The organism is Sphingomonas bisphenolicum, from assembly GCF_024349785.1.
Classification (GTDB): Bacteria; Pseudomonadota; Alphaproteobacteria; order Sphingomonadales; family Sphingomonadaceae; genus Sphingobium; species Sphingobium bisphenolicum.
The window spans coordinates 1994847-2221560 of sequence record NZ_AP018817.1; the positions used below are offsets into that span (position 1 = coordinate 1994847).

General features: G+C 64.1%; 219 protein-coding genes and 2 pseudogenes (2 of these 221 only partly in view). 127 read left to right on the forward strand and 94 right to left on the reverse strand.

Annotated elements, in window-relative coordinates:
- The 5 genes from SBA_RS09855 to SBA_RS09875 form a co-directional block, all read left to right on the forward strand.
- Nucleotides 1–122, forward strand: partial view of an enoyl-CoA hydratase-related protein gene (locus SBA_RS09855; RefSeq protein ID WP_009821808.1) — the 3' end only. Its footprint begins 649 nt before the window's first position; 122 of the gene's 771 nt are visible here — the last part of the coding sequence; its start codon lies beyond the left edge, outside the window; it ends in the stop codon at nt 120–122.
- Between the two features lie 23 nt (nt 123–145).
- Nucleotides 146–370, forward strand: coding sequence for a dodecin (locus SBA_RS09860; protein ID WP_037542269.1), 225 nt, complete (start codon nt 146–148; stop codon nt 368–370).
- A 105-nt stretch (nt 371–475) separates the two neighbouring features.
- Complete coding sequence (locus SBA_RS25210) at nt 476–1555, forward strand: flavin reductase (RefSeq protein ID WP_390902327.1); 1080 nt, start codon at nt 476–478, stop codon at nt 1553–1555.
- Nucleotides 1556–1611: 56 nt separating this feature from the next.
- Nucleotides 1612–2373 carry an SDR family NAD(P)-dependent oxidoreductase gene (locus SBA_RS09870; RefSeq protein WP_261934284.1) on the forward strand — a complete coding sequence of 254 codons (762 nt, stop codon included), beginning with the start codon at nt 1612–1614 and terminating at the stop codon, nt 2371–2373.
- A gap of 12 nt (nt 2374–2385) precedes the next feature.
- On the forward strand, nt 2386–2892 hold the full coding sequence (locus SBA_RS09875) for a nuclear transport factor 2 family protein (RefSeq protein WP_066602667.1): 507 nt from the start codon (nt 2386–2388) through the stop codon (nt 2890–2892).
- 48 nt (nt 2893–2940) lie between these two features.
- Here the strand turns inward: SBA_RS09875 and SBA_RS09880 are convergent, their stop codons facing one another.
- The 5 genes from SBA_RS09880 to SBA_RS09900 all read right to left on the reverse strand — a co-directional run bounded on the left by SBA_RS09880 (nt 2941) and on the right by SBA_RS09900 (nt 7997).
- On the reverse strand, nt 2941–3732 hold the full coding sequence (locus tag SBA_RS09880; RefSeq protein ID WP_261934285.1) for a dienelactone hydrolase family protein: 792 nt from the start codon (nt 3730–3732) through the stop codon (nt 2941–2943).
- Entirely contained in the window at nt 3729–4370 is a 642-nt protein-coding gene (locus SBA_RS09885) for a CoA transferase subunit B (RefSeq protein ID WP_261934286.1), read from the reverse strand. The genes SBA_RS09880 and SBA_RS09885 overlap by 4 nt, the downstream gene beginning before the upstream one ends.
- A complete protein-coding gene (locus SBA_RS09890; RefSeq protein ID WP_261934287.1) occupies nt 4370–5077 on the reverse strand; it encodes a CoA transferase subunit A in 708 nt (235 codons plus the stop codon). The genes SBA_RS09885 and SBA_RS09890 overlap by 1 nt, the downstream gene beginning before the upstream one ends.
- Nucleotides 5074–6264 (reverse strand): beta-ketothiolase BktB, encoded by a 1191-nt coding sequence (bktB, locus tag SBA_RS09895; RefSeq protein ID WP_261934288.1) that lies wholly within the window; start codon nt 6262–6264, stop codon nt 5074–5076. Before bktB ends, SBA_RS09890 begins: the two co-directional genes overlap by 4 nt.
- Before the next feature lie 158 nt (nt 6265–6422).
- Nucleotides 6423–7997 (reverse strand): flavin-containing monooxygenase, encoded by a 1575-nt coding sequence (locus SBA_RS09900; RefSeq protein WP_390902439.1) that lies wholly within the window; start codon nt 7995–7997, stop codon nt 6423–6425.
- An 851-nt stretch (nt 7998–8848) separates the two neighbouring features.
- On the opposite strand from SBA_RS09900, the gene SBA_RS09905 reads away from it, so the two are divergent.
- From SBA_RS09905 to SBA_RS09915, 3 genes are all read left to right on the forward strand, one after another.
- Nucleotides 8849–9451 (forward strand): RNA polymerase sigma factor, encoded by a 603-nt coding sequence (locus SBA_RS09905; protein ID WP_261934290.1) that lies wholly within the window; start codon nt 8849–8851, stop codon nt 9449–9451.
- Complete coding sequence (locus SBA_RS09910; RefSeq protein ID WP_261934291.1) at nt 9448–10443, forward strand: FecR family protein; 996 nt, start codon at nt 9448–9450, stop codon at nt 10441–10443. Before SBA_RS09905 ends, SBA_RS09910 begins: the two co-directional genes overlap by 4 nt.
- Before the next feature lie 112 nt (nt 10444–10555).
- Nucleotides 10556–10942 carry an STN domain-containing protein gene (locus SBA_RS09915; protein ID WP_261934292.1) on the forward strand — a complete coding sequence of 129 codons (387 nt, stop codon included), beginning with the start codon at nt 10556–10558 and terminating at the stop codon, nt 10940–10942.
- A 98-nt stretch (nt 10943–11040) separates the two neighbouring features.
- Here SBA_RS09915 and istB (SBA_RS09920) read toward each other — a convergent pair whose 3' ends face one another.
- From istB (SBA_RS09920) to SBA_RS09930, 3 genes are all read right to left on the reverse strand, one after another.
- On the reverse strand, nt 11041–11769 hold the full coding sequence (gene istB, locus SBA_RS09920) for an IS21-like element helper ATPase IstB (RefSeq protein WP_261934260.1): 729 nt from the start codon (nt 11767–11769) through the stop codon (nt 11041–11043).
- Entirely contained in the window at nt 11756–13270 is a 1515-nt protein-coding gene (gene istA / locus SBA_RS09925; RefSeq protein WP_261934293.1) for an IS21 family transposase, read from the reverse strand. The genes istB (SBA_RS09920) and istA (SBA_RS09925) overlap by 14 nt, the downstream gene beginning before the upstream one ends.
- A gap of 61 nt (nt 13271–13331) precedes the next feature.
- Entirely contained in the window at nt 13332–13955 is a 624-nt protein-coding gene (locus tag SBA_RS09930; RefSeq protein ID WP_261934294.1) for a hypothetical protein, read from the reverse strand.
- 173 nt (nt 13956–14128) lie between these two features.
- Between SBA_RS09930 and SBA_RS09935 the strand changes: the two genes are divergently transcribed.
- Nucleotides 14129–15250 carry a hypothetical protein gene (locus tag SBA_RS09935; RefSeq protein ID WP_261934295.1) on the forward strand — a complete coding sequence of 374 codons (1122 nt, stop codon included), beginning with the start codon at nt 14129–14131 and terminating at the stop codon, nt 15248–15250.
- A gap of 506 nt (nt 15251–15756) precedes the next feature.
- On the opposite strand, the gene SBA_RS09940 is transcribed toward SBA_RS09935, so the two are convergent.
- A complete protein-coding gene (locus SBA_RS09940; RefSeq protein ID WP_147220240.1) occupies nt 15757–15969 on the reverse strand; it encodes a hypothetical protein in 213 nt (70 codons plus the stop codon).
- Between the two features lie 58 nt (nt 15970–16027).
- Nucleotides 16028–16249: a DUF2188 domain-containing protein gene (locus SBA_RS09945; protein ID WP_261934296.1), complete on the reverse strand. Its 222-nt coding sequence runs from the start codon at nt 16247–16249 to the stop codon at nt 16028–16030.
- Between SBA_RS09945 and SBA_RS09950 the strand changes: the two genes are divergently transcribed.
- The 5 genes from SBA_RS09950 to istB (SBA_RS09970) all read left to right on the forward strand — a co-directional run bounded on the left by SBA_RS09950 (nt 16232) and on the right by istB (SBA_RS09970) (nt 20661).
- Nucleotides 16232–17008 (forward strand): RNA polymerase sigma factor, encoded by a 777-nt coding sequence (locus tag SBA_RS09950; RefSeq protein ID WP_261934297.1) that lies wholly within the window; start codon nt 16232–16234, stop codon nt 17006–17008. The genes SBA_RS09945 and SBA_RS09950 overlap by 18 nt on opposite strands.
- Nucleotides 17005–17439 (forward strand): hypothetical protein, encoded by a 435-nt coding sequence (locus SBA_RS09955; RefSeq protein ID WP_261934298.1) that lies wholly within the window; start codon nt 17005–17007, stop codon nt 17437–17439. Before SBA_RS09950 ends, SBA_RS09955 begins: the two co-directional genes overlap by 4 nt.
- Nucleotides 17429–18187, forward strand: coding sequence for an ImmA/IrrE family metallo-endopeptidase (locus SBA_RS09960; protein ID WP_261934299.1), 759 nt, complete (start codon nt 17429–17431; stop codon nt 18185–18187). Before SBA_RS09955 ends, SBA_RS09960 begins: the two co-directional genes overlap by 11 nt.
- Before the next feature lie 155 nt (nt 18188–18342).
- A complete protein-coding gene (istA, locus tag SBA_RS09965) occupies nt 18343–19881 on the forward strand; it encodes an IS21 family transposase (RefSeq protein ID WP_007200412.1) in 1539 nt (512 codons plus the stop codon).
- Nucleotides 19882–19896: 15 nt separating this feature from the next.
- Nucleotides 19897–20661 carry an IS21-like element helper ATPase IstB gene (gene istB / locus SBA_RS09970; RefSeq protein ID WP_006956108.1) on the forward strand — a complete coding sequence of 255 codons (765 nt, stop codon included), beginning with the start codon at nt 19897–19899 and terminating at the stop codon, nt 20659–20661.
- An 87-nt stretch (nt 20662–20748) separates the two neighbouring features.
- Here the strand turns inward: istB (SBA_RS09970) and SBA_RS09975 are convergent, their stop codons facing one another.
- Genes SBA_RS09975 through purU form a run of 4 tightly spaced genes read right to left on the reverse strand, consistent with a single transcriptional unit; the run spans nt 20749 to nt 24289 of the window.
- Entirely contained in the window at nt 20749–21225 is a 477-nt protein-coding gene (locus tag SBA_RS09975; RefSeq protein WP_261934300.1) for a hypothetical protein, read from the reverse strand.
- Between the two features lie 3 nt (nt 21226–21228).
- The gene (gene folD / locus SBA_RS09980) at nt 21229–22101 is read right to left on the reverse strand and encodes a bifunctional methylenetetrahydrofolate dehydrogenase/methenyltetrahydrofolate cyclohydrolase FolD (protein WP_261934301.1); all 873 of its coding nucleotides are present in this window, start codon (nt 22099–22101) and stop codon (nt 21229–21231) included.
- A 21-nt stretch (nt 22102–22122) separates the two neighbouring features.
- Nucleotides 22123–23397, reverse strand: a complete 1275-nt coding sequence (locus SBA_RS09985; RefSeq protein WP_261934302.1) for a hypothetical protein — start codon at nt 23395–23397, stop codon at nt 22123–22125.
- A 22-nt stretch (nt 23398–23419) separates the two neighbouring features.
- Nucleotides 23420–24289, reverse strand: coding sequence for a formyltetrahydrofolate deformylase (gene purU, locus SBA_RS09990; RefSeq protein ID WP_261934303.1), 870 nt, complete (start codon nt 24287–24289; stop codon nt 23420–23422).
- Between the two features lie 207 nt (nt 24290–24496).
- On the opposite strand from purU, the gene SBA_RS09995 reads away from it, so the two are divergent.
- The gene (locus SBA_RS09995; RefSeq protein WP_261934304.1) at nt 24497–25453 is read left to right on the forward strand and encodes a LysR family transcriptional regulator; all 957 of its coding nucleotides are present in this window, start codon (nt 24497–24499) and stop codon (nt 25451–25453) included.
- Nucleotides 25454–25498: 45 nt separating this feature from the next.
- Here the strand turns inward: SBA_RS09995 and SBA_RS10000 are convergent, their stop codons facing one another.
- The 4 genes from SBA_RS10000 to SBA_RS10015 all read right to left on the reverse strand — a co-directional run bounded on the left by SBA_RS10000 (nt 25499) and on the right by SBA_RS10015 (nt 30941).
- On the reverse strand, nt 25499–26869 hold the full coding sequence (locus SBA_RS10000) for an MFS transporter (protein WP_261934305.1): 1371 nt from the start codon (nt 26867–26869) through the stop codon (nt 25499–25501).
- Nucleotides 26870–26955: 86 nt separating this feature from the next.
- Nucleotides 26956–27744, reverse strand: a complete 789-nt coding sequence (locus tag SBA_RS10005) for an SDR family NAD(P)-dependent oxidoreductase (RefSeq protein WP_261934306.1) — start codon at nt 27742–27744, stop codon at nt 26956–26958.
- 27 nt (nt 27745–27771) lie between these two features.
- Nucleotides 27772–29391 (reverse strand): GMC family oxidoreductase, encoded by a 1620-nt coding sequence (locus SBA_RS10010; RefSeq protein WP_261934307.1) that lies wholly within the window; start codon nt 29389–29391, stop codon nt 27772–27774.
- 8 nt (nt 29392–29399) lie between these two features.
- Nucleotides 29400–30941: an SDR family NAD(P)-dependent oxidoreductase gene (locus tag SBA_RS10015; RefSeq protein WP_261934308.1), complete on the reverse strand. Its 1542-nt coding sequence runs from the start codon at nt 30939–30941 to the stop codon at nt 29400–29402.
- Nucleotides 30942–31061: 120 nt separating this feature from the next.
- Between SBA_RS10015 and SBA_RS10020 the strand changes: the two genes are divergently transcribed.
- Nucleotides 31062–31841: an IclR family transcriptional regulator gene (locus SBA_RS10020; RefSeq protein WP_261934309.1), complete on the forward strand. Its 780-nt coding sequence runs from the start codon at nt 31062–31064 to the stop codon at nt 31839–31841.
- On the opposite strand, the gene SBA_RS10025 is transcribed toward SBA_RS10020, so the two are convergent.
- The 4 genes from SBA_RS10025 to SBA_RS10040 all read right to left on the reverse strand — a co-directional run bounded on the left by SBA_RS10025 (nt 31838) and on the right by SBA_RS10040 (nt 35681).
- Nucleotides 31838–32869 carry an aminopeptidase gene (locus SBA_RS10025; RefSeq protein ID WP_261934310.1) on the reverse strand — a complete coding sequence of 344 codons (1032 nt, stop codon included), beginning with the start codon at nt 32867–32869 and terminating at the stop codon, nt 31838–31840. The two genes, SBA_RS10020 and SBA_RS10025, sit on opposite strands and share 4 nt — an antisense overlap.
- A 194-nt stretch (nt 32870–33063) precedes the next feature.
- Entirely contained in the window at nt 33064–34266 is a 1203-nt protein-coding gene (locus SBA_RS10030) for an MmgE/PrpD family protein (protein ID WP_390902440.1), read from the reverse strand.
- Between the two features lie 163 nt (nt 34267–34429).
- Nucleotides 34430–35161: a cyclase family protein gene (locus SBA_RS10035; RefSeq protein WP_261934311.1), complete on the reverse strand. Its 732-nt coding sequence runs from the start codon at nt 35159–35161 to the stop codon at nt 34430–34432.
- Nucleotides 35162–35249: 88 nt separating this feature from the next.
- Nucleotides 35250–35681, reverse strand: coding sequence for a nuclear transport factor 2 family protein (locus SBA_RS10040; protein ID WP_261934312.1), 432 nt, complete (start codon nt 35679–35681; stop codon nt 35250–35252).
- A gap of 145 nt (nt 35682–35826) precedes the next feature.
- Here SBA_RS10040 and SBA_RS10045 point away from each other — a divergent pair, with 145 nt between their 5' ends.
- The 7 genes from SBA_RS10045 (at nt 35827) to SBA_RS10075 (ending at nt 42348) form a co-directional block, all read left to right on the forward strand.
- Complete coding sequence (locus SBA_RS10045) at nt 35827–36684, forward strand: SDR family NAD(P)-dependent oxidoreductase (protein ID WP_261934313.1); 858 nt, start codon at nt 35827–35829, stop codon at nt 36682–36684.
- Nucleotides 36685–37542 (forward strand): SDR family NAD(P)-dependent oxidoreductase, encoded by an 858-nt coding sequence (locus SBA_RS10050; protein ID WP_261934314.1) that lies wholly within the window; start codon nt 36685–36687, stop codon nt 37540–37542. It begins immediately after the preceding gene.
- Nucleotides 37543–37564: 22 nt separating this feature from the next.
- Nucleotides 37565–38419: an SMP-30/gluconolactonase/LRE family protein gene (locus tag SBA_RS10055; protein WP_261934315.1), complete on the forward strand. Its 855-nt coding sequence runs from the start codon at nt 37565–37567 to the stop codon at nt 38417–38419.
- A gap of 187 nt (nt 38420–38606) precedes the next feature.
- The gene (locus tag SBA_RS10060; protein WP_261934316.1) at nt 38607–39743 is read left to right on the forward strand and encodes a serine hydrolase domain-containing protein; all 1137 of its coding nucleotides are present in this window, start codon (nt 38607–38609) and stop codon (nt 39741–39743) included.
- 47 nt (nt 39744–39790) lie between these two features.
- Nucleotides 39791–41089: an aromatic ring-hydroxylating oxygenase subunit alpha gene (locus tag SBA_RS10065; protein ID WP_261934317.1), complete on the forward strand. Its 1299-nt coding sequence runs from the start codon at nt 39791–39793 to the stop codon at nt 41087–41089.
- Between the two features lie 2 nt (nt 41090–41091).
- The gene (locus SBA_RS10070; protein WP_261934318.1) at nt 41092–41592 is read left to right on the forward strand and encodes an aromatic-ring-hydroxylating dioxygenase subunit beta; all 501 of its coding nucleotides are present in this window, start codon (nt 41092–41094) and stop codon (nt 41590–41592) included.
- Nucleotides 41593–41607: 15 nt separating this feature from the next.
- Nucleotides 41608–42348: an SDR family NAD(P)-dependent oxidoreductase gene (locus SBA_RS10075; RefSeq protein ID WP_261934319.1), complete on the forward strand. Its 741-nt coding sequence runs from the start codon at nt 41608–41610 to the stop codon at nt 42346–42348.
- Between the two features lie 87 nt (nt 42349–42435).
- Here the strand turns inward: SBA_RS10075 and SBA_RS10080 are convergent, their stop codons facing one another.
- The gene (locus tag SBA_RS10080) at nt 42436–43611 is read right to left on the reverse strand and encodes a cytochrome P450 (protein ID WP_261934320.1); all 1176 of its coding nucleotides are present in this window, start codon (nt 43609–43611) and stop codon (nt 42436–42438) included.
- A gap of 290 nt (nt 43612–43901) precedes the next feature.
- Between SBA_RS10080 and SBA_RS10085 the strand changes: the two genes are divergently transcribed.
- Both SBA_RS10085 and SBA_RS10090 read left to right on the forward strand, forming a co-directional pair.
- On the forward strand, nt 43902–46199 hold the full coding sequence (locus SBA_RS10085; RefSeq protein ID WP_261934321.1) for a TonB-dependent receptor: 2298 nt from the start codon (nt 43902–43904) through the stop codon (nt 46197–46199).
- A 182-nt stretch (nt 46200–46381) separates the two neighbouring features.
- Complete coding sequence (locus tag SBA_RS10090; RefSeq protein ID WP_261934322.1) at nt 46382–46813, forward strand: LysR substrate-binding domain-containing protein; 432 nt, start codon at nt 46382–46384, stop codon at nt 46811–46813.
- Nucleotides 46814–47052: 239 nt separating this feature from the next.
- On the opposite strand, the gene SBA_RS10095 is transcribed toward SBA_RS10090, so the two are convergent.
- From SBA_RS10095 to SBA_RS10160, 14 genes are all read right to left on the reverse strand, one after another.
- Nucleotides 47053–48372 (reverse strand): MFS transporter, encoded by a 1320-nt coding sequence (locus SBA_RS10095; protein WP_261934323.1) that lies wholly within the window; start codon nt 48370–48372, stop codon nt 47053–47055.
- A 32-nt stretch (nt 48373–48404) separates the two neighbouring features.
- Nucleotides 48405–49904: an OprO/OprP family phosphate-selective porin gene (locus tag SBA_RS10100; protein WP_261934324.1), complete on the reverse strand. Its 1500-nt coding sequence runs from the start codon at nt 49902–49904 to the stop codon at nt 48405–48407.
- The gene (locus tag SBA_RS10105) at nt 49904–50788 is read right to left on the reverse strand and encodes an amidohydrolase family protein (protein ID WP_261934325.1); all 885 of its coding nucleotides are present in this window, start codon (nt 50786–50788) and stop codon (nt 49904–49906) included. Before SBA_RS10105 ends, SBA_RS10100 begins: the two co-directional genes overlap by 1 nt.
- Complete coding sequence (locus SBA_RS10110; protein ID WP_261934326.1) at nt 50785–52008, reverse strand: MFS transporter; 1224 nt, start codon at nt 52006–52008, stop codon at nt 50785–50787. The genes SBA_RS10105 and SBA_RS10110 overlap by 4 nt, the downstream gene beginning before the upstream one ends.
- A 58-nt stretch (nt 52009–52066) precedes the next feature.
- The gene (locus tag SBA_RS10115) at nt 52067–52792 is read right to left on the reverse strand and encodes a GntR family transcriptional regulator (RefSeq protein ID WP_261934327.1); all 726 of its coding nucleotides are present in this window, start codon (nt 52790–52792) and stop codon (nt 52067–52069) included.
- Nucleotides 52789–53280, reverse strand: a complete 492-nt coding sequence (gene rraA, locus SBA_RS10120) for a ribonuclease E activity regulator RraA (RefSeq protein WP_261934328.1) — start codon at nt 53278–53280, stop codon at nt 52789–52791. The genes SBA_RS10115 and rraA overlap by 4 nt, the downstream gene beginning before the upstream one ends.
- 342 nt (nt 53281–53622) lie before the next feature.
- On the reverse strand, nt 53623–54834 hold the full coding sequence (locus SBA_RS10125; protein WP_261934329.1) for a tyrosine-type recombinase/integrase: 1212 nt from the start codon (nt 54832–54834) through the stop codon (nt 53623–53625).
- A 129-nt stretch (nt 54835–54963) separates the two neighbouring features.
- Nucleotides 54964–55659, reverse strand: coding sequence for a tRNA (guanine(46)-N(7))-methyltransferase TrmB (trmB, locus tag SBA_RS10130; RefSeq protein WP_261934330.1), 696 nt, complete (start codon nt 55657–55659; stop codon nt 54964–54966).
- The gene (locus tag SBA_RS10135) at nt 55646–55822 is read right to left on the reverse strand and encodes a hypothetical protein (RefSeq protein ID WP_261934331.1); all 177 of its coding nucleotides are present in this window, start codon (nt 55820–55822) and stop codon (nt 55646–55648) included. The genes trmB and SBA_RS10135 overlap by 14 nt, the downstream gene beginning before the upstream one ends.
- 189 nt (nt 55823–56011) lie before the next feature.
- Nucleotides 56012–56191, reverse strand: a complete 180-nt coding sequence (locus SBA_RS10140) for a hypothetical protein (protein WP_224550681.1) — start codon at nt 56189–56191, stop codon at nt 56012–56014.
- A 340-nt stretch (nt 56192–56531) separates the two neighbouring features.
- A complete protein-coding gene (gene metK / locus SBA_RS10145) occupies nt 56532–57731 on the reverse strand; it encodes a methionine adenosyltransferase (RefSeq protein WP_261934332.1) in 1200 nt (399 codons plus the stop codon).
- A gap of 57 nt (nt 57732–57788) precedes the next feature.
- A complete protein-coding gene (gene lnt, locus SBA_RS10150) occupies nt 57789–59441 on the reverse strand; it encodes an apolipoprotein N-acyltransferase (RefSeq protein WP_224550679.1) in 1653 nt (550 codons plus the stop codon).
- A gap of 5 nt (nt 59442–59446) precedes the next feature.
- A complete protein-coding gene (locus SBA_RS10155) occupies nt 59447–60085 on the reverse strand; it encodes a YqaA family protein (RefSeq protein ID WP_224550677.1) in 639 nt (212 codons plus the stop codon).
- Between the two features lie 11 nt (nt 60086–60096).
- Nucleotides 60097–60618 (reverse strand): GNAT family N-acetyltransferase, encoded by a 522-nt coding sequence (locus SBA_RS10160; RefSeq protein WP_261934333.1) that lies wholly within the window; start codon nt 60616–60618, stop codon nt 60097–60099.
- Between the two features lie 98 nt (nt 60619–60716).
- On the opposite strand from SBA_RS10160, the gene SBA_RS10165 reads away from it, so the two are divergent.
- The 7 genes from SBA_RS10165 (at nt 60717) to SBA_RS10195 (ending at nt 65155) form a co-directional block, all read left to right on the forward strand.
- Nucleotides 60717–60959: a hypothetical protein gene (locus SBA_RS10165; protein ID WP_088181863.1), complete on the forward strand. Its 243-nt coding sequence runs from the start codon at nt 60717–60719 to the stop codon at nt 60957–60959.
- A 263-nt stretch (nt 60960–61222) separates the two neighbouring features.
- On the forward strand, nt 61223–62032 hold the full coding sequence (locus SBA_RS10170; RefSeq protein ID WP_224550751.1) for a hypothetical protein: 810 nt from the start codon (nt 61223–61225) through the stop codon (nt 62030–62032).
- A gap of 93 nt (nt 62033–62125) precedes the next feature.
- On the forward strand, nt 62126–62752 hold the full coding sequence (locus SBA_RS10175; protein WP_261934334.1) for a DJ-1/PfpI family protein: 627 nt from the start codon (nt 62126–62128) through the stop codon (nt 62750–62752).
- Between the two features lie 68 nt (nt 62753–62820).
- Complete coding sequence (locus SBA_RS10180) at nt 62821–63468, forward strand: glutathione S-transferase family protein (RefSeq protein WP_261934335.1); 648 nt, start codon at nt 62821–62823, stop codon at nt 63466–63468.
- A gap of 152 nt (nt 63469–63620) precedes the next feature.
- A complete protein-coding gene (locus SBA_RS10185; protein ID WP_224550672.1) occupies nt 63621–64166 on the forward strand; it encodes a hypothetical protein in 546 nt (181 codons plus the stop codon).
- Between the two features lie 243 nt (nt 64167–64409).
- Nucleotides 64410–64697 carry a hypothetical protein gene (locus SBA_RS10190; RefSeq protein ID WP_224550671.1) on the forward strand — a complete coding sequence of 96 codons (288 nt, stop codon included), beginning with the start codon at nt 64410–64412 and terminating at the stop codon, nt 64695–64697.
- Nucleotides 64698–64828: 131 nt separating this feature from the next.
- The gene (locus SBA_RS10195) at nt 64829–65155 is read left to right on the forward strand and encodes a hypothetical protein (RefSeq protein WP_261934336.1); all 327 of its coding nucleotides are present in this window, start codon (nt 64829–64831) and stop codon (nt 65153–65155) included.
- Between the two features lie 128 nt (nt 65156–65283).
- Here SBA_RS10195 and SBA_RS10200 read toward each other — a convergent pair whose 3' ends face one another.
- Nucleotides 65284–65970, reverse strand: a complete 687-nt coding sequence (locus SBA_RS10200; protein ID WP_261934337.1) for a hypothetical protein — start codon at nt 65968–65970, stop codon at nt 65284–65286.
- A gap of 187 nt (nt 65971–66157) precedes the next feature.
- On the opposite strand from SBA_RS10200, the gene SBA_RS10205 reads away from it, so the two are divergent.
- The 5 genes from SBA_RS10205 (at nt 66158) to SBA_RS10225 (ending at nt 71966) form a co-directional block, all read left to right on the forward strand.
- Nucleotides 66158–67477, forward strand: coding sequence for a M28 family peptidase (locus SBA_RS10205; RefSeq protein WP_390902328.1), 1320 nt, complete (start codon nt 66158–66160; stop codon nt 67475–67477).
- Between the two features lie 85 nt (nt 67478–67562).
- Nucleotides 67563–68888 carry a DNA-packaging protein gene (locus SBA_RS10210; protein WP_261934339.1) on the forward strand — a complete coding sequence of 442 codons (1326 nt, stop codon included), beginning with the start codon at nt 67563–67565 and terminating at the stop codon, nt 68886–68888.
- A gap of 771 nt (nt 68889–69659) precedes the next feature.
- Nucleotides 69660–70292, forward strand: a complete 633-nt coding sequence (locus SBA_RS10215; RefSeq protein WP_261934340.1) for an NAD(P)H-dependent oxidoreductase — start codon at nt 69660–69662, stop codon at nt 70290–70292.
- 85 nt (nt 70293–70377) lie between these two features.
- Nucleotides 70378–70716: a hypothetical protein gene (locus tag SBA_RS10220; RefSeq protein ID WP_224545721.1), complete on the forward strand. Its 339-nt coding sequence runs from the start codon at nt 70378–70380 to the stop codon at nt 70714–70716.
- A gap of 122 nt (nt 70717–70838) precedes the next feature.
- Nucleotides 70839–71966 (forward strand): phage portal protein, encoded by a 1128-nt coding sequence (locus SBA_RS10225; protein WP_261934341.1) that lies wholly within the window; start codon nt 70839–70841, stop codon nt 71964–71966.
- Here SBA_RS10225 and SBA_RS10230 read toward each other — a convergent pair.
- Together SBA_RS10230 and SBA_RS10235 are read right to left on the reverse strand one after the other, a co-directional pair.
- The gene (locus SBA_RS10230; RefSeq protein WP_224545723.1) at nt 71963–72103 is read right to left on the reverse strand and encodes a hypothetical protein; all 141 of its coding nucleotides are present in this window, start codon (nt 72101–72103) and stop codon (nt 71963–71965) included. The genes SBA_RS10225 and SBA_RS10230 overlap by 4 nt on opposite strands.
- Nucleotides 72100–72267 carry a hypothetical protein gene (locus SBA_RS10235; RefSeq protein ID WP_224545724.1) on the reverse strand — a complete coding sequence of 56 codons (168 nt, stop codon included), beginning with the start codon at nt 72265–72267 and terminating at the stop codon, nt 72100–72102. The genes SBA_RS10230 and SBA_RS10235 overlap by 4 nt, the downstream gene beginning before the upstream one ends.
- 46 nt (nt 72268–72313) lie before the next feature.
- On the opposite strand from SBA_RS10235, the gene SBA_RS10240 reads away from it, so the two are divergent.
- The 10 genes from SBA_RS10240 (at nt 72314) to SBA_RS10285 (ending at nt 78778) form a co-directional block, all read left to right on the forward strand.
- Entirely contained in the window at nt 72314–72646 is a 333-nt protein-coding gene (locus SBA_RS10240; RefSeq protein ID WP_261934342.1) for a DUF6127 family protein, read from the forward strand.
- A complete protein-coding gene (locus tag SBA_RS10245; protein WP_261934343.1) occupies nt 72643–73047 on the forward strand; it encodes an HK97 family phage prohead protease in 405 nt (134 codons plus the stop codon). Before SBA_RS10240 ends, SBA_RS10245 begins: the two co-directional genes overlap by 4 nt.
- A 254-nt stretch (nt 73048–73301) precedes the next feature.
- Nucleotides 73302–73826 carry a hypothetical protein gene (locus SBA_RS10250; protein ID WP_261934344.1) on the forward strand — a complete coding sequence of 175 codons (525 nt, stop codon included), beginning with the start codon at nt 73302–73304 and terminating at the stop codon, nt 73824–73826.
- A gap of 146 nt (nt 73827–73972) precedes the next feature.
- A complete protein-coding gene (locus SBA_RS10255; protein WP_261934345.1) occupies nt 73973–75100 on the forward strand; it encodes a phage major capsid protein in 1128 nt (375 codons plus the stop codon).
- 138 nt (nt 75101–75238) lie between these two features.
- On the forward strand, nt 75239–77230 hold the full coding sequence (locus SBA_RS10260; protein WP_261934346.1) for a tail fiber domain-containing protein: 1992 nt from the start codon (nt 75239–75241) through the stop codon (nt 77228–77230).
- Complete coding sequence (locus SBA_RS10265; RefSeq protein WP_224545727.1) at nt 77193–77378, forward strand: hypothetical protein; 186 nt, start codon at nt 77193–77195, stop codon at nt 77376–77378. The genes SBA_RS10260 and SBA_RS10265 overlap by 38 nt, the downstream gene beginning before the upstream one ends.
- A complete protein-coding gene (locus SBA_RS10270) occupies nt 77375–77653 on the forward strand; it encodes a phage fiber-tail adaptor protein (RefSeq protein ID WP_224545728.1) in 279 nt (92 codons plus the stop codon). The genes SBA_RS10265 and SBA_RS10270 overlap by 4 nt, the downstream gene beginning before the upstream one ends.
- Nucleotides 77654–77655: 2 nt before the next feature.
- The gene (locus SBA_RS10275; protein WP_261934347.1) at nt 77656–78189 is read left to right on the forward strand and encodes a head-tail connector protein; all 534 of its coding nucleotides are present in this window, start codon (nt 77656–77658) and stop codon (nt 78187–78189) included.
- Nucleotides 78186–78377, forward strand: a complete 192-nt coding sequence (locus SBA_RS10280) for a hypothetical protein (RefSeq protein ID WP_261934348.1) — start codon at nt 78186–78188, stop codon at nt 78375–78377. The genes SBA_RS10275 and SBA_RS10280 overlap by 4 nt, the downstream gene beginning before the upstream one ends.
- A complete protein-coding gene (locus SBA_RS10285; RefSeq protein WP_261934349.1) occupies nt 78374–78778 on the forward strand; it encodes a DUF3168 domain-containing protein in 405 nt (134 codons plus the stop codon). The genes SBA_RS10280 and SBA_RS10285 overlap by 4 nt, the downstream gene beginning before the upstream one ends.
- An 18-nt stretch (nt 78779–78796) precedes the next feature.
- Here SBA_RS10285 and SBA_RS10290 read toward each other — a convergent pair whose 3' ends face one another.
- The gene (locus SBA_RS10290; RefSeq protein WP_261934350.1) at nt 78797–79120 is read right to left on the reverse strand and encodes a hypothetical protein; all 324 of its coding nucleotides are present in this window, start codon (nt 79118–79120) and stop codon (nt 78797–78799) included.
- A 136-nt stretch (nt 79121–79256) separates the two neighbouring features.
- Here SBA_RS10290 and SBA_RS10295 point away from each other — a divergent pair, with 136 nt between their 5' ends.
- The 12 genes from SBA_RS10295 (at nt 79257) to SBA_RS10350 (ending at nt 89569) form a co-directional block, all read left to right on the forward strand.
- Nucleotides 79257–79664 carry a phage major tail protein, TP901-1 family gene (locus tag SBA_RS10295; RefSeq protein WP_184265749.1) on the forward strand — a complete coding sequence of 136 codons (408 nt, stop codon included), beginning with the start codon at nt 79257–79259 and terminating at the stop codon, nt 79662–79664.
- Nucleotides 79661–79987, forward strand: coding sequence for a gene transfer agent family protein (locus tag SBA_RS10300; RefSeq protein WP_261934351.1), 327 nt, complete (start codon nt 79661–79663; stop codon nt 79985–79987). Before SBA_RS10295 ends, SBA_RS10300 begins: the two co-directional genes overlap by 4 nt.
- Nucleotides 79984–80181 carry a phage tail assembly chaperone gene (locus SBA_RS10305; protein ID WP_224545736.1) on the forward strand — a complete coding sequence of 66 codons (198 nt, stop codon included), beginning with the start codon at nt 79984–79986 and terminating at the stop codon, nt 80179–80181. Before SBA_RS10300 ends, SBA_RS10305 begins: the two co-directional genes overlap by 4 nt.
- 112 nt (nt 80182–80293) lie before the next feature.
- A complete protein-coding gene (locus SBA_RS10310; RefSeq protein ID WP_224545737.1) occupies nt 80294–80857 on the forward strand; it encodes a tail tape measure protein in 564 nt (187 codons plus the stop codon).
- Nucleotides 80857–83187 carry a DUF2460 domain-containing protein gene (locus SBA_RS10315; RefSeq protein WP_261934352.1) on the forward strand — a complete coding sequence of 777 codons (2331 nt, stop codon included), beginning with the start codon at nt 80857–80859 and terminating at the stop codon, nt 83185–83187. The genes SBA_RS10310 and SBA_RS10315 overlap by 1 nt, the downstream gene beginning before the upstream one ends.
- Complete coding sequence (locus SBA_RS10320; protein ID WP_261934353.1) at nt 83184–84023, forward strand: DUF2163 domain-containing protein; 840 nt, start codon at nt 83184–83186, stop codon at nt 84021–84023. Before SBA_RS10315 ends, SBA_RS10320 begins: the two co-directional genes overlap by 4 nt.
- Nucleotides 84020–84388 carry a C40 family peptidase gene (locus SBA_RS10325; RefSeq protein WP_261934354.1) on the forward strand — a complete coding sequence of 123 codons (369 nt, stop codon included), beginning with the start codon at nt 84020–84022 and terminating at the stop codon, nt 84386–84388. The genes SBA_RS10320 and SBA_RS10325 overlap by 4 nt, the downstream gene beginning before the upstream one ends.
- A gap of 54 nt (nt 84389–84442) precedes the next feature.
- Complete coding sequence (locus SBA_RS10330) at nt 84443–86146, forward strand: phage tail protein (protein WP_261934355.1); 1704 nt, start codon at nt 84443–84445, stop codon at nt 86144–86146.
- Nucleotides 86028–86630, forward strand: coding sequence for a GTA baseplate fiber-binding domain-containing protein (locus tag SBA_RS25370; RefSeq protein WP_261934356.1), 603 nt, complete (start codon nt 86028–86030; stop codon nt 86628–86630). Before SBA_RS10330 ends, SBA_RS25370 begins: the two co-directional genes overlap by 119 nt.
- A 30-nt stretch (nt 86631–86660) precedes the next feature.
- Entirely contained in the window at nt 86661–87158 is a 498-nt protein-coding gene (locus SBA_RS10340; protein ID WP_224545741.1) for a DUF2793 domain-containing protein, read from the forward strand.
- A 200-nt stretch (nt 87159–87358) separates the two neighbouring features.
- Nucleotides 87359–88411 carry an OmpA family protein gene (locus SBA_RS10345; RefSeq protein ID WP_224545742.1) on the forward strand — a complete coding sequence of 351 codons (1053 nt, stop codon included), beginning with the start codon at nt 87359–87361 and terminating at the stop codon, nt 88409–88411.
- A gap of 621 nt (nt 88412–89032) precedes the next feature.
- A complete protein-coding gene (locus SBA_RS10350) occupies nt 89033–89569 on the forward strand; it encodes a superoxide dismutase family protein (RefSeq protein WP_224545743.1) in 537 nt (178 codons plus the stop codon).
- Nucleotides 89570–89659: 90 nt separating this feature from the next.
- Here SBA_RS10350 and thpR read toward each other — a convergent pair whose 3' ends face one another.
- Entirely contained in the window at nt 89660–90217 is a 558-nt protein-coding gene (thpR, locus tag SBA_RS10355; RefSeq protein WP_261934357.1) for an RNA 2',3'-cyclic phosphodiesterase, read from the reverse strand.
- A gap of 123 nt (nt 90218–90340) precedes the next feature.
- Here thpR and SBA_RS10360 point away from each other — a divergent pair, with 123 nt between their 5' ends.
- On the forward strand, nt 90341–91075 hold the full coding sequence (locus tag SBA_RS10360) for a Bax inhibitor-1/YccA family protein (protein WP_224545747.1): 735 nt from the start codon (nt 90341–90343) through the stop codon (nt 91073–91075).
- 125 nt (nt 91076–91200) lie between these two features.
- Here the strand turns inward: SBA_RS10360 and SBA_RS10365 are convergent, their stop codons facing one another.
- Both SBA_RS10365 and SBA_RS10370 read right to left on the reverse strand, forming a co-directional pair.
- On the reverse strand, nt 91201–91830 hold the full coding sequence (locus tag SBA_RS10365; protein WP_261934358.1) for a glutathione S-transferase family protein: 630 nt from the start codon (nt 91828–91830) through the stop codon (nt 91201–91203).
- A 69-nt stretch (nt 91831–91899) separates the two neighbouring features.
- Entirely contained in the window at nt 91900–93141 is a 1242-nt protein-coding gene (locus SBA_RS10370; RefSeq protein ID WP_261934359.1) for a hypothetical protein, read from the reverse strand.
- 130 nt (nt 93142–93271) lie between these two features.
- Between SBA_RS10370 and SBA_RS10375 the strand changes: the two genes are divergently transcribed.
- Complete coding sequence (locus SBA_RS10375; protein WP_261934360.1) at nt 93272–93694, forward strand: hypothetical protein; 423 nt, start codon at nt 93272–93274, stop codon at nt 93692–93694.
- A 142-nt stretch (nt 93695–93836) separates the two neighbouring features.
- On the opposite strand, the gene clpA is transcribed toward SBA_RS10375, so the two are convergent.
- Both clpA and SBA_RS10385 read right to left on the reverse strand, forming a co-directional pair.
- Nucleotides 93837–96170, reverse strand: a complete 2334-nt coding sequence (clpA, locus tag SBA_RS10380; protein ID WP_224545756.1) for an ATP-dependent Clp protease ATP-binding subunit ClpA — start codon at nt 96168–96170, stop codon at nt 93837–93839.
- Between the two features lie 153 nt (nt 96171–96323).
- Complete coding sequence (locus SBA_RS10385) at nt 96324–96521, reverse strand: DUF1192 domain-containing protein (protein ID WP_261934361.1); 198 nt, start codon at nt 96519–96521, stop codon at nt 96324–96326.
- 103 nt (nt 96522–96624) lie between these two features.
- Here SBA_RS10385 and SBA_RS10390 point away from each other — a divergent pair, with 103 nt between their 5' ends.
- From SBA_RS10390 to SBA_RS10420, 7 genes are all read left to right on the forward strand, one after another.
- Complete coding sequence (locus SBA_RS10390) at nt 96625–97629, forward strand: NAD(P)H-quinone oxidoreductase (protein WP_261934362.1); 1005 nt, start codon at nt 96625–96627, stop codon at nt 97627–97629.
- 415 nt (nt 97630–98044) lie between these two features.
- Nucleotides 98045–98917: a UDP-2,3-diacylglucosamine diphosphatase gene (locus SBA_RS10395; protein WP_261934363.1), complete on the forward strand. Its 873-nt coding sequence runs from the start codon at nt 98045–98047 to the stop codon at nt 98915–98917.
- A 108-nt stretch (nt 98918–99025) separates the two neighbouring features.
- Nucleotides 99026–100054 carry a glycosyltransferase family 4 protein gene (locus SBA_RS10400; RefSeq protein WP_261934364.1) on the forward strand — a complete coding sequence of 343 codons (1029 nt, stop codon included), beginning with the start codon at nt 99026–99028 and terminating at the stop codon, nt 100052–100054.
- Between the two features lie 144 nt (nt 100055–100198).
- Complete coding sequence (locus SBA_RS10405) at nt 100199–100882, forward strand: DUF1013 domain-containing protein (RefSeq protein ID WP_224546264.1); 684 nt, start codon at nt 100199–100201, stop codon at nt 100880–100882.
- Between the two features lie 137 nt (nt 100883–101019).
- Nucleotides 101020–102726, forward strand: coding sequence for a long-chain-fatty-acid--CoA ligase (locus SBA_RS10410; RefSeq protein WP_261934365.1), 1707 nt, complete (start codon nt 101020–101022; stop codon nt 102724–102726).
- Nucleotides 102727–102766: 40 nt separating this feature from the next.
- Nucleotides 102767–103300: a peptide-methionine (S)-S-oxide reductase MsrA gene (msrA, locus tag SBA_RS10415; protein ID WP_224545768.1), complete on the forward strand. Its 534-nt coding sequence runs from the start codon at nt 102767–102769 to the stop codon at nt 103298–103300.
- A 96-nt stretch (nt 103301–103396) separates the two neighbouring features.
- Entirely contained in the window at nt 103397–103660 is a 264-nt protein-coding gene (locus tag SBA_RS10420; protein ID WP_261934366.1) for a hypothetical protein, read from the forward strand.
- A 109-nt stretch (nt 103661–103769) separates the two neighbouring features.
- On the opposite strand, the gene SBA_RS10425 is transcribed toward SBA_RS10420, so the two are convergent.
- Nucleotides 103770–104723, reverse strand: a complete 954-nt coding sequence (locus SBA_RS10425; protein WP_224545772.1) for an L-threonylcarbamoyladenylate synthase — start codon at nt 104721–104723, stop codon at nt 103770–103772.
- A gap of 143 nt (nt 104724–104866) precedes the next feature.
- On the opposite strand from SBA_RS10425, the gene SBA_RS10430 reads away from it, so the two are divergent.
- Entirely contained in the window at nt 104867–105685 is an 819-nt protein-coding gene (locus SBA_RS10430; RefSeq protein ID WP_261934367.1) for an ATP-binding protein, read from the forward strand.
- Nucleotides 105686–105725: 40 nt separating this feature from the next.
- Here the strand turns inward: SBA_RS10430 and SBA_RS10435 are convergent, their stop codons facing one another.
- Together SBA_RS10435 and SBA_RS10440 are read right to left on the reverse strand one after the other, a co-directional pair.
- Complete coding sequence (locus tag SBA_RS10435; protein WP_261934368.1) at nt 105726–107051, reverse strand: PQQ-dependent sugar dehydrogenase; 1326 nt, start codon at nt 107049–107051, stop codon at nt 105726–105728.
- A 51-nt stretch (nt 107052–107102) separates the two neighbouring features.
- Nucleotides 107103–107276: a hypothetical protein gene (locus tag SBA_RS10440; RefSeq protein WP_224545778.1), complete on the reverse strand. Its 174-nt coding sequence runs from the start codon at nt 107274–107276 to the stop codon at nt 107103–107105.
- A 260-nt stretch (nt 107277–107536) separates the two neighbouring features.
- On the opposite strand from SBA_RS10440, the gene SBA_RS10445 reads away from it, so the two are divergent.
- Nucleotides 107537–107746 carry a hypothetical protein gene (locus SBA_RS10445; RefSeq protein ID WP_224545780.1) on the forward strand — a complete coding sequence of 70 codons (210 nt, stop codon included), beginning with the start codon at nt 107537–107539 and terminating at the stop codon, nt 107744–107746.
- A 15-nt stretch (nt 107747–107761) separates the two neighbouring features.
- Here the strand turns inward: SBA_RS10445 and argC are convergent, their stop codons facing one another.
- Genes argC through SBA_RS10465 form a run of 4 tightly spaced genes read right to left on the reverse strand, consistent with a single transcriptional unit; the run spans nt 107762 to nt 111424 of the window.
- On the reverse strand, nt 107762–108706 hold the full coding sequence (gene argC / locus SBA_RS10450) for an N-acetyl-gamma-glutamyl-phosphate reductase (RefSeq protein WP_261934369.1): 945 nt from the start codon (nt 108704–108706) through the stop codon (nt 107762–107764).
- Nucleotides 108703–109611 carry a C40 family peptidase gene (locus SBA_RS10455; RefSeq protein ID WP_261934370.1) on the reverse strand — a complete coding sequence of 303 codons (909 nt, stop codon included), beginning with the start codon at nt 109609–109611 and terminating at the stop codon, nt 108703–108705. The genes argC and SBA_RS10455 overlap by 4 nt, the downstream gene beginning before the upstream one ends.
- A complete protein-coding gene (locus SBA_RS10460) occupies nt 109571–109966 on the reverse strand; it encodes a MarR family transcriptional regulator (protein WP_224545785.1) in 396 nt (131 codons plus the stop codon). Before SBA_RS10460 ends, SBA_RS10455 begins: the two co-directional genes overlap by 41 nt.
- A gap of 60 nt (nt 109967–110026) precedes the next feature.
- Nucleotides 110027–111424: a leucyl aminopeptidase family protein gene (locus SBA_RS10465; RefSeq protein ID WP_261934371.1), complete on the reverse strand. Its 1398-nt coding sequence runs from the start codon at nt 111422–111424 to the stop codon at nt 110027–110029.
- A gap of 141 nt (nt 111425–111565) precedes the next feature.
- Here SBA_RS10465 and SBA_RS10470 point away from each other — a divergent pair, with 141 nt between their 5' ends.
- Together SBA_RS10470 and SBA_RS10475 are read left to right on the forward strand one after the other, a co-directional pair.
- Nucleotides 111566–111766: a hypothetical protein gene (locus SBA_RS10470; RefSeq protein WP_261934372.1), complete on the forward strand. Its 201-nt coding sequence runs from the start codon at nt 111566–111568 to the stop codon at nt 111764–111766.
- Nucleotides 111766–112599 (forward strand): DUF4163 domain-containing protein, encoded by an 834-nt coding sequence (locus SBA_RS10475; RefSeq protein ID WP_390902441.1) that lies wholly within the window; start codon nt 111766–111768, stop codon nt 112597–112599. The genes SBA_RS10470 and SBA_RS10475 overlap by 1 nt, the downstream gene beginning before the upstream one ends.
- A 118-nt stretch (nt 112600–112717) precedes the next feature.
- On the opposite strand, the gene rimO is transcribed toward SBA_RS10475, so the two are convergent.
- The 4 genes from rimO to serS form a co-directional block, all read right to left on the reverse strand.
- A complete protein-coding gene (rimO, locus tag SBA_RS10480) occupies nt 112718–114106 on the reverse strand; it encodes a 30S ribosomal protein S12 methylthiotransferase RimO (RefSeq protein ID WP_261934374.1) in 1389 nt (462 codons plus the stop codon).
- Nucleotides 114107–114153: 47 nt separating this feature from the next.
- Nucleotides 114154–115212, reverse strand: a complete 1059-nt coding sequence (locus SBA_RS10485) for a potassium channel family protein (RefSeq protein WP_224545793.1) — start codon at nt 115210–115212, stop codon at nt 114154–114156.
- Nucleotides 115209–116252 (reverse strand): peptidoglycan DD-metalloendopeptidase family protein, encoded by a 1044-nt coding sequence (locus tag SBA_RS10490; RefSeq protein WP_390902443.1) that lies wholly within the window; start codon nt 116250–116252, stop codon nt 115209–115211. Before SBA_RS10490 ends, SBA_RS10485 begins: the two co-directional genes overlap by 4 nt.
- Before the next feature lie 204 nt (nt 116253–116456).
- A complete protein-coding gene (serS, locus tag SBA_RS10495; protein WP_261934375.1) occupies nt 116457–117734 on the reverse strand; it encodes a serine--tRNA ligase in 1278 nt (425 codons plus the stop codon).
- A 94-nt stretch (nt 117735–117828) separates the two neighbouring features.
- Between serS and SBA_RS10500 the strand changes: the two genes are divergently transcribed.
- From SBA_RS10500 to SBA_RS10515, 4 genes are all read left to right on the forward strand, one after another.
- Nucleotides 117829–118269, forward strand: a complete 441-nt coding sequence (locus SBA_RS10500) for a host attachment family protein (protein ID WP_261934376.1) — start codon at nt 117829–117831, stop codon at nt 118267–118269.
- 155 nt (nt 118270–118424) lie between these two features.
- The gene (locus tag SBA_RS10505; RefSeq protein ID WP_261934377.1) at nt 118425–119261 is read left to right on the forward strand and encodes a hypothetical protein; all 837 of its coding nucleotides are present in this window, start codon (nt 118425–118427) and stop codon (nt 119259–119261) included.
- A gap of 532 nt (nt 119262–119793) precedes the next feature.
- A complete protein-coding gene (gene dksA, locus SBA_RS10510; protein ID WP_261934378.1) occupies nt 119794–120258 on the forward strand; it encodes an RNA polymerase-binding protein DksA in 465 nt (154 codons plus the stop codon).
- A 66-nt stretch (nt 120259–120324) separates the two neighbouring features.
- Entirely contained in the window at nt 120325–120702 is a 378-nt protein-coding gene (locus SBA_RS10515) for a PilZ domain-containing protein (RefSeq protein ID WP_224545803.1), read from the forward strand.
- 154 nt (nt 120703–120856) lie between these two features.
- On the opposite strand, the gene SBA_RS10520 is transcribed toward SBA_RS10515, so the two are convergent.
- Entirely contained in the window at nt 120857–121012 is a 156-nt protein-coding gene (locus tag SBA_RS10520; protein WP_224545804.1) for a YdcH family protein, read from the reverse strand.
- Nucleotides 121013–121201: 189 nt separating this feature from the next.
- On the opposite strand from SBA_RS10520, the gene SBA_RS10525 reads away from it, so the two are divergent.
- The 7 genes from SBA_RS10525 to SBA_RS10555 all read left to right on the forward strand — a co-directional run bounded on the left by SBA_RS10525 (nt 121202) and on the right by SBA_RS10555 (nt 131086).
- Nucleotides 121202–121381 (forward strand): YdcH family protein, encoded by a 180-nt coding sequence (locus SBA_RS10525; RefSeq protein WP_224546268.1) that lies wholly within the window; start codon nt 121202–121204, stop codon nt 121379–121381.
- A gap of 123 nt (nt 121382–121504) precedes the next feature.
- On the forward strand, nt 121505–121984 hold the full coding sequence (locus tag SBA_RS10530) for a DUF1465 family protein (RefSeq protein WP_224545805.1): 480 nt from the start codon (nt 121505–121507) through the stop codon (nt 121982–121984).
- Nucleotides 121985–122061: 77 nt separating this feature from the next.
- Nucleotides 122062–124134 carry an autotransporter assembly complex protein TamA gene (locus SBA_RS10535; protein WP_261934379.1) on the forward strand — a complete coding sequence of 691 codons (2073 nt, stop codon included), beginning with the start codon at nt 122062–122064 and terminating at the stop codon, nt 124132–124134.
- A complete protein-coding gene (locus SBA_RS10540) occupies nt 124134–128330 on the forward strand; it encodes a translocation/assembly module TamB domain-containing protein (RefSeq protein WP_261934380.1) in 4197 nt (1398 codons plus the stop codon). The genes SBA_RS10535 and SBA_RS10540 overlap by 1 nt, the downstream gene beginning before the upstream one ends.
- 1 nt (nt 128331) lies before the next feature.
- Nucleotides 128332–129726, forward strand: coding sequence for an L-serine ammonia-lyase (locus SBA_RS10545; protein WP_315975768.1), 1395 nt, complete (start codon nt 128332–128334; stop codon nt 129724–129726).
- A 181-nt stretch (nt 129727–129907) separates the two neighbouring features.
- Nucleotides 129908–130561, forward strand: a complete 654-nt coding sequence (locus tag SBA_RS10550; protein ID WP_224545808.1) for an outer membrane protein — start codon at nt 129908–129910, stop codon at nt 130559–130561.
- A gap of 108 nt (nt 130562–130669) precedes the next feature.
- Nucleotides 130670–131086, forward strand: coding sequence for an acyl-CoA thioesterase (locus SBA_RS10555; protein ID WP_224545809.1), 417 nt, complete (start codon nt 130670–130672; stop codon nt 131084–131086).
- Between the two features lie 213 nt (nt 131087–131299).
- Here SBA_RS10555 and pyrF read toward each other — a convergent pair whose 3' ends face one another.
- Genes pyrF through SBA_RS10590 form a run of 7 tightly spaced genes read right to left on the reverse strand, consistent with a single transcriptional unit; the run spans nt 131300 to nt 137448 of the window.
- On the reverse strand, nt 131300–131974 hold the full coding sequence (gene pyrF / locus SBA_RS10560) for an orotidine-5'-phosphate decarboxylase (protein ID WP_224545811.1): 675 nt from the start codon (nt 131972–131974) through the stop codon (nt 131300–131302).
- On the reverse strand, nt 131971–132321 hold the full coding sequence (locus tag SBA_RS10565) for a LapA family protein (RefSeq protein WP_261934381.1): 351 nt from the start codon (nt 132319–132321) through the stop codon (nt 131971–131973). Before SBA_RS10565 ends, pyrF begins: the two co-directional genes overlap by 4 nt.
- Before the next feature lie 33 nt (nt 132322–132354).
- Complete coding sequence (locus tag SBA_RS10570) at nt 132355–133224, reverse strand: aldose 1-epimerase (protein WP_261934382.1); 870 nt, start codon at nt 133222–133224, stop codon at nt 132355–132357.
- Nucleotides 133225–133241: 17 nt separating this feature from the next.
- Nucleotides 133242–134654, reverse strand: coding sequence for a sugar porter family MFS transporter (locus SBA_RS10575; RefSeq protein ID WP_261934383.1), 1413 nt, complete (start codon nt 134652–134654; stop codon nt 133242–133244).
- A 22-nt stretch (nt 134655–134676) separates the two neighbouring features.
- Nucleotides 134677–135552, reverse strand: a complete 876-nt coding sequence (locus SBA_RS10580) for an SMP-30/gluconolactonase/LRE family protein (RefSeq protein WP_261936717.1) — start codon at nt 135550–135552, stop codon at nt 134677–134679.
- Nucleotide 135553: 1 nt separating this feature from the next.
- A complete protein-coding gene (locus tag SBA_RS10585) occupies nt 135554–136309 on the reverse strand; it encodes an SDR family NAD(P)-dependent oxidoreductase (protein WP_261934384.1) in 756 nt (251 codons plus the stop codon).
- Entirely contained in the window at nt 136306–137448 is a 1143-nt protein-coding gene (locus tag SBA_RS10590; protein WP_390902444.1) for a fumarylacetoacetate hydrolase family protein, read from the reverse strand. The genes SBA_RS10585 and SBA_RS10590 overlap by 4 nt, the downstream gene beginning before the upstream one ends.
- Nucleotides 137449–137602: 154 nt before the next feature.
- Here SBA_RS10590 and SBA_RS10595 point away from each other — a divergent pair, with 154 nt between their 5' ends.
- Nucleotides 137603–137815 carry a hypothetical protein gene (locus SBA_RS10595; protein ID WP_261934386.1) on the forward strand — a complete coding sequence of 71 codons (213 nt, stop codon included), beginning with the start codon at nt 137603–137605 and terminating at the stop codon, nt 137813–137815.
- Nucleotides 137816–137955: 140 nt separating this feature from the next.
- Here SBA_RS10595 and SBA_RS10600 read toward each other — a convergent pair whose 3' ends face one another.
- Complete coding sequence (locus tag SBA_RS10600; protein WP_261934387.1) at nt 137956–138381, reverse strand: EF-hand domain-containing protein; 426 nt, start codon at nt 138379–138381, stop codon at nt 137956–137958.
- Between the two features lie 273 nt (nt 138382–138654).
- On the opposite strand from SBA_RS10600, the gene purB reads away from it, so the two are divergent.
- Entirely contained in the window at nt 138655–139971 is a 1317-nt protein-coding gene (gene purB, locus SBA_RS10605) for an adenylosuccinate lyase (protein WP_261934388.1), read from the forward strand.
- A 95-nt stretch (nt 139972–140066) separates the two neighbouring features.
- Here the strand turns inward: purB and SBA_RS10610 are convergent, their stop codons facing one another.
- The gene (locus SBA_RS10610; RefSeq protein WP_261934389.1) at nt 140067–141134 is read right to left on the reverse strand and encodes a LacI family DNA-binding transcriptional regulator; all 1068 of its coding nucleotides are present in this window, start codon (nt 141132–141134) and stop codon (nt 140067–140069) included.
- Nucleotides 141135–141222: 88 nt separating this feature from the next.
- Nucleotides 141223–143355, reverse strand: a complete 2133-nt coding sequence (locus tag SBA_RS10615; protein ID WP_390902445.1) for an alpha-glucuronidase family glycosyl hydrolase — start codon at nt 143353–143355, stop codon at nt 141223–141225.
- 165 nt (nt 143356–143520) lie between these two features.
- Between SBA_RS10615 and SBA_RS10620 the strand changes: the two genes are divergently transcribed.
- The 8 genes from SBA_RS10620 (at nt 143521) to SBA_RS10655 (ending at nt 158522) form a co-directional block, all read left to right on the forward strand.
- Nucleotides 143521–145896 carry a glycoside hydrolase family 3 N-terminal domain-containing protein gene (locus SBA_RS10620; RefSeq protein ID WP_261934391.1) on the forward strand — a complete coding sequence of 792 codons (2376 nt, stop codon included), beginning with the start codon at nt 143521–143523 and terminating at the stop codon, nt 145894–145896.
- Entirely contained in the window at nt 145893–148262 is a 2370-nt protein-coding gene (locus SBA_RS10625; RefSeq protein WP_261934392.1) for a glycoside hydrolase family 3 N-terminal domain-containing protein, read from the forward strand. The genes SBA_RS10620 and SBA_RS10625 overlap by 4 nt, the downstream gene beginning before the upstream one ends.
- Before the next feature lie 14 nt (nt 148263–148276).
- On the forward strand, nt 148277–149488 hold the full coding sequence (gene manD, locus SBA_RS10630; protein ID WP_261934393.1) for a D-mannonate dehydratase ManD: 1212 nt from the start codon (nt 148277–148279) through the stop codon (nt 149486–149488).
- A gap of 145 nt (nt 149489–149633) precedes the next feature.
- A complete protein-coding gene (locus SBA_RS10635; protein WP_261934394.1) occupies nt 149634–150935 on the forward strand; it encodes an MFS transporter in 1302 nt (433 codons plus the stop codon).
- Nucleotides 150932–152347, forward strand: a complete 1416-nt coding sequence (gene uxaC, locus SBA_RS10640) for a glucuronate isomerase (RefSeq protein ID WP_261934395.1) — start codon at nt 150932–150934, stop codon at nt 152345–152347. Before SBA_RS10635 ends, uxaC begins: the two co-directional genes overlap by 4 nt.
- On the forward strand, nt 152344–153813 hold the full coding sequence (locus SBA_RS10645; RefSeq protein ID WP_261934396.1) for a mannitol dehydrogenase family protein: 1470 nt from the start codon (nt 152344–152346) through the stop codon (nt 153811–153813). Before uxaC ends, SBA_RS10645 begins: the two co-directional genes overlap by 4 nt.
- Nucleotides 153814–153954: 141 nt before the next feature.
- Nucleotides 153955–156888: a TonB-dependent receptor gene (locus SBA_RS10650; protein ID WP_261934397.1), complete on the forward strand. Its 2934-nt coding sequence runs from the start codon at nt 153955–153957 to the stop codon at nt 156886–156888.
- A 404-nt stretch (nt 156889–157292) separates the two neighbouring features.
- Complete coding sequence (locus tag SBA_RS10655) at nt 157293–158522, forward strand: SGNH/GDSL hydrolase family protein (protein WP_261934398.1); 1230 nt, start codon at nt 157293–157295, stop codon at nt 158520–158522.
- A 9-nt stretch (nt 158523–158531) separates the two neighbouring features.
- On the opposite strand, the pseudogene SBA_RS10660 reads toward SBA_RS10655, so the two are convergent.
- A pseudogene (locus SBA_RS10660) lies at nt 158532–158996 on the reverse strand (Lrp/AsnC family transcriptional regulator); the annotation flags it as partial.
- A gap of 99 nt (nt 158997–159095) precedes the next feature.
- Between SBA_RS10660 and putA the strand changes: the two are divergent.
- The 3 genes from putA to SBA_RS10675 all read left to right on the forward strand — a co-directional run bounded on the left by putA (nt 159096) and on the right by SBA_RS10675 (nt 164839).
- Entirely contained in the window at nt 159096–162698 is a 3603-nt protein-coding gene (gene putA, locus SBA_RS10665) for a trifunctional transcriptional regulator/proline dehydrogenase/L-glutamate gamma-semialdehyde dehydrogenase (protein ID WP_261934399.1), read from the forward strand.
- 84 nt (nt 162699–162782) lie between these two features.
- On the forward strand, nt 162783–163517 hold the full coding sequence (locus SBA_RS10670; protein WP_261934400.1) for a FadR/GntR family transcriptional regulator: 735 nt from the start codon (nt 162783–162785) through the stop codon (nt 163515–163517).
- 134 nt (nt 163518–163651) lie between these two features.
- Nucleotides 163652–164839, forward strand: coding sequence for a CaiB/BaiF CoA transferase family protein (locus tag SBA_RS10675; RefSeq protein WP_261934401.1), 1188 nt, complete (start codon nt 163652–163654; stop codon nt 164837–164839).
- Nucleotides 164840–164866: 27 nt separating this feature from the next.
- On the opposite strand, the gene SBA_RS10680 is transcribed toward SBA_RS10675, so the two are convergent.
- Both SBA_RS10680 and SBA_RS10685 read right to left on the reverse strand, forming a co-directional pair.
- Nucleotides 164867–165226, reverse strand: a complete 360-nt coding sequence (locus SBA_RS10680; protein ID WP_261934402.1) for a YciI family protein — start codon at nt 165224–165226, stop codon at nt 164867–164869.
- Between the two features lie 124 nt (nt 165227–165350).
- Nucleotides 165351–166490: an acyl-CoA dehydrogenase family protein gene (locus SBA_RS10685; protein ID WP_261934403.1), complete on the reverse strand. Its 1140-nt coding sequence runs from the start codon at nt 166488–166490 to the stop codon at nt 165351–165353.
- Between the two features lie 207 nt (nt 166491–166697).
- Between SBA_RS10685 and SBA_RS10690 the strand changes: the two genes are divergently transcribed.
- On the forward strand, nt 166698–167930 hold the full coding sequence (locus SBA_RS10690; protein WP_224545849.1) for a LysR family transcriptional regulator: 1233 nt from the start codon (nt 166698–166700) through the stop codon (nt 167928–167930).
- Nucleotides 167931–167946: 16 nt separating this feature from the next.
- Here SBA_RS10690 and SBA_RS10695 read toward each other — a convergent pair whose 3' ends face one another.
- A complete protein-coding gene (locus SBA_RS10695; RefSeq protein WP_224545851.1) occupies nt 167947–168168 on the reverse strand; it encodes a hypothetical protein in 222 nt (73 codons plus the stop codon).
- A gap of 107 nt (nt 168169–168275) precedes the next feature.
- Between SBA_RS10695 and SBA_RS10700 the strand changes: the two are divergent.
- Nucleotides 168276–168988 (forward strand): annotated as a pseudogene (locus SBA_RS10700) (IS5 family transposase).
- A 13-nt stretch (nt 168989–169001) separates the two neighbouring features.
- Here the strand turns inward: SBA_RS10700 and SBA_RS10705 are convergent.
- From SBA_RS10705 to SBA_RS10725, 5 genes are all read right to left on the reverse strand, one after another.
- Nucleotides 169002–170432, reverse strand: coding sequence for an aldehyde dehydrogenase family protein (locus SBA_RS10705; RefSeq protein ID WP_261934404.1), 1431 nt, complete (start codon nt 170430–170432; stop codon nt 169002–169004).
- A gap of 78 nt (nt 170433–170510) precedes the next feature.
- Nucleotides 170511–172139 carry a GMC family oxidoreductase gene (locus tag SBA_RS10710; protein WP_261934405.1) on the reverse strand — a complete coding sequence of 543 codons (1629 nt, stop codon included), beginning with the start codon at nt 172137–172139 and terminating at the stop codon, nt 170511–170513.
- Nucleotides 172136–173491, reverse strand: a complete 1356-nt coding sequence (locus tag SBA_RS10715; RefSeq protein WP_261934406.1) for an MFS transporter — start codon at nt 173489–173491, stop codon at nt 172136–172138. Before SBA_RS10715 ends, SBA_RS10710 begins: the two co-directional genes overlap by 4 nt.
- Nucleotides 173492–173573: 82 nt before the next feature.
- The gene (locus SBA_RS25375; protein WP_449325375.1) at nt 173574–173852 is read right to left on the reverse strand and encodes a 2Fe-2S iron-sulfur cluster-binding protein; all 279 of its coding nucleotides are present in this window, start codon (nt 173850–173852) and stop codon (nt 173574–173576) included.
- Nucleotides 173853–174653: 801 nt separating this feature from the next.
- Nucleotides 174654–175967, reverse strand: coding sequence for a Rieske 2Fe-2S domain-containing protein (locus tag SBA_RS10725; RefSeq protein ID WP_224545861.1), 1314 nt, complete (start codon nt 175965–175967; stop codon nt 174654–174656).
- A 220-nt stretch (nt 175968–176187) separates the two neighbouring features.
- Here SBA_RS10725 and SBA_RS10730 point away from each other — a divergent pair, with 220 nt between their 5' ends.
- The 15 genes from SBA_RS10730 (at nt 176188) to SBA_RS10795 (ending at nt 192422) form a co-directional block, all read left to right on the forward strand.
- Entirely contained in the window at nt 176188–178440 is a 2253-nt protein-coding gene (locus tag SBA_RS10730; protein WP_261934408.1) for a TonB-dependent receptor, read from the forward strand.
- Between the two features lie 63 nt (nt 178441–178503).
- Nucleotides 178504–179283, forward strand: coding sequence for an SDR family NAD(P)-dependent oxidoreductase (locus SBA_RS10735; protein WP_261934409.1), 780 nt, complete (start codon nt 178504–178506; stop codon nt 179281–179283).
- A gap of 145 nt (nt 179284–179428) precedes the next feature.
- Entirely contained in the window at nt 179429–180472 is a 1044-nt protein-coding gene (locus SBA_RS10740) for an aromatic ring-hydroxylating dioxygenase subunit alpha (RefSeq protein ID WP_224545866.1), read from the forward strand.
- Between the two features lie 110 nt (nt 180473–180582).
- Nucleotides 180583–180753 (forward strand): MerR family DNA-binding transcriptional regulator, encoded by a 171-nt coding sequence (locus tag SBA_RS25285; RefSeq protein WP_390902446.1) that lies wholly within the window; start codon nt 180583–180585, stop codon nt 180751–180753.
- Nucleotides 180705–181319 carry a hypothetical protein gene (locus SBA_RS10745; protein ID WP_261934410.1) on the forward strand — a complete coding sequence of 205 codons (615 nt, stop codon included), beginning with the start codon at nt 180705–180707 and terminating at the stop codon, nt 181317–181319. The genes SBA_RS25285 and SBA_RS10745 overlap by 49 nt, the downstream gene beginning before the upstream one ends.
- Nucleotides 181320–181655: 336 nt before the next feature.
- Complete coding sequence (locus tag SBA_RS10750; RefSeq protein WP_261934411.1) at nt 181656–182957, forward strand: cytochrome P450; 1302 nt, start codon at nt 181656–181658, stop codon at nt 182955–182957.
- Nucleotides 182958–183101: 144 nt separating this feature from the next.
- Nucleotides 183102–184535, forward strand: coding sequence for an aldehyde dehydrogenase family protein (locus SBA_RS10755; protein WP_449325376.1), 1434 nt, complete (start codon nt 183102–183104; stop codon nt 184533–184535).
- Between the two features lie 52 nt (nt 184536–184587).
- On the forward strand, nt 184588–185514 hold the full coding sequence (locus SBA_RS10760; protein WP_261934413.1) for a DUF7065 domain-containing protein: 927 nt from the start codon (nt 184588–184590) through the stop codon (nt 185512–185514).
- Nucleotide 185515: 1 nt separating this feature from the next.
- Nucleotides 185516–186697 (forward strand): phosphotransferase family protein, encoded by a 1182-nt coding sequence (locus SBA_RS10765; protein WP_261934414.1) that lies wholly within the window; start codon nt 185516–185518, stop codon nt 186695–186697.
- Between the two features lie 3 nt (nt 186698–186700).
- On the forward strand, nt 186701–187213 hold the full coding sequence (locus tag SBA_RS10770; RefSeq protein WP_261934415.1) for a hypothetical protein: 513 nt from the start codon (nt 186701–186703) through the stop codon (nt 187211–187213).
- A gap of 42 nt (nt 187214–187255) precedes the next feature.
- The gene (locus tag SBA_RS10775; RefSeq protein WP_261934416.1) at nt 187256–188185 is read left to right on the forward strand and encodes a DUF7064 domain-containing protein; all 930 of its coding nucleotides are present in this window, start codon (nt 187256–187258) and stop codon (nt 188183–188185) included.
- Between the two features lie 14 nt (nt 188186–188199).
- Nucleotides 188200–189372, forward strand: a complete 1173-nt coding sequence (locus SBA_RS10780) for a phosphotransferase family protein (protein ID WP_261934417.1) — start codon at nt 188200–188202, stop codon at nt 189370–189372.
- A gap of 3 nt (nt 189373–189375) precedes the next feature.
- Nucleotides 189376–189882: a hypothetical protein gene (locus SBA_RS10785; RefSeq protein WP_261934418.1), complete on the forward strand. Its 507-nt coding sequence runs from the start codon at nt 189376–189378 to the stop codon at nt 189880–189882.
- Entirely contained in the window at nt 189879–191294 is a 1416-nt protein-coding gene (locus SBA_RS10790) for an MmgE/PrpD family protein (RefSeq protein WP_261934419.1), read from the forward strand. The genes SBA_RS10785 and SBA_RS10790 overlap by 4 nt, the downstream gene beginning before the upstream one ends.
- Nucleotides 191295–191327: 33 nt before the next feature.
- A complete protein-coding gene (locus tag SBA_RS10795; RefSeq protein WP_261934420.1) occupies nt 191328–192422 on the forward strand; it encodes a Zn-dependent alcohol dehydrogenase in 1095 nt (364 codons plus the stop codon).
- Here the strand turns inward: SBA_RS10795 and SBA_RS10800 are convergent.
- The 6 genes from SBA_RS10800 to SBA_RS10825 are packed head-to-tail and all read right to left on the reverse strand — an operon-like array spanning nt 192419 to nt 198646.
- Entirely contained in the window at nt 192419–193000 is a 582-nt protein-coding gene (locus SBA_RS10800; RefSeq protein WP_261934421.1) for a nuclear transport factor 2 family protein, read from the reverse strand. The two genes, SBA_RS10795 and SBA_RS10800, sit on opposite strands and share 4 nt — an antisense overlap.
- The gene (locus SBA_RS10805; protein WP_224545890.1) at nt 192997–193962 is read right to left on the reverse strand and encodes an SDR family NAD(P)-dependent oxidoreductase; all 966 of its coding nucleotides are present in this window, start codon (nt 193960–193962) and stop codon (nt 192997–192999) included. The genes SBA_RS10800 and SBA_RS10805 overlap by 4 nt, the downstream gene beginning before the upstream one ends.
- A gap of 8 nt (nt 193963–193970) precedes the next feature.
- Nucleotides 193971–195173 carry an acetyl-CoA C-acyltransferase gene (locus SBA_RS10810; RefSeq protein ID WP_224545891.1) on the reverse strand — a complete coding sequence of 401 codons (1203 nt, stop codon included), beginning with the start codon at nt 195171–195173 and terminating at the stop codon, nt 193971–193973.
- A gap of 13 nt (nt 195174–195186) precedes the next feature.
- Nucleotides 195187–196059 (reverse strand): alpha/beta fold hydrolase, encoded by an 873-nt coding sequence (locus tag SBA_RS10815; RefSeq protein WP_261934422.1) that lies wholly within the window; start codon nt 196057–196059, stop codon nt 195187–195189.
- Between the two features lie 3 nt (nt 196060–196062).
- The gene (locus SBA_RS10820) at nt 196063–197589 is read right to left on the reverse strand and encodes a class I adenylate-forming enzyme family protein (protein WP_261934423.1); all 1527 of its coding nucleotides are present in this window, start codon (nt 197587–197589) and stop codon (nt 196063–196065) included.
- Nucleotides 197582–198646: an amidohydrolase family protein gene (locus SBA_RS10825; RefSeq protein WP_261934424.1), complete on the reverse strand. Its 1065-nt coding sequence runs from the start codon at nt 198644–198646 to the stop codon at nt 197582–197584. Before SBA_RS10825 ends, SBA_RS10820 begins: the two co-directional genes overlap by 8 nt.
- A 240-nt stretch (nt 198647–198886) precedes the next feature.
- On the opposite strand from SBA_RS10825, the gene SBA_RS10830 reads away from it, so the two are divergent.
- The 10 genes from SBA_RS10830 to SBA_RS10875 all read left to right on the forward strand — a co-directional run bounded on the left by SBA_RS10830 (nt 198887) and on the right by SBA_RS10875 (nt 208697).
- Nucleotides 198887–200005: a thiolase C-terminal domain-containing protein gene (locus tag SBA_RS10830; protein WP_261934425.1), complete on the forward strand. Its 1119-nt coding sequence runs from the start codon at nt 198887–198889 to the stop codon at nt 200003–200005.
- Between the two features lie 2 nt (nt 200006–200007).
- Nucleotides 200008–201159, forward strand: coding sequence for a thiolase C-terminal domain-containing protein (locus SBA_RS10835; protein ID WP_224545900.1), 1152 nt, complete (start codon nt 200008–200010; stop codon nt 201157–201159).
- A gap of 11 nt (nt 201160–201170) precedes the next feature.
- Nucleotides 201171–202097: an OB-fold nucleic acid binding domain-containing protein gene (locus SBA_RS10840; protein ID WP_224545902.1), complete on the forward strand. Its 927-nt coding sequence runs from the start codon at nt 201171–201173 to the stop codon at nt 202095–202097.
- Complete coding sequence (locus SBA_RS10845) at nt 202094–202927, forward strand: N-acyl homoserine lactonase family protein (protein ID WP_261934426.1); 834 nt, start codon at nt 202094–202096, stop codon at nt 202925–202927. Before SBA_RS10840 ends, SBA_RS10845 begins: the two co-directional genes overlap by 4 nt.
- Before the next feature lie 9 nt (nt 202928–202936).
- Entirely contained in the window at nt 202937–203734 is a 798-nt protein-coding gene (locus SBA_RS10850) for an enoyl-CoA hydratase/isomerase family protein (RefSeq protein ID WP_261934427.1), read from the forward strand.
- A gap of 4 nt (nt 203735–203738) precedes the next feature.
- On the forward strand, nt 203739–204929 hold the full coding sequence (locus SBA_RS10855) for an acyl-CoA dehydrogenase (protein WP_261934428.1): 1191 nt from the start codon (nt 203739–203741) through the stop codon (nt 204927–204929).
- Nucleotides 204930–204940: 11 nt separating this feature from the next.
- Nucleotides 204941–206065, forward strand: a complete 1125-nt coding sequence (locus SBA_RS10860; RefSeq protein WP_224545909.1) for an acyl-CoA dehydrogenase family protein — start codon at nt 204941–204943, stop codon at nt 206063–206065.
- 33 nt (nt 206066–206098) lie between these two features.
- A complete protein-coding gene (locus SBA_RS10865) occupies nt 206099–206581 on the forward strand; it encodes an acetyl-CoA carboxylase biotin carboxyl carrier protein (RefSeq protein ID WP_261934429.1) in 483 nt (160 codons plus the stop codon).
- Between the two features lie 57 nt (nt 206582–206638).
- On the forward strand, nt 206639–208096 hold the full coding sequence (locus SBA_RS10870; protein ID WP_224545913.1) for a pyruvate carboxylase: 1458 nt from the start codon (nt 206639–206641) through the stop codon (nt 208094–208096).
- A gap of 82 nt (nt 208097–208178) precedes the next feature.
- The gene (locus tag SBA_RS10875) at nt 208179–208697 is read left to right on the forward strand and encodes a nitroreductase family deazaflavin-dependent oxidoreductase (RefSeq protein WP_261934430.1); all 519 of its coding nucleotides are present in this window, start codon (nt 208179–208181) and stop codon (nt 208695–208697) included.
- 17 nt (nt 208698–208714) lie between these two features.
- On the opposite strand, the gene SBA_RS10880 is transcribed toward SBA_RS10875, so the two are convergent.
- The 10 genes from SBA_RS10880 to SBA_RS10925 form a co-directional block, all read right to left on the reverse strand.
- Nucleotides 208715–209461, reverse strand: a complete 747-nt coding sequence (locus SBA_RS10880) for an SDR family NAD(P)-dependent oxidoreductase (RefSeq protein ID WP_261934431.1) — start codon at nt 209459–209461, stop codon at nt 208715–208717.
- Nucleotides 209458–210288 (reverse strand): alpha/beta fold hydrolase, encoded by an 831-nt coding sequence (locus SBA_RS10885; RefSeq protein ID WP_261934432.1) that lies wholly within the window; start codon nt 210286–210288, stop codon nt 209458–209460. The genes SBA_RS10880 and SBA_RS10885 overlap by 4 nt, the downstream gene beginning before the upstream one ends.
- 20 nt (nt 210289–210308) lie before the next feature.
- Complete coding sequence (locus SBA_RS10890) at nt 210309–211052, reverse strand: SDR family NAD(P)-dependent oxidoreductase (RefSeq protein ID WP_261934433.1); 744 nt, start codon at nt 211050–211052, stop codon at nt 210309–210311.
- Between the two features lie 11 nt (nt 211053–211063).
- A complete protein-coding gene (locus SBA_RS10895) occupies nt 211064–212287 on the reverse strand; it encodes an NADH:flavin oxidoreductase/NADH oxidase family protein (protein WP_261934434.1) in 1224 nt (407 codons plus the stop codon).
- A 13-nt stretch (nt 212288–212300) separates the two neighbouring features.
- Nucleotides 212301–212789 carry a 2,4'-dihydroxyacetophenone dioxygenase family protein gene (locus tag SBA_RS10900; protein WP_261934435.1) on the reverse strand — a complete coding sequence of 163 codons (489 nt, stop codon included), beginning with the start codon at nt 212787–212789 and terminating at the stop codon, nt 212301–212303.
- On the reverse strand, nt 212786–215134 hold the full coding sequence (locus tag SBA_RS10905; protein ID WP_261934436.1) for a membrane-bound PQQ-dependent dehydrogenase, glucose/quinate/shikimate family: 2349 nt from the start codon (nt 215132–215134) through the stop codon (nt 212786–212788). The genes SBA_RS10900 and SBA_RS10905 overlap by 4 nt, the downstream gene beginning before the upstream one ends.
- A gap of 43 nt (nt 215135–215177) precedes the next feature.
- The gene (locus SBA_RS10910) at nt 215178–215984 is read right to left on the reverse strand and encodes an SDR family NAD(P)-dependent oxidoreductase (RefSeq protein WP_261934437.1); all 807 of its coding nucleotides are present in this window, start codon (nt 215982–215984) and stop codon (nt 215178–215180) included.
- 23 nt (nt 215985–216007) lie between these two features.
- Complete coding sequence (locus SBA_RS10915; protein WP_224545925.1) at nt 216008–216331, reverse strand: hypothetical protein; 324 nt, start codon at nt 216329–216331, stop codon at nt 216008–216010.
- A complete protein-coding gene (locus tag SBA_RS10920; protein ID WP_261934438.1) occupies nt 216328–216777 on the reverse strand; it encodes a nuclear transport factor 2 family protein in 450 nt (149 codons plus the stop codon). Before SBA_RS10920 ends, SBA_RS10915 begins: the two co-directional genes overlap by 4 nt.
- Before the next feature lie 84 nt (nt 216778–216861).
- Nucleotides 216862–218037, reverse strand: coding sequence for an LLM class flavin-dependent oxidoreductase (locus SBA_RS10925; protein WP_315975769.1), 1176 nt, complete (start codon nt 218035–218037; stop codon nt 216862–216864).
- A gap of 365 nt (nt 218038–218402) precedes the next feature.
- Here SBA_RS10925 and SBA_RS10930 point away from each other — a divergent pair, with 365 nt between their 5' ends.
- The gene (locus SBA_RS10930; protein WP_261934439.1) at nt 218403–219164 is read left to right on the forward strand and encodes an SDR family NAD(P)-dependent oxidoreductase; all 762 of its coding nucleotides are present in this window, start codon (nt 218403–218405) and stop codon (nt 219162–219164) included.
- Between the two features lie 19 nt (nt 219165–219183).
- On the opposite strand, the gene SBA_RS10935 is transcribed toward SBA_RS10930, so the two are convergent.
- The gene (locus SBA_RS10935) at nt 219184–221586 is read right to left on the reverse strand and encodes a membrane-bound PQQ-dependent dehydrogenase, glucose/quinate/shikimate family (RefSeq protein WP_261934440.1); all 2403 of its coding nucleotides are present in this window, start codon (nt 221584–221586) and stop codon (nt 219184–219186) included.
- A gap of 520 nt (nt 221587–222106) precedes the next feature.
- Here SBA_RS10935 and SBA_RS10940 point away from each other — a divergent pair.
- The 3 genes from SBA_RS10940 to SBA_RS10950 form a co-directional block, all read left to right on the forward strand.
- Nucleotides 222107–224536 (forward strand): TonB-dependent receptor, encoded by a 2430-nt coding sequence (locus SBA_RS10940; RefSeq protein WP_261934441.1) that lies wholly within the window; start codon nt 222107–222109, stop codon nt 224534–224536.
- Between the two features lie 173 nt (nt 224537–224709).
- On the forward strand, nt 224710–225807 hold the full coding sequence (locus tag SBA_RS10945) for an LLM class flavin-dependent oxidoreductase (protein WP_261934442.1): 1098 nt from the start codon (nt 224710–224712) through the stop codon (nt 225805–225807).
- Nucleotides 225808–225815: 8 nt separating this feature from the next.
- A protein-coding gene (locus tag SBA_RS10950; RefSeq protein ID WP_261934443.1) for an alpha/beta hydrolase crosses the window boundary here: on the forward strand, nt 225816–226714 show its 5' portion. Its footprint extends 13 nt past the window's final position; only the first 899 of its 912 coding nucleotides appear in the window; the start codon lies at nt 225816–225818; its stop codon lies beyond the right edge, outside the window.

Here is a 226714-nt window from a genome sequence, read left to right on the forward strand (position 1 = left end):
CGCTCGAGGTCGCCCTCATGACGAAGTTCGAGGAAATCGAGCAATATGCCGCCAGCGCGGACAAGCGCGAAGGCGAACAGGCCGCGGGCGAACGCCGCAAGCCGGTGTGGACCGGACGCTGACCTAACCAAGGAGGAGCCAGGTAATGAGTGATCATGTCTATCGTGTTATTGAGATCGTCGGCTCCTCCACGTCGAGTGTGGACGACGCGATCAAGACCGCCATCGCGCGCGCCAGCGAGACACTGCATGGCCTGCGATGGTTCGAGTTGGTTCAGACCCGTGGACATATCGAGGACGGTCAGATCCAGCACTTTCAGGTCACATTGAAAGTCGGCTTCGTCGTCGACCCCGTGACCGGCTCCGACTGAACGCCATACTGAACGAGGCGCCCTGTGTTATCTTCTCAGCAAGTCCTTCCCATCGACCCCAAATGGTATCGCCAGGTTCTCGGGCAGTATCCGACCGGTGTTTGCGTGATCACCGCGACGGCCAGCGATGGCGTTCCCGTATCGATGGTCGTGGGTTCCTTCACGTCGGTCTCGCTGAACCCGGCGTTGGTCGCCTTCTTTCCCGATCGCGGATCGAGCAGTTGGGCCAAGTTGCGCGACTGCGAGCATTTCTGCGTGAATATCCTGGGCGCAGAGCAGGAGCCTGTCTGTCGCCAACTTGCGTCCAAGGACCCTAACAAATTTGACGGCGTCGCCCACCGGATTTCGGAACGAAGCTGTCCTGTCCTTGAAGATGTGGTCGCGTGGATAGAATGCCGACGCTACGCCATCACCGATGCTGGGGACCATGAGATGGTCACAGGCGAAATTGTCGCGCTCGACATCGCTGGCGGCGGACTGCCTCTTCTCTTCTTTCAGGGCGGCTATGGCCAGTTTGCCCCCGGCTCGCTCGTCGCGAGCGAAGCGCCGGGCCTGTCTCTTGCCCAGCTTCGGCAGGTCGATCGGGCGCGCGCCGAACTGGAGCGTCTTGCTGCCGAAACCGGGGGACGCTGCATTGTTACCCTCCGGGCCGGCGAGGAACTGATCGTGGCAGCGAGTGCCGGACAGGAACATATTCCAGGCATCGCAACGCTCGTCGGGCAACGATTGCCGTTCCGCCTGCCGACCGGGTCGGTGTTCGCAGCGTGGCTCTCCGATCAGGAAGTCGGCCCCTGGCTTGGCCGCCACGACGTTCCGGTTCGCAAAACTGCGGCCACCGTTCTTGCCACAGTGCGCGAACGCGGCTTCTCGGTCGGCCTTATCAGCGAGGCACAACGCATCTTCTCCGCGCAACTGGCCGCCGCGGGTGACGACGAGATCGCGGTCGAGGCGCTGGAGGAACTGATTTCCGACCTGGCCTATGATCCGGCCGAATGGACCGATGCGACCAAGGGACAGGCGCGGGTCGTCTCGGTGCCGGTTTTTGGTACCGACGGCGCCATCGCAATGGCGCTGACACTCTATGGTTTCCCCAAGCCTCCAGAAGGCGGCATCGATATCTATATCGCGCATCTGATCGAAGCAGCCACCCGCGTGGGCGCGGGTCTTGGAGCCCGCGCGCAATAGAATATGAACCTGCCGGGCGACAGCAGCCTTTTCATTCAACTTTCAAGGAGACACCGATGGACATGCGTGATGTCGCAGCAATCGTCACGGGAGGCGCATCGGGCCTGGGTGGCGCGACAGCCTCGATGCTTGCCGCGCACGGCGCACGGGTCGCGATCTTCGATCTCAATGAGGAGCAGGGGACCAGGAAGGCCCAGGAATTGGGCGGCGCCTTCTTCCGGGTCGATGTCGCCGACGCGCAGAGCGTGAAGGATGGGCTGGAAGCCGCAGCACAGGCGCACGGCACGGCGCGCATCCTGGTGAACTGCGCAGGCGTCGCGCCGGCGATCAAGACGGTCGGTCGGGAAAATGTGCCGCATCCGCTCGACAGCTTTCGCCGCGCCGTCGAGATCAATCTCATCGGCAGCTTCAACGTCATCGCCCAGTTCGCCGCCCTTCTGGCCGCTGCCGAGCCCGTCGGCGAGGAACGTGGCGTCATCGTCAACACCGCAAGTGTTGCTGCCTATGACGGGCAGATGGGCCAGGCGGCCTACGCCGCGTCCAAGGGCGGCGTCGTGGGCATGACGCTACCGGTCGCCCGCGATCTGGCGCAGCACAAGATCAGGGTCATGACGGTCGCCCCGGGCATCTTCCTGACGCCGATGCTGATGGGATTGCCCCAGCCGGCGCAGGATTCGCTTGGTCAGCAGGTTCCGCATCCCAGCCGCTTGGGCCGCCCGGAAGAATATGCTCAACTGGTGGAAGCCATCATCGGCAACCCCATGCTCAATGGTGAAGTCATCAGGCTCGACGGCGCGATCAGAATGGCGCCGCGATAGAAGGAGAGAGAAATGGACCTGGAGCAACGCATTCGCCGACTGGAGGATCGCAATGCGATCTCGGATCTCGTCGTCTCCTATTTCTTGGCGTCTGACGATGACGATTCCGACGGCGTGGCGGCCAGCTTCATTCCCGACGCCACATTCAGTTCTTCGGGCGTTCTCAATGCGACCGGTCGCGATGCCATCGTCGAATTCATAAAGACGGCCCGTTCCTATATGGGGTTGACTGTACATACCCCCCATTATGTCCAGTGCCGGTTCGAGTCCGACGATCGGGCTACCGGCCTTGTCGGCGCACATCTGGAATTGGTCCTGGGTGGCACGAGCGTCGTCGGCGCTGTCCGCTATGTCGATAGCTATGTCCGGGACGGAGAGGTCTGGCGTTTTGCATCGCGCGATATGCGCACCGTTCATATCGCACCGTGGGATGAGGTCGGCGCGGCGTTTGCCTCGACGACCCCGGTGCGCTGGCCGGGCGGCGAAGCTGCCGCCTCGGATTTCCCGCGCAAATCTTAGTTCTAGTGCAGGCGTGCCGGTCCGCTGGACATGGCACGCCAGCTTACATTACGGCATGGCGGTTTTCACGCTCGTCCCACCGTCAGGCGCTGCCCAGAGTTCATCCAGAAATGCCCGCATGGCATTCCACGAGCGACGATCGGCGATGGGATCGTAGCGAAGCCAGTCGGGAAGGCCACGCTCATGCGCCCTGGGATTTGTGAAGCTGTGACGGACCCCGCCATAGACATGCATCTCCCAACGAACCTCCGCTTGCCGCATCGTCTGCTCGAAAAGCAGCCGCTGTTCTGCATCGATGGAGGGATCGTCCGCACCCAGCAGCAGCAGGATCGCTGCCTTGATGTTCGGCGCATCCTGTGGCGCGGTCAGCGCCAGGCCGCTGTGAAAGCCCACCACTGCTCCGATGTCGCGGCCGGTAAGCGCCAGCTCCAGAGCCATCGTACCGCCAAAGCAGAAGCCGATCGCGCCGACCTTCGCGGGATCCACTTCCGGTTGCGCAAGCAGCGCATCATAGGCGGGCACCACACGCTCGCGCACGCAAGCGCTGCTTTTCTGCAAGGGTTCAAGCTTCTCTAGAACCTCCTCGAGCCCGCTCAGTTCGCGCGCCTCGCCATGAAGGTCGCACGCCAGCGCGACATAGCCCATCTCGGATGCAATCCGCTCGGCGCGCAGGATCGCCTGGTCGCTCAGGCCATAGCCCTCGGGAAAGACGAGAAGAGCAGGGTGAGGCCCTGCGCCAGCGGGTATGGCGAGGTGTCCGCGCATGGCCAGCCCGTCCGCCACATAGTCCACCGTCCGTACATTGATCGCGCGTGCATCCTTTGGCGACAGGCCGTTCACAACGCCACCTCGAAGGAGGCGGACGTCTTTGCCTCGACATCCTGGCGCGTCACGCCGGACGCGAGTTCAATCAGCCTGAAGGGGCTGTCATGGTCGGCCCGCTGGAAGACGGCGAGGTCGGTGATGATCATGTCGACCACATTCTTCCCGGTCAGCGGCAGCGTGCATTCCGGAATGAACTTGGGGCTGCCGTCCTTGGACGTATGCTCCATGACCACGATGATCTTCTTGACCCCCGCGACCAGATCCATCGCGCCGCCCATGCCCTTGATCATCTTGCCGGGGATCATCCAGTTGGCGATGTCGCCATTTTCGGCGATCTCCATCGCGCCAAGGACGGTCAGGTCGATATGGCCGCCGCGAATCATCGCGAAACTGTCCGAAGAGCTGAAATAGGCGGTCTGGGGCAGTTCGCTGATCGTCTGCTTGCCCGCGTTGATGAGGTCCGCATCCTCCTCGCCCTCGAGCGGGAAGGGACCGATGCCGAGCATGCCATTCTCGCTCTGGAGCGTGACTTGCACGCCAGCTGGAATATGGTTCGCCACTAGCGTCGGGATGCCGATGCCCAGATTGACGTAGAAGCCGTCCTCAAGCTCCTTTGCCGCGCGCGCGGCCATTTCATCTCTGCTCCAGGCCATTATGCGTCTTCCCTCTGACGAACGGTGCGGAATTCGATCTTCTTCTCGTAGGGTGCCCCCACGATCATGCGCTGGACATAGACGCCAGGAAGGTGGATCGCATCGGGATCAAGCGATCCCACCGGCACGATCTCTTCCACTTCGACCACGCATATCTTGCCGCAGGTCGCAGCGGGCACGTTGAAGTTGCGTGCGGTCTTGCGGAAGATGACGTTGCCGCTCTCGTCGGCTTTCCAGGCCTTGATCAGGCTGATGTCGGCGAAGATGCCGCGTTCGAGGATATAGTCCTCGCCGCCAAAGCTCTTCACTTCCTTGCCCTGCGCCACCTGAGTGCCGACGCCGGTCTTGGTGTAGAAGCCGGGGATGCCCGCACCACCCGCGCGCATACGCTCCGCCAGCGTGCCCTGCGGACAGAACTCCACCTCCAGTTCGCCCGCCAGATATTGCCGCTCGAACTCCTTGTTCTCGCCGACATAGGAGGAGATCATCTTGGCGACCTGCCGCGTGCGCAGCAGCTTGCCGATCCCCTCATTGTCAATGCCGGCATTGTTGGAGGCGAAGGTCAGGCCGGAAGCACCGCTGTCGCGCACCGCATCGAGCAGCCTTTCCGGAATGCCGCAGAGGCCAAAGCCGCCCGAGGCAATGAGCAGACCATCCTTCAGGATACCGTCGAGCGCCGAGGCCGCGTCGGGAAACAGCTTCTTCATTCCGCGCCTCCCAGCCGCTCTACCACCATGGCGATGCCCTGGCCGCCGCCGATGCACATGGTGATCAGGCCGTAGCGCCCGCCGATCCGCTCAAGCTCGTAGATAGCCTTGACGGTCAGGATCGCGCCGGTCGCACCGACCGGATGGCCCAGCGATACGCCCGAGCCGTTCGGATTGACCTTCTCCGGATCGAACCCCAGCACCTTGGCAACCGCGCAGGCCTGCGCAGCGAAGGCCTCGTTGGACTCGATGACGTCCATCTGCTCGAGCGCGAGGCCCGCGCGTTCGAGCGCTATGGGGACCGCCTTGACGGGACCGATGCCCATCCGGTCGGGTTGCACACCGGCATGGCCCCAGCCGATGATCCGCGCGAGCGGCTTGAGGCCATCGCGGTCGACGGCCGCCTGCGAGGCCAGGACGATCGCGGCCGCGCCGTCGTTGATCCCCGAGGCATTGCCCGCCGTCACGGTGCCATCCTTCTTGAACACCGCTTTCAGACCCAACAGGCTGGCGACCGAGACGTCGGCGCGGACATGTTCGTCGGTATCGAACAGCCTTGTGCCTTTGCGATCCTTGACCTCGATCGGCAGGATCTGGGAGGCGAAGCGCCCCTCCTGCTGCGCCCGTGCCGCCCGGCTATGGCTCAGGACGGCAAGCTCATCCTGATCCTGCCGCGAGATGTCATAATCGGCTGCGACATTCTCGGCCGTGACACCCATGTGCATGCCTTCGAAAGGATCGCTCAGCACCGCGAGCAGCGTATCGACCATCTTGATCTCGCCCATCTTCTGACCGAAGCGGGCCGCCGCCACCGAATGCGGCGAGCGGGTCATCGACTCCGCGCCACCGGCCACGGCGAAGTCGCATTCATCGAGCGCGATCATCTGCGCGGCAGATATGATCGCCTGCAGGCCCGATCCACACAGTCGGTTGAGCGTCAGCGCGGGCGCTTCGATTGGAATTCCGGCGTCGACGGCGGCGACACGGGCAAGATAGGCATCCTTCGGCTCACTGGGAATGACATTGCCCATGACCACATGACCGACCTGGCCGGCGCCGATTCCGGCGCGCGCGATGGACTCGGCGATCACGGCGGCGCCGAGCTTGGCTGGCGGGACGTCGCGAAGGCTTCCCCCAAAGTCGCCGATCGCGGTGCGTACGCCGGACAGGATATAGATTGGTTTCATGGCTTCCTCATCTTTCGGTGGACGGGTCTGGATGCGCCGATGGCGTCCTGCGGGACGGTCGCGCCGGCGCGCGGGATGAATCTTGTGGCAATGGAACTGCGCTCTTCGAGCCGGGTTCGCCGATCCTGGACGACCTGCGCGAACCCGTGATCATGCGCCTAGGCGAGTTCGAACCCCGCATAATCGGAATAGGCCACTTCCTCGCAGCGCTTGCGATATTCGGGGCCACCGCCGACATAGACGAGGGTGCGCTTTACCGTGCTACCGTCCGGCTTGGTCGTGGTCTTGACCCACCAGGCATTGGCGTCGGCCATGAGCGTCCGGGCGAAATCGGCATAGACGGCCTCGGTCCATTGCGCTTCGGCGGCTTCGCTGGCTTCCGAGAAGGTCAGGCCGCGATCGCGCATATAGGTGATCATGCGGGTGACCCATTCCCCCTGGAGGCCGCCGCACACGCCCACATTGCAGAAGGCCGATCCATTGTGCGGGCCGACCAGCGTGAAGAAATTGGGGAAGCCGCGCGCCTGGAGGCCCAGGAATGTCGAAGGGCCATCGGCCCAGGCATCCTTGAGGCGCTGGCCGTTCTTGCCGGTGATGTCGATGCGATCAAGTGAGCCGGTAACGGCATCGAAACCGGTGGCGAAGATGATCACGTCGAGATCATAGGCGCCGTCCGCCGTCACGATCCCTTCGGGCGTGAAATGCTGGATCGGGGCGCCCTTGATATCGACCAGATGAACATTGGCCTGATTATAGGCCTCGTAATAGTTGGTCTCCATCGGCACGCGCTTCGCACCGAACGGGTGGTCCGTCGGGATCAGCTTCTCCGCAACCGCCGGATCGGTAACACGCTGGCGGATTTTCTTCGCGATGAAATCGGCGAGGAACTTGTTCGACTCCTTGCTCAGCAGGAGATCGCGAAAGCCGCTGAGCCAGATGCCATAGCCCGGCTGGTTATAAAGCTGCTCGAAAAATACCTCGCGTTCCGCCTCCGAAACCTCCGTCCCCTTGCGCGTGTCGCGGTGATAGGGGAACGCCGTCGGCGTCGATTTCACATATTCCAGGATCGTGGGATAGCGCTTGCGGATGAGATCCATCTCGTCCTTTTCAAGCGGCATGTTGCCGAGCGGCGTGCACCAGTTCGGCGTCCGCTGGAAAACATAAAGGTCCTGGGCGGTCTGTGCAGCGATGGGGATGATCTGCACGCCAGTCGCGCCTGTGCCGATGACGCCGACCCGCTTGCCCGTGAAATCGATCGTCTGCGGATTGCCCTCGTCGTCGGTAGGCCAGCGGGAGGTGTGAAAGGCTTCGCCCTTGAAATCCTCGATCCCCGCATAGTCCGGCATCCGCGAGGCAGACAGCGGGCCGGTCGCCGATATCAGGAAGCGGCAGGTCAGCTTCTCGCCGCTGTCGAGACCGACCTTCCAGACATTGGCGAGGTCGTCATAATGAGCAGACTCCACCTTTGTGCGGAACTTGTAGTGGCGGCGGACATCCATCTTGTCGGCTGCATAATTGGCGTAACGCAGCATCTCGGGCTGCCCGGCGAAGGTTTCGCTCCAGTCCCATTCGGGGATGATGCCGCTCAGTGCGAAATAGCCATAGGTGTAGCTTTCGGTGTCGAGCCGGCATCCGGGATAGCGGTTCCAGTACCAGGTTCCGCCGACATCTTCGCCCGCCTCGATGCCCAGAACCCGCAAGCCTTCTCGGTCGAGCAGGTATGTCTGGTTCATGCCAGTGACACCTGCACCGATGACGATCGCATCATAATCCGGCTTCGTCTCAACTCCACTCACGACACATCTCTCCTTGGAACGATCTTTCTTACTGTCAACGCTCGCGTTGACGATCTGTCAAGGGGATTTGGATTGACGGGCTATTCCGGCTCCTAAAATGGCCAATAACAGACATTGTTATGATAACGAAATAATCTTCGCTTCGATCTATTTTGAAGCGTCGGGTCGGCATTTCGACGCAGCAGATGGTGATTCAGGCAAGCTTGGTGGTGTTGCAAGGCGAAGATTCGGGACGCGACGTGACGCGCAAATCGACTTGATCTGAGTACGGACGATTCCGTTCGGCTCTTGTCATGCGAGCAGTCCTATGCGCGCCACTGCATGACCGCGTATCGGCGTGTTTCAGGAAATATCGTGTCCCGGATGACCGGCCGCTCTCCATGCCGCATCTTGTCGGACGCAATACCCAGCCTCTGGCGGGTCTGGTCATTCGATACCGATCGCTGGCGCGAACTCGGCCGCAAACAGCCGACATGCGGACGCCACGCTGATTCACGGCGGATTCTTGAGATGAGCCTCTCTCAGGAGGCAGGAGTATATTGATCCTGTAGTTCGCGTCAGCGATGGTTTGTCTTGCGCTCCCAATGCGGTGATGTCATTTTTAACGATGACGGGCTCTGGCGCTCGCCATCATCGCAACCCGCCAGGCATCATGAACGCCGGTCCCTGACGGACAGGCGGCCGTATCGGATGGGGCGCGCAGCTATCGCGCCGAACGACGGCATAGCAGTGGGTAGGTAAAGAGTCGGTCACTCCGGCTCTCTATTGCTGCTGCCTGGATTCATTGCGTGTCTTCCTCCTCAACATCATTTCCGCGGCCGCCTAGGTCCGTTTCGTCCGGCTGTCACAACAGTCCTCGTGACACGATCGGACCGCTTGAACCGATAGCATCTATTTCGACCGATGGTTTGGAAAGAGCCTTCAAAACCGAGCGTGGAAGCCTCTTGCAATATTTGGGTCGGCGTGTCGGTCGGGATGCCGCGCCTGATCTCGTTCAAGAGGTTTTCATGCGAGCGGCGAGCAGTGAGCAAGTGTCGCGCCTGATAAATCCAGCGGCGTTTATCAAGCGAATCGCGCGGAACCTCTTGATTGACCGGGCACGCCGGCAAAAGCGTGACAACATCCTGCTTTTCTCGCTCGATGAACAACGAGATCTCATCTCGGCTCCTGAGCAATGCTGGAATCTCGAGGCGGACGACCTGCTACGCCTTTATGAGCACGCGGTAGATTCGCTGCCTGAAAAGACCCGCCGCGTATTTCTTATGCATCGGGTCGATGAATTGAGCTACCGCGAAATCCATCAGAGACTAGGGATCAGTATCTCCGCGGTGGAATATCACATGATCAAGGCGTTGGCTCATATTGGCCGTCAGGTGGATGCGGCACGATGACTGGCTCCGAAAACGGAGACGAGCAGCGCTGTGCCATCGAGGAAGAAGCGGTCGCTTGGTTGATCCGCCTCCGCGGTGACAAGTCGGACGCCACGTTGGTCAAGTTGGAGAACTGGCTGGCGCAATCAGTTGAACATCGTCGCGCGTACCAATGGGCCACGCATCACTTCGACACATCAAAGGTGCTCAAAGTGTCCAAGCGACATGGAAAGCGCAGAATATTTGGCCCGCACGGCTGGTTGCTAGGCGCCGCTTTGGCGGCGGCGATCACCGCCGTAATCGCGCTTGGCGTGACCTTCAGGTCAGGCGGACAAAATGAGGGTGGCAGGCGCCAGGCCGGCAGCGGGCCTGTTCTTCAGACGTTGCCCGGTCAGATCGATGCCGTCGCACTGGCCGATGGATCCAAGGTCACGATGGATGCGCGCAGTCGTATCGCCGTCTCGATGGATAGCAAGGAACGCCGACTTCAATTTCAGCAAGGACGAGCCCGTATTGCGGTAAACAGCGATGCACGGCCATTTGTCGTCAGTGCAGGTCGGGGTGAATTGGTCACCCAGGCCGCGCATTTCGACATTAGTCAGGACAGCGATGGCCGAATTGAAATCGCGGTACTGTCCGGCCAGATCGAACTGCGGAGCCTTCTCCGTCCCGGCGTAATGCAAACCTATCGGCATTATGCACAGGCCGGACAATTTATCGGTTATCCGGCTCAAAATTTCCGCCCCGTCATTTTGTCCAGCCGAGGCATAGATCGTCGCGACTGGCCGCAGGGCTGGACGGAATATAGCGCGATTCCGCTGCGCATCCTCATTGCCGATGCCAACCGATATGCGCGGCCGCCGATCGTGCTGGACGACCCCATGGTCGGCGCTCTCCTCGTATCCGGCCGATTCCGGTTAACCGATACTGATCGCTTTTCTGCCCGTATCGCAGATGTATTCGATCTTGCGCTAAGCCGCCGTGCCGACGCCATCCATCTCCAGCATCGATAAAAAATCGAAGCGTCGACTAAGGTCGATCGAATTCCAGCGTCAACAACTCCCCTAGAGCCAGCCGAAGTGGCGGGCCGGTAGGCAAAATGGGGGAAATATGACGGGGAAGAGATTGCAGACGATCGTCGCACTGATGCTGGGTGCAGCCACGGTTACGACGGTTCCGATAAGTTCGGCGCGAGATGACATATCCTTCGTTTTCGATCTGCCAGAGCAGGATCTGAGCGATGCGCTGCGTGCCGTGGCAAGGCGTGCCGGGTGGGAACTCTATATGCCGGCAACGCGTGTCGCCGGCGTCAGAGCACCAGCGCTCAGCGGCAAATTGAGCGCGCAGGAAGCGGTCGAAAGCCTTCTCAGAGGATCGGGCCTGCGCGCCCGGTTCTTGGATGAAGCGATCATCATCAGCGACCGATCCGCTCCTGTCAATCGGCGTGCAAACGGGACCCCCTATCGGCGCGCAAAAGGGACCCCATTTCAAGATGGCGCAAGGTTGATCTGACGCGCTCTCCTGCGCTGCGCGCGGCGTAGGGAGGGCGTAGCCCGACCGAAGGCGCGCGCAGCGCAAAGCATCTTTTAATTGAGGGCCGATGGGGAGGATCAGCTCCGGTTTTTGAAGCGCCAGCTGTCATTGCCGGTCTCGACTATGTCGCAATGATGGGTGACGCGATCCAGGAGCGCGGTGGTCATCTTGGGATCACCGAACACGGTGGGCCACTCCCCGAAGGCGAGGTTGGTGGTGATGATGACACTGGTTTGCTCGTAGAGCTTGCTGATCAGATGGAACAGCAACTGGCCGCCCGATCGGGCGAACGGCAGATACCCCAGTTCATCGAGCACGATGAGATCGAGGCGGGATAGCTGGGCGGCGAGTGTGCCGCTTTTGCCGATCCTGGCCTCCTCTTCGAGACGGGTCACAAGATCAACGGTGTTGAAGTAGCGGCCCCGCGCACCCGAGCGCACGACATTAGCGGTGATGGCGATGGCCAGATGGGTCTTTCCGGTGCCTGTACCGCCGACCAGGACGATATTGCGCCGCGCGGGCAGGAACGCGCCGCTGTGCAATGAACGCACCAGTCCTTCGTTGATCGGGGTGCCCTCGAACCGGAAGGCGTCGATGTCCTTCACGATCGGCAGCCTCGCGGCCGCCATCCGGTATCGGATCGACGCGGCGTGGCGATGCGTCGCTTCCGCCCTCAGAAGATCGGTCAATATCTCCATCGTGGTGCGCTGGCGCTGAAGGCCGGTGGTGACCGCATCGTCGAACGCGCCTGCCATGCCTTTGAGCCCGAGCCCGCGCATGGCCTCGATCATGTCATGCCGCTGCATCGAAGGTCCTCAGCTGGTCGTAACGGGCACAGTCGGCGATCGGAGGATGGCGCAGCGCGCTGTCCTCGGAGGTGATGATCGTGAGTGGACGCGGCGGTTCCCGGCGTCGCGCCAGGATGTTCAGGATCAGGTCGTCGCTTGCCGTGCCCGTCGCCAGTGCCTCGCGCACCGCCGCTTCGACAGGCTCCAGGCCATCGGTCAACACAGCCGACAGCACACGGACGAACCGGCGATCAGCATCGTCGCCATTACCCAGCTTGCGGCGCAGGCGGGCAAGCGCCGGTGGCAGATCCCAGCCCTGGAAGGGGGCGCCGTTCCGCAGCGCGCCGGGCTTGCGGGCCAGCACCGGCAGATAATGCCAGGGATCATAGATCGTGCGGTTGCGCCCGAAGTAGCGAGGATGTTCGGCGACAACCTCCTCGCCGCAGCGAACGACGATACGATCGGCATAGGCGCGGACCTGCACAGTGCGCCGTGCCACCGTCGAGAGCACCGAGTAACGGTTGCGGTCGAAGCTGATCAGGCAGGTGCCCGTCACGGCATGCTCGCTCTCATTGAAGCCGTCGAACGGCCCCAGCATCGGCTGCAGCGCGGATCGTTCGATCTCCAGCACCTGCGCCACGGTCAGCTCTCCCTGTTCGGGATGGGCCTGCCGTTCCGCCCAGCGCCGACACTCGGCCTCCAGCCAGCCATTAAGCTCTTCGAGGCTGGCGAACCGCAGCCGGGGCTGGAAGAAGCGGCCACGGATCGTCTGCACCTGGTTCTCGACCTGGCCCTTCTCCCATCCCGCCGCAGGCGAGCAGGCCGTGGGCTCGACCATATAATGGTCGGTCATGATCAGGAACCGCCGGTTGAAGACTCGTTCCTTGCCGGTGAACACGCTCGTCACCGCCGTCTTCATATTATCGTAGATGCCGCGCTCCGGCACGCCGCCAAAGAAGGCAAAGCCGCGCGCATGCGCGTCGAACAGCATCTCCTGGCTCTCGCGAGGATAGGCTCGGACATAGACCCCGCGTGACGCGCACAGTCGCATATGCGCGACCTTCACCCGCATCGGCTTGCCGGCGATCTCGACATCCTCATGGCTCCAGTCGAACTGGTAGGCCTCGCCTGGCCTGAACATCAACGGGATAAAGGCGGTGACGCCATCGCCGGCATCCTTGCGCCGTTCGATCTTCCATCGCGCCGCGTAGCGCCGCACGGCATCGTAGGAACCCTCAAAGCCTTCGCGCACCAGCAGGTCATGGATCCGCGTCATCCGCAGCCGTTCACGCCTGCCGCGCACCTCGTTCTCTTCCAGCAGCGTGTTCAGACGATCCTGAAACGGACCGATCCTGGGCAGTGGCTGAATCTTGCGCTGATAGTCGAATGCGCCCTCCGGCGCTCGGATCGCCTTACGGATGACCTTCCGCGACACATGCAGATCCCGCGCGATCGCCTTGATCGCCTTGCCCCCGGCATACTCGCGCCGGATCCGAACAACTGTCTCCAAAACCAACATCCCGATCTCGCCGCCTGAAAATCCAGGCAGCTGTTTAAACCATCGAAATGAGGGGTCCCTTTTAGACGCCGATCACCCCGCTAACGGGGTCCTTTTTGCACGCCGATCCACACTGCACCGCTATCGGGAGTCCCGCGATGTAGGTCCGTAGGTTGATGCTTTCGCTCAGCGGCATTGTCCTGAGATCGGCGATGAGATTGGTGATGTCCCCCTCCGCAAAGCCCGCCTCAACAAGCGCGCGGGCAACGAGCGATCCGCCGTTTTCCAGACCGGAGACGAGCAGCGTCCGAAATCGCTCATCGATATTGCCAAGGGACCAGGGCATGACCTGACTGATCATGCCGTCCAGCCGGGCAATATGATCGTCGATGCGCTGCGTGTCGAAGCCATGCCGCGTCAAATCCTCGTTCGAGGTCAGCAAGTCGGCGAGTGCGGTTTTGTCTTCGCGGAAAGCGGGCAGGATGGCTGGTCCGGCGAAAAGGTCGGGGTGCCGGTCGAGCAGCAATATTGCCATGGGCGAAAGAAGATAGGCGCTATTGAGCGTCACTTGGCCCTTGGTGAGTATCTTCACTTTGAGTGCTCGTGCGGCGACATCGACCGAGCCGGCCTGATCGTCAGCATCGAAGTGCGACGGCAGGAGATCGGTGGAATAGATTCGCGGTCCGCGCAGGTCTTCTGCCCTCACGAGCTCGCGCGCATCCAAAAAGCTGCCCAAACTATGATCCTTTTATCGCGTTGCCCCTCTCCTGAGGGTGTTACGATCCTTCGTTCATCTGACAAACGGGATCAAGTTAAGACAGTTAACCGTGCTGCGCAGTTGGACTGGCACCAGCTGTCTCAAAGCACTACAGTTTGGGGATGCCATACCGCTGGACCAACATCCGCACAGTCGAACCGTCCGTGCCGCACGACAACATTGTGCACCAGCCGTTCAGTCTCTGGTGGGCGGCGTTGGCGGCATCGGACGAGACGATGCAGGGCGGACCCCTCGTTCCGGCTTGGCTGCGCCTCTTCTCGACGCACCTCAGCACTGCTGACCAGATCCGCCTTCGCTGGGGTGGCGACCTCGCGCAGAGCGCCGAACTCAGGCGTGCCTACTCCGCACTCTACGGCCGATACTTCTCGCGGGCATTGCTTGCGAGCAGGCTCGGCCTCACGGATTTCGTGTCGTTGCGAACGAACAAGACCCGCTTACCTAACGGCATCGTCGTCGAAAGGACATTAAAGGGCGACATTCCCGACTGGATCGCGTGGAACCCGGCAGAGGGCGCGTACAGTCTGTGTGAGGCGAAGGGCAGCCTGACTGGCCGTCAGGCCGACTTCATGACCGGGCAGCCCGCTTGCATCCGGGACGGAAAGCGGCAGTTCGGAAGGGTGCAGGTGCTCGACCGCAGCGGCCGGGCATTGGCAACAAGGAACTGGGTTGCGGCAAACCTTTGGTCGACCGACGGACGCCCCCGCGAATCCGTATCCCTGCTTTGGGATCCACCCGCAGATGGGACCGTAATATCGGAAGGCGACCGCCAGCAGCATGCCGACGGCATGAGGCGCCGGCGTATCGCTAACATTGCCCTGAGGCTCGGCCGGCCCGCTCTGCTAGGCTCAGCTCGACGGTTGGGCGGGGCACTGCTGCGGGTGACTGCGAAGCCTGATGGAGATGGCATGCCCACCAAGGTAAGCACAGCCAACGAAGACGAATTGCTGCGACCGATTGAGCGACCCGCCGGCGAACTGCACGAAGGTACTTATGCCGCAGCGATGATCAGCGCGTTCGGCATTCGGTCGGTCGTCACCTCCGAGGATGTCGCGGCGCTAATGTTAGCACGCAAGTCTGGCGAACCTGCAATGCTATTTGGGCTGTCGGTCGACTCACTTCGCGCTGATCAGGCAATCCGCAGAACTTGGCTCTCTGGCCAAGGAATCGCCGCGCCGGACGGCCTAAGCCTTTTTGACCTTCACCGCGTGGAGATTGATGTTTGATGCAATACTGGCCGCTATCAGCGTGACCCGGTTTTGCGCTATGACCGAATATGGAGCCTTCTGCTGTCGTGTAGCTTCGGCGCGAAGCTATCGGCAATTTGAACCGAAGCAAACGTTCACGTCGCCAGACCTGCGCTACCGGGTTTGAACGGCAGCCATCAAGAACCGAACGGTCGGCAACTGGGTGTTTAAAGTTCGCGTCTGAACGTGTCATAAAAGTCGGAGCGGTGGAATCTGGGACGAAGTAGTCGTTCCAGATCATGTCTGCCAACGGCAGCTCCTGTCGCAGCCGGCCATTCAAAGTTGATACCGGAATGTCGGGGGTCTTGCCGGAAGAAGACTGGACGAGTGACGGAGAAAGCTATCTGCGAGCGGGCGGCGTGATCCACCACCCGACTGATCAGTATGAGCGGACCGAGCTACCGTAGCCTTTGATCGAACCGAAACAGAAAACGCCCACCGCCAAGGGGCAGTGGGCGCTCATACCACCATCAACATCGGAAGCGTCAGCTGTCCTTGATGGTAGTGTTGGGGCTGCGCTTTCCGTGCGCGGTAGTCACGAAACGCCCGGAGATTGCGCTGCGATAGGTGCCGCCGGTGCTGCCACCGCCGGCAGCCTCGCGAACGGTCGTGCGCGGAGACGCCTTCCCGTGCGCAGCAGTCACGTAGCGACCCGAGATCGCGCTGCGGTAGGAACCGCCACTCTTGCCCTTGGCCATATTCATCACTCCAATCGTCGAGGTTGGGGCCGCGCGGTCGCGCGACCCCGGTTTTGCGTCAGCCGCGAGGGGGGAACGGATCCCCACCGAAGCTGTCGCGTTCGCGGATCTGGCCATTGCGGCCATGGATCAGCAGTTCGCTATGCTGGTTGCGCGCGATGTCGCGCGCCGCGCCGATCGCTTCGGACTGGGTGGGGTGCACCGAGGTCGCCCGCTCATTGCCGGCGCCACGAACCGCCCAGCCGCCTGCGTGCGGCACTACATGCTGGTTCTTGCCCATGTCGATATTCCTCCTTCCTCGCGCTGTCGGGTAAGCCAGCTTGCGACACCGCTCCCGAACCCCTTGATTGGCATTCAGGGAGGTAGGCTGATCTCGGCAACCATCACGGACACCGAAATTTATTTTTACCGCCTTGTCCGTGAGCCGCTTCCGGGTCAGCCTACGCAGGAAGACAGACCCAAAGGGAGTGACGCGATCCCAGACGTGCTCGACCTCGAAGAAATCAGGTCCGCCCTTGACGGCCTGACCCAGATCGACCTCGTCCGCCTGCGCCGTGCAGGTAGCAAGTTCGCTCTGGCCCTCGACTGCACGGTGGACGATCTTATCAGCGAGGCAGTGTGTTCCGCTTATTCCGGTGGACGCGAATGCCGCAGAGATCTGCCCATCCTGGTCTTCCTCATCGGCGCCATGCGGAGCATCGCATGGAATGCCAAGGTGTCCTCACGGAAGGCCGGGAAGGAGATCTCTCTCGATGCTACCGGAACCGATGGCCGCCCCCTGGTCGTTCTCAAAAGCAACGTGCCGGACGCCGAGACCCTGATCCTACGCGCCGAAGACGTGGCGCTTAGGATCGCCGCCCTGGAGGATCTGTTCGCCGCTGACGAGCCTGCATTGCTCGTCATCATGGCCGACCTGGACGAACTATCGAAGGAGGAAATCATGGCTATGAACGAAATGTCCGAAACCACCTACAACAGCACCCGCACCCGCATTCGCCGAAAGATGGAACGGAGGTTTCCAAACGGGTGGGCTGCGTGAGCGGCGCAGAGGAAAACGATCCCACGCTTAACCAACTGATCGACGAAACCGTCGAAGACCTGATGAAGCTCAGCGACGCCGAACTGTTGGCCGAACTGGCTGCAGAAGGTGCTGATCCGGAAGCAGAAGCGCAGTCTGCGCGCAACGCGATCGCCGCCGGCATCGCGCGCGCCGGTCGCGCTCGCCTCGTCGCAGCACGAACAGCAGTGGATCGTGACCGGACGGCGCGCATCGTACGCCAGCCGGTCCCCGTCGCCCTGCGCGCCAGCATTCTGGAGCGCTTCGCCAACGACGATCCCAAGCTCAAATCCCGCCTCACCATGGCGGCCCGAAACGGCGAAGGCATCACAGAACAGGAGATGGACTCCATCCTCGCCGACCTGCGTGAGCTCGGCGTAATCGACGACGAGGGGAACCCGATTGAGCGGTGACACCCCAGCGGAGACGCTCCTGCGCTCTCTGGGCATCACCAGTCCAGACGAGATCGACCTCGAAGCAATTGCCTGGTCCATGGGAGCCAAGGTTCGTGAAGCGGAGCTGCCAAGCTGCGAAGCACGCATAATTGGTTTTCAGGACCAGGCGATCATCACAGTCCGAAATTCCGGCGACCCCCGCCGCCGTCGCTTCTCGATCGGCCATGAGCTAGGCCACTGGATCCACCATCGCGGCCGCTCCTCCATCTGCCGCTCGAGCGACATCGGCAATCCCGGAGCCGCCAGCCAGCTCGAGAAGCAGGCCGACCGCTTTGCAGCCGACCTACTCATGCCACGCTACCTCTTCGTCCCATCAGTTGCCCAACTGAAGCGACCGGATTTCGAGAACGTCGACGAGCTCGCCACCACCTATTCGACGAGCAGGCTCGCTACCGCCCTTCGCTGCGTCGACATTGGGGAATGGCCGGTCGTCCTCATTTGTCATGGACCCTCAGGCCGCCGGTGGTTCAAGCGCGCCGCCAGCGCCCCCAACGACTGGTTCCCGCGGGAGGACCTCGATCCATCCTCGCCTTCCTTCCCGGTACTCTTCGGAACCGTCGAACGCACAAGAACCCAAAGCGTCGCCGCCAATCTCTGGTTCGATCGGCGCGATGCCAGCCGGTATCGCATCACCGAGCAGTCGCTGAAAGCACATGGAGGCACGATGCTCACGCTCCTCACGCTCACCGATGCGCGTTTCGCGTGATCGCGGGCACTGATTTCATCTGATCGCGGGCAGCGATTTCACGGGAAGCCGGGCACCTATTTCACACGATCGCGGGCACTGATTTCGCGCGATCGCGGGCAGGCATGACCAACGAACTGCAGTTACTCCGCCTCCTGAAACACAGGAGGATTGGAATGCCGACAGGACGTTTGACCATGCGCCGTATTCGCGACGTTTTGCGATTGAAGTTTGCCCAAGGGCTGAGTGAGCGGGCGATTGCGTCCTCGCTTGGGCTTGGGAAAGGGAGTGTGGGCACGTACCTGCGGCGCGCCCGGGATGCTGGACTGGGCTGGCCCCTGCCGGAGGGGCTGGATGATGACAGCCTTGAGCTGCTGCTATTCCCGAACGCTTCAGACGTGGCCGATCCAGACCGGCCAGTTCCGGATTGGGCCGTAATTGATCAGGAACTGCGCAAGCGCGGGGTCACGCGCATGTTGCTGTGGCAGGAATACCGGGCACAGCACCCCCACGGATTTGGCTACACATGGTTTTGCACCCACTTTGACGCGTGGAAAGGCCGTGTACGGCCGAGCATGCGGCAAACGCATGTGGGCGGCGAAAAGGTGTTTGTCGACTTCTCCGGCGACACGATCGAGATCGTTGACCCGGCAACCGGTGAGGTGAAAGCGGCCAAGCTGTTCGTCGCAGCGATGGGGGCCTCAAGCTATACCTACGCCTTGGCTGTTGCCAGCGAAGGGCTGGAGGATTGGATTGCGGCCCATGTGGGGATGTTTGCCTATCTGGGCGGTGTGCCGAAGGTGGTCGTACCCGACAACCTGAAATCGGCTGTGATTAAGCCGGACCGCTATGATCCCGGCTTGAACCGGACCTATGCTGAAATGGCCGGGTACTACGGCACAGCAATCCTGCCGGCGCGCGTGCGAAAGCCAAAAGACAAGGCCAAAGTCGAGGTAGCCGTGCAAGTCGCCCAGCGCTGGATCCTGGCAAGGTTGCGCAATCGCAGGTTCTTCTCACTAGCCGAGCTGAACACTGCCATCCGGCCATTGCTCGACGAATTGAACATGCGCGTCATGCGTGACTATGGCGCCAGTCGCGCTGATTTGTTCGCCACATTGGATCGTCCGAACTTGCAGCCGCTGCCCGCCGATCCCTATGTCTTTGCGCGCTGGAAACGGGCCCGTGTCGCCCCCGATTATCACATCGAGGTAGATCGCTGCTGGTATTCTGTGCCGTTCAACTTGATCCGGCAGGACGTGGACGCGCGGGTTACTCATGCCACGGTAGAAATCTTCCATCGTGGCAAACGCGTCGCTAGCCATCTGCGCGATCCCGGACGGCGTAGTCATGTCACGGCGGCCGAGCATATGCCGTCGGCGCACCGCCGCTATGCCGAATGGTCCGCGACGCGCATTCTGAACAGCGCCGCAAAGCTGGGGCCCTCCGTGGCTGCGTTTTGCGATATCGTAATGCAGGACAGGCCGCACCCCGAACAAGGCTTCCGAACCTGCCTGGGCGTGCTGTCGTTGGCCAAAAGCTTCGAGCCCCGGCGGATCGATGCCGCATGCCGCCGGGCCGTCGCCATCAAGGCCCGATCGGTCGCATCCATCCGCTCGATCCTGAAGACCGGTCTTGATCAGGCTTTCCTGGAACCAGACCCCGAAGAGCTGCCGCTGCAACACCGCAACATCCGCGGCCAGAACTATTACCACTGACAGAGGAGATTACTGTTGCTGTCCCATCCCACTTGCGACCGTCTGGAGGCTATCGGGCTTTCCGGTATGGCAAAGGCACTTCATGAACAGCGGCGCGTTGGCGCGACGTTTGAAAGCCTCAGCTTTGAAGAAAGGCTGGGATTGCTCGTCGATCGCGAAGCTGCAGAGCGTGACGCCAAGAAGCTGGCTACGCGGTTACGTTTTGCCGCCCTGCGCCACGCGGCCTGTGTTGAAGATATCGACATGCGCAGCCCTCGCGGCATTGATGTCGCGGTGATGGCGCATCTGATCGATGGCAGCTGGATCAACCGGCACGAAAATTTGCTGATCACAGGGCCAACAGGGTTGGGCAAAAGCTGGATCGCCTGCGCACTGGGCAACAAAGCTTGCCGTGATGGTCGCCGGGTTGTCTATCATCGCGTGCCCCGCCTGTTCCAGATGTTGGCCATAGCCAAAGGCGACGGACGACATGCCCGCGTTCTCAAAGCCATCGAACGTACGGAACTGCTCATCCTTGATGATTGGGGGCTCTCAGTCCTGACGGCAACAGAGCGACGCGATCTGCTGGAAATCCTCGACGATCGACAAGGTCGGGGCTCCACCATCGTCACCAGTCAGCTTCCGGTGGATCAATGGTTCGAGGTTATCGGCGATCCCACCCTGGCAGATGCGATCCTCGACCGCCTGGTCCACAACGCTCACCGCCTAACCCTGAGCGGCGACAGCATGCGAAAAAAGATGAGCACCATGAAATTGCTTGACCAAAGCCTTCAGCCCTGACTCAATAACACCCGTTGGCCAGCCTGCCCGAGGGCGCGAAATGGCTGCCCGCGATGCCGTGAAACGCGTGCCCGAGATCGCGCGAAATCACTGCCCAACTTCCGCGAAATGCGCACTCACCGATCCGAAGATGCTGACCCAAGGAAACAGATAGTCTCGGCAGTTGCCGAACCTCTGCTGCCTTTCGGGGCAGGCGACTCCCCACACGTCTTCCGGCAGTGCATCGTGAGCCATGAATGGCGGCGAATAGCCGCATTGCGACCAACCGTTGTCGCGCCGCCCAACCGACAGCTTTCGGCGTGAGCCGACATACCCAGCGCGGACTGGAACGGCGTATTCTGATCGACAGCTGGCGGAAAAGCGGAACGTCTGCTGCTGGGGATCGAAAATCAGACGCTGAACGTCCGGCAAGGGGCGACAGCTGCCGGAAAAACGGCCCGTCTGCAGTTGGGGATCGACAGTCGCGCGCCGAACCTCCGGCATGGGTCGTATCGGCAGCATCTGTGCGTGGAGTAGAGCATCGGCCTGATCATAGAGCGGGTCTGACAGGATCGGCAAAGCCATTACTCATGAGGCGGTCCGTTGCGCCGCATAAAAGCGCTCGGCGGATTCGATCGTATTCACCAGGAGCATGGTAACGGTCATCGGTCCCACGCCGCCCGGCACGGGGGTGATGTGCGAAGCCCGCCGGGACACGCCGGCGAAATCGACATCGCCGACGATCTTTCCGTCTTCCAGCCGGTTGATGCCGACATCGATGACCACCGCTCCCTTCTTGACCATCGGCGCGGTAATCAAACCAGGGACACCAGCCGCTACCACCAATATGTCGGCACCAATCGTGAACTGCGCGAGATCGCGCGCCTTGGCGTGGCAGATGGCGACTGTCGCGTCGCGTGCCATCAGCATCAAGGCCATCGGCTTGCCCACGATATTGCTGGCACCGACGACCACGACATTCTGGCCCTCCACCGGGATGCCCTCATGCTCGAGCAGCTTTACGACGCCATAGGGGGTACAGGGGGAAAACACGGTGTTTCCCGTGACGAGGGCGCCCACATTGTAGAGGTGAAACCCATCGACGTCTTTTGAGGGGGCAATGGTCTCCAGAATCCGCGCCATGTCGATATGGGCAGGCAGCGGGAGCTGGACCAGGATGCCATGAACCGACGGGTCGGCGTTCAACCTGGTGATAAGGTTCAACAGCTCTTCATTCTCGACCTTCTCGTGAAGGCGATGCGTGAACGAATGGATGCCTGCCGCCTCGCAGGCGCGGACTTTATTGCGGACGTAGACCGCCGATGCCGGATCATGTCCGACAAGAATCACCGCCAGGCCGGGCCTGATGCCCGTCCTCTCCTCAAACCGTCTGGTGCGGTCGGCGCATTCAGCCCGTATGACGGCCGCAATTGCGCGGCCATCGATGATCCTCGCAGTCATATCCGCACCACCCTTACCGCATCAGACCTTGTGCATATCGACGCGACGATTGTCGGTCTTGTAGGGCGCGGCCGCCACGGTCGCCCTGACCGCCTTCTGGGGATGGCCCGGTTCGCCCCAGATCACGGTCACTTCGGTGCCGATTTCGGCGTGCGCGACGTCAATCACACAGAGCGAGAGCATCTGACGGAAATAATAGCTATAGCCCCGCGAGGTCGAAACGCCGACGCTTTCGTCGCCGATCCGGACGCTGTCGGCATACATGAACCCGCGCTGGTCGCGGGGCATTTCTATGAAATGATAGGGCTCACCCGATCGGAAAAGCGAGGCGTAGACGTCGACCACATCGTCGGCATTCCAGACCAGGGTGCGGATGACACGGCGCGGCTGGGCGACTTCGGCCTCCAGCGCCTCGCGCCCCAGAAAATCATGATCGAACTTGATATTCTTGCCCCATCCCAGTTCGACCGGGCTGCGATACCAGTCCGCGACATTGTCGGACTCGAAGCTGCCGGCGATGTTGAACGTCGAGGCGAAGGCAGGGAGGCCCGCCTTGAATTCGGCCAGATAGTCCTTGAGCTCCTCGTCGAAGATGGCGGGCAGATAGTCCGTGACGATGGTGGGGAAGCAGGCTTCGAGGTGGTTGATGAACGCGGCGCGTCCGCCAAGCTTGCGGATGCCGAATTCGGCGCCGGCCTCTACCACGGCGTCATAGACCGCCTGCGCATCTTCGGCAGGCCCCTGAAGTTCCCAGCCCGGCTCGCCGGACATGCCCTGACGCAGCGCGACCACCGGGCGGCCGGCAATGACGCAGTCGCCATTGCGCATGAACTTGATGTCGCGGATGGAGTCGCCGACCAGCTTTTCCATGACGGCGGCGGCCTTTGGGCCGGCGACTTGGAAGTTATAGCCTTCCTCCGGGATGGATTCGACCTGATAGGCGCCCCTCTTGAGCTGATAGTCGATCCAGAAGGTGCCGCGACCGAACAAGCGCACTTCATCCTCGGAAAGGCGCGTCAGTATCCCTTCGGCGATGACCTTGCCATGGCGCGTGGTGTGCGTGACATGCTTGGACTGGTCGATGTCGAACTTGGCGAAGCTGTTCACCGAAAAGTCCGAAAACAGCTTGAGGACGTCCGGCCCCTTGTAGCGGCGCTGCCACAGGAAGGACCAGTCGCCGATATAGCAATTGTCCTTCCAGGACATGCTCTCGTCGATCCAGTCGGTATATTCGGCAAGGCCCCAGCGCGTGGTGAAATAGCCTTCGGGGGTCTTGCGCATATCGGTGGGAATCATGGTCGCTCTCCGTGGAAAGGGGTCAGCCGGCGAACACGACGGTGCGGTGGCCGTTGATGATGGCGCGGTCCTCCAGGAACAGCAGGACCGCGCGGGACAGGACGCGGCGCTCGATATCGCGGCCCTTGCGGACCAGATCGTCCGGCGTGTCATCATGGCTGACCCGTTCGACGTCCTGTTCGATGATCGGACCTTCGTCCAAATCCCCCGTCACGAAATGGGCGGTGGCGCCGATCAGCTTGACGCCGCGCGCATGCGCTTGGTGATAGGGCTTGGCGCCCTTGAAGCCGGGCAGGAAGCTGTGATGGATGTTGATGCAGCGGCCCGAAAGAAAGCTGGCGAGATCGTCCGACAGGATCTGCATGTAGCGTGCGAGTATGATCAGGTCGGCACCGGTTTCGTCCACGATCGCCTTGATCTGCGCCTCCTGCTGGGGCTTGGTGTCCTTGGTGATCGGCAGGTGATGATAGGGGATGTCGCCGACATTGCTGACGGACAGGACATTGCGGGGATGGTTCGACACGATGCCGACGATGTCCATCGGCAGCTCGCCTAGGCGATAGCGATAGAGTAGATCGCCCAGACAGTGATCGAACTTCGACACCATGAGCAGCACGCGCTTCCTGCGCGACAGATCGCGAAGCGACCATTCCATGCCGAACTTTTCGGCGACGGGGCTGAAATGATAGGATAGGCGCGTCCCGGCTTCGGCGTCGGCGGTGAATTCGACCCGCATGAAGAAACGACCGCTTTCCAGATCGTCAAACTGCCGCGCTTCAAGGATATTCGCGCCGCCCTCGAACAGGTTGGTCGCGACGCTTGCGACGATGCCTGGGACATCGCGGCAGGCGAGCGTCAGGACATAGCGAGGAGTGGCCAGATTCGAAGTCATATCTTTTCCGTCTGCTCGACAGCCAAGGGGTGTCGCGTTTCCGATCCGTTGAAAGACGCGGGCTGCACCGGTCGATGATGCAGTGATTTTTCGCCGTGTGGCGACATCCTCATCCTCCTGCGCTTGCCGTGGCCTTATCGATGTTCGCCCGTCGTAGCGATCTTCACGATATTGAGTATCTAAAAATTTATGATAGATATTATTGGCATGGATGATATCGTACGACTTGATCTGAACTTGCTGCTGCTGTTCGATGCGCTTCAGGAGGACATGAACCTGTCGGCATCCGCCAGGCGGTTGCGGATAAGCCAGCCGACCGCCAGCACCAGCCTTCAGAAGTTGAGGGCGTTTTTCGGCGACCAGCTGTTCGTAAGGACGGGACGAGGCATGAAACCGACCCCATTCGCCGAAAAGATTGCTGGTCCGGTCCGCCAGAGCCTCGATATCCTGCGCAGGGATGTCGTGCGTCGAACGCAGTTCGACCCCGCGACGAGTGACCGGGTGATCCGCATCACGACGTCCGACGTGGGGGTCATGATCTTCGTTCCCCCGCTGCTCGACGCGCTTCGAAAGGTCGCGCCATCTATGACCGTGCAGGTCGTCCCGGTGCCGCACGATGCGCTTGAAAAGGCGTTGGAGCAGAATGAGGTCGATGTGGCGATCGGCTATTTTCCAGACCTTACCGGGCCCAACATCATGACCCAGGCGCTGTTCGACCATATGTTCGCCTGCCTCGTCAGCGCGCATCATGCGACCATCACCGGGGCGCTGTCGCTGGAACAGTTTCTCGCGGCCGATCATATCGTGATCAATGAGCAGGGACGCAGCCAGGAATTGTTCGAAAGGCGTCTTCGCGAACTGGGGTTGAAGCGCAGGGTCCGGCTGCATCTACCGCATTTCATGAGCGTGCCGCAGCTCGTCGCGAGCAGCGACATGATCGCGACCGTCCCGATGTCGCTGGGCGTGTGGTATCAGCATGCCGGGATCCGGGTCTGTCCTACGCCCATCGAGAGCCCGTTGATCCAGCTGCGTCAATTCTGGCATCGACGCCTCAACGACGACCCGATGGTGATATGGCTCCATCGGCTGCTTGCGGACCTTCTGATCGGCAAGGACCCGGCTCTGGCGTTTTCCGAAGGCTATTCCTCTTCCGATCACGCCTGATAGAAGGAGGGGGACCTGGTCGATGTTGCCTTCGGCATGTAAGGGTTAAACGACGACCGGCTTTTTGTGGGTCTCCGTGCCCAGGAATGTGAACGCGGCGGCGCCGATAGCGAAAAATCCGGCCATGATCAGGAAGCCTGGGGTCGTTGCCGCAGCGGTAGCGGCCGGCTTTACGACATTGCTTGTCCCTGCAAGGACCGCCAGCACCATCGGACCGCACACCTTCCCAAGCCCGCTCGCCACGTGGGAAACGGCTACGCCGCGGCCGGCGACCGTCACCGGGAAAATCTCAGCCGGGTGTGGCTGCAGATTGGCGAAGGCGCCATCGAAGAAAAGCGCCGCCAGAATGAGGCAGATGACGAACAGTTTGATGCCGAAAAGCTCTGACTGGGGGAACAGCGCCGCGATTGCGATCAGCACGGCAGCGCTGTAGCCTGCTATCTGCCCCGTCGTGAGCCGGCCCAACCGCTGGGATAGATAGGTAAACAGGAAACGCCCTGCCAGGCCGCTGACGCTGACGAGGACAAAGTAGCCGGCGGCCTTCTGCGGCGAGAGACCGAGCAGCATGGCGACCACGAGCGGACCCCACAGCAATATGCCCGCAACAGCCGCGGAGTGAAATCCGAATGAGAGAAGGCAGAAGGCAAATTGCCGTGGGAAATCGAGCAGGCGGAGCGGCTTGGCTTCGCCATCCGTCGGCGCAACGGCTGGTGCAGGCGCCGTGAAATGGTCGGGGGACAGGCTGAACAGGCTCGCTGCGGCGCGCACGGCATCGCGCGTGCGCCCCTTGGACGACAGCCAACTGGGTGATTCCGGGATTAGCAGCCAGAAAGCGGGAACGAACAAAAGCGGTGCCAGGCAGAGAAAGGCCAGCCCACGCCAACCGAGCGGTTCGAACAGCAGGGTCATCGACAAAGGTGCCAGCACGAAGCCGATGCCGATCGGCACCATGCTAGCACTGGTCAGCACGGTACGCAGGCGCGTCGGCGTGAGTTCGACGATCAAGGCAAATTGCGCGACGCCGCCGAAGCCATAGGCAAGTCCGACGAAGAAACGCAGCAGTGCGAAACTGACCCAGTCGCCATCGGCCACCAGCCCGATCGCTGCAGCCGCGATGGGATAGAGGCTGGCCCCGATCAGCAGGATCCGCTTCCGACCGAACCGGTCAGCCAGCACACCGCCAGCCGCCGCACCCACCATCGCTCCGACGCTCGCGGTCAGCAGAAGCGCCGCCGACTGACCGAAACTGAGTTGCCACGCAGGCGCGATGGCGGACACGAGAAATCCGACGATGAAGAAATCGAACAGTTCGAACGCGAGCGAAAGGCTGAGCGAGACGAAAACGACATAAAATCGTGTCCCGATCCTGCCCTGATCGATCAGCAGGGGCGATCCTGCGCTGGCTGAACTATGCATGATTGTCCCTTTCCCTAAACGTTCAACCTTGGGTATCGACGATCTGATTGCGGTCTTGGGTTAGATAGGACATTTCGTAACGAATGTTATCGAGGCCGCCTCTGTGCGAAATAGGCTTCACGATCTTCCGGCCCGTTGATCATCCAGCCGGCGTCCACCAGCAAATGGGTGCCGGTGCAGGCGGAGGAGGCATCTGAGCAGAAAAACAGAATGGGGCCGGCGATTTCCTCCGGACTGATCCATCGCTGCATCGCCGATTTCATCGGAATCGATTCATAGGCGTCGCGGCTGATCTTGTTCTTCATCTGGTCGGTCAAGATTGCGCCGGGCAGCACCGCGTTGACCCGGATGCCGTCAGACGCGAGTTCATAGGCGCAGTGCCGCGTGAGTCCCAGCAGGCCAGCCTTGGCTGCGGTGTAGCTGACACCGCTGTTAAGGGAGATACCCAGCGCGGCGAGGGATGCGACGATGACGATCGATCCGCCGCCTGTCCGGCGCAAAGCTGGTGTGGTAGCCTTGATCACGTTAAACGGGCCGGTCAGATTGAGGGCGATGGTGCGTTGCCAGTCTTCGGCGGTCATTGTGTCGATCGATCGCGGGAGGCCTCCCCCCGCGACATTGATGACCATGTCCAGCCGACCGAATTTCGTCTCGATCGCGGCGCAGGCTTCATCCATCGCCGCAAGATCGGTAACGTCTGCCAACAGCGGAAGTGTTTCAGGATAGCTGTCCCGGCACTGGTCCAGTCGTTCCGGGCTGTTGTCCACCAGAGCAAGACGTGCGCCGGCTTCAGCCAGCATCTGAGCCGTCGCGCCGCCGATCCCGCCTGCGCCGCCGGTGATGAGTGCGACCTTGCCTTCAAAATTCCTGATCATGAGCCATTCAACCCCGGAAAAACAATTTCATACCTCGTGCCGCGCAAGCGGGGACCGGCCCAGAACAAGGTCGGCCGCCTTCTCGCCGATCATCAGCGCCGGCGCATTGGTGTTGCCACCGATCGCCGAGGGAATGACGGAACAGTCCGCGACGCGCAGCCCCGCAATGCCCCGTACCCGAAGCTCCGGATCGACGACGGCCATCTCGCCGTGGCCCATCGCGCAGCTGCTCGTCTGATGCTGTCCGCAACTGACAATCGAGGCGATATAGGCGTCGAGTTCGGCGTCGCTCTGCACGGAGACGCCCGGCATGATCTCGTCACCTGCAATTGCCCGCATCGCAGAGGTTTCGAACAAGGAGCGCGTCAGACGGACAGCCGTGCGCGCCAGGGCTCGATCCAGCTCGGTCGACAGCAGGTTCAAGGCGATCCTTGGGGCGGCTATCGGATCGGCGTCGCTCACCGTCACCGATCCACGGCTTTCGGGACGCAGAATGAGCGATCCGGCGGTAAACTGATGGCCTGCACCCGGCTTGACCATAGGGAACCAGGGGCGCGCTTCGAACGAGGCTTCGGTCACCTGCATCTGCAGATCGGGAGCAGGGAGGTCCGATCGCGACTTGATAAAACCCTGTACGGCAAGCGGCATTCCGGCCATCGGACCAGTTCGCAGCAATTTCCAGCGCAGCGTCTGCACCATCAGCCGGTCGATTCGCAATTCGTTCTCGAATGTCACCGGGCGGCTAGCATGATAGGTCTGCAGGAAAATCGGATGTTCCTGAAGATTCTGTCCGACGCCCGGAAGGTCGTGCACGACTTCGATCCCGGCCGTCCGCAATCCCTCCGCCGGACCGATGCCCGAAAGGAGCAGCAGGTGAGGCGAGTTCAGCGCGCCTGCCGAGAGGATAATTTCGCGCGCCGATATTGCCGTGCGCGGTTCATGTCCCAGCCGATATTCGACCCCGACCGCCCTGCCATCGCGAATGACGATCCGCGTCACCTGGGCATCGGCTTGTATCGTCAGATTGCTTCGTCCCCGTGCCGGCTCGATATATTCGCGCGCCGATCCGGAGCGGCGGCCATCGCGTATGGCGAAATCGGGTAGGCTGAACCCCTCCTGTCGCGGGCCGTTGAAATCGTCCGTCTGATCGTAGCCGAGTTCCTGCGCTCCCCGGACGAAATGGGGATAGAGGGAGGGCTTTTTCGGAATCGCGCTGACACCGATTGGGCCGCGATCGCCATGATAGGGTGAAGCGCCTCGCCAATTGCTTTCGCATTTGCAAAAATAGGGCAGGACGTCCGCATAGCTCCAGCCTGGAATCTGCCAGCTGTCATAATCGTAGCGATGGCCCCGGATATACATCATGCCATTGATCGAAGAGCCGCCGCCAAGCTTTCGGCCGTGCATGACATCGATCCGGCGATTGTTCGCATAGGGTTCCGGCTCGGTGAGATGCCCCCATGTGTTACCGGGAGTGAAGGCAGTGCCGAGCCATGCGACGGGCATGTCGAAGGACATGCCTTTGGGAGCGCTGCCGGCTTCCAGGACCAGCACCCTGTTACGTGGATCTTCCGAAAGCCGGTTGGCGAGAACGCCGCCCGCCGAGCCTGCGCCGATGATGATGAAATCGAAATTGTCTGTTGTCATGTTCTGACCTACCGGATTGCCTGAAGAAGCCCGCCGTCAACGACGAGATTCTGGCCGGAGATGTAGCTGGCTTTGCGACTGGCGAGAAAGGCGACTGCTTCAGCCACTTCTTCGGGACGGCCCAGCCGCGGCGTTGGAAATCCGCGCGCGATCCTGTCGCGGTCTTCCGCAGGCAAGCTGGAGAGCTGGTTCATCGGTGTGTCGATCGATCCCGGCGACACCAGATTTGCCCGGACCCCGTACATCCCCCATTCCAGCGAGATCTGGGCGACCAACCTGTTGAGCGCGGCTTTGGTGGCGCTGTACATCGGCGCGCGCGCGTTGGCGAGAAAGCTGGCGATGGAGGACGTCGCGACCAGCGCACCGCCCGAGGCGCGCAGATGCGGAAAAGCCGCAATGGCCATCCGCCAGGTCGCGCTCAGGTTGATCTCCACGATCTTCGCCCATTGCGCGTCCGGCGCTTCGAGCGCGGCATCTGTAATGCCGTAGCCCGCGTTGCTGAACAGCACGTCCAGTCCCCCGAAATGGGCGACCGCTTGTTTGACAAGCATAGGACCGATGTCGGGATCGCCCAGGTCGGCGACGAGGGAATGTGCATAGATGCCCTCCGCGGAGAGGGCGCGTGCCGCTTCGGCAAGGCGAGCCGGATCGATATCGGCCACCAGCACGTCCAGACCCTCTTGCCCCTGTTCTTTCGCAAGGCGTGCCAGCGCAAGCACGGACGCCTTGCCGATGCAGCCGGCGCCACCGGTCACGATGGCGCGCAGCCTCTGCCCCAGCGCCGGAGGCGGCGCGGGTTCAGGCGCGGATTGACCGATGGCCGCGAACAACGTGGCCGTGGGACCCGCGTTGACGGAACGGCCATCCAGCGCAACTGTCGCGCCATTCATGCCCGCGGCAGCGGGGCTCATCAGAAACGCGATGACATTGGCGATCTCGTCTGCGGGCTCCTGCCCGAAAGCTGTGGGCGAAAGGGACAGCAGGTTTGCGCGGACGCCCTTGACGGCTGCTTCGGCAGCGAGACTGCGCACGAGATTATATTCCAGCGTCTTGGCGATCCCGAACGATCCGCCCCCCGGCAGGCTTTCTCGCGCAGCGCGGGAACTGACGGCCACCAGGCCCCCCTTCAAAGCTTCCAGCCTGGGAATGCACTCTTGCGCGGTCTTCCATGTCGCGCGCGCATTCCAGTTAAGCCCCGCATCCCAGTCTGCCGATGACATGTCTTTCAGCAGCCCTGGGGCATAATTCTCGAACCACAGAACCACACCGTCGAGCGGTTCGGCATCCAGCGCGCTAGCCAAGGCCTCGGCGGTGAGAATTTCGGGCGATATGGTCGCGCTGTCGCAGGGCATTACCCGGCTGAGCATCGCAGAGGTTTCGGCATCGCTCATCAGGAAACGGATCGCGCAATGCCGGCCAAGACGGCTGGCACTCTCGCGCAACGCCTCGGCGGTCGCTTTGGCATCCTCGAAGGCCCACGTACCGATGATGGCGTAGCGGAGGGGGGAGGGGCGATCACTACTCATATTCGCTTTCCCAAGGCCTTTCATTCCGATATTAGAAAATATGTTCCATCAAACGGAATATACAGTCTTTGCAGAGGAGGCAAGAGCGCGGCTAGGAAAAAGCTTCTCACTCAGCGGAAAAACCGTCTAACAGACGGAGCGAAGATGGAGGTATTGGAAATGCGGTCGGAAGGAACAGGTACGATCATTCGGGTCGTTCGGCTCATGCGGTGTCTGGCTGAGGCGCAAGGCGACATTTCCATTACTGATATCTCCCGCCAGCTCAATCTGGCGCCGAGCACCGTCCACCGCTTGCTCCAGCTGCTGCTGACCGAGGATATTGTCGCAAAGAGCAGCACGCGCTCGCTTTACGGACCGGGGATGGAGTTGCTCCGGATTGCTGCGCTGCTTGCGAGCAAGATCCAGATCGGCGATGTGGCGCGCAATGTCATGCAAGGCGTATCAGAGCAGGCGCAGGAAGCGGTATTGCTGACCCAATTGTTGCCGCACGAACTTAAAGTGATGGTGACGGCGTCGGTCGCCTCGCCCCACCCCCTTCGTTATGACATCGATATGTTCCAACGTGGTTCGCTGCTTCGCGGCGCTACCGGACGCGCTATTCTAGCTTTCTTGGATGGCACGTTCATCGCCGAGATTTTTGACCGATTGTTGCAGGATGATAGCGATTCGACATTCGCAAACCGCGAGGACCAGCTCGCCGACCTCGCTGCAATACGGGCGCGAGGCTATGTCATCACACACGGACAGAAAGTGCCCGGCGCGGTGGGCATAGGAGCGCCTGTCTTCGATGGTCACAACAAAGTCGTGGCGGCTTTGTCGATCACCATGCCGGAACAGCGGTTTGCCGCCGCGCGTGCCGAGGAGCTGGCAAAAATCGTCGTCGATGGCGCGGCGGCTATCAGCAAGTTGCTCGGCCGGCGTTAGACCCGTGCCGGGATGTCGTTGCCGACACCCTCCTCATCGATCAGGATTTTGCCGTCGCGCGTCAGCAATTGCCCGTCGACGGAGACCTCCGGCTTGCTGATCACGCCCTCCAGGCGCAGCCGTGCATGGCAGGTGCCGCCCAGAGCGATCGTGTCGCCAAGTCCGATATGGACCGCGCCATACATCTTCTTGTCCGTCCGCATCTTGCCGGTCGGCGTTACCTTTGGATTGAGTCCAATGGCGATCTCCGCCGGGCAATTATAGTTGTTGTCGTCGGCGAAACGGGCGAGGATGTCTCGCCATATCTGTGCGCCGCGCCCGCCTTCGATAGAGATTGCGCGTCCATTCTTCACCTCGATCACGATCGGTTCATCCAGCAGGCCGGTGCTGTGCGCGGTCAGATCGAACACGATCCTGCCATTCCCCGTGCCTTCCACCGGGCAGACATGCGCCTCGCCATCGGGAAAGGCGCAGCCGATGCCGCCTCCCGGGCGCATTTCCAGCGGCAGACCCGAAATTGATCGACCCGGCCTGTCCGTGATGCTGGCTGTGAGATTGGTCCCGTTCGGACATGTCACCGTGATGCTGTCGCCGCGCGTGTAGGTCTCGGCGATTTTCAGGCCCAGTCGATTGAGTGCCGGATAATCGGCGCTGCCCGGGCCATCTTCGCCCAGCATGTCGGCGGACAATTCTTCCATCAGGATGAAGCGTTTGCGCTGATCGATAAACGCATCCGTCAGCTTGGCGTGGGCCATCGCTGTACTCGTGAGATAGATGCTGAGATCCGTCCTGGAATCCAGCGCGGCGTCGCAGATGACGCCGGGCGGATTGGTCGAATGTGCCTCACGCGGGGTGATGACCGATACGATCGGTTCCATGCCCAGATCGACTGCCGCTCCCTGAAGCGCCGACCACACCCGAGGATCGATGGCTGTGTCGGTTATGATGAGGACGCGCTCGCCTGCCTTCGCGTTGAGTTTGAGCGGCGTCTGAAGGACGCGGCGTAGCGACTGCTCGTCTATCGACAATGGTGTTCCCCTAAAACTGCGTTTGACAGCCTATGTGATGCGTCTTGCCAATCTAAGCGGTGAAAATACCACTTGGTAGAAGGCAATTCCGACTACCGGAATAAATCATACGATGCGCATGTCAAGCGTCTTCCGGGACCTTGCTGTTTTTTACGATGGCAGAAGGTTAGAGGGCACATTCGCGCCGCATTGAGCTAGAGAAGATAGGCTCGAATCCGTGGGTGCAGATCCGCCTGCGCTAGCGCGGGGAAATCACGGTCGAAAGTCTCCGCATATCTGAGCAGACAGTTGGTCGTTTTGGCCCGGAACGCCGTGTTAAACGTCGGATCGGCTGCGCTGCCCGGCATTATGTCCTGGACGATGCTGAGACTTTTCCCGCCGGCCGATGTGACGTCGAGTGTCACATAGCCGTCATGCAGGCGCGTCCCGGATGACGTTTCGTTGGCCGAGACGTTGAATCGGCGCGCCAAGTCGAACAGGCGAGGCTCGCCGAAGCCTTTCGTGAGATGGCCGATGTCGAGTGTGCCGTCGCGCAGCGCAGCAGCGCAGCAATAGGGCGCGGAGAATGCGGCCTGCGTGCCATTGACCGGCATGTCCGACAACAGGACGACATGGGACGCCGCCGGAAATGTGAGGATAAAGCGAACATCATCGTTGACGATCGCGTCGCCCATTATCCGCCTTGCCTCTAGAACGGCCGCGATGCCCCGATGGATCGCGAAACAGCAGGGATAGAATTTCGTCAACTGACGATCCGCCAGCGAAGGCGGCGCTATGGCGGCGAGGCCTTCTTCGGTCGGCCCATAATTGTTGCAGAAGCTCTCGCTCGTCAGGATCTCAGGGTTTCCCGTCAGGCCCAGAGCCGCCATATCCACCGCCCGCCGTGCCGCAAGTGCGGCAAATCCCGCATGCATCGCCTTTGCGTCCGAGCCGAAATTTCCCTGAAGGCCCGACATCTGCGACGCGGCGATGGCGACCGCGTTGGTCAGGTGTCGAGGCGATAACCGACGGTATCGCGCCAGACTTACCGTTGCGGCGATCGTGCCTATCGTAGAGGTGGCATGCCAGCCGCGTCTGTAGTGGTCAGGACCAAGCCAATCGGCGAGCATTCCCGCGGCGACCGTAGCCGTCAGAATTGCGTCTAGGAGGGCCTCTTCGTCTTGAGGCATGTTTTCCGCCAGAAGGACGGGGACGACGATACAGCTCAGATGCGCGGAACTATATATATCCACGTCGTCGAAATCGAGCGCATGCGCCGCCATCGAATTGACGAAGACTGCGTCATCGACGCTCCTGCGACCGATGCCATCCCACGATACCGCTAACGGGGAGGCAAGGACCGCATGATGTTCGGAAACCCGTCTCACGCTCGGCATGCAGTAGCCGGCCGCCGCCACCGCCAAGGTGTCGGCGATCGCTCGGGCTGCAATTTCCCGATCGTTCGCGGCGAAGGCGACGGTTGCGGCAGAGCGCAGTCGATCCATCACGAGGTCCATGCCTCGCGTCCTTAGCAAACTGCCAAGGCTAGCCAATCGTTAAGTCGCTTAGCCGCACTGGCGTTTAATCGATGGCCCGCGCCATCGCGCGTGCGGGGCCGCCGTCAGCGCCCTGAATAGAGAGCGCGGCGAAGATCGCCTCGATACGTCGGCCCGACAGGGGCGCGAGATTGGTGACATGCTCGGCGATCAAAATGCCTCGGCTAAGCAGAATGCGATGCACCGGATACGCGAAGCCTTTCGGCCGCAGCGCGGCGCCCAGATCCGGCGTGCTGAAATCCACACCGAGCATCTTGACGCCTCGCTCCACCAGCCAACTGGCGGCTTCCGCCGTCAAATAGGGGTGGTCCTCATAGTCATGATCGGCGATGCGCCGCCACCATCCCGTATCCAGCAGGACAATGTCGCCCCGCCGGATTTCCGGCCCGGCGGCCGCCAGATCAGCTGCATCGATCGCCTCGTTGGGGCCCTTGTCAAGGCGCAGCACGACGCCTGGTCCGTAAAGGCGTTCCAGCGGAATGTCCTCGAAGGCGGGGCCATCCAAAAGGAAATGACGTGGAGCGTCCACATGTGTGCCATGATGGCAGACCATGCAGATTTCCGTGGCATTGCCGGGATAATCGGGCTGACTGTAGATACGCTCGATTCTCGGCTTCGGAAAAATCGGCGAGCGCGACAGGTCCTCGGTTATGACATGCGACAGATCGGTCCAAGGTCCGTGACCTGTGATGTCGGGACGGGGGGCATCGCTCCATCCTATCCATATGTCGCTAGGCTGATGGTCATGCTGGCACATCGAAACATTCCGTCAAATGGGGTTGTGGTCCGTGTGCGCTGCGTCACCAGATTTACGAGCGCGCGCACGAACGGCTACGTTAGTATGCTCAGCCCGGCCCATCGGGCAGTGCCAGAAACAGCTTGCGCGAAGCGAGTTTCCAACCGTCCGCCGTGCGACGCACCGTATCGAAATAATCACCACATCGCCATACGCGCTTGGGCTCGCCATCGGGATCCATAACGGCAAAGGTGGCCATCGCGCAACGCAACCGGACCGTGTCGCCATCGACCGCCAATATCTTCAGATTGGTCCACAAATGCCGGGCGACGAAGCTGCGGTCGGCCGCACGGCCAGTGAATGTCGCCATCACGTCCTCACGCCCGTTGAGGGCGCCCATGCCTACGTCGAACGCGATATCGTCCGTGATCAGGCTATCGAACAGGGCCGGATCGCGGTCATCGACGGCGATGCTGACGTCCGTCAGCAAATCCTCGATGGCGATTCGATCCTGTGGGTTCAATGCGAGGCTGCTGGTCATGAACTGTTCCTCTCCTTTGGGCATGCATCAATGCGGCAGTAACAACTTTGATCTGTGAGTGATCCCATTTCATTCTATACAACGGAAAAATATTCCGTATATAAGAATTTACTGACGAGGCGTGCAACTACGCAGTGGAGAGGACATGGCCCGCATCAATTTTCAGGATATGGTTGGCGTCGTTACCGGCGGCGCCTCCGGCATCGGCGAGGGATTGGCACAAGCCATGCGGGTGCGCGGAATGGATGTCGTCATTGCCGATCTGGATGCCGCCCGTGGACAATCTGCCGCAGACGCGATCGGTGCGCATTTTCATATGGTCGATGTCGCTGACGCGGGATCGGTTGCGACCCTTGCTGACTTCACGATGCGGCGTTTCGGTCGCGTGGATATGGTCTGCAACAATGCCGGGGTAGGTCCTGCCTCCAGTATCGCGGACATGACGCTCGACGACTGGCGCTGGATGCTCGACGTCAATCTGTGGGGCGTGATCCATGGCATACATGCCTTTCTCCCCCTGTTGCGGCAAGCCAAGCGCGGTTTCTTTCTCAACACGGCATCCTTGTCGGGCCTTGCGGCGCTGCCAGGGCGTGCCGGCTATGCAACAGCGAAGTTTGGCGTCGTCGCCCTGACCGAAGTTCTGGCGGCGGAAATGGCGCTGGAGGGCGCGAACATCACCGCCACCGTACTTTGCCCCGGTCCTACCCGGACGGGAATCGCCTTCGGCTCGCGCCACCGCAAGCTCGACGGACAGGCGACCGGCCTCAGGGATTTCGATCTTACCGGCGGCGGCGGCGTGCTTGCCGCCCATGAAGTCCGCTTTCTTGAACCACGAGAGGTCGCCGAACTCTGCTTTTCCGCGATGGAGCGGGGCGATCTCTATGTTCAAACCCATCCGGAACTGGCCAGTCGGGTTGTCGCCCGTCACCGGGAGATTGAAAAGTCGTTCGAAGCTGCCCTTCCGGCACGGTTGCCGAGGGAAATGTCACTGGGAGAGAATTGAATGAAGATCGACAACTTCAACGATCGGGTCGCCGTCATCACCGGCGGTGCAGCGGGCATCGGCAGGGCGCTGGCGGAATTGTTGCAGGAAGGCGGTGCCACGGTCGTTATCGCGGACCTCCCTGGTGAAACGTTGGATGCGACGGCGCTCGATCTCGGCATCACGGCGATCGCCTGCGACGTGAGCGATGCGACGGCGATGGATTCGCTAGCCGCTCAAGTGATGCAGCGCCATGGGAAGGTCGACCTGCTCTTTAACAATGCGGGCGTGGGATTCCAGCAAAGCCTCTACAAAATGTCGCTCCGCGACTGGCGCTGGGTGTTCGACGTCAATTTCTGGGGTGTCGTGCATGGACTGAACAGCTTTCTTCCTCACCTCACGACGAACCCGGACGGTGCCTATGTCGTGAATACGGCTTCGTTGCTAAGCCTGTACACAAACTCCGCGCTGGCGGCCTACGCCGCTTCCAAATATGCTGTGCTGGCGGTGACGGAGACATTGGCGCGGGAAATGGAATTGACCGACGGAAAGGTGGGCGTCACCGCTTTCTGTCCCGGACCGATCCAGACCACTATCTATGGCAGTCTCGACCGGCGTGACCAGCGCTATGGACCGCCGCCGACCAGCGACGCCACGGACGATCCGGTGATGAAGGCTTTAGGCCACATCATGGATGCAAAGCGGATGTCCGCCCGCGATGCAGCGCAGATCGCCTTGGATGCGGTTCGCAATGGCAGGTTTTGGGCCATTACACACCCGGAATATACACAGCAGATCGCCCCGGAGCATGACGCGCTGATGGCGGAAATAGAACGCCAGCGCTCCTCGCAAGCGCTCTCTAAAGCTCCCCTAGCCTGAAAGAAAGCCGATGACTGTAACGATGATCGAATCGTTCCGCTGTGGGATCGGCGAGGGCGTACTGTGGGACGAGAGGGAGCAGCGGGTTTATGCGGTCGATATCTTGGCGCGCCAGATCGTGCGATATGATCCGATCGCTGGCAGCGCGGAGCGGTTCGATGTCGGAGAAATCATCGGTTCTATGGCGCTGCGTGAAACAGGAGGCGCCGTGCTCGGCTTGGCGACCGGCGTTTCGCTCTTTGACTTCGACAGCGGCGAAGCGCGGCTCCTGGTCGATGTGGAACCGGAAGATCGGTCCCTGCTGCTAACAGAAGGTAAAGCCGATCCCGCAGGCCGCTTTGTGGTCTCCAGTTTCGCGATGGCGATGAGAGAACCGGTAGGGTCATTCTTCGCAATCGGTCGCGACGGCGGAGCTACGCGATTGCGCGGAGGAGTGACGGTGCCGAACGGTTTGGCTTGGTCGCCCGATGGCAAGACCATCTATTTCGCCGACAGCGCTCGCAACGCGGTCTTCGCCGCAGACTATGATCTCGAGCGCGGCCTATTGTCCAACGAGAGGCTTTTTGCCGAAACAGCGGCGCTCGGTGGCATCCCAGATGGAGCAACCGTCGATTCCGAAGGCAATTATTGGGTAACGATCTGTCAGGCAGGGCAGGTCGCCTGCTTTGACGACAGGGGAAAGCTGGTTCGCTCGATTGAACTTCCCTGCAAATGGGTTTCCAGCCTGGCTTTCGGAGGAGCCGGTCTTGATCGGCTATTCGTCACGAGCCTTGATCCTTCGCTGATGAATATGGGCAGTGATCCCTTGGGCGGCCATATGTTCGTGATCGACGAGATCGACGCGACAGGCCTCGGCGCGACCCGGACTCTTCTCTGAGGCCTCGGCTTATGTGCGGTATCGGCTTGCGGAAAGCAGAAGGCAATCGGAGCCTGAAGCCGCTGCAGGCCAAGAAGATTCCCTGCCGGCGGTGGCTAGGGTTGCCATCAGGCGGCGTTGTGCTATAAACGGAAAATAATTCTATTCAATGGAATTCGCAATGATCGAGATTGGGAGCGGTGCCACGATGAGCGTTCAGGGTCGGTGCGACGAACGATTTGCGCACGTCCGCGATATTTTTGAAAAATCTTTCGAGGATGGTGAAGAAGTCGGCGCGGCCGTTTCCGTCATTATTGAAGGCGAAACCGTCGTAGATATGTGGGGCGGCTATCAGGACGCGGCGAAAACGCGCCCGTGGCATGAAGACACGATCGTGTGCTGCATGTCTTCCTCGAAGGGCGTAACAGCGATCTGCTTCATGATGGCGGTCGATCGCGGGCTGATCGACATCCATGCGCCGGTCGCCCGATATTGGCCGGAATTCGCGCAGAACGGAAAAGCGGATCTGCCCATCCGTTTCGTCCTCGATCACCGCGCCGGACTACCCTATATCGAGGAGCTGGGGCCGGGCACGCTCTATGATTATGACGCCGTGATTGCGCAGTTGGCGAAGCAGAAGCCACTCTGGGAGCCCGGTACGGTCGCGGCCTATCATGTCATTTCGCAGGGCTTCCTGCTTGGCGAGATATTGCGTCGCACCACCGGCATGAAAGTCGGCGAATTCTTCCGTTCGCAGGTCGCCGAGCCGCTGGGTATCGATTATCATCTCGGATTGAGGCCGGACGAAAGCGCGCGTTGCGCTGATTTTCTGGTTCCGCCTGACGTCTTCGCCGGCCGCCACTCGCCCGAGCCCACTGTGATGAGTCTGGGCTTCGCGCAATTCCCCGACCAGCCGATGGATATCGTGCTCAATGCACCCGAATGGCGTGTCGCCGAGGTGGCGAGCGGCAGCGGCCACGGCAATGCGCGGGCGCTCGCCCGGCTGTGGAGCGCAGTTGCCAATGGCGGCACGCTGGATGGCGTTCGCCTGATGTCCGAAAAGGCTGTCAGGCTGCTGGGAACGATGCAGCATGAAGAGGTCGAGCAGCGGGCGAACAAGGTGTATCGCCAAGGACTGGGGCTGTTGCTCAACTCGCCGCCGACGATGGGGTTCGGTCCCAATCCGGATTCCTTTGGCCATGGAGGCGTCGGCGGGTCGCTCGGCTTCGTCGATCCCGCGCGGCGGCTGAGCTACGGTTATACCCCCAACCGGATGCACAATACGCTGGCCGCCGGCCCTCGCGCCGATCGGTTGGTCGAGGCGACCTTTGCCTGCACTCCCTGATCCACGAGGCTTCGGGCGCCCCCCACTATAGTATGAAGGAGAAGGTGATGCTGGCGCAGGAAACAATGGCGCGGTCTTTCGATCCCGCTGAATTTGTGAAGGGCGACGAAGTCCACCGGGACGTTTACGCCAGTCCCGAGATTTTCGAGCTTGAGATGAACCGGCTGTTCGCCAGGAGCTGGCTGCTGGTGGGTCACGAAAGTCAGGTGACAAAGGCAGGCGATTACTATCTGACCAGCGTAGCTACCCGGCCGACAATCATTGTGCGGGATGCCTCCGGCGCGGTCCACGCTTTTCTCAATTCCTGTCCGCACCGCGGTGCGCCGCTGCGCACGGACGCGCGTGGTAACACGCCGCGTTTCGTATGCCCCTATCACAGTTGGACGTTCAAGACCGACGGTACGCTCGCCGGCATGCCGCTGCGGTCGGAATATGGCGCGGACTTCGACTGGGAAGGCCACTGCCTGCACAAGGTAGGGGAAGTCGCCATATATCGTGGCTTCCTGTTTGTCAGCGCGGCGCCGGTCACGGATCTGGAGACTTTTCTCGGCGATTTTGCAGGGGCCTTCGACGATTTTGTCGACCGGGCACCCGACGGCGAGATCGAAGCGCAGCCCATCGTCCAGCGGCACGTCTATCGCGGCAACTGGAAACTCTATCTGGAAAATCTCAACGACGCGCTGCACTTCACCTCGACACACGCCTCGGCCGCCACGGCGCTTCAGATGGTCGAGGACAAGAGCCGCCTGTCGCCGGAAATGATGCTGGGTGCGATCAATCCCACGCCCAATCAGATGCGCGACCACACCTTCGTCAAATATTATCCGTTCGGCCACAGCTACACGGGCGGCGCGCCGCAACTGGGCGGCGCGAAGGTGGGGCCGGGCGATCCGGTGTTTGATGCCGTGGCCGCGCGGCGCGGTGAGGATGAAGCACAACGCGTGATCGGCACAAGCCGTCACATCTCGCTCCTCTACCCCTCCGCCAGCGTGAATGCGCGAATGAGCACGATCCGCATCGTCCGTCCGATCGCGGTGGACCGCACCGAAATCGTCGCGTTGCTGTTCAAGCTGAAGGGGGCGCCGGAATCGGTGTACAAGACGACCGTATTCTACAACTGGGCGTCGGGATCGCCGAGTTCGTTTGCGCTCGCAGACGATATTGAAATGTTCGAGCGGCTTCAGCGCACATATCGCGATGACAGCCGGCGGTGGAGTTCAGTGCACAGGGGAAGCCACGACGAGACGCAGCGTGATGGTCAGGAGGTGAGCATCACGGGAACGAGCGAGGCCTATATCAAGAATCAATTCGATGCTTGGGGTGCATTGATGCGTGAGGAGGCGTGATCATGGATACGATGACCATGAGTAAGGTGGAGGCCGTCAGCAATTTTTTATATGGCGAGGCCCAACTTCTGGACGACAAACGGTTTCACGAATGGCTCGCCCTCTTCGACGATGACGGCTATTATTGGGTTCCGGTCGATCCGCAGAGCGAAGAACGCCTGGCAAGCCCTTCCATCTTCGACGCGGACAAGCCTTTTCTGGAGATCATCGTCAATCGCTTGTACCTCGACACGGCCTATTCCTTCCTGCCCGCGCCGCGATGCTGTCGCTTCGTCTCCAATATTACGATCCTTAATGACCGTCAGGGTGTGATATCGGTCCGCTCGAAGCTCCTTTATGATGAATATCGGACTTTGGAAGCGGCCCCCGACGATCATCGCAGCCTTGCAGGGACGGTGCATCATGAACTGGCGCGGAAGAACGACGGGTTCGTCATCCTCTCAAAACGGGTTGATCTGATCCAGTCCGCCGCCGCGCTCAGCGCCATTTCAGCACCGATCTGAAGCACGCGGCGAACGATGCGTTTCAACGGCAAGACGGTCCTGATTACCGGTGGAGGATCGGGCATCGGGGCGGCGACGGCGCGAAAATTTGCCGATCATGGCGCGCAAGTGGCGATCGCAGATATCGACATGGGCGCAGCGGAGGCCGTCGCTGCGACCATGTCGGGCAAGGCAAGCGCGGTGCAGGTCGATGTCACCGACCCCGCATCGGTCAATGCCATGGTGCAACATGTTGTTGACCGCTTTGGCCGCCTAGACTGCGCCTTCAACAATGCAGGCATTGGCGGGGCCCACAAGACTATTTTCGAACTCGATCATGACGAATGGCGACGGACGATCGACGTCAATCTTTCCAGCGTCTTTCATTGCCTGAAGGCCGAGGCCGAGGCCATGCGCGACCGTGGCGGTGCTATCGTCAATACCGCATCTGTCTCCGGCATCATCGCTACGCCCAGAGGCACGGAATATTGTGCGGCCAAGCATGGGGTAGTGGGTCTGACGAAGTCCGCTGCGCTCGACCTCATATCCCATGGCATCCGTGTGAACGCCGTTTGTCCAGGTGCGACCGATACGCGCCTATTGGCCCGCGCCATGGGAAACACTGTTCTCGCCGATCACCTCAAGTCGATGATCCCGATAGGCAGGATCGCCCACCCGGATGAAATCGCGAATCTGGTGCTGTTCCTGGCGTCGGACGAGGCAAGCTATGTGGTCGGGCAATGCATCGCCGTCGATGGCGGCGCCATCGTCCAGTAGGCACAGCCATGCCGGCGTCGAGTTCGATCTCATTATCTTGCGGTGCGCTACGAGAACCAGCCGCCCAGACGGCCGGCTCTTTCGCTATTACAGGGCCTTTAGTCTGATGGGCGAGTATCCAAAACCCGTCGTCACATTATTCATCAGAATAGTGGCTTCGCCTGCGGCCTCGATTTCGGACACCTGCGCGAGCAGGGCACCTATCAGCGCCTCATATTCCAGACGAGCCAGGCTCTGGCCGATGCATGTATGAATTCCGAAACCGAAGGCGAGATGGCCGGTGGCCTTGCGATACGGATCGAACTCGTCGGGCCTCTCCCAGTGACGCGGATCGCGCCCTGCTGCCGCTATGCCAAGCGCGATCTGGTCGCCTTTGGCGATGGCTATGCCCTCGATCTCGCAATCCTCAGCCGCGACGCGATTGCTGTATCGGCCGGGTGGATACATGCGCAGAGCTTCCTCGAAGGCGTTACGGCGGATTGCGGGGTCATCTAGGGCTCGCCAATGCTGCGGATTGCGCGCTATCAGCGTGAGGAAATTGGTCAGCGCCAAGATTGTCGTATCGAACCCGGCAAAGAGAACGGTCTGGACCAGCAGAGCGGCGTCTTCCTCGCTGACTTTTCCCTGATCGGCCAGCATGTAGATCTGTTCTGCCATCCCATCTGGCGTCACGCTCGAGCGAGCGCAGCTTGTCTGAAGCCAACCAAAGCCTGGTCCCGCCTTTTCCATCGCGGCTGCGGTCCGGGCATTCCCGGTTCCGAACGCGTTAAGCACAGCTTGGCCGATCGTAATCAGCTGATCACGCCCTTCGGCCGGTAGGCCGAGCAGGTCGGGAAAGGCCTTCAGAATAAATCTGCCGGCCAATTTGGCGGCATCGATTTCGCGCTCATCCAATGCCTCTGCAACCATAAGGCGGGCAACGGAATCGAACTGCTCTTTCGCGCGCATCATTGCCGCAGGGGAAAACACAGGCGTGATGGCGGCACGCGCCTCGCCATGCTTGGGCGGATCATCGCCCAGCAGGATGGGTAGGGCAATCGAGGCGCTGGAGTTGAACGGGTTCGCCTTGGACGAAAACAGCTTCGGATTGCCGTAGACCTTTTTCGCTGCGCGATGCTGCCCCACGAACCAGCTTTCATATTGCGAAACCCATACGGCTGGTCCGGCTTCACGCATCTGGCCATCGAACGCATGCGCGTTTGCAACGGACTCGTCTGAAAACAGGTCGTGATCAAAAGTGGCGTACGCGATCTGAGTGCTCATACCTGCCTACTCGGATAAAGGATGACTCTAGATAAACGGAAAATCATATCGATCAACGGAATTATTCTGATTGAAAATTCCATTAAATGGAATAGCATTTTTTTTAGTGGAATATCGATCCTGTTCCGTTTATCACGCCATCAATCGCTGCGGTGAATCCGGAAAGTTCGGAGGCAACGGCGAGTGCGATGAGATGATGCCATCACCGAGCCCTTGGTAGCGGTGTGTGTGGACCAAAGCGTCGCAGGGTTGAAAAGACAATGACGCATCGGGAAGGGGGTGCTTTGACAATGAAAAAGCTATCGATATTGCTGACGGGGGCTGCCATGTGCGCTGTGAGCGCCGCACATGCGCAAGATGCGGCGCCTCAGATGGCCACTAGCTCCTCGGCAAGCGAAGGCTTGCCCGACATCGTCGTGACAGCGCAGAAGCGCGCGCAGACCTTGCAGGAAGTTCCGGTGTCGGTTGCTGTCATCAGCGCGGATTCGCTGCGCGAGGACCGGATAACCACGGTGACGGGGCTGGCGACCGCCGTGCCCAATCTGGCGGTGTCGGCAACGCCGTTCCAGCCCTTCGTCGCCATTCGTGGCCTCGGCTCTGGCGGTGGCAGCCGCGCGCTTGAACAGTCCGTTGCCACCTATATCGACGGTGTCTATGCCGGTCGCCCGAACCAGTTCCTCAACCCCTATTTCGATGTTGAGCGCGTTGAAGTAGTGCGTGGACCCCAGGGCGTGCTGTTCGGCATCAACGCGAATGCCGGCGGCATCAACATCGTCAACAAAAAGGCCGATACTGGGAAATTTGAAGGGTATGTCTCGGCGGGATACGAATTCGCCAATCAGGGCTATAATTTCGAAGGTGGCGTGTCCGTTCCGGTCTCGCCGACGTTGGGCCTGCGGGTCGCGGGGCGGATTGGTCGCGACGGCGCCTATCTGGACAATCTCGTTTCCGGCAAGGAAGACGGTCAGGAAGATCATGAGATCGGCCGGGCGATCCTGAGCTGGCGGCCCGATAGCCCGTTCAAAGCCGATCTGGGCTATGAATATAGCAGCAGCGACCGACAAGGCACCACGTTCCAGAGCGCCTATGTCGTTCCTGGCGTGTTCGATCCGGTCGAGGACGGGGATGTGGATTACGATCACACTACACCGGCGGGTAGTCCCAACCGCACCAAAATCAAGTCGCACAATGTGTCGCTCAATATGTCTTATGACACGGACATCGGCACATTCTCGTCATCAACTGGCTATTCCGCCTTCAAATATTCGCAGTCGCTCACGCCGCCGGGAACCGCCTTCGTGGGGACCGTTTATGCGGATGAGAAGTTCAAGCAATTCTACCAGGAAGTCAGGCTCGCCTCCTCCGACAAGGGGGCGTTCCAATATATTGTGGGCGGAACCTACCTTCATCAAAGCGACTCCATTCCGCAGGGTCTGGACGTCAGCTTTGCCGCGTTCGGAGCGCCAGGACTGACGTCCGCCGTACGCAATGATTTCCAACTCAAGAACGACACGATCGCCGCCTTTGTGCAGGGCACTTACAAATTCACGCCCGAACTCTCGTTAACGGCCGGCGTGCGTTATTCAACGGTCAAGAAGGACGTCGATTACACGATCTCCGCAGCCAGCTTCGGTGATCCGCTGACGGGCTATACATTCAATCCGATGAGCGCGGTGCTCAACGGGAATTTTGGTTGGATGACCTATGTCAATCCAGCGGATCCTTCGACCGTAAGGCCCACTTTCATCAGTCGTTCGCGCCGTTTCAACGCGTGGAACCCCTCCGTCAGCGTGAACTGGGAGTTCAGCCGGCGGCTTTCCGCCTATGCGAGCTTCACCACCGGCACCAAGTCCGGCGGCTTCAACGACCAGGAGAAATCCGGCCTTGTTCCGGAAAACGGGTTTGTGACCGATCCTTTCGCATTCAACTCGGAAAAGGCCAGGAACGTCGAAGCCGGCTTCAAGTTCGCTGGTCCACGCGCCCGATTCAACGCGGCGGTGTTCCATTCCAAATATAAGGACATGCAGGTGTCGCAGCCGATCGGCAACGGCGTTGTGACCAGCAATGCCGGTTCGGCGCACGCGACCGGTGTGGAACTTGACGCGCAGGTCCTGGTTGCTGATGGCCTGACCTTGAGCGGCGATTTTGCCTATGTCGATGGCAAATATGACGACTTCCCGGGCGCTGGCTGCATTCCTGGCGTTCCATGCAATCCGGCGACGACAAACGGTGCCGGCGGGACGCTGATCGGTTTGCCCAAGGTCACCGGTAGCGCGCGCGCTGTATATGAGGTCAACATCAGCGGAGACCTCAATCTTCGGCTCCAGGGGCGCGCCTATTATAATGACGGCGCGCAATGGACAGCCGTGCATGATCCGAAGACGCGCACGCCCAGTTACTGGACTTTTGATGCGGGTGTAACCCTGGCACAGGATGACAAGGGATGGTCGCTCTCGCTGCTCGGCAAGAATCTGAGCAATGAGGTTGTGCAGGGTTACCTTCTTCCGGCACTCTCGCCTGTATTCGGCTATCAGGTGGTGGTATCGCCGGGGCGGCAGTTCTTCCTGGATCTACGCTACACCTTCTAAAACAGAAGCTATTTTCATGGGGTCGCAAACGGAGGCGTTTGCGGCTCCTTTGCTTCAGACGTAATCGACGATGAAAGAGGCTTTTGCAGCTTAGCTCGTCAGACTATCTGTAAGCCTGTGTTGCCGGCGGCAACACAGCCAGAGAGCTTCACTTTGACCTCGCTCCCTTGGATAAGCGGGGCATGCTTCTTCAGCACGAGGGGCCGCAGCTGGCCAGCCGCATCGCCTCGATCGATCAACTCGCGACCCTTCTCGCCCTTTCGATGACCGAAGACGTCGACAGCATTGAATGGCATCTGGAAACAGACGCCGGGGAGAAGCGGATCATGCCGACCGCACCTCGGCTTGGCTGCGCTGACATGGCTGCCGTGCGCACTGCGGCGATCGCCGGTCTCCTCGTCACGATCTTGCCCGATCATATCTGTCGTGAGGCCCTGTCGCAGGGCCCGCTCATGCGGGCCTTAGCCGCTTGGCGCGGGCCGCAGGGCATCGTCCACCTGGTTTTTACAACACGCCCCGGGTTGCCGCCGGCGGTGCGCGCGCTCATCGATCATCTCGCGGCCGGTTTCCTGAAGGCAGTCGCTGGCGGCTGGCCCCGGGCCCCGATCATCTAACAGCGATCTGGGACACGTTTGCCGAGCTTATCGTTCACTGCCTCAATGAGTGAATGCCAAACTGAGTATGTCGGTGTTGACGAACAGAAGCCCAAGAGAGCGCGAACCCGCTTTTTGAAACGCTTCATCATGTCGTCAGACAGTAAGCGCGAAATCCGCGCACCTGTTCGGTTGAGTGATGTGGTGTGAAGGATGTGTACTCTCAACCGGTTCATGCTTCAGGTGCTTCTGCTCGGACCCTATTGCCGCCGCTGGGCTCGTCCGATCAGCAGCGTGGTGATGCTGCCGATCATGGTCAGCGTCGCGAGCGGGATGAGCGCCATCGGGAAGCTTCCGGTCTGGTCCTTGATATAGCCCAGCACCGATGTCGCGCCGCCCGTGCCCAGATGGGCGATGGTGTTGATGGCGGCTACGCCTGCCGCCGCCATGCTGGGCGGCAGCGTCTCGGTGGAGAGCGCCCAGAACGGCCCCTTGATTGCATAGTTGCCCAGCAGCACCAGCGTCAGCAGGATCATCGTCACGACCAGCGATCCCGTCAGCAAGGTCGCGAACAGGCTGCCGGAAGTCAGAGCTAGCGGAATCGCGGTCGACCAGATGCGCTCGCCCGTCTTGTCGGCAATCCGGCCCCAGACGATCATGAAAATGGCGGCGATGCCGAACGGGATCATGTTGAGCAGGCCGGTTTCCCAAGTGGTCAGTCCAAAGGATTTCAGGATCTGTGGCTGCCAGATCGACAGCGCGTTGCTGGTTGCCGAACTGCCGCAATAGACCACCGCCAACGCCCACACCTTGCCGTTGGTAAGCGTGCGCCACACCGAACCGGGCTTGGCGGTGCCCGGCGCATGCTCGCTCGCCAGCGTATCGCTCAGCCAGCCCCGCTCTTCCTCATTAAGGAACGTTGCGTCCTTCGGGCGGCTGGGCAGAAGAAACAAAGCGGCAAGGCCCAGCATTACGGCGGGCAGCGATTCCAGGATGAACACCCACTGCCAGCCGGCAAAGCCCGCCATGCCGTCGAGCGAGAGCAGCAACGCCGAAATGGGTGAACCAAGAAAGTTCGACAGCGGGATTGCAACCATGAAGGTGGCGACAATCCGGGCGCGATAGGCGCGCGGGAACCATTGGGCCAGATACAGCACGGCGCCGGGGAAGAAGCCCGCCTCCGCCGCGCCCAGCAGGAAGCGCAGGGTATAAAAGCTCCACGCCCCGCTGACAAACGCCATGCCGATGCCGACCATGCCCCAAGTGATCATGATCCGCGCAATCCACACCCGCGCGCCGAACTTTTCCATCGCCACGTTGCTGGGCACTTCGAACAGCACATAGGCGATGAAGAACAGGCTGCCGCCGATGCCGAAGGCGGTTTGTGAAAGGCCGACGTCCGCGTTCATGGTCAGTGCCGCGAAGCCGATATTCACTCGGTCCACATAGGCGATGAAATAGCACAGGATCAGGAAGGGGACGATCCGCCATGCGACCTTGCGCATGGTCTGCTTTTCGATTTCGCTCACGACAATTGGGCGGTCGGCGGGTTGCCCGTCGGCTACGATGGGAATGGTCATCGGCTTTCCTTTGTGGGGGAAGGGTCATGAAATCAGAAGGAGACGGCGACGCGGCCGACGAGGGTATCGCCGGTGTCCGTACCGGCATATGCTCCGGCGCGGTTCTCCGTGCGCCAGTGGATCCAGTTGGGGGTCAGCCGTACCCAGTCGAGCAGATACCAGTTCAGGCCGAGCGTCGTGGAATAGCCATCGCCGCCCAGCAGCCCGGAATAGCTTACGCGGTCGTAGCGTGCGGCGATCTCCAGTGCCCCCCAGCCACCGTCGGTGACGGGGTTCAGCACGCGCGGCTTGGACCATACGCCACCGCGCGCCACATAGGGCGGCTTCTCCCCGGTGAGATAATAGCCGGTGCCGATGGATCCGGCGCGCACGCCGACTTGGCGGCCGCCGGCGCTCTCGCGCGCCCAAACGTCACGCTCGCCATATTCGCCGAACATCCAGAAGCTTTTATAGACGCCGCCCAGTTCCAGCCCGAAGGCCTCGCCATGATCGGGGCTGAGCAGGTTCGACGCCTGAATGGTGATGAGTTCGTTGAACCGCCCGCCGATCCGCGTGGACAGGGGGATGCTGGCAAGACCGCTGGAGAAATCCTCGCGATAGCCCCAGGCACCCAGATGTACGATTGCATCTTTGTTGCGCCACGGGTTCCAGTGGACCCGGCCGGTCAGCGTGGTGCTGTCGTCAAAACTGCCATTGGTGCTGGCTTCGTTACCGTCCAGCTGCACGGCGGCGTGCCAGGTCTTTCCATAGACCCGGGCCATGGCGCCGAGGCCGAACGATCCTTTGCGCGGGGCAGTGGCGAGCGCGGTTGCATTGCGCTCCAGAAAGGGCTGGCTGTCGGAGCTGGATGCGCCCTCCATAGACCGATCGGTCAGCCGGTTGCCGAGCGAGAGTTCGTAGGTGTTGGCGCCCCATTTTTTGGTGAAGGACAGGTAAGCGCCACGCAATGCCGCCTGATTGTCGGTCAGGTCGAATTCCACCTGATAGCCGATCATGTCGCCCAGCTTGCCCTCGACGCCCAGCCGGATCGCGCGCGCTTTGGTTCCGGTGATGTTGCGTCGGTCGAAGCCGGAGCCGAAGCTGGTCGTCGTGTCGAACAGCATGCGCCCGCGCAGCCGCATGGCGGACCGTCCGTCGGCGCTGGTGATCTGCGGCAGGCCCTTTGCCCAGTCGAACGTCTCGTCAGGTTCGTTGGCGGCCTGCGACGGCGATGGCGCGGTGAGCGGATCGGACGCGGGCCGCAGCGCCGCATTGCCCGCCGGCAAAGCGCGCAGCCGCTCCAGCCGGTCAAGCCGCGTCTCCACGACCGGCTTGGCCTTCGCCACTTCAGCCGCCGTGGAAGCGGTGTGCTGCACCACGGGCTCCAGCGCGGCGAGGCGCCGTTCGAGCGCGTCGATCCGCGCCTGCTGGGCCGCCAGCGCTGCGGCCTGATCCCGTACCAGTTGCTCCATCGAGGCAGGCGTCGTTTGCGCCGCCGCAGGAATAGCGGGCAGCAGAAGGAGTGCGGCGGTGGCCGCCTTGTGCAGGGACATCAACGCACCTTGGGCGTATCGAACCCGAACAGGCGGGCTGGCGTGGTGGACAGGATAGTTGCGCGCTGACCGGCGTCGGGCACCCAATGGTCGAGCGCGCGGCGGCAGGCTTTCGCATCGGCCTGCGCTTCGAACTGGGTGTGTGGCCAGTCGCTGCCCCATAACAGGCGTTCAGGGCCGAAGGCATCGAGCAGCAGGGGCGCGGCCGCATCGGCGAGGTCGCTTCCCACGCGATATGGCGCTGACAGCTTCACATAGGCCTTCCCGCTGCGTGCGGTGGTCAGCAGATAGCGAAAGCCCGGATCGTCGATACCCAGAGCGGCATCGGGCCGACCGAAATGGTCGATCACTACCGGAGCGCCGCTGGCGAGCAGCGCCGGCATCAGCCGGGGCAGGCGTGCCGCCTCGCACTGCACCTCGACTTGCCAGCCGAGCTCCGCGACCGCGTCCATATGCCGGCGCCATTCGGGCGCGTCCAGATCCGGATCGTTGCGGCCGATCAGGTTGAGCCTGACGCCCGCGATGCCGGCTTTCCCCAGCCGCGCCATCTCAGCCGACGCCGTCTCGCGAGGCAGGGCGACGATGCCGCGCAGCATGCCCTTATTGCGGGCGATCACGGCCAGAAGATAGCTGTTATCGAAGCCCAAGAAACTGGGCTGGATCAGAACGCCTCGCGCCATCCCGTTACCCCGCAGCATGGCGAGATAATCATGCGGGGTCGCGTTATAGTCGACGGTGTAGCGGCGGCGTTCAGCAACCGGCAGGTCGCGCCGGAAGACATGGGCATGGGTATCGATGGTCGGTTTTTCCCGGAAGATGCCGCCGAAGGACGGCGATGCGGCGAGCGCGGCGGCGCCCTGAAGGAAAGTACGGCGGGCAATCATGACATATGCTCTTCGATGAGGCTGGCATCGCGCGTCTCGGGTAGGAACGGCAGGATGAGGAGAACCAGACCGTAGCTGGAGGCGGCAACGATGCCGACCAGCTGATCGAGCGGCAGCATGGCGGAGGCCCAACCGATCAGGCCGGGCAACAGAGCCGACGCCAGCCGGCCGCCATTATAAGCAAAACCCACGCTGGCGCCGCGAATGGGCGCGGGAAACATTTCGGCGAACCAGCTGCCCAGCACGGCTGGCGTGCCCCCGGCGGCAAAACCGACCGGCAGGGCCAGCAGCAAGGTCGCAACCGGGCCATTGTCGGTCAAGGCAAACAGCAGGGCGAAGAACGCCGAACAGAAGGCGAAGAGCGCGATGATGGGCTTGCGCCCAATATGGTCGGCCAGATGGCCAGCGACGATGCATCCGGCCGCAAAGGCGGCGGTCATGACCAGCAGAGCGAACCCGGTCATCACGGGCGGATAGAGGCGGATCGTTCGCAAAAGCGTGGGTAGCCAGGTGAACAGGCTGTGAAAGCCGCCATGGGCGCCGAGGCCGATCAACGAACTCAGGAGAAGCCGGCGGCGAAGCGACATGCCATGGGAAGGGCTGGCTGTGCCGGACCGTGCGCCCACGAACGCGACCGGCTCGGCCGGCAAGCGCCTGCGCAGCCAGAACACCAGAGCAGCCGGCAGGATGCCCATCAGGAACATGACGCGCCAGGCGATCTCGGGTGCCAGCCAGAAGGTCGCCGCCAGATAGACCATCACCGCGCCGGCCCATCCTACCGACCATGCGCTCTGCATGAATCCCAGGAACAGGCCGCGGCGCTTGGCCGGTGCGACTTCCGCCATCATCACGGCACCGACTGACCATTCCGCGCCGAAGCCCAGGCCCTGAGCGCCTTTGAGCATCGTCAGCTGCCATGGCGCCGACACGAACGCCGCGCCGAAGGTCGCTAGCGTGACCAGCAGGATCGCGCCCGTCAAAACCCGCACCCGGCCAAAGCGATCGGCCAGATAGCCGCCGATTGGACCGCCGATCGCGGCGCAGCCCAGCGCCAAAGAGATGATCGACCCCGCGTCCTGTGGACTGAGATGCCAGCTTGCCAACAGCAGGGGAAGGGCGAGGCCAAAAAGCTGATAGTCGAACGCGTCGGTCGCCCAGCCGCCAAAGCTGGCGATGGCCACCGTCCTTCTATTCTGCCCGGGTTTGAAACCCTCCACCATCACCTTCTCTCCTATAGTCATCTATATGACTCAGTGAAAAGCTATTTGTCAAATCCGTTTAATGAACGTCCACCTCATAAACGAACTGGTCGGCCAGACCGTGGGATATGCGCCATTCCAGCGGCATGTCGGCATGGTCGATCGCCAGTCTTTCCATCCGCACGACCATCGCGCCCGTGGCGGCTCCCAAATCCAGCGCGATATCCGGACTTGCGGTTTCGACGCGCAGCCGCTCCCTGGCGCGCGCGACGATTCGCCCAAAATGCTGCTCATAGGCCGGGTAGAGAAGCGGCATCAGTTGCTCGACCTCCATGTCCAGGATAGGGCCGAACAGGCGAGCGGATAGCCAGATTTCCTCGCGCAGCAACACCCGCCCCTCATCCATCCGCAAGCGGATCATGCGGACGGCGTTGTCCTTGCGACCAAGACCAAGCTTGGCGCGGGTTTCGACGGAAGGCGTTTCGAGCGAACGGGACAGAATCCGACTTTCGGGGATGACCGGCCGGCTGTCGCCGGTGCCGAGGCGAAAGAAGCGGAAGAGCGACGTACTGAAATCAGCGCGTCGCACGAACATGCCGCGGCCATGCGCCCGCTCGATCAGACCGTCATTGGCCAGTTCATCGACCGCACGCCGGACGGTACCAATCGCGACGCCATAGCTGCTCGACAGTTCCGCCTCAGTCGCGATGGCGTCTCCTGCCCTCCATTCGCCCTTGGCGATTCGGGCGGCGATATCGTCGCGGATCTGCTGGTAACGGGGAAGACGCGGATCGACCTTGGTCATGCGGCGGCCTCATCCTCCAGCGTTGGCGTCAGGATCAAGATGCCGTCGGCGTCCGCAAAGACCTGGTCCGCCGGCATGATCGTGACGCCGCCGATTTCAATCGGGATGTCGACCTCTCCCACACCTTGTCGCACCGACTTGCGCGGGGTGGTGCCTAACGCCTTCACGCCGATGTCCATGGTCGCCAATGCGGCCCTGTCCCGCACTGCGCCCAGGATGATGATCCCTTCCCATCCATTGTCGACAGCATTCTGCGCGATCATGTCGCCCAGAAGAGCGCAGCGCAGGCTGCTGCCGCCGTCCACCACCAGGATTTTGCCCGTGCCGGGCTTGGCCGCGAGGCTCTTGACGACACTGTTGTCCTCATGACAGCGCGCTGTGACGGCTATCCCTGAAAAAGCGGCGCGCCCGCCAAAATCGACAAGCTGGACGTCGGGCACCCGTGCCTGCGCTTCGTGGCGATCATACAGATCACAGGTCGCGATCATCTCAGGCTCCTTAAGTCATCTAGATGATCCGATTAGCGAAGATACGTCTGCAAAGCCAGTGGCCGCTGGGGCAGGCAGGCCGGAAGATAAGGGCAATTTTGCGATTGCAGTTCCGGCAGAATCTGCTTTGAGGCTCGATCGTGGAACGGCGTATCTTGGTCGGACTGGTGCCGACATAGCGGACGGTAGGCAGTTGGGCAGCGGAAATTGATCGTTGAGCGTCCGACATGGTTCGAGTGTTGCCGAAATAGCTGCCGGTTCGCTCCTGTGGATCGAAATGGTGGTGCTGAGTGCCCCAGAAGGTCCGACAGCGGTGGGTGGTATGTCGATACCTTAAGGCGGTCACCGCCTTGGCGTGTTGGCTAAGATGGTCATTATATGATCATTCCACACCCTCAGCGCTTCCCGCTTTTCTTCTCGCCAATCATGCCGCTGATAGATGCCGGCGACCCCGGATCGGGCACTCCCGACATGATTAAGTACGGCCTCGGTAACTTCGAAGCGGACACCCAGCCGCTGAAAGCCGGTGGCCAGGGTTCTTCGGAGATCATGAAGGCGCCACGGGGGCAGGGGATCGCCGCCATCGACACCAATCAATTTATCGAGCTTCTTCTTCTCTTTTGCGTACGCAGTGAAGCCTGCGCCACTCGATGTCGGGAAAACCCTCCCCTGTCGGGGCCACCGCTCGCTTCGCGAGACGCGATCAAGTTCTGCCACTGCCAGATCGTTGAGCGGGATGCTGGTGGGCTCACCATTTTTCGTGCGGTCGCCCGACAGCGTCAGTTCCCGCTGATCTTGGTCAAGTTCGTCCCAATGAAGCCCTGCAATTTCCTCTCTCCGCTGCCCGGTGGTAATTAGGAGGCGAACGATCGGACCAAAGCAACGGTGACACTTTAAGGCTTGCGGCCAGATTCGTCTCAGTTCTTCGTCCGAAAGCCATCGCTCTCTCGGTTTGACCGGCGGCGGAGTTTCCATGCCTTCCATGGGGCTCCGCTCGATATCTCCTCTGCTCACTGCCCATTTGAATAGGCGTCGGAGAACCGCGAAGACATTGCGGCGGTTTGCCACCTGTTCCACGGGCATTTTGTCGAAGACGTCCACCACATCTGCCCGCGTGATTGTCGGCAAGGCTTTGTTACGAAGGTGCGGTTTGATGTGAAGGCTGAAAGAGCGTGTGACCATCGTCTTCCAACCTTTGCCCTTGCAACTCGCGGCAAAGCGATCGGCGTAGTTCGAAAACGCCAGATCGACTGCCTCGCGCCGACGCTGCTTGTCGGATTCTACGGGATCAACTCCTTGAGCCACCAGAAGAAGCATGCGGGTGGCTTCCTCGCGCGCGGTGGAAGGCGTCCATGGAGAGCCATGCGTCCCAATCGTATATCGCCGTGTCTTGGCCTCTCGTCCGCCCATCCGATATTGAACAACGTAGGAGGCGGATCCACGCGACGTGGTCTTCAGCCCGAAGCCCCTCAAATCCTCGTCCCATAAGAAGCCATCGACGGCTGCTGCTAGCAGCGCATCCAGCGTGCGTTTGGTGATCCTTCCGGTAGCCATGACGATACCTCAGGTACCATAAAAGTAATCACCCAGCAATCACCGTGAAGGAAACGGTGGGCTATCGTAGCGTAGCATGGCGTAGATAAGGCACTGAAAAATATCAATTATATAAGATACTGCGTTGATCTATTTGCGCCGGTAGCGGAAGTACCAGACCTCATGGCCGATACGCCGGGCCTTCGCCTCGTAGCGGGTTTCGGGCCAGCCACCGGGACGGGTCTGGAAATCCCTGGGCTCGCTGGCAAGCCATTCGAAGTCGGGATGGCCGTTCATCACCATGAGCGCCCAGCGCAGATAGACCGGATGATCGGTGCCGAAGCGAAACTCGCCACCGGGCTTGAGCTTCTTCGCGATCATCGCGACCGGGCCGGGATTCATCATCCGCCGCTTGGCATGGCGCGCCTTGGGCCAGGGATCGGGATGGAGCAGATAGACGAAGCTGAGCGTGCCGTCGGGGATGCGGCTCAGCACCTGGAGCGCATCGCCCATGTGGAGGCGGACATTGCCCAGCGCCTGGTCGCGGACATGGCCGAGCGCGGTGACGACGCCGTTGAGGAAGGGTTCGGCGCCGATGAAGCCATGGTCGGGCAGCATGTCGGCGCGATGGGCCATATGTTCGCCGCCGCCGAAGCCGATCTCGAAATGGAGCGGCCGGTCATAGCCAAACAGGCCCGCGGCGGTGATTTCGCCGTCTTCCGGCACCGAGATGGCGGGGAGCAGGGTGTCGACCAGTTCCTGCTGCCCCTGGCGCAGCTTGTGCCCGGACTGGCGGCCATATAGGCGGTTGAGGGTCGTGGGATCGCCGGATTTATGCGCTGTCATGGGACGCGCCGATAGCGGGACGGGATGGGGAGGGCAAGCGGGGTTGCTGGGGAAGGGGCGGGAAAGCCTTGGGCCAGCCGATCTGCTGCATCATCCGGTCCACGGCGGTGTCGAGCTGGGACGCATCATAGACGGTGAGGTCATGCGCAGCTTTACCACCCATTCGTCCAGCGCGACCGCCAGAGCCAATGATGTGATACGCATGAACCTGTCCCCTCCCGAACCCCTTCTGTGCAGGCAGGGTAGCGGGAAGGGACAGAATAACAAGCAGTTGGCGGCAAACGCTGAGGAGGGGCGTCGCCGGTTTCGGCGGGACATGGCTCAAAGCCGCCCGCCGCCTTCGTTCGTCAGGTCATTTGCACTTGATGAAACGGCCCTTGGCATCCTTGCAGACGGCCTTTTTCACGGGCGGTTTGGGGGCGCATTTGACGAACTTGCCCTTCGCGTCCTTGCAGGGGGCGGCAGATGCAGGAGCAACATTGCCGGCGATCAGAGCGAGGCCGAGGAGGGCTGTGGCAACCATCTTTGTCATTGAAAGCCTCTTTGGGGAGAGGTGCCGGGTCCGACAGGGGTGGCGAACCCGACAAGGGCGGTATGGGCCGGGAGGGACCGCTTTCCTAGTGAACTTTTCGTCATCTTATGGACAGGTGGCGAGGACGCGGAAAGGGCGCCGAAGCATGGTGCTTCGACGCCCTTTTGGGATTGGATGATATTTTGGAAGATACACCCCCTCTCCTTCAGGGGTGGGGCAGCGAACTTGGTTCGGCGAAGTCGGACCTGGTCGCAGCGGGGTGGGAGTGTGGCTCCAATAGTGCGCCTGGACGACAGCCCCCACCCCCTACCCCTCCCTTAAAGGGGAGGGGCTAAACAGGTCAGGCCAGCGCGGCCTTGAGGGCGTCGACCAGATCGGTCTTTTCCCAGGGGAAATAGTCGCCGTCGGGGGTGCGGCCGAAATGGCCGTAGGCGGCGGTCTTCTGGTAGATCGGCTTGTTGAGGCCCAGATGGGTGCGGATGCCCTTGGGCGTCAGGCGCACCAGCGTCGGCAGGACGGCTTCGATCGCCGAAGCCTCGACGGTGCCGGTGCCGTGCAGGTCGACATAGAGCGAGAGCGGCTCGGCAACGCCGATGGCGTAGCTGAGCTGGATCGTGCAGCGACGGGCGAGGCCCGCGGCGACGATGTTCTTCGCCAGATAGCGGGTGATGTAGGCGGCCGAGCGGTCGACCTTGGTCGGGTCTTTGCCGCTGAACGCGCCGCCGCCATGGGGCGATGCGCCGCCATAGGTGTCGACGATGATCTTGCGACCGGTGAGGCCGGCGTCGCCGTCGGGGCCGCCGATTTCGAACAGGCCGGTCGGGTTGACGTAGATGGCTTCATCGCCCGGCAGCCAGCCTTCGGGCAGGATGTCGGCCATGACGCCCTTGACATAGGCGCGCAGTTCGGCGCGGCTGTCATCATTGTCCATGCCTGCGGCATGCTGGGTCGAGACGACGAGGGCGGTGGCGCGGACCGGCTTTTCATCGATATATTCGAGCGTCACCTGGCTCTTGGCGTCGGGTTCCAGGAAAGGCACGACCTTGCCATGGCGGTCGGCGGCCATGCGCTCCAGTATCTTGTGGCTGTAATAGAGGGTGGCGGGCATGAGGTCGGGCGTTTCGTCCGACGCATAGCCGAACATGATGCCCTGATCGCCGGCGCCTTCGTCCTTGTTGCCGCTTTCATCGACGCCCTGCGCGATGTGCGCGGACTGGCCGTGGAGGTTGTTTTCGAAGCGAAAGGTCTGCCAGTGGAAGCCGTCCTGCTCGTAGCCGATGCGCTTGACCGTTTCGCGGACGGTGGCTTCGATCTCTTCCTGCGCGCCGGGCGCCCAGGCGCCATTTTCATAGACGCCCTTGCAGCGGATTTCGCCGGCCAGGACGACCAGTTGGGTCGTGGTCAGGGTTTCGCACGCGATGCGGGCTTCGGGGTCTTTCGACAGGAACAGATCGACGATCGAGTCGGAAATCTGGTCCGCGACCTTGTCGGGATGGCCTTCGGAAACGGATTCCGACGTGAAGAGGAATTGGTTACGCATGGGACTCCCGTAAGACATGGGCGGACGAAAGGACATAAAGAAAACTTTATGTCGCTATTAGCTTTTGCCTCGGCGGATGGCAATGGCCGCGCCGAGCAGGATGAGCATCAGCAGGCCGGGCGCCCAGTTGCCGAGCCGCGCGAAGAGCGGGGGGGATAGCGCGGGAGGCAGGCCGGAGTCGAGGAAACCGGCGCGGTTGAGGCCGAGCGCGTGGACGACATGGCCGCGCGCATCGATGATCGCCGAGACGCCGGTCGGGGTGGAGCGGATGATGGGGATGCCTTCCTCGATCGCGCGCAGGCGGGCTTGCGCCAAATGCTGGACCGGCCCCCAACTGCCGAACCAGGCGTCGTTGGAGGGGTTGAAGAGAAAGGCCGGGCGGTTGGCGGCGTCGATGACATGGCCCGAGAAAATGATCTCGTAGCAAATCTGGACTCCCATTTTCAGTTCCGGACGGCCGAGCGTGGCGGGCAGGGGCAGGCTTTGCGGGCCGGGGCCGGGCCAGAAATCGGCGTCGCCGGGGACGAGGCGGGAGAGACCGAGGGGCTGGAGCAGCGACCGCATCGGCAGATATTCGCCATAGGGCACCAGATGGGCCTTGTCATAGCGGCCGAGCAGCCGCGCATCGGGGGTGACGATGAACAGGCTGTTATTGGCGCCGGCCAGTTTGGATTCGCCCATCGGGCTGTCCGGGTCGGGCTTGAAATAGACCTTGGTCGCGCCGGTCATCAGCAGGTCGCCGGGGCCGAGCAGCCCGGCGAGGCGCGCGCGCCAGTCGGGTTCCATGTCGAGATAGGCGGGGATGGCGGCTTCGGGCCAGAAGATCAGCCGCGGGGCCGGGCGCGGCGTGCCGGACAGGGCCGCGAGGGTGCGGAAATGCGCTTCTTCCAGTTGCGGCGAATATTTTTCGTCCTGGCCGATATTGGGCTGGACCACGCGGATGCGGGGCGCGCCTGGGGGCGTAGCCGGAGCGGGCGAGAGGAGACCCCAGAGCGCCAGGGCGGCAAGGGGCGCGGCGATCGTGGCGGCCGGGCGGAACTGGCGGCGGAGGGCGAGGCGCAGGGCGGCGGCGGCGAGGATCGTCAGCGCGCCCAGGCCATAGGTGCCGATCAGGGTGGCGGTGATGGCGATGCCGGTGGGCAGGAGCGTGGCGCCGAGCGGGTTCCAGGCGAAGCCCGTGAAGAGGGTCGCGCGGAGATATTCGGTGGCGAGCCAGGTGGCGGCGAGGAGGATGGTGAAGGTCGCGCTTGTGCGCACCTCGCCGCGACTAGGCGGCTGAGCCGCCAAATCTCGTTGCCCTTGGCCGGAGTCACGTGCCTCCCCCCAATGCTTGCGGGAGGGGAGTTTGTGATTGAGCCACCATGCGCCCAGAGTCGCGAGGCCGGGATAGACGGCGAGGTAGAGCGACAGCAGGACCACCGCGCCATAGCCGAACCAGTGCGGCATCGAATCCTGGAAAGTGAAGGCGTGGGCGATCCAGTTGAGGCCCAGGGTGAAATGGCCGACGCCGAACAGCCAGCCGCGGGTGAAGGCGGCGCGGCGGTCGGGCGCGCGCTCGATCAGGATGATGAGCGCTGCGAGGCAGGCAAGGGTGACGGGCCAGAGGTCGAGCGGGGCGAAGCCGGTGGCGGAGAGGAGGCCCGCCAGCAGCGCGGCCAGTTTCGGCCGGGCCGAGAAGGCGGCGATGAGCGCAGCGAATGGGGCGCGCATGGGCGTTATCGGCCGATCGTCGCCATGGTGGCGTGGCTGCACCTGTCGTCCTTCTTGCCGCCGCCGGTCAGCATCGAGGCGGCGATGAACCCGCCGACGATCAGCACCAGGAAGAGCGCGGAAAGAAGGGCCAGATATTTCTCGATAAAGGCTTTGATCGGGCGGCCGAATTTCCAGAACAGGAAGCCAACCAGCATGAACTGGAAGGCGCGGCTGACGATGCTGGCCCAGAGGAAGGTGAACAGCGACAACCCGACGAAGCCCGCCGTGATGGTGATGAGCTTGAACGGGATGGGCGTCGCGCCCTTGATGAGAATGATTTCCGCGCCGTAATCGCGCAAATAGCAGGCCGCGACCGGGAATTTGGCGGTGAGGCCGAGCGCGGAGAGGATTTGCTGGCCGACGGCTTCATAGAGGAAATGGCCGATGGCGTAGCCCAGCAGGCCGCCCAGCACCGAGGCCAGGGTGCAGATGAACCCGAAGCGGATCGCCTTTTCCGGGCGTGCCAGGCACATCAGGCCGAGCAGCGGATGGGGCGGGATCGGGAAGAAGCTCGATTCCATGAAGCTGATGGCGAAAAGCCAGCGTTCGGCGTGGCGGTGCGCGGCCTTGGCCAGCGTCCATTGGTAGAGCCTGGTAAGCATCGATCGCGGACCTAGCCGAGTTCGTTTCGGGTCGCCAGCGCTTTCGCCAGCACCGTCATCGCGAGCGGCGGATCGAGCGGAATCGGAAAGGGGCGCGTCTCGCCGGTCGGGGCATAGCCGCGGCGTTGATACCAGGCGATCAGTTCGGTGCGGCTGTCGATCACGGTCATTTCCATGAGGCGAGTGGCGAAGAGGCGGGCGGCATGATCCTCCGCCGCGGCGATGAGGCGACGGCCAAGGCCGCCGGCCTGGCGCGCCGGATCGATGCAGAGCAGGCCGAGATAGGCGATGCCGTCGCCTTTATCGGTGATCTGGACGCAGCCGATCGGCATTTCCCCCGCATCCAGCGCGACCACCAGCCGTTCGGCAGGACTGGCGAGGATCGTGCGAAGTGTATCGAGGCTGGTGCGCGGGCCGCTGAGCAAGTCGGATTCGAAGGTCCAGCCGGCGCGGGCGGCGTCGCCGCGATAGGCGCGCTCGATCACGGGGTGGAGCAGGGGAAGGTCGGCGGGGGTGGCGAAGCGGATGTCCATGGCGGGGCTTTAACGAGGCGGCGATCGCTTGTGCAGAGGCTTTGGGCAGCTTGATCGGACGGCGCGGACGCATAATATGGTGGCAAAGGAGAGACGATATGCAGGGCATGGGCGAGGGCGGTTGTCCCTTTACCTTCAACACCGATCCCGCGACCTTCAAGGTCGGCGATCCGGTCAGTTACCGGGTGACGGGGAGCCTGGACGGTTTTCCCTTCGCCGGCGTGTTGCTGGAAGTGCATGACGATCATGTCGTGCTGACCAGCGACGAGGACGACAAGACGAGCCGGATGCGCGCGACGCGGGAAAGCCGGCCGGTGGTGCGCGAAGAGGATGTGTGTTGATGGACGCATAGCGGCGGCCTGCCGGCCTACGGGTTGGCCTGCGCCTCCGGCCTGCCGGCCTACGGGTTGGCCTGCGCCTCCGGCCTGCCGGCCTACGGATTAGCTTGCGCCTCCGGCCTGCCGGCCTACGGCGTTGACTGTACGGTGCCGTCTGGGCATGGACTTACCCATAGAGTCCTGTTTGGTCGGCGCGTTTGACATTGACTTCCATTTTCCGGGTTCCTGCGATTTCGTGGGACAAGGTGCGGCAGCGCGCGGGCGGCATGGCGTTCGCGCTGGTGCTGAACCTGCTGCTACTGCTCGCGCTGTTCACCCTGTCGCCGAAGATGGAGCCGCCGCGCGTCGACGACCGCTTGCCGGTGACGTTCGACGTGGAGACGGGGCAGAAGACCGATCAGCAGCAGGCTAAGGCCGAGAAGGCGGAGAAGCGGGAGCAGACCAAGGCCGCGCCGCAGAAACAGGCCGACCCGGTCGTCCGCCCGCCGATCCCGGTCGAGAAGCCGGCCCAGCAGCCGCCGTCGCCCTTCCCCTTCCTGACGCTGAACCGCGAGCAGATGGCGTCGGCCGATATCGGCAACATGCCCAAGGGCGCGCAGGGGGCAGGGCAGGGCAAGGGCGATAGTGCGGCGGTGGCCGGGCCGGGCGAAGGGCCGGGCGGGGTGCAGTTGTTCGAGGCGGAATGGTATCGGCGGCCGACCCATGCGGAACTGTCGACCTACCTGCCGTCCAATGCGCCGGCGCAGGGCTATGGCCTGGTCGCGTGCAAGACGGTCGACCATTATCATGTCGAAAATTGCCAGACGCTGGGCGAGTCCCCGCTGGGATCGGGCTTCGCCAAGGCGGTGCGGCTGGCGGCCTGGCAGTTCCTGGTGATGCCGCCGCGGGTCAACGGCAAGCAGATGGTGGGTAGCTGGGTGCGGATACGGATCGACTACACCCGGACGATGGTGCCGGCCGGAGCCGGGCCTGGGGCCAGCGCCGGGTCAGGGGCCGGATCTGGCTATGACGCCGGGTCTGGATCGACGCCCGAGCCGAAGAGGCTTGCACCGGGGGTCGCCGGGCCGCAATTCTGATAGTAGCCAATTGCGCGCGAGCGGATCGCGCGGCCATGTTCGTCCGCTCCTAGAGACGGGGTTCCGATGGCGGGACGAATGATGGAGGCGGCAATGCGGGTTGCGATTTTGACCTTTGACGGGTTCAACGAACTGGACAGTTTCGTGGCGCTGGCGTTGCTCAACCGGGTGCCGGGCTGGCGCGCGGAGATGTGCGGGCCGGGCGAGACGCTGACGTCGATGAACGGCGTGCGGGTCGATGTGCAGCAGCCGCTGGAATTTGCGGGCGAGGCCGATATCGTGCTGGTCGGCAGCGGGGTGAGGACGCTCGACATGGCGGCCGATGAAGCGCTGATGGCGCGGATCGCGCTGGACCCCCGTCGGCAGATCATCGGCGCGCAATGTTCGGGCGCGCTGATCCTGGCGAAGTTGGGGCTGATCGGCGACCTGCCCGCCTGCACCGACGTAACCAGCAAGCCCTGGGTGATCGCGGCCGGGGTGCGGGTGATCGACGCGCCGTTCGTGGCGCATGGATCGGTCGCGACCGCGGGCGGATGCATGGCGGCCCAATATCTGAGCGCCTGGGCGATCGCGCGAGGCGTGGGAATGGCGTGCGGGGGCGAGGCGGCGGCGCGCGCGGTGATCGACTATGTCGCGCCGGTGGGCGAGAAGGCGGAGACGGTCGCGCGGGTGATGGGCGTCGTGGCGCCCTATCTGGAGCCGGCTGCTTTGCCCGCATAAAATAGTTGCATATCGCTACTGGATTGGCAGGATGCGGCCACCGACCCGATGACAGGAGGAGAGACGATATGATTATCCATGGCGCGCGGCCATCGCCCTTTGTGCGCAAAGTCATTGTCTTCGCCGCGGAAAAGGGGATCGCGGTCGAAGTGCAGGCGGCCGGGTTCGGCCGGGGGGCGGATGCGTATCTGAAGGGATCGCCCTTCGGCAAGATACCGGCGCTGGAGGATGGCGATTTCCTGCTGTGCGATTCGACCGCGATCATCACCTATATGGATGCCTTGCGCCCCGGCGAGGAGATGATCCCGGCCGAACCCAAGGCGCGGGCCAGAACCATCTGGTATGAGGAGTTCGGCGATACGGTGGTGCAGCCGATCGGGCAGAAGATCTTCTTCAACCGCGCGGTCGCGAAACGGCTGAAGCGCGAACCGGACCTGGCTGCGGCGGACCAGGCCGAGGCCGGGGAGATGCCGGCCATCTATGATTATCTGGAGGGCGTGCTGCCCGAAAGCGGCTGGCTGGTGGCGGATCGCTTCACCCTGGCGGACCTGGCTGCGGCGTGCCCGATCATCAACGTCGGCTATGTATCGGACGGCCTGAGCGCGGATCGCTGGCCCAGGGCGGCGGCGTGGCTGGATCGGGTCAAGGCGCGGCCGAGCGTGGCGGAGGCGCTGGCGCTGGAAGCGCCGATGGTTCAGCCCATGATAGAAAAATAACCTATATGGAACATTTCTGTTGACATCGTCACGCTGATCTGGCAGAGATTGGGACAGTGGAAAAATGTGAGTCGCCAAGGCGGCTTTGGTGAAGGGGCTGATCCGAAAGGGTCGGCCCCTTTTGCGTGGCGTGGGCGACGGGGGGAGCGGGCATGGGGGAGCAGACGGGCACGCAGGCGAGGCTGGTGGCGCGGCGCCAGCGCGTTGGCGGGGCTGTGCGGGCGCAGAAGGGCAAGGCGCGCAAGGATGGCTGGACCAAAGCGAAGGAGCGGTTGTTCCTGGAAACGCTGGCAGAGACCTGCAATGCCAGCGAGGCGGCGCGGGCGGCGGGCCTGTGCCGGGCGAGCGCCTATCGCCGGCGGCAGGGCGACGCGGGTTTCGCCCGCGCCTGGGACGAGGCGCTGGACGTGGGCTATGCCGAGATCGAGGCGCTGCTGATGCGCGAAGTGCTGTTCGGGAGCGAGGTCGAGGAGTTGACGCTGGATGGCGAAGGCGCGGTGAAGGGGCGCAAGATCAAGCGTACGCGCAACCTGACGGTGGCGCTGCGGCTGTTGACGCTGCACCGCGACCGGATGGAGAAGCGCCGCGCGGGCGCCGGGCCGGGTGAGGCGGGGCGGCCCGACAGCCCCGACGCGATCGCGCGGGTGAAGGATGTGCTGGGCGCGATCCGGCGACGGCGGGCGGTGGTGGAGGCGTGATGGGCGGCGGCCGGAGGCGGGATAAGGGGCCGCGTTCGACCAATGTCTAATCAACGCCATGCGGGCGGGGCCGTTATGGGAGATGGAGCCCGGCCTGACCGTCCCCACTGCCGGGCTTCCACCTTTTCTGCTGCTGGATTGGATGGTGCGGCCGGCTGTGGCGCGTGTTGCGAGTGTTTCTCATCCGGAACAAAATATTGCCGGGGTCCGTTCGGTGACGCACATAATGTGCAGGAGAGTGACATGGTTGAAGTGCGCAACGATCCCTATGACGATCGCGTCGTCGTGAAGAAAAGCAGCGGCGGTCGCACGATCGCGATCGTCCTGATTCTGGCGCTGGCCGTGGTCGGCGTGCTGTTCGCCACCGGATTCTGGAAAGCCGATGTGAGCGGCGGCAATATGCCCGAAGTCAGCGTGAAGGGGGGCGACCTGCCCAAGGTCGACGTCGATTCCAAGGCTGTCGTGGTCGGCACCAAGAAGGAAACGATCGACGTTCCGACCGTGGGCGTGAAGGATAATGGCGAGAAGTGATCGTCCCCGTGCCGCGGTGAATGACGCAAAGGCTCTTCCTGCGTGCAGGGGGAGCCTTTTTGCATGGATTGATTTGCCGGACGCGCGGGCGCAGAGGGATGGCGGATGATGCGGCGGAGGACGGAATGGCGATGCGGCGGTTGATAATGGTTGGTCTGTGCTGTGCGCTGGCCGCTTGCGGTGATGGCAGCGGCGACCGGGTGGTCGCGGACAACCGCCAAGAACCGGAAACCGGCGCGACGGCGCAGGTATCGAAGCTGGACGACGGGCTGCGCAACGGCGTGTTCGAGAAGGCGATCCGGGCGAGCGGGGCGGCCTGCCCGAGCGTAACCGCGTCGGAGCGCGCCGAGATCAGTCCTGGCGTGCGCGGATGGAAGGCGCAGTGCGACAACGGCAGCGCGCATCTGATCCAGATATTGAGCGACGGCACCGCCAAGGTGACGAGCCGGACGCATTGAGTTGGAATTTTCGGGTGGGGGGTGGAGCGATCCGATGGGCCGCTCCCCCTCTCCCGGCTTCGACCAGGCAGCAGGCTGCCAAGTCTTCGCAGCCCTCTCCCCCGAAGGGGAGAGGGTTTTTTGTTGGCTCAGTTCGTCTTGATTTCGAGCGACGGGTCGACCAGCGAGGTCTTGGTCGCTGCCGGGGTTGCCGCGGCCGGGGCGACGGCGGGCGTTGCGACCGGAACAGCAGCGGGCGTGGCGACCGGCGCGGGCGCGACGGCGGCGGCGAAGGCGACGCTGACATCTTCATCGAGGAAGGCGGTGACGGGCGCGCCGAGCGGGATGCGGGCGCTGGTGCCGGTGGTGATGAAGCCTGCGATCGGTACGAAGGCGATGGCGGCGACGACGCCGGCGGTGCCGGTCGTCCCCTTGTCATCGAAGCTGCCGGTCAGGCGGATCTGGTTGCCATTGGCGCGGACGTAGAGGATGCGGCCGTTGATGCGGCCGGACTTGCCCCACATGCCCTTGTTGCGGACGTCGGTGATTTCGCCGGTGACCGGGCTGCCGGCCGGGATCACGGTCTGGCCGTTCAGCGTTATGGTTTCGGCGACTTCGAGCTGGACGCGCTGGCCGATGCGCAGCTTCTTGCCCTCGGTCGTCAGGGCTTCGGACATTTTGAGCGGGATCTGCATACCGGCGCGCAGGACGTTGCCGCCGGGCGCAGCGACGATGGTGGCGACCGGCGCGGCAGGCGCGGTCGTGACCTGAGCAAAGACGGATGGCGCGCAGGCGCAGGCGATCACGCCCACAAGGGCGCTGGCAACGAACTTCATGTGTAAAACCCCCACGTAAAAGACTCAGTTCGCCCCCGAACTGAGGATGCACAGGTGCAATCGCGCGGGGTCTGTCGTCAAGGGGATAAATATTTGATCTATAGTGATGTTTATTGTGCGGCTGCGAGAATTTCGCGGGGCGCTTTACAGGCGTGCAACAGGCGGTAGACCAGAGCGCATGACAAAGATGATGTTTTTGACCGCCGCCGCCGCCGTCGCGCTGTTTCCCCTATCGGCCATGGCGCAGACCGTTCCGCCGAGCCGGGCGCCCGATCCGGCGCGGATGAAGGCGACGGTGGAGACATTGGTCGGCTTCGGCACGCGGCATACGCTGTCGTCGGCGACCGACGCCAGGCGCGGGATCGGCGCGGCGCGGCGGTGGGGCGCGGCGGAATTTGCGAAGATCGCCAAGGGCTGCGGCGGCTGTTTGACGGTGGAGACGGTGGCGGATCGCTTTACCGGGCCGCGGGCGCCCGATGGGGTGGAAGTGGTCGATGTGCTGGCGATCCAGAAGGGGACGGGCGATCCGACCCAGGTCGTGATCGTCGCCGGGCATATCGACAGCCGCGTGACCGATGTCATGAACGTAACCAGCGATGCGCCGGGCGCGAACGACAATGCATCGGGCACGGCGCTGGTGATCGAGGCGGCGCGGGTTCTGGCAGGCGAAAAGTTCGACGGGACGATCGTCTATGCGCTGCTCTCGGGCGAGGAGCAGGGGCTGTGGGGCGGCAAGCTGCTGGCGGCGACGGCCAAGGCGCGCGGCTGGCAGGTGCGGGCGATGCTGAACAACGATATCGTCGGCAATACGATCGGTCAGAACGGACATGTCGTGGCCGACCGGGTGCGGGTCTTTTCAGAGGGTATCCGGGCGGGCGACGACGCCAAGGCGAGCGCGACGCGGCGGGCCCTCGGCGGCGAGGATGACGGGCCGTCGCGGGCGCTGGCGAAAAAGATCGACGGGATCGCGGAGGCCAATCCGCAGATTGGGCTGGATGTGTTCGCGGTGCGGCGCTTCGATCGCTTTGGGCGGGGCGGGGATCATTCGCCCTTCCTGGACCTGGGCTTTCCCGCGGTGCGCTTTTCGGTGGGGATCGAAAATTACGACCGGCAGCATCAGGATCTGCGGACGGAAAATGGTCGCGTCTATGGCGATACGGTCGAGGGAATGGACTTTCCCTATCTGGCGAAGGTGACCGCCTTGAACGTCGCGGCGTTGCGGCAACTGGCGGATGCACCGGCCGCGCCGGCGAGCGTGTCGCTGGACGGGGCGCTGTCGATGGATACGCGGGTATATTGGGACGCGGTGCCGGGGGCGGCGGGGTATAAGGTCTATTGGCGGCGGGCCGATGCGCAGGACTGGACCGACAGTCGCGTCGTGACGGGAACGACCGAGACGGTGCTGAAGGATATCGTGGTGGACGATCATTTCATCGGCGTGGCGGCGGTGGCGAAGGATGGGGCGGAAAGCCTGGTGACCTTCGGCGGGATGGCGCCGCGGAAATAATCGGGTTCACGAAAATATCTTTGGAAGGCCGCTTTCGGGCGGCCTTTTTCATGTCCTGGCGCGGCGGATATTGCAGGGGAGCGCGATGGCGGTTTCGGATCAGGTTTTTCTGGCGAGGGACGATGGGCGGTCCAGGGCGGCGATATTGCGGCGGCTGGATGCGGCGTCGGCGGCGTTGCTGGCGCATGAGTGGGAATATCTGGCCCGGCCGGGGCAATTGCCGCCGCCGGGCGACTGGCGCATCTGGCTGATGATGGCGGGGCGCGGGTTCGGCAAGACGCGGGCCGGGGCGGAATGGGTGCGAGGGATTGCCGAGGGTGATCCGCAGGCGCGGATCGCGCTGGTCGGCGCGACGCTGGGCGAGGCGCGCAGCGTGATGGTGGAAGGGGCGTCGGGCCTGCTGGCGATCGCGCCCTGGTGGAACCGGCCGGCCTATGCCCCCGCGCTGCGCAAGCTGACCTGGCCCAATGGCGCGGTGGCGACATTGTTCGGCGCGGCCGAGCCGGAGGGGCTGCGCGGGCCGCAGTTCAGCCATGGCTGGGCCGACGAGATCGCGAAATGGGCGGGCGGCGAGGCGGCCTGGCATAATCTGATGATGGGATTGCGGCTGGGGACAAGGCCGCAGGTGCTGGCGACGACGACGCCGCGGCCGGTGCCGCTGGTGCGGGCGCTGGTGGCGCAGGCCAAAGACGATGGGAGCGACGATGTGATCGTGACGCGGGGGCGGACGGCGGAGAATGCGGCGCATCTGGCGGACGGCTTCGTCGACGCCATGGCGGCGAGCTATGGGGGCACGCGGCTGGGGCGGCAGGAACTGGACGGCGAACTGATCGAGGAGGTGGAGGGCGCTTTGTGGAGCCGCGACCTGATCGAGCGGTGCCGGGTGGCGCATGTGCCGGGCGCGCTGGGCCGGGTGGTGGTGGCGGTCGATCCGCCGGCGTCGGCGGGCGGGGACGCCTGCGGCATCGTGGTGGCGGGGGTCGGCGGCGACGGGCGCGCCTATGTGATCGCCGATGCGAGCGTTGCGGGCCAGTCGCCCGAAGGCTGGGCGCGGGCGGTCGCGGCGGCGGCTTTGGTCCATGACGCGGATCGCGTGGTGGCCGAGGCCAATAATGGCGGGGCGATGGTGGAAAGCGTGCTGCGCGCGGCGGAGGCGGCGATGCCGGTGAAGCTGGTCCATGCGAGCCGGGGCAAGGTGGCGCGGGCCGAGCCGGTGGCGGCGCTCTATGAAGCGGGGCGGGTGATGCACCGCGGGGCTTTCCCCGCGCTGGAGGACCAGATGTGCGGGCTGATCGCGGGAGGTGGCTATGTCGGGCCGGGGCGATCGCCGGATCGCGCCGATGCGCTGGTGTGGGCGCTGAGCGAGTTGATGCTGGGGAAAAGGGGCGAGGCGCGGGTGCGGGGGATGTGAGGGGGATTGGGTGGATTTCGGACTGGCGGGTTTTGGGGAGATGACCAGCGATAGCGTACGCTGAGCGAAGAAAAATCGTCCGGCAACAATCGCCCCAGTTGCGGACATCCGACTTACCGACGATCGCGTGTTACCGTGAGGGCGTCTTCTATCTCCCAAGCGTCGCTTCGGCGTACAATCCGGGCCACGGTGTGAGCATCTCTGCTCCAATACCGAACTATAAACGCGCAATTGATAGTAGCTGGATTTTCCGGAAGATCGTTGGACAAGGTGTCACTGCACAACACGTCGGAAATTCGCTTTATGCGTTCCGAATGGACCAGAACAACGCTACTCGGATCGTCTTGTGCCGCTTGGTTAGCGACTGCCTGAACCACCGCGCCATCGCGTTTACGAACTGCGGCCAATAGTTGTTGATCGGTCGGGCAGAGCGTCGGCGCAGCGCAGCGGCTTAAACTCGCCAAGATCAATAGAGCGATCAATGTCGTGTCCTTCTAAACGACCATAACACTACCAAAATGAATGGCAGCTTCCTACCCGATTTCGTCATTCAGCGTTCCACCTGCCATCTGAATAAGTGGCCGGTTTCAAGGGCGGGGATAAGCTGGCGGAGGGACCAAAAATGGTCGTTTGCGGACTGCTCACTCCTGTCTGGATCGCGATTCTATCAGTTTTGATATGATACCTTTATTTTCGGGCGGGCGTCGCTACATCGGGGCGTCATGCGCCGGGGTTAGGCTGGCGCGGCTTTATTGATGAGGACGTCGCCCTATGCTGATCGACCGTTTGAACTGGCGCTATGCCACCAAGAAGATGAACCCGGACAAGGTCGTGCCGGAAGACAGGCTGGAGCGCATCCTGGAAGCGGTGCGGCTGGCGCCGACGTCGAGCGGGTTGCAGCAGTTCGAGGTGATCGTCGTCACCAACAGGGCCGTGCGCGAGAAGATCCGGGCGATCGCCTGGGATCAGGCGCAGGTGGTCGATGCGTCGCACCTGATCGTCTTTGCCGCGTGGGACAATTATACGCCCGAGCGGATCAACCATATGTTCGATCTGGTCAATGACGAGCGCGGTTTCAGGAATGAGGGCTGGGAAGCCTATCGGCAGCAGTTGCTGGGCAGCTATCCCCAGCGCGACGCCCAGACCAATTTCGAACATGCTGCGCGGCAGGCCTATGTCGGGCTGGGCATCGCCCTGACCGCCGCGGCGTTTGAGGCGGTGGACGCGACGCCGATGGAGGGTTTCGATCCCGATGCGCTGGACGCGATCCTGGACCTGCGCGCGCGGGGCCTGCGTTCTGTGGTGATGATGCCGCTGGGCTATCGCGCGGACGAGGGCGACTGGCTGGTGAATCTGAAGAAGGTGCGGCGGGCGACCGCGGATTTCGTGTCGCGCGTGGATTGAGGCGGGCTTCGCTTCGACCGCTGGGGAACCGGCTGTCGGGGCGGTTCGTTCTGGCGCCATCATGATTACAGATGGAGTGAGTGCGATGAAGATGGCCAAAATCCTGGCGGCCGTCGTTGGCGTGTCGGTGGCGGCGTCTCCGGTGCTGGCGGCGAGCCTCAATAGCAAGGACCGGGCGCGAGTGGCGCGCGCGGCGCCGCGCGACCGCGACGATGTGCGCTACTGCCTGCTGAAGGGCAAGAAGGGCCGCGACAAGGGTACGGTGATCGGTGCGGCCGGCGGCGCGGGCGTCGGCGTGCTGGCGGGCGGCAGCCTGGGCGAGACATTGCTGGCGGGGGCGGCGGGCGCCGTCGCGGGCCGGGTGATCGGCAAGAGCGAAGGCACGAACAGCGCATGCGACCGGGTGCTGGCGCGGAACCGGTAAAGGTCGGGCCTAAAAGGGTGGCCTAGGCCCCCTCTCACAGTTTCGGTAGGCGGCCTTGCCGCCAACCTTCACTAGCCCTCTCCCCCGGCGGGGAGAGGGTTTTTGCGTTTGGGGACATATCGATGAAATGGTTCGGGACGAAGGCGGCCGCATCGAGCGATGCGCGGCCGGTGCTGGCGCGCGCCTGGGGATCGGGTGCGGTGGCGCTGGGGGAATGGCCGGCCAGTTATGAGGCGCAGTTGCGGGCGGGGGTGATGGGCAATCCGGTGGCGCAGCGGGCGATGCGGCTGGTGTCGGAGGGTGCGGGCGCCTGCGCCCTGAAAGTGCGCGGGGTGGAGAATGCGGGCCGCGTGCTGGCGCTGGTCGGGCGGGCGTCGGCAGGGCAGGGGCTGGTCGAGACGCTGGCCTGCCACCTGCTGCTGCACGGCAATGCCTATGTGCAGCTGATGGCCGGGGCGGACGGGATGCCGGCCGAGCTGTTCGCGCTGCGGCCCGAACGGGTGAGCGTGGAGGCCGATGCGCGCGGATGGCCTGCGGCGTACCTGTATCGGGTGGGGGAGAGCGTGACGCGGCTGACGCCCGAAGACGGCGCGGGGCGGACCAACGTGCTGCACATCAAGGCGTTGCATCCGCTGGACGATCATTATGGGCTGGGCTGCGTGGGCGCGGCGGCGGGCGCGGTGGCGATCCACAATGCGGCATGTGTGTGGAACAAGGCGCTACTCGACAATGCGGCGCGGCCAAGCGGGGCGATGGTCTATGATCCGGGCGACGGATCGGTGCTGAGCCCTGAGCAGTTCGAGCGGGTGAAGCGCGAGATGGAGGTGGCCTTTGCCGGTGCGGCCAATGCCGGGCGGCCGATGCTGCTGGAGGGGGGGCTGAGCTGGAAGGCGATGAGCCTGACCCCGGCGGAGATGGATTTCGTGGGGCTGAAGGCGGCGGCGGCGCGGGAGATCGCGCTGGCCTTCGGCGTGCCGCCTATGCTGATGGGGCTGCCCGGCGACAATAGCTACGCCAATTATCGCGAGGCGAACAAGGCGCTGTGGCGGCAGGCGATATTGCCGCTGGTGGCGAAGATTTGCGGGGCGCTGGCCCAGGGGCTGGACGATTGGTGGCCGGGGCTGGGGATCGAGGCGGACCTGGATGCCGTGCCGGCGCTGTCGGACGAGCGCGCGGCGCTGTGGGAGCGGGTGGTGGCGGCGGATTTCCTGAGCGCCGAGGAAAAGAAGGCGATGCTGGGGATCGGTTAGCGCTGGCAGGCGGCGACGGTTTGCGACCATCGCCCGCCGCTGTCGAGGCATTGGTCCTGGGCGAGCCAGTCGCTTTGCCAGAGGCAGGCGGTGACGGCGATCATGACCAGCCCGGCGGTCAGGATGAACGCCTTCATGACGGGCGGGCGAGGCTGTCGAGGCGGCAGAAGCCGGTTTCGCCGTTCCAGCGGCCGCCCTGAATCAGGCAATCGCCGGCGCGGAACAGGCCGACATGCCAGGCGACGGCGCCCAGGACAGCCAGAACCAACAGGATCAGAATTTTGCGAGGCGTGCGTTTCATGCGCGCCCCAATAGGCATGGGCGGTCCCCATGGGAAGGCGGGATATATGAAACAGGATGGCGACATGCTGGCGCGGCTGGTGGCGCAGGCCGAGGGCGCGCCGGGCGGTTTGGGGGGCGGGGCGGACATGGTGATGATCCGTGCGCTGATCGAGGAGGCGAGCGAGCTGGGCGCGGGACGGGCGCTGGAGCGGCTGGGACTGGCGGATCGTCGCGCCGAGGGCGATATGCGCGAGTTGCGCGAATTGCTGTCCGCCTGGCGCGACGCGAAGAAGGCGGCGCGCGGGGCGGTGATCGGCTGGGCGGTGCGGATTATGATGGCGCTGCTGCTGCTGGGGATCGCGGTGAAGGTGGGGTTGCTGGGGCTGGTCAAGGCATGAGCGCGGGCGACATACGCTTTGCCGGCTATGCGGCGATCTTCGATCGGGTGGACCGGGGCGGGGATGTGGTGCGGGCGGGCGCATTCGGGGCGATCGATGCGGCGGGCGTGCCGCTGTTGTGGCAGCATGGGCCGGGCAGCGTGATCGGCCGGATCGAGACGGCGCGGGAAGATGGGCGCGGGCTGCGGGTGATCGGGCGCGTGTCGCAGCGGACCGCGGCGGGGCGCGAGGCGGCGGCGGCGCTGAAGGCCGGGGCGCTGGACGGGCTGTCGTTCGGATATCGGGTGCGCGAGGCGCGGGGCGCACGGCCGCGCGAACTGCTGGGGCTGGAACTGGTGGAGGTGAGTCTGGTGACGCATCCGATGCAGGATCTGGCGCGGGTGATTGGGGTGGAGGGGTAGCGCTGCTGTCCCCTCATCCAACTGCGCCTAGCCCGCGAGCGGGCAAGGCTGCGTATTCTTGCCCCCCGAGGGAGAAGGGTTTCAGGTGACGCCTAGCCATTGCAGCCCGTTCGGTAGCGGGTCGGCGCTATAGTCGAGTTGCAGGACGGGGCGGCGTCGGAGGCGTGGAGGATGGATGCGATCAGTAGCTTGGTATGGGACAATGTTCGCTTCACATCCATCCGCCAAATCCGAGATCGCAAAATGGAGTAGCTATGGACGCGGACGTACAGCCAACCAGTATGGGCGACATTATGTGGCGTGGCTGCCTGATATTGTTGATCCTACCCTTGGTCCTCATGCTCGGTTTCTGCGGCTGGGTACGATGGGAGTCGCCCAGAGGTGCGTTGCCGCCCGAAGTTGAATGGGATGAGATTATAGCCTTTGGCGAAGATTTTGGGTTGCGGGATGGCTGCGGTTTTGGCGCCTACCATATTTCGCCAGAAACGAGCCTGCGTTTCGTGGAAGGACGGGACTTGCCTGTTGGTTGGTATCGAACGCCATTGCCGATGGAAGACGGTCAATATGCCTATGTCGGGCCGGATCGAAAGCGGATTACGCTTTATGCGCATCATGGAACGACGTGCGCGTCCAAGAAGGGAAAGAGATTGGGCTTGCCCGACCGCTATCAGCGGGCGCTGCGCGGGCCGGGCAACTGGTATAGGATTTCCAACCATGGTGAAGGGCTAATAGTGGTTTCTCCCAAGGAGGCACTGGCTTGGTATCTCTATTTCGGCTGAGCCAATGATGGGATGATGGAGGGGAGCTTTCCCCTCTCCAACTTCGCCTGACCGGCTGCGCCGGTAAGGCTTCGTATCCTCTCCCCCAAGGGGCGAGGATTTTGCAGGGCAGTCCGTCGGGGCCGCCCTTTTTTGTGGAGACGGGCATGACGGATCAGGTGACGGACGCACTGGAAGCGCGGTTCGATGCGGTGGTGCAGGGGGAGCGGATCGATGGACTGGAGGGGGAGATTGCGGCGCTGAAGGGGGCTTTGCTGGCCGCGCAGCGACCGGCGCTGGATGGCGTGAAGGGCGGGGCGGTAGACCCGGCGCGGGCGGCGTTCGTCGATCGCTATCTGCGACAGGGTCATGAGGCGGGGGTCGAGCTGAAGAGCTTTTCCGGCGCTTCCGGCGCGGCGGGCGGCTATGCGGTGCCGCGCGAGATCGACCAGTTGATCGGATCGACGCTCAAGGCCATTTCGCCGATCCGGTCGATCGCCAATGTGGTGCGCACCGGGACTGCGGGCTATCGCAAGCTGGTGAGCGCGGGCGGCATCGTGTCGGGATGGGCCAGCGAGACCGGCGCGCGGGCCGAGACGGGGACGCCGAGCTTCAACGCGATCGCGCCGCCCAGTGGCGAGCTATACGCCAATCCGGCGGCGAGTCAGGCGATGCTGGACGATGCGCAGTTCGATGTCGAAGCCTGGCTGGCGAGCGAGATCGGGCGCGAGTTTGCGGTGGCGGAGGGCGCGGCCTTCGTCAACGGCAACGGGACGAACAAGCCCAAGGGCTTTTTGACTTATACCACCACAAATGAGGCCGACAGCGTGCGCGCGTTCGGATCGCTGCAATATGTGGCGTCGGGCGCGGCGGGCGCCTTTGCCGCGTCGAACCCGCAGGACAAGCTGATCGATCTGGTCCAGAGCCTGCGCGCGCCTTATCGCCAGGGGGCGAGCTTCGTGATGAACAGCGCCACGCTGGCGGCGGTGCGCAAGATGAAGACGACCGACGGCGCCTTCATCTGGCAGCCGGGGTTGGCGGGTGGACAGCCCGCCACGCTGCTGGGCTATCCGGTGGTCGAGGCGGAGGACATGCCCGATATCGCCGCCAACAGCCTGTCGATCGCCTTCGGCAATTTCCAGGCCGGCTATGTCATCGCCGAACGCAGCGAGACGAGCATCCTGCGCGATCCGTTCAGCAACAAGCCGTTCGTGCATTTCTACGCCGTCAAGCGGATCGGCGGCGCGGTGGCCAACAGCGAGGCGATCAAGCTGATGAAGTTCGCCGCTTCGTAAAGATTGAGGGGGCGTTGTTCCCCCTCTTCCAACTTTGCCTGGGCAGCAAGCTGCCAAGGCTTCGTATCCTTGTCCCCCGTGGGGAGACGGTTTTGGGGCAGCGTTTTGACGCTGCCCCTTTTTTGTGAGGGGGTGGGCGTGGCGATCACGGAACTGGAGATGGCGGACCTGGTGCGCGAGACGTGCCATGCAGGCGGCGAGGGGCCGCTGGCGCTGGGCGGCGCACTGCCCGGCTATCGCGCCTTTGCCGCGGCGCTCAATCCCGGCGCGACCTTTCCCTATGTCATCCAAGGGGTAGCCGATTCCGGTCAATGGGAAGCCGGCGTCGGCGCGATCGATGGCGAGGGCAGGCTGGTACGCACGCCACAGGCATCGTCGGCAGGCGGCGGCGCGGTGGATTTCGTCGCGGGCGAGAAGCATGTCGGGTTGGCGCTGCACGCGGGCTGGGTCGCGCAGGTCAACGAGCATGACCATGGGCTGGACGAGGTTGCCGGGTTGACGGCGGCGCTGGCGGGCAAGCAGGCGGCGAACGGCGAATTGAGCGCGATCGCGGCGCTGGCGACCAGCGGATTCGGGCGCGGCGTGCTGACTCTGGGCGACGGCGCGGCGTTCCGATCCTATATCGGGGCGGGCACATCGTCCGCGGACGGTACGGTGACGGCGGTGGCGGCGGGCAGCGGCATGGCGTTCGCGACGATCGGGGCGGCGGGCAGCGTGACGCTGGGGACGCCGTCGAGCGTCACGCTGGGATCGACCAATGGCGTGGGGGCGGGTACGCACAGCCATGCCTTCGCACCCGGCGGGACCAGCGCACAATATCTGCGTGGCGACGGGTCGCTGGCCACCTTTCCCACGGGCAGCGCGCTCAGCACGGTGGACGACAGCAATGTCACGCTGACCCTGGGCGGCGGGCCGGGGAATGCGCTGCTGAACGCGACGTCGATCAGCGTCGGCTGGTCGGGCCAGTTGCCGGTGGCGCGGGGCGGGACCGGGGTGGCGAGCCTCACCGGCTATGTGAAGGGCAACGGCGCGGCGGCGTTGAGCGCCAGCGCGACGATCCCCAGCACGGACATTAGCGGATTGGGCACGATGGCGGGCCAGAGCGCGGGTGCGGTCGCCATCACCGGCGGGATGGCGAGCCTGGCGTCGTTGAGCGTCGCGCCGGCATCGGGTCCGGCCAATGCGGCGATCAATGCGGCGAACGGTCAAAGCGCCAGCCTGTCGCTGTACACGGCGGGCGTGGAAATGTGGCGGGTCGAGCGCACCGCGACGGCGAACGGCGGCAGCAATGCCGGGTCCGACTTCGCCCTGCGCCGCATGGACGACAGCGGTGCGCTGCTGGGCACGGCGATAAGCGTGTCGCGCGCGACCGGCGCTATGACGATCGGCAGCGTCACCAGCAGCGGCGCCAGCGCCGCGGTGATTTCCGCCGTGCGCACGGGGAGCGCGGTCAATTGCGACTATGTCGCGCAGACGACGGCCGGCGCCATCTATTTCGGCAATGCCGATGGCAGCAAATTCGCCGTCGGCCCCAGCAACAACCTGGCGACCACGCCTTTCCTGTCCGCCAGCGCGACCATCTGCGCCATCGGCGCGTCGGTCGAAACGACTTTCGCCGGGCCGGGGCGGCCGGTTGCGGACAATATGACCGGCTGGGGCAGCGCGTCCTTCCGCTGGTCCACCATTTATGCCGGTAGCGGGACGATCAACACGTCCGACGCGCGGAGCAAATGCGATGTCGGGTCTGTCGAGGCAATATTGATCGACGCATGGGGCGCGGTCGGCTGGCGGCGCTATCGCTTCGTCGAGGCGGTGGCGGAGAAGGGCGATGCCGCGCGCTGGCATCTGGGGCTGGTGGCGCAGCAGGTGCGCGATGCTATCGATGCGCGGCTGGGCGACGGCGCGGCGGTGCGATGGGGGCTGTTGTGCCACGATAGCTGGGACGCAGAGCCGGAGGAGCGGGCGGAGGACGGCACGCTGGTTCGTGCGGCGCGCGACGCCGGGGATCGCTGGGGCCTGCGCTACGACGAATGTTTGGCGCTGGAAGCGCTGTGGCAGCGGCGCGCGATCGCGGGGCTGGCGGCGCGTCTGGATGCCCTGGAAGCGGGAGGCGGCCATGCTGGCGGGTGAGGCGATCGGCGCGGGCGCGCTGGGCATGGTGCGGGTGGCGGCGCCGGGACCGTGGCGCTGGGGCATCCGCCCGGGGCAGGCCGCGCGCATCGCCGCGCGGGACGGGGCGATGCGGCCCGAGCGGGACAAGGGGAGCAAGGTCCGATGAGCCTATATGTCAAAGACCCGCAGGCGCGGGTGGATCATGCGATCGACTGGTCCGCCTATCTGGCGGAGCAGAGCCTGGTCGCCAGCCTGTGGACGGTGACGCCGGAGGAGGCGGGCGGGCTGATGGTGGAAGCTGACGCCTTCGAGGCGCAGCGCAGCACGGTGCGGCTGGGCGGCGGCGTGGTGGGGCGCATCTATCGGCTGACCAACCGCGTCACCCTGTCCGACGGGCAGGTGGACGAGCGGTCGGTGACGATGCGGGTGGAGGAGCGCTGAAGATGGTGGAAGAGAGCGAAAGCGGGGCGCTGGCGGCATCGCTGGCGGAGCTGAAGGCCTATTTGCGGATCGAGACGGGCGCGGAGGACGCGGTGCTGGCCGGCCTGTTGCGCAGCGCGGCGGCGCTGTGCGAGCAGTTTATAGGCCAGTGGCTGATCGCACGAGCCGCGCGCGAGACGGTTGCAGGGGACGGGGGCTGGCAAAGGCTGTCGGCGCGGCCGGTAGCGGCCATAGAAGCGGTCGAGGCGGTGAATGCCGACGGGATGCCCGAACTGCTGCCGGTAGATGCTTATGCGATCGACATCGATGCGACGGGCGACGGGTGGGTGCGGTCGACCCGCGCCGGTGACGGACGGCGGCTGGCGGTGCGATACCGGGCGGGGCTGGCGGCGGAACTGAATGGCCTGCCCGAAGCGCTGCGGCAGGGGATCGTGCGGCTGGCGGCAGAGCATTTCGTGGCGCGCGGCGGTGAAAGCGCGCCGCCGGCCGTGGTGAGCGCGCTGTGGCGGCCGTTCCGGCGGATGCGGCTGGCATGAGGGCCCGGCTGGTCGCGCTGGCCGAGACGCGAGCGGCGCACCGGCGGGCGCGGATACTCGCAGCGCTGGAAGAGGTCGGCGTGGCGGCGGTGATCGACGGCGACGCGGTGCGGGCGTCCGCGCCGGGACTGGCGCGGCGATGGTGGCGCGATCTGGCGCTGCGGGATGCGGGGAGGGACGGGTTATGAGCGCGGAAGTGGCGGTACGCGCGGCGGTGATCGCCGCTTTGCGGGCGGACGGCGCGTTGATGGACGGGCTGAACGGCCTGTATGACGGCGAGCCGGGACGGGCGAGCGCGCCCTATGGCCATGTCGGCGAGTGTATCGGCGCGGACTGGGGCGGCAAGGATGTCGAGGGACGCGAATTGCGGCTGACCATAGGCTTGCGGATCGCGAATGAGACGCCGGCGCGGCTGGCGGATTTGATCGGGCGGATCGATCCGGCGATCGGCCAGGCACAGGTGCAGGACGGGTGGCGCGTCGTCAGCGCGCGGCTGGTCCGGTCGCGCGTCGCGCGCGACCAAGGAAAGCCGCCCGCGGGATGGCGGGCGGTGATCGACTATCGGTTGCGGGCAGCGCGGGAGGGGTGATGCCCCTCCCGATGGGGGTCAGCCCGGACGGCTGCTTTCTTCATATTCGCCGGTGATCTTGTCGACATATTCGGAAATCTGATCGTCGGCGTCGCTATTGGCGGCGGCGTCCGACATCTTGTCGGCCTTGTCCGATGCGACGATGGCGGCGCGGAACGCGGCTTCCTTGTCGGCGCAGGCTTTTTTCATCTCGGCCTGGAAATCGCCGACCGGCAATTTCTTTTCCAGGGCCGGCTGGACCTGGGCGCTGAGGCATTTGGAAAAATCCTTGCGCCCCGCGCCGACGGCGTCAGCGGAAGGGGCGGCGGCCAGCATCATCACGAGCGAAGCGGCAACAATCATAGAAACCTCTCCATAGCGGCGTCTTCACGCTGCGACCGGATGGTCGAATGCCATCCGAGTCTCTTATTTTTTCGCGATTTTCCGGGCGGTGGCAGGGTGCTTGCCGCGTCGGGGTCGCTTGGCTGGAGAATGCGCCATGGGCGTCGAAAAGGGAAGTGCGTTTCTGTTGAAAGTGGGCGACGGAAACATGCCTGCAACATATGCGACGGTGGCCGGGATGCGGACCACCCAGTTGTCGGTAAATGGCGAGGCGGTGAACATCACCAGCAAGGATAGCGGCGGCTGGCGCGAATTGCTGTCGGGGGCGGGCGTGCGGTCGGTCAGCGTATCGGCGGCGGGGCTGTTCACCGGCTCTGCGGCGGAAGTGCGCATCCGCAACCATGCGCTGTCAGGCACGATCGAGGATTATGAGCTGAGCTTCGAGAGCGGCGAGCGGATGCGCGGGCGCTTCCTGGTCACGCGGCTGGACTATGCCGGCGACTATAATGGCGAGCGCAACTATGCGCTGAGCCTGGAAAGCAGCGGCGCGGTGGTGAGCGAATGAGCGGGGTGGCGAACCTGGAGCGGCCAAATCCTGAAAGAGGCGAGGCGGCGCTGGCGCTGGGCGGCGAGACCCTGGCGCTGCGGCCCAGTTTCGGCGCGCTGGTGGCGGCGGAGGCGGAACTGGGGCCGTTGTTCGATCTGGTCGAGCGGGCGGCGGACGGGAAATTGTCGCTGGCCGACCTGGTGGCTTTGTTCTGGCATTGCCTGGTCGATCGCGAGGCGGTGAGCCGCGAGGCGCTGGGCGAGGCGATCGTCGCGGTCGGGCTGGCAAAGGTGACGCCTGTGCTGAAAGCCGTTTTGCAGCAGATATTGGCGGGGAAGTGACGCGCTTTGCCGAGGCCGCGGGGCGGCTGGCGGGGGTGGCCGGATGGCTGCTGGGCTGGCGGCCGGACGAGTTCTGGCGCGCGACCCCGGCGGAATTGGCGGCGGTGCTGCGCGCGGCGCGGAGCGAGGAGGAACCGGACGGCGGCGTGGATGGGGGGGAGTTGGCGCGGTTGATGGGGGCGATGCCGGATTAGGTCTGGCGTGAGTCCCGCTCTTCCAACTTCGCCTAAGCCCGGGCTTCGCCGGGGGAGGCTTCGTATCCTTCTCCCCCACGGGGAGAAGGTTGTTTTTTATGGGGAGGCGCTGGTGGACGAGGAAATCGAGACGCTGGTGGTGCGGGTGCGGGCCGATACGCAGGGGCTGAGCCGCGATGTCGAGGCGATGCGGGCGGGACTGGAAGGGCCGCTCGGCGATGGGGCGGACCGGGCCGGGCGGCGGATCGAACAGGGGCTGATGCGGGCGGTGCGGACCGGCAAGTTCGGGTTCGAGGATTTGCGCCGGATCGCCGTCAGCGTGCTGGACGAGATTGCGGCGAGCGCCTTGCGGTCGGCCGTGGGCGGCGGGAGCGGTGGGGGCGGGCTGGCGAGCTTGGGCGCGTCGCTGCTGACGTCGGCATTAGGGTTGCCGGGACGGGCGACGGGCGGGCCGGTGGCGCCGGGGCGGGCCTATATGGTCGGCGAGCGCGGACCGGAGATGTTCGTGCCGACGAGCAGCGGACAGGTGGTCGCGCAGGGTGGTTTTGGGGGCGGCGGCGCGCGGGACGTGCGGGTGAGTATCGCGGTCAATGGGCGCGGTGGAGAGAGCGAGCCGCGCTTGCTGGCGCGCAGCGCGCGGCAGGTGGCGCGGGCAGTGAAGGGGGCGCTGGGCTGATGGGCAGGATCGAACATTGGCTGGCAGATGCGCGGCGGGGACAGGAGACGCGCTGGATCAAGCGCTTCGCCGCGACGCACTGGACCGTCAATTTCCCGCGGCCGATGATGGCGAGCGTGGTGACGAGCGCGCCCGACGCATTGCGGGTGGATGCGGTCTTTTACGGGTCGGGCGATCTGGCGGGGCTGATCTGGGATGCGGCGGACCAGTGGAGCCATCCGTTGCTGGCCTATGACACGGACCGGGACTTTCGCGACTGTGTGCTGTCGTTCCGCTGGCGCAGCGGCGGCGTGCGGACATTGGACGAGACGCATGGACCGACGCTGACGATCGAGGGGCGGGACGAATACGGCCATCCGCGCGCCTGGTATGTGCGGTTGTGGAACTATGCCAATGGTACGCCGGAAGATGCTGTCATCAGGCTGGATTTTTCCAGCTTGGCGGGCGGCTACCTGCTGCCCGACGAAAGCGATCCGGTGTGGGCGGGCGATGTGGACCGCATGTTCATTTCGCTGGTGCCGCCCGGCTATGACGAGGGCGTTACGCCCTTTGCCGGGCCGCAAGAGGGGTGGGCGGAACTGAGCGAGATCGCCTGCGACGGGGCGGGATCGATGCTGACGATCGGCGACGCGATGCTGCCCGAACATGGACTGTCGATGGCGACCGGCTATGACGATTGTTTCAACCAGACGCCCGAGCGCGTGGTGGGCGCGATCCATGCGCTGGGCTATCGCGGGGCGATCAACCATTATGTCGGAATGAGCCATTATTTCCGGCTGGAGCGGCTGGGCGAGGGACTTTACGTCAGTCTGGCGGGTGGCGTGCTGAATGCGCCCTGCGCGGCCTGGCACCGGGATTTTGCAGAACGGGCGAAGGCGCTGGGGTTCGGCGTCATCTGGTCGCTATCCTATGAATTGTTCGATGCGCATTGCTGGAACGACTGGAAGCAACGGGCGGAAAATGGCGATCCGGCGCTGACCGGATGGTCGCCGCCATCGACATTGCTGTCGCCGGCCCATGGCGGGGCGATGGGCTATTTGCAGCAGGTAGCGGGAGCCTTTGTTTCCATCGGGTTGGAAGCGGACTTGCCGATCCTGTTTCAGGTCGGTGAACCCTGGTGGTGGGTGATGCCGGGCGACGGGCGGATATGCCTGTATGACGATGCGGCGCGGGCGGCGCTGGGCGGCAGTCCGGTGTCGATCTTGGATGTGCGGGGCGCGCTGGACGCGGCGCAATGCGCGTTGCTGGATGCGGCGGGGGCCTTGCTGGCGGCGTCGACGGCGGCGCTGTGCGCGGCGGTCAAGGCCGTAGCGCCGGGGGCAGTGACGCATTTGCTGGCCTATCTGCCGACCATATTGGACCCGCGCGCGCCGGAGGCCAAGCGGGCGAACATGCCGGTGGGGTGGGCGACGCCCGCTTTCGATGTGCTGCAACTGGAGGATTATGACTGGGTGACCGAGGGGCGGCCGGGGCTGACCGCGCGGGGCGTGGAACTGGCGACGGCGCGGCTGGGCTATCCGATCGAAGAGCAGCATTATTTGTCGGGCTTCGTGCTGTTGCCCGAACAGGCGGCGCAATGGCGGGATATCGTGGCAGCGGCGCAGGCGGCGGTGGCGCGGGGGACGGCGCAGACCTTCATCTGGGCGCTGCCGCAAGTCTGTCGCGACGGCTTCACCTGCTTCAGCATCGATGGGGAGGATGATGTGCAAGCCTTTGACGATATAGTGTTTCCGTTCGCCATCGGGCGGGAGGCGAGCCTGTCGCCGGCCTTTTCGACGCAGATCGTCGAAAGCCCGTCCGGCCATGAGCGGCGCAGCAGCGACTGGGCCGATGCGCGCCTGTCGTTCGACGCCGGGCCGGGGGTACGATCCGAGGCGGATATCGCCGCGCTGATCGCTTTCTTTCGGGCGCGGCGCGGGGCGGCGCGGGGGTTCCGCTTCACCGATCCCTATGACGATCGCAGCGGCGCGCCGGGTGTCGCGCCTTTGCCGATCGACCAGCGGCTGGGGATCGGCGACGGGGTGCGGGCGACGTTCCAGTTGATGCGCCATTATGGCGTGGGCGAGGAGGCGCAGGCACGGGTCATCACCCGGCCGGTGGCGGGGAGCATCAGGGTGGCGGCCGACGGGGTCGAACTGACCGAGGGGTGGAGCCATGCGGGGCTGGGCGTGATCGCGTTCGATGACGCGCCCGATGCCGGTGTGGTGCTGAGCGCTGGTTATCGTTTCGACGTGCCGGTGCGCTTTGCCGAGGACCGGCTGGATATCAACCGGGCGACCTTCGCCGCAGGGGAAGCGCCGTCGGTGCCGCTGGTGGAGATACGCGAATGAGCGATGTCGAGAGGCTAAGCCAGCCGCTTAATACGCTGGCCTTTTGCTGGCGGATCGAGCGGCGGGACGGGGTGACGATCGGGCTGACCAGCCATGACCGGGATCTGGACATAGGCGGGCTGACCTATCGCGCCGCGCCGGGGATGACGCCGTCGGCGGTGCGCAACGGGATCGGGCTGGACGGCGAGGATAGCGATGTCGCAGGCGCGCTGTCGAGCGATGCGATCGGCGAGGCGGACCTGATGGCGGGGCGCTGGGACGGGGCGGCGCTGGAATTGCGGCTGACGCAGTGGGAGGTTTTGGGGGAGGCTTTGGGAGAGGAAGCGGGCGCGCTGTGGCTGTTGCTGGCGCGGGGCGAGATCGGCGCGGTGGCGCGCAAGGGCGGGGCGTTTACGGCCGAATTGCTGGGCGCGGCGGCGGTGCTGAGCGGGCCGGTGACGCCGTCGACCTCGCCCGATTGCCGGGCAAGGCTGGGCGACGCGGCGTGCCGGGTCGATATGGCCGGGCGTCGGCGGATCGTAGCAGTAGGGAGCGTCGATGACGTCGATGTGGCGGTCGGCGGATTGGCGGCGGGAGCCTATGCGTTCGGCGCGTTGCGCTGGCTGACCGGGGCCAATGCGGGGCTGACGCAGGCGGTGGTCGACAATGGCGCGGACGGGCTGGTGCTGGCCGATCCGCCGGCCTTTGCGGTGACGGCGGGGACGTTGGCGTTGCTGACCGAAGGGTGCGACCGGCAATTGGCGACCTGTGCGGCGCGGTTCGGCAACGCGCTCAATTTCCGTGGAGAACCCTATTTGCCGGGGATGGACCTTTTGACCCGCTATCCCGGCGCATGAGCGGGGTAGTCGAGCGCGCGCGGGCGCTGGTCGGCGTGCCGTTTCGGCTGCACGGGCGCGGTCGCGCGGGGCTGGATTGCGTCGGGCTGGCGGCGCTGGCGATGGGGCGGGAAGCGCATTGCGCCTATGGGCTGCGCAGTGGCGATATCGGGCGGGCGGAAGGCTGGCTGCGGGCGGCGGGGTTGCGGCCGGTGGAGATTGGGGAGCCGGGCGACCTGGCGCTGGTGCGACCGGGGCCGTTGCAACTGCATCTGATGATCGGAACCGGGGCGGGGTTCATCCATGCCCATGCGGGAATCGGGCGGGTGGTGGAGATGCCGGGCGCGTCGCCATGGCCGGTGATCGGGTGGTGGCGGGCAGCATGAAGTCGCGCGCGCATTGTTTCTCGACGGCGCTCGAAACGAACGGAGGCTAATATTATGGCGACGGTGGTGCTGACGGCGGTGGGGACCGTGCTGGGCGGGCCGATCGGCGCTGCGATCGGCGCGGTGATCGGCAATGTCATCGACAATCAGATATTGTTCAAGCCCAAGGGACGCGAGGGCGCGCGGCTTGCCGACCTGCAATTGCAGACGTCGAGCTATGGCACGCAAGTCCCAAAGCTGTTCGGGACGATGCGGGTGGCGGGGACGGTGATCTGGGCGACCGACCTGAAGGAGACGAAGAGCAAGAGCGGCGGCGGCAAGGGGCGGCCGAGCGTGACCAGCTATGCCTATTCGGCGAGTTTTGCGGTGGCGCTGTCGGCCCGGACGATCGGGCAGGTGCGGCGCATCTGGGCGGACGGCAATCTGCTGCGCGGGGCAGCGGGGGATTTCAAGACCGAACTGTCGGCTTTCCGCGTCCATGCGGGCGGTGAGGATCAGGCGGTCGATCCGCTGATCGCGGCCGCCGAAGGCGTGGGGCTGACCCCGGCGCATCGCGGGATCGCCTATGTGGTGTTCGAGGATCTGGCGCTGGCCGATTATGGCAATCGCATTCCGTCGCTGACCTTCGAGGTGGAGGCCGATGCCGGGCCGGTGCCGATCGGCGCGGTGGCTGCCGTGTTGAGCGCGGGGCGGCTGGAGGGCGATGGGCTGGCCGCGGTGGACGGCTTTGCCGGGAGCGGGAGCGATGTGCGGGCGGCGATCGCGCCTTTGGTCGAGGCGCATGGGCTGGCGTTGCAATCGGGGGCGGATGGGCTTCGGTTGACGGCCGCTGGCGCGGCGGATGGCGCGATAGAGGCGGACGGGCTGGCGCGGCGCGTGAACGGGCAGGCGATCGATCCGGTCGAGCGATCGGGCGCGGCGGCCGATGCGGTGCCGGTGGCGCTGAGCCTACGTCACTATGATGCCGCGCGCGACTATCAGGCCGGGGTGCAGCGGGTGACGCGGCCGGGGCCGGGACGGCAGGAGCAGGGGATCGAGTTGCCCGCCGTGATGGCGGCGGATGCGGCGCGGGCGTTGGCGGCGGAGCGGCTGGGTGCGGGCTGGACCGGGCGGGCGACGATGACGCTGCGCTGCGACTGGCGCGCGCTGGCGCTGGCGCCCGGCGCGGTGGTGACGGTGGCGGATGCGCCGGGCCTGTGGCGGATCGAGGAACGAGAATGGGAAGCGATGGCGGTGCGGCTGGCGCTGCGCCGGGTGCCGGGCGCGGGCGGGGCGCTGCCCGGCAGGGCGTCTTCGGGCGCGATCGTGCGGCAGGCGGATGCGCCCCATGGCGCGACGACGCTGATGCTGGCCGACCTGCCGCAGATCCAGGACGGGGCGGCGAGCGCGCCGTTGCTCGTCGCAGCGGCGAGCGGGGGCGCAGGCTGGCGCAGCGCGGCGCTGTTCGTGATGGGCGAGAGCGGGGAGGCGGTGCCGATCGGACGCAGCGCACCGCGGGCGGTCATGGGAATGGCGGACGCCGCCTTGCCAAGCGGCAGCGCGACGCTGATCGATCCTCTGATGGTGACGTTGCTGGCGGTGGATATGGACCTGGGCGGGGCGGACGAGGCGACGCTGGCGCAGGGGCGGAACCTGTGCCTTGGTTGGCCGCGAGCTGGTGCAGTTCGAAACGGCGGTGCGGACCGGGCCGGCCAGCTATCGGCTGGGTGGCTTGCGCCGGGGGCTGCGCGGCACCGAATGGGCGATGGACGGGCATGAGGCAGGCGAGCGGTTCCTGCTGATCGAGGAAGAGCGGTTGGTGCAGCCGCTGGCAGCGCTGGGCACGGTGGGTGAGGTCGGCGCGACGCTGCGGCTGGCGGCGGTCGGGCTGGGCGATGTCGAACCGGTGGAGGCGATGCTGGTAATCAGCGGGGAGGCGCTGATGCCGCCGTCGCCGGTGCATCTGACGGTGCGGGCGCAGGATGGCGGGCGGGCGTTCGGCTGGGTCCGGCGTAGCCGTGCCGGATGGCGATGGAGCAATGGCGGCGACGTGCCGCTGGGCGAGGAGGCGGAGCGCTATCGCATCGCGGTGATGGATGGGGCGACGGTAGTGCGCAGCGCGGAAAGCGGCGCGCCGGATTGGTTCTATTCGGCGGCGATGATCGCGGCGGACGGGACCGCGGGCCGGCCGCTGGCCGCGGACGTGCGCCAGTTGGGGACGCTGGCGCAGGGGCGGGCGGCGCGGATCGGCTTTATCGCCTGAGCGCATATGGGGTGATCGAGGAGAAAAGTTATGGACGGAACGCCGCGTTGGGCGCTGCCGCTGCTGTTCGCAGGGCAGGCGCAGAAGGAAATCCAGCATAATGAGGCGCTGGCGCTGGTCGATGCGCTGCTGCACGGACAGGTGGAGAGCGCCGACCTGAGCGCGCCGCCGGGTGCGCCGGCGGTCGGCCAGTGCTGGATCGTCGCCGCCGGCGCATCGGGCGACTGGTCCGGACGGGCGGGATCGATCGCGCTGTGGACGGAGGGCGGGTGGCGCTTCGTCGCCGCGCGAAGCGGGATCAGGGTCGCTGCGGCCGACCGCGATCACGCGCTTTTCTTCGATGGGGCAGAGTGGCGCAGCGAAGCGATACGAAGCGCTGGCCTGTTTATCGAGGATGAGCGAGTGGTGGGGCCACAGAGGGCGGCTATCGCGGCGCCCGGCGGTGGCGCCGTGATTGACGTCGAGGCGCGCTCTACGGTCGCCGACATTCTGGCGGCCTTGCGCAGCCATGGCCTGATCGCGAGCTAATATTACGGGCCTGTGCATTTCTTGTTGCAGGCCCGCGTCAATAGTCTAGGATTCCTCCGCATTAGCTTGGCAAAGCTGTGAAAGCCGGGCTAGTGCGTTATTTTTGCAACGGTTTCACTAATTGTGGACTTGCCATGAAACCTTCTTGCGAATACAGGGTTTCAGCAGTCCTTCGTGACACTCTTGAAAGGGGAATTCAAATGCGGAAGCTTGCCCTCGCGGCTGCGCTTGCGACCACCGTCCTGGCCACCCCGGCCATGGCGCGTGACAATAGCTGGTATGTCGGCGTCGATGCCGGCGTCCTGCTCGTCGAAGACCAGGATATTGAATCGTCGACCGCCGTCACCACCGCCGATTATCATAAGGGTTATGATTTCGACGCCAACATCGGCTATGATTTCGGCGGTTTCCGTCTGGAAGCCGAAGCCGCTTACAAGCGCGCCAAGGTCGATCTGGACAAGAGCGGCTTCGGCGGCGCAGCCTCGGCTCTCTCGTTCATGCTGAACGGCTTGCTCGACTTCGGTCCCGATGATGGCCTGCAGGGCTTCGTCGGCGGCGGTGTCGGCGTTTCGCGCGGCAAGCTGGCGACCGATCTGGTCAACGACAGCGACACCGGTTTCGCCTGGCAGGCGATCGCGGGCGTTCGTTACCCGGTCACCAACAATGTCGACGTTTCGCTGAAGTATCGTTTCTTCAATCAGGACGATATCAAGGTCATCCCGGCATACACCACGGGCCTGGCCGTTGCAGGCGACACCATCAACACCAAGCTGCGTACGCACAGCCTGTTGCTGGGTCTGACCTACAACTTCGGCGGCGAACCGGCTGCTCCGCCGCCGCCCCCGCCGCCCCCGCCCCCGCCGCCTCCTCCGCCCCCGCCGCCCCCGCCGCCGGTTGCGGAATGCAACCCTGGCCCGTACATCGTGTTCTTCGAATGGGACAAGTCGGACATCACGCCTGACGCCGCCACCATTCTGGACAACGCGGTTTCGGCCTACAGCAGCTGCGGCAGCGCTCAGGTCATGCTGGCCGGTCACGCTGACCGTTCGGGTGCCGCTTCCTACAACGTCGGCCTCTCGCAGCGCCGCGCTGACTCGGTCAAGGCCTATCTGGCCTCGAAGGGTATCCCTGATGGTGTCATCACCACCCAGGCCTTCGGTGAATCGAAGCCGCGCGTCGACACCGCGGACGGCGTTCGCGAAGTCCAGAACCGTCGCGTGGAAATCAGCTACGGTCCGGGTTCGGGCATGTAAGCCGATTTCCGTTCTTCGGAATGGAAACAGAATTGGGGGCTGGTCGCAGGACCGGCCCCTTTTTCTTTGGCCGATTGGTTAGGGATCGTCCGTTGCGCCGGGGCATCGCACACGGGGCCAAGGCGTTGTCGGGAAGGCCTAGCCGGTGGCGGGGTGCTTCACTGTCGCGCGTGGATTGACAGACAGCGCGGCGATGGCCGGGGCTTCAAGGCCCGACGATGAATGACGGCACGGTGCTGGGACATGCGGCGGCGAATAGCGAGCCTGCGCGATGGACGCGCCGGTCCCTTGGGCGAACACCAGAGAGCATGGCGCACAGATCATCTGCGTCGCCATCCCGCGTTGCGCGCGACGCGGCGCAGTATAGCAAGCCGTCCGCTTTCCATGTCATCGAGCCTGACGATCGATAGGCGGGGTGCCGTGCGCCACGAAACGCCGTCCGCCCGGCATCGATGCGCCGGTAAGAAAGATGCGGTCGACAGCGATCAACGGGCGATAGATACACATCGATTGCCTTCTTGCGAAAGCTTATCAAAAGAACGGTGACAAATCGATCCGGATGGGCAACAAAAGCGCTTCAGCGGCGTTAGCGCCTTATCTTGCCCTTCCTGGGAGCTATCCATGAAAATTCTTCCGCTTCTCACCGCCTTGCCGATCGTTCTGGCCGCATCCGCCTGCGCCACCACATCGGACGCGCCCAGCGCTGCGCCGACCGCTTCGGCCAAGCTGGCGGCGGCCGACGGGACTGCGCGCGGGACGGCGACCGTGATCCAGGCGGGCGACGGTCTGCACGTCGTGGTCAAAGCGATGGGGCTGACCCCTGGCATCCACGCCGTGCATATCCATACCACGGGCCAGTGCGCTGCGCCCGACTTCGCGAGCGCGGGTGGCCATTGGAACCCGACCGCGCGCAAGCATGGCAAGGATAATCCCGCCGGCATGCATATGGGCGACATGCCCAATATGACGGTAGGCCCGGATGGCACCGGGGCGATCGAATATCATATCGCCGGCGCGGCGATCAGCGAAGGCGCGACGCCTTTGCTCGACACCGACGGCGCGGCGGTGGTCGTGCATGCGCAAGCCGACGACAATATGAGCGATCCGGCCGGCAATGCCGGTGGCCGCGTGGCGTGCGGCGTGCTGGCGGCGGGCTGACCGCCGCGCCGTCTGTGCGGTTGACGTTATGAGGCTTTCGAAAGGCGCTTCGGGCTTTGGGTTTCGGGGCGCCTTTTCGATATCGGACGATCAGTCCAGCGATGGTTGCGCGGCGCCGTCGTCGGCGTAATCCGCTATCGCCTGATAGATCGCGCGCTGCTGACCGAGACGGCTTTCGAACAGGGTGAAGCGATCGACCCGAAAGAGCGCGCCGGTCAGGGCGGCATGGCGGGCGAGAAAGGGAGCAATCAGTCCGCCCGCCCGGCCGAAGCGGGCGAGGGTGACGTGGGGCAGATAGGCGCGGCTTTCGGGTAGCAGGCCGACCGAAACGCAGACGCGATCTATTTTCCGATGCAGCGCCGCCAGGGGATCGCGCGGTTTGACACCGGCCCAGAGCGTATCGACCACGCCCTTGCGGTCGAACGCGCCGACGCCCGAAAGATGTACGTCGAACGGAGCGAAGCGGATCGCGCCCAGGGCGTCGGCGAGGTCGTTGGCGCGGTGGCGGTCGACTTCACCGATGAAGCGTAACGTCAGGTGCAGTTGATCGTCGCCTTGCCAGCGCGCGCCTTCAACGCCGTCCATCAAGGAAAGAAGATTCGCGCGCTGATCGGCGGGCGGGCGGATGGCGACGAACAGGCGATGCATGGGGCCGATATAGGGCGATCGACACGATCCGTCACCGGCCGTGCCGGTTTGGCTTGAATCACGCGGCCGATGCGCCGATAATGGAGATATCGGCAAAGCGTGCCGGTGAAGGAGATGATTTTCATGGCCAACTGGTCCGACCCCCGTTCCGACATTGCGGGCTTTGGCGGCGCCACCGCTGCGCGCGGCGAGGCGTTCGACGCCGGGCTGCGCAGCTATATGCTGTCGGTGTATAATTATATGGCGAGCGGCGTGCTGCTGACGGGCGTCGTCGCGCTGCTGTTCGCGTCGAGCGGCATGGCTGAAGCGGTGTTCTTCGGTCCCGGCATCCTGAAATATATCGTGATGTTCGCGCCGCTGCTGTTCGTGATGGTGTTGAGCTTCGGCATCAATCGCTTGTCGACGGTCGCTGCGCAGGGCCTGTTCTGGGCCTATGCCGCGGTGATGGGCGTGTCGCTATCCTATATTTTCCTGGCCTATACCGGTACGTCGATCGCGCAGACCTTCTTCGCGACCGCGGCGGCCTTCGCAGGGCTCAGCCTGTGGGGCTACACCACCAAGAAGGATCTGTCGGGTTTCGGCACTTTCCTGATCATGGGCGTAGTCGGCCTGCTGGTGGCGAGCCTGATCAACATCTTCATGAAGTCCAATGCGATGAGCCTGGTCATCAGCGGCGTCGGCGTGCTGCTGTTTGCCGGCCTGACCGCTTATGACACACAGAAGATCAAGAGCATCTATGCCCATGTCGCGGGCACGGACATGATGGGCAAGTCGGTGGTGATGGGGGCGCTGAACCTCTATCTCGACTTCATCAACATGTTCATGTTCCTGCTGCGCCTGTTCGGCGATCGCCGCTGATCGCTATGGCGTGAAGCCCGATCAAAAGGCCCGGTGGAGCGATTCGCCGGGCCTTTTTGTTGTGAAAAAATCGGGACGTTCGCTTCGCTGGCGACCCCCGTCAGGGAAGGGAGCGAGGCGCGCGCTCAGCCCTGTTTCTGCATTTCGGTGATGAGGGCGCCGTCGATCTCTTTCTGCCGCTTGTAGGCCGGGCGCTCGCGCAGGCGGGCGGCGTAGGATTCCAGGGCGGGGCTGGAGGGGATGGACTTGAAGCTCAGGCCCCAGTCGATCTGCGAGCCGACATAGACATCGGCGGCGGTAAACTGGTCGCCGCAAATCCAGGCGTCGCCCGCGACCGCCGTTTCGAGGGCGGCTATCGTATCTTCAAATGTGCCATAGCCGGCCGTGCGCTCGCGGCCTTCGGGAACGACGAAGCCCAGCGCCTTGTTGGTCACAGCGGCCTCGACCGGGCCAGCGGCGAAGAAGAGCCAGCGATAATAGGCATGGCGCTGGTCGAGCGCGGGGGCGAGGTGCGCGGCCGGGAAGGCATCGGCAAGATAGGCGCAAATGGCGGCGCATTCGGTGACGACCCGGCCGTCATGGACGATGGCGGGCACCTTGCCCATTGGATTGATCGCCAGATAGTCGGGCGCCTTCATCGACGCGGCATAATCGAGGATCACCGTGTCATAGGCCTGGCCGACCTCCTCCAGCATCCAGCGGACGATCTGCCCGCGCGACATCGGGTTGGTGTAGAAAATGAGGTCAGAGGGCATCGGCTTCTCTCCTGAATCGAGGCGATGAAGGTGGCGCAAGCGACGGGCAGGCGCCACCCTCTTTCTGGGTCAGCAGCCCACGCCCATGGCGCTGCCGAGCATCCCGCCTAGGCCGCCGCCACATTTTTTCTTTTTCTTTTGTTGCTGCTGGGTCGGTGCATCGTCCCCGTTATCGCCAGCCTGGCCCATCATGCTGCCCATGTCCGGGCCGTTCAGCATCCACATGGTGTTGGCGCGATAGCGGACGCGGGCGATCCATTCCGGTTTCCATACGGCCTTGGGGTCGGCGGGGCGGGGCGGGTAGGTGAAATTGGCCTCTGGGCCATAGGCGTAGAGGCTGCCCATCAGCATCTCTCCGCCCGCCTGGGTGACGGCGGCGGGGACGGTGCAACTGGTCTGGCTGGGCGGCATGACGATTTTCTGCGCGATCATCTTCTGCACGGCGGCGGGTGACATCCAGTCCCACACCGGGCCACCGAATGCCTGGGTCGCCGAGGAGGCCCACCAGACCATGTCGCCATTCTCCTTGGCGCCGAAGGTCCAGGCGTAATAGCCGGTCGCCTGCGGCAGGCTGTTCCAGCTTAGGATCGTCGCGCCGCCGGCGATCGCGCGGGCGGTGCCGGTGATGGCGGGCATGAAGTCCTGCTTCAGGTTGAAGGCGATGTCGGGGCTGTAATTGCCGCTGATACGATGGTCGCCGAGCAGGGAGGCATTGGCGGGAACGGTCTTGCGCGTCTGGCTGTTGGGCCAGTCGCCATAGGTCTTGCTGTTGGAGGCGCGGATTTGCCATTCCTGTGGAATCGATGCGCCGCTCATGTAGAGGCCGGGCGGCATCTGGCCCTTGGCGACCTTGGCGAAGTCGATCACGACCGGCTGGCCCGCACCAGGCGTGGCGCCGCAGCCCCAAAAGAGGAGCAGCCGGCCCTTGGGGCGCTCGCCCGGCATGGGCTGATCGTCGCTGGGGACGATGCGGGGCGTGACGAGCGGGACGGAGGCGCCGAGGCCTGCGCCGGCGGGCATGAAATGATCGGCGGCGGGCGCGCCGCTGGCGGGCGCGCGGGTGGAGCCGAGGCGCAGGACGAGTTCGTGGAGTGGCTGGTTGCGGCCGCCGCCCATCATCATGCTCATGGCCGCGCCCATGCCGCCGCCGCCACCCGCCATGGCGGCCATGCCGGACATGGTGCCGGCGTCGATCGTGTAGCGGGCAATGGGGCCGGATGCCTGCTGGCTGGGGACAGGGGCGGCGAGGAGGGTGAAGGATGCAAGCAGAAATGCGCCGCGAGCGGGGCGCGAAGTCAGGAGTTTGCGCACAACATCTGTTCCTTGATCGTTACGGAAGAGATGCGACCTTTTTTCTGGGAAGGGGAACGTAGCAGAGATTCAGGGGACGGGGGAGGGGGGAGTTGGTAAGCTGCTCCCATGAAGATACCGTGAGACGCCCATGATGAAATTTTCGATTGCGGTCGCGATCATGGCGATGGCGCAGGCTGCCTGCGCCGCCGCCGACCGGATGGCCAGACTGAACGCCTCTGACATTCGATCCGCATTGGTGGGGCATATGGTCCGTTATGAGCGGCCGGGCTGGACGGATACGGGCGTTCAAGAAGAATTTCGCGACGACGGGCGATGGCGGGGCACGCGCTACAACAGAGGGCCGAGTTCGTTTTCCGGTCTGTGGGAAATCGCCGACGATCGGCTTTGTGTGGTCGCCATGCAAGGATTGACGGGGGATCGCTGGGCGCATGGTTGGGTTTGCAGAGAAGTGTGGCGAGGGCAGCAATCCGGCCGTTTGTTTATGGACCATGTGGTCATGCTGGAGGGGCGGCAGGTGGTTCATGTAGAGGCATTGAAGCCGCAATTGTGATTGCCGCCGCTTCACCCTCTTCCGACTTCGCCTAGGCGGCAAGCTGCCAAGGCTACATATCCTTCTCCCATGGGGAGAAGGGTTTTCATACGAAAAGAGCGACCCTCGCGGGCCGCCCTTTCGTCATCGCGTGTGAAGGCTCTTACTTCGTGCCTTCCGATGCCTTGGCCTTGCCGCCCTTCTTGCCCTTTTTGGGGGCGGCCGGGGTGATCTGGAAGGCGAGCGCCCCCACCCCGTCGGCATCTTCCTTCATATGGACATGGACTTCGCCGCCATGGACCAGCTTGCCAAACAGCAGTTCCTCGGCCAGCGGCTGCTTGATCTTTTCCTGCATCAAACGGCCCATCGGTCGGGCGCCGTACAGCTTGTCATAGCCCTTCTTCGTCAGCCAGGCCTTGGCGTCGTCGTCCAGGGTGATGTGGACGTCGCGGTCGGCCAGTTGCAGCTCAAGCTGTAGCACGAACTTGTCGATGACGCGGGCGACGACTTCGGTCGGCAGATAGTCGAACGGCACGATCGCATCGAGGCGGTTGCGGAATTCGGGAGTGAAGAGCTTCTTCACCGCGTCTTCCTGGACATCCTCGCGCGTGAACTCGCCGAAACCGATGCTTTCCTTCGCCATGTCCGACGCACCGGCATTGGTGGTCATGATGAGGATGGTGTTGCGGAAATCGACGGTCTTGCCGTGGTGATCGGTCAGGCGTCCATTATCCATCACCTGCAACAGGATGTTGAACAGGTCGGGATGCGCCTTCTCGATCTCGTCCAGCAGCAGCACGCTGTGCGGTTGCTGGTCGACCGCATCGGTCAGCAGGCCGCCCTGGTCATAGCCGACATAGCCCGGAGGCGCGCCGATCAGCCGGCTGACCGAATGGCGTTCCATATATTCCGACATGTCGAAGCGCTGGAGCGGGATGCCCATGATCGAGGCGAGCTGGCGCGCCACCTCCGTCTTGCCGACGCCGGTGGGGCCGGAGAAGAGATAGTTGCCGATCGGCTTGTCGGGATCGCGCAGGCCCGCGCGCGACAGCTTGATGGCCGACGACAGCACTTCGATCGCCTTGTCCTGGCCGAACACGACACGCTTAAGGTCCGTGGTGAGTGAACTCAGCACGGTCTTGTCGTCGGACGATACCGTCTTGGGCGGGATGCGGGCCATGGTCGCGATGACCTGCTCGATCTCCTTGGGGGTGATGGTCTTCTTGCGCTTGGAGGGCACCACGAGCATCTGCATCGCGCCGACCTCGTCGATTACGTCGATCGCCTTGTCGGGCAATTTCCGGTCGTTGATGTAGCGCGCCGACAACTCCACCGCCGCCTTGATCGCATCCGGCGTATATTTGACGTGGTGATGCTCCTCGAACGCGGTGCGCAGGCCGGCGAGAATCTTGATCGTATCCTCGATCGTCGGCTCGTTCACGTCGATCTTCTGGAACCGGCGCAGCAGGGCGCGGTCCTTTTCGAAATGGTTGCGGAACTCCTTATAGGTGGTCGAGCCGATGCAACGGATCGTGCCGCCCGACAAAGCAGGTTTCAGCAGGTTGGACGCATCCATCGCGCCGCCGCTGGTGGCGCCCGCGCCGATCACGGTGTGGATCTCGTCGATGAAGAGGACCGCGTGCGGCATCTTTTCCAGTTCGGTCACGACCGCTTTCAGCCGTTCCTCGAAGTCGCCGCGATAGCGGGTGCCGGCCAGCAGCGCGCCCATGTCCAGCGAGTAGATGACGGCTTCCTTGAGGACGTCGGGGACTTCGCCTTCCACGATCTTGCGCGCCAGACCTTCGGCGATCGCAGTCTTGCCCACGCCCGGATCGCCGACATAGAGCGGGTTGTTCTTCGAGCGGCGGCACAGGATCTGGATCGTGCGATCCACTTCCGCGGTTCGGCCGATCAGCGGGTCGACCTTGCCACGGCCCGCTTTCTCATTGAGGTTGACGGTGAACTGTTCGAGGGCGCTATCCTTCTTACCCTTGCCGTCCTGCACCTTTTTTTCCTCCTCGGAAGCGCCCTTGGTCTCCTGACGCTCGGGCGCGGGCGTGCCCTTGCCGACGCCATGGCTGATGAAGCTCACGGCATCGAGGCGGCTCATATCCTGCTGTTGCAGGAAATAGACGGCATAGGATTCGCGTTCGGAGAAGAGCGCGACGAGCACGTTGGCGCCCGTCACTTCATCCTTGCCGGACGACTGGACGTGCAGGATGGCGCGCTGGACCACGCGCTGGAAACCGCTGGTGGGGGACGGGTCGCTGGACCCCTCCACCTTCAGGCTGTCGAGTTCGGTGTCGAGATAATGGGTGACGGCGTCGCCCAGTTCGCCCAGCTCCACGCCGCACGCCTGCATCACCTTTGACGCATGTTCGTCATCAATCAGTGCCAGGAGGAGATGCTCCAGCGTGGCATATTCATGCTTGCGCTCCGACGCGTGCGTCAGCGCGTTGTGCAAGGTGGTTTCAAGAGCGGGTGCGAATGAAGGCATGTCTGTTCTACTCCTGGCCCCAAAAAGGAGCGGTATCGAACCATATGTCGGCATTGCTCGACGCCGGATCAAGGCCGCAGCCCCGACCAGCGGAATTGCCTGACTGCCCAAGCCCTATGGAGCCCTTAAGGGCGCAGGGGGCGAGGCGCGGGTTCATCGCCTGAATAACGCCTCGGCACTTGCCTTATGGTTAACGGCGTTTTCCTTTATCGATCTGGTGCGCGCGATTTCCGTTTCCAGAGCGACGATGCGGGCGTCCAGTTCGGCAACGGACAAAGGCCCCAGATCCTGCCTCAACAGGCGGGCCAGCGGATCATCTCCCTTGTTCGGCAGATCGTCATCCAAGTCCATGACGCCAATGTTGACCCTGCGGGCCACTCTGTCAATAAGGGCGCAGGTTCCGTCCGTCGATTTTTGGTGCGGCGCAACATGGTTAACGACCGGGGGCAGTAACATGGCGGATGTGGGCGCAGTACCGGGCGAGATGACGGCGATCGCGATCGTCACGCCGGGCGGGCCGGAAGCGCTGGTGCCGGAACGGCGGCCGGTGCCCGTGCCGGGCGAGGGCGAGGTACTGATCAAGGTTGGGGCCGCGGGCGTCAATCGGCCCGACGTGTTGCAGCGGCAGGGCAAATATCCGCCGCCGCCGGGCGCTTCGGACATTCCGGGACTGGAAGTAGCAGGGACCATCGTGGCGGCCGGCAGCGGCGCGGATAAGCTGGTGGGGCAGAAGGTGTGCGCGTTGCTGGCAGGTGGAGGCTATGCCGAATATGCGGTGGCGCCGGCGGGGCAATGCCTGCCGTTGCCCGACGATTATGATCTGGCCGAGGCGGCGGCGCTGCCCGAAACCCTGTTCACCGTCTGGACCAACTTGTTCGAGCGCGCCTATGCGGTGGGGGGCGACACGGTGCTGGTCCATGGCGGGACCAGCGGCATCGGCACCATGGCGATCCGGCTGTGCAACCTGTTCGACGTGCGCGTGATCGTGACCTGTGGGTCGGACGAGAAGTGCGCGCAGGCGGTGGAATGGGGCGCGAACCATGCGGTCAATTACAAGACGCAGGACTATGTCGAGGAAGTGAAGGCGATCACCGGCGGGCAGGGGGTGCAGGCGGTGCTCGACATGGTCGGCGGCGATTATGTGCCGCGCAACCTGGCTTGTCTGGCCGAGGATGGACGGCATGTGTCGATCGCGGTGCTGGGCGGGGCGAAGGCGGAGATTTTCATCCCGGCGATCATGAGTAAGCGGCTGACCATCACCGGATCGACGCTGCGGGCGCGGTCGGTGGGTTTCAAGAGCCTGGTTGCGGACGAACTGATGCGGACGGTGTGGTCTTTCGTGGGCGAGGGGAAGCTGCGCCCGGCGATGGACCGGAAGTTCGCGCTGGCGGATGCGGCCAAGGCCCATGCGCGGATGGATGCGGGCGAGCATTTCGGGAAGATCGTGCTGGTGGTTTGATGGGGGTCATTAGCGAACCCGAAGGCTGTAAGCGTTGCGGACATCTCATCGGTTATCACTGGGATGGTGACGGTGAAATGTGGTGCACCGCCTGCGAGTGTAAGGGATATGTTGATCCCGATGAGCCAAAAGTCGTGAGCCGACGTCCTCATGCTGCGGATGATAAAAGGGAAACGTCACCCTGAACTTGTTTAGCTGCGCTGGCCTTCGGCTCAGGGTCCATTTTGCCAAATCGAGGGAAGGTTGGTGCCGCGCGATGGATGCTGAAACAAGTTCAGCATGACGAATGAAATGAGGCGCGCTCCTCCGGTTAACCCCCGCAAACCGTAGCATTTCCGTCATATTCTCTTCGGAACTGTAACATTGCGCGCTTAAGGATTCGCTCCCGAGGACATTGGTCTTTGGGGATCGTATCATGAACGCCATTACCCGCCTGCCCTTCCTGAGCGAGTTGGAAGAGGGCGCGGACGACCGTTTCCATATCCCTGAGCGGGAAGGGCAGCGGCGCCGCTATCGCACCATCTGGATTTCCGACATTCACCTCGGCACGCGCGGCTGCAATGCCGCGATGCTGATCGACTTCCTCGACACTGTGGACAGCGACACCATCTATCTGGTGGGCGACATCATCGACGGATGGCGCCTCAAGAAGCGCTTCTACTGGCCGGCCAGCCATAATGACGTGGTCTGGCGCCTGATGAAGCGCGCCAAGCGCGGCACGCGGGTCGTCTACATCCCCGGCAATCATGACGAGATGTTCCGCCAGTTCACCGGCATGAGCTTTGGCGGCGTCGAAATCCGGCGCAAGGCGATCCACACGACCGCGGACGGGCGCAAGCTGCTGGTGTTGCATGGCGACGAGTTCGACACGATCATGCTGGCGCATCGCTGGTTGGCCTTCGTCGGCGACGCGGCCTACACGACGCTGATGCGGCTCAATGTCGTGGTCAATGCCGTGCGCCAGCGCATGGGACTGCCCTATTGGTCGCTTTCCAAAATGGCCAAGCACAAGGTCAAGAACGCCGTGTCCTTCATTTCCCGCTTCGAGGAAGTGGTGGCGCATGAGGCCGGCGCGCGCGGAGTCGATGGCGTGGTGTGCGGTCATATCCACAATGCCGAGATGCGCGAGATAGAGGGCATCGACTATTATAATGACGGCGACTGGGTCGAGGGTTGCACGGCGCTGGTGGAACATGGCGACGGGCGGATGGAAGTGCTGCACTGGGCCGACGAGATCGCCAGGCGCGAGCAGGAAGAACAGGACGCGCGGGCGCGGATGGCGGCCTGATATGATGGCTGACTGCTTCGTACCCAGTCGAGCATCGCAAGGGATGCGCTAACCGTTTCTCGACTGCGCTCGACACGAACGGCCGTAGGTGAATAAGGAATGATCCCCATGCGCATAGCGATCGTCACCGATGCCTGGAGTCCGCAGGTCAATGGCGTGGTGCGCACGCTCCAGACGATCCGCGCCGAACTGGAGCGGATGGGGCATGTGGTCGAGGTCATTTCGCCCGATCTCTATGGCTCCATTCCCTGCCCGACCTATCCCGAAATCCGGCTGGCGCTGGTCCGGTCGACCGTGGTGGGGCAGGCGATCGCCGCGTTCCAGCCCGATGCGGTGCATCTGGCGACGGAAGGGCCGCTCTGCCTGGCGGCGCGGCGCTGGTGCCTGCGCAGCGGCGTGCCGTTCACCACCGCCTACCACACCCATTTTCCCGACTATGTCGCACAGCGCACCGGCCTGCCTGCGGCCTGGTTCTGGCGATATATCCGCTGGTTCCATGGGCCGGCGCAGGCGGTGCTGGTGTCGACCCGATCTGTGCGCGACCAGTTGCGCGCCCATGGCGTGCCCAATGTGCGGCCATGGGGGCGGGGGGTCGATCTGGCCGCCTTCACCCCCGATGCACCGCCGCCCGAAGCGTTCGCGAACCTGCCGCGCCCGATCATGCTCTATGTCGGGCGGGTCGCGGTGGAGAAGAATCTGGAGGCGTTCCTCGCCACGGATCATGCCGGCACCAAGGTCGTTGTCGGCGACGGGCCGGTGCGCGCGACGCTGGAGCGTGCCTATCCGCAGGCCCGCTTCCTGGGGCCGATGTTCGGCGCGGCGCTGGCGGGCGCCTATGCCGGGGTGGATGTGTTCGTCTTTCCCAGCCGCACCGATACGTTCGGGCTGGTGATGATCGAAGCGCTGGCCTGCGGCACGCCGGTTGCGGCCTATCCGGTCACCGGGCCAATCGATATCGTGACGGCGGACAGCGGAGCGCTGTCGGAAGATCTGGGGCAGGCGATCGCCGCCGCATTGTCGTGCGATCGCGCCGCCTGCGCCGCTTATGGACAGAGCTTCAGTTGGGAGCGCAGCGCGCGCGAGTTTCTGGAGGGCCTGCACGCGATCCCGGCGACACTGATCGAAAGCGCTGCCTGACGCTATTCCCGGGGGGCGATGCTTTTCCCAAGGATTTTGTTGCCGCACGCAGCGGGATGTTCTATCTCTGATCCGTCGTGGCCGCCCTGCTTGGGCGGCCCTTATCGTTTTTACGCCGGAGAAGACCCCGTGTCCCAGCCCCTCATGCCTCACGCGACCGCCAGCTGGCTGGTCGACAATAGCGCTCTGAGCTTCGACCAGATCGCGGAATTCTGTGGGCTTCATATTCTGGAAGTGCAGGCTATCGCCGACGACACCGCCAGCATCAAATATACCGGCCGCGATCCGGTACGCGCCCATGAAATCACCATGGAAGAAATCCACAAGGGCGAGAACAATCCCGACTATCGGCTCAAGATGCTGAAGGGGCCGGAGCCTGTCCGCCGCACCAAGGGGCCGCGCTACACGCCCGTCAGCAAGCGTCAGGACAAGCCGGACGGCATCGCCTGGATACTGCGTCATCATCCGGAGATTTCGGACGGCGCGATCGGCAAGTTGATCGGCACCACGCGCACCACCATCGCCGCGATCCGCGATCGCACCCACTGGAATATCTCCAACATCACCCCCAAAGATCCTGTGACGCTGGGCCTGTGTTCGCAGCGCGAGCTGGACGGGCTGGTTGCCAAGGCGGCCAAGAAGGCGGGTATCGAGGCGCCCACCGATTCGCGCCTGGATGGCGATCGCGAAGCGCTGATCGAGGAATTGCGTCGCGAGCGGCAGGAGACTGTTCGCCGTGCCGAAGAGGCGTTGAAGACCGAGGCCGACCTGATTTCCAGCACGGCCACCATCCTCGATCCGTTCAGCAGCAACAAGGGCGAGGTGTGATGCCGTAGCGTCATCGGCGACTTGGGTTAAGTCGCTGCGACGCAGCATTTTTCGGGGTCGCGCGGCTGATGCTGCGCGGCCCTTTTTGCTGTGCTTGACGCTTGCGTAAAGCGGGACATGTCCATACACTTCAAGCCATGGAGAGCATGGAAAAAACCTGGAGAGAGCGGTACCAGCACCCGACGGCCTGGGACCAGACATTCCCACCGCTGTCGATGGGCGAGATGGTGACTCATAGCGTTAAGGCGCATCCCGATGCCCCGATGATCGACTTCATGGGGCGGCATTTCAGCTATGGCGCGATGCTGGAACAGATTCGCCGCATCGCCTGTGGCTTGCAGGGCATGGGCGTGAAGAAGGGAGACCGGGTCGGCCTCTATCTGCCCAACACCCCGCATTATGTCGCGGCCTATTATGGCGCGCTGATGGCCGGCGCGATCGTCGTCAACTTCTCCCCTCTCTATACCGCCGCCGAACTGGAGCATCAGGTTGCCGATAGCGGCACGAAAATCCTTTTCTCCCTGTCGGCCAAGGCGTTGTTGCCCACCGCGCTGGAGGTGTTGGAGCATAGCGAACTGGAAACGCTGGTCGTCGGTTCGGTCGCGGAGATGCTGTCGCCGGTCAAGTCGCTGCTGTTCCGCTGGTTCAAGGCCAGCGAGTCCACGCCCTTGCCGCACGATCCGCGGGTGATGCGCTATGACCAGTTGATCGCCAATGCGGGGGGCTGCACCGTGCCGGAAATCGACCCGGTCAATGACGTGGCGCTGTTGCAATATACCGGCGGGACGACCGGTACGCCCAAGGGCGCGATGCTCACCCACCAGAACCTCACCGCCAATGCGCGGCAGGCGCAGGCGATCGATCCGCATGCGAACGAGCCGGACCGGATCATCGCGGTGCTGCCCTTCTTCCATGTCTTCGCCAATACCTGCACGCTCAACCGGACGGTGGTGAATGGCGGCGAGATGGTCATGCTGCCACGCTTCGACGCGGCGCAGGTGCTGGCGGCGGTGCAGCGGGTCAAGGCGACGTCGCTGCCCGGCGTGCCGACCATGTTCCAGGCGCTGCTGGACCATCCCGCCATCCGCAATATCGATTTTTCCTCGCTGCGCGCCTGCATTTCGGGCGGCGCGCCGCTGGCGCTGGAGCTGAAGCAGAAATTCGAGGCGGCGACCGGCGCGCGTCTGATCGAAGGCTACGGCCTGACCGAAACCAGCCCGATCGTCTGCACCAATCCCTATGAGGGGCTGAACAAGAGCGGGACGGTAGGCCAGCCGGTGCCGGGGACACGGGTCAAGCTGGTCGATCGCGAAGACCCGACCCGCCCGCCGCCCGAAGGCGAGCCGGGCGAACTGCTTTTCGCCGGGCCGCAGATCATGAAGGGCTATTGGAACCGGCCCGACGCCGATGCCGAAGTGTTTGTCGGCGAATATGTCCGCACCGGGGATGTCGGCCTGATCGACGAGGACGGCTATGTGAAGATCGTGGACCGGCTCAAGGACATGATCGCGGTCGGTGGCTTCAAGGTGTTTCCCAGCCAGGTGGAATCGGTTCTCTACCACCATCCCGCGGTCAAGGAGGCGCTGGTGATCGGCATCCCCGACCATTATCGCGGCGAGCAGCCCAAGGCGTTCGTAACCCTGAACGAAGGCGCGGAGATCGACGGCGCGGCGCTCAAGGACTGGCTCAACCCCCAACTGGGCAAGCATGAGCGGGTGTGCGAGGTAGAGGTGCGCTTGAACCTGCCCAAGACGCTGGTCGGCAAGCTGTCGCGCAAGGAACTGGTGGCCGAAGAGCGGGCCAAGGCGGATGCGGCACGGGCGGAGGCTGGAACCGCGGCCTGATCCTTCCTATCTGAGGGGCGACCACAGATAAGGAATGAACATGGCGCAGGAAATCGCGACGCTGGCCGGTGGCTGCTTCTGGTGTACCGAAGCGGTCTATCAGAATCTCAAAGGCGTGGAGAGCGTGGAAAGCGGCTATATCGGCGGGGCGCAGCCCGATCCCACCTATGAACAGGTCTGTTCGGGCGCTACCGGCCATGCCGAGGCGATCCGCATCACCTATGACCCCGCCGTCATCAGCTATGCCGATCTGCTCGACATCTTTTTCGCCACCCATAATCCCACGACTTTGAACCGTCAGGGCAATGATGTCGGCACCCAATATCGGTCGGCCATCTTTCCCCATTCGACCAGCCAGGACACGGAAGCGCGCGCGGGCATAGGCCGGGCGCAGGCGGACCAGAGCGACCCGATCGTCACCACGATCGAACCGGACGCGCCCTGGTATCCGGCCGAGGATTATCACCAGAAATATTGGGACCGGGTCGGCGACCGGAACCCCTATTGCATGGCGGTGATCCCACCCAAGCTCGCCAAGCTGCGCAAGGGCTTCGCCGCCCGGATCGATGGCTGATCATTCGCCACGGCCTGTCGCGTTTCGCGCCGTCCTTGGTGGGCGGTTCCTGTCGCCTATGCTAGGGAAGCGCGAACGCACAGTCGGGGATGGACGATGAAGAAGTTGGTTTTGCTGGCGACGCCCTTTTTGCTGTTGGCGCTGCCGGGGTGCGTGCGCACGGTCGCGAGCGTCGTGACGGCGCCCGTGCGCGCGGGAGCTCAGGTCGTGGACTGGTCGACAACCAGCCAGAGCGAAGCCGACCGCAATTATGGCCGCAAGATGCGCAAGCAGGAAGCGCGCGAGGGCAAGGAGCGCAAGAAGGCGGACCAGGTACGGCGCAAACAGTGCCGCGAGGCCGGCTACGATAATTGCGGTTGACTGGAATGAACGCGGATTGCTGCCGTGTGAAACAGGGCGGTGGATATGTGTTGCGGGCGGGGAAGTGGCCCAAAATGGCGTTACCAGACGCGACCAGCTAGGCGGTGGATCACGCCGCGGCGCGGCGCAGTCGGTCGTTGATCGCCGCGCCGATGCCGTCGGGCGGGATCGGCGCCACGGCGATGCGGGTCGCGGCGCTGGCATCGGCGAAATGCAGCGCGGCGAACAGATGGGCCGCAGCCTCGCGCATGTCCGCCTCCTGACTGAGGTTGATATGGCAGGGCATCAGCCCGAAGCCGATCAGATATTCGTCCTTTTCCGCCCGGAGTGCGTTCAAGCGTACCGGCTTGGACGGCGCATAATGGCTTTCGAGCTGGCCGGGCGCCTCGATCTTGCCGTCATCGGTCACGATCACCGGCAGTCCGGTCGCCTCTTCCAGCATCGCAGTCGTGACAGGGCCGGGGCGCAGCAGGCGGACGCGATCCTCTGCGGGCGCGGCGATGGTCGATTCCAGCCCCTCGCTCGTCGGCCCTTCGTCCAATATCATCCGGATCTTGCCACCCAGGCTGGCGAGTACATGTTCGGCGCAGGTCGGGCTGATCGAACCGCTGCGATTGGCGGAAGGCGCGGCGAGGGGACAGCCGCTTTCGCGGATCAACGCGCGCATCGCCGGATGAGCGGGCAGGCGCAGCGCGACCGTCGGCAGCCCCGCTGTCACCAGCGGCGACAGGCCGCTGTCGCTGCGCACCGGCAACACCAAGGTCAGCGGACCCGGCCAGAAGCGGTCGGCCAGAACGCTGGCGACGGGCGAAAAATCGGCCAGCCGCTCCGCCATGGCGCGGTCGGCGACATGAACGATCAGCGGATTGAAGCTGGGCCGTCCCTTGGCGCTGTAGATTGCGGCGACGGCATTGCTGTCGGTGGCGTCGGCGGCCAGTCCGTAGACCGTCTCGGTCGGCACTGCCACCGGCTCCCCCGCACGGATCAGCAAGGCCGCCTCGCGCAGGGCTTCGGTGCCATAGCGGCAGGATCTGGTCGAAAATGATGGATGAGCGATAGTCACGACCCCTGCGATATAGACCCCGCCTTGGGCAAGTAAAAGGCCATTGCGTCAGGGAAATGACATGGTCGCGACCTGGTGGCGACAGGCGCGAACCAATCGCGCGGACGCTTGCGGCGTCGTGGATCGGCGGTTAAGTCCGCGCCATGACCGACGCACTTCTCACCCGCATCGCGCAAGCGCTGGAACGGCTCGCGCCGCCGCCCCCTTCCTCGGCCGATCTGAACGCTTCTCCCGCCTATGTCTGGGACGGGAGGGCGATCCATGGGGTGGAGGCGTTCGCGCCGGTGGATTATGCGTTGCTGACCGGGATCGACGCGCAGAAGGGAGCGTTGCTGGACAATAGCCGCCGTCATGCCGCCGGCCATGCCGCGCATGACGTGCTGCTATGGGGCGCGCGGGGTACGGGCAAGTCGGCCGCGGTCGCGTCCGTCGTCGGGCTGTTGCAGCAGGAGGGGCAGGATATCGCCCTGATGCAATGCGCGATCGATGAACTGGCGAGCCTGCCCGCGCTCTTCTCTCTGTTGCGCGCCACGCAGCGGCCCTTCATCCTGTTCCTCGACGATCTGGGATTCGAGGAGCAGGGCGTCGGCGATGCGCGGGCGTTGCGATCACTGTTGCAGGGGGGAACGGCGGCGCGGCCCGCCAATGTCCGCCTCTATGTGACGTCCAACCGCCGCCATATCGTGCCGCGGCACCTGTCGGAACAGGACGATCCCATCAATCCGCGCGATGTCGTGGACGACAAGATGGCGCTGTCTGACCGCTTCGGCCTCAGCCTCGGTTTCCATGCGCTGGATCAGGATGCCTATGTCGCGATCGTCGGCGGCTATGCGAACAAGCTGGGCTTGGCGTTCGACCCGCTGGAGGCGATCCAGTGGGCGACCCAGCGCGGCAGCCGGTCGGGCCGTGTCGCTTGGCAATATGTGGTCGAACTGGCCGGGCGCAACGGGTTGAGCGTGTAAAGCCTGCATCCGTTCGCTCGAAGCGAACGGATGATTGCCATCACTGCGCCTTCGTCACTCGCCAGACCACGCCGCCGACATCGTCACTGACCAGCAGCGCGCCCTTGGCGTCGGCGGTGACGTCGACCGGCCGGCCATGCGCAGCGCCATTCTTGTCGAGGAAGCCGGTCAGCAGGTCTACAGGCTTGGCCTTGCCCGCCTCGCCATCGACGAAGCCGACATAGACCACTTTGTAGCCCGCCGCCGGCTTGCGGTTCCAACTGCCGTGCAGGCCCACGATCGCCCCGTCGGTGTAGGGCGCGCCCAGTTGCAGCTTGTCGGCGAAGGTCAGGCCCAGCGGCGCGACATGATTGCCCAGCGCATAGTCGGGCCGGTGGGTATATTCCCGGATTTCCGGGCGCTGCGGCTGGACGCGGCGATCCTCATAGCCGCCCCAGTAATTCCAGGGCCAGCCGTAGAAGGCGCCGAACTCCACCCGCGTCAGATAGTCGGGAACCAGATCGCCGCCCAGCATGTCGCGCTCGTTGACCACGCCCCACAGCGCGCCGCTCTTGGGTTCGATGGCGAGGCCTACCGGATTGCGCAGGCCCGATGCGAAGATGCGCTTATAGCCGGTCCTGGGATTGACTTCGAGGACGAGGGCGCGCCCCTTCTCTACCTCCAGCCCATTGTCGGCGATATTGCTGTTGGAGCCGACACCGACATAGAGCAACCCTTCGGGGCTGGCTGTCAGGCTTTTGGTCCAATGCTGGTTGGGCGCCTGCGCAGGCAGGTCGATGATCTTGCGACCCTTGGCGGTGATCCTGATATCGTCTGCCTTGTAAGGGAAGGCCAGCAACGCGTCCGTGTTCGCGACGTAGAGCGTGTCGCCGATCAGCGCCATGCCATAGGGGGAATTGAGGCCCGTCAGGAAAGCGGTCTTGGTTTCCGCCCGCCCGTCGCCATCGACGTCGCGCAGCAGCGTGATGCGATTGGCCGACGGCACGCCGGCCCCCGCCTTGTCCATCAGATAGCTCATCACCCGGCTGACGATCCCGCCCTTGGGCCGCGGCGGGCTGTTGGTTTCAGCCACCAGCACATCGCCATTGGGCAGCCGCAACAGCGAGCGTGGATGGGCCAGGCCATCGGCATAGCGTGCCACGCTCAGCCCCTTGGCGGCGACGGGCTTTTCATCGCCGCGCCACGGCTTGACCTCGGCGATGTTGACCGTCGGCAGCATCTCGTTGCGCGGGGTGGTGAACACCGGCTCGCGACCCGTATCCGCGCCCGGTGGGAGTTCGGCGGTATTGCCCTGGGCAAGGTAGAGGAAAACGCCGCCCGCGATCAGGAGCGCGATGACGACAAGGGCGATGATATGCTTCTTCATGCGCCCACATCTATGCGGAGGCAGGGCGGCGGGCAAGGCGGCGTTTGCGCCTTATTTGCGGCGTTCGCGCAGCCAGAGCAGGATGGCGATCACCACGCCCGCGCCCGCGCCCGCCAGCAGGCCGATACTGGGCTGGCCCAGCAGGCCGCCGCCGATCGTGCCGGCCAGGATCAGGAAGGCGATGATTGCGCCAGCGCCGGTCGGGTTTTTCGTCTCCTTGGTCATGGCTGCCCCTTGCCATGGACCGCGCGACAAGGCTAGCGGCTTTGGCCGCGCGTCGGCACCGCTCCATTTCGGGAAGGCCCGTTTCGGGAAGGCCCGTTTCGGGAAGGATCGTCCCGCTGCGGGACTCATGGTCCATAACGGGACTTCGCTAATGCGGGATTCACCCTTCAAACCGGCCGCTCGCGTCAAAGCATTGAAATGGCACGGCGATTGAATGGTGGTTGCCATAATAAGGTCGCCAAGAATAATCGGGGGTTGCAATGCAGTTGCCATATCTTTCGAACCGAAAGAGCTATGAGGATGCGACCGAGCTGATGGCGGCTTTCGGCGACAATGCCGGCTATGAGGCTGCGGCGCGCGCCGACCGCAGCCTGGATCAGGGCAACCATATTCATTTCTGTCACTGGCGCCAGATCGAGCGGCTCATCGTGCTGCTGACCTATGACCAGCCGCTCGGCACCATCCACTAAAATCCACGGTCGCAGTTACAACCGAAGGCCCGCAGTTTCGGGCAGGCCTGCCAGGATGTTGAGATTTTGCACCGCCGCGCCGGCCGCGCCCTTGCCCAGATTGTCGAGCGCCGCCACCAGCCGGGCCTGCCCGCTGTCGGCGCTGCCGCAGACGAAGAGCGCCAGCCGGTCGGTCGCGCCGACATGCTCCAACGCCACCTGGCCGATGCTCAGGCTGTCCTCCAGCGATGCCACGCTGACGATTTGCGACCCGGCATAAGCGGCGGCAAGAGCGGCATGGATGTCGGCCAGCGCAGGCACGCCCGGCATCGCCCGCAACTGCAACGGCACTTCCACGATCATGCCGCGATAGGCGTTGGCCACCGCGGGCGCGAACAGCGGCGGGTGGGTCAGGCCCGAATAGCGGGTCATTTCCGGTACATGCTTGTGGCCCAGGGCCAGGCCATAGGGACGGAAGGCGCTGGGTGCGCCGTCGGCGCCCTCATAATCCGCGATCATTGCCTTGCCACCGCCAGAGTAGCCCGATGCGCCTGATACCGTCACCGGCCAGTCGGCCGGGAGCAAGCCAGTCAACACCAGCGGGCGGACCAACGCCAGGAAACCTGTCGGCCAGCAGCCGGGATTGGCGACGAAGCGGCTGTTGGCCAGCACTTCGCGATGGTGCGGTTCCAGCTCGGGGAAGCCATAGGTCCAGCCATCGGCCACGCGATGCGCGGTCGATGCGTCGATGACGCGGGTGCGATCATTGTCGATCAGCGATACCGCTTCGCGCGCGGCGTCGTCGGGCAGGCAGAGGATGACGATGTCGGCGGCGTTGAGCGCATCGCGGCGCGCGCCGGCATCCCTGCGCTTGTCTTCCGGCACGGTGATCAGCGACAATTCGGGGCGACCCGCCAGCCGGTCGGCGATCTCGATGCCGGTGGTGCCGTGACCGCCGTCGATGAAGACGTTGATGCTCATGCGCTGATCCTCCGCCGGGCGATGATCGGCTGCGGGTGCGCGTCGGCCAGTCGGGCGACGACGTCCGCCAGTGGCTCCTTCACCACGGTCATCCAATGGGCATTGGCGTGCAGCAGGGTTCTGGCGTCGGTCATGATGCCGACATGGCCGGGGAAGAAGACCAGATCGCCGCGCTTGAGCGCTGCATCGCTGTCGATCGGCGAACCGATGCCTTCGCATTGCAGGTCGGTGTCGCGCGGGACGCTGATCCCCGCCTGGCCCAGGGCGACCTGCACCAGGCCAGAACAGTCGATGCCGCGATGGCCGCGTCCGCCCCATATATAGGGCTGTCCCAGATAGCGTTCGGCCACGGCAACCCAGTCGGCCGGCTTCGCCTCGACGGGTTCGGCATGACGCACATGGATGAATCCCTCGGCGCAGGCGACGAAGCCGCCCTGGACCTCTCCGGAAAACAACGCGCCGCCCGGCCAATGGTCGGCGATCGGCGACTTGATGTCCGGCGCGCTGAACAGCGGGGCGCTTTTCACGATGATGCGGTGGCTGGGTGTTTCCAGCACATCGAGCGCATCGCGGCGGATATAGCCGACATAGCCGTCGTGGCCGCAAAAGCCCCAGGCCCAGTCGGTCATCACGTCGAGCGCATGGAAGATTTCGCCGCGCAGCAACTCGCTGATGGCCTCCGAAGTCGATGCAGCGGCCGAAAATATACCGGTGCCGGGCGCGACGCAGGTGAGGGGCACCGCGCGCGCATAATGGGCGGAAAAGAGGACGCCGGCGAGCGCCAGATCGGCGAGATCGCCCCGCGCCGCATGGATGCGGCGGTCAAGCGCTACCGAACGGCCGTCAAGCTCGAAGCGGGTTCGTTCAGGCGGTCCGTTCCGCAGGGGTGTAATTGTGCCGTTCATCGCGCGCGGTTCCTGCGATGAAATGGTGAAAGGCGTCAAGAAATTCCGCGCCTTTTGGCGTCCGGGTGATGAAAATATTGCGACGGTCCGCCACATCGCGCTCCCGACGGAGGTAGCCGAGCGCCGAAAGCTTGTTCAGCGCGCGGGTGATGACCGGCTTCGACACATGCAGCGCTTCGGCCAGGCCGCGCACCGTATGCGGGCCGGAACCGATATAGACGGTCATCATCAGGGCCATCTGGCGGTTGGTGAGGTCGGGCTTGCCCGATCGGACATAGTCGACGAGCGTGCGCATCCACTGGCCCAGCGGTTGCAGCCCGGGGCGGTCGATGTCGGTGGCGGAGAGCGCGTTCATGTCACCTCAACGCACGATTCCCAATCCGGTTGCGTAACGGACGCGACGCAATCGCAGCCTTTATCCGCTGCGCCCATAGCGCTGCTGCAACAGGCGGAAAACCGCGCGCAGTCCCAGCGCCTCGCCGCCCTTGGGCCGGCCTGGTTTCGGCGAGGGACGCCAGGCGAAGGTGTCGAGATGCAGCCAGGGCGTATCGTCGGGGACGAAGCGCTTGAGGAAGAGTGCGGCGGTGATCGCGCCGGCAAAGCCGCCTTCACCCGCATTGTTGAGGTCCGCGACATCGGACTTCAGCATGTCGGCATAGCCGTCCCATAGCGGCAGCCGCCAGGTCGGATCGTCCACGTCGCCGCCGGCTACGGCCATATCGGCCGCCAGCGCATCGTCATTGGCGAACAAGGCGGGCAGGTCGGGGCCGACCGCCACCCGCGCCGCGCCGGTCAGGGTCGCGAAATCGACGATCAGTTCCGGCTTGTCCTCGCCCGCGCGGGTCAGCGCATCGCCCAGCACCAGCCGGCCTTCGGCATCGGTATTGCCGATCTCGACACTCAACCCCTTGCGACTGCGCAATATGTCGCCTGGGCGGAAGGCATTGCCCGCGATCGCATTTTCCGCCGCCGGGATCAGCAGATGCAGCCGCACCGGCAGTCGCGCCGCCATGATGAGTTGCGCCAGCGCCAGCGCATGGGCCGCGCCGCCCATATCCTTCTTCATCAAACGCATCCCCGACGACGGCTTGATATCCAGCCCGCCGCTGTCGAAACAGATGCCCTTGCCCACGATCGCGATGCGCGGCGCGGCGGGATCCCCCCACATCAGCTCGATCAGGCGCGGGGCGAAGCCCTTGTCCGCGGCCTTGCCGACCGCGTGGATCATCGGATAGCCCTGCTCCAGCGCATCGCCGCGTGTGGTCGTTACGCTCGCGTTGAAGGCGACGGCCACTTTCTCCACCGCGGCTTCCAGGTCGGGCGGCCCCATATCGGCGGCGGGGGTGTTGACCAGGTCGCGGACCAGCGCGACGGCCTGCGCCAGTTGCACCGTCGGCGCGATCCGGGCGACATCCGCAGTCAGCAGGATGCGGGCGCCGGCCGGCGGATCGTCCCGGCGATAGCGGTCGAAGCGATATTGCGCCGTCAGCCAGCCCAGCGCCGCGGCCCCGGCCGATCCCTCCGCCAGCCGATAGACGCCTTCGGGCAGGCTTTCGGCCGCCCGCGCGAGGCACCATGATCCCAGCGTATCGCTATTGGCGACGCCGGCGACCACCGACCAGTCATCGTCGCCCCCGCCCGGAAGGATCGCGACGTCGTTCGCATGGCCTTTGAATTTCTGCGCCACGATCATGGCGCGCATCGACGCCGGCCGGGCCGCCAGCCAGGCGTCATAGCCCTTGGCGTCGACAAGCTGGATCGATCGGGCGGGTTGCTGGTTGTCGGCTTTGAGCAGGTCGGAAAAATCGGTCATTGCGCGGGTGTAAGGGAAAGGGATCGCGGATGGAAAGCGCAATTTTTTCATCGCGCACCCGACACGTTCGACCCTTTCTTCATTTGCGCTGTGAACCGCGCAGGCCTAGATTCGGGGGTATAGACAATAAGGAGATGGACGATGATTCATGGTGATGACCGCAGCCTTCAGGCTGCCAGGGCGCGCGCCTATACGCTGGCCGAGACAGGCAAATTCGACAATAGCAATGCCGTCCAGCAGGCGCTGATCGCCGAAGGCTGGTCGAATGCCGCGCGGGCGCTCGACAGCGACTATGCGCGCAAGGCGGTTGGCGAACGTTGCCGCGCGGCGCACGCGCATTGATGCGGGCAGGAGGTATGGGCGGCAGGGTACTGATTCCGGCGGCGGCCTTGCTGGCCGCCGCCTGCACGCCAGCGCAGGATAATGGCGCCGGCAACGCCACGGCCAACGCAGCCGCTTCTCGTTTCGTCGGGAATATGGTCGGTGCGGAGCCGCCTGCGCCTCCGGCCAAGCCTTTTGCCGAGAAGGACAAAAACGCTTTCCTGGAATTTTCCTACGCCTATCCGGCGCAGGCCGCGGCGGTGCCCTTTCTGGTGGAGAAGTTCGCGAAGGAACGGGCATCGTCCAAGGCCGACGCGCTTGCCATGGCGAAGGAAGACAGCGCTGCCGCCAAGGAGTCGGGCTTTCCCTTCCGGCCCCATAGCGTGGAAACCCAATGGCGCGTCACCGCCGACACGCCGCGCTTCCTGGCGCTCCAGTCGGAAAGCTATGTCTATACCGGCGGCGCGCACGGCATGACCGGCTATGAGGCGTTGCTCTGGGACAAGGCGCGCAAGCGCGAGACGAGCGTCAAGGCGGTGATGACGTCGCCGACCGCTTTCGCAGCGGCGATCCGCGCGCCCTTCTGCGCCGCGCTCGACAAGCAGCGCGCGGAAAAGCGCGGTGAACCGGTAGTGCGCGGCGACGATGAATTCACCAAATGCATCGACCCGATAGAGCAGATACTGGTGCCGACGTCCAAGGACGGCAAGCTGATCGACAGCATCACCGTGGTCGTCGGCCCGTATAATGCCGGTCCCTATGCGGAAGGCAGCTATGAGGTGCCGCTGCCGGTCGACGCCGCCATGCGCAAGGCGATCAAGACCGAATATCAGGACGGGTTTGTGGCGCCGTAACCTGTGGCTCAAACTGAACATGTTCCCGCGAAGGCGGGAATCCAGTCCCGCCGTCTGAACTGGGTGCCCGCCTTCGCGCGAACACATGCCGTAATTTACGAACCAGGCTCATCGCCTTTCAGTCCTGAACAGGCACGCCATAAAGGTCGTGCTCGTCGGCATCCTCGATTACGACGTCGAAGATATCGCCCGCCTTGCGCCCTTCGCCTACATCACGCAGGAAGACACTGCCGTCGATCTCCGGCGCATCCGCCTGGCTGCGCGCTGTGGCGCCGATGCTGCCGTCTTCCTCGTCCGGTTCGCCCACTTCGTCCAGGATGACGGGCAGGGTGCGGCCGATCTTCGCCTGCAACTTGGCGGCGCTGATCGCGGCGGTCTTTGCCATGATGCGCTGGTAGCGTTCTTCCTTGACCTCTTCGGGCACCGCGCCCGGCAAGGCATTGGCCGGCGCGCCTTCGACCGGCTCGAAGCGGAAGGCGCCGACGCGGTCGAGCTGTGCTTCGTCCAGCCAGTCGAGCAGATATTGGAAATCCGCCTCGGTCTCGCCGGGGAAGCCGACGACGAAGGTCGACCGGATCGTGATGTCGGGACAAATCGCCCGCCATTTATGGATGCGGTCCAGCACCTTGGCCTCGTTGGCGGGGCGCTTCATGGCTTTGAGCACGCTCGGGGCGGCGTGCTGGAACGGGATGTCGAGATAGGGCGTCAGCAGCCCGTCGGCCATCAGCGGGATGACCTGATCGACATGGGGATAGGGATAGACATAGTGCAGCCGCACCCACGGCGCGACGCCGTCCGCCGTCCGCAACTGACCCAGTTCGCGCGCCATGTCGGTCATATGCGCGCGGACCTCGCGGCCCTTCCACAGGCGCGGCTCGTGCCGGGTATCGACACCATAGGCCGACGTGTCCTGGCTGATGACCAGCAATTCCTTGGTGCCCGCCTGCACCAGCTTTTCCGCCTCGCGCAGCACTGCGTCGATGCGTCGCGACACCAGATCGCCCCGGATCGAAGGGATGATGCAGAAGGAGCAGCGATGGTTGCAGCCCTCCGAAATCTTCAAATAGCTGTAATGGCGCGGCGTCAGCTTCAGGCCACCCTCGGGCACCAGGTCGACAAAGGCGTTGGGGATGGGCGGCGACGCGTCATGCACCGCATTGACCACCTGCTCATATTGATGCGCGCCGGTAACGGCCAGCACCTGCGGGAATTTCGCACGGATGACATCCGCCTCGTCGCCCATGCAGCCGGTCACGATCACGCGGCCATTTTCGGCCATCGCCTCGCCGATTGCTTCGAGCGATTCCTCCTTGGCGGAATCGAGGAAGCCGCAGGTGTTGACCAGCACGACGTCGGCGCCGGCATAGTCGGGGGACATCTGATAGCCGTCGGAACGCAGCTTGGTCAGGATACGCTCTGAGTCGACCAGATTCTTGGGACAGCCGAGCGAAACCATGCCGATCTTCGGCGCGTCAGGAAATTTGGTTGCCATGATGGTCGCGCACATAGGGATTTTTATGCCGAATGTCACGGTCCCCCATTGCGGTACTATATTTAGTCGCGACCGTTACGCTCGAAAGGGCCGTTGCCTTCGGCAATTTCGATGATGACATCGCCTGCCTGAAGCTGGCGTGCGGCCTCTTCCCAGAAGCCGATAGGCTGGTCGCCGCGATAGATGCGGACGCCCAGGCCTGTGCCGATCGCCGAGAGCGGTCCGCCAATCTCTTCGGGCAGCACGGCCCGTTCGTTGAGCTTTACCCGCCCGCCCGATGCAGCCAGATCCGCCATATAATCGGCGATGTGTCGGCCGCTCGTGCTGCCCGCCAGCAGCAGCCCGGCAAAGCTGACCGGGTTGATGACGGTGGTCGCGCCCGCCTGCCGCGCGGGCAGTTCATTATCCTCGTTGCGCACGACGATGCTGATCGGCAGGCGCGGGGCCAGATGGCGCGCGGTCAGGGTGATGAGGATCGAGGTGTCGTCGCGGCCCGCCGATACGATCATGCCGCGCGCGCGATGGATCGCCACGTCCTTCAGCGTGCGATCGCGCGTCGAATCGCCGCATAGCACGTTGCACCCCTGCGCCTCGGCCCGCTCCAGCGCCTTCTCGCTGCCGTCGATGACGACGATTTCCCTGGGGTCGGTGCCGCGGGCGAGCAGTTCGCTTACCGCTTCCTGCCCGCTGGTGCCAAAGCCGGTCACGATGATGTGATTGTGCAGATCAGCCTGAATACGCGCCATGCGCCACCTGTAGAGGATATTGCGGAGGAAGAGGTTATAGGCCGTGCCGAGGAAGATCAGCCAGACGAACAGCCGGATCGGAGTGACGAAGATGGATTCGAACAGGCGCGCTTCCGGCGTCACCGGGACGATGTCGCCATAACCCACCGTCGTGACCGTTACGGTCGTAAAGTAGAGGACGTCGATGAAGCTGATTTTGTTGTCGTAATTATCCTTCAGCCCGTCGCGCCCGACCCAGTGGAGCAGCAGCACCAGCGCGATCAGCCCGAATACGAGCGCCACGCGCCAGACCAGGTCCGCCCACATCGGCATGGACGATCGCCGGCGCAGGAAACCGGCGGCGCCAGGCGTGGTGCGGACCTCGTTGATCCTCATGCCGGCGGCAACTGGCCGATCGGATTGACCGGCACCCGGTCCTTGCGCAGTTCGAAATGCAGCTTGGGCTTGCTGGCGTAGCCGGTGTCGCCGACCAGGCCGATGACCTGCCCCTTGGTCACCTTCTGCCCGCGCACCACATCGACGCGGCTCGCATGGCCATAGGCGCTGACCCAGCTACTCCCATGGTTGAGCAGCACCAGCCCGCCGAACACCGCCACCTTGTCCCCCGCATAGGCGACCACGCCATCGGCCGCCGCGCGGATCGGCGTGCCTGCGGGCGCAGCGATGTCGATGCCGTTATTCTTCGCGCCGCTTTCGCCGGGGCCGAAGCGGGACAGGATCACACCCTTGACCGGCCAGGCGAAGCTGCCGGCGAAGCGGCTGGGCTGGGCGATCGGCACGTTGGAGGGCAGGGGGCGGGGGGCGCTGGATGCGACGGCGACCGGCGCATTGTCCGCCGCGGCGGGCTGACCGCCGGTCAGCACATCGTCGATGTCGATGCGGAAGGCGGCGGCGCGCTGCTCGATGTCGGGCGCGCGGGTGGGGGCGTCGCCGGGCAACAACAGTCTTTGCCCCCGCCGCAGCATATAGGGTTCGGTAAGGCCATTGACCGCGACAATCCGGTTCCAGGCCACGCCATAGGCCGATGCGATGGCGATCCCCGTCTCCCCCTCCGCCACCAGATGGTAGCGGCCGCCGGGGATTTGTAGCCTCTGCCCTGTGCGGATCGCGTAGGGCGCGGCCAGGCTATTGGCCCGCGCGATCGCTTCCGATCCGGCGCCGGTGCGATTGCCGACCCCGCGCAACGTATCGCCCGGCTGCACGACATAGGTGGCGCTGGCGACGGTGCGCGCGTTCGCGACCACCTGCTGCGCGGTCCAGACCGGCTGCGTTTCGGCCAGTTCGACGGTGGATGCGTCGGCGTCCATCCGGGGTGGCGGCGTGGGCGCAGGATCGGCGCGCTCCCCCTGATTGGGAATACAGGCCGCCAGCAGAAGCGGGCCGAGCGGCAGGATCAGAAGAGACGGGCGCTGCATCGCGCCGTGTGTATCCGATCCAGCCATGGTTTCCAGTATTTTCAGCCTGTAGCATCCCGCGCTATTTTATTTAGTTAGCTAACTAAGAAAAATAGCGCAATCGCGTATAACTGTCGCGCTCCCTGTCTCACGCCTCTGTTCGGTTCGAGCCTGTCGAGACCCCTTATGCAGAGTTCTCGACAGGTTTAAACGACCCGGAAGGGATCAACGCGGCTCCAGCTTCGTGATCCCGCCCATATAGGGTGCGAGCACCGCCGGCACGGCGACGCTGCCATCGGCCTGCTGGTAATTTTCCAGCACCGCCACCAGCGTACGGCCGACGGCCAGCCCCGATCCGTTGAGCGTATGCAGGAAGCGGGTCTGCTTCTCGCCTTCCGGTTTGTAGCGCGCATTCATGCGTCGCGCCTGGAAGTCGCCGCAGTTGGAGACGGAACTGATCTCGCGATAGGTCTGCTGGCTGGGCAGCCACACTTCCAGATCCCAGGTCTTGCGCGCGCCAAAACCCATGTCGCCGCTGCACAGCAGCATCTTGCGATAGGGCAGGTCGAGCGCCTGCAATATCCCCTCGGCCGCGGCGCACATGCGGTCATGCTCGGCCTCGGACTCTTCGGGCGCGCAGATCGCGACCAGTTCGACCTTCTCGAACTGGTGCTGGCGGATGAAGCCGCGCGTGTCGCGCCCGGCGGACCCGGCTTCGGACCGGAAGCAGGGGGTCAGCGCGGTCAGCCGGACCGGCAGGCTGTCGGTCGGCACGATCTGGTCGGCGACCAGATTGGTCAGCGACACTTCGGCGGTGGGGATCAGCCAGCGGCCGTCGGTCGTACGGAACAGATCCTCGGCGAACTTGGGCAACTGCCCCGTGCCGAACAGCGCCTCGTCACGCACCAGCAGCGGCGGGTTGACCTCCTCATAGCCGTTCGTCGTCGTCTGGCTATCCAGCATATATTGCGCCAGCGCCCGATGCAGCCGCGCCATCGGCCCCCGCAGCGCGGTGAAGCGCGCGCCCGACAGCTTCGCGCCGCCCTCGAAATCCAGCCCCAGCGCCGGGCCGAAATCGGCATGGTCCTGCGGGGAAAAGTCGAAGCTGCGTGGCGTGCCCCAGCGGCTGATCTCGACATTGTCCGCCTCGTCCGCGCCCTGCGGCACGTCATGGGCAGGCAGGTTGGGGATAGCGGCCAGCATCGCGGTCAGCGCGTCGCCGACATCCTTGTCCTGCGCCTCCAGCGCCGGCGTGCCTTCCTTGAGCGCCGCGACTTCCGCCTTCAGTGCTTCGGCCTTTGCCATATCCTTGGCGGCCATCGCCTGGCCGATCGCCTTGCTCGCCTCGTTACGGCGGGCCTGGCCTTGCTGCAATTCGGTTTTGATCGCTCGCGATTTCTCATCGAGCGCCAATATCTCGGCGGAAAGCGGAGCAAGCCCTCGACGGGCCAAGCCGGCGTCGAAGGTGTCAGGGGTTTCGCGGATGAAGCGGATGTCGTGCATGGGGCAGTCCTATGCCGCCGCGCGACGGGCCGCGCAACCCTATGCGCCGCTCGCCCGTTGGTGCTGCATCAATCAACGAGAAAAGGACCGAGCGATGCAGATCGATCAAGACGCGATGGTGCTGGTGGCGGACGGGCGCAAGCTGCTCTTCTTCCGCAACAAGGGCGACAGCAGTTTCCCTCAGCTTGAGGCGGAGGAGGTCAAGGTCCAGGACAACCCCGCCAATCGCGATCAGGCGTCGGATGCGGCAGGGCGGTCTTCCTCGCCAATGGGCGGTCGGCAAAGCTCGATGGAGCAAGTCAACTTCCACGATCTGGAAGAAGCGCGCTTCGCCACCGAAGCCGCCGACCTGCTCAAGCGCCGCGCCTTCGCGCAGGATTATGAGAAACTGATCATCGTCGCTCCGCCGACGGCGCTGGGCGAGATGCGCAAACATTATCATAAGGAAGTGCAGAACCGGCTGGTCGGCGAAATCGCCAAGGATCTGACCAATCATCCGGTGCTGGAGATTGAGAAGATCATCGCGGCGGCCTGAAGCAAACCGGCCTGGAACGAAAAGGGGCGGCGCCCGATGCCGGGGCCGCCCCTTTTCGTGGCAGGCGTCGCGCTTAGGCGGCGGCCTGCGCCTTGCGTTCGGCGAAGCGGCGGCGGGCGACGAGCGCCACGGCGGCCGCGCCGAACAGGAGCACCATGGGCGGCGCCGGAACATCGGTACCGCCCGTGCTGCCACCCGAGCCCCCGCTCGAGCTGCTGGAAGAGGAACTGCTGGACGAAGACGAAGAGGACGAGCTGCCGCTCGATCCGCTCGACCCCGAACTGCCGCTCGACCCGGTGCTGCCCGTGCTGCCGAAGCTGGACGAACCGCCCGACGAAGAAGAGCTGCTGGACGACGAGCTGGAGGACGAGGACGAGGACGAGGACGAGCCGGAGCTGCCGCTGGAACCGGAGCTGCCGCTCGACCCCGAGCTGCCGCTGCTGCCCGAACTGCCGCCGCTCGAACCGGGATGGTCCGGCTTGCCCGGCTTGCCGCCGCTCGATCCGCCCGAGCTGCTCGACGACGAGCTGGAGGAGGAAGAGGAGCTGGAGCTGGACGAGGAGGACGAGCTGGAGCTGACACCTGACGAAGTGGACACGTTCCCCGATGAGGTCGATACGCCGCCCGTCGACGTCGATACGCCGCCCGTGGTCGAGCTGGTCGAACTGCTGATGCCGCCGGTCGAGCTGCTGGTCGAGGAGATCACGACCGATCCCCCGCCGCTGCCGCCACCGCCGCCACCGAAGAAGCCGCCGATGAACCCGCCGCCGCCAAAGCCGCCGCCACCGCCCATCACGACCGGCACGGCGCCACCGCCGCCCGACATCATCGGCATTTCGGCCATCGGCATCGGCGCGGGCAGGGGGATGGGCGCAGCCTGCGTCACGACCGTTACTGTCTGCGGCCTGGTCACCTGGACGGTCCGGACGACCTTGCGCTTCACGGTGCGAACGGCCAGGCGCTTCTTGGGCGCTGCCTTCATGCTTTTGTAACTATGCACCACTGCCGGACGGGCGTTTTCAGCGACATGGACGGCACCGCCGCCGATGATCGCTCCGCCGCAAGTGCAGGCGCACAACTTAGCCAAAGCCATCCGTACCGACATAGGATCTACTCTTCTCTTGTTACCCCCGTACCCACACTGGATTTCCAACGATGGGCTGACGGGAACTTCCTATGCGCATCAACGCAAAAGAAAGGGTTAACTGCAATCCCGTTAACCCTCAATATCATGTCTAAGTCGAGGGAAAAGCTGCTGCCGGCTGAAAAGAATTGGTTAACGTCCCACTATGGAACGGCTGGCGGGCCAAGGCTGAACGGGGAGCGTTCGGCCGGCAGCCGATATGCATGGATGCGGACTCGGCGACCGACGATCCCATGCCTATGAAAAAAACGGCCGGAAGCAAGCGACAAGCCTTAGATTGCCCGCTTGTATCGGCCAGCAGCCATGGCTATGAGGCGGGCACAATCAAGTTTGGGCGCCCGGAACATCAAGCGCCGGGGCCTTACGAGTCGGAGAGCCAGATGGCATCGGTCCTGAATTCCGATAAAGACGGCGAAAAGCCGCCCAAATCGACTGTAACGCTTCCCGCCGACTACCGGCCTTCGTCCGACGAAGAGTTTATGAACCCGTTGCAGCTGGAATATTTCCGGCAGCGCCTGTGGGACTGGAAGAAGCAGATCCTGGCCGAAGCGGAAGGCACGCTGGCCGTTCTGCAGAACGAGCCGCTGCGCGAACCTGACCTCAATGATCGCGCATCGAGCGAAACCGACTGGTCGATCGAACTGCGCACCCGCGACCGCCAGCGCAAGCTGATTTCCAAGATCGACGCCGCGCTGCGCCGGATCGACGATGGCGAATATGGCTATTGCGAAGTCACCGGCGAACCGATTTCGCTCGGTCGGCTGGAAGCGCGCCCGATCGCGACGATGACGGTCGAGGCGCAGGAACGGCACGAGCGGCAGGAAAAGATATCCCGCGACGATTAACGTTTTTTCCATCACCCCGCGGTTAGGATGATGGCCTTCACCGCTTTTCCAACCGTGGGTTTTTGCATGGACGACCAACAGGATATTTCGGACCGGGGACCGGCGCGCGCCGCGCCGCGCGATAGCCTGTTCCTGCTCACCACGCTCAGTACCCCGGAAGGGGCGCCGCTGGGCAAGGCCAGGGTCCGCAATCTGTCCGCGACCGGCCTGATGGCCGATTGCGAGCGGGCGGTGCCTGCCGGCATCCACATTGTCTGCGATCTGCGCGGCGTCGGGAAGGTGACCGGCATGGTCGCCTGGTCGCGTGAGGAAAAGATCGGCCTCGCTTTCGACGAGCCGATCGACCCGCAACTGGCGCGCAAGCCCGTGGGCGGCGCCGGAGCGCAACATAATGCCGTGCCCGACTATTTGCGCGCGCATCAGCATGGCGTGAAGCGCCGCTGATCCTTCCCCGATGGGCCGGACAATAAAACGCCCCGCGAACCTGCCGGCTCCGGGGCTCTTGCGATTCTATCGCGACATATTCAGGCAGAGGATGGTCGGACGGGCGGTCTTCGCCGCCCCGTCCTGACCTCCTCCCAGAGCAGTGCGCCAGCGATCAGTGCTGAGCCATCTCCTCCTTCAGCCGCAATTTCTGCTTTTTGAGCGATGCCACCAATATGGCGTCGGGCATGGGTCGACTCGACTCGGCCTTGATTCGTGCTTCAAGGCCGGCATGCTTTGCTGAAAGAGCTGAAATGTGGCTATTTTCCATGACATTCTCCTTACGAGGGCGATGGATGATCAAGTAGATCATGAATTGACCGGCTTGTCTCGCGGCGATTCGGGCTTTGCGGCGGGCCGCATGAAAATTTGCGATGGTCCGCGTCGTCAGGGCGCGTTATCAGGCGCTGTTGGGTCAAGTGAAGTGGAGGCAAGAGGCGCGGTGAGCCGGGAAGACATCATGCGCCGACTGGAATTGCTGCGGGTCGAGCATCGCGACCTCGACAGCGCGATCGCCGCGCTGGTGACGGCCGGCGGTGGCGACCAGATGCAGATCGCGCGCCTCAAGAAACGCAAGCTGCGGCTGCGCGACGAGATTGCGATATTGGAAGATGCGCTGGTTCCCGACATCATCGCCTGACCGTCTGGCGGAGGGGCGCCAATTTCGGTTAACGCCGCGCTAACCGATCCCAAATGGGACAAAGCATGGCAATGGCGGTCTAACGGGCCTGACAAAGTTGCAAAAATATGGCAGCTCAATCCTATGCAAAGCCCCGCCTTTCTTGATCCTGGCCTCCATCGGCGACTGGTGGACGGACTCTATCTGGAAGCCATGATCATGGCCGACGAAGCGCGCGCCTATTTCGACGGCAGCGCGTCGCTCGACGATGGCGTGGACGATCCGCTGCGCCGGGTCGCCTTCGCCTGCGAATCGCTCAAGGTCACGACGCGGCTGATGCACATCATCGCCTGGCTGCTCAGCCAGCGCGCATGGCAGCGCGGCGAGATCGAGCAGGTGGACCTGTCCGATGAGAAGTATCGTCTGGGCCGTGCATCGCATACCGAGGCCGAACTGGCCGGCGGCTTTCCTTTCGCGGCCCGTGCGTTGATCGATGCGAGCCAGGAATTATACGATCGCGTCGCTCGCCTCCAGGATCGACTGGACGCGATGGCCACCTCCGCCGCCACGGTCGGCGCCAGCCCCGCGCGCGCGTTGCTGGACCGGTTGAACACCGCATTCTGACGATTGGCGCGCAATTGGCGGTGCCTGGCTCCTTCTGGGGCTGGCGTTTACGCCCACAGTTGGTCTAGACCGGCGCCATGACCGATGGTTTGCGGATACGACGCCGCTCTTCAGGCCGCCCGCATGCCGCCCGGCTCCTTCTCGCGCCGTTGCTGCTTGCCGCGCCCGGCGCTCTGTGCGCGCAGGAGACGCCGGCCGAGGTCGCGCCGGAGCCGAACCAGACGCTCGACGCAATGCCCGACATCGGCGTCGACTGGCCCGACATGGGCCAGCCCGATACGATTGCACCGCTGCCTGCAGACCCGGTGGACGATCAGGCCCAGGCCGGTAATTCCGGCAATCCGGTCGCGACGGATATGCCCGCCGACCTGGCGGACCAGGCGTCCGGTCCCGCCGACGACGTAGCCAGCTTCGCCGATGCGGGCGAAGAGCGTCGCTACACCGTGCTGCTCAGCGGCATCGACGCTATCGCCGATGCCCAGTTCACCTTGCGCTTCGACGAATTGTCCGTGCTGCGCCAGGGGCAGGGCAAGTCCGCCAACCTCGCCCAGATCAACCGGCGCATGAAGGAGGATGGGGAACTGCTCGACCGGCTGTTGCGCGCGAAGGGCTATTATGCCGCGCGCATCCGCAGCGCCGTCGCCGCGCCGCCGCCGGGCAGCGATCGGCTGGCGGTCACCTTCGACATCACGCCCGGCACCCGATATCTGCTGGAATCGGTCGATCTCACCGGCCTGGCGGAAACGGCTGGGCAGGAAGCGCGGCTGCGCGCGGCCTTCCCGCCCAAGGTCGGCGATCCCGTCGATGCCGATGTGATCCTCGCCGGGCGCGATGCGCTGGCGACCAAGCTCGCCGAAAGCGGTTTTCCCTTTGCCAGGGTGGATGAACCCGAAGTGCGGATCGATCATGAGGAGCGCAAGGGCGATCTCGACATCATCGTCGCGCCCGGCGGCTTCCGCCGGTTCGGCGCGATCCGTATGGACAATGAGCAATTGTTCGACGCGCATCATGCGCAGGAAATCGCCCGCTTCGATCCGGGCGACACCTATATGGCCTCCGATGTCGAGGATCTGCGCCGCGCCATCGTCGCCACCGGCCTCGTCTCCTCGGTCAGCCTGAAGCCGGTCGAGGCGGGCGATGGCGAGCATGTCGACCTGGCCGTCGATGTCCGTCCGGCGCCGCTGCGCACGATCGCGGGCGAACTGGGCTATGGCACGGGGGAGGGCTATCGCGCGGAAGTCAGCTGGCAGCATCGCAACTTCTTCCCGCCCGAAGGCGCGGTGACGCTGCGCGGGGTGCTCGGCACGCAGGAACAGACCGCGTCCTTCACCTATCGCCGCAACAATTTCCACCGGCGCGACAATGTGCTGACAGGGCTGCTGTCGGTCAGCAACATCAAGCGCGACGCCTATGATGCGCGCACCATCACCCTGTCGGGCGGGCTGGAACGCCAGACCAACATATTGTTCCAGAAGAACTGGGTGTGGCGGGTCGGCGCGGAACTGGTGGCGTCCGACGAAGCCGACGCCTTTTCGGGCGGCGCGCGCCGCACCTTCCTGATCGCCGCGATCCCCCTGAGCCTGACCTATGACGGCAGCGACGACCTGCTCAACCCCAGCAAGGGTTTCCGGCTGGGTGGCCGGATCAGTCCCGAACTGTCGTTCCAGAACACCACCTTCGGCTATGCCAAGGTGCAACTGGACGGTAGCGTCTATCAGCCGATGGGCGAGAAGCTGGTGATGGCGGCGCGGGCGCGCTTCGGCACGATCCTGGGATCGACCGTCGATCAGATCGCGCCGTCGCGGCGCTTCTATGCCGGCGGCGGGGCGTCGGTGCGCGGCTATGGCTATCAGGCGATCGGGCCGCGCTATGGCGAGAATGACGATCCCGTCGGCGGCAAGAGCCTGGCCGAATTTTCGCTGGAGGCGCGGGTGCGCTTCGGCAATTTCGGCGTCGTGCCCTTCGTCGATGCCGGCAATATCTCCACCAGCTTCGTGCCGCGCTTTCGCGACTTGCGCATCGGCGCGGGCATGGGCGTGCGCTACTACAGCAATTTCGGCCCGATCCGCGTCGATGTCGGCACGCCGATCAACCCGCAATCGGGCGATCCCAAGGTGGCCGTCTATGTCTCGCTGGGGCAAGCTTTCTGATGGCCGACGACGCACCCGTCGATCCGGTCGTCCCGCCGTCGTCCACGCCTCGGCCACGCCGCGCCTGGGACGGACGCTGGCAGCGCTGGCTGGCCGGGCTGCTGGCGGCCATGGTCGTGATCGTGGCGGGCGCGCTCCTGTGGCTCGATACCGGTGGCGGGCATCGCTTCCTCGCCACCCGGATCGCGGCGATCAAATCGTCGTCGGGGCTGCGCATCCAGGTCGGCGGGATAGAGGGCAGCATCTACCGCAAGGCGGTGCTGCGCGACCTCATCCTGTCCGATCCGAAGGGCAAGTTTCTGGAAGCCCCGCGGGTCGAACTGGACTGGTGGCCCTTCGCCTGGCTGTCCAACCGGCTCGACATCGACCGGCTGGTGATCCCGCGCGCGACTTTGCACAAACTGCCCAAGCTCAACCCGACCCAGCGGCGCGGGCCGATCCTGCCGGGTTTCGACATTCGACTGATGGAATTTTCGGTCGGACGGCTGGATATCGCGCCCTCTGTCACCGGTCGCGCACAGGTCGCGACCATGGCGGGCGACGCCGATATTCGCGGCGGACGCGCCATCATCGATCTGACGGCGCGCACGCTCGACGGCAGCGATGCCCTGACCATAGCGCTCGACAGTCGCCCGGATGACGATCGCTTCAAGCTGGACGTGACCGTCAACGCACCCAAGGCCGGCCTGCTGGCGGCCATGGCTGGGTTGCAGCAGGACGCCAATCTGCGCATCGGCGGCAAGGGCGGCTGGAGCCGGTGGGACGGCCGTCTGTCCGCCACGCTGGATGGTGCGCCCGCCGCCGATGTCGTGCTGGCCGCGCGCAGCGGCGCCTATTCGGCACGCGGCACGGTGGAGGGCAATGCGATCGCCGGCAACGGACTGCTCCGCCGCATCGCCGCGCCGCGCCTGTCCTTGCGGGCCAGCGGCACGATGGTCGACCGGGTGATCGACGGACGGCTCTCGCTCCGCTCCGCGGCGGTCGATTTGGCCGCCGACGGCGCGATCGACCTGCGCAACAACGCGCTCGACAATATGCGGATCGACCTGAAACTGACCCGGCCCGAAGCACTGCTCAAGGATGTGCGCAGCAGGGACGTTGCAGCAAAGATTCGGCTGGATGGCCCCTTTGCGGGGCTGGGCTATGAATATCTGGTCACTGCGCGTCAGTTGACCATCGACCGGGCGATCATCAACGACCTTCGGGCGGAGGGCAAGGGACGCGCGCCCCGGAACGGCCCGGCGCTCATCCCCTTGCGGCTGCGCGCGCGCAGCGTCGATGGTCAGGGCGACCTGGTCGCGGGCATATTGCGCAATTTCCAGCTCGATGGCGTGTTGCAGCTCAAGGGGCAGCAGATCGTCAGCAATCCCATGCAACTGCGATCGGACAAGCTGCGCGGCAAGCTGGTGGCGATCGCGGACTTGAAGACCGGCCGCTATGATGCGGGGCTGGACGGCCAGATCGCCAATCTCTTCATTCCCGGTTTCGGCATCGTGGACCTGACATCCAAGCTGCGCGCGGTGCCGCGCGCCGATGGCCGCTTCGGCCTGTCCGGCAATGCGCTGGCGCGGGTGCGGCGGCTGGACAATGATTTCCTGCGGACATTGGGCGGCGGCCTTCCGACCGTGCGCAGTGGCCTGGACCTGCTGCCCAACGGCGATCTGGGGCTGCGCGACCTGCGGCTGGAATCGCCGTTGCTGACGCTGACGGGGCAGGGCGTGCGCCATCGCGACCAGACGCTGCATCTGGAGGGCGTGGGCCGCCATGGCCGTTATGGGCCGGTGACGCTGACGCTGGACGGCATGATAGACCGGCCGACCATCGACGTCCTGCTGGCCCGGCCGATGGACGCTCTGGGCCTGCGCGACGTGCGGGCGAAGCTGATCCCCGACGCCAATGGCTACAGCTACACCGCCAATGGCGGGTCGACTCTCGGCGCCTTCACCGGGCGGGGCGTCATCCTGTTGCCGCATGGCGGGCAGGCGGTGGTGCGGGTCGCCAACCTCGCCGTGTCGGGCGTGACCGCCAGCGGCGATATCCGGCCCATTGCCGGCGGCCTGGACGGCCAGCTCAGCGTCATGGGACCGGTCACCGGCTATATCAATTTCAAGCCGGTGGACGACAATCAGCAGGTGCAGCTCAAACTGACCGCCAACGACGCCAGCTTCGAAGGACCGACCGTGATCGAAGTCCGGCGCGGTACGCTGGACGGCACCATCTTGCTCGATCCCCCCGGCACCACCGTCACCGCGACGGCGCAGGCGCGGGGCCTGCGTGTCGGCGGCGTGCTGCTCGGGCGCTTCGCCGCCAATGCCGAACTGGTCGATGGCAAGGGCAAGATACGCGGTAGCCTGTCGGGCCAGCGCGGCCGCCTGTTCGACCTGCAGGGTGAGGCGGACGTCCAGCCCGACCGCATCCGCCTGACCGCCGGCGGCACCATCGACAAGCGGTCGATCCGCCTGACCCGACCGGCAGTGCTCACGCGCGCCGAAGGTGGCTGGCGCCTGTCGCCCGCGACCATCGCCTATGCCGGCGGATCGCTGCAACTTGCGGGCGAACTGGGCGGCGCCGCGACCCATATCGAAGCGCGGATGCAGAAGCTGCCTCTGGCCCTGCTCGACATCGCCTATGACAATCTGGGCCTGGGCGGCATGGCGACCGGATCGTTGAGCTACGCCCAGCCGCGCGGCGGCCTGCCCAGCGGCAAGGCTGAACTGCGCATTCGCGGCCTGTCCCGCTCCGGCCTCTCGCTCAGCTCCCGCCCGGTCGATGTCGGCGTCAATGCCGTGCTGACCGGCGAACGGCTCGCCACTCGCATGGTCTTCGTCGCCGACGGCAAGACGATCGGCCAGGCGCAGGCGCTGCTCAATCCGCTGGGGACGGAGGGCGGTCTGGCGACGCGCCTCAACCGCGCGCCCTTCTTCGCCCAGTTGCGCTTCAACGGCACGGCGGACACGCTCTGGCGGCTGACCGGGGTGGAGATCGTCGATATCGCCGGCATGGTCGGGGTGTCGGCCGACATGCGCGGCACGCTGGGCGAGCCGGTCATCACCGGCACCTTCGCCACGGACAATGCCGCGATCAACAGCCCGGTGACCGGTATGCGCCTGAAGGACGTCAAGGCGCGCGGTCGCTTCTCCGGCGCGCAACTGGTCATTTCCAGCTTCGCCGCCACCGCGCAGAATGGCGGCACAGTCAATGGAACCGGCCGCTTCACCTTCAACGGCATCGCCGGCGTGGGGATGGACCTGAGCCTTCAGGCTGACAATGCCGCGCTGCTGGAGCGTGACGATATCGCCGCGACCGTAACCGGTCCCATCACCCTGCGGTCGGACGGGGTGGGCGGCACGATCGGCGGTGACCTGCTGCTCAACAAGAGCCGCTTCACCATGGGCCGTGCCGCCGCCGTGGCGCAGATTCCCGAACTCAAGGTGGTGGAGGTCAACCGCCGTGGCGACGAGATCGAGCGGCCGCGCTCCAACGTCCCCTGGGCGCTCGCCATCAAGGCACGGGCGCGCAATCGCCTGACCGTCACCGGCCTCGGCCTCGACAGCGAATGGCGGGCGGACCTGGACCTCGGCGGCACCGTCACCAATCCGACGATTGCGGGCCGGGCGGAACTGGTGCGCGGCGGCTATGAATTTGCCGGCCGCCGCTTCGAATTGCGCGAAGGCCATATCCAGTTCGATGGCCGAACGCCGGTCAACCCGACGCTCGACATCAGCGCGGAGGCGGACGTCAGCGACCTCAGCGCCACCATCCATGTCGGCGGCACCGGCCTGAAGCCGGACATCAGCTTCACCAGCGTTCCCGCGTTGCCGCAGGACGAACTGCTCTCGCGCATCCTGTTCGGCACGTCGATCACCAACCTGTCCGCGCCCGAAGCGCTGCAACTTGCCTCCGCCGTCGGATCGCTGCAGGGCAATGGCGGGCTGGATCCGATCAATGCCGTGCGCAAGGCGGCGGGTCTCGACCGGCTGCGCATCATCGCCGCCGACCCGACCCAGGGGCAGGGCACGTCGATCGCGGCGGGGAAATATCTGACCCGCAAAACCTATGTCGAACTCATTACCGACGGACAGGGCTATAGCGCCACCCGGATCGAATATCAGGTCACGCGCTGGCTCTCGCTGCTCGGCGCCATTTCCACGCTGGGCCGCGAAAGCGCGAACGTGCGGGTTTCCAAGGATTATTGATGTGACCAAAAGCCGGATCGATGCGGCCACCGCGATCAGCGTGATGGATCTGTTCACCATCGGCATCGGCCCTTCCAGTTCCCATACGGTGGGGCCGATGCGCGCCGCACTGATGTTCATGGATAGCCTGCCGCAGACGCCGGTGCGGGTGCAATGCGAACTGTTCGGTTCGCTGGCGCTGACCGGCCGGGGCCATGCGACCGATAGTGCCATCCTTCTTGGCCTGTCTGGCTATCGCCCCGAAAGCGTCGATCCCGACCGGATCGGCGCCATCCTGGCCGCCATTCGCACTGATGGCCGCATCCGCGCGGGTAGCGCCGTGGATCATATGGTCCCGTTCGAGGAAGCGCGCGACCTGCTGTTCCGCATGGGCGAATTTCTAGAGGCGCATAGCAACGGGATGCGCTTCACCGCCTGGCTGGACGGGCGCGATGCCCCGCTGGTGCGCGACTATTATTCCATTGGCGGCGGCGCCGTCCTGCTCGGCACCGCCCCGACCGATGACGCCGCGCCGCTCGGCCATAATGTCGTCCAGCCCTATCCCTTCTCCTCCGGCGCGGAGATGCTGGCGCAGGGCGAAGCGACCGGCCTGTCGATCGCGACCCTGGTCCTGCGTAATGAAGGGGCGTGGCGCGTACAGGCGGAAACCGACGCTTTCCTCGACAGCGTGATCGACGCCATGAGCGCCTCGATCGACCGTGGCCTGGAGCAGGAGGGGCTATTGCCCGGCGGCCTCAAGGTCCGTCGCCGCGCCCGCGCCATCCACCAGCGGCTCCGGCTGCAACAGGATGCGCTGGGCCCGGCGCAGATTTTCGAATGGGTCAGCCTGTTTGCGCTGGCGGTGAATGAGGAAAATGCGGCGGGCGGCCGGGTCGTCACCGCGCCGACCAACGGCGCGGCGGGGGTGATTCCGGCGGTGCTGCATTATTATCGCCGCTTCGTGCCGGGGGCCGATCGGGATGGTGAGCGCCGCTTCCTGCTGACCGCTGCGGCCATGGGCTTCCTCTACAAGAAGCGGGCCTCCATTTCCGCCGCCGAAATGGGCTGCCAGGGGGAGGTCGGCGTCGCCTGCTCGATGGCGGCGGCCGGGCTTGCCGCCGTACTGGGCGGCACCAATGGCCAGATCGAAAATGCCGCAGAGATCGGCATGGAGCATAATCTTGGCCTCACCTGCGATCCGATCGGCGGCTTGGTCCAGATACCCTGCATCGAGCGCAACACGATGGGCGCGGTCAAGGCGATCAACGCCGCCTATCTGGCGCTTCAGGGCGACGGCCGCCACATCGTCAGTCTGGACGCAGTGATCGAAACCATGCGCCAGACCGGCGAGGACATGGCGAGCCGCTACAAGGAAACTTCGCTCGGCGGTCTGGCCGTCAATGTCGTGGAATGTTGAAAATCGTTCCGGCGGTTCACCGCCAGATCCGCACGCTCGCACGGCGAACGGAGCTGATTTCGTGACATTAAGGTCACATATTCAGATGTTTATCTCCCGTTCATGAAACAAAGGCGGCCGCTCCGGCTTGTGCGTCTCACCCCCTGAGAGAGGGGACAGAATGACATACGGAGTATCTGTTATGCGTAAGTTGATGGTCGCAACCCTTCTGGCCGGCGCCACCGTCGCCACCCCCGTTTTCGCGCAGGATGTCGGCCCCACCTTCACCGGCCCGCGCGTCGAAGCGATACTGGGCTATGACCGTACCGGGGCTGGCAGCGATGTCGATAACGACAATGGCCATGACGATCAGAAGATCGACGGCCTGCTCTACGGCGTCGGCGCCGGTTATGACGTGAACCTGGGCAGCGCGGTCGTGGGCGTGGAAGGCGAATATACCGACTCCACCGCCAAGAGCAGCCGCACCGACTTTTCCGACCAGTTCGGCTTCGGCCGCGTCAAGCAGGGCCGCGACCTCTATATCGGTGCGCGCGCCGGTATTCTCGCCAACCCCGCGACCCTGGTCTATGTGAAGGGCGGCTACACCAACACCAAGCTCGACGTGCTGGCCGGCGACACCAATCAGGAAACCGACACCGCGTTCAAGCTGGACGGCTGGCGCATCGGTGCCGGCGTGGAGCGGGCGATCAACGCCAACACCTTCGCCAAGATCGAATATCGCTATTCCAAATATGAGGATGCCCACATCAACTTCGCCAATGGCGCGACCAGCGACGAATTCGGCATCGACACCGACCGCCATCAGGTCGTCGGCAGCGTCGGCTGGCGTTTCTGATCGCCGGTATCGGCCAAGGGAAGGGGCTGGTCGCGAGACCGGCCCCTTTTTCGTGGAGCAAGCTATTGCCCCTATCAGTCCGCGTGCAGGGCTGCTATTGACATCCGTGTGAGTAACGCGATTCCCCACCGCTTCCCGATCGGCATCGATCCGATCGACATCGACTTCATGGGTCATGTCAACAATGCCAGCTATCTGAAATGGGTGCAGGCGGCGGTGCTGGACCATTGGCGCGCGCTGGCCCCGGCCGAAGCGGTCGCCCAGCATCTCTGGGTCGCGCTCAAGCATGAAATCACCTATCGCAAGCCCACCTTCCTGGACGACGACGTGATCGCCACCGTCCTGCTGGAAAAGGTGCAGGGCGCCCGCGCCTTCTACGAAACCATCATCAAACGCGGCGAGGAAGTGCTGGCGGAGGTCAAGTCAAGCTGGTGCTGCATCGACGCCAGCAGCCTGCGCCCGGCCCGGTTGACGCGCGAGGTGATCCAGCATTTCTTCGTTGGCGACGCGGAGTCCGAACGCTGACAAGCCCGCGCTAACGGTTAGCCGACAGGTCGATCTTCACCGCATGAGTTTTAATCGGCATGGCTAGGATGAGAGCCGCCGCTATGGGCGCGGCCGCACCCCAGGCATAGTTTTGGTGCGGATATCACGCACTGCCTGCACCACGCAGAATAGCGCAACCGAGAGCAGCACGACGAACCAAAATTCCGAAATTTCCATGTCTTCGGCCCCGCCCTAAAGCGTCGCCTCAATCTCCCGCGCCGCCATGTCCGGATTCTCCGCCAGGCTGATCGGCCGCCCGACCACCAGAATCGACGCGCCCCGGTCCAGCGCCTCGCGCGGGGTCACGGCGCGCTTCTGATCGCCCAACGCGCCGCCGGCCGGCCGCACGCCCGGCACCACGAAATAGCCGTCGGACCAGTGTTTCTTGACCGCGGCCACTTCCTCGCCCGAACAGACGATGCCGTCCAGCCCCGCGCTCTGGGCCAGGTCGGCGAGGCGACGGACCTGATCCTCCGCCTTTCCGCCCACGCCGATATCCAGCAGATCGCCATCGTCCAGGCTGGTCAGCACGGTGACGGCGACGACCTTGGTGTTCACCCCGGCCGCCGCCTTGGCGTCTTCCAGCATCGCCCGGCCGCCAGCGGCATGGACGGTCAGGATCGCCGGTTCCAGCAAGTGCAGCGCCTGCACCGCCTTGGCCACCGTATTGGGGATGTCGTGGAGTTTGAGATCGAGGAAGATCGGCAGGCCGAATTTCATCATCTCATGCACGCCATGATGGCCGTTGGCGCAAAAAAATTCCAGACCCAGCTTCAGTCCGCCGACATGATGCTTCACCTGACCGGCCAGCGTTTGCGCCTTGCTCAGGTCGGGCGTGTCGATGGCGACATAGATGGGGCTGCTCATGCTGGTCCTGTGGTGCTGGGGGTGGGGGCGAGCGGGTCGGGGAGGCCGGCAACGGCTGGCACATCCGAAAAGGCGGGCGGTGGGGGCGGGGCGGCGGCGGTGGTGGCGACCACCAATGCGCGCTCGGTGCTGTCGAGCCGGCGCTTCAGACGCCAGCGAGTGGCCCGCGCCATGATCCAGAAGGGCAGCGCCCCCAGCAGGAAAGCGCCGATCAACAATACGGGCAGCTTGGTTTCCATCACCATGTCGCCCCACAGGCGCACGGTCACGGGCACGTAGTTCGCCATACAGAAGAAGGCGAGTCCCACGGCGATGACGACCCAGAAGGCTGTCCGCAAAAATTGCATAGGCTGAACCCTTCGCTGCTGCTTTGGGGTAGCTTAGGCGATCCCGGCGGATTTCGGAAGCGTCTGGTCGATTTTGTCGATGGCGATCGTCATGGCGACGCGCGCGGTGTCGCCGGGCATCACCGTCGCCATGCCGCCGCGGTTGATCGCGTCGGGCATATGGCTGACCGGCTCCAGGCAGAAATCGACGCTGCCCGGCGGCCGATAGACGTGCAGAAACCCGGCCCCGGTCGCTCGCAGCGTCAGGCGCAGGCCGTCGCCGCGCCGGATCGTCGCGGTCCCGTTCCAGCCGGTATAAACATTGTCGACCAGCGTGTCGCCGCGCACGATGGCAGGCCGCGACCAGTCGCCCAGCATATCGGCGGCGGCGTGGCGGTCGGGCAGCATGTCCGGGGTAGAGAGCCAGAGGCCGTCCGCGTCGAACTGGATCATGGTCGCGGCGTCGGCCAGGAAATAGGGGTGAAAGCCCAGGCCCGCGGGCATCGGCAAGTCGCCGACATTGGTGATGGACAGCGACATGGACAGGAGCGAAGGGGTCAGCGCGACCTGCTGCTCCGCCCTATAGGGCCATGGCCATCCGTCACCGCCGCCATGATCGTGGGTCAGGCGCGTAGCCGCTGCAAGTGTCTCGCTCGCCGTCCATGCCGTCTGCCAGCCAAAGCCATGGATGCTGTGCGGATGGTCGCCGAAATTGAGGGGAAGCCGATAGTTTCGTCCGTCAAAGGCAAAGCGCCCGTTCGCTATGCGATTGGCGTAAGGAACCAGCGGAAAGCTCGCCATCGCAAGTGGATCGCTGGCACCGTCCGGCGCACGGCGCAGCAGATTCACGCCGTCCAGCGCGAGGCTCAGCAGCGATCCGCCGACAGCGGGCGAGATGGCCGCTTCCAGCCCTCCCGCCCGCAACAGGATCGTGTCCGTGCTCAGCCTTCCATATCCTCAAGCTCGCGCCCCTTCGTCTCATGCACCATCTTGCGCACGAAAAAGAAGCTGATCGCTGCGAACAGGGCGTAGCCGGTATAGGTCACGACCAGTCCCGGCGACACAGCCAGCGCCGGGAAGCTGACCGAGATGGCGGCATTGGCGATCCACTGGGCGAAGCCGGCGACCGCCAGCCCCGATCCGCGAATCTGGTTCGGGAACATCTCGCCCAGCATGACCCACATGATCGGACCCCAGCTAAGGTTGAAGAAGATCACGTAGAGATTGGCGGAGATCAGCGCCATCAGGCCGTTATGGCCGGGCAGCGACACCGCGCCGTCCGCGCCGGTGACGGCGGTGGAGAAGGCATAGGCGACGATCGCGAGCGTCACCGCCATGCCGGCCGAGCCGATCAGCAGCAGCGGCTTGCGCCCGATCCTGTCGACCAGGGCGATGGCGCCCAGGCACGCGCCGATCGACAGCACGCCCGATAGAATGTTGATCTGCAACGCATTATCTTCGGAAAAGCCGACCGCTTCCCATAGCGTCGCGCCATAATAGAAGACGACATTGATGCCGACCAACTGCTGGAAGACGGCCAGACCAATACCGGTCCACACGATCGGGCGAATCTTGCCGGTGGTCTTGCTGATCAGGTCCGACAGCTTGGGCCGGTGATGATCGGCGGCCAGGCTGGCGCGGATTTCCGCAACCTTGCGCGCGGCTTCCAGCGGACCGAACAGGCGCGTCAGCACCCCTTCGGCATCGGCATCGCGGCCGCGCGCCACCAGATAGCGAGGGCTTTCGGGGATGAAGAGCAGCGCGATCAGGTAGATGGCCGCCGGGATCGCCTGCAACCAGAACATCCAGCGCCAGGCCGGGAAGTCCAGCCATAGCGGCGCGGTGGAGCCACCGGCATAGCGGGCCAGCACGAAATTGGCGACGAAGGCGCCGGTCAGGCCGGAAATGATCATCACCTGCTGCACGCTCGACAGGCGTCCGCGCACGGCGGCGGGGGTGACTTCGGAGATATAGACGGGTGAAATGACGCTCGCCGCGCCGACGCCCAGGCCACCGATGATGCGGGCCAAGATGAAGATGGCCGAAGACCCGGCGGCGCCCGCCAGCAACGCGCTGCCCAGGAAAAGGACGGCCGCCAGCATCATCACGCCGCGTCGGCCGATCAGGTCCGCCATGCGCCCTGCCATGAATGCGCCGATCGAAGAGCCGACCAAAATCGCGCCGACATTGATGCCGATGCCGAGCTTGCCCAGGTCGAAGGCCGCTTCCAGCCCCTTCTGCGTCCCGTTGATGACGCCCGAATCATAGCCGAACATGAATCCGCCGATCGTCGCCACGGCGACGATTGCGGCGATAAAGGCCATATTGACCTTTTCGGCGCTCCCCTCATTCATCTCTCTACCGTCCTTCCTGTTCTTATATCGTTGCGACATGCCCCGGCAGCCCGGCCACGCCGGGATCGAAGGCGAAGAGATCGCCCGCCAGAGGTTGCTGTGCCAGCGCTGTCATGTCCAGCCCCTTGCGCGCGGTCGTGGCGTAGGCGGTGGTCAGGTCGTCGCCGCCAAAGGCGATCTTGGTGATGTTGGCGACCGGGAAGCGCACCTCCCGCATCAGCGTGCCGGTCGGGTCGTAGCGGCGCACCGCCCAGCCGCCGAACAGGCCGGTCCACAGGCAGCCTTCGGCATCGATGGTGGGACCATCGGGATAGCCGGCGCCATCCTCGATCCGGGCGAACAGGCTTGTATTGCCGACCGTGCCGTCTGGCGCCAACGCGGTGCGCCAGATGCGCTTGCCCAGCGTATCGGTGTGGTACAGGATACGCCCATCAGGCGAGAGGGCAGGGCCGTTGGTGATCGACACGGCAGGCAGGCCGCTTTCGATGCACGCGCCCTCGTGGAGACGATAGAAATGGCCGCTTTGGGCCTCCTCCGCATCGTCCATCGACCCGAACCAGATCGCCCCGTCGGGCGCAACGCAGGCGTCGTTCTGGCGGTTGCCCGGCAGATGGGCTTCGGGGGCATGACGCAGGGTGAAGCTGGCGGTGGCGGGGTCGAAGCTGTGGACGCCTGATTGCAGGCCCACGGCGAACAAGCCATCATCGGTCGGCAATATCCAGCCGACCTGGCCTGGCGTCCCCCAACTGCGCCCGACGTCCAGCGCCGGATCGTAACGATGAATCCGATGTCCCTTGATATCGACGAACCACAAAGCCGCGTCGCGCGCCACCCAGACCGGGCCTTCGCCCAGCGTCGCGCCGACCGACAGCACGCTTTGCGGATCGGCGGTCAACATCTCAGCGCCAGCCGGCATCGATGAAATAATCATGGGCGGTGCAGTAACGCGCATCGTCGGACGCCAGGAACATGGCCAGCGCAGCGACATCGACGGGCAGGATGCGGCCGTCCAGGCATTGCGCCGCGACGATCTCCGCCTCGCCTTCGGGCGTGTACCATTTTTCCTGGCGCGGGGTCTTCACATTGCCCGGAATGATCGTGTTGACGCGGATATTGTCGCGGCCCAGGTCGCGCGCCAGGCTGCGGGTCAGGCCCTCGATGGCCGCCTTGGCGGTCTGGTAGAGGGTCAGCTCGGGCAGGGCGAGGTGCCAGCTTATCGATCCGAAATTCAGGATCACGCCGCCGCCCGCGCGCTTCATCGCGGGCACCGCCGCCTGCGCCGCGAAAAAGAGGTGGCGCAGGTTCACCGCCATCCGCTCGTCCCAATAGGCGGGGGTCACTTCCTCGATCGTGTGGCGGTCGTCATTGGCGGCATTGTTGATGAGAATGTCGATCCCGCCAAGCTGCTGCTCGACCGTCCCGATCATCGCCTGCACCGCTTCGATGTCGCGCAGGTCGACGGCGTGAAAGATCGGGGTGACGTTGGCGCCAGTGAGGCGGGCGACCAGCGCGTCGCTCTCCGCCACGGCGATGTCGCAAAAGGCGACATGCGCGCCCTGGCCGACGAACGCCTCGACCAGCCCCGCGCCGATGCCGCTGCCGCCGCCGGAAATGAAAACCCGCTTGCCCTTCAGACTGGGATAGATGGCGCTCATGCGGCGGTGTCTTTCAGCAGGCCGCGCGCGGCGAGATTGGTCATCAGTGCGGTGAGGCCATAGGTCCAGGGCGCGGCGTCCTTCGATGTCACGACCATGTTGACCAGCTTGCCGAGGCGCGGGGTGGAGATGGCGACGACGTCGCCGACCTTGTGGGTAAAGCCGCGGCCCGGATCGTCGCGATCCTGCACCGGGGCGAAGAGCGTGCCCAGGAACAGCGCGAAACCATCGGGATATTGATGTTCCGACAGCGTCTGGCGCACCAGTTCCAGCGGATCGCGGCTGATCTGGTTCATGCTGCTTACGCCTTCGAGGCGATAGCCTTCGGGACCGTCGATCGTCAGTTCGACTTCGGCATTGCGCACATCGTCGATCGTGAAGTCGCCATCGAACAGGCGGATCAGCGGACCAAGCGAGCAGGACGCATTATTGTCCTTCGCCTTGCCCAGCAGGAGCGCCGAGCGTCCTTCGAAATCGCGCAGATTGACGTCATTGCCCAGAGTCGCGCCGATAGCGCTCCCAGCGGCATTGGCGATCAGCACTATTTCGGGTTCGGGGTTGTTCCAGGTGGAATCGGACCGGATGCCGATCTGCGCGCCCGCGCCCACGGTCGACAGCACCGGCGCCTTGGTGAACACCTCCGCATCCGGGCCGATCGCGACCTCCAGATATTGCGACCACAGCCCGTCCTCGATCAGTGCGGCCTTGAGCGCGGCGGCTTCGGGCGAACCGGGCACCACGGCGCGGATCGAGCCGCCGACGCGCTCTTCCAGCCGGCCGCGAATCTCCGCAGCCGCGCTGGCATCGCCGCGCGCCCGTTCCTCGATCACCCGTTCGATCGCAGAGAGGGCGAAGGTTACGCCGCACGCCTTGACGCATTGCAGATCGACCGGGCTGAGCAGCGGCAGATCGAGCGCATCGACCGGGCCAAGGGCTTCGCCGGCATCGGCCGCCAGCGGCAGCTTTTCGATCAGTTGCGCCACGGTCGGTGCGACGCGGCTCATATCATGAGCGATGCCGTCGCGGACCAATATGGGGCTGGGGCCATCAGCGGTCAGGACACGGCCAAGAAACAGGCCGGCGCGCCAGTCGGCGGGCAGGCAATCTACCAAGGTGGACAAGGAGGCGGCCCCCGACATCATCAACTCCTAATGGGACGGTTGTTAATTGATAGCGCTACCAACATGGATCGGGGGGTGAAGTCAAGAGGGTGCGCGCAAAATGCAAAAGGTGGGAGGGGGAAGCAGTTCCGGCTTTTCGTGGCCGCCGCTTTGGGGCATAGCATTGCGAACCATGAGCAAGCCTGAAGACAGCGCGCCGCCGGTCGGTGCAGACGCCGCAAAGCCCACGCCCCCCGCCGCCGCAAAGGCGAAGGAAAAGGATAAGGTCGATCTCGCTACCGCGGCGATCAAATCGGCCGGAAAGGGCGTATGGGCGGGCGCGGCGGTGGGCATCGGTTCTGCCGCGATCGTTGCGGCGCTGCTCTACACCCGCAAAAAAGGTTGATCGCGCGGCGCATTGGCGGCGCACTTCTTCTCAATATTCGGACTTAAAAAAGAGGCGGCATGGCCTTCGTTCCATGCCGCCTCCGGGTGCGACCCCTCAGGCTCTATATCCCCGCCTTCGTGACAGGGGGGAATCAGCCTTTAGCCTGCGCCGCCACTCAGGTAGCTGACAAGTTCAGGCTTGCTGACGGAAATGCTCTTATCTTTGTCGGCGGTCGTAAATGCGCCGTTGGCCCAAGCCGTGACCTGCTCGGCAGGCAGGGTCGACCCCGTCGCCTTCATTTCCTGGCCCTTCAGCGCCACCATCCAGCGCGAAAATTCCGACTGGTCGAGTTGCCCGTCGCTGTTCGCGTCATAGGCGGGGAATTCACTGTCGACGATCGACGCGACCGTTGCGGCGGTGTTGGCCGGAGCAGCGGGCGTCGCTGCCTGCGGTGCGGCGGGTGCGGCCGGAGTCGCAGACTGGGGCGCGGCCGGGCTCGCGCCCTGGTCGGGCGCCATGCCCTGTTGCGCCATGGCGGGTGCCGCTATCGCGAGGGCGGTCGAGAAAAGAAATATGCGGACCATGGTAATCTCCTGTCACCTTCGAATGTGCCGGGAAATAATTGTTCCGGCGATGTCGATTTGCTGCGGAGATAATGGATGACGACTGGTGAATGTTCCTGAACATCCATTCATGTCTCTTCATTCGTCTTGAAAATATGGTCGGCTCGTCGGGCTTCATCATTTTGGGCGGCATGGAATCTTGTCGATCACCCTTTCTTCTCTCTCGATTTGCCCCGACGGGGCGACGCTGCTAGGCGCGCGGCAACATTTCTCCTCCAACCGCAGGATTCGCCCATGGTCCCCCGCTATTCCCGTCCCGCAATGACCGCGCTCTGGGAGCCTGAAGCCCGTTTCAAGATCTGGTTCGAGATCGAGGCGCATGCGACCGAGAAGCTGGGCGAACTGGGCGTCGTCCCGCCGTCCGCGGCCAAGGCGCTGTGGGACTGGTGGGCCACGAACCCCAGGATCGACGTGCCCGCGATCGACGCGATCGAGGCCGTGACCAAGCATGACGTCATCGCCTTCCTGACCTGGGTGGCCGAACAGGTCGGCGACGAAGCCCGCTTCATGCATCAGGGCATGACGTCTTCGGACGTCTTGGACACCTGCCTCGCCGTGCAATTGGCCCGCGCCGCCGACATCCTGATCGACGATCTGGACAAGCTGCTCGACGTCATCAAGCGTCGCGCCTTCGAACATAAGCTGACGCCGACCATCGGCCGCAGCCATGGCATTCATGCCGAACCAGTGACCTTCGGCCTCAAGATGGCCGAAGCCTATGCCGAATTTTCGCGCTGCAAGACCCGCCTGATCGCCGCGCGCGCGGAAGTCGCGACCTGCGCCATTTCCGGCGCGGTCGGCACCTTCGCCAATATCGACCCTGCGGTCGAGGAGCATGTCGCGGAAAAGCTGGGCCTGGCCATCGAGCCTGTCTCGACCCAGGTCATCCCGCGCGATCGCCATGCGATGTTCTTCGCGACGCTGGGCGTGATCGCCAGCTCGATCGAGCGCCTCGCCGTCGAGGTTCGCCACCTCCAGCGCACCGAAGTTCTGGAAGCGGAGGAATATTTCTCGCCGGGGCAAAAGGGCAGCTCGGCCATGCCGCACAAGCGCAACCCGGTGCTGACCGAAAACCTGACCGGCCTCGCCCGCGTGGTGCGCGCCGCCGTGGTGCCCGCGCTGGAAAATGTCGCCCTGTGGCATGAGCGCGATATCAGCCACTCGTCGGTCGAGCGCTTCTTTGGTCCCGATGCGACCATCACCCTCGACTTCGCGCTCGCCCGCCTGACCGGCGTCATCGACAAGCTGCTCATCTATCCCGAGCGGATGATGAAGAATCTCGACAAGATGGGCGGCCTCGTTCACTCGCAGCGCGTGCTGCTGGCCCTGACCCAGGCGGGCGTCAGCCGCGAGGACAGCTACCGCTACGTCCAGCGCAACGCGATGAAGGTGTGGGAATCGGACGGCCAGCTATCGTTGCTGGAACTGCTCAAGTCCGACCCAGACGTCACCGCTGCGCTGCCGGTCCAGGAGATCGAGGACAAGTTCAACCTCGATTATCATTTCAAGCAGGTCGATACGATCTTCCGCCGGGTGTTCGGCGAGGCCTGATAACCCAACATCCGTTCGTTTCGAGCTTGTCGAGAAACGTGAAGCGCTACGCTAGCCGCTTCTCGACTGCGCTCGAAGCGAACGGTGGATAATATCTACCGCCCACCCATACGCGGCCGCACGCGCGGCGCAGCGTCCGACTGCCGCCGGATCAGCGCATGATCCAGCACCAGATGCTCCGCCGCTTCGTCGGTGCGTCGGCCCTTCAACTGCCGCACCAGCACCTCCACCGCCGCGCGCGCCATCGCGCTGATCGGCTGGCGGATCGTGGTCAGCTCCGGCCATATGGTGGTCGCCAGAGAGGTATCGTCAAAGCCGCAGACGGTCAGGTCGCCCGGCACGTCCAGCCCGGTGCGATGCGCGATCGCGACGGCAGCGGCGGCCATGTCGTCATTGCTGGCGAAGATGGCGGTCGGCGGATCGGCCAGCGCCAATATATGTTCGGCCGCGTCCAGCCCGGATCGATAGGTGAAATAGCCCTGCGCGATCAGTTCGTCCTGCACGCTCAGGCCCGCTTCGCCGAGCGCCGCGACATAGCCCTCGAACCGCTTGGCGCTGGCGCTCTGGTTCGGATTGCCCTTGATGAAGCCGATGCGATCATGGCCCAGCCCGATCAGGTGCCGGGTCATTTCATAGGCCGCCTGCCGATCGTCGATGCTGACGGCGGCCAGATCCGACGGCGCGCGCCCGGTCGCCACCGCGACCGCCGGGATGCCCGCCTTGTCCAGCGCTTCCACCATCTCGTTCAAATCACACAGCGGCGGCGGCAGGATCACCCCGTCGATCCGCCCGCGTTGCAGGTGGGCGACGACCGACGCGATCGATATTTCCTCATCCCATTTTTCCACGACCAGGTCGACGCCGCTGCGGCTCGCCTGATCCAGGCTGCCGACCAGAAATTCGCTGAGATAGGAGGAGGAGGGGTTGGAATAGAGCAGGCCGATCCGCGTCTCGTCCCCGCCCGCCAGCGTCCGGGCGGCGGCGCTGGGCGCATAGTTGAGCGCCGCGATCGCGATCTCCACCTTCTCTCGCGTCGCCGCGCGCACGACCTGCTCGCCATTGATGACGCGGGACACGGTCATCGGGGACACGCCGGCATGGCGGGCGACATCATTGATGGTCGGGGCGTTGCGCTGCCGGCGGGACGATCGAACGTCGCTCATGGGATCAGGCTCAAAGATGCGCACTTTCGGTAATATGATGCCGCTGCCGAAATGGTAACGACATCAATCGGTAAAATTAAGTGAATAATCAGTTATGACCCGGCGCATAGGGGAATTTCTGCGCCTTGTACCAATTAAGGTCATGGGCGGGGGCAGCCGACCCGGCGGGCAGGGGACGTTGCGACACCGACTGGAAATAGGCGATGCTGGCGTCGCGCCACCATAAAGCCTCGCGATGCTGGATCGTCAGGAACGTCTCTGTCTGCGCGTACCGCTCCGCATCGACATAGGGTTTGAGCGATGCCCAGGTCGTCTGCATGTCCGCGACGTAATTCACGCCCGCCTCATAATGATGGACAAGACCGTTCCACAACGTCTCGCCCGACTTGAGCCGATAGTCCCACGGCACATGATGGAACCATAGCAGGTCGCGTTCCGGCGTGATCTTGACGCTGCCGAACAGCTTGGCGAGCGGCGCGGCATATTGGCTGACGGCATTGCTGCCCGTCTTCGTCCGGTCAAAGCCGATGCCGGTCGCGTCCGCCTTATGATAATAGACCGGGTTCCATTCAGGCCGCGCCAGTTCCGATACCCATGGCCCCGGACCATAATGATGGCCCGTGTCCATGACATGCGCCAGACCCAGCGGCGTCATATAATCCACCGCCGCCTCGCGCGATCCCATCATCATCCGGACCACGGGCTGCACGACCTTGGGATCGGGCGAAAAGGTCATCTCCGCCCATTCCTTCGCGATCGTCTCCGCCGACAGGCTGGTATCCCAGGCCAGACGGCCGAAGGCATACCAGTCCGCCTGATTGAAGATCGACCCGCTCCAGTCGCGATCGACGCCGATATTGGCGACACCTGCGATGCCGGTCAGCTTATGGCCCTCCAGCGATCCGTCGATCACCTTGGCCACCGTCGATCCCTTGCCCTTGGCGTAGGTATCGGCGTCCAGCACTTCCTCGAACAACGGCCCAAGGTAAGTGAGGTGCGTCGACTGGCCCAGATATTCCTTGGTGATCTGGAATTCCATCATCAGCGGCGTCCTGGGCATCGCGCCGAACAGGGGATGGAAGGGCTCGCGCGGCTGGAAGTCGATCGCGCCATTCTTCACCTGCACGATCACATTGTCGGCAAACTTGCCGTCCAGCGGCTTGAAATCACTATAAGCCTGTTTGGCGCGGTCGTCGGGATTGTCATGGGCATAGACGAAGGCGCGCCACATCACGATGCCGCCATGCGCCTTTACCGCAGCGGCCAGCATGTTCGCGCCATCGGCATGGGTGCGGTTGTAATCCTGCGGTCCCGGCTGGCCCTCGCTGTTCGCCTTGACCAGAAAGCCGCCGAAGTCTGGAATCGCCTTGTAGATTTCGTCCGCCTTCGCCTTCCACCATGCGGCGACGGCCGGGTCGAGCGGATCGGCGGTCTTGAGGCCATCCAGTTCCATCGGCGCGGTCCATTTGACCGACAGATAGACCTTGATGCCATAGGGACGGAAGACATCCGCCAGTGCTGCCGCCTTGGCGATATAGGGCGCGGTCAGGCTATCCGCCTTGGCGTTCACATTGTTGAGGACAGTGCCGTTGATGCCGATCGAGGCATTGGCCCGGGCATAGTCGCTATAGCGCGGCCCTTTCCAGTCGGGCAGGCGCCACCAGTCCCAGATCGACTGGCCGGCATAGCCGCGCTCGACCGTGCCGTTCAGATTGTCCCAATGGTTGAGCAGGCGCAGGCCGATTTTCGGCGCGCTGCGTATGTCCAGATTGTCCAGCTTCTCGCCGCTCTGGGCGAGGCGCAGCCAATGATAGGCGCCATGGAGCAGGCCGATGTCGCTGTTCGCGGCGATCAGCGTGACCGCCTTGCCGTCCATCATGATGGTGCGAATCGCATAGCCTTCCTCGCCCAGCCCGTCCGTCTTCACCGGCAGGGAAGGGGTGGACGCCGGCGTCGCCAGCAGCAGCGCGCCTTGCTGGACCGTTGCTGACAGCGCCGGCGTCGTCCCGGTCATGCCGGCGATACCGCGTTGCAATTCCTGAGTCGCGATGGCCAGCGTCGGGCTGCTTCCGCTTGCCACGATAGCGTTCGCATGGGCCGCCAAAACGCCAGCGCGCGACGGTTCTACGCGCGCATAGCGCAGCCACAGATCATAGCCGTCCTCGGCCTGCGCCATGGGCGCCAGAACCGGCGTCAACGCCGTTCCGGTCACGGCAATCATCCAGCAAAACAGGCGCGCTTTCACGAAGATCCTCTCCCTTGTCCCGAACGTCAAAGCCCATTGATCGGGCATTGACAAGTCTCTCTTGTCGAAGCAATGGTAACGCTATCAGTTCAGCCACGGCAAGCGGAAAGATTGTCGGGGAAATAAAATGGAGAGGGCGTCGTGATCCGTAACCGCAAAATATGGTGTGCCGCGTCGGCGCTGGCGTTGAGTGTCGCCTTGCCGATGGCGCCTATTCATGCGGCGCCCGCAACGGCATCGGCCAAGGCTGTGTACAAGGATGCCGGCGCGCAGATCGAGGCGCGCGTCGACGATCTCCTGGCGCGCATGACACTGGACGAGAAGATTGCCCAGATCACCACCGTCTGGCTCGACAAGGTCAAGATTTTCGATGACCGGCTCCAGCTCGATCCCGCGAAGCTGGCCGCGCAATATCCCCATGGCCTGGGCCATTTCACCCGTCCTTCCGATGCGAAGGGGGCCGTTAGTCCTCGGGTCGCACCAGGACGCAATCCGCGCCAGACGGTCGCACTCGTCAACGCCCTGCAAAAATGGGCGACGACGCAGACTCGGCTCGGCATCCCGATCCTGTTCCATGAGGAAGGGCTGCATGGCTATGCGGCCGTCGGCGCGACCAGCTTCCCCCAGTCGATCGCCATGGCGTCCTCCTTCGACACGGACATGCTGCGCGACGTGAACAGCGTGATCGCGCGGGAGATCCGCTCGCGCGGCGTGCCGATGATCCTGTCTCCGGTGGTGGACATCGCCCGCGACCCGCGCTGGGGCCGGATCGAGGAAACCTATGGCGAAGATCCCTATCTGGTCGGCGAAATGGGCGTTGCGGCGGTCGAGGGGCTGCAAGGCGTCGGCCGTAGCCGCGACCTGCGGCCCGGCAAGGTGTTCGCCACGCTCAAGCATCTGACCGGCCATGGCCAGCCCGAAAGCGGCACCAATGTCGGCCCGGCGCCGGTATCGGAGCGCGAACTGCGCGAGAATTTCTTCCCGCCCTTCGAACAGGTGGTGAAGCGCACCGGCATCGAAGCCGTCATGGCCTCCTATAACGAGATCGACGGCGTCCCGAGCCATGCCAATCGCTGGCTGCTGGAAAATGTGCTGCGTGAGGAATGGGGCTTCAAGGGCGCGGTCGTGTCGGACTATTCGGCGATCGACCAGTTGATGAGCATCCATCATATCGCCGCCAATCTGGAGGAGGCCGCGATCCGCGCGCTCGACGCAGGCGTCGACGCGGACCTGCCCGATGGCCTGTCCTATGCGACGTTGGGCAAGCTCGTGCGCGAAGGCAAGGTGAGCGAGGCGCAGGTCGACCTGGCCGTCCGCCGGATGCTGGACCTCAAATTCCGCGCCGGGCTGTTCGAGCATCCCTATGCCGATGCCGCCGCGTCGGAAAAAATCACCAACAACACCGAAGCCCGCGCGCTGGCGCTCAAGGCCGCGCAACGCTCCATCACCCTGCTCAAGAATGACGGCATGCTGCCGCTTAAGCCCGAAGGCACGATCGCGGTCATCGGCCCGAGCGCGGCCGTGGCGCGGCTTGGCGGCTATTATGGCCAGCCGCCGCACAGCGTCTCGATCCTCGAAGGAATCAAGGCCAAGGTCGGTGGCAAGGCCAACATCGTCTTCGCGCAGGGCGTGAAGATCACCGAAAATGACGACTGGTGGGAGGACAGCGTCACAAAGTCCGATCCCGCGGAGAATCGCAAGCTGATCGCGCAGGCGGTCGAGGCTGCCAGAGGCGTGGACCATATCGTCCTGACGCTGGGCGACACCGAACAGTCGAGCCGCGAAGGCTGGGCCGATAATCATCTGGGCGACCGTCCCAGCCTCGATCTGGTTGGCGAGCAGCAGGCGCTGTTCGATGCCTTGGAGGCGCTGGGCAAGCCGATCACCGTCGTCCTCATCAACGGTCGCCCGGCCTCCACCGTGACGATCAGCGAGCAGGCCAACGCTATTCTCGAAGGCTGGTATCTGGGTGAGCAGGGCGGCAACGCTGTCGCGGACGTGCTGTTCGGCGATGTGAACCCCGGCGCGAAGCTGCCCGTCACCGTACCCCGCTCGGTCGGGCAGCTGCCTATGTTCTACAATGCCAAGCCCTCGGCGCGGCGCGGCTATTTGTTCGACACCACCGACCCGCTCTATCCCTTCGGTTTTGGCCTCAGCTACACAACATTCGACCTGTCGCCCCCGCGTCTGGCCGCGGCCCGCATCGGCACGGGCGGCAAAACAACTGTCTCGGTCGATGTCCGCAACAGCGGCGGGCGGGAGGGCGACGAAGTCGTCCAGCTCTACATCCATGACAAGGTCAGCTCCGTCACGCGCCCGATCAAGGAATTGAAGGGCTTTCAGCGCATCACCCTGAAGCCCGGCGAAACCCGCACCGTCACCTTCACCATCAGCCCCGAGAGCCTCCAGATGTGGAACGATCATATGGAGCGTGTCGTCGAACCGGGCGATTTCGAGATCATGACCGGCAACAGCTCGGTCGCGCTCCAGTCCGCGACGCTGACGGTGACGCCGTGAGCCTCGCGCGTCGCCAGGCGCTCGGCCTGCTCGCTTCGACCTCGCTGTTCGCGGCGGCCCCGGCCGTGGCCGCAAAGGGGAAGGGGCCGCTCTACAAGGATGCCTCCGCGCCCATCGACCTGCGCGTCCGGGATCTGCTGGGCCGCATGACACTGGAGGAGAAGGTCGGCCAGATCATCGCGCTCTGGGCGACCAAGGCGGATATCATGGACGACCTGACCTTCTCGCCGACCAAGGCGAGCAAGGCCTATCCGAACAGCTTCGGCCAGATTACGCGCCCGTCCGATCGGCGCGGTGCGCCCGACGGGTCGCAGCAGGCCGGTGGCGTCGGCGCCCGCTGGCGCACCCCGGCCGACGCCGTCGCCTTCATCACCGCCGTCCAGACATGGGCGATCAAGGAGACGCGTCTCGGCATCCCGGTCCTCTTCCATGAAGAATCGCTGCACGGCTATATGGCAACCGACGCGACCATGTTCCCGATGGCGATCGGCATGGCGGGCAGTTTCGACCGCCAGTTGATGCAGGATGTCCAGTCCGTCATCGCCCGCGAAGTCCGCGCCCGCGGCGTCCATCTGGCGCTGTCGCCGGTGGTGGACATCGCCCGCGATCCGCGCTGGGGCCGGATCGAGGAAACCTTCGGCGAAGACCCTTATCTCTGCGGCGAAATGGGCGTCGCGGCGGTGCTAGGTCTGCAAGGCGAGAGCAAACAGCTTGGCCCGGACAAGGTCATGGCGACGCTCAAACATATGACCGGCCATGGCCAGCCTCAGAGTGGCGAGAATGTCGCGCCAGCGCCGATCAGCCAGCGCGAACTGCGCGAGAATTTCTTCCCGCCCTTCCGTCAGGTCGTGAAGCGCACCGGCATCGCTGCCGTCATGCCGTCCTACAATGAAATCGATGGCGTGCCGTCGCACCAGAATAAGTGGCTGCTCGGCGACATTTTGCGCGGCGAATGGCATTTCGACGGCGCGGTGGTCAGCGATTATGGCGCGGTCCACGAACTCGACACTATCCACCATGTTCAGCCCGACCCGGAGGCATCGGCCCGCGCCGCCCTTCGCGCCGGCGTCGATTGCGAGTTGCCCGATGGCCAGACCTATCGGACGCTCGTGGAACAGGTCCGCGCGGGCAAAGTGCCCCTCGAAGCGGTCGACATCGCCTGCACGCGCATGTTGACGCTCAAGTTCCGCGCGGGCCTGTTCGAAAATCCCTGGCCGCGCCGCGACCATGACACGTTGACCGGCAATGCGGAGGCGCGCGCGCTCGCGCTCAAGGCCGCGCACAAGTCGATCGCGCTGCTCAAGAATGACGGCACGCTGCCGCTCGCTGCTGGCGCGCACAAGCGGGTCGCGGTGATCGGCCCCAATGCCGCCATCGCGCGATTGGGCGGCTATTCTTCCATTCCCCGGCAGGACGTGTCTTTGCTGGAAGGGGTGAAGGCCAAGCTCAAGGGCAAGGCGGAGGTCGTCCATGCGCAGGGCGTCTTCATCACCCAGAGCGAGGATCGCTCGGTCGATGAAGTCTATCTGGCCGATCCCGCCAAGAACCGCCAGTTGATCGCAGAGGCGGTCGAAGTCGCTAAGGGCGCTGATATCATCCTGCTCGCCATCGGCGACACCGAACAGACCAGCCGCGAAGGCTTTGCCAGGAACCATCTGGGCGATCGCACCAGCCTCGACCTGGTCGGCGAACAGAATGAATTGTTCGCGGCGATCAAGGCGACCGGCAAGCCCGTCGTGGTCTGCGCGATCAATGGCCGTCCGCCCAGCTATCCGACCGTGGTAGACGGGGCCAATGCGCTGCTGGAATGCTGGTATCCGGGGCAGGAGGGCGGCACCGCCATGGCGGATATCCTGTTCGGCGACGTCAACCCAGGGGCGAAGCTGCCTGTCACCGTTGCGCGCGACGCGGGGCAAATCCCGATCTTCTACAACCGCAAGCCCAGCGCCCGGCGTGGCTATGTGTTCGAGGATATCAGCCCGCTCTTCCCATTCGGATATGGCCTTAGCTACACGAAGTTCGAGTTTGGAAAACCACGACTTTCCTCACCGCGCATCGGTGTGGGGGGCAGCGTCACGGTCGAAGTCGATGTGCGCAATATGGGGACAAGGGCAGGGGACGAGGTCGTCCAGCTCTATGTTCATGATCAGGTCGCCAGCGTCACTCGCCCGATCAAGGAATTGAAGGGCTTCGAGCGCGTCACTCTTGCGCCCGGCGAAACGACGACCGTGCGCATTCCGCTTGGCCCCGACGCCTTCAGCTTATGGAACCTCGACATGGAAGAGGTCGTCGAACCCGGCCTCTTCGACATCATGGTCGGACCCGATAGCCAGAATCTCCAGACCATCACGCTCGAAATCATCTGAACAGGACCGCTCAAATGCCTAAGATTATTGATGCCAAGGTCATCGTTACCAGCCCCGGCCGCAACTTCGTCACGCTGAAGATCATTACGGACGAAGGCGTCTACGGCCTCGGCGACGCGACGCTGAATGGCCGTGAACTCTCGGTTGCTTCCTATCTTCAGGACCATGTCATCCCTTGCCTGATCGGTCGTGACGCGCACCGGATCGAGGATATCTGGCAGTATCTGTACAAGGGTGCCTATTGGCGTCGCGGTCCCGTCACCATGTCGGCCATCGCCGCCGTCGATACCGCGCTCTGGGATATCAAGGGCAAGATCGCGGGCCTGCCGGTCTATCAACTGCTGGGCGGGGCGAGCCGCGAAAGCGTCATGGTCTATGGCCATGCCAATGGCACCACGATCGAGGATACGGTCAAGACCGCGTTGGAATATCAGGCGCAGGGGTACAAGGCGATCCGCATCCAGTGCGGCGTGCCGGGCATGGCGTCCACCTATGGCGTGTCCAAGGACAAATATTTCTACGAACCGGCCGACGCCGACTTACCGACGGAAAATGTGTGGAATACCAGCAAGTATCTCCGCATTGTTCCCGAACTGTTTAAAGCGGCGCGTGAAGCGCTGGGCTGGGACGTCCACCTGCTCCACGACATCCATCACCGCCTGACCCCGATCGAAGCCGGTCGCCTTGGCAAGGATCTGGAGCAATATCGCCCCTTCTGGCTGGAAGACGCGACCCCGGCGGAAAATCAGGAAGCCTTCAAGCTGATCCGCCAGCACACCACGACGCCGCTGGCCGTAGGCGAGATCTTCAACTCGATCCATGATTGCCGCGAACTGATCGAAAACCAGCTTATCGATTATATACGCGCCACCGTGGTCCATGCGGGCGGCATCAGCCACCTGCGCAAGATCGCCAATCTGGCCGACCTTTATCAGGTCCGCACCGGCTGCCACGGCGCGACCGACCTGTCGCCGGTCTGCATGGCCGCGGCGCTGCATTTCGACCTCAGCGTTCCCAACTTCGGCGTGCAGGAATATATGCGCCATACGCCCGAAACCGATGCCGTATTCCCCCATGCCTACAGCTTTGCCGACGGCGCGATGCATCCGGGCGAGGCGCCGGGTCTGGGCGTCGATATCGACGAGGACCTGGCCGCCAAATATGAATATAATCGCGCCTTCCTGCCGGTGAACCGGCTGGAAGACGGCACCATGTTCAACTGGTGATCGACATGATCGGCTCATCTTCTCAGCCCCGGACTTTCACGCCACTTACTTCCGTTCGTGCTGAGCCTGTCGAAGCACGCGTGCGCGCCCTTCGACAGGCTCAGGGCGAACGGATGTGGGTAGTGTCAGGCGAGAGGATGAGCCGATGAGCACTGCCATTCCCAAACCCTCCGGCCCACCCAAGCCGTCAGGCAAAGTTCGCTGGATCGTCTGCGGCCTGCTCTTCGCGGCTGTCGTGCTCAGCTATATCGACCGGCTCGTCCTGCCGACGCTCAAGCCCGATCTTCAGGCCCGTTATGGCTGGAGCGAGAGCGGCTATGCCGATCTGGCCATCTGGTTCCAGGCGGGCTACGGCATCGCCTATGTGTTTTTCGGTCGCCTGATCGACAGGATCGGCGCGCGGACAGGCTATGCGCTGGCCGTGTCGCTGTGGACGATCGGCCATGTCGCGCACATCTTCTTCACCTCGACGGCGGGAATGCTGATCGCCCGCATCCCGCTCGCGATCGGGGAGGCGGGAACATTCCCCGCCGCCATCGCCGCGACCAATGAATGGTTCCCCAAGAAGGAACGGGCGCTGGCCATCGGCATCTTCAATGCCGGGTCCAATGTCGGGGCGATCCTGACGCCGTTGTTCGTCCCGATCATCGCGGTGACGCTGGGCTGGCGCTGGGCCTTCATCCTGACCGGCCTGCTGACGGTCCTGTGGCTCGCGGCATGGCTGAGCTTCTATCGCCGCCCGCGCGAAAAGACGAGCCTCAGTCCGCAGGAGCTGGCCTGGATCGAAACCGATCCGGTTGAAGAAAAGCGCCCGGTCAAATGGTCGACCCTGTTCCGCCATCGCCAGACCTGGGCCTATATGTCGGGTCGCTTCCTGATCGATCCAGTCTGGTGGACTTTCCTCTTCTGGCTGCCCGATTTCTTCAACAAGCAATATGGCGTGAAGATGCTCGATTTCGGGCCACCGCTGATCGCTGTCTATCTGATGGCGGATGTCGGGTCGGTCGCGGGCGGCTGGGCTTCCTCGCGCTTCATGGGGCGGGGCTGGAGCCTCAACCGCTCGCGCAAGAGCGCCATGTTCCTGGCCGCGCTCTGCGCCGTGCCGATCGCCTTTGCCGCCAGCGCGCCGTCCATGTGGATCGCCGTTGGCCTGATCGGCCTCGCCTGCGCCGGACATCAGGGCTTTTCCGCCAATCTCTACGCGCTGCCCGGTGACGTGTTTCCCCGCTGGATGGCCGGGTCGGTCGTCGGCCTGGGCGGCCTGTCGGGTGCGGTCGGCGGCATGTTGATGGCCAAGTTCGCCGGCGTGATCCTGGAGAGGATCGGTAGCTTCGGCCCGATCTTTGCGGTCGCCTCCGTCGCTTATCTGATCGCGCTGGCGGTCATCCACTTCCTGCTGCCCCGCTATCAGCCGGTGGTCGCCTCTGTTCCCGGAAATCCCGCATGACCAAGACGCTCAGCCTTCATCCCGATCGCCTTTTCCCGTCCGATCCCGCGACCCGCGACATCGCCCGCCGCCTCTATGCGAGCGTGAAGGATCTGCCGATCGTGTCGCCGCACGGCCATACCGATCCGCGCTGGTTCGCCTATGACGAGCCGTTCGCCAATCCGGCGGAATTGCTGATCGTGCCGGACCATTATGCTTTCCGCATGTTGATGAGCCAGGGCGTCAAGCTGGAGGATCTGGGCATCCCGACCGTGGATGGCAGCGCCACGGCCAGCGATCCGCGCGCCATCTGGCGCCTCTTTGCCGAGCGTTATCATCTGTTCCGGGGCACGCCCACGCGCATGTGGATGGACTGGGTCTTCGCCGAAGCCTTCGGCATCGACGTGCAGTTGAACGCGGACACCGCCGATCATTATTACGACATCATCGACGCCGCGCTGAAGACCGATGCCTTCCGCCCGCGCGCCTTGTTCGAACGTTATAATATCGAAGTGATCGCCACGACCGAAGGGCCGCTCGATCCGCTCGACCATCATCGCGCGATCCGGGCGTCCGGCTGGGATGGCAAGGTCATCACCGCCTATCGCCCCGACCCGGTGCTCGACCCCGACGATCCGCGCTTCATCGCCAACGTCCAGCGCTTCTGCGCCATGGCGGGCGAGGATGTGGACAGTTTTGCCGGCTATCTGCGCGCGCATGAAAAGCGCCGCGCTGATTTCCGCGCGGCGGGCGCGACATCGACCGACCATGGCCATCCGTCCGCCTTCACCGCCAACCTGCCGCGCGAAGAGATCGAAGCTCTGTACGCCAGGGTCATGACCGGCCCGGTCACCGCGCGGGACGCGGAGCTGTTCCGTGGCCATATGCTGACCGAAATGGCGCGGATGTCGATCGACGACGGCATGGTGATGCAGTTGCATCCCGGCGTCCATCGCAGCCACAATGCCGCCGTGCTGGCCCGTTTCGGCAAGGACAAGGGCGGCGATATCCCCACCGCCGGTGAATTCGTGCAGGCGCTCAAGCCGCTGCTCGACGTTTATGGCAATGATCCGTGCCTGACGCTGATCCTCTTCACCCTGGACGAGGATGTCTATGCGCGCGAGCTGGCGCCGCTGGCCGGCCACTATCCAGCGCTCAAGCTGGGGCCGCCCTGGTGGTTCCATGACAGTCCGGAAGGGATGCGCCGTTTCCGCGAGCGGATGACGGAAACGGCAGGCTTCTACAATACGGTCGGCTTCAACGACGACACTCGCGCCTTCCTGTCGATCCCGGCTCGTCATGACGTCGCCCGCCGCATGGATTGCGCCTGGCTCGCCCAGTTGGTCGCCGAACATCGGCTGGAGGAGGATGAGGCGTTCGAATTGGCGCGTGCGCTGGCCTATGACCTTGCCAAGACGGCATACAAGCTGTGAGCCGCCTGTCCATCACCACCCTCGCGCAACTGCCCGCCGACATCACGCCGCCGGCCTATGACCGCGCCGCCGTGACCTGCGGCGTCGTCCATATCGGCATTGGCGCCTTCCATCGTGCACACCAGGCGGTGGTCTTCGACGATGCCCTCAATGCCGGCGACCTGCGTTGGGGCGTCATCGCCGCTTCGCTGCGGTCGCCCGGCGTGCGCGACCAGATGCAGCCACAGGATGGCCTCTACACAATGCTTGTGCGCGATGGCGCGACGGAACGAGCGCGCCTGATCGGCGCGGTCCGGCATGTCATCGTCGCGCCGGAAGAGCCGCAGGCGCTGCTCGCGGCGCTGGCCTCCCCGGACACGCATATCGTGACGCTCACCATCACGGAAAAGGGCTACAAGCTGGACCCCGCGACCGGAATGTTGAACGAAAGCGATCCGCAACTCGCCGCCGACCTCATCTCGCTCGATAGTCCGCAGACCGCGCCCGGCTATCTGGTCGCCGCGCTGGCCCTGCGCCGCGCCGCCGGCCTTGCGCCCTTCACCGCGATCAGCTGCGACAACCTCCCGCATAATGGCGCGCGCCTGCGCAATGCCGTGCTGGAACTGGCACGGCGGCACGACGCCGGTCTGGCCGACTGGATCGCAGAGCATGGCGCTTTCCCCGAAACCATGGTCGATCGCATCGTGCCGGCGACCACGCCCGAAGACATCGCCATGCAGACCGAACGGCTCGGCGTCGAAGACCGGGCGATGGTCAAGACCGAACCCTTCCTGCAATGGGTGATCGAGGATCGTTTCTGCAATCTGCGCCCGGATTTCGGGGCAGGGGTCCAATTGACCGCGGCCGTTGCGCCATGGGAAGAGGCGAAGCTGCGCCTGTTGAACGGCGCGCATAGCGGCATCGCCTATCTGGGCGGTCTGGCCGGTATCGACCATGTCCATGAGGTGCTGGCCCTGCCCGAAGCCCGGCATTTCGTGGAAAGGCTCTGGGACGAGGCGGAAACGACGCTGTCGCCGCCGGCCGAGCTGGACGTCGCAGCCTATCGCCGCGAGCTGATGGCGCGCTTCGACAATCCGACGCTGCGCCACCGCACGCGCCAGATCGCCATGGACGGATCGCAGAAACTGCCGCAACGGCTTCTCGCTCCCATCGCCGCGCGCCTCGAGGCGGGGCAGGGGATCGATGCCCTCTCGCTCGCCGTCGCAGCCTGGATTCGCTGGCAGGCCGGTCGAGACGACGAAGGCGACACCTATAAGGTGGACGACCCGCTCGCCGCCCTGCTCGCCGGCGCTCTGGAAAGTGCGCGCACCCCGTCCGATCGCGTCGCCGCCATCCTGTCTTTCGATGCCGTGGTTCCGCCCGAGTTGGCCGAGGATGCGCAACTCAATGCGTCGCTCACCCATTGGCTGACAATGATCGAAACGCGTGGCGCTAAAGGGGCGCTCATGGCCTTCGTGTCACGCTGATCCGCAAACGATATCGTTACCATATGTTGCATTTCGGCAACTTGACAAAAGCCGCAGCGCGTATATTGCAGAGATAGTGATAGCGCTACCAGTTTACGCCCACCGGAGAGTCGGGGGCGGCGCTCAGGAGAGGATTAGTTCATGTCTTCACGCACCCTTATGTTTCGCAGCGCCCTGTTCGCGGCGTCCGCGATCGGCTCGCTGACCCTGGCCCAGGCCGCCTTCGCGCAGGACGCCGCCCCGCAGACTGACCCGGCCACCGCCGCCGCGCCGCAGGACGGTGATGTCGCCGACATCGTCGTGACCGGTATCCGCGGTTCGCTGCAAAGCGCCACCAACGCCAAGAAGAGCGCTGTCGCATTCGGCGACTCGATTTTCGCGGAAGACATCGGCAAGCTGCCGGCCACCAACCTGGCTGAAACGCTCAACCGCATGCCCGGCGTTCGCCTGAACCGTGACATCACCGGTGAAGGTACGCAGGTTGCGATTCGCGGCCTTGGCCCCAGCTTCTCGAAGGTTCTGCTCAACGGGTCGCAGATCGCGGTCGCTTCCGACGGCGGCACGACCGGCGGCGGCGGCGGTAACCGCGAAGTCGATCTCGACTTCTTCCCGTCCGAACTCTTCACCCGGCTCGATCTCGCCAAGTCGGCGACCGCTTCCACCATCGAAGGCGGCATCGCGGGAACGGTCAATCTGCGCAACGCGCGCCCCTTCGACAAGCCGGGCACCCATGTCACGGTCGTTGCGCAGGGCCAATATACCGACACCAATGATCGCATCGGCCCGCGCGGCGCGATCGTCGCCAGCCACACCACCGACACGTTCGGCATCCTGCTCGGCGTTGCGGGCGTCAAGACCAAGACCCGCGTCGATGGTTTCGAATCCGTCGGCTGGACCGACGGCGACCTGGGCACCGTCAACGGTGTTCGCAATGCCGGCGGCAACAATTTCAGCTACGCCTCGGTCGTGCCGCGCAATACCGGCCATGGCCTGGTTGTCGGGCAGCCGGTCGATGTCGTCGCGACGTCGGGCCTGACCCGCGATCAGCTCAGCACCGCGCTGATCCCGCGCCTCGGCCGCAATACGCTCACCGAAGGCGATCGTTCGCGTATCTCGGCGCTGGCTTCGGTCGAATGGCGCCCCAGCGATGCGCTGCATTTCGCGATCGACGGCATCTGGGCCAAGTCCAAGCGCGACTATAGCAAGGTCAACATGAACTGGCAGGTCCGCAATTCGGGACCAGGCAGCACGCCGCAATCGACCGGCGGTATGATCCCGATCGACCTGACCGTGGACGACAACAATGTCGTCACCAGCGGCACCTTCGCCAACTCTTCCTTCTTCCTGGAAGCGAGCCTGTACAAGCAGACCACTCATTTCTGGAACATCAACCCCAGCGTCACCTGGGAGCCGACCGACAAGCTGAAGGTTGTTGCCAACCTCAATATGTCGAAGAGCCGCTTCTTCCGCGAACAGCCGACATGGGCGTTCCAGACCACGCCGCAATCGGGCGTCGATGTCTATTATGACAATACGGACGGCTATTATCCGTCGATCACCACCAATATCGACCTCAACAGCCCGAATGCTGGTTGGCAATGGTATCGCCAGAACGTGCAGAATGTCCGCCGCAAGACCGAAACGCAGGGCGCGCATCTGGACGTCACCTATGGCGACGAATATCTGAACGTGAAGCTGGGCGGCGCCTATGACCGCGCCAAGCGGTTCGTGCGGGCCTTTGACAACAGTATGGCCTATCAGGCGACCGTCTGCGGCGCCAACTGCGCCGGTCTGACCGGATCGATCACCAATGCGCAGGTACCGCAATATCTGCTGCCTATGTCGGTCAGCAATTTCGGTCATCTGGCCAGCGGCGATATCGGCTATACGTCGTTCATCCGGCCCGATTTCCAGAAGATCATCGACGCGACCAACTACAACCAGTTCCGTGACAGTGCGCCCGAAGCACGTGGTGCCGTGACCGGCGGATCGACCGGCGATGTCGATGAAAAAGTCTGGGGCGCCTATTTCGAAATCAACGGCAAGACGACCTTCCTGGGTCGCGACCTGGATGTGAATGCGGGCATGCGCTACGCTCGCACCCAGCAGAATGTCGTGGGACCAAGCCAGGTCGGTGTGGAGATCGTCGAACTCGTCGCCAATTCGACCTACGAGAATTTCCTGCCTGCGCTGAACGTAAGCTGGAGCCCGATGGACAATCTCAAGCTGCGTTTTTCGGCTTCGCGCACGATGACGCGGCCGGAAGCGGGCAACATCCTGCCGGGCATCACTTTCTCTGATCCTACGGCGCTGGAAGCCAGTGCGGGCAACCCGAACCTCAAACCCTTCCTGTCCGACAATTTCGATATTGGCGGCGAATATTATACGGGCGGCATCGGCTATGTCGGCTTGACCGCGTTCCAGAAAAATATCGACGGCTTTACGCAGAATCAGACCAGTGAGGTCAGCTTCGGCTCGCTCAACATTCCGCTGGAAACCCTGCAATCGACGCAGTTGGGTGCATTGCAAGATCGTGCGAGGCGGACTGGGGTCGCGATCGAAAACCTGCCGATCAACGTCAACCGCCCGGTTAATCTGGACGCGATCCGCCTGCGCGGACTGGAAGCAACCTGGGTCCAGCCGCTCGATTTCCTGGTCAAGGGCTTGGGCTTCTCGGCCAACGGCACCTACATCAAGCAATCGTCCAACTCGTTCGTGAACGGGGTGAAACTGATCGCGACCGGCGTGCCGAAATGGTCGTACAACCTTCAGGGCTTCTATGAAAATGGCGGTCTGTCGGTCAGCCTGAACTATGTCTGGAACGACAAGACGGTGACCAGCGGCCCGGGCCAGAACGGCATTAGCACCGCTCGTCTGGGCAGCGATGCCCGTGGTCAGCTCGACCTGTCGGCCGGTTATCAATTGCCCTTCTTCAACAAGGCGGTGCGTCTCACGGTCGATGTGCTCAACATCACCAACGAACCGATCCGTTCGACCTTCGCCTACGACAATGCGCCTTACTCCATCTTCTATCCGGGTACGTCCGTGTTGGCCGGCATCCGCGCGAATTTCTGATCCTCCCCCAAGGACACCTCGCAGGGTCGGCGGCAACGCCGGCCCTTTTTCTTCCGCTGTTCTGACACGGCCGATCGACATCGGATCGGCGAACGAAAGGTCCGGCCACCTCGGCTTTGCCCTTTCAATGTAGGATTTTCTTTGATCTACCAAGGTGATGGGCCGTTCGATCCGTCTTCCCTTGCCGTCGTGGTCGGCGCTCTGTCCTCGGTCACGCACGGGACAAATTTCCGGTGGCTTCGGCGTTACTTTGGCGTGACCTATCGGGCGCTTCGGGGTGGCTTTGCAGGCGCAATCGGGCTGAAAAGCCCGACAACGGTGTGAACTTCGGCGCCGACCCGAAGAACCATGCCATTATCGCGGTCCGCCCGGCAGGGGACCATGATCGAAAGGAAGTTGATCAAATGTCCCTCCGTTTCTGGTCCTGTCTGCTTCCCGCCCTGTTCGCAGCCGCTCCCGTCGATGCGAAAATCTGCGCCCCGACATGGGTGGCGGGCTGGGCCTCCTCTCAGTTCCGGCCGACCGGCGACGCGGCGCTGCCCGTCGGCACGCTGGCGGACCGGACTTTGCGCCAGATCGTCCGCCCTTCCCTATCCGGCGACCGCGTGCGCGTGCGCCTCTCCAACCTTGCCGGAACCCGGCCGCTTGTGCTGGCCGGCGCCAGCATCGCCCGCGCGCGGGGGCCCGCCTCTGCCGCAATCGAACCCCGCACGCTGATGGCGCTCCGCTTCGATGGGCAACCCGACATCGTCATTCCGGCCGGCGCGGACTATCTGTCCGACCCGGTGTCGTTGCCGACAAAGGCGCTGGATACCATCGCCATATCGATCCGCTATGTCGGCGAGCCGGAACAGACATCGCATCCCGGATCACGCGCGACGTCATGGCATCTGCCCGGTGACCACCTCACTGATGCAGCCATGGCCGGTGCAGCCAGCTTCGATCACTGGTTCAATCTGGCCGCGCTGGAGGTCGAACGCTGTGCGCCCGCCAAGCTGATCGTCGCGCTGGGCGACTCGATCACCGATGGCAAGGGTTCCACCACCAACGGCAACGATCGCTGGACCGATCGGCTGGCGGAACGGCTGCAGGCCGACCCGAAGCGCCGAGCCATCGCCGTCGTCAACCAGGGGATAGGCGGCAACCGCCTGTTGCATGACGGCCTTGGCCCCAATGCGCTGGCCCGGCTGGACCGCGACGTGCTAGCCCAGCCCGGCGTCACCCATCTGATCCTGCTGGAGGGGATCAACGATCTCGGCACGCTGACCCGCGATGCGCCGGTGAGCGTCGACGCGCACCGGGCCCATGTCGCCCGCATCATCGGCGCCTATCGCCAGATCGTCGCCCGCGCCCATTCCAAGGGCGTGAAGGTGATCGGGGCAACAATCATGCCCTTCGTCGGCAACGCCTATTATCATGCCGATGCGCAGAATGAGGCGGATCGGCAGGCGGTGAACGCCTGGATCAGGCAACCGGGCAATTTCGATGCGATGATCGATTTCGATCGCGTCACCCGCGACCCTGCGCATCCCGACCGGTTACTGCCCGCCTTTGACGACGGCGACGCGCTCCATCCCTCGCCCAAGGGGTACAGGGCGATGGGGGAGGCGATCCCGCTCAGCCTTTTCGACTGATCCGCTGTGCCCCGCCTCCAGCACCGTCTCCATCGCGACGAAGGTCGATGTGCTGGCGACATGGGGCAGGGCGCTGATCTTTTCGCCCAGCACCATGCGGTATCGCCGGATGTCCGCGGTGCGCACCTTGAGCAGATAGTCGAAATTGCTCGCCAGCATATGGCATTCCTCGACCTCCGGGATGCGCCGCACCGCCGCGTTGAATTCGCGCAGCGCCGCTTCCCGTGTGTCGGACAGCTTCACCTCGGTAAAGGCGATATGGTCCATGCCCAGTTTCGCCGGATCGACGATCGCCCGAAAGCCGCGGATGACGCCCGCTTCCTGCAAACGTTTCAGCCGTACCTGGCACGGCGTCTTGGACAGGCCGACCTGCGCGGCAAGATCGGTGACGGTCATCCGCCCATCTTCGACCAGGGCGGCGATGATCCGCCGGTCGAAATCGTCCAGATCGACCGCTTTGGGTATATTCTCCATAACATCTGCCTAACAAAGCCACTTTAATAAGTCACTCCGGCTTCTGGAGGGCCGTTGATAAGGCGGAACGAAAATTCGACTTGGGTTATTCTCAGTCTCATGACCGACCAGAGCCCCTTCGCCGCTTTCGCCCCCGCCATCCGCCAGCCCACGCCGCTGCGGCAGGCTATCACCGCCGCCTATCGCCGCGACGAGGCGGAAGCGCTGGCGCCCCTGATCGCATCGGCGACATTGCCCGACGACATGCGCGCGGCCATCGCAAATACCGCCCGCACTCTCGTCACCGCGCTGCGCGCCAACCACAAAGGCACCGGCGTCGAAGGGCTGGTGCAGGAATATGCGTTGTCCAGCCAGGAAGGCGTGGCGCTGATGTGCCTGGCCGAAGCGCTGCTCCGTATTCCCGACACTGCCACCCGCGATGCGCTGATCCGCGACAAGATCGCCGATGGCGACTGGGGTTCGCATCTGGGCGGCGACAAGTCGCTGTTCGTCAACGCCGCCACTTGGGGCCTGGTCGTCACCGGCAAGCTGGTGGGCAGCGTCGATGACCGTGGTCTCGGCGCGGCGCTGACCCGCCTTGTCGCCCGCGCCGGCGAGCCGGTCATCCGCCGCGGCGTGGATCTGGCGATGCGGATGATGGGCGAACAGTTCGTCACCGGCGAGACGATCAAGGAAGCGCTCAAGCGGGCGAAGGAACTGGAGGCGAAGGGCTTCGCCTATAGCTATGACATGCTGGGTGAGGCTGCCACGACCGCCGCCGACGCCAGGCGTTACTATGCCGATTATGAACAGGCGATCCACGCCATCGGCAAGGCGTCGGCCGGGCGCGGAATCTATGCCGGCCCCGGCATATCGATCAAACTGTCGGCCTTGCACCCGCGCTATGTCCGGGCGCAGGCCGATCGCGTGATGGGCGAATTGCTGCCGGCGGTGAAGAAGCTGGCGCTGCTGTCGAAGAGCTACGACATCGGCCTCAACATCGACGCGGAGGAGGCCGATCGGCTCGAACTGTCGCTCGACCTGCTGGAAAGCCTGGCGATCGACCCGGACCTGGCCGGCTGGAACGGGCTTGGCTTCGTGGTGCAGGGCTATGGCAAACGCTGCCCGTTCGTCATCGACTGGATCGTCGATCTGGCGCGCAGGGCCGACCGCCGGATCATGGTGCGGCTGGTCAAGGGCGCCTATTGGGATGCGGAGATCAAGCGGGCGCAGGTCGACGGTCTGCCCGACTTTCCGGTCTATACCCGCAAGGTCCATACCGATGTCGCCTATGTCGCCTGCGCGCAGAAGCTGCTGGCCGCGCCCGATGCGGTCTTCCCCCAATTCGCGACCCATAATGCCCAGACGCTCGCGACCATCTATCAACTGGCAGGGCCGGACTTTGCGATCGGCCAATATGAGTTCCAGTGCCTTCACGGCATGGGCGAGCCGCTCTACGAACAGGTGGTCGGCGCCGGAAAACTGAACCGCCCCTGCCGCATCTATGCGCCGGTGGGCACGCATGAGACGTTGCTCGCTTATCTTGTCCGCCGTCTGCTGGAAAACGGCGCGAACAGCAGCTTCGTCAATCGCATCGCCGATCCCAATGTCTCGATCGAGGAAATGATCGCCGATCCGGCCGATGTCGTGCGCGCGATGGCGCATCCGGGCCATCATCACGACCAGATCGCGCTGCCGGCCGATCTCTATCCCGATCGCCGCAATTCGGACGGGCTCGACTTCAGCAATGAAGCGACGCTCGCCAGCCTGGGGGAGGCGCTGCGTCATAGTGCGGCGATCGGCTGGACAGCCATGGCTGAAGGTGCGTCCGGTCTTTCGCGCACGGTGTTCAATCCGGCCGATCATCGCGACGTGGTGGGGCGCGTCACCGAAGCATCGCTGGACGAGGCCCGCGCCGCCGCCATCCGCGCAGCCGCGTCGCGCTGGTCCGACAGGGCAGTCGCCGATCGCGCCGCTGCGCTGGACCGCGCCGCCGACGCGATGCAGGCGCGGATGCCGATCCTGCTGGGCCTGATCGTGCGCGAAGCCGGTAAGTCTTTGCCCAACGCCATCGCCGAAGTGCGCGAGGCGATCGACTTCCTTCGCTATTACGCCGCGCAGGCGCGCACGACCTTCGGCCCGGCGCAGGCCGCCCTGGGGCCGGTCACCTGCATCAGCCCGTGGAACTTCCCGCTGGCCATCTTCACCGGACAGGTCGCCGCCGCCCTGGTCGCGGGCAATCCGGTGCTGGCCAAGCCGGCCGAGGAAACCCCGCTGATTGCGGCGGAGGCCGTTCGCCTGCTGCATGAGGCGGGCGTCCCTGCCGATGCGCTGCAACTGCTGCCCGGCGACGGCCGCATCGGCGCGGTGCTGGTCGCGGCGCCCGAAACCGCCGCGGTCATGTTCACCGGATCGACCGAGGTCGCCCGCCTCATCCAGCGCCAGCTTTCCACGCGCCTGTCCGCGGATGGCAAGCCCATCCCGCTCATTGCAGAGACCGGCGGCCAGAATGCGATGATCGTAGATTCTTCGGCGCTCGCCGAACAGGTGGTGGCCGATGTCATCGCCTCCGCCTTCGACAGCGCGGGCCAGCGCTGTTCGGCGTTGCGCATCCTGTGCCTGCAGGAAGACGTCGCCGACCGGACGCTGACGATGCTCAAGGGGGCGCTCGCCGAATTGCGGATTGGCCGCACCGACGCGCTGAAGGTCGACATCGGCCCGGTCATCAGCGCGGAGGCGCGCGACGGCATCAACGCCCATATCGACGCGATGCAGGCGCTGGGCCGCAAGGTCGAACATAGTCCGCTGCCACCCGAAGCCACGCACGGCACCTTCGTTCCGCCGACGATCATCGAGATAGAGTCCATCGCCGATCTCAGCCGCGAAGTCTTCGGCCCCGTTCTGCACGTCCTGCGGTTCCGGCGCGACCGGCTGGATGCGCTGGTCGACCAGATCAACGCCACCGGCTACGGCCTGACCTTCGGCCTGCATACCCGGCTGGACGAGACGGTAGCGCGGGTCACGGCGCGGGTGAAGGTCGGCAATATCTACGTGAACCGCAACGTCATCGGCGCGATCGTGGGCGTGCAGCCCTTTGGCGGTTGCGGTCTGTCGGGCACCGGTCCCAAGGCTGGCGGGCCGCTTTATCTGGGGCGACTGGTCACGACGCCGCCGGTGTTCGCGGCGCGGGTCAGCCATTTGCGATCGCCGCTGCACGCCTTCGCCGACTGGCTTGAGCAGCAGTGCGAGGAGAAGGCAGCGCTTCAGGCGCGCCGCGCCGGCGATGCGTCCGCGCTGGGCGTCGAACAGGCGCTGCCGGGGCCGGTGGGCGAACGTAACATCTACGCCCTGCATCCGCGCGGTCGTATCCTGTTGCGCCCGGCTACGCGGCAGGGGCTGTTCCGCCAGATGGCCGCCGTGCTGGCCACCGGCAATCATGGGGTGGTGCAGGGGATGACGATCCCGCAGGGAATGCCCGCCGATGTCGCCGCCTGCTTCAGCACCGACGCCACCGGCCATTATGCGGCCGCGCTGGTGGAAGGGGACGCCGCCAAGGTCGCCGCGACCGCCCAGTGCGTCGCCGATCTGCCCGGCCCGATCGTGTCGGTCCATGCCGACGATCATGGCCATGGCTATTGCCTCGACTGGCTGCTGGAGGAGCAGTCGACCTCCATCAACACGACGGCGGCGGGGGGCAATGCCAGCCTGATGATGATCGGCTGATACGTCGCGCGTCTTTTCGGTCTGGCCATTGCACCTTTGGTGGCGGCGGCTATAGATTTGTCGGTCTGTTCCGGAGCGCACCCCATGGCATCTATCTCTTCTGCAAAGCCCAGCTTCGCGCCCATCAAGACGCGGCGGGCGTTCGAGATCATCTGCGAGCAGATCCGCGCGCAACTGGCGGCGGGCACGCTCAAGGCCGGAGACAAGCTGCCGGCCGAGCGCGAACTGGCGGTCGAGTTCCAGGTGAGCCGCAGCGCGCTGCGTGAGGCGTTGCGCAGTCTGGAGGTCGCCGGAATCATCCGCAATGTGAAGGGGGCGAAGGGCGGCGCATTCGTGCAGACCGCCGAGCCCGACCGGATCGTGCAGGCGATGCAGGATTATGTGCATCTGGGCGATATCTCGCTGAATGAACTGACCGAGGCGCGGTTGGCGTTGCAGGACATCATCGTGCGACTGGCCTGCGAACGGGCGACCGAGACGGATCTCGCCGATCTGGAGGCGATCGCCGAGCGGACCAAGCGGGAAACGAGCGTCGAGGCGCGATACCAGTGCGCGGCGGAATATTATGGCGTGCTGGCGCGGGCGACCAAGAACCGCATCTTCGGCATCTTCGTCGATTCCCTGTCGGCGATCCTGCATGAGTTCGTGCAGGGGCCGGATTATGAGATGCTGCAGCAGTCGCTGATCGAATCCCGATTCCGGCTGGTGCGGCAGTTGCGGGCGAAGGACAGCGAAGCGGCGGTGGCGGAGATGCGCAAGCATCTGGAGCGGGTGCATCGCCATGTCCGCAAGAACAGCAAGGCGGCGGCCAAGGGCTGACCTTTGCGCCTGACCGGGCGTCTGACAGGGGCGTTTGAAACAACGAGTTGGACAGTTGTACGCGATTGACGCCCCATGACCGCCATGCAATAGGTAGGACCATTAGATATTTGGTTCGACAGGCGGGTGAGGATATGGCGGAAGAGAGCAAGGCGGCGACGGTAGGCGCGCTGGACGGCGTGCGGGTGCTGGATTTCACCAGCGTCATGGCCGGACCGTTCGCGACCCGGATGCTCGCCGATCTCGGGGCCGACGTCATCAAGGTGGAGTCGCTGGAGGGCGACCAGGTGCGCGCGCGGCCGCCCAAAAGAGATGGTTTCAGCGCCTATTTCGGCAATCTCAATGCGGGCAAGCAGAGCATCGCCTGCAACCTCAAATCGCCTGAGATCATCGCCCTTATCAAGCAACTGGTCGCGACCTGCGATGTGCTGGTCGAGAATTTCCGGCCCGGCGTCATGGCGCGATTCGGGCTGGATTTCGCCGCGCTGCGCGAGGCCAATCCCCGGCTCATCTATTGTTCGATCTCCGGCTATGGCCAGACCGGGCCGAAGGCGCTGTCCCCGGCCTATGCGCCGGTGATCCATGCGGCCAGCGGATTCGACATGGTCAATCTCCGCTATCAGGACGGCGCGGACCGGCCCGCGACCAGCGGCGTCTTCATCGCCGACGTGCTGGGCGGCACCCATGCCTTCGGCGCGATCCAGGCGGCGCTGTATCAGCGCGAAAAGACGGGCGCGGGCCAGCATATCGACCTGTCGATGCTGGAGGCGATGGTGGGGATGCTGGTGTTCGAGACGCAGGAGGCGCAATTCCCCGGCGACGCCCGGCGGCCGCTCTACACCCCGCTCAAGACCAATGATGGCTTCATCATGGTCGCGCCGACCAGTCCCCGCAATTTCGAGCAATTGACAGACGCGGTCGGACATCCCGAATGGCGCGACGATCCGCGCTTCCTGACCAATGCCGATCGCAACGCCAATTGGGCGACGCTGCTGGCGCTGACCGAAGAATGGACGCTGGAGCGCAGCGCGGAGGAGGCCGAGGCGATTCTGTCGCGCCATGGCGTGCCCTGCGGGCGGTATCGCGAGATCGACGAATTGCTGGACGATCCGCAACTGGCGTCGCGCGGCGCCTTTGCGCAGATCAGCGATGGGGCCGGCAGCTTCAAGGTACCCAACCCCCCGTTCCGCATGAGCGGATCGCGGGTCGAGGCGCGCAACCATGTCGCGCGGCTGGGTGAGGAGGGCGCGGATATCCTCACAAAGCTGGGCGTGGACGAAAGCGCGGTGGCAGCGCTACGCGCGCGGGGCGACCTGCTGTAACAAAAGGAATCGCCACGGCGTGGTGCGCTATTCCAGTTCGTGGAAGGGTCGGATTTCGATTTCGCTCGGCCCCGGCATGGGATTGGGGCAGCGCTTCACCCAGGCGACGGCTTCATCCATATCCTTCACGTCCCAGAGCCAGAAACCCGCGACCAGTTCGCGTGGTTGGGGGAAGGGGCCGTTAATGACGGTGCGTTCGGCGCCATCGAAGGCGACGCGCCTGCCTTGTGAAGAGGGGGTGAGGCCATCGGCCATCACCAGGATGCCGGCGTCGCGCAATTCATCGTTAAAGCGGCCCATTGCGGCCATCATCGCGTCCGTTTCCGGCGAGGGCCGATAGCCTTTCTCGCTGTCCTCGGTCGCCTTCACCAGCACCATCACGCGCATCGCCTGTCTCCTTGCCGGGCGTTGGAACGATGGCGGGAGTGTTCGGGAATTACCGTCCCTGCGCAAATGAATTTTGGTGAAAGGAAAAGGGCGGGAGGCCTGCACGCACCCCGCCCGTCTCCCTTCATCGCAGCAATTCGCGCGCGATCGTGTTCTTCTGGATTTCCGACGAGCCTTCATAAATCCGCGTGATGCGAATGTCGCGATAGAGGCGCTCGACCGCGAACCCGCGGCAATAGCCGGTGCCGCCGAAGATCTGGACCGCTGTGTCGACCGTGCGGCTGCCCGCTTCGGTGGCGAAGAGCTTGGCCATAGAGGCGAGGTCGCGGCGCTTTTCGCCCTGGTCATAGCGCCAGCAGGCGTCGAGCAGGATCAGGCGGGCGGCGCGCATGTCGGTCGCCATCGTCGCGATATAGTGGCGGATCGCCTGGAAGTCGGAGATGACGCCGCCGAAGGCGGGGCGCTGCTTGGATTCCTCGATCGCCAGTTCCAGCGCATATTCGCCCATGCCGACCGCGGTCGCGCCGACATTCATGCGGCCCTCGTTCAGTCCTTCGAGCGCATAATGGAAGCCGCGGCCCAGTTCGCCGATCAGCGCGTCGGGGCCGACCTGGCATTCGTCGAAGGTCAGTTCGAAGACGCCCGGCGTCGCGGTGCCCATCAGCTCGATCGTGCCGGTGACGGAAAAGCCGGGCGTGTCGGCCGGCATCAGGAAGGCGGAGATGCCGCCGCGCGCGCCCGCCGCCTTGTCGGTATAGGCGTAGACGATGACATATTTGGCCTTCTTGCCGTTCGAGATGAAGGTCTTGCTGCCGTTGATGACCCAGCCGTCGGCGTTGCGGACGGCGGTGGTGCGCATCGAGCCCGGATCGGAACCGCTATTGGGTTCGGTGAGCGCGAAGGCGATCGGGATCTCGCCGGTGGCCATGCCGGGCAGCAGCGCCTCGCGCTGGGCTTCCGACGCATGATACATGATATTCTTGGCGCCCGGCCCCATCAGCGGGCGCAGTTCGGTCCAGAATTGGGGGGGAAGGCGGGCAAGCTCGATCTGCACCGCGGCTTGCGCGAGAGCGCCCAGCCCCAGGCCGCCATATTGTTCGGGCAGCGCCATGCCGAAATAGCCATTGTCGACCAACGTCTGGCGCACGATCGGCGGAACCACGCCGGTTTCCTGAAATTCGATTTCATGCGGCAGCAGGTCGCGCACGATGTCGCGGGTGACGTCACAAAATTCCTTGATGTCGTCTGGCAGTTCAAAGTCCACGGGGCAGCCTCCTTATGGTTCGACTCTGATGCGCGGATGACCGCGTTGTTCATTAATGGTCCTACCATTATGACAATGGTCAGTCCATTAAATTTTATGCGCTATCGGGCGGGGATACCTGTCCTTCGGGGACGTTATTCTCTAGGGACGGAGGCACCGTCCGATGACGCAAAAGCGCGTGGGCGCAGGGTAACAAGAGTAACCGGCATGGCGACCGATCCGTTCGACCTCAATCTGCGCCACCTGCGCGCGCTGCTGGCGATCCGCGAACATGGCAGCATCACTGCTGCGGCCGATGTTGTGAGCCTGTCGCAACCAGCGCTGACCCAGGGGCTGGCGAAGCTGGAGCGGCAGTTTGGCTATACGTTTTTCGAGCGAAGATCGGGGGGCATGGTCCCTACGCCGATGGGCGAGATCGTGATCGAGCGTGCGCGTGCGGCGCTGGATCATCTGTCGCAGGCGGCCAAGGGGTTGTCGGGCGTATTCCAATATCCCGAACGACTGATGACGATGACGCAACTGCGTGCCTTTCTGGCGCTGGCGGAAGCGGGGAGTTTCGCCGCGGCGGCGCATGGCAGCAGCCTGTCGCAGACGGCGGTGCATCGCGCAGTCGGCGATCTGGAGCAGATGATCGGCGGCAAGCTGGTCGAGCGGCGCGGGCGGGCAGTGTGGCTCAATCCGGCGGGCAAGCGTCTGGCGCGCGGCACCAGGCTGGCGGTGGCGGAGATCGTCGCGGCGCTGGCCGACATGGGGCTGGACAGCGGCAGCGGCAGCGAGGTGATTTCTTTTGGCGCGCTGCCATTGGCGCGGCCCTATCTGGTGCCGGCAGCGATGGCGCGGATGGCGCGAAGCGATCCGCGTGCGGCGTTCAAGGTGCTGGAGGGGAGCTGGCGCGAACTGGTCGAGCCGTTACGCGATGGCGTGATCGACATGATCGTCGGAGCGCTGCGGCCCTATGAGATCGCCGATCTGTATCAATTGCCGTTGTCGGAGGATCGGCTGGTGATTGCGGCGGGGAGCCAGCATCCGCTCGCCGCGGTAGCGAAGCCGACGATGGCGCAATTGGCGCGCTATCCCTGGATCGTGGCGCCGGCCAATTCGCCGCTACGCGAACAGTGGGAGAAATTGTTCGGTGAGGGGACAGCGCCCGCTACCCCGATCGAATGCGGGTCGGTGATGATTATCGGACGCTTGCTGACGGAGGGGGATTTCCTGACCCTGTTGTCGCCCGATCAGGTCGCGTTGCAGATCCGCAGCGGGTTGCTGACCCAGATCGGTCCGCCGCTCGAGGGCAGCAAGCGCGTAGTGGGGATTACGACGCGCCGGAGCTGGCGGCCGACCGCGACGCAGCGGCGGTTTCTGGAGATGCTGAGCGAGGCCGCCAGGGGTGAACGGGTCGAAGGCGCGCCGCCCGATTTGCGGGAATCGGGCTGGGTATGACGCCGCCGCCTGACGGTTATTGCGGGTCGGTGGCCTGAAGCGCGGCGATCCGGCCCTTGAGCCGATCGGCAAGCGAAGGCCGGATCGGCTGTCCGGCGAGCAGTTTGCGCCATGTGTTGTAGCTGATGCCGAAGCGGGCGTTAAGCGCTTCGTCGGTGCGGCCGGTGGCCAGCCTCTGCATCTGGAGGATCATGTCCTCCCCCAGATGCACCCCATTGCTATTGCTGTTCTGCTGCACGGTGCGCGCCCTAAGGGCTGTGGGGATTTAGGATTCCCCTTTTGCTGGAGTTGTGATTCACACTCTGGATGGATCGCTTTGTACTGACGGACGCCCAATGGGCGCAGATGGAACCGCACTGTCTGGGCAAGATCACCGACCCCGGACGCAGCGGCAGAAACAACCGGCTGTTCGTGGAGGCAGTGCTGTGGATTGTCCGCACTGGAAGTCCATGGCGCGACCTACCGGCGATGTTCGGCAATTGGAGCACGGCATTCCGCCGATTTCGCGATTGGCGGGAAGCCGATGTTTTCAAGCGGATTTTCGATGCTCTGTCGGATGAACCCGACATGGAATACGCCATGATCGATGCCACCATCGTCAAGGTTCACCGGCACGGCCAGGGCGCAAAAGGGGGACTCAGAGCCAGGCCATTGGTCGTTCCAAAGGAGGCATGACGACCAAGATCCTGGCTTTGACCGATGCGCTGGGCAACCTTGTCCGCTTCCGCTTGATGCCCGGCCACCGCTTCGACACGGTTGGCGTTGCTCCACTCATCGACGGCATCAAGTTCGGCGCACTGCTCGCTGACAAGGCTTTCGACAGCAACGATATCGTCGCCGATCTCAACGAGCGGGGTGCAAAAATCGTCATCTCGCAGCACCCGCGACGCGCCAGACCCATCCCGCTCGACGCCGAAATGTACAAGTGGCGCCACCTCATCGAAAACTTCTTCTGCAAACTCAAGGAATTCAAGCGTATCGCCATGCGCGCCTGCAAAACCGATCGCAGCTTCGAGGCCATGATCCACCTCGCTGCAGCCGTCATCAATTCCCGGTGAATCCCCACAAGCCTTAGTCCAGGTTGATCCAGACCGCCTTGGTCTCCAGATAATCCTCGATATGGTGAGGCCCGGATTCGCGGCCGAAGCCGCTCATCTTGTAGCCGCCAAAGGGGACGGCGGGGTCGAGCATCTGGTAGCAGTTGACCCAGACCGATCCCGCGCGGATGCCACGCGCCATGCGATGGGCGGTGCCGAGGTCGCGTGTCCATACGCCGCTGCCCAGACCAAATTCGGTGGCATTGGCGCGGGCCAATACCTCCTGCACCGTGTCGAAGGTGAAGGCGGAGAGGACGGGGCCGAAAATCTCTTCCCGCGCGATCGTCATGTCGTCGGCGACATGGGTGAAGATGGTCGGTTCGATGAAATAGCCCGCGTCATAGCCCGCGCCGCTCATCCGTGCGCCGCCGGTCAGGGGGCGGGCGCCCTCGGTGCTGGCACCGTCGATGAAGGCGAGGATCTTGTCCATCTGGGGCGCGGAGACGACCGGTCCCATCTGGGTGGTGGGGTCAAGCGGATCGCCGACCTTGATCGTCCTGGTGAAGGCGGCGAGGCGCTCCATGAATTCGTCATGGATCGGACTTTGCACGAACAGGCGGGTGCCCGCGCTGCAAATCTGGCCGGCGTTGGCGAAGACCGCCATGGCGGCGGCTGGCACGGCCTTGTCGAGATCGGCGTCGGCGAAGACGATGTTGGGCGATTTGCCGCCCAGTTCGACGGTGACGCGCTTCATCGTCGGGGCGGCGGCGTGGAGGATTTTCTCGCCGACGCCTGTGGAGCCGGTGAAGGCGATCTTGTCGACGTCCGGGTGGCTGGAGAGCGCCGCGCCCGCGTCGCCCAGCCCGGTGACGACGTTGATGACGCCTTCGGGCACGCCGGCTTCCAGGCAAAGCTCGCCGAAACGGAGTGCGGACAGGGGCGTCTGTTCGGCGGGCTTCATGACCAGGGTGCAGCCCGTGGCGAGGACCGGGCCGGCCTTCCACACCGACATGCCGATCGGGCCGTTCCAGGGATTGATCGCCGCAACCACGCCGATCGGTTCCTTGAGCGTGTGGGACAGGACATCGCCGGGGGCATTATTGTCGATCGTGTCGCCAGTGATGAGCATCGCCTGGCCCGCATAATAGCGCAGCAGCGCGCCGGCGCGGGCCTTGCCCATGATGGTGCGGCTGTAGGGCGCGCCGAGGTCGAGCGTGTCGAGCATCGCCAGCTCTTCATAATGCGCTTCGACCAGATCGGCGAGGCGCAGCATGATGCGCTGGCGCTCGACCGGCTTCATGCGGCGCCATGGCCCTTCGAACGCGGCGCGGGCGGCCTTGACCGCGCGGTCCACATCTTCGGCGCCGCCCTGCGCGATCGTGGCGAGCAGCTCGCCGGTGGCGGGGTTGCGGGTTTCGAAGCGCTTGCCCGACAGGGCCGGGACGCGCTGGCCGCCGATCAGCATGTCCTGTTCAAGCGTGTCGAGCAGAGCGGGGCGGGGGGAATGGTCATCAGGGTCATGGCTAGTCTCTCCGGGCCGCGATCAGGCGGCGATATTCGAGGTAATGGCATCTTCCAGGATGAAGCGGGCGGCGCGCTGCGCGATCATCATGGTGGGGGCGGAGGTGTTGCCGCTGATGATCGCCGGCATGACAGACGCGTCGACGACGCGCAGGCCGGATACGCCGCGCACGCGCAGGCGGGCGTCCACGACCGCCATCGGGTCGCTGTCCGGTCCCATTTTGCAGGTGCCGGTCGGGTGATAGGCGGTGTTGACGATCTTGCGCAGGGCGGCGTCGATCTCCGCGTCGCTCTGGTGCTGGATGCCCGGTTCGATCTCCGCGCCGGTCATGGCAGCCAGCGCGGGCTGGGCGAAGATGCGGCGGGCTTCGCGGAAACCGGCGATCAGCGTCTTCATGTCATAGGGATCGGCGAAGAAATTGGGATCGATCACCGGCTTGTCCTCCGGCCGGTTGCTCGCCAGGCGCACCGAGCCGGCGCTTTTGGGGCGCAGCAACTGGATCAGGCCCATATAGCCGTGGCGGCGGGGAACCGAGCGGGCGTCGAGCTTCAGACCCGCAAGGAAGGTGATCTGGATATCGGGGCGGCCGCTGCCGTCGGTGCAGAGGAAGCCGCCGGCTTCCGCGACGTTGGAGGCCAGCATCCCTTCGCGCTTAAACAGATATTTGATCGGGCTGAACAGGATGCGCGGCAGCACCCTGGCCGAGACGGCGTAGGATTCCGCGGTGGGGTTTTCCATCGCGACATGAACGGTCGGATGATCCTGCAAATGCTGGCCGACGCCGGGGAGGTGATGGACGACATTGATCCCCATCTCGCGCAGATGGGCCTGCGGACCGATGCCCGACAGCATCAGCAGTTGCGGCGAATTGGTCGCGCCGGCGCACAGGATGATCTCCCGCTTCGCGCCGATCGTGCGGCGCGCGCCGTCCTTCTCGATCTCCAGCCCGATTGCGCGGCCGCGATCGAACAGGATGCGGCGAACCAGGGTTTCGTCGAGGATGGTGAGGTTCGGGCGCTTGAGTGCGGGATGGAGGAAGGCGCGGGCGCTCGACAGGCGGGTGCCGTTGCGCTGGTTGAGGTCGTAGCGGCCAAAGCCGTCCTGCCGATCGCCCGCGAAATCGTCATTGCGGTGATGGCCCGCCTGCGTGGCGGCGTCCACGATGGCGGCGCTGACCGGGTTCCAGCTTTTGGGCTTCTGCACGTCCAGTTCGCCGCCCTTGCCATGCCAGGGCTTGTCGGGGCCGGCATAATTTTCGACCGCCTTGAAGGCGGGAAGGACGTCGTCATAGGACCAGCCTGTGTTGCCCTCCGCCGCCCAGGCTTCGTAATCCGCCTTCTGCCCGCGAATATAGACGCCGCCATTGATGGCGCTGCAGCCGCCGAACAGCTTGCCGCGGGGAAAATTGATTTGGCGGTTGTTGACGGCCGCGTTGCCGGAGAGCGACTGTTTCCAGTTATATTTTTCGTGCGGCAGCAGGAAGATGTTGCCGACGGGCATGGCGGTCTTGAGGTTGACGGGCCATTTCCTGTCGGACGGTCCGGCCTCGATCAGGACGACGCGGTTGGCCGGGTCGGCGGACAGGCGGTTGGCCATCAGGCTGCCGGCCGAGCCGGAGCCGATCACGATATAGTCGAAACTGTCGCTCATATATGCGCGTCCTTGCGGCCGAGCGCGGGCACATGGCCCCGCACGGCGATGAAACCCAGGGCGTTGACCAGCATCAGGGCGGCGAGCGCGCCGAAGAAGCCGAGATTGCCCCAGTCGATGAGGAGGGCACCGGCCACCGCGCTGACGATCGCACCGACACGGCCGGCCGCGCCCATGAGGCCGAGGCCGCGGGCGCGCAGGCCAGTGGGGAAGGCGTGGGCGCCGACCGCGAACATGGCGGACTGGGCGGCGCTGGCGAACAGGCCGAGCGCGCCGAGGCAGGCGAGCACCGCAGCTTCGTTGCGGCCGCCGCTGATGGGGAGAAGGGCGAGGGTGGCGCAGACGGTCGCGCCGACGATCGCCATCAGGATCAGCACCGGGCGCGATCCGAAGCGGATGATGGCGAGGCTGGCGATCATCGCGCCTATGGTGCCGCCCATGTTGAAGCTTGTGAGGCCCAGGCTCGCGGTCTGGAGGCCGAAGCCCGCGCTGTTCAGCATCGTGGGCGCCCAGTTGAACATGAGGTAGATCATGAACATGCCCGAGAACATCGCGACCGCCAGCGCCAGCGTGTCGCGCAGCAGTGCGGCGCCGAACAGGTTGCGCATCGGTTCGTAGCGGGGCGCCTCCCCCACGGCGAGCGGGACATGGGCGGCCGAGGCGGGATCGGGATGGCCGATGCGGCGCAGGATGCGGTCGAGTTCGGCGGCGCGGTCGGGCCGTTCGGCGAGATAGCGCGGGGATTCCGGCAGGATGAACCAGAGCCAGGTGACGAAGATCATTGTCACGACCCCGCCGATATAGAAGAGCCAGCGCCATCCGAGGCCCGGCAAGATCAGGGCTGCCGCTACGCCGCCCAATATGCCGCCGATCGAAACGCAGACGACGCCGAAGGTGACGGCGACGCTGCGCCAGCGGACCGGGGTGAACTCCGCGATCATGGCGCTGGCGGTGCCGGGGACGCCGCCCAGGCCGACGCCCGCCAGTGTCTTCAAGGCGGCGACCTGCCACAGCGCGTCGGTGAAGCCGGTGGCCAGCGTTGCGATGCCGAATATGGCGACGCCGATGATGAGTGCGCCGCGGCGACCGAAGCGATCGCCGACCCAGCCCGACGTCAGCGTGCCGATGGCCATGCCGACGAAGCCGAGCGCGAAGACGGAGCCGAGCGCTTCGCGCCCGATGCCCCATTCCCTGAGCAGCGACGGTGCGGCGAGGCCGAGCATCTGGTTGTCGAGGCCGTCGAGGACGACGGTCGCGGCGATCATCAGCACCGACCAGATCTGGTAGGACGACATGGGTATGTCGTCCAACATGCCTTTAGTGCTGCTGCCTTCTATCGTGGCGACCGCCAAGATCGTCTCCTTGAGCCTTTGGGCCGTTTGCGACCGCTTCATTCATTTGCCGGTGTAACATTGAGAAACCGGAATATCGCAATCAGATGTCGAGGACGAGGTTTGCCGTTTTCGATCCCGAGCAGCAGACCATGATCGACTTGTTGGCGGCCTTGTCATCATCGCTGAGGAAATGGTCGCGATGGTCGGGGATGCCGTCCAGCACCTTGACCTCGCACGTGCCGCAAATCCCTTCCGAGCAGGCGAAGCCGACATTGACCCCAGCGCTCAGCAGCGCGTCGAGCATCGTTTCGCCTTCCTCCACCGCGATGGTCTTGCCGCTCCTGGCGAGTTCAAGCGTATAGCCGCCCTCGGTCGCCATTTCGGTTTCGGCGGAGAAATATTCGATATGGGCATGGCCCTTGGGCCGGTCGGCATTGGTGGCGACGAAGGCGTCGAGCATCCCGCCCGGACCGCAGCAATAGAGATGCGCATCGGCGGGCGCGGCGGCGCAGATGGCCTTCAAGTCGAGGCGACGACCGCCGGGGATGCCGTCATAGGCGATTTCGACCCGATCATAATCGGACAGGCGATCGACATAGGCGGCGCGTTCCGGGGAGGCGGCGACATAATGGAGTTCCCAGCTCCGCCCCAGTTTTTCGAGGCGCGCGATCATCGGCAGCATCGGCGTGATGCCGATTCCGCCGCCGATCATGACGGTGTGGCTGGCATCCTCCACCATCGGGAAGTTGTTTTTCGGTTCGGAGATTTCGAGGATCTGGCCGACCTGCCATTTTTCATGGATGTGGCGCGATCCGCCCCGGCCGTCGATCGCATGATGGACGGCGATCTCATAATAGCCGCGGATCGCGGGGTCATTCACCAGCGAATAGCTGCGAGCCAGGCCGGGCGACAACTGCACATCGACATGGGCGCCCGGATCGAACGCGGGCATCAGCCCGCCATCGACGGGTTCGAGGATGTAGCTGTTGATGCCTTCGGCTTCCCAGCGGATATTCTTCAGTCTTGCGCGCATCACCCTCTCCGTCCGGTGCGATGCGTCTCATGGCAGGGCCGGGGCGCCATGGATCGGCGAACCGGACAAACCGCAATGCGTTTCGTCACCTCTGTCATCCTTGTATGCGGTGCCGGGGCATGGATCGCCCCGGCCCTTGTTCCCGTCTCACTCAGCCGCTTCGACCTTGTCGGGCCAGCGCACCGCCTTGGCCAGCGCCGATTCATAGGCATTGGCCAGCGTGTCGCTGGGATCGTGCAGGAAGGAGCCTGCGCGCGCCCGGTAGAAGATGCTGGGGTCTTCGATGCCCGGCGGCAGCGTGCCCTTGTTGGCGAGCGCGCGGGCGGCGAGCAACACGCGGCGGCGGACGCGGGCGATCATCTGGTCGGTCGGCGCCAGATTTTCAAAGCTGTGGTCGGTGATCGGCCCCATGCTTTCGGTCACCGCCTGGTCCTGCATCGTGATATTGGCGATGCCGGTGAACTGGGTGCCGTTGCGCTGGGTTTCGCGATCGATCGCCCAGTCGTTCTTCTCGCTGTCGGGCGAGCGCCAGCGGCCATACCAGTCGGTGGTGTTGGGCGCATATTCCAGCGGCGCGAACAGCGGTGTGCCGTCCTTGAGCGTCGAGGTATAAGCGGGGTTGCCCGCATCGACACCGCAGGTGATGTCGAACAGCATCGAATGCTCGTCGTCCATCGGCACCCAGGCGCGGGCGATGGCGCGGGTCGCGAAGCGGTTGTTCGGCGTCTGCGTCCAGAATGGGAACATATAATGGGCGACGCGCCAGCTCATCTGGCCATCGTCGTTCGGGCGATAGCCGCCATACATGACGCCCCAGTCGGCCTGCGCGACTTCATAGTCGGGCGCGCGGTTGAGGACGGTCGGGCGCATCGGATGGTCTTCATCCAGATCGTCCGCCTCGATCGAACCGACATGCAGGAAGCCGACATGGCTGGTGTCGATGTCGCCTTCCAGCGCCTGGAGCCAGTTGCAGTCGCGTTGCAGGCACCAGATTTCGGCGTCCGGGTGCATCGTCGCCTCGATTTCAGGCAGCGGCGGCGGGGCGGACTGGTTCTCGCCCATATAGACCCAGATCAGACCGTTCGCCTCGTGGGTCTTGTACGCCTTGGCATGGACCTTTTCCTTGAAGTCCATGCGCGCGGGAACCGACGGCATGTCCACGCACTTGCCGTCGACGTCGAACTTCCAGCCATGATAGACGCAGCGTATGCCGTTTTCCTCGTTGCGGCCGATAAACAGCGACGCGCAGCGATGGGGGCAGCGGTGGTCCATGATGCCGACCCGGCCGCTGCTGTCGCGGAAGGCGATCAGCTTTTCGCACAGGATCATCAGGCGCACCGGGTCGCCATCGGCCTTCACCTCGGAGGACAGGACGGCGGGCAGCCAATATTGGCGCATCATCGTGCCCATGACCGTGCCCGGTCCAACCCTGGTCATGTCGGCGCTATCAGTGGACTGCATGAGTTTTCAGCCTCTTCCTTGCTTTTCGTTATCGGCGCGGCTTGAATCGAAGCCAGTGCCATTCCCTGATCCCTGACTAGAGGGTCGCAGCCGCCTGCCCCAATCGGAATGTGGTCGGACCATTCAATAATCGGGACGATACTATTGCGCCCATTTCCTTTTTGCTGCTTCACGCTCCCCAGGCGGCGTCAAGCCGTGTCGTTAAGGGAGAGTCCGGGTAATGATTTTCAGCTTTAAAACATCCTCCGCGCTGGGCGCGATCATCGCCGTGATGGCGGCTGCCCCCGCCTTTGCGCAGGCCGATCAGCCAGCCCCGCAACAGGCCGCACAACAAGATGCTCTGTTCCCGGAAGATATCGTCGTCACTGCCGAGCGTCGCGAATCGACGGTGCGTGAAGTGCCCTTTTCGATTGCAGCCTTTGGCGGCGAACTGCTGCGCGAGGCGCAGGTCTACAGCCCGGCCGCCCTGACGCAGCAGATGCCCGGCATCACCGTCAACACCGCCGACAAGTCGCTGTCGATCGTCGCGATCCGCGGCAATGTGTCGACCTTCCGTACCGCCACGCTCGATACGCCGGTCGCCTATTTCATGGACGACGTCTATTATGTGTTCAACAACGATCTGAACGCGAATTTCTACGACACCGATCGCGTCGAAGTGCTGCGCGGGCCGCAGGGCACCTTGTTCGGACGCAATGTGGTGGGCGGTGCGATCGCCGTTATCACCAAGAATCCCGACTTCAAGGATGATTATTACGCCCAGATCACCGGCGGCAATGGCGGCTATGTGCGCACCGAAGGCATGGTCAACGGCACGCTGGTCGACGACAAGATCGCCGGCCGCTTCGCGTTCAGCACCGAACATAATGACGGCCTGATCGACACGCCGAACCAGTCGGGCAGCTACGGCAAGTCGGACAGCTATTCGGCGCGCGGCAAATTGCTGTTCCAGCCGACGGACACGCTCAAGATCGTCCTGTCGGGCGATTACAGCTATACCAAGGGCAATGGCGGCGCGATCCAGCTCGGCATCGGCGGCAATCAAGTCATCCCCGATACGTTCGGCGATTTCAGCGACGACAAGTGGACGAATAACGATTTCGTGGCCTCGCCCTATCGCCAGCGTCTGCGCGGCGGCTATTTGCGCGGCGACCTCGATCTGCTGGGCGGCACGCTGACGTCGATCACCGGCTATCGCATGAACGACAGCCGCGCGATCAACGACGACGTGCCGGTTGGCACCGAAGTTCCCGTGTTCGACCGCCGCCAGGTGGTGAAAAACCGCAGCTTCACGCAGGAAGTCCGCTTCGCCTCGGCGCCGGGCCGCTTCTCCTATGTGGTCGGGGCCTATTTCCTGTCGGCCGATGTTTCGACCACCAACATCTTCTTCTACAGCCCGCTGCCGGGTTCGGCGGTCAATGCCAGCGTCCGGCGCAATCCGGACGTGACCAACATCACCCGCGTCCAGGAAGGCAATGTCCGCAGCCTGGCCGTGTTCGGCGAAGCGACCTTCGAGATCACCGACAAGCTGGCCGTCGTTGCAGGCGGCCGCTACACATCGGACCGCAAGAAGATCGACTATCACGCTTTCTCGACCACCGACGCCGGCGCGATCCCGGGCTTCGGCTTCCCCGGCGAGGTGTTCGCGTCGGGCGGCAAGACCTGGGACGCCTTCACCCCGCGCTTCACGCTGAAGTTCGAGCCGATGGACAAGGTCAACATGTATGCGACCTATGCCAAGGGCTTCAAGTCGGGCGGCTTCGTCGACAATGCCTATCGCAACCCGACCATCCCGCTGGAACCGGAAAAGGCCGAGAATTACGAGATCGGCGCCAAGTCGCGGCTGTTCGACAACAAGCTGGACCTGAACGTCGCGCTGTTCCGGCAAACGACCAAGAACCTCCAGAATTTCTCCGGCGCGGGCGGTATCGCGCATACCTATAACGGCACGCTCAAGATGAAGGGGCTGGAGGTCGAATCCGTGATCCGTCCGGTCGAGGATCTGCGCCTGACCGCCAACTACACGCATCTGGTCGGCAAATATACGTCGCTGCGCGATCCGCTGGTGAACCTCGATTATTCGGGCAACCCGGCCAAGTTCGCGCCGCGCGACAGCTTCACCGTGGGTGCGGCCTATACCGGGCGCCTGGGCAATGGCGCGACGCTGACGCCGCAGGCGGACTTCAACTTCTCCACCCGCATCTCGACCGATGATGCGAACACGCTGCGCCTCTACGACAATCTGCACGAGGATACCCGCGGGCGGACGCTCAATGCACGGCTCAATTACGAGACGGCGGACGGGCGGTTCCAGATCGGCTTGTGGGGCAAGAACCTCACCAACAACTATCAGATCGTCAATGCGGACGACATCACCGCCTTCCTCGCGGTGCCCGGCAACGGCACGACCTATTGGAAGATCTTCACCAACACGCCGCGGACCTACGGCCTGACGCTGTCGTTCCGTCACTAATGATATGGGCGGGGAGGGCGATGCCTTCCCCGCTTTTTCTTTTGCCAGTTTCAGGACGGACCTATGACCGATCAATTCACCCTTCCCGCCAATGGCAGCTTTTCCTTCTCAGGGCGCGCCGCCCTGGTGACCGGCGGCGGCCGGGGCGTGGGAGAGGCGGTGGCGCGCGAAATCCATGCCGGTGGTGGGCGCGTGGCGGTGAGCGACGTCGATATCGATGTCGCGCAGGCGGTGGCGGCTTCGCTGGATCCGTCGGGCGAAACGGCGATCGCCCTGACGCTGGACGTGCGGGAAAAGGATCATTTCCTGGCCGCGCGGGACAAGATGGCGGCCCTTTGGGGCAAGGTCGATATTGTGGTGAACAATGCGGGCTTCGCCAAGCGCACGCCGACGCAGGATATATCACCCGAAGAATTTGACGCGATCGTCCAGATCAACATGCGCAGCGTGTTCCTGAGCTGCCAGATATTCTCCGAACATATGCGCGAAAATGGCTATGGCCGGATCGTCAACATCACTTCGCTCGCCGGGCAGAATGGCGGGACGGTCGCCTCCCCCCATTATGCCGCGTCGAAGGCCGGGGCGATCATGCTGACCAAATATTTCGCGCGCTATCTGGCCGGGACCGGCGTGACCGTGAACGCCATCGCGCCGGGACCGATCGACACCGCCAAGGCGCGCCTGTCGGCCGAACAGATCGCGCGGGTCGAGGGCGAAGTGCCGGTCGGCCGCTTCATGGCAGTGGGCGAGATCGCGGCCGCGACGGCGTTGCTGGCGTCGGACCGGGGCGGGTTCTTCGTCGGCGCGACGCTGGACATGAATGGGGGGCTGTATTTGCGGTGATCCCGCTTTGCCATATTCATTTCCCGCTTTTCTTATGGCTTTATGGGATTGCGATTGGCGGTTCGGTACCGGGCATCCATAATCATGCCCAACAATAGGGTAGCGCCGGAGCGATGCACCGCCCGGCCGGACAATGGAGAGCAGCATGTTCATCTACAACGCATGGTATGTGGCCGCCTTCGCAGCCGATATCGAACCGGGCAAGACGCTGGGGCGCAAATATCTGAACAAGGCGGTCGTGCTGTTCCGCACCGAAAGTGGCGAGATCGCCGCGCTGGAGGACCGGTGCAGCCATCGCGCCATGCCGCTGTCCGCCGGCCATGTCGACGGCGACGTCATCCGTTGCTGCTATCATGGCGTCGAGTTCAACGGGAAAGGCGCCTGTACCCGTATCCCCAACCAGGCGCGCATTCCCGCGTCCGCCAATGTCCGCCATTATCCCGTGGTGGAGAAGGATCATCTGATCTGGATATGGATGGGCGAACCGGCGCTGGCCGATCCGTCGATCATCGTCGATAGCCCCGAACATAATGATCCGGCCTGGACCTGGCGCCCCTATAATTTTCCGGTGAAGGCCAACTGGCAGCTCATTATCGACAATATCATGGACCTGACCCATGTGCCCTATATCCATGCGCGCACGATCGGCGGGAACCCGGAGCAGCATTATAATGCCGACACCAAGGTCGAGTTTGACGGCCGCAAGGTGACGCTGTTGCGCAAAATGCCCAATTCGGTGCCGCCCAAATCCTATATCGATGCTGGCGGCTTCAAGGGCCGGGTCGATCGCTGGCAGGAGGTGCGGTTCGAGCCGGGCATCGGCATGACCTGCCGTGTCAATGCCGGTGGCTGCGAGGTGGATACCGGCGCCTATGAGGGCAAGCGCGACAATGGCTTCATGCTGGCGAACAATCATTTCATCACGCCGGAGACGGAAACGACCAGCCATTATCTCTGGACCATCTGCACCACCGCGCCCAAGGAAAGCGGCGTTCCGGACGTGCTGTTCGACCAGTTTTTCGATACCATCACCGAGGATGAGGAAACGCTGCAGGCGCAGCAGGCGCGCATCGATGACGAACCGGAGCGGCCCTTCGTGGGCATCGCCAGCGATGGTGCGGTCAACCAGGCGCGCCGCCTGCTGAGCGCCATGCAGGAAGCGGAGGAAGGCGCGAAGGTCGCGGCCTGACGGTCTTCATGCCCTCCGTTCGCAACGAATGGAGGGCGTTTCCATTGCGTATGGCCTGCACATAGCGGCTTGCTCCGTTCGATCCGCCATGCTGTAGCGTCATCATGAAGATGCGCGAACTGGAAGAGCGGACCGGAGTCCATCGCGAGACGATCCGCGTCTATCTGCGCGAAGGATTGATTCCAGAGCCGGCTCGCCCCGCAAAACCGTCGCCGACTATGGTGAGGAACATGTGCAGGCGATCCTGGCGGTGCGGCGGTTGCAGCGCGAAAACCGGCTGACGCTGGCGCAGATCAAGGCGATCATCGGTGGCGAGGGGACCGAGGGGCGGGTCGAGGCCAGCGCCTTCGATCAACTCGAGCAACTGGTCGCGCATCGCGTGGGCGTGGACGGGCCGCCTGTCACCATCGCCTCGCTGCTGGAACGCTATCCCCATGCGGTGGAAGACGCCCGGACGCTGGCGAAGATCGGCATTCTTGACATCATCGAAACGGAGCAGGGCAAGGCGCTGAGCATTACCTGTGCGCAGTTGGTCCGTATCTGGGGCGACATGCGCAAGGCCGGGTTCGACCAGCGGCTGGACTATACGCCAGACATCCTCGGCTTCTATACCGAAGCTGCCGATTTTGTCGGCCGTTGGGAAGCCGTCACCTTCATGGAACGGGTCGAGGGCCATATCGATGTCGGACAGGCCGCGACCATGGTGGAACATGCGTTGCCGCTGATGCTCGATTTCTTCGGCCTGATGCGTCAGCGCGCCTTCTTCCGCCATGTCGACGCAATCCGTGCTGGCAGGGAAACGGAGCGTCCCGACGAGACGGTCAAACCGTCCGCCGCTCAGCATTGACGTCAGCCGCGGGGGCGGTTTTGCCCCTCGACGGATTGCGTATCGTTAATCGTTAGTTCCCCGGCGATGGCTTGGTCGTTGATGGGCAGGTTGCTTGTCGCCGTCCATTTTCAGGCCCTTCGGCTCATTCAATCTGTGGACGAGCATTCAGTTTTTGGGACATGGCGATGCCATTCTCAGTGGTAAAATACTGTAATAAAATGGTTTTTATTTCAGGATTGCCAAATAGTCCGAACGATTTTTGTGATTGACGACTCTCTCCATCCATAGTTACGTAAATGGCATACGCAATGCGCAGAGATCCTTTAGGGCGGCGTAGCAGGAGAGGGTAGTTCCATGGCGACTTCGCTGGATGCCGATGTGCGTCCGATCATTCCCGATGACATCGCCCGCGTCGTGATCGCACCGAAAAGCTATACGGACGACGCCACCATCTATGGTGCGTTCCGGTGGCTGCGGGAGCATATGCCGCTGGGGATCGCGCAGGTTCCGGGCTATGATCCGATCTGGGTCGTCACCAAACATGCCGACATCAAGGAAGTGGAGCGCAACGGCAAGCTGTTCCACAATGCCGATCACAACCCGATCCTGGTCGATCAGGCGTCCGACGCTTTTACGCGGGAGATCAATGGCGGGTCGCTGCGCATATTGTCGTCCCTCACCTATATGGACCCGCCCGAACATGCGTCTTACCGCACGCTGACTTCCAACTGGTTCCTGCCGGGCAAGATCAGCAAGCTGGAGGAACAGATCCGCGTGCTGGCGCGCCAGTCGGTCGACAATCTGCTGAGCTTCGACGGAGAATGCGATTTCGTCCGCGACTTCGCGCTCCATTATCCGCTGCGCGTCATCATGACCCTGTTCGGCGTGCCGCCAGAGGACGAGCCGCGGATGCTCAAGCTGACGCAGGAATTTTTCGGCGTGCATGATCCCGAGGAACAGCGGCCCGAAATGGCGGCCGATCCGGTGGTGGCGGCGAAGCAATGGGCGGCCTCGATCGAAGATTTCTACGTCTATTTCGACAAGCTGAGCGCGGCGCGGCGCGAGCAGCCCACCGACGACCTGCTGTCGCTGATCGCCAACTCGCGGATCAACGGCGCGCCGATCCCGCGCGACGAGGCGAACGGCTATTATGTCGCGATCGCCACCGCCGGGCATGACACGACATCGTCGTCCACCGCAGGCGGGCTGCACGGGATGATGGTCTATCCGGAGAATTGGGCGAAGGTGAAGGCGGACCCGTCGCTGATCCCCGGCCTGGTGGACGAGGCGATCCGCTGGACCAGCCCGGTCAAGCATTTCATGCGCAACGCCACCGCCGATACGCAGGTGCGCGGCATGGACATCCGCGCGATGGACCGGCTGATGATCTGCTACCCATCGGGCAATCGCGACGAGGCGGTGTTCGCCGATGCCGACCGGTTCGACATCACGCGTTCGCCCAATCCGCACATCGCCTTCGGTTTCGGCCCGCATATGTGCCTGGGCCAGCATCTCGCCAAGCTGGAGATGCGCATATTGTTCGAGGAATTGTTGCCGCATCTGGAATCGGTCGAACTGGCGGGCGATCCGCGGCTGGTCGAGACCAATTTCGTCGGCGGCTACAAGGCGCTGCCGATCCGCTTCAAGAAAAGCTGAACCCTCTCCCCCTGGGCCGCGCCCTGCAAGGCGGGCGCGGCTCCTTCTTATCAACTGGAGACATGGCCCATGAATGCACCCTCAACGATCGCCGCCGGACTGCACGGCGAAAAGGGGCATGAAGTCCGCCTGCCGCAGCAGAAGATGCTGATCGGCGGGTCGTGGGACGCGGCCGGGGACGGTCGCACCATCGACGTGGAAGACCCGGCGACGGGACAGGTGTTCGCCAGCGTTCCGGCGGGTAGCGCCGTGGATGTGGACCGGGCCGTGACAAAGGCGCGCGCCGCGTTCGAGTCTGCCGTCTGGGCGCGGATGCGGCCGCTCGATCGCGGCAAGATCATCGAGGCGATCGCCCGCAAGATCGAGGATCATGCGCAGGAACTGGCGCTGCTCGAAAGCTATGACAACGGCAAGGCGGTGCATCATGCGCTGGCCGTGGACGTGCCGGCCGCCGTCGACATCTTCCGCTACATGGCGGGCTGGGCGTCGAAAATCTATGGGCAGGTGAACCCGATTTCGGGCGATGGCCGCCAATATCACAGCTATTCCGTGCGCGAACCGATCGGCGTCGTCGGCCAGATCGTGCCGTGGAATTATCCGCTGGCGATGGCGGCGTGGAAGATCGCGTCGGCGCTGGCGGCGGGTTGCACCATCGTGCTGAAACCCTCCGAAGTGACGCCGCTGACTGCGCTGCGCCTGGCCGAACTGGCGCTGGAGGCCGGGCTGCCCGAAGGCGTGCTCAACATCGTCACCGGCTATGGCCATGAGGCGGGGCAGGCGCTGGTCGAGCATCCCGGCATCGACAAGATCGCCTTCACCGGATCGACCCGCGTGGGCAAGCAGATCGTCCAGACGGCGGCGAAGGATCTGAAGCGCGTCACGCTGGAACTGGGCGGCAAGTCGCCCTCGCTGATCTTCGCCGATGCGGATATCGAGAAGGCCAGCATCGGCGCTGCGCTCGCCATCTTCTTCAATTCTGGGCAGGTGTGCCTCGCGGCCTCGCGCCTCTATGTCGAGCGATCGGTGTTCGACAAGGTGGTGGATGGCGTTGCGCAGGTCGCCAAGAGCTTCAAGCTGGGCCATGGCCGCGATCCCGACACAATGCTGGGGCCGCTGGTGTCGAAGGTGCAGCAGGGCCGGGTACTGGACTATATCGCGCAGGGCAAGGCGAGTGGCGCGGACCTCGTCACCGGCGGCGGGACGGGCGATCGGGACGGCTATTTCGTCGAGCCGACGATCTTCGCCAATCCCGACGCTGACGCCAGCATCGTGCGGGAGGAGATTTTCGGCCCGGTGCTGGTGGCGACCCCGTTTGACGATGTGGACGATGTCGTCCGCCAAGCCAATGACACCCGCTATGGCCTGGCCGCCAATATCTGGACCCGCGATCTGTCGCGCGCCCACCTGACCGCGCGCAAGCTGCAGGCCGGGACGGTGTGGATCAACACCCATGGCATGAATGATCCGTCCGCGCCCTTTGGCGGCGTCAAGGAATCCGGCTGGGGTCGCGAGGTCGGTGAGGAGGGCGTGCTTCATTATACCGAAACCAAGACGGTGACGGCGCTGCTGGACGATTGAGGCCAATCAAAACAAAAATCGCGGCGGGAGGATGGCAATGGAAAGGATGAGCATGACGGCACTCACCAACGTTTACATGACCGAAAATTGTGAGCGTCATATTCCCAATCCGGCCATCTGCAAATGGAACCAGAGCTACTATTTTAACTTCTACGACCGGCAGGCGAAACTGGGTGGCTTCATCCGCTTCGGGTTCATGGAGAATATGGGCGAAACCAATGGCTTCGCAATTTTCTTCATGGACGGAAAGCCGCTGTTCACCCGCATCAACATGAATCTTCCCTACACCAGGGACCGTCCAGATGGTGGGGTGACCGTGGCGGGCGTGCGCCTTGAGGCGATAAAGCCGTTGCAAACCTGCCGGATCACGATCGACACCGAGGATTTCGGCGTCGACCTGAGCTGGGATCAGCGCTTCCCGATGGGCGACAGTATCGTTCCGGGGAACGAGGACGATGCGATCGCACGCGAACTGGCCTATATCCATCTGGAAGGCGTGTGCGACGTCACGGGCACGGTGCGCCTGCGCACCGGGCAGACCATCACGATCAAGGATGCGGGCTTTCGCGACGTCAGCTGCGGCCCGCGCAATTGGGCGGGAGTGCAGCATTACCGGCTGGCATGGCCGATCTTCGACAATGGCATGTCCTGCGTTGCGGTCCACGCCATCACCGAGCAGGGCGAGGGCTATCAGAAGATTCTGCACGACGGGCAGCGCTGGCATCATATCGGCCGGGTCGAGGAAGTGATCGAATACGAGCCCGACGAGATGGGCTTCAAACATGTCCACTGGAAGGTGTGGGACGAGGATGAACGGCTGTGGGAGTTCACCGCCAAGCCGTTGTTCCGCTGGCAATTTCCCTTCGACAGTTTCGTGATGGTCGAACAGATGATGGAATATCGGCTAAGCGACGGGACGGTTGGCTACGGCATGGGCGAAGGCGGCTTCCGCTTTCCCTGGGAAGGCAATGGCAATTGACATGAGCGAGATCATCGACGCGCCGTCGATCGACAGGATCGATATCTGGAACCGCGACGACATGGAGCCGCGCATCCGGGAGATACTCGACAGGACCGTGCGGGACCGGGCGAAAGGCCCCTATGCAGCGAAGACCGATAGCGAGGTCATCGCCATGCTGGAGGATTATTTCGCCAGGACCGAAGGGCTGGAAGCCATCGGCATTTCCGATGTATCGCGCATGGCGGGCGGCGCTTCGAAGGAGCAGTTCGCCTTCACCTTGCGGCACAGGGAGGACGCGGCGGGGGAGCGGCTGGTGCTGCGCATGGACCCGCTGGAGGCGATTTCGCAGACCTGTCGCGGGCGCGAGGCGCAGGTGCATGTCGCCTTTGCCGACATATTGCCGGTCGCATCGGTCCGCAGCATCGATGCGGACGGCGAAATAATGGGCCAGCCGGCGATCATCCTGGGCTTCGTCAACGGCGTGACCGAGCCGAGCGAAGGCACGGGACATGGCGTGTCGGGCATTGGCACGCGCTATGACGATTGGGCGGACAAACTGGCCCCCCAATTTATCGACGCGCTGGCGCAGGTGCATCGGTTCGACTGGCGTTCCGCCGACTTGTCCTATTATGCGGCGCCCGAAGCGGGGACGCGACAGGCCGCGATCTGGCAGGTCAACTGGTGGTCGCAGGTCTGGTGGGACGGCGTCGTCCAGCCGGTCGCGATGGTGACTTATGCCGAACGCTGGCTGCGCGAACATGCACCGGTCTGCGACGCGCCCGTCATGTGCCACAGCGATCTGCGGCTGGGCAATTTCATGTTCGAGGAACCAAGCGGCAAGTTCACCGCCGTACTGGACTGGGAACTGGCGCATATCGGGGATTTCCACGAGGATATCGCCTGGGCCATCCAGCGCCTTTTTGGCACCTGGACGGACGACGGCACCTTCCTGGTGTGCGGGCTGATCGCGCGGGACGAGTTCCTGCGCGCCTATGAAGCCGCGTCCGGCAACCGCATCGATCCGGTGAAACTGCGCTATTATGAGGTGCTCAACGCCTATAAATGCGCGGTGATCGACCTGGGCCAGGCGATGCGCGCCGCGACGCAGAGCAATAATCACCAGGATATCATCCTCACCTGGCTTGGCTCAGCCGGCGCCGTGTTCCTGGAACAACTCGTCATGCTCATTCGGGAGGCCTGACCCATGCTGCCCAATATCGACCTGCGCATCGCGAATATGATCAAGGCGCTGGAGCAGGTGGTCCTGCCCGCGCTGCCGCGCGACCAGCGCCTGGCCCGCGATCAGGCCATGCTGGTGGCCGGCCATTTGCGCATGATGGGCGAACAGTGGAAGTCTGCGCTTCGTTACGAGCAGGTGGCGCTCGACGATTTACAGGGACTGGCCCGGCATTTGCTGCCCGATGCGCCGGCATTGCTGGCGGACGATCTGAAAGCCGCGCTGTCCATGGCGCAGGCGTGCGATCGCGTCAGCGTGACCGCGATCGAGCGGGCCAATATCGACCTTGGCCACGCCGTCGATGCGGTCATCCTTGGCGGAAAGGATCATGCGCCGCTGCCGCCGGAATCGATCGACGCGCTGCTTAACTATGCGCTGCGTCATGCCCGGCGGGAGCGAAGCTGGTTCAAGGCCAATCGGCTCGATCCCGACCAGCATGACCTGCCTGACCTGGAGACGATGCTGGCTGAAGCCGACTGACGACCCCAGCCGAAGAACAGAAAATAGAAGGAGACGTCGAAGATGCCTGAGACCGCCGAGCCGTTCGCCGACTATCCCGTGCAAAATGCCTATCGCCACAAACTGGCGGAAGACGGCCGGGAATCGGCGACCCATCAGTTCGTCCTGCCGCAATATGGCATTGCCGGCTTCTATTATCCTACCGTGCGCGCCAACGGCCATGCCAAGGGACGCCTCCACCTCTTCGGACCCGGCCTGAGTGCGCCGATCGAAGAGGAGGTCGAGCAGATGGTGTCGGAGGACATGGACTTTGACGACTGGCGCTTCGGCCCCCTGTTGATGGCCGTGCGCGAGCCGTTCAAGACGATCGATCTGGGCTGGGTCGGCGATCGCATCCAGTTCGAAGGACAATGGAGCGCGATCCATCCGCCCTATGCCTTCAGTATGCATCCCAAGGGCAATCCGCCCTATTATGGCGACGATCGCACCGAACAGCATGGCAGGATCAAGGGCAATCTGCGTATCGACGGCAAGGATTTCGCGCTCAACGACTTCATGATCCGCGATCATAGCTGGGGGCCACGCGTCTGGGGCCTCAACCAGCATTATAAATGGTTCCACGCGACCACCCCGAGCGTGTCGGTGCATTTCTTCGAGATGATGTCGTTCGGCAAGGTCGAAACGCGCGGCTATCTCTTCAAGGACGGCGTCATGCAGCATGTCCAGAGCATCGACTATGACATCGATTATGACGAAGACATGATGCAGGAGCGCTTCCGCGTCACTGTCACTGACAGCGACGGGCGGTCGGTCTTCGTCGATTGCCAGGCTTTCGCGACATATCAGCTCGACCTGGACCCGATCGTCCTGCTGAACGAAGCCGTGGTGACGGCCACGATCGACGGCGAACAGGGCACCGGCTGGTGCGAATTCTGCTGGAATCGCGACTATCTCAAATTCGCCAAGCCCTATGTCCGGCGCTTCGCCTGGTGATGGAGGATATCGCCATGCAGGTGACGCCTGCCCGCAGCGGGGACGTGGACGTCTGGGACCGGTCCGAGATGGAGCCGCGCATCCGCCATATTCTGGAACGGACGGTCCGCTTGCGCGATACCGGTCCCTACCGGCCAAAGTCCGACGCCGAGGTGACGGCGATGCTCACCGGCTTCTTCGCGGCGAAGGGCCTGGAGGGGATTGCGATCACCGACGTCGAGCGCATGTCGGGCGGCGCATCGAAGGAACAGTTCGCCTTCACGCTAACCCATCGCGAAACCCCGCAGGGCGAACGGCTGGTGCTGCGGATGGACCCGCTGGAGGCGATCGCCCAGACCTGTCGCGGCCGGGAAGGGGAAATCCAGTCGATCATGGGAAACCACATGCCGGTCGCGCCGGTGCGGTGGTTCGATGCCGATGGCGACCTGCTGGGACAGCCTGCGGTCATCCTGGGTTTCGTGCGCGGCGTGACGCAGCCGAGCGAGGGCGGGAGTGGCGGCGTTTCCGGTATGGGGGGACGGCTGGGCAGCCTGATCGACCGGCTGGCGCCGCAATATATCGACGCGCTTGCCACCACCCATCGCTTCGACTGGTCGCGCGCGCATCTGCGCTTTTTCGATGCGCCACGCGCCGACAGCAATCAGGCGGCGATCTGGCAGGTCAACTGGTGGTCGCAGGTCTGGTGGGATTGCCTGGTGGAGCCGGTGCCGGTCGTGGCCCTTGCGGAGCGATGGCTGCGCGAGAACGCCCCGCTGTGCGACCGGCCGATGCTGGTGCATGGCGACCTGCGCATGGGCAATTTCATGTTCGAGGAACCGAGCGGGACGTTCACGGCCGTCCTCGACTGGGAACTCGCGCATATCGGCGATTTCCACGAGGATATCGCCTGGACCATGCAGAAACTGTTCGGGGCCTGGGGCGACGATGGCGTTTTCCTGGTCAGCGGACTTTTGCCCCGCGACGACTTCATTGCGCAATATCAGGCCGCTTCGGGGAATCGGATCGACCCGGTCAGGCTGCATTATTATGAAGTGCTGAACGCCTATAAATGCGCGGTCATGGACCTGGGGCAGGCCATGCGCGCCTCGATCGCCAGCAACAACCATCAGGAAGTCGTGTTGACCTGGCTGGGCTCTGCCGGGGCCGTCTTCCTGAGCCATATCGTCCAACTGATCCGGAAGGGCTGACCCATGCTGCCGAGTATCGATCTGCGCATCGCGAACATCATCAAGGCGCTGGAACAGGTGGTCCTGCCGGCGCTGACCGGGCGCGAGCGGCTCGCCAAGGACCAGGTCAATCTGTGCATCGGCCATTTGCAGATGATCGCGCATCAATGGCGATGGGCGGCGGCATTCGAGGCCGGTTCCTTTCAAGCCATGATCGCGTTGGCGGAGGAGATGGAGCCTTCGGTCGATAGCAGCTATGCCGAGGAACTGACGCAGGCGATCGCGTCGGCGAAGGCGGTGGACGGGCAGGATCTGGCGGCCGTGGAACATGCCATCGTCGCGCTGGGCGGCCTGATCGACCGCATCATCCTGGGCGAGGATGGCAAGGTGGTGCTGGCGCCCGCCGTCTGGGAGGCGGTGCTGGGCTATGGCGAGAAGCAGGCGTTGCGCGAACGGACATGGTTCGCCGCCACCGGCCTCGACCCCGATCGACGGGAGCTGCCGAGCATCGCGGCGATGATGGCGGGATGAAGCACGAAAATCCCGTCCTGCCCGAACATGATCCCGCCGGCGCGCTGGCGCGGATGGTCGCGGACACACGCTACGAGGACTTGCCCGCTGGCGTGATCGATCTCGCCAAGCGAGCGATCCTGGACACGCTGGCGGTGACGATCGCGGGGTCGGGCTGGGAGGTCAGCCCCGCCATCGCCGCGCAGGTCGCGGAATGGGGCGGGGCGCCGCAGGCGACCGTGCTGGTCCACGGGCACAAGGTGCCCGCGCCCATGGCGGCGTTCGCGAACGGGGTGATGGCCCGCGCCATCGACATGGGCGACGTGCATGAGACGGGCGGTCATGTCACCGAATGGAATGTGCCGGCCATGCTGTCCGTGCTGGGCATCGCCGCAGGGCCGGTCAGCGGCCGGGATTTCCTGACTGCCTATGTCACCGGGGCGGAAGTGGGCGTGCGCGCCAGCGCGGCGCTCAATCTGGTGCGCTATCATACGACCTGGGGTATGCCGGGCGAGTGGAACGGGCCGCTCTGCGCCGCCGCATCGGTCGCGCACATCCTGGGCCTGAACGCCGACGAGACATGGAATGCGATGGGCATGGCCTATACGGTCCATGGCATGTCGGAATATAATAAATATTCGGAAGGCACGCAGATGGCGCGCGTGCAGCACAGCTTTGCCGGCGATACGGCGGTCAAGGCGGCGCTGTTGACGCGGCGCGGGGTGACGGCGCCGCGCGGTATATTCCAGGGCGTGCCGAGCGGCATATTGCGGCATGTCGCCTGGGACGATGTGCGGCCCGAATTGCTGACCGACGATCTGGGCACCCGCTGGCAACTGGCGGAAGGGCTGTCGATGAAGCCCTATTCCGCGTGCAAATTCACCCACAGCTTCATTGCCAGCACAGTCGCCATCATACAGGGTCAGGGGCTGGACTGGCGCGACATCGACCGGATCGACTGCGTGGGCAGCAACAGCGCGCGCATGACATTCGAGCCGGCTGCGGCGAAATGGAACCCGCGCAGCGTCCCAGAAGCCATGTTCAGCGCGCCCTATACGATCGCGACGGCGGCGATCAGCGGTGGCTTTTTCCTGCAGGACCTGCATGTCGACCGGATCATGGACGAGGAGCGGCGCGCACTGATGCAACGCGTCCACATCATGGCCGATCCCGCCCATGCCGACCAGTTCGAGGGCTTTCCCGTCACCATCACGCTGACGGATGGACGGCGCTTCACCCATGTCACCCCTTATGTGAAGGGCCATAGCCGCAATCCCATGGACTGGGACGATCTGGCCGACAAGCTGGGTCGGTGCGCTCCCTTTGCCGCCGTCGCGCTGCCGCAGTCGAAGCTCGACAAGTTGGTCGCGCTCTGCCGCGCCATGGAAGAGGTGGAGGATATGCGCGACGTCCTGACCTTGATGACCGCCTGACATTCCGACCTTTCCGCAACATTGGAGAACATCATGAAGGCCGCCATTCTCAACAGCCTCGACGGCACATTCCAGATCGAGGAGATCGACATCGATGCGCCGCGCGGCCGCGAGGTGCTGGTGGAGGTGAAGGCGTCGGGACTGTGTCATTCCGACCTGCATTTTGCCGAGCAGGATTTCGGCGTGCCCTTGCCGGCTGTTCTTGGACATGAGCTGGCAGGTGTCGTCCTGGCGATCGGTCCGGAAGTGCGCGAGTTCGTGGTCGGCGATCATGTGGTGGGGTCGCTGATCCAGTTTTGTGGTCATTGCCGCGCCTGCATTGGTGGGCGGACCTATCAATGCACTCATCCGGAAGAGACGCTGCGCGACGATCCTGACCATGCGCATCGCCTGACCCGCAATGGCGAGGGGGTCGCGCAGGTCTTCGGCACGGGCGCTTTTGCCGAGCGCGCGCTGGTGCATGAAAACCAGCTTGCCAAGGTGCCCAAGGAATTGCCCTTCGCCCAGGCATCGCTGCTGGGTTGCGGGACGATCACCGGCGCTGGCGCGGCCATCAACACGGCGTCGGTCCGGCCGGGCGAAACGGTCGCGGTGATCGGCATCGGCGGGGTCGGGCTGAATGTGATTTCCGGGGCGCAACTGGCGGGCGCGGCCCGGATCGTCGCGATCGACATGCAGCCGAAGAAAGAAGAGCTGGCGCGCAAGTTCGGCGCCACCGACTTCATCGACGCATCCGCAGGCGACAGCGTGGCAGCGGTGCAAGCGTTGATCGAGGGCGGCGTCGACCACGCATTCGAGGTGGTGGGCATCAAGGCGACGTCGGAACAGGCGATCAAGATGGTTCGCAAGGGCGGCGGCGCCTATCTGATCGGGGTGCATTCGCCGGCCAATACGATCGACGTCAACGTCACGATCGACCTGCTGACCAACCAGGTCGACCTGCGGGGCGTCTATATGGGGTCGTCCAATATCAAGCACGACATCCCGATGTACGCCCGGCTGTACCTGGAGGGTAAACTCAATCTGGACGACCTGATTTCGCGCGAGATCAGCCTGTCCGATATCAACGACGCCTACAAGGAATTGAAGGGCGGAGCGATCGCGCGCAGCGTCATCACCTCCTTCTAGGGGCGTTCACGCGGGGCGACGCCATGGCGGGCGCGACCCCGTTCGCTCATCCGGTCGATATCGCCCGGCCAGAAAGGCGCATCGAAGCCGGCGGTCAGCCTTTCGATGCGCCATGCGCCATCTTCTGGCCGATAGTCGGTGCGGTAGAAACCGGTCGTTTCCAGCTTCGCCGCCCGGCCATCCGACGACATCAGCAGCAGATAGCTGAGCGTCGTCGCGCGTTCGGAGGTCTGTTGTTCCACGATGGTGTTGAGGATCATGTGGCGGCGCTGGTCATGCTGGTGCGGCCAGAATTCGGTCAACCAGCACACGACCCGATCGCGGCCGACAAAGGGGCCGATCGGAATGCGCCCCAGCACATCGCCTTCCCATATTGCGTCCTGCGTGAAGCAGTCGGCCAGCGCATCGGCGCGGCGCTCGTCATAGGCCCAGCAGTAGCGTGCGATGCGCTCGCAGATCACTTGCCTGTCCGTCACGCCGTTCGGTCCTTCAGGCGCACGCGCCTCGCCCAGCGCGAGCATACCGGCATGATGCGCCCAGCCGGGCATAACGAACGAATCGTTCGATGGTTCACTCATGATGCAGCGTTCGCGGCGGGAACGCCGAACAGTTTCGGGATAAGAAGGAGTTCGTCCAGCGTGCTGCGCGGGTCGAGCGCCCCGTCGAGCGAGCGGAGGGTATCCACATTGTCGCGCAGATCTTCCGGGCCATGGTCGGGATTGAAATAGCCTTCGCCTACGACGAAGCCGACGCGTGCGACCTTGCCCGACGAGACGCTGAAGATGTCACCGTTGAGTGTAGTCGAGCGATGGGCGAGCCATAGCACCGCCGGCGAGACGATGGCGGGCGGTCCCATCGGTACTTTGCCCGCGCGAATGTCCGCCTGCCAATCGTCGCCGCCTGCGTCCGCGCCGCCGAAAAAGGCGTCGCGATTCATGCGGGTGACTGCCATCGGGGCGATGGCGTTGATGGTGATGCCGCTGTCGCCGACCTCGTTCGCCAGCGCCTTGGTGAAGCCCGCTACGCCGAGCTTCGCGGCGCCGTAATGGACGAGTTGCTCATTGCCCGCGAAGCCGGCGTTGGATGTGGTGTTGACGATGCGGCCATGGCGCTGCGCGACGAAATGGGGCCAGACCGCCTTCGACATTTGGAAGGTGCCGTCCAGCGTCACGGCGATCATTCGTCGCCAGCCGTCGTCGCTAATATGCTCCAGCGTCGCGAAGTCGATTATGCCGGCATTGTTGACGAGTATGCTGACCGAGCCGAAGGCATCGAGCGCGGTCCGCACGACGGCGGCGGCGCCCTCCGCGGTAGTGACGCTGTGACTGTCGGCTACGGCCCGGCCACCGATGGCGACAATCTCATCCACCACCGATTGGGCGACCTGGGTCGATCCACCTAGGCCATCGGGTTCGACGCCGATGTCGTTGACCACGACCGCTGCGCCCCGCGCCGCGAAGGCGAGCGCATGTTCGCGACCGAGGCCCCGACCGGCACCGGTGATGATGACGACATCGTGGTCGAAGCGCATCTGGTTCATGTGCCGCCTCAGCCCGGAATTTCGAACAGGCCGGCCGACCCCATGCCGCCCGCCACGCACATGGAGACCACCGCCCAGCGCACGCCTCGCCGACGCGCCTCGATCAGTGCATGGCCGGCGATGCGGCTGCCGGTCATGCCGAAGGGATGGCCGAGCGCGATGCCGCCGCCATTGACGTTGATCTTTTCCGGATCGATGCCCAGAAAATCGCGGCAATAGAGATATTGGCTGGCGAAAGCCTCGTTGATTTCCCACAGGCCGATATCCTCGACCTTCAGGCCGGCGCGATCCAGCAACTTGGGAATGGCGAAGATCGGACCAATGCCCATCTCTTCCGGGGGACAGCCAGCCGACTGGAAGCCGCGATAGAGGCCCAGTATCTCGCGCCCCTCCGCCTTCGCCGTCGCATGGTCCATCACTATCTGGGCGGAGGCGCCGTCCGATAGCTGGCTGGCATTGCCGGCGGTCACGAACTTGCCTTCCTTCACGATCTGGCCGTCGCGCCAGACCGGCTTCAGCCGGGCAAGACCCTCCGCCGTGGTGTCGGCGCGGATGCCTTCGTCCACCGACAGCATCAGCGTTTCGGTGCCCGACATGCTGCCGTCCTTCTCGACGATATTCTTGGTGACGGTGATCGGCGCGATCTCGTCCGTGAAGCGGCCGGCCGCGACGGCGGCGGCGGCGCGCTGGTGGCTGATGGCGGCGATCTCGTCCTGCGCCTCCCGGCTGATGCCGTACCGGTCCGCGACGATCTCCGCCGTCTCGATCATCGCCATATAGGCGTGGGGCTTGCGGTCCAGCACGGCCGCCGGGCGGGCGCGATGGGTGGGGGCATAGTCGCGCGTGTGGGTGATCGATTCGACGCCGCCCGCAACGGCAACGTCCATGTCGCCGGCGATGATGCCGCGCGCCGCGAAAGCGAGCGCGGTGAGGCCGCCGGCGCATTTGCGGTCGACCGACGCGCCGGGGATCGAATCGGGCAGGCCGGCGGCGAACACGGTGGTGCGGCCGATGTTGAAGCCCTGATCGCCCCATTGCGAGCCCGCGCCGAAGATGACGTCGTCGATCCGGGCGGGGTCGATGCCCGCGCGGGCGATGGCGGCGTTGACGGCATGGCCCGCCAGCGCCGGGGCGTCGGTATCGTTGAAGGCGCCGCGCGTCGCCTTGGCGACGGGGGTGCGAGCGGTGGAAACAATGGCAGCTTCACGCATGGACATTCTCTTTTCAGCGGATGGTTTCGAGGAAATCGGTGAGCGCGGCCAGAAAGGCGGCGCGAGACTGATGGTGCAGCCAGTGGCTGGCGCCGGGGAAGCGGACCAGGCGATGGTCGGCGATGCGGTCGAGCCGGTCGGCTGCGGGTTCGGGAATCCAGCTTTCCCCGCCATAGGCAAGCAAGGTGGGGCAGGCGATAGCCGCCAATATCTCGTCCAGATCGACGCCATGGGCATCGTAGGGGGCACGATCGCGACAGGCGTCGTCATATTTCCAGCGCCAGCCGCCGTCGGCGGTCCGGGTGACGCCATGATAAGCGAGGTGGGCGATGGTTTCTGCGTCCATCCCGGGATTATGCGCGGCCATCCGCGCCGCCGCCTCCGCAACGTCGGCATAGATACGGGGCGTGCGCTGCCGGTCGCGACGCTGCCCGTCGATCCATTGGCGCAGGCGGGTGGGATAGGGTTTGGACGCTTTCGCCTGATCGCGGATGATCGGCAGCTCGACTCCCTCGATGCTGCAGAGCGATCGCACCCGTTCGGGGAAGGTGGCAGCGAAACGCAGGGCGATGTGGCCGCCCATGGAATGGCCGACGAGATGGATGTCGGACAGGCCGAGCGCATGGACGCAATCGGCAATGTCGATGACATGGTTGGACAGGGCGTAGGAGCCGCGCCCGGTCCAGTCGCTGTCGCCATGGCCGCGCAGGTCGATGGCCACGACATGATAGCGATCGGCAAGGGCGCTGGCGATCCAGTCCCAATTATGGGCGTGGTCGAGCAGGCCGTGGACCATGAGCGCGGCGGGATTAGCCGGATCGCCCCATGTCAGGACATGGCGGCGCGATCCGCAAATGTCGACGAAGGTGGAATCCGGTGCGATCATGGGTCAGCCGGCGACCGGCTGGGCGCGCAACGCGCGGCGCAGGATTTTGCCGGTCGGCCCCTTGGGCAACTCGTCCAACAGGGTGATCGCGGCGGGCACCTTGTAAGCGGCCAGATGCGTGCGGCAATGCGCGAGCATCTGATCGGGGGTAGGTCGACGGCCGGGCTGGAGCGCGACGAAGGCGACCGGAACTTCGCCCAGCATCGTGTCTTCGCGGGCGATCACCGCGGCTTCCGCCACGCCGGGTATCTGGTAGAGAATTTCCTCTATGTCGGCGGGGTAGATATTCTGGCCGCCGCGGATGATGACGTCCTTCTTGCGATCGACGATATAGGCATAGCCGTCCGCGTCGAGATGGCCGATGTCGCCGGTCCGCAGCCAGCCGTCGCGCAGCGCCATCGCACTGTCGAGCGGCGCGCGATAATAGCCCGCCATGATGTTCGGTCCGCGCACGATGATTTCTCCGCTGGCGCCGACCGGGCAAGGCGCGCCAGTATCGTCGACGATGGCGAGGTCCATGCCGTCCAGCACGCGGCCGATGGTGCGTTCCCGCTCCATCCCGCCATGATCGCCGAGCCGGACCTGCGTCAGGGTGACGAGTGCCGTCGCTTCGGTGAGGCCGTATCCGGTGAGCAGCCGGACGTTGGGGGCCACGGCGAGCAGCCGCTGGAGGAGGGCGGAGGGCACTGGCGCGCCGCCGGTCATGATCGTGCGGAGCGAACCGAGCGAATCACGGTTGGCGGAAGGATGATCGAGGATTTTTTGCAGCATCGTCGGGACGGCGGGCAGGAAGGTGCAGCGATGCGCGGCGATGGCGTCGATGCAGGCGCCTGCGTCGAAGCGCGCGTGGAGGACCAGCGTGCAGCCGGTCACCAGCATCGCGTTGATGCACTGGTTGAGGCCGAACGTGTTGTAGAGCGGCAGGGCGCACAGGATGACGCTGTCGCCGTCCAGCCCCAGCCAGCCCGGCGTGCTGTCATAATTGGCGGCGAGATTGCCGGCGGACAGCATGACGCCCTTGGCCTTGCCGGTGGTGGCGCTGGTGAGGAGGAGCATGGCCATGTCCTCCGGCTGGAGCGGGACGGGCGCGGGAAGGGGCGAGGCCTGCTCGATCGCGAGCGGCAGCGACCGGCTGTTCGCGCCATCCGCTGGCGCGTCCAGCAAGATCATCGCGCAACCCATGTCCGCGTCCAGCGCATCGGCGAGGTCGCGGGCAGTGACGATATGATCGAGCGCGCAGCAGGCGACGGCATGATGGATTTCGCCCGCGCGATAGAGGATGTTGATCGGCGTCACCACCGCGCCGAGCGCGAACAATGCCTGCTGGACCAGAATGAAGTCGGGCGAGGCGCGCAGCAGCAGCCCGACATGGTCGCCATGGCCGATACCCAGCGCGGCAAGGCCGCCGGCCATCGCCTGCACGCCCTGCGCCAGCCTGGCGAAGCTGTGCGTCGCGCCCTCGAAGAGCAGCGCCGTCCGGTCGGGCGATTCGGCGGCTAGGTGAAAGAGGCGGGCGGCGCGATTAGCCATGGCTCGCCTCGGCCAGGGCGGGTAAGGACAGCCCGTAGCTGGCGGTCGCCGTGCCGGCGAACAGGGCGTGTTTTTCCGTGTCGCTGGCGCCGGCGGCCAGCCGCTTGAAGGCGTTCCAGAGCGTGGCGTAGCAATACATCGCCTTGTCGACCGGGAAATTGCTTTCGAACATGCAGCGATCCGCGCCGAACAAGTCGATGCAGCGTTCGACAGTGGGCCGCCATGCGTCGGCCAGTTCGATCGAGGATGGCGGCGCGTCGCGTTCGTGCCAGCGCGCGCCGCAGATGATCATCCCGAAGCCGCCGATCTTGACGCGAACATTGGGGCAGCGGGCGAGGCCAGCCATGTCGTGCGACCATTGCTGGAAATTCTCCTCCGCGCGCCCTTCATAAGGCCCGACGCCGATGATGCAGCCGATATGGTCGAGGATGATGGGCAGGTCGGGCATGGCTCGGGCAAGCGCCGTCAGTTCGGGGATCTGCCGATGATAGAGCATCGCGTCATAGGCGATGCCCGCCGCCTGCACCCGCGCGAGCCCCGCGCGATAGGCCGGGTCGGCCAGCATCCCTGCGGGGGAAGGGCGCAGCACGATGCCGTTGGGAAACAGTTCGTCGCGGGAAACGGAGTGGCGGATACCGCGCAGCCGGCCGTCGGCGGCGTCAGCATGGGCGGCCAGCACCTCTTCCACCGCGTCGCCCAGCATCAAGTTGGCATGGGCGACGATGCCCGCGGCGATCATGGTTGACGCGCCGCGCCGCGAGGCTTCCGCGGCGATGGCGGCGACCGCTTCCGTTTCGCCAACAGGCGCGAGATCGGCCTCCCCCTTGGTGCGATAGGCATAATGGGCCTGGACGAAGACGGTCGCGTCGATCCGGTGGCCTTCGCCCAGATCGGCCAGCAGCTCATCGAGCAGATAAGGGACGCCCGATTCCACCCACAGGTGATGATGCGGGTCTATGATCGGCAGGTCGGGATCAATCGCCTCTTCGCGGGCGCGGGCCAGCCACGCCGGATTTGGCGTCGGATAGCGATAGCGGCCCGTCACGTCCAAACCCATATCCTGCCTCTCCATTCTTGCTTTGCCCGATAATGTTTCGGATAAAAGCAAAAAGCAATCTCCTTATTCCATCCTCATAATCTACAATTTCGCCCGGAATAGGGCATTCTCCTTCCCATCGTCAAAATCCGACTAATCGTCGAATTATCTTGACTAGGACGTTGATGGCGGCATAACCAGGGCTACAACGCCGTTCACCGCTTCAAGCATGGGAATGGTGCTGGGATGAGGAATGCACTGATGGCACTAAGCAAGGTGGGGGTCGTTGCGACCGCCCAGACAGAATTTCGACCTGCCTGGAACAATGCCCAGCATATCGATCTGATCTCTTCGGTGGTCACGTCGGTATTCAAGGGTTCAGGCCTGACGATCGATGATGTGGATTTCATCATCGATTCCGGCAGCGACGTGCTCGACGGCCGGTCCATTTCCAACTGTGGTTTCCTCGGTGCGCTCGGCGCGCATCACAAGGAAGAGGCGCGGGTCGAGGAAGACGGGCTGTGGGCGGCGCTTTACGGCGTGAACAAGATCCGCTCCGGCTCGTCCTCGGTCGGCTTGATCGTCGCTTACTCCAAGCCGTCGGAATCCAATGTCGATCTGTACTGGAATGCGCAGGTGGAGCCTTTCTACCAGCGTCCGGTCGGCTTCGGCCAGCGTGCCGCGAACGGCATCATGGCGCAGCGTTATCTGGCCGACAGCGGCCTTTCGAGCCGCGATCTGGCCGATCTGGTCGCAGACCGCTGGGCGGCCGCTGCGGCGTCCGGCAAGGTGTCGATCGATGACCTGCCCGACGCCGACGCCATATTGGCTGCGAAGGAGGGGGCGGCTCCGCTCACCGAACTGATGTTCGCCCGGCCGGTCGACGGCGCCGTCGCCGTGCTGATCGCACGGGAAGACATTGCCCGGCGGGTGAGCCGCAATCCGGCCTTCATCACCGGCATGGGCACATCGATGGATACGCATAGCGTCGCCGCGCGCGAGGCCGGCCGACTGTCGTCCGCCGCCACGGCCGCCGCCATGGCTTACCGCAATGCCGGCTGGGCGTCGGCGGATGCGGACATTGCCGAAATCAGCGGATCGTCGGTGATCGGCGAATTGCTGGCGATCGAGGCGCTGGGACTGGCGGAAGCGGGCAAGGGCCTGTCGGCCGCGCGCGACGGCAAGGTCGCGATCAACCGGTCGGGCGGCGCCTTGCCGGCCGATCCGATCATGGCGACCGGCCTCGTCCGACTGGCGGAAGCCAGCCGGCAACTGAGCCAGCCTGAAACGTCCAGCGGCGGCACTCCGCGCCGCGCCATCGTCCACGGCGCCGGCGGCGTCGGCATGCAGAACAACTGCGTTTTCACTCTCGAGGTTTGATCATGGGCCGTCATGTTGGAATAGTAGGGGTCGGACAGACCCATCATGCCCGCCGCCGGACCGATGTCAGCCAGGCGGGTCTGGTGCGCGAAGCGGTGGACCGCGCGCTCGCGGACGCCAAGCTGAGCATGGAGGATATCGACACCGTCGTCGTCGCCACCGGCCCGGTGCTGTTCGCCGCGGTGAACCAGCCGGAAAAATGGGTGGTCGATGCGATCGGCGCGCAGGGCAAGTCGGTGGTCCGCCTGACCAGCGGCGGCGGAGCGGGCTTCGCCGGGGCGCTGGCCGGCTATTATCAGGTCGCGGGCGGCTTTTCCGAGCGCACGTTGGTCGTCGCCTATGACAAGCTGTCCGAGGGGCAGCTGCAATATTCGATCTCCACCCTCTACGATCCCTTCTGGGGCCGGGAATTCGCGGTCGGCATCATGGGCTTTTCCGCCGCCTACTGGCGCGCGCGCATGGATGTGCTGGGCCATACGGAGGAAGCGGCGGCGATGGTCGCGGCGAAGAACCGCAAGAATGCGATCGCCAACCCCTATGCGCATGTGAAGAAGGAAGTGTCGGTCGACGACGTCCTCAATTCCAAGCCGCTCTGCTGGCCGATCAAACTGCTCGACGTGCCGCCCATTTCGGATGGCGCCGCTGCGATCGTGCTGTCTTCCGAGAAGATGGCGCACCATTCGACCAGCCGTCCCGCCTGGATTCGGGGGATGGCCTATTGCTGCGAAGCGGACAATGCGCCCGAACGGTCGCTGATGCTGTCGGAGCCGCTGGCGATCGCCAGTCGCCAGGTCTACCGCGCCGCCGGTATCACCAATCCGCGACGGCAGTTCGACGTGGTGGAGGTGCAGGAGCCCTATAGCTGCTTCGAGCTGAACTACTATGAGAGCCTAGGGCTTTGCCCGCCGGGACAGGCGGCCGAGCTGATCGCGTCCGGCGCGACGCAGCTGGACGGCGACATCCCCGTGAATCCGTCGGGCGGCTGCATGGGGGCGAACCCCATCGGCGCGGTCGGCGTGATCCGCCTGATCGAGGCGGCGACGCAGGTCATGGGCAAGAATGAAAGCCACCAGATCAAGGACGCCAAGACCGCCCTCGTGCAGTCGGGTGGCGGTTGGGCCAATCTGCGCGGTTGCGCCGTTCTGAGCGCATAAGGAGAGACACGATGTTTTCCGCACCGGACAGTTATCCGATCGACCTGCCGACTTTCCACAGCGAGATCAACCTGCCCTATACGCTGACGCCCGGCCGCGCGGCGGGCACGTTCCTGGCGGAGGTGAAGAACCGCCGGATCATCGCCTCGCGCTTCGCCTCCGGACAGGTGGTCGCGCCCGCGCAGGATTTCTCCTCCACCGGCGGAGAGGAGCCCGAAGCCTTTGTCGAAGCGCCGCACACCGGTGTGCTGACCGCCTTCACCCGTGTCGACGGGCAGGTGATCGGCTTCATCCGCCTCGACGGCTGCGACAATGATTTTCCGCACCGCATCCTGGCCGAACTGGATGATATTGCGATAGGCCAGCGGGTCGAGGCGGAATGGGACGACAGCGTCGAACAGTCCGTTCTGGCTATCAAGGGCTTCCGGATCGCGCCCGACGCCCCGGTCGGCGCGGTCAAGGCGCTGGCCGGGACGGAAGAGCCGCTGGGCGTCATCCCCTACGCGATGAAGCTCGATTATGAACATGCCTATGGCCCCTATTATGGCCGCATGTTCGACGAGATCCGGGAAAATGGTCGCTTCATGGGCGTGCGCTCGCCCGGCAGCGACGTCGCTTTGCTGCCCCCGCGCGAGATTGACGACGTCACCCACAGCCGCACCGGCACCTGGAAGGCGTGCGCCGACACCGGGACCATCCGCGGCTGTTCCATCATCAACATGGAAGTCTATGGCCAGACCCGCAAGGTGCCCTATGTCTATGCGGAGATCGTGCTGGACGGTGCGTCGACCCGCATGATCCACGTGATCGAGATCGACAGCCTGGAAGAGGCCAAGGAGAAGATCAAGCCGGGCACCCGCGTCCGCGCGGTCTGGACCCAGGGCGAGCGCAAGGGCCGCGTGTCCGACATCGAACGCTTCGAGGTTATCGAGGGGTGAGCCACTATCGCATCACCTCCCTCCGGCTGGGCGAGCTGTATCTGCCGCATGGCGGATCGGTGATGCGCGATCCGGTGCATTGCTGGCTGGTCCGGGGGGATGGCCGCACCATCCTGGTGGATAGCGGGATGGCCGACATCCCGACCATCCACAAGCGGTTGCGGGTGCAGGGCACCGGCGGCGGTCATCCGGCGCTGGTCGCGGCGCTCGCGGCGGAGGGGCTGACGCCGTCCGATATCAGCCATGTCGTGCTGACCCACATGCATTTCGATCATGCCGACAATCTGGACCTGTTCCCCGATGCCTGCATCGTGGTGCAGCGGGCCGAGATGCTGGCGGCGGTCGATCCGGTGCCCTCTCAACGGGTCTTCTACTGGCGCTCTACGCTCGACAATCTGATGGCGCGCAAGCGGCCGGCGCAATTGATGCTGCTGGATGGCGACCATCAGCTTTTTCCCGGTATCCGCCTGCTGTGGGTCCCCAGCCATACCGAGGGGATGCAGGTCGTCATCGTCGATACCGCCAAGGGCAAGGCGGCGATCGTGTCGGACCTGGGCGACCATTATCGCTACTGGTTCCCGGCCGACCCGCGGGCGACCAGTCATCCGCAACGGTCACTGACCGGCGCCTATCTGACGGGCAATATCCGCAGCGAGAGCGAGCGCGACTGGCAGCGCGCTATGCGCCGCGTGCAGGATAATAGCGACATCGTCATCCCCGCCCACGACTTCCGCATTCCGCGCAACATTCCCGACGAATGGTTCGCGATCCCCGATTCCACCGACGGCGACCTGGCGCATGAACCGCCCGAGCCGGCCGCTTCCGCATGAGGATGCCCCATGGCCTATAATAATCTGCTCTACGATGTCAGCGACCGGATCGCGACGATCACGCTGAACCGGCCCGACGCGATGAACGCGACGACCGACGAACTCTATCAGGAATTGCAGGATTTGCTGGGCAAGGTCGCGGCGTACCGGGACGTTGGCTGCATCATCCTGACCGGCGCGGGGCGCGGTTTCTGCGCCGGCGCGGACCTCAAGGCGCGCAAGGACGACATGACGCCGCTGCAACGCCGCGCGCGGCATCGCTGGATCTTGAAGGATATATTGGAGCCGTTGTTCCGCATCGAAAAGCCGGTGATCGCGGCGGTCAATGGCGCAGCGGCCGGGGCGGGGTTCAACATCGCGCTCGCCTGCGACTTCATCGTGGCGAGCGAGAATGCGAGCTTCATCCAGGCCTTCGCGCGCGTTGGGCTGGTCCCGGACCTGGGCGGCCTCTACCTGCTCGGCAGGGTGATCGGCATCAACAAGGCCAAGGAGCTTTGCTATACCGCCCGCAAGGTGTCGGCGCAGGAAGCGGCAGACCTGGGCATCGTCAATCATGTGGTGCCGCATGACGAACTGCTGGAGCGCGCCCGCGCCATTGCGGCCAAGATCACCGCAGGATCGCCAACCGCGATCGGCATGACCAAGACGCTGCTCAACAAGGCCAGCAATTCCACGCTCGACCAGATGCTGGAATATGAAAGCTATGCGCAGACCGTCGCCTATCTGACCCCGGAATATGAGGAGGGCGTGCAGGCATTCCGCGAAAAGCGCGCGCCCGATTTCGCCGCAGCCGCAGCAAGGGGCTGAAATCATGGACTTCAGCTACAGCCCGCAGGAAGAAAGGTTTCGCGCAGACCTGCGCGCCTGGCTGGCGGACGCCCTGCCGCCGGGCTGGGGCGAGACGGTGTTCGAACCGGAAGACGAGGACGAGCGGGCGATGTTCCGTCTGGCCTGGGAGCGCAAGCTGCATTCGGGTGGCTGGAGCGGGATCAACTGGCCGGTCGAATATGGCGGGCGCGGCGCCACGCTGGTCGAGCGGGCGATTTTTGCCGAGGAGATGGCGCGGGTGGGGGCGCCCGAGGGGCTGAACATCATCGGCCATAACCTGGCCGGGTCGACGATCCTGCGGCACGGGACGGAGGCGCAGAAGAAATATTTCCTGCCCCGCATCCTGTCGTCGGAGGATGTGTGGTGCCAGGGCTTTTCGGAGCCCAATGCCGGGTCCGACCTGGCGTCGGTGCGCACGCGGGCCGAGCGGCGGGGCGACAAGTTCATCGTCAACGGACAGAAAATCTGGACCAGCTTCGCGCAATATTCGCAATGGTGCTTCGCGCTGGTGCGGACGGACCCCGACGCGCCCAAGCATAAGGGCCTCAGCTTCCTGTTGATCGACATGAAGAGCCCCGGCATCTCGATCCGTCCGCTGCGGCAGATATCGGGCGAGTGCGAATTCAACGAGACCTTCTTCGACGATGTCGAGGTGCCGGTGGACAATATCGTCGGCGACATCAACGACGGGTGGCGGATCGCGATGACGACGCTGGCCTATGAGCGGGGGCCGGAAGATGCGCTGGGTCGCCAGATCCGCTTCAGCCAGGAACTGGAAAAGCTGGTCGGCACGGTCGCCGCGACGCCGCGGGGCGGCGCCAAGCTGATCGACGATCCGATCGTGCGGCAGAAGCTGGCGCGCTCCATCACCGAGGTCGAGATCATGCGCCTGAATGCGGTGCGGACCTTCAGCAAATATCTGAACGGCGACGACCGGGGGCCGGACGCATCGATCATCAAGCTCTACTGGAGTCATGCGGCGCAGAATATGTACGAGGCGGCGATGGACATATTGGGGCCGACGGCGCCGATCGCCGCGCCCGATCCTTTGAGCGCGGGCGGCGGGCGGTTCCAGCTGAGCTACCTCCAGTCCAAGGCCTTCACCATCTATTCCGGGTCGTCGGAAATCCAGCGTAACATCATCGGCGAGCGTATGCTCGGCCTGCCGCGTTAGGGGGACGGCCCATGAATTTCGGCTTCAACGAAGAACAGAAGAGCCTGGGGGAAACGGTCGCCGCCTTGCTGGCCGACTTCCCGGCACTGACCGGCCCCGACCCGGCCGAAGCACGCGATCCGGCGGTCTGGCAGGCGCTGGCGGACCTTGGCCTGTTCGCCCTGCTGGTGCCGGAGGCGCATGGCGGGGTGGGGCTGACGCTGGTCGACGTCGCACTGGCAATCGAGGCGCTGGGCGCGGGTCTTGCGCCGCCGATCGCCGCGTCCACCCTGATCGCGACTGACATCATCGTGCGCGCAGGCACCGCGGCGCAGCAGGCGTCGCTGCTGCCGCGCATCGCCACGGGCGAGTTGCGCATCGCGCTGGCTATGCTGGAGAATGGTCAGGGCTATGACCCCGATGCGGTGCAAACCGTGATGGGCGGCAATGGCGTGACCGGATCGAAGATATTGGTGCCCGATGCGGATGTCGCCGACCTGCTGCTGGTGCTGGCGCGCATCGATGGTCGCATTGGCCTTCTCCTGGTCGCGCGCGATGCGCGCGGGGTGTCGATCCGCCGCCATGCCGATATCGATCCGTCGAGCGGGCTGTGCGAAGTGACGCTGGACGGCGCCGCATTGATGGACGGGGCGCTGGTCGGCCATGCGGGATCGGGCGACGTCGTTCCCCGCCTAATGGACGCCGCCGCCATCGTCTATGCAGGCATGGCGATGGGCATGGCCGCAAGGATGCTGGACGCATCGGTGGACTATGCCAAGACGCGGGTGCAGTTCGGCCAGCCGATCGGGGCATTCCAGTCGATCAAGCACCGCTGCGCCGACATGGCGGTGGCCGTCGAGGCGGGGCGGTCGGCTGCTTATTACGCCTTCTGGACCGCCGCAGAAAATGACCCCGATCGCAGCCGCGCGGCGTCGATGGCCAAGGCTTATTGCGGCGAAGTCGCGCGCGATGTCTGCAACGAAACGGTGCAAATCCATGGCGGCATGGGCTTCACCTGGGAATTGGGACTGCACCGCTTTTTACGCCGGGCAAAGGTGCTGGAGCATGGCTTTGGCAATCATGTCTGGCATTATGAGCGGATCATGGTGGAAACGCTGGCTGCGCAGGCGGTCGGCGACAAAGCCCAGGCGGCCTGACGATCAGGCCCTTCATCACATGGTATGGACCGGATGAGCGAACAATTGCTGCGTGACATCGAAATACTGGCCGACCTGTTCAAGGCCGGCGGCTGGACCGAGTTGCGGGTCGAAAGCGGCGCAATCAGCCTGCTGTTGTCGAAGGACAAGGCGACGCTGTCGCTGGACGGGGCGCAACAGGCGGCGATGCCGGTTGCGGTGCCGCCTGTTGCGCCCGCGCCAGCCGCACCGGAACCCGTCGGAGCGGGCGCCAGTGCCGGGCCGATCGATCCCGCCTGGACCGCGGTGAAGGCGCCCAATCTGGGCACCTTCTACCGGTCGCCCAAGCCAGGCTCCCCGCCCTTCGTGGAGGTCGGGCAGCGGGTAGAGGCGCATACCGAACTCTGCCTGATCGAGGTGATGAAGCTCTTTACGTCGGTCAAGGCGGGGATAGCCGGAACGCTCCAGCACGTCGCCGTGGCCGACGCCGATCTGGTCGAGGGCGGACAGCCGCTCTTCTACATCGCGTGCGACTAGGTCTGCACCCCAACATTCTGAAAGACGCGCCGGACGGCCGCGGGAGAGTATAAGTAAATGGCTCATATCGAATTTCTCGACGAAACGATGCGCGACGGGCAGCAGAGCCTGTGGGGCCTGCGGATGCGCGCGGGCATGGCGCTGCCGGTGTCGCCGCTGATCGACAGGACGGGCTTCAAGACCATCGACCTGACCGGCGGCGGCATGCTCGACGTGCTGACCCGCTATTGCCAGGAAAATTATTGGGAGGGTCTGGACCTGCTGGTCGCTTCCATGCCCAACACGCCGTTGCGGGCCGGGCTGCGCTCCAACGCCAATGTCACTTTCAGCGTCAGCCCGCGCGCGCTGATGGACCTGTGGGTCCGGCGCCTGTGCGCGCATGGCGTGCGGTCCTTCTGGATCTATGACGTGTTGTTCGGCTTCGACAATATGCTGCGCCTGGCCAAGGTTGCCAAGGAAAGCGACGCCTGGGTGGCGGCCGCCGTCATGTTTGCGCTCTCGCCCGTCCATACCGACGCCTATTATGCGGAAAAGGTGCGCGTGCTGGCCGCGAGTCCCGACGTGGACAGCATCCTGCTGTACGACACGGCCGGCGTGCTGGAGAAGGAGCGGCTCCAGACCCTGATGCCTGGCATCGTCGCGGCAGCCAATGGCAAGCCGATCGAATTCCACGCCAACAATCTGCTGGGCCAGACCGCCAAGGCCTATCTGGATGCGGTGGACCTGGGCGTGTCCGTCCTCCACACCGCCAGCAAGCCGATGGCGAACGGCCCGTCCGTGCCCGCGACCGAGACGATGGTGCGCAATATCGAATTGAAGGGGCATACCCATAATCTGGATACGAGCCTGTTCCAGCCGGTGGCCGATCATTTCCGCGCCGTTGGCAAGGCGGCGGGCTTCCTGGTCGACCAATATGCCGAATATGACATTTTCTCGATCGAGCACCAGATTCCCGGCGGGATGATGGGCACGTTCAAGGCGCAACTGGCCATGCACAATATGACCGACCGGATCGGCGACGTGCTGGCCGAAGTCGCGGCGGTGCGCAAGGATCTGGGCTATCCCGGCATGGCGACGCCGTTCAGCCAGTTGGTCGGCATCCAGGCGGTGCTGAACATCGTCACCGGCGAGCGTTATGGCACCGTGCCCGACGAGGTCGTGCAATATGCCGCCGGCTTCTATGGCGAGACGGTCGCGCCGATCGACGCCAATGTGCTGGACCGCATCATGGGCAGCGCGCGGGCGAAGGAAGTGCTGGACAATCCGCCGCCTGATCCGGACCTGGCCGAGCTGAAGAAGCAATATGGCACGGACGACGAGGACGAACTGATCCTGCGTGCCACCGTGCCGCAGGCGGACATCGACAAGATGCGTGCGACCGGGCCGGTGCGCCGCGACTATCCGCTGCTGTCGTCGCCCGAACTGGAACAGATGCGCAAGCTGATGCAGGTCGCCACCATGCCGGTGGTGGAGTTGAAGTCCGCCGGCCTCAACCTCAGCCTGCGGAGAGAGTGAAGGCCAGCGCTGATTAATTCGCAAATCCGGGTCCGATCCTTCCTATCGGGCGCCGAACCGCCTCTTCATCAAGGAGCATGAGATGACTTCGGAAAAGATGGACGCGATCCGCGCGAAGGATCTGGCCAAGGACGAATTCAAGGACTTGCCCAATCTGGTGAAGGACGAACTGGAAAAACACCGGCAGCTCTATCTGTCAGATCCCGTGGCCGCCCATTATTGGGACCCGATCGTGATCGGCACGCCTGGGGGCGCGGTCGCCTGCCTGCTGCTCCACCATCTGGGTCACAAGAGCGGCGTCTGGCGCAATACGGCGCTGCAATATTACCGGTTCAACGGCGACATATTGATCGTCGCGTCGCGCGGCGGGACCGAGGAGCCGCCGAGCTGGTATCTCAACCTGATGGCGAATAACGCTTGCCGCATCCAGGTCGGCGCAAACGGCTCGTCCGCTGTCGCCCGCGTCATCACGGGCGAGGCGCGGGCGGCCTATTGGGACCATATCTCGCGCGAACAGCCCGCCCAGATCGAATATCAGCAGCGTTGCCGGCGCGAGATACCGATCATCGCGCTCGACCTGCCCGAAGGCGTGCGCCTGTAGGATCGGTCGCTGGCGTGTCAACGCGCCAGATAGCCGCCATCGACGGGATAATAGGTGCCGGTCATGAAGCTGGCGAGCGGCGAGACCAGGAAACAGACGGCGGCGGCGATCTCCTCCGGCTGGGCGATGCGGCCGAGGGCGTGCAGGGCCGCGATCTCCGCCATCCGGTCGCGCGTCGCCTGTTGCAGCAGCGGCGTTTCCACATAGCCCGGACCGACCGCGTTGACGCGGATGCCCATCGGCGCACCTTCCAGCGCGGCGGCCTTGGTCAGGCCGACGATGGCGTGCTTGCAGGTGGTGTAGGCGGACGCGCCGGCCGCCGCGACGGCGGACATGACCGAGCCGATATTCACCACCGCGCCACCGCCGGCATCCCGCATCGCCGGGATTTCGGCCTTCAGGCTCAGGAACACGCCGTCCATATTGACCGATGCGACGCGCCGCCATTCGGCGAGGGCGAGTTCGCTGATCGGCGTATGCGTGCTGGTGACGCCGGCATTGTTGACGGCGATATGAAGCGCGCCGAACTGCTGCCGGGCGAAGTCCACCATGGCGAAACAGGATGCCTCGTCCGTCGTATCGGCCGCCGTGCCAGCGACATTCGGGCCGAGTGTGACAGCCAGCGCCCGCGCCGCGTCGCCATCGAGGTCGGCGATCACCACCCTGGCGCCCGCGGCGAGCAGCGCCTCGACGCAGGCCTTGCCGATGCCCGATGCGCCGCCCGTGACCAGGGCGACCTTGTCCTTCAGATCGATTGCAGTCATGTCTTTTGCCTTATTGTTGGATCTTCGCTGGCCAGTTCGAGGATGAAGTCCTCGATCGCCCGGTTCACCCGCCGCGGATTGCTGAGGTTTACCGCATGGGGGCCGCCCGGCACGAGCGTAACAACGCGCGGATCGGGGACGCCCTGCGCCGTTAGCAGTCCCAGTTCGTGCGAGGTGGCCAAGTCGGCGAGGCCGTGGATCACCGCGACCGGCATGGTGACGTCGCGCAGCCTGTGAAACAGCGGATCGATCGATGCCAGCGCGCCGGTGGCGTCGCGCACTTGCGTCTTTGTCACGCGCGACCAGGCTTCGTGCCATGGGGCGTGATCGACACCCGGCCCCAGGATGAAACCGCCGAGAAAAGCGAGTTTTTCCGGGTCGGGACCATTGGCGATCCAGTCGGCGATTTGGCGGGGAAATGTGTCGTCGTCGCTCTTGGGCGCCTCGCCCGCCTGCGTCGAAAGCTGGACGAGGCCGTGGAAACGCTCCGGCGCGAGCAGGGCGGCGCGCATCCCGACCAGCCCACCCTGGCTCATGCCGACATGGATCACTTTGTCGAGGGCCAGCGCATCCATCATCGCCAGCATGTCGCGCGCGGAATCCCAATAGTCGAACGGCCCTTCCCAGACCGTGTCCCCATGCGCCCGCGCGTCCCAGGCGATGCAGCGCCAGCGGCCGGCGAAATGGTCGATCTGGGGCGCGAACATCGACCGGTTCATCATATAGCCGTGGCTGAAAAGGATGGCGGTGCCCCCATCGCCGCTGTTGCCGCCACCGCTGTCGTCGAACGCGATGGTCGCGCCTGTGGGCAAGGATAATGTGTGCATGTCGCGCTCTCCCGATCGCATCATATCGCCGATATGCCGCCGTCCACCATGTGACAGGCGCCATTTACAAAGGTGGCAGCGTCGGACAGCAGATAGGCGGTTGCCTGCGCGACCTCCGCCATCGCGCCGAAGCGGCGGCTGGGGATCGCCGCCATGCGGGCCTTCGCCCGGTCGGACGGTTCGCCCGGCCTGCTGCCCATGATCGCGTCGATCATTCGCCCGTCGAGCGGGCCGGGGCAGAGCGCGTTGACGCGCAGTCCTATGGGGCCGTAGTCGATCGCGGCGCAGCGGGTAAGGCCGATCACGGCATGCTTGCTGGCGACATAGGCGCTCATGCCCGCCGCGCCCTTGATGCCGCCGGTGCTGGCGATGTTGACGATCGATCCGCCGGGCGTGCGCATATGGGGCACGCCATGCTTCATGCCCAGGAAAACGCCGGTGACGTTGACGTCCATCACACGGCGGAAGAGCGCGGTGTCGAGCGCATCGAGCGGGGTCGCCGCATTCTCTATGCCTGCGCCGTTGACGAGGCCGTCGAGCGGAGCCTTCAGCGCCTCGAAGGCTCGGGCCATTGCGGCCTCGTCCGTGACGTCGGCGACGATGATGTGCAGGTTCGATGGGCCGGACATGGCTTGAAGGGCGGCCGCGTCGTGGTCGATGGCGACGACCCGTGCGCCCAGGTCGAGCAGCAATGCGGCCATGGCCGCACCCAGTTCGCCCGCCGCGCCGACGATGGCGATGTGGCGGCCTTCTAGGTCGATCAAAGGGCGGCCCGTCATGAAGCGAAGGTCGCGAGATAGCGTTCAGTGAGAGCCGCGTCATAGGCGCTGTGCGCGTCGAGCTGGGCCTGCCAGTCGATGTCCGTCTCGATCGCGTCGCCGGTCGCCAGATGGCGGATCTGATTGAAATAATAGGCGATGGTCGCCTGCGCCTCCGTGCCCGGCAGATCGTCGGGGGAGGGGAGGCGGTCGATCCGGCCGCCGAGCAGATCGTCGATAAGGCCGGCGTCTAGGCAGAGCGGGCGGGCGATGCCGATCGCGTCGAGCGCGCCTGTCTTCAGCGATTGCGTCATCGCGGCGCGGCTTCGGAAACCGCCGGTGACGGCGAGCGGCACGGATACATGCGGGCGCAACCGCGCGGCGAAATCGAGGAAATAGGCTTCGCGCGCCAGGGTGGAGGCTTTCTTGCGCAACGTGCCATCCCGTTCGCGACCGACCATGACCTGCGATTCATAGCTGCCGCCGGAAATCTCCAGCAGGTCGATGCCAGCCGCGCAAAGCCAGTGGACGATCTGGACCGATTCCTCTTCGGTGAGGCCGCCCTTCTGGAAATCGGCGCTGTTGAGTTTAACCGAGACCGGGAAATCCGGGCCGGTCGCGGTGCGGATGGCGGTGACGATGTCGAGCAGCAGGCGTGCGCGGTTTTCCAGGCTGCCGCCCCAATCATCGTCGCGCTGGTTGGTCAGCGGGCTGAGGAATTGGGACAGGAGATAGCCATGCGCGGCATGGACCTGCACGCCGGTAAAGCCGGTTTCGCGGGCGGTGACCGCGACATGGACGAAGCGGCGCTGGATATCGTGGATTTCCGCGACGCTCAGCGCACGACACATGCCCGTGCCGCCGACCAATGGCATGGCCGACGGCGCGACGAAGGTCTCGGGCGACGCGCCCGCCTGGCGACCGGGATGGTTGATCTGCATCCAGATATGGGTGCCATTCTCCCGTCCGGCAGCGGCATAGGCGGCGAGCAGCTCCAGCCCGCCATTGTCGTCGATCGCGACATTGCCGGGCCGCTCGACGAAGCGGCGATCGATCTGCACATTGCCGGTCAGTAGCAGCCCCGCGCCGCCCCGCGCCCAGCGACCGTAGAGCGCGGCATGATCGGCGGTCGCGCGATTGTCCGGCGTGCCGATGCCTTCGGTCATCGCGCCTTTGACGATGCGGTTCTTGAGCACGGCGCCGCAGGGCAGCGTCAACGGGTCGGTCAGGGCGGGGGGCATGATCTTTTCTTCCCTAGCGGATGTAACGGCGGACATAGTCGCGGCCGAGGCCGACCTTTTCGAAATGGGCGGCGCTCTGTTCGATGCGGGTGAAGACGTTGGACTGGCCGACGGGCCGGTTGTCATCGTCCAGTTCGATCAGCGATCCGGCGATCCAGAACAGGGTTTCCGATCCGCCGGGCAGACCGATCAGCGTATGGGTGTCGCCCGCCGGCTCGAGCAGATAGTGGCCGGCGCTCGCGATCCACTCGCGCTCGCGATAACGCCACTGGCCTGACAGGACATAGGCCTGGACCGGGCAGGCATGGGCGTGGCGGCTGATTTTTCCTTCCGTCCGAATGCGTGTGACATTGGCCCAGGCGCCCGACACAGTGTCGAACATCAGCGGGCGCATCCACACGCGGTCCATCGCTGCGGGCACCCATAAGCGGTCGTCCTGACTGCTGGTTTCCAGCAGCAATTCGCTGTGCCGGAACGATCCGGCGGGATGGTCATGCGTCATTTGCCCTCCTGTGGCAGCGCATAGGCGTGGAAGGTACGGCCGAGCGGGAAGGATTGTGACGTGACGTGGCCAGTGGCGGCGATGACCACGAACTGCCGTCCGCTGCGGGGGCCGACATAGGTCATGGGATTGGCGTTGCCGCTGGCGGGCATGCGCACCGACCAGAGTTCCTTGCCCGTATCCGTCGCGAAGGCGCGGAAGGCGCGTTCCTTGAGGCCGCCGAAGAAGGTGAGGCCACTGCGCGTGACGAGCGTGCCGCCGAAGCCGGGCATACCCATGCGGATCGGCAGGCCGATCTCCAGTCCCAGCGGACCGCTGTCCTGCACCGTGCCCACGGGCCGCTGCCAGGCGATTGTGCGCGTCGTCATGTCGATCGCGGTCATACGGCCATAGGGCGGCGCCAGGCATAGCGTGCCGAGCGGGCTGGTGAAGCCACGCAGTCGGGCGCCATAAGGGGTGCCGGCCATCGGCAGGGGCGCGGCGAAATCGGTGGCATTGTGGCTGGCGCCCGGTCCCTTCGCGCCGCCACCGACCGTGGCGCGCGGGACCAGTTGCATCAGCGTGGGGTAATAGATGCTGTTGACCAGCAGCAGGCGCCGGTCGGGATCATAGGACACGCCGCTCCAGTTCATGCCGCCGCCCAGGCTGGGATAGAGCAGGGATTCGGTCAGGCCCGGCGGCGTGTTGGGGCCGTCATAACGCAGCTTGCGGAAATGGATGCGACACCAGAGCTGGTCGATCGGGGTGATGCCCCACATGTCACGCTCGCTGATCCGATCGCCCGCAAGCGAGGGCATGCCGACGGAGAAGGGCTGAGTGGGGGATAGGCGTTCTTCCGGCACCTTGCCCGCCTGCGGCGCGGGCCGTTCGCGGACGTCGGCCAGCGGCTTGCCGGTGCGGCGGTCGAGCAGGAACAATTCGCCGCGCTTGGTCGGCTGTACCAGCGCAGGGACCGCCCCGCCGGGCACCGGGAGGTCGATCAGGGTCGGCTGTGACGCGACGTCATAGTCCCACAGGTCGTGATGCGTGGTCTGGAAGGACCACCGCACCGCGCCGGTTCCAGCATCCAGCGCGACGACGGAGCTGCTATATTTTTCACTTTGCGCGGAACGATAGGCGCCGAAATGATCCGGGGTCGCATTGCCGGTTGGAACGAAGACAAGGCGCAATTTCGCGTCGACGCTCATCGGCGCCCAGCTATTGGGTGTTGAGCGGGTATAGGCCTGGCCGGCCGGCGGACCGTGCGCATTATTGGGATTCCCCATATCCCAGGCCCAGCGCAGCGCGCCGGTGATGACATCGTAACCGCGCACCACACCCGATGGCTCGTCCGTGCTGACATTGTCCGCGACCCAGCCGCCCAACACGATGACGTCGCCGACAATCACCGGCGCGGAGCTGATATAGTAGAGGCCGGGCGCGGTGCGGCCCATGCCTTGATTCAGATCGACGAAGCCGCTCTGGCCGAAACCGGGGCAGGGTCGTCCTGTGGCGCTGTCGAGCGCGATGAGCTGCGCCCCATAGGTCGCGGTGATGACGCGGCGGGGGCAGGTAGCAGGAGCAGCATTGCTGCCGTCATGATAGGCGACGCCGCGGCAGGTGCGCACCGCCGAACCGCCTTTGGCATCGACCTTCGGGTCGAAGCGCCAGAGCGGCTTGCCGGTTTCCGGGTCGAGCGCGAAGACGATATTGGTCTGGGTGCAGAGCAGCAGCTTGTCGTCCACCATCAGTGGCGTGGATTGCAGCGGGCTGGGGACAGGGGCGCTCATCGGGTCGTGGCCGGTGTCGAAAGTCCAGGCGAGCTGGAGCTTCTCGACATTGGCCGGGGTAATTTGCGTCAGCGGCGAAAAGCGTGTGCCGGCATCGTCGCGGCCCCAGGACGGCCATTGGCCGGGATCGCCGGATAGGGCGATCGGCGTTGTCATCCGGCCTCCCTCCGCCGCGATCTCCATTGGCGACCGGAGCGCGCAACCCAGGATCAGCAGGCATCCGGCAAGGCCCGCCAGCCCCGCGGCCAGCGCGCCACGGCCGATCCGGCGGCGGACGAACGGCAACAGGAAAGGAAGGCCGAACAGCGCAGGGCCGACGATACGGGCGGTGAGCTGCCAGCCGTCGAAGCCGACTTCCCATAAGGCCCACAGGATCGTCACCGTCAGGAACAGTGCGTAGAGCCAGCCGGCCCGGCGGTCGCCGCGGCACAGCCAATAGCCGCAGAACGCCACGGCGACGCCGCCCGGCAGATAATAAGGCGATCCGCCCAGCCACGCCAGCCAGGCGCCGCCGAGGGCCACGGCGATGCCGACGAGCAGCAGCAACGCGGCGAGGAGGCGGACCAGCCAGATCATGGCCGGGGCGTTCGCTCCGCAGTGCCGATTGCAGGCCCGGCCGTCATGCGTTGAAGCCTTTTTGTAATATCTCCATGAAGGGCGCCAGATCCGGGAAGCCGGAGGTGGCGGTGATCCCCCCATCGACCGGGATTACCGCGCCGGTCATGTAGGACGCCTTGTCCGACGCCAGGAAGGCGACCACCTCGGCAATCTCTTCCGGCTGGCCGATCCGGGTCATCGGAACGGCGCGGATGAAATTGTCGAACACACTTTCGGCCGCCTTAAGCCCTGCGAACAGCGGCGTGTCCACGCAGCCGGGGCAGATAGCGTTCACGCGGATGCCGGACTTGGCCATGTCCATCGCCAGTGCGCGCGTATAGTTGATCACACCGCCCTTCGCCGTGTTGTAGGCGGTCATGCCGAAATCGCCGAGCATGCCGGAAATGGAGGCGTTGTTGACGATCGCCCCCGATCCGTTGCGCAACATGTGCGGCAGCGCCGCCTTGCAGCCGTAGAAGACCGAATAGAGATCGACCTCCATCACCCGCCGGAAGGTTGCGGCATCGAGATCGAGCGTCGTGCCCATGCCGCCGATGCCGGCATTGTTGAACAGCATGTCGATCCGGCCGAAATGTGCCGCTGCCCCGTCGACGAAGGCGATGACATCGTCCTGCTGCGATACGTCGGTGCGGGTGAAGCTGGCCTTGCCCGCGCCGAGTTCGGCGACCAGAGCCTGGCCCATATCCTCGTTGAGATCGGCGATCGCGATGCGGCCGCCGTCGCGCACGATGGTGCGGGCGAACGCTGCGCCGATGCCGGAAGCGCCGCCTGTCACAAGCGCGACCTTGCCGTCGAATGGCTGTGTCATATACCTCTCCCTTGTCGTTACGGTCAGGCGGTGAAGGACAGGCCCATGCAAATCACTGCGCCGGCCAGCCAGGCGAGCTTCATCGGCGACGGGCTGTCGCCATAGATGGCAAGGCCGACGACGACAGATCCGATTATGATCGCCAGGGTGATGATCGGAATCAGCAGGCTGAGGTTGACGCCCGACACGACGAGCCGCGCCATGCAGATCAGGCCGATCGCATAACAGGCGAACACGGCGAGGCTGGGCCACGGTGCGGTCATGCCGCGGGTCGCGGGCAGGATCGACGCGCCGGCAAGCTGGAACAGGGTGGCGGCGACGAACAGCGCCATCGTTCCGGCGGTCATGCGGCCCGCCCCTGATTCAGGGGGATGCCGGTCAGCGCCGCGTCGGTGGGACGAATGGGGATGCCCAGCCCTTCCTCCGCCGTGCGCAGGTCCAGATAGTCGCGCCAGGCGAGGATCTTGCCGTCGCGCACCTCCATGACGCCGGTAACGGGCAGTGGCACGACGATGGACGGGTCAGCATTGGAGCGCAGATAATCCACCCGCTCGGTGAAAATGATGCGGTCGCGCGAGGCGATGCTGAGCGTTTCGATCCGCACCGCAAAGGCGGAAAAGACGCTGTCCAGATAGGCGCGGATCTGATCCATCCCGTGGCGCGGCGGCAGCGGCATGTCGATATAGCTGGCGCCTTGCGCAAAATAGCGGAGCAGCACGTCGACATTGCCGCTTTCCCAATGATCCAGAAACTCCAGCACCATCGCTTCGTCGTCATTATAGGCTATCGGCATGGGGCTCATCCTCTCCTGCGGGGCGGGCCGATCATGCGGCCGGCATCCTGTCGTCGGTCGCGCCGGGCGCGGGGCTTTGGCCCTTCAGACCGATCCGCGTTTATATTTTTCGAGCATCGACGCCTGCGCTTCGGCGGTGAGTTGCGCGCCGGCATAGCCGGTCGCCATGACCTCGTCGAAGCTCTTGCGCAGCGGATCGCCCAGGCCGTTGAAATAAGGCATGACCTCCTCGGCGAACAACTGGTGGCTGCGTATTGTCGCGGGATAGCGCGCCCAGTCGACGCCCATCAGCAGATAGGTGCCGAAGCCGCCCGACTTTTCGATCAGGCGGTTGATCTGCGCGCGCGCCATATCCGGCGTGCCGATGACCGCGGCGCCGCTTTCGTTCAGCATGTCGACGATCTTGTCGATATCCCACCAGTCAATGTCAGGCGCCGGATTGATGTGCGCGCGATAATCTTCCAGCAGCGACAGACCGTAGCGGACATCCTCCTTGGCCTGTTCCATGGTTTCGGCCAGGTGCATCGGCCCCATCAGGCGCCAATCCCTGCGCGACGGCTTGGGCTGGCCGTGGCTGGCCGCTTCCTGCTCCATAATCTCCCAATGGCCGAGCAGCTTTTCGATTCCGTCCGGGTCGGTGGCCGCGACCGAGAGCATTCCCATGCCGTGCCGACCGGCCAGCAGTGGACCCGACGGCGACAGGACGCTTACCGTCGCCATGTCGAAATTGGAATAAGGCAGCATCTGCAGCCGCGCATCCTGCAGATCGAACCAGTCGGTCTTGCGCGTCACTCGTTCGCCCTTGAACAGCGGGATGATAACCTCCAGCGCTTCCTGCAACCGCTGGCGGTTCTGCGAGGGATGAAGGCCCATCATCTGCGCATCCTGCACCAGCTGGCCCGGCGCTACGCCGAACATCATGCGGCCCCGCGTCTGATAGTCGAGCTGAACGATCCGGTCCGCGACCCAAAGCGGATTGTGATAGGGCAGAGTGATTGCGCCGGTGCCCAGCTTGATCCGTTTGGTCCGCTCGGCGGCTGCGGCGATGAACAGTTCGGGGCTGCCGATCGTCTCGATTCCGCCGGAATGATGTTCGCCGATCCACGCCTCGTCGAAGCCCAGTTCGTCGAGATTGATGATCGTCTGCATGTCCTGCTGAAATGATACAAGCGGGTTCAGACCGGGCTTGTGATAAGGCCCCATGAAAATCCCGAACCGCATCCTGTCTTCGAAAAATTGCATTTCTCTCTCCGGCTTCATGGGGCGCACGCAAGGCGCTGCCCAGCGTTCAGACGATTATGGAAATTGGGCGTGAGACAAAGCGTGGGAAAGCGCACCAGTGATTGTCGGGAAGCGCTGCAGATGGGCGCTGTCATATTGTGGCATGGCGCAATCCTCTCCCCGCTCCGTTGTATCGGACGCATCTTCTGGGTGCGATCTTGTGCCGGGTAATCGAGCGACTGTCAATCCGACATATATTCGGAAAATATTGACGTGATCCAAAAAATTGCAATAAATAAAGCCAATAATCACGAGTTCGGCACGCCGGATGCCGATAAAATTCGATAATTTATCTGCAATTCCGTCATTCAGGGCGGGAGGCAGGACGCAAGGAGAGGACCGACATGCTGAAAGACAAGGTTATCATCGTGACCGGCGGCGCTTCCGGGATCGGCCGTTCCGCGGCGGATATGTTCGCGCGCGACGGCGCCCGCGTCATGATTGCGGATCGGAGCGCGGATGCCGGCGCGGCGGCGTCTGAAGCTATTTGCGCTGCAGGCGGGGAAGCCGCTTTCGTCGCCTGCGATGTCGCCGACGACGATTCGGTCGCCGCCATGGTCGCGGCGACGGTGGCGCGCTTCGGCCGCCTGGACGGCGCCTTCAACAATGCCGGCATCGAATTCGCCAGCAAGATCGTGCCGGACCTCAGCTTCGCGGAATGGCGACGGGTCATCGACATCAACCTGAACGGCGTGTTCCTGTGCATGAAGCATGAGATCGCGCAGATGCGCCAGTCGGGCGGCGGCGCCATCGTCAACACCGCGTCCGGCGCGGCGGTGGCGGCATCGCCCAACATGGCCGAATATGCCACGTCCAAGGCGGGCGTGACCGGCCTGACCCGTGCGGCCTCGTGCGAATATCGCGACACCCAGGTGCGCGTCAACGCGGTGCTGCCGGGCCTGATCCTGACGCCGATGACGGAAGAGCGGCTGTTCAACGATGCCGGGTTCGCCGCCGCGCTGGAGCCTCTGCTGGTGCGCCATTCGGTCGGCCGCTTCGGTCAGCCCGACGATGTGGCGGAGGCGGCGCGCTGGCTGCTGTCCGACCTCTGCCCCTTCGTCAACGGGATCAGCCTGCCGGTGGACGGCGGCCTGCTCGCCCGTTAAAATGCCGCTTTGTCGCGGGTCAGCGTCGGCTGACCTGCGGCAGGGCATAGGCGACCAGGACATTGCGCTCGTTGCTGGCCAATGCAGCGCTGCCGCCCGCTGCGATCACCAGATATTGCCGCCCGTCATTCCCGACATAGGTCATCGGCGTCGCGTTGGCGCTGGCGGGCAATCTGGTCTGCCACAACAGTCGTCCCGTCGCCGTCTCGATCGCACGTATGCGCCGGTCTGGGGTCGAGGCGATGAAGGTGAGGCCGCTGCTCGTCGTGATCGATCCGCCCAGTGTCGGCAGCCCGATGGTGAAGGGCAGGCGCGAGGGGATGCCCAGCGGACCCATGCTGTCGGCCATGCCGATCGGTTTGCTCCACAACAGCGTGCGATTGTCGAGGTCTACAGCGCTCAGCGTGCCGAACGGCGGCTGGATGCAGGGAACGCCCAGCGGCGACAGGAACATGTGATTCTGTGCGCCATAGGGTGCGCCCGTCTGCGGCACGCCCAGGCGGAAACGTTCCAGCGACGGCTTCTGTCCCGGAGTCCCCATGGGAGCGAGGCCGAGCGTCTGCACCTCTCTGGCGCTGATCAGATGGTTGAGCGTCGGCATGTTGGTGCTGTTGACGATCATGATGCGCCGTTGCCGGTCGATCGATACGCTGCCCCAGTTCACGCCGCCGGCAGAGCCTGGATATTGGATCGACCAGTCCTGCCGGGGCGGGGTGAACGCGCCTTCGTATCGCAGTTTGCGAAAGGCGATGCGGCACCAGAGCTGGTCGAGCGGGGTAAGACCCCACATCGTGGCTTCGGTGAGCGGCGGGGCCCCGAAGGACGGCATGCCGACGGAAAAGGGTTGGGTGGGGGCAGTCCAGTCGCCCGGAGCGGCGCCTTGCGGCACCGGTTTTTCCACCACCGGCGACAGCGGTCGCCCGGTGGCGCGGTCCAGCACGAAGCTTTGCCCCGTCTTGCTGATGCTGACCAGCGCAGGAACCATCCTGTTACCGATGCGGACGTCGGTCAGCACGGGTTGCGATGCGACGTCATAGTCCCACAGGTCGTGATGCACCGTCTGAAACGTCCAGCGCGGCCGCCCGGTGCGATTGTCGACGGCGACGATGGCGTTGGAGAAACGCTCTGCGCCCAGCGAGCGGCGCCCACCGAAGAAATCCGGCGTGGCGACGCCGAAGGGCAGATAGACCAGGCCCAGTTTCTCGTCGCTGCTCGCCACGCTCCACATATTGGGGGTGCCCGGCGCATAGCGCGCCTGCGGCCCCCCCCGTTCCGGGGCGGCGGGGTCGAACGCCCAGACAGGCTTGCCACTCGCCAGGTCGTAACCGCGCACGACACCGGACGGCTGGTCCATCTTCTGTCCATCGAGGCCATAGGAGCCGGTGATCACGACATTGCCCGACACGACTGGGGTTGAGGTCACATAATAGAGGACGGAGGCATAATTGCCGATCCCGTCGGCCAGCGACACTTCGCCATCACGGCCGAAATCGCGGCAGTGCGCGCCGGTGCGGGCGTCGATTGCAATCAGCCGGGCGTCGATCGTCGCGCTGTAGATCCTTTCGCCACAGGGCATGGCGGCGTCCGGGAAGGCGTGATAGGCGACGCCACGGCAATTGGCGAAGGCATGGCCCATATCCTTTGTCTGCGGATCGAACCGCCAGAGCTGGCGGCCGGTGGTCGCATCGAGCGCGAAGATGACATTGTGCGGCGAGCAAAGAAACAGACGATTGCCGATCTTGATCGGCGTCGCCTCGAACGCCAGCGCCCCGGCGCCGCCCGGACGCGGTTTCGCGCCGGTTTGGAACGACCAGGCGGGTTGCAGCCGGGCGACGTTAGAAGGGGTGATCTGCGCAGCGGTGGCGAAGCGATCGCCGCCCGCATCATTGCCCCATTGTCGCCATTCGCTGGGCGGCGCAGCGGCAGGCCAGGCACCGGCATCGTGGGGCGCGACCGGCCGCGACAGCCAGGCGCCGCCCGCGAGCAGCAGGATCATCAGCACGCCGCCGCCTGGTAACCAGCCGCCACGGATAGGCGGCGCGCCATAACCCCGACGGACGGGAGGCAATAGCAGCAGCAGTCCGACGAGCGTCGGGCCGAGGATGCGGGGCGCTAGCGCCCAGGCATTGCCACCTGCTTCCCAGAGCGCCCAAGCCAATGTTCCGGCCAGCATCGCGCCATAAATCCATGCGCCCCGCCGGTCGCCCCGCCATAGGAAGATGGCTGCGGCGGCGATCAGCAGGCCGGCAACCAGATAATAAGGAGAGCCGCCGAGCAGGATGAGCTGGCCACCCGCGATCGACAGGACGAGAGCGATCGGCGCCAGCAGGCCGGCAACGATGCGGACGGCAAGGCGGGACGAGTGAACGCCATCGCTCCGGTCGCTCTTCAGCGGAACGGGGCCGGGCACATCCTGGGGCATGGTGATCCTCTCCTCGCGCCGATTTTTCGCGCACATTCTATGCGACTCGATAATAACCGAAAATAATTCGGATTGAAGCTGATTCCCGATTTGCGATATGCAAATCGTCCGGCACTGTTTCGAGCCGCCCCGTCGTCCCGTCTCAATCGCGGGCGCCGAAAGAAAGGCAAATGCTTTGAGCGCATTGGCTCATACGCTTCATAATCTCTTTTTATGGTGAGAAACGGGCGATCCAGGCAGCATTTCGATGGCCGGCTTCGTCGGCGTCGATTGTAGGCGCAAGGCGCTGTTGCCAACCATTCGCCGCTTAGAGGGCTTGCCATTGGGCGAGGATATATCGGATTTTTCAACAGGCGCGCGAGCAATGGCAGGTCAAGTCAAAATCTCTAATATAACATATTGAATTAAAAGAATAAATTATATTGGTAGGACCATATATCATTTCAGTTGACAGGATGCGCTCAAAAATCCGATACTAATTCGGCTTCGTAAAAAGCGAAGAAAATGGGAGGATACCGAAATGAACGCTGCAAAGGCGCTTTTGTTGTCGGGTGTTGCGGGGCTGGTCATGGGAACCGCTGCGCAGGCTCAGGAAGCACAGGATTCAACCGCACAACCCGCGCAATATGCGGACATCATCGTGACCGCGAACAAGCGGCAGGAGAATATCAACAAGGTCGGCCTGACCATTACCGCGCTGAGTGCAGAGCAGTTGCAGGACCGCAAGATCGTTTCCCTTTCCGACGTTGCGTCCGCCGTTCCGGGCCTTACCTTCACCCCGTCGGTCACCAATACGCCCATCTTCACGCTGCGTGGCGTCGGCTTCAACGAAAGCTCTCTGGGCGTCTATCCGGCCGTGTCGGTCTATATCGACCAGGCGCCGCTGCCCTTTCCGGTGATGGCGTCGCATGCCGCCTTCGATCTGGAGCGGATTGAAGTGCTGAAGGGGCCGCAAGGTACGCTTTTCGGCCAGAATGCGACCGGCGGTGCGATCAACTATATCGCCGCCAAGCCGACCGATACGTTCGAAGCCGGGGGCGACATCACCTATGGCCGCTTCAACCAGATTGACGGCAATGCCTATGTCAGCGGGCCGCTGACGGAAAATCTCAACGGCCGCATCGCGATGACGGCGCACCATCTCAACGACTGGCAGTATAGTCTGACGCGCCCGACCGACACCAATGGATCACAGGACTATATCGCCGGCCGCATCCTGCTGGACTGGCAGGCCTCGGAGCGGCTGAAGCTGGCGTTCAACCTCAACGGGTCGCGCGACACATCCGATCCGCAGGCGATCCAATATGTGGCGATGAGCCCGACCGACTTTACGAATGTGAAGCCGATCTATGCCAACCAGCCGTTCGCCTATGGCAATGCGCGCGTTGCCGACTGGACTCATTTTTCGGTCGATCCCTATGGCGGTCCTGCCGGCACACCGACCGACGAACTCGCCGATTTTTCGCCCAAGTCGAAGCGCACCTTCATCCAGGCTTCGGTCCGGGCGGATTATGACCTTACCGACGACATGACCCTGACGTCGATCACCACCTATGATCATTTCAAGCAAAATCAGCGCACCGATGGCGAAGGCGTGGTCGCGGTGGGTTTCGACCTTCAGAAATCGGACGGCAAACTGACATCCTTCAACCAGGAATTGCGGATCGCCAACGCCAGCACGTCGGCGCTGCGCTATATCATCGGCGGCAATTATGAGCGCAGCACGACGAGCGAGCTTCAGCATCTGCGCTATTACGACAATGATACCAACAATGCCGGCCTGATGTTCATCAACTTCAGCGGTGACTTGATGAAGCAGAAGATCACCAACTATGCCGCGTTCGGTAATCTTGAATTTGATATCAGCTCGCAACTGACACTCAAGGGTGGCGTGCGCTATACCCAATCCAAGAACAAGGCCTATAATTGCGGCTTCACCGACGCGAATGGCTATGTGAACGACCTGTTCAATTTCCTGGGCGGTTTGCTCGGCACAGCGCCGTTCACGCCGATCGGGCCGGAGGGCTGCTACACGCTCAATGACAATAATGTCCCCGGCGAGCCCTTCCGCAAGACGCTGAAGGAAGACAATGTCTCCTGGCGGGTGGGTGTCGATTACAAGGTGACCGACACGACGCTGCTCTATGCCAACGTCTCGCGCGGCTACAAGGCTGGGAGCTTCCCGGCGCTCGCGGCGTCGGGCTATGTCGGCCTGCAGCCGGTCGTGCAGGAATCCGTGACGGCCTATGAAGCGGGCCTTAAGGCCCAGTTGTTCGACCGTGCGGTACAGTTCAATGCGGCGGGCTTCTATTATGACTACCGGAACAAACAGATCCGCGGCAAGCTGCTCGATCCGCTCTTCGGCGTGCTCGATATCCTCATCAACATCCCCAAATCCCGCATCTATGGCGGCGAAGCGGATGTCACGATCCGTCCGGCCGCTGGCCTGACGCTGTCGGGGGGCGTTACCTATCTCAACTCGAAACTGCAGAAGGGGCCGGTATCGCCGCGCGACTATAATATCATCGGCGAGGTCAATGACTTCGGCGCTTTCGGCGACGCGCTGCCTTATACGCCCGAATGGTCGGGCACGGCGTCGATCGATTACCGTGCCCCGGGAGACGGAGGTCCGTTCGTCGGTGTGTCGACCAATTTCCGCAGTTCGCAAGACGCTGCGCTGGGCGGCAGCCGGATCGTGTGGCCCGACAATCCTGCCGAATTCCGCAAGCAGGCGCCGATTGGACTGGTCTACAAGATTCCCGGCTATGCGACCGTGGATGCAAGGCTCGGCTATGAGGCGCCCGGTGGTGCCTGGAAGGTCATGTTGTGGGGCAAGAACGTCTTCAATAAATATTACATCGCTGCGGTCGTGCCGGCGAGCGCGTCCGCAGGTCGGCTGGCGGGAATGCCGGCGACCTATGGTGTAACCATGTCGTTCAAAATCAAATAAGGGGGCGACTGGCGCCGTTTCCACATTGGGAACGGCGCCGATTTTTATGCGCCAAACCGCACCGGCGATGCGCTCGAACGCTATGGACGAACAATGATAATCCGATAATATTTCGGATATAATGACAAGATTGGCGGCTCAGGCAGCGGCCCTGCGAAAGCAAGGAGAGATTCATGGACATCATCTATACGCCTGTTTGGCAGAATCCCGGCAACATCCGCAGCCCGCTTCAATTCGTTCAGGACGAATTGTCGTTGATGGAACAGGTGGAGGGGCTGGGTTTCGATATCTGCTGCTCCCCCGAACATCATTTCGATATCGACTATTCCGCATGTCCCGATAATTTCCTGCCACTCAGCTATCTCGCGGCCAGGACGACGACGCTTAAACTGTGCCTCGGCGCGGTGATCCTGCCCTGGAACGACCCCTTGCGGGTGGTCGAGAAACTGGCGTTCCTCGATCATCTGAGTGGCGGCCGCTGCATCGCCGGATTCGGCCGTGGCCTCGCCAAGATGGAATATAGCCACATGGGCATTCCCATGGACGAGTCGCGCGAGCGGTTCGACGAGGCGCTCGAAATGGTGCTGAGCGCACTGCGCAGCGGGGTGATCGAGGGTACGGGCAAATATTATCCGCAGACCCCGACCCCAGTGCATCCCGCCCCGCGCGCGTCGATGGCTGACAGTTTCTGCGCCGTCGGCATGTCGCCCGAATCCTCGCGCACGGCTGGTGAGATCGGCGGCCGCCTGCTGACTTTTGTCACTAAGCCGCTGGACGGCATGTTGCCGCTGCTGAACGAATATCGCGACGCCTTCCGTACCCATCATCCCGATCGCCAGCCGCATATCATCATGGATGATTTCTATCTGATCCGAGAGGATGCCGACGAAGCGCGCGAACTGGCCTACACCTATGCCGGCAACTATTATCAGACCGTGGTCCGCCATTATGAGATGACCGGCGACCATTTCGCCAAATCATCCGCCTATCAATCCTATGCCGAAGGGGCCGCCGCGTTGCGCGACATGGGTGTGGAGGCAGCGGCCAGGGCCTATGTCGACGCACAGGTGGGCGTAGGCACGCCGGCGCAGGTGCTGGCTCGCGTCGAGGAGCGCCTCCGCGTCCTGGGGCCGGAAATCAGCCTGGCCGGCTGCTTCTTCTATGGCGGCATGAGCCGTGACGAGGCGATGGTGTCGTTGCAACTGTTCGGCGATAAGGTCATTCCTGACGCAAGGGCGATGGCGCGGGATTACGCGACGGCCGCGGCCTGAGCCGCGCCATGGTCGGGCTGTCCAAGAGCGCTGCGCACCAGCGCGCGATCGACCTGTTTCGGGCGGCGACGCCGGAACCGACCGCGCCGATCGATGCGTGGCGCGACGGGTTCGAGGCGCTTTGCGCGAACTTTCCTGTTTCGGACGATGCCCGGATCGAGGTTATCGACCTGAACGGGGTCGCCGCGCTGCAGGTGACGGCGGGCAGCGTCGGCGACGCCGGTGGCCGCGCCGTGCTGCATTTCCACAGCGGCGGCTATGTGATGGGCAGCGCCAGGGCCTATTGCAATTTCGCGGAACGGCTATCGCGCGTTTGCGAGGCGTCGGTGATCGTGCCCGATTATCGATTGGCGCCCGACCATGTCTATCCGGCTGCGGTGGACGATGCGATGACGACCTATCGGGCGATGCTCGACCGTCATGGCGAGGATCGCTTGATCGTGAGCGGCGATTCTGCCGGCGGGGGGCTGGCGATCGCGGTCCTGATGGCGGCGCGGGACGCAGGCCTGCCGCTGCCGCTGGCGGGTGTCGCCATATCGCCGTTGCTCGACCTGGCGGGGGAAGGGGAGTCCGCCGTCACGCTGGATGGCGTCGATCCCCTGATCGACCGCGTGATGATCGTGGAAATGGGCAAAGTCTATATCGAGGATCGCGATCCGCGCGCCCATGCCCTGGCTTCTCCGGTCTGGGGCCAGCATCATGGTTTGCCGCCGCTCTTCCTGACCGCCAGCGATGCTGAGGTGCTACGCGACGACGCCGTGCGACTGGCCGCCGGCGTACGGAAAGCGGGCGGCGACGTGGAACTGGTTCTGGCTGAAGGCATGGTGCATATCTGGACGCTCTTCCCTTTCCTGGAGGAAGCGGATCGATCGCTGGACCAGATCGGCCTCTTCGCGCGTGAACATTT

Excerpts from the sequence above, each read along its gene's own strand:
- SBA_RS09860 (WP_037542269.1), top strand. The coding sequence starts at position 146 with ATGAGTGATCATGTCTATCGTGTTATTGAGATCGTCGGCTCCTCCACG.
- SBA_RS09870 (WP_261934284.1), top strand. The coding sequence starts at position 1,612 with ATGGACATGCGTGATGTCGCAGCAATCGTCACGGGAGGCGCATCGGGC.
- SBA_RS09875 (WP_066602667.1), top strand. The coding sequence starts at position 2,386 with ATGGACCTGGAGCAACGCATTCGCCGACTGGAGGATCGCAATGCGATC.
- SBA_RS09885 (WP_261934286.1), bottom strand. The coding sequence starts at position 4,370 with ATGGCCTGGAGCAGAGATGAAATGGCCGCGCGCGCGGCAAAGGAGCTT.
- SBA_RS09890 (WP_261934287.1), bottom strand. The coding sequence starts at position 5,077 with ATGAAGAAGCTGTTTCCCGACGCGGCCTCGGCGCTCGACGGTATCCTG.
- bktB (WP_261934288.1), bottom strand. The coding sequence starts at position 6,264 with ATGAAACCAATCTATATCCTGTCCGGCGTACGCACCGCGATCGGCGAC.
- SBA_RS09900 (WP_390902439.1), bottom strand. The coding sequence starts at position 7,997 with ATGAACCAGACATACCTGCTCGACCGAGAAGGCTTGCGGGTTCTGGGC.
- SBA_RS09910 (WP_261934291.1), top strand. The coding sequence starts at position 9,448 with ATGACTGGCTCCGAAAACGGAGACGAGCAGCGCTGTGCCATCGAGGAA.
- istB (WP_261934260.1), bottom strand. The coding sequence starts at position 11,769 with ATGCAGCGGCATGACATGATCGAGGCCATGCGCGGGCTCGGGCTCAAA.
- istA (WP_261934293.1), bottom strand. The coding sequence starts at position 13,270 with ATGTTGGTTTTGGAGACAGTTGTTCGGATCCGGCGCGAGTATGCCGGG.
- SBA_RS09935 (WP_261934295.1), top strand. The coding sequence starts at position 14,129 with ATGCCATACCGCTGGACCAACATCCGCACAGTCGAACCGTCCGTGCCG.
- SBA_RS09940 (WP_147220240.1), bottom strand. The coding sequence starts at position 15,969 with ATGGCCAAGGGCAAGAGTGGCGGTTCCTACCGCAGCGCGATCTCGGGT.
- SBA_RS09950 (WP_261934297.1), top strand. The coding sequence starts at position 16,232 with ATGCTGGTTCTTGCCCATGTCGATATTCCTCCTTCCTCGCGCTGTCGG.
- SBA_RS09945 (WP_261934296.1), bottom strand. The coding sequence starts at position 16,249 with ATGGGCAAGAACCAGCATGTAGTGCCGCACGCAGGCGGCTGGGCGGTT.
- istA (WP_007200412.1), top strand. The coding sequence starts at position 18,343 with ATGCCGACAGGACGTTTGACCATGCGCCGTATTCGCGACGTTTTGCGA.
- SBA_RS09975 (WP_261934300.1), bottom strand. The coding sequence starts at position 21,225 with ATGGCTTTGCCGATCCTGTCAGACCCGCTCTATGATCAGGCCGATGCT.
- folD (WP_261934301.1), bottom strand. The coding sequence starts at position 22,101 with ATGACTGCGAGGATCATCGATGGCCGCGCAATTGCGGCCGTCATACGG.
- SBA_RS09985 (WP_261934302.1), bottom strand. The coding sequence starts at position 23,397 with ATGATTCCCACCGATATGCGCAAGACCCCCGAAGGCTATTTCACCACG.
- purU (WP_261934303.1), bottom strand. The coding sequence starts at position 24,289 with ATGACTTCGAATCTGGCCACTCCTCGCTATGTCCTGACGCTCGCCTGC.
- SBA_RS09995 (WP_261934304.1), top strand. The coding sequence starts at position 24,497 with ATGGATGATATCGTACGACTTGATCTGAACTTGCTGCTGCTGTTCGAT.
- SBA_RS10000 (WP_261934305.1), bottom strand. The coding sequence starts at position 26,869 with ATGCATAGTTCAGCCAGCGCAGGATCGCCCCTGCTGATCGATCAGGGC.
- SBA_RS10005 (WP_261934306.1), bottom strand. The coding sequence starts at position 27,744 with ATGATCAGGAATTTTGAAGGCAAGGTCGCACTCATCACCGGCGGCGCA.
- SBA_RS10010 (WP_261934307.1), bottom strand. The coding sequence starts at position 29,391 with ATGACAACAGACAATTTCGATTTCATCATCATCGGCGCAGGCTCGGCG.
- SBA_RS10015 (WP_261934308.1), bottom strand. The coding sequence starts at position 30,941 with ATGAAAGGCCTTGGGAAAGCGAATATGAGTAGTGATCGCCCCTCCCCC.
- SBA_RS10020 (WP_261934309.1), top strand. The coding sequence starts at position 31,062 with ATGGAGGTATTGGAAATGCGGTCGGAAGGAACAGGTACGATCATTCGG.
- SBA_RS10035 (WP_261934311.1), bottom strand. The coding sequence starts at position 35,161 with ATGTGCCAGCATGACCATCAGCCTAGCGACATATGGATAGGATGGAGC.
- SBA_RS10040 (WP_261934312.1), bottom strand. The coding sequence starts at position 35,681 with ATGACCAGCAGCCTCGCATTGAACCCACAGGATCGAATCGCCATCGAG.
- SBA_RS10045 (WP_261934313.1), top strand. The coding sequence starts at position 35,827 with ATGGCCCGCATCAATTTTCAGGATATGGTTGGCGTCGTTACCGGCGGC.
- SBA_RS10050 (WP_261934314.1), top strand. The coding sequence starts at position 36,685 with ATGAAGATCGACAACTTCAACGATCGGGTCGCCGTCATCACCGGCGGT.
- SBA_RS10055 (WP_261934315.1), top strand. The coding sequence starts at position 37,565 with ATGATCGAATCGTTCCGCTGTGGGATCGGCGAGGGCGTACTGTGGGAC.
- SBA_RS10060 (WP_261934316.1), top strand. The coding sequence starts at position 38,607 with ATGAGCGTTCAGGGTCGGTGCGACGAACGATTTGCGCACGTCCGCGAT.
- SBA_RS10065 (WP_261934317.1), top strand. The coding sequence starts at position 39,791 with ATGCTGGCGCAGGAAACAATGGCGCGGTCTTTCGATCCCGCTGAATTT.
- SBA_RS10070 (WP_261934318.1), top strand. The coding sequence starts at position 41,092 with ATGGATACGATGACCATGAGTAAGGTGGAGGCCGTCAGCAATTTTTTA.
- SBA_RS10075 (WP_261934319.1), top strand. The coding sequence starts at position 41,608 with ATGCGTTTCAACGGCAAGACGGTCCTGATTACCGGTGGAGGATCGGGC.
- SBA_RS10080 (WP_261934320.1), bottom strand. The coding sequence starts at position 43,611 with ATGAGCACTCAGATCGCGTACGCCACTTTTGATCACGACCTGTTTTCA.
- SBA_RS10085 (WP_261934321.1), top strand. The coding sequence starts at position 43,902 with ATGAAAAAGCTATCGATATTGCTGACGGGGGCTGCCATGTGCGCTGTG.
- SBA_RS10090 (WP_261934322.1), top strand. The coding sequence starts at position 46,382 with ATGCTTCTTCAGCACGAGGGGCCGCAGCTGGCCAGCCGCATCGCCTCG.
- SBA_RS10095 (WP_261934323.1), bottom strand. The coding sequence starts at position 48,372 with ATGACCATTCCCATCGTAGCCGACGGGCAACCCGCCGACCGCCCAATT.
- SBA_RS10100 (WP_261934324.1), bottom strand. The coding sequence starts at position 49,904 with ATGTCCCTGCACAAGGCGGCCACCGCCGCACTCCTTCTGCTGCCCGCT.
- SBA_RS10105 (WP_261934325.1), bottom strand. The coding sequence starts at position 50,788 with ATGATTGCCCGCCGTACTTTCCTTCAGGGCGCCGCCGCGCTCGCCGCA.
- SBA_RS10110 (WP_261934326.1), bottom strand. The coding sequence starts at position 52,008 with ATGGTGGAGGGTTTCAAACCCGGGCAGAATAGAAGGACGGTGGCCATC.
- SBA_RS10115 (WP_261934327.1), bottom strand. The coding sequence starts at position 52,792 with ATGACCAAGGTCGATCCGCGTCTTCCCCGTTACCAGCAGATCCGCGAC.
- rraA (WP_261934328.1), bottom strand. The coding sequence starts at position 53,280 with ATGATCGCGACCTGTGATCTGTATGATCGCCACGAAGCGCAGGCACGG.
- SBA_RS10125 (WP_261934329.1), bottom strand. The coding sequence starts at position 54,834 with ATGGCTACCGGAAGGATCACCAAACGCACGCTGGATGCGCTGCTAGCA.
- trmB (WP_261934330.1), bottom strand. The coding sequence starts at position 55,659 with ATGACAGCGCATAAATCCGGCGATCCCACGACCCTCAACCGCCTATAT.
- SBA_RS10135 (WP_261934331.1), bottom strand. The coding sequence starts at position 55,822 with ATGGGTGGTAAAGCTGCGCATGACCTCACCGTCTATGATGCGTCCCAG.
- SBA_RS10140 (WP_224550681.1), bottom strand. The coding sequence starts at position 56,191 with ATGACAAAGATGGTTGCCACAGCCCTCCTCGGCCTCGCTCTGATCGCC.
- metK (WP_261934332.1), bottom strand. The coding sequence starts at position 57,731 with ATGCGTAACCAATTCCTCTTCACGTCGGAATCCGTTTCCGAAGGCCAT.
- lnt (WP_224550679.1), bottom strand. The coding sequence starts at position 59,441 with ATGCGCGCCCCATTCGCTGCGCTCATCGCCGCCTTCTCGGCCCGGCCG.
- SBA_RS10155 (WP_224550677.1), bottom strand. The coding sequence starts at position 60,085 with ATGCTTACCAGGCTCTACCAATGGACGCTGGCCAAGGCCGCGCACCGC.
- SBA_RS10160 (WP_261934333.1), bottom strand. The coding sequence starts at position 60,618 with ATGGACATCCGCTTCGCCACCCCCGCCGACCTTCCCCTGCTCCACCCC.
- SBA_RS10165 (WP_088181863.1), top strand. The coding sequence starts at position 60,717 with ATGCAGGGCATGGGCGAGGGCGGTTGTCCCTTTACCTTCAACACCGAT.
- SBA_RS10170 (WP_224550751.1), top strand. The coding sequence starts at position 61,223 with ATGGCGTTCGCGCTGGTGCTGAACCTGCTGCTACTGCTCGCGCTGTTC.
- SBA_RS10175 (WP_261934334.1), top strand. The coding sequence starts at position 62,126 with ATGCGGGTTGCGATTTTGACCTTTGACGGGTTCAACGAACTGGACAGT.
- SBA_RS10180 (WP_261934335.1), top strand. The coding sequence starts at position 62,821 with ATGATTATCCATGGCGCGCGGCCATCGCCCTTTGTGCGCAAAGTCATT.
- SBA_RS10185 (WP_224550672.1), top strand. The coding sequence starts at position 63,621 with ATGGGGGAGCAGACGGGCACGCAGGCGAGGCTGGTGGCGCGGCGCCAG.
- SBA_RS10190 (WP_224550671.1), top strand. The coding sequence starts at position 64,410 with ATGGTTGAAGTGCGCAACGATCCCTATGACGATCGCGTCGTCGTGAAG.
- SBA_RS10195 (WP_261934336.1), top strand. The coding sequence starts at position 64,829 with ATGCGGCGGTTGATAATGGTTGGTCTGTGCTGTGCGCTGGCCGCTTGC.
- SBA_RS10200 (WP_261934337.1), bottom strand. The coding sequence starts at position 65,970 with ATGAAGTTCGTTGCCAGCGCCCTTGTGGGCGTGATCGCCTGCGCCTGC.
- SBA_RS10205 (WP_390902328.1), top strand. The coding sequence starts at position 66,158 with ATGATGTTTTTGACCGCCGCCGCCGCCGTCGCGCTGTTTCCCCTATCG.
- SBA_RS10210 (WP_261934339.1), top strand. The coding sequence starts at position 67,563 with ATGGCGGTTTCGGATCAGGTTTTTCTGGCGAGGGACGATGGGCGGTCC.
- SBA_RS10215 (WP_261934340.1), top strand. The coding sequence starts at position 69,660 with ATGCTGATCGACCGTTTGAACTGGCGCTATGCCACCAAGAAGATGAAC.
- SBA_RS10220 (WP_224545721.1), top strand. The coding sequence starts at position 70,378 with ATGAAGATGGCCAAAATCCTGGCGGCCGTCGTTGGCGTGTCGGTGGCG.
- SBA_RS10225 (WP_261934341.1), top strand. The coding sequence starts at position 70,839 with ATGAAATGGTTCGGGACGAAGGCGGCCGCATCGAGCGATGCGCGGCCG.
- SBA_RS10230 (WP_224545723.1), bottom strand. The coding sequence starts at position 72,103 with ATGAAGGCGTTCATCCTGACCGCCGGGCTGGTCATGATCGCCGTCACC.
- SBA_RS10235 (WP_224545724.1), bottom strand. The coding sequence starts at position 72,267 with ATGAAACGCACGCCTCGCAAAATTCTGATCCTGTTGGTTCTGGCTGTC.
- SBA_RS10240 (WP_261934342.1), top strand. The coding sequence starts at position 72,314 with ATGAAACAGGATGGCGACATGCTGGCGCGGCTGGTGGCGCAGGCCGAG.
- SBA_RS10245 (WP_261934343.1), top strand. The coding sequence starts at position 72,643 with ATGAGCGCGGGCGACATACGCTTTGCCGGCTATGCGGCGATCTTCGAT.
- SBA_RS10250 (WP_261934344.1), top strand. The coding sequence starts at position 73,302 with ATGGACGCGGACGTACAGCCAACCAGTATGGGCGACATTATGTGGCGT.
- SBA_RS10255 (WP_261934345.1), top strand. The coding sequence starts at position 73,973 with ATGACGGATCAGGTGACGGACGCACTGGAAGCGCGGTTCGATGCGGTG.
- SBA_RS10265 (WP_224545727.1), top strand. The coding sequence starts at position 77,193 with ATGCCCTGGAAGCGGGAGGCGGCCATGCTGGCGGGTGAGGCGATCGGC.
- SBA_RS10270 (WP_224545728.1), top strand. The coding sequence starts at position 77,375 with ATGAGCCTATATGTCAAAGACCCGCAGGCGCGGGTGGATCATGCGATC.
- SBA_RS10275 (WP_261934347.1), top strand. The coding sequence starts at position 77,656 with ATGGTGGAAGAGAGCGAAAGCGGGGCGCTGGCGGCATCGCTGGCGGAG.
- SBA_RS10280 (WP_261934348.1), top strand. The coding sequence starts at position 78,186 with ATGAGGGCCCGGCTGGTCGCGCTGGCCGAGACGCGAGCGGCGCACCGG.
- SBA_RS10285 (WP_261934349.1), top strand. The coding sequence starts at position 78,374 with ATGAGCGCGGAAGTGGCGGTACGCGCGGCGGTGATCGCCGCTTTGCGG.
- SBA_RS10290 (WP_261934350.1), bottom strand. The coding sequence starts at position 79,120 with ATGATTGTTGCCGCTTCGCTCGTGATGATGCTGGCCGCCGCCCCTTCC.
- SBA_RS10295 (WP_184265749.1), top strand. The coding sequence starts at position 79,257 with ATGGGCGTCGAAAAGGGAAGTGCGTTTCTGTTGAAAGTGGGCGACGGA.
- SBA_RS10300 (WP_261934351.1), top strand. The coding sequence starts at position 79,661 with ATGAGCGGGGTGGCGAACCTGGAGCGGCCAAATCCTGAAAGAGGCGAG.
- SBA_RS10315 (WP_261934352.1), top strand. The coding sequence starts at position 80,857 with ATGGGCAGGATCGAACATTGGCTGGCAGATGCGCGGCGGGGACAGGAG.
- SBA_RS10320 (WP_261934353.1), top strand. The coding sequence starts at position 83,184 with ATGAGCGATGTCGAGAGGCTAAGCCAGCCGCTTAATACGCTGGCCTTT.
- SBA_RS10325 (WP_261934354.1), top strand. The coding sequence starts at position 84,020 with ATGAGCGGGGTAGTCGAGCGCGCGCGGGCGCTGGTCGGCGTGCCGTTT.
- SBA_RS10330 (WP_261934355.1), top strand. The coding sequence starts at position 84,443 with ATGGCGACGGTGGTGCTGACGGCGGTGGGGACCGTGCTGGGCGGGCCG.
- SBA_RS10340 (WP_224545741.1), top strand. The coding sequence starts at position 86,661 with ATGGACGGAACGCCGCGTTGGGCGCTGCCGCTGCTGTTCGCAGGGCAG.
- SBA_RS10345 (WP_224545742.1), top strand. The coding sequence starts at position 87,359 with ATGCGGAAGCTTGCCCTCGCGGCTGCGCTTGCGACCACCGTCCTGGCC.
- SBA_RS10350 (WP_224545743.1), top strand. The coding sequence starts at position 89,033 with ATGAAAATTCTTCCGCTTCTCACCGCCTTGCCGATCGTTCTGGCCGCA.
- thpR (WP_261934357.1), bottom strand. The coding sequence starts at position 90,217 with ATGCATCGCCTGTTCGTCGCCATCCGCCCGCCCGCCGATCAGCGCGCG.
- SBA_RS10360 (WP_224545747.1), top strand. The coding sequence starts at position 90,341 with ATGGCCAACTGGTCCGACCCCCGTTCCGACATTGCGGGCTTTGGCGGC.
- SBA_RS10365 (WP_261934358.1), bottom strand. The coding sequence starts at position 91,830 with ATGCCCTCTGACCTCATTTTCTACACCAACCCGATGTCGCGCGGGCAG.
- SBA_RS10375 (WP_261934360.1), top strand. The coding sequence starts at position 93,272 with ATGATGAAATTTTCGATTGCGGTCGCGATCATGGCGATGGCGCAGGCT.
- clpA (WP_224545756.1), bottom strand. The coding sequence starts at position 96,170 with ATGCCTTCATTCGCACCCGCTCTTGAAACCACCTTGCACAACGCGCTG.
- SBA_RS10385 (WP_261934361.1), bottom strand. The coding sequence starts at position 96,521 with ATGGACTTGGATGACGATCTGCCGAACAAGGGAGATGATCCGCTGGCC.
- SBA_RS10390 (WP_261934362.1), top strand. The coding sequence starts at position 96,625 with ATGGCGGATGTGGGCGCAGTACCGGGCGAGATGACGGCGATCGCGATC.
- SBA_RS10395 (WP_261934363.1), top strand. The coding sequence starts at position 98,045 with ATGAACGCCATTACCCGCCTGCCCTTCCTGAGCGAGTTGGAAGAGGGC.
- SBA_RS10400 (WP_261934364.1), top strand. The coding sequence starts at position 99,026 with ATGCGCATAGCGATCGTCACCGATGCCTGGAGTCCGCAGGTCAATGGC.
- SBA_RS10405 (WP_224546264.1), top strand. The coding sequence starts at position 100,199 with ATGCCTCACGCGACCGCCAGCTGGCTGGTCGACAATAGCGCTCTGAGC.
- SBA_RS10410 (WP_261934365.1), top strand. The coding sequence starts at position 101,020 with ATGGAGAGCATGGAAAAAACCTGGAGAGAGCGGTACCAGCACCCGACG.
- msrA (WP_224545768.1), top strand. The coding sequence starts at position 102,767 with ATGGCGCAGGAAATCGCGACGCTGGCCGGTGGCTGCTTCTGGTGTACC.
- SBA_RS10420 (WP_261934366.1), top strand. The coding sequence starts at position 103,397 with ATGAAGAAGTTGGTTTTGCTGGCGACGCCCTTTTTGCTGTTGGCGCTG.
- SBA_RS10430 (WP_261934367.1), top strand. The coding sequence starts at position 104,867 with ATGACCGACGCACTTCTCACCCGCATCGCGCAAGCGCTGGAACGGCTC.
- SBA_RS10435 (WP_261934368.1), bottom strand. The coding sequence starts at position 107,051 with ATGAAGAAGCATATCATCGCCCTTGTCGTCATCGCGCTCCTGATCGCG.
- SBA_RS10440 (WP_224545778.1), bottom strand. The coding sequence starts at position 107,276 with ATGACCAAGGAGACGAAAAACCCGACCGGCGCTGGCGCAATCATCGCC.
- SBA_RS10445 (WP_224545780.1), top strand. The coding sequence starts at position 107,537 with ATGCAGTTGCCATATCTTTCGAACCGAAAGAGCTATGAGGATGCGACC.
- argC (WP_261934369.1), bottom strand. The coding sequence starts at position 108,706 with ATGAGCATCAACGTCTTCATCGACGGCGGTCACGGCACCACCGGCATC.
- SBA_RS10455 (WP_261934370.1), bottom strand. The coding sequence starts at position 109,611 with ATGAACGGCACAATTACACCCCTGCGGAACGGACCGCCTGAACGAACC.
- SBA_RS10460 (WP_224545785.1), bottom strand. The coding sequence starts at position 109,966 with ATGAACGCGCTCTCCGCCACCGACATCGACCGCCCCGGGCTGCAACCG.
- SBA_RS10465 (WP_261934371.1), bottom strand. The coding sequence starts at position 111,424 with ATGACCGATTTTTCCGACCTGCTCAAAGCCGACAACCAGCAACCCGCC.
- SBA_RS10470 (WP_261934372.1), top strand. The coding sequence starts at position 111,566 with ATGATTCATGGTGATGACCGCAGCCTTCAGGCTGCCAGGGCGCGCGCC.
- SBA_RS10475 (WP_390902441.1), top strand. The coding sequence starts at position 111,766 with ATGCGGGCAGGAGGTATGGGCGGCAGGGTACTGATTCCGGCGGCGGCC.
- rimO (WP_261934374.1), bottom strand. The coding sequence starts at position 114,106 with ATGTGCGCGACCATCATGGCAACCAAATTTCCTGACGCGCCGAAGATC.
- SBA_RS10485 (WP_224545793.1), bottom strand. The coding sequence starts at position 115,212 with ATGAGGATCAACGAGGTCCGCACCACGCCTGGCGCCGCCGGTTTCCTG.
- SBA_RS10490 (WP_390902443.1), bottom strand. The coding sequence starts at position 116,252 with ATGCAGCGCCCGTCTCTTCTGATCCTGCCGCTCGGCCCGCTTCTGCTG.
- serS (WP_261934375.1), bottom strand. The coding sequence starts at position 117,734 with ATGCACGACATCCGCTTCATCCGCGAAACCCCTGACACCTTCGACGCC.
- SBA_RS10500 (WP_261934376.1), top strand. The coding sequence starts at position 117,829 with ATGCAGATCGATCAAGACGCGATGGTGCTGGTGGCGGACGGGCGCAAG.
- SBA_RS10505 (WP_261934377.1), top strand. The coding sequence starts at position 118,425 with ATGGGCGGCGCCGGAACATCGGTACCGCCCGTGCTGCCACCCGAGCCC.
- dksA (WP_261934378.1), top strand. The coding sequence starts at position 119,794 with ATGGCATCGGTCCTGAATTCCGATAAAGACGGCGAAAAGCCGCCCAAA.
- SBA_RS10515 (WP_224545803.1), top strand. The coding sequence starts at position 120,325 with ATGGACGACCAACAGGATATTTCGGACCGGGGACCGGCGCGCGCCGCG.
- SBA_RS10520 (WP_224545804.1), bottom strand. The coding sequence starts at position 121,012 with ATGGAAAATAGCCACATTTCAGCTCTTTCAGCAAAGCATGCCGGCCTT.
- SBA_RS10525 (WP_224546268.1), top strand. The coding sequence starts at position 121,202 with ATGCGCCGACTGGAATTGCTGCGGGTCGAGCATCGCGACCTCGACAGC.
- SBA_RS10530 (WP_224545805.1), top strand. The coding sequence starts at position 121,505 with ATGCAAAGCCCCGCCTTTCTTGATCCTGGCCTCCATCGGCGACTGGTG.
- SBA_RS10535 (WP_261934379.1), top strand. The coding sequence starts at position 122,062 with ATGACCGATGGTTTGCGGATACGACGCCGCTCTTCAGGCCGCCCGCAT.
- SBA_RS10540 (WP_261934380.1), top strand. The coding sequence starts at position 124,134 with ATGGCCGACGACGCACCCGTCGATCCGGTCGTCCCGCCGTCGTCCACG.
- SBA_RS10550 (WP_224545808.1), top strand. The coding sequence starts at position 129,908 with ATGCGTAAGTTGATGGTCGCAACCCTTCTGGCCGGCGCCACCGTCGCC.
- pyrF (WP_224545811.1), bottom strand. The coding sequence starts at position 131,974 with ATGAGCAGCCCCATCTATGTCGCCATCGACACGCCCGACCTGAGCAAG.
- SBA_RS10565 (WP_261934381.1), bottom strand. The coding sequence starts at position 132,321 with ATGCAATTTTTGCGGACAGCCTTCTGGGTCGTCATCGCCGTGGGACTC.
- SBA_RS10575 (WP_261934383.1), bottom strand. The coding sequence starts at position 134,654 with ATGAATGAGGGGAGCGCCGAAAAGGTCAATATGGCCTTTATCGCCGCA.
- SBA_RS10580 (WP_261936717.1), bottom strand. The coding sequence starts at position 135,552 with ATGTTGACCGCCGATCCGCAAAGCGTGCTGTCGGTCGGCGCGACGCTG.
- SBA_RS10585 (WP_261934384.1), bottom strand. The coding sequence starts at position 136,309 with ATGAGCGCCATCTATCCCAGTCTGAAGGGCAAGCGGGTTTTCATTTCC.
- SBA_RS10590 (WP_390902444.1), bottom strand. The coding sequence starts at position 137,448 with ATGTCGGGGGCCGCCTCCTTGTCCACCTTGGTAGATTGCCTGCCCGCC.
- SBA_RS10595 (WP_261934386.1), top strand. The coding sequence starts at position 137,603 with ATGAGCAAGCCTGAAGACAGCGCGCCGCCGGTCGGTGCAGACGCCGCA.
- SBA_RS10600 (WP_261934387.1), bottom strand. The coding sequence starts at position 138,381 with ATGGTCCGCATATTTCTTTTCTCGACCGCCCTCGCGATAGCGGCACCC.
- purB (WP_261934388.1), top strand. The coding sequence starts at position 138,655 with ATGGTCCCCCGCTATTCCCGTCCCGCAATGACCGCGCTCTGGGAGCCT.
- SBA_RS10610 (WP_261934389.1), bottom strand. The coding sequence starts at position 141,134 with ATGAGCGACGTTCGATCGTCCCGCCGGCAGCGCAACGCCCCGACCATC.
- SBA_RS10615 (WP_390902445.1), bottom strand. The coding sequence starts at position 143,355 with ATGATTGCCGTGACCGGAACGGCGTTGACGCCGGTTCTGGCGCCCATG.
- manD (WP_261934393.1), top strand. The coding sequence starts at position 148,277 with ATGCCTAAGATTATTGATGCCAAGGTCATCGTTACCAGCCCCGGCCGC.
- SBA_RS10635 (WP_261934394.1), top strand. The coding sequence starts at position 149,634 with ATGAGCACTGCCATTCCCAAACCCTCCGGCCCACCCAAGCCGTCAGGC.
- uxaC (WP_261934395.1), top strand. The coding sequence starts at position 150,932 with ATGACCAAGACGCTCAGCCTTCATCCCGATCGCCTTTTCCCGTCCGAT.
- SBA_RS10650 (WP_261934397.1), top strand. The coding sequence starts at position 153,955 with ATGTCTTCACGCACCCTTATGTTTCGCAGCGCCCTGTTCGCGGCGTCC.
- SBA_RS10655 (WP_261934398.1), top strand. The coding sequence starts at position 157,293 with ATGTCCCTCCGTTTCTGGTCCTGTCTGCTTCCCGCCCTGTTCGCAGCC.
- putA (WP_261934399.1), top strand. The coding sequence starts at position 159,096 with ATGACCGACCAGAGCCCCTTCGCCGCTTTCGCCCCCGCCATCCGCCAG.
- SBA_RS10670 (WP_261934400.1), top strand. The coding sequence starts at position 162,783 with ATGGCATCTATCTCTTCTGCAAAGCCCAGCTTCGCGCCCATCAAGACG.
- SBA_RS10675 (WP_261934401.1), top strand. The coding sequence starts at position 163,652 with ATGGCGGAAGAGAGCAAGGCGGCGACGGTAGGCGCGCTGGACGGCGTG.
- SBA_RS10680 (WP_261934402.1), bottom strand. The coding sequence starts at position 165,226 with ATGCGCGTGATGGTGCTGGTGAAGGCGACCGAGGACAGCGAGAAAGGC.
- SBA_RS10690 (WP_224545849.1), top strand. The coding sequence starts at position 166,698 with ATGGCGACCGATCCGTTCGACCTCAATCTGCGCCACCTGCGCGCGCTG.
- SBA_RS10705 (WP_261934404.1), bottom strand. The coding sequence starts at position 170,432 with ATGCTGATCGGCGGCCAGCGCGTCCCGGCCCTGTCGGGCAAGCGCTTC.
- SBA_RS10710 (WP_261934405.1), bottom strand. The coding sequence starts at position 172,139 with ATGAGCGACAGTTTCGACTATATCGTGATCGGCTCCGGCTCGGCCGGC.
- SBA_RS25375 (WP_449325375.1), bottom strand. The coding sequence starts at position 173,852 with ATGGCGACCGAGGGCGGCTATACGCTTGAACTCGCCAGGAGCGGCAAG.
- SBA_RS10725 (WP_224545861.1), bottom strand. The coding sequence starts at position 175,967 with ATGCAGTCCACTGATAGCGCCGACATGACCAGGGTTGGACCGGGCACG.
- SBA_RS10730 (WP_261934408.1), top strand. The coding sequence starts at position 176,188 with ATGATTTTCAGCTTTAAAACATCCTCCGCGCTGGGCGCGATCATCGCC.
- SBA_RS10735 (WP_261934409.1), top strand. The coding sequence starts at position 178,504 with ATGACCGATCAATTCACCCTTCCCGCCAATGGCAGCTTTTCCTTCTCA.
- SBA_RS10740 (WP_224545866.1), top strand. The coding sequence starts at position 179,429 with ATGTTCATCTACAACGCATGGTATGTGGCCGCCTTCGCAGCCGATATC.
- SBA_RS25285 (WP_390902446.1), top strand. The coding sequence starts at position 180,583 with ATGCGCGAACTGGAAGAGCGGACCGGAGTCCATCGCGAGACGATCCGC.
- SBA_RS10750 (WP_261934411.1), top strand. The coding sequence starts at position 181,656 with ATGGCGACTTCGCTGGATGCCGATGTGCGTCCGATCATTCCCGATGAC.
- SBA_RS10755 (WP_449325376.1), top strand. The coding sequence starts at position 183,102 with ATGCTGATCGGCGGGTCGTGGGACGCGGCCGGGGACGGTCGCACCATC.
- SBA_RS10760 (WP_261934413.1), top strand. The coding sequence starts at position 184,588 with ATGACGGCACTCACCAACGTTTACATGACCGAAAATTGTGAGCGTCAT.
- SBA_RS10765 (WP_261934414.1), top strand. The coding sequence starts at position 185,516 with ATGAGCGAGATCATCGACGCGCCGTCGATCGACAGGATCGATATCTGG.
- SBA_RS10770 (WP_261934415.1), top strand. The coding sequence starts at position 186,701 with ATGCTGCCCAATATCGACCTGCGCATCGCGAATATGATCAAGGCGCTG.
- SBA_RS10775 (WP_261934416.1), top strand. The coding sequence starts at position 187,256 with ATGCCTGAGACCGCCGAGCCGTTCGCCGACTATCCCGTGCAAAATGCC.
- SBA_RS10780 (WP_261934417.1), top strand. The coding sequence starts at position 188,200 with ATGCAGGTGACGCCTGCCCGCAGCGGGGACGTGGACGTCTGGGACCGG.
- SBA_RS10785 (WP_261934418.1), top strand. The coding sequence starts at position 189,376 with ATGCTGCCGAGTATCGATCTGCGCATCGCGAACATCATCAAGGCGCTG.
- SBA_RS10790 (WP_261934419.1), top strand. The coding sequence starts at position 189,879 with ATGAAGCACGAAAATCCCGTCCTGCCCGAACATGATCCCGCCGGCGCG.
- SBA_RS10795 (WP_261934420.1), top strand. The coding sequence starts at position 191,328 with ATGAAGGCCGCCATTCTCAACAGCCTCGACGGCACATTCCAGATCGAG.
- SBA_RS10800 (WP_261934421.1), bottom strand. The coding sequence starts at position 193,000 with ATGAGTGAACCATCGAACGATTCGTTCGTTATGCCCGGCTGGGCGCAT.
- SBA_RS10805 (WP_224545890.1), bottom strand. The coding sequence starts at position 193,962 with ATGAACCAGATGCGCTTCGACCACGATGTCGTCATCATCACCGGTGCC.
- SBA_RS10810 (WP_224545891.1), bottom strand. The coding sequence starts at position 195,173 with ATGCGTGAAGCTGCCATTGTTTCCACCGCTCGCACCCCCGTCGCCAAG.
- SBA_RS10815 (WP_261934422.1), bottom strand. The coding sequence starts at position 196,059 with ATGATCGCACCGGATTCCACCTTCGTCGACATTTGCGGATCGCGCCGC.
- SBA_RS10820 (WP_261934423.1), bottom strand. The coding sequence starts at position 197,589 with ATGGCTAATCGCGCCGCCCGCCTCTTTCACCTAGCCGCCGAATCGCCC.
- SBA_RS10825 (WP_261934424.1), bottom strand. The coding sequence starts at position 198,646 with ATGGGTTTGGACGTGACGGGCCGCTATCGCTATCCGACGCCAAATCCG.
- SBA_RS10830 (WP_261934425.1), top strand. The coding sequence starts at position 198,887 with ATGGCACTAAGCAAGGTGGGGGTCGTTGCGACCGCCCAGACAGAATTT.
- SBA_RS10835 (WP_224545900.1), top strand. The coding sequence starts at position 200,008 with ATGGGCCGTCATGTTGGAATAGTAGGGGTCGGACAGACCCATCATGCC.
- SBA_RS10840 (WP_224545902.1), top strand. The coding sequence starts at position 201,171 with ATGTTTTCCGCACCGGACAGTTATCCGATCGACCTGCCGACTTTCCAC.
- SBA_RS10850 (WP_261934427.1), top strand. The coding sequence starts at position 202,937 with ATGGCCTATAATAATCTGCTCTACGATGTCAGCGACCGGATCGCGACG.
- SBA_RS10855 (WP_261934428.1), top strand. The coding sequence starts at position 203,739 with ATGGACTTCAGCTACAGCCCGCAGGAAGAAAGGTTTCGCGCAGACCTG.
- SBA_RS10860 (WP_224545909.1), top strand. The coding sequence starts at position 204,941 with ATGAATTTCGGCTTCAACGAAGAACAGAAGAGCCTGGGGGAAACGGTC.
- SBA_RS10865 (WP_261934429.1), top strand. The coding sequence starts at position 206,099 with ATGAGCGAACAATTGCTGCGTGACATCGAAATACTGGCCGACCTGTTC.
- SBA_RS10870 (WP_224545913.1), top strand. The coding sequence starts at position 206,639 with ATGGCTCATATCGAATTTCTCGACGAAACGATGCGCGACGGGCAGCAG.
- SBA_RS10875 (WP_261934430.1), top strand. The coding sequence starts at position 208,179 with ATGACTTCGGAAAAGATGGACGCGATCCGCGCGAAGGATCTGGCCAAG.
- SBA_RS10880 (WP_261934431.1), bottom strand. The coding sequence starts at position 209,461 with ATGACTGCAATCGATCTGAAGGACAAGGTCGCCCTGGTCACGGGCGGC.
- SBA_RS10885 (WP_261934432.1), bottom strand. The coding sequence starts at position 210,288 with ATGCACACATTATCCTTGCCCACAGGCGCGACCATCGCGTTCGACGAC.
- SBA_RS10895 (WP_261934434.1), bottom strand. The coding sequence starts at position 212,287 with ATGCCCCCCGCCCTGACCGACCCGTTGACGCTGCCCTGCGGCGCCGTG.
- SBA_RS10900 (WP_261934435.1), bottom strand. The coding sequence starts at position 212,789 with ATGACGCATGACCATCCCGCCGGATCGTTCCGGCACAGCGAATTGCTG.
- SBA_RS10905 (WP_261934436.1), bottom strand. The coding sequence starts at position 215,134 with ATGATCTGGCTGGTCCGCCTCCTCGCCGCGTTGCTGCTGCTCGTCGGC.
- SBA_RS10910 (WP_261934437.1), bottom strand. The coding sequence starts at position 215,984 with ATGACACAGCCATTCGACGGCAAGGTCGCGCTTGTGACAGGCGGCGCT.
- SBA_RS10915 (WP_224545925.1), bottom strand. The coding sequence starts at position 216,331 with ATGACCGCCGGAACGATGGCGCTGTTCGTCGCCGCCACCCTGTTCCAG.
- SBA_RS10920 (WP_261934438.1), bottom strand. The coding sequence starts at position 216,777 with ATGCCGATAGCCTATAATGACGACGAAGCGATGGTGCTGGAGTTTCTG.
- SBA_RS10925 (WP_315975769.1), bottom strand. The coding sequence starts at position 218,037 with ATGAAGCCGGAGAGAGAAATGCAATTTTTCGAAGACAGGATGCGGTTC.
- SBA_RS10930 (WP_261934439.1), top strand. The coding sequence starts at position 218,403 with ATGCTGAAAGACAAGGTTATCATCGTGACCGGCGGCGCTTCCGGGATC.
- SBA_RS10935 (WP_261934440.1), bottom strand. The coding sequence starts at position 221,586 with ATGCCCCAGGATGTGCCCGGCCCCGTTCCGCTGAAGAGCGACCGGAGC.
- SBA_RS10940 (WP_261934441.1), top strand. The coding sequence starts at position 222,107 with ATGAACGCTGCAAAGGCGCTTTTGTTGTCGGGTGTTGCGGGGCTGGTC.
- SBA_RS10945 (WP_261934442.1), top strand. The coding sequence starts at position 224,710 with ATGGACATCATCTATACGCCTGTTTGGCAGAATCCCGGCAACATCCGC.